Genomic DNA, 230,686 nt, shown 5'->3' on the forward strand with positions numbered 1-230,686 from the left:
GCGGTCTACCAGCATTCCACGCTCGGTCTGCGCGAATTCGAGGCCGCGCGGCTGCGGATCGCCCAGATCAACGGCTGCGTCTTCTGCCTGGACTGGCGGACCGAACGCGACGGGCAGAAGGTCGAAGAAGCGTTCGCGGACGCGGTAACCGACTGGCGCACAACCGATCTCTTCGACGACCGGACCCGCCTGGCGGCCGAATACGCCGAACGCTACGCCGTCGATCACCACAATCTCGACGACGAGTTCTGGCAGCGGATGTTCGCGCACTACACCCAGGCCGAGGTGGTCGAGCTGTCCATGAGCATCGGCTCCTGGCTCGCCTTCGGCCGCCTCAACCACGTGCTGGGTCTCGACGTCGCCTGCGTGCTGCCGGGGCACTGAATCCTCACTTGGCGTGCGGCGTCGGGCCCTCTACCGGTGTCTCGCCGACATTGCGCTTCGGTCCGGTGAACCAGCGCCGGGCCGAAGCGAACCACCAGATCCCGATGGCGCCGACCACGGCGACCAGGGTGAGCGGGGCGTAATTGACCACGGTCCAAGTGAATTCGTCGTGCCACGGATAGCCGCGATCGTCGGTGGGCAGGATGAACAGCACGCTGATCAAGGCGATCCAGATCAGGGCGACAATGCCGATGGGCCGATACCAGGGGCCGAGTTGCCAAGGGCCGGTGCGGAATCGGCTGCCGTGCCGCTGGCGCAGCAGAATTGGTATGCCGTAGGCGATATAGAGGCCGATGGTCGCGACCGAGGTGGCGGCGGCATAGGCGGTGGGCGCGTTCGCCGCGGGCACCAGCATGGACGGGATCAGCAGCACGAACGCGAAGAAGGAAATGAACAGCACCGCGTTCACCGGCACCTTGCGTGCCGACAGTTTCGACCACAGCGCCGAGCCGGGCACCGCGCCGTCCCGCGCGAACGCGAACAACATGCGGGAAGCCGAGGTCACCGAGGCGTAGCCGCAGAACAATTGGGCCGCCGCGGCGATGATCAGCAGAGTCCCGGACCAGAAGGAATTCAGCGAATTCTCCAGGATGTAGATCACCGGGTAGCCGCTGTTCTTTTCCGGATCCAGCGCGTCGTCGAGATTCGGGATGGCGAAGGTGACCGCCATGATGAGCAGGTAGCCCGCGACAGCCGAGACGATGATGGTGTTGACGATGCCCTTGGCCGCCATCCGCGCGGCATCGTGGGTTTCCTCGCTCATATGCGCGGATGCGTCGTACCCGGTGAACGTGTACTGCGCGTGCAGCAGACCGAGCAGGAAACTGAAGGCGACGCCGCCGAAACCGACGGCGCTGTTGTCCACGGTTTCGGTGAAGACGAATCCGATGCTCTGATGGTGTTGCGCGCCGATTCCGAGAACCAGCACGAACACCGCGACACCGCCCACATGCCACCAGGCCGAAATATTGTTGATCACCGCGGACAGGTGCGGACCGATCGCGTTGAGCACCGCGTGCAGCACCAGGATCACGGCGAAGACCATGAAGATCGCGGTGCGGTCGGTCCCGATCTCGATGCCGATGACATTCAGCACGGAGGTGGTGAAAATGGCCGCGCCGTAATCGATGGCCGCCGTCACCGCAATCTGACCGATGAGATTGAACCAACCGGTGAACCAGCCCCAGACCGGGCCGCCGAGTTCGGACGCCCACCAATACAGGCCGCCGGAAGTCGGGTAGGCCGAGGCCAATTCGGCCATCGCCAGGCCCACGAACAACACCATGATCGAGACCAGCGGCCAGCCCCACGCCATGGTGATCGGGCCGCCGTTGGCCAAGCCGATACCGTAACTGGCGAGGCCGCCGGTCAGGATCGAGACAATGGTGAAACTGATCGCGAAATTGGAGAATCCGGACCAGGATCGGGCCAGTTCCTGTTTGTAGCCGAGTTCGGCGAGCCGGCGTTCGTCATCGGTAGTGCTCATAGATGCTCCCACAGCGAAAACGCTGCCCTCACACAGCGTTTGCAGAAGATCAGTGTGCGTGAAACAACCGTTCGTCGCAGGACAAGTGGCGAAACTCGCCGGATGCTGCGCGCGGACCGCGCCTCGGGCACGACGTAGCGTGACAGATATGAGTGAGCGACTGGTGATCGTCGGCGGAGACGCCACGGGCATGTCGGCGGCCTCGCAGGCCCGCCGGCTGCGCACGTCCGGTGAGCTGGAGATTGTGGTGTTCGAGCGAGGCCGGTTCGCCTCCTACTCGGCCTGCGGCATCCCGTACTGGGTCGCCGGAGACGTACCGGGCCGTGAGGACCTCATCGCGCGCACGCCGGAGGAACACCGGCAGCGCGATATCGATCTGCGGCTGCGCACCGAGGTCACCGAACTCGATATCGACGGCAACAGAGTGCGGGTGCGCGACGCCGACGGCACCGAATCCTGGTGTGGTTACGACAAACTGGTGCTCGCCACCGGCGCGCGGCCGATTCGGCCGGACCTGCCCGGGATCGACGCCGAGGCTGTGCACGGCGTGCAGACGCTGGAGGACGGCCAAGCGCTCATCGACACGCTCGAGCGCACCGCGGGTGAACGGGCGGTGGTGGTCGGCGCGGGCTACATCGGCGTGGAGATGGCCGAGGCGCTGATCAAGCGCGGCTATGCCGTGACCATGATCAACCGCGCGTCCGAGCCGATGTCCACCTTGGACCCCGATATGGGCGCTCTGGTTCGGGACGCCCTGTGCGGCCTGGATATCGAGATCGTGGGTAACGCGGAGGTGACCGAGATCCGCACCGAATCGGGCCGCGCGGCCGCGGTCGTCACCGCGGACGCCGAATACCCGGCCGATGTGGTGATCCTGGGCATCGGTGTACGACCGGAAACCACTCTGGCCGAGGCCGCGGGCCTGCCGCTCGGCGAGCACGGCGGACTACTGACCGATCTGTCGATGCGGGTGCGCGGCCACGACAACGTCTGGGCGGGCGGTGACTGCGTGGAGGTGCTGGACCTGGTATCCGGCCGGAACGTGCACATCGCCCTCGGCACGCACGCCAACAAGCACGGCCAGATCATCGGCGCCGGTGCCGGCGGGGGATACGCGACCTTCCCCGGTGTCGTCGGCACGGCTGTGAGCAAGGTGTGCGATCTCGAGGTCGCGCGAACAGGCTTGCGGGAAAAGGACGCTCGCGCGGCCGGGCTGCAGTTCGTCACCGTCACCATCGAGTCGACCAGCCGCGCGGGCTATTACCCGGACGCCGCGCCGATGACGGTGAAGATGCTCGCCGAACGCCGCACCGGTCGTCTGCTGGGTACCCAAATCGTCGGCCGGGAAGGGGCGGGCAAGCGGGTCGACATCGCCGCCGTAGCCCTCACCGCCCGGATGACCGTCGAGCAGATGACGGCGCTCGACCTCGGCTACGCCCCGCCCTTCTCACCGGTCTGGGATCCGGTGCTGGTCGCAGCCCGCAAAGCCATGGTGGCGGTGGAGCGGAACAGATAAACCGCTGTCACTGCTCAGGATTGCTCAGCGATTCCAGTAGTTCGGTCCGGCCGAACATTTCGGCCGTGTCGCGAGCGGACGGGCTGCCCGCGTCGAGGTCGGCCCCGGCGTTGACGAGCAGTCGAACGACCTCCTTGTCGCCCTTGAACACCGCGCCGGACAGCGGTGTCTGACCGCTGTCGTTGAGCTGGTCGACCTCGGCGCCGCGCATGAGCAGCACCGCGACGGCGTCCCGATGGCCGTGGTAGGCGGCGAGCATGAGAAGGCCGTCGCCACGATCGTTGGTGAGGTTGGCGGGGACTCCGGCGTCCAGGTAGGCGGCGAGGGTGTCGGCATCGCCCTGGCGCGCCAGATCGAAGACCTTGCCCGCCAGCTCGATCACCTTGTCGTCATCAGTGCTCATCAGGCCATTTCATCATGCGCGGTGCCCGGGCCCGGTCAGCGCCGCCGCGACGGTTCCACCCCGACGCAGTGCAGACTGAACCGCTGGTAGGGGCTGGAGTTGCGGAAGTACTGGCCGCTGACCTCCGCGGGGCTCGCGAAGCCGAAGTCGCGCAGCAGTGTGACGGCGAGCTGCGCCGCGGTGTCGGCCGTCTCCGGGCTGGGCGGGAACTCGCTGGTCCAGGCGCCGTACTCGTCCGGTGCGCAGCCGCGGCCGCGCAGTATCTCCGCCGGGCATCCGTCGGGGGAGACCAACACGATCAGTTGGTCCAGGCTCTGCAGGATTTGCAGCCATCGCGGGTCGTCCTCGTGCGAATCCGCCGCGGCCAAGGTGATCACCACGCTGTCCGGTGACGGACTCGAATCACCCACTCCCAGTGCCCGCATCCCGAAATGGATGTCGCGCAACGTCATCGCGAGCGACTCGGCGAGTTCGTCCCAACCGTGCACGAGGCGCCCGCCGAAGTAACAGCCGGCCAGACTGGGATGGTTGTTCTCCCCGATCCAGGTGTAGGGCACTTCGCCGAGACCTTCGCCCCATTCCCAGCTGCGATAATCCCAGCCTTCCCACGCCTGGGTGGCGAACACTCGCACCGTCAGCTCACCGTGGCGGCTGACCTCGAGCTGTTCGGTCGTGGTGGCGCCGCGCCAGCGCACGAACGCGTCGCCGTTACCCCCGTACAGCGACGGCTCGCCCCACACCTCGGTCGCCAGGGCGACGTACTCCCGAAAGCGCTCCGGCGCGATCGTCGCGGCACAGAGGTAGATCTGCATCATTTCGGAATCGCCGCCGTGCCGGCGATCCCAGTTCTGGGTGAGGTACGCACCGCGCACCACCCCGGGTACCGCGGCCGTCTCACAGCGGGGCAGTTGGTCGCGCGACACCGCCCACCCGAGCTTCGCGCAGGCGGCGATCACATCCTCGTGCCGCCAGGTCCCGAAGTCGACGGACTTCAGATCTGTCAGCAGCGTGCGAAACTCATCCCGGCCCAGCCCCGTCATGGCCTGCACGCTACCGGCGGGCACCGACAGGAATCAGTGCTCGGTAGCCTGGCGGATGCGCCGGAGATCCGCCACGAACGCCTCGTAGGCGACATCGCGATCCGGGGCGCGCAGCACCGAGGACGGGTGCACGGTCGCGGCCACGGCGTAGTCGTCGGTGGAAATCACTTGCCCGCGTTGCTCACTCACCTTGAACGAGGGCCCCAGCACGGCTTTCGCCGCCACCGCGCCCAGGCACACCACCAGTTCGGGCCGCACGACCGCGAGTTCCGCGTTCAACCACGCCGAACACGCCACCACCTCGGTTCGCCCGGGTTGCTTGTGGATTCGCCGCTTGCCGCGCTCCTCGAACTTGAAGTGTTTCACCGCGTTGGTCAGGTACACCTGCGTCCGGTCGATGCCGGCTTCGGTCAAGGCCTTGTCCAGCAGGCGCCCCGCCGGGCCGACGAACGGATGGCCCTGACGGTCTTCCTGGTCGCCGGGTTGCTCGCCGATCAGCACGACCGAGGCGTTCTGCGGTCCCTCACCGAACACGGTCTGCGTGGCGTGTTTGTACAGATCACAGCCGTGACAGTCACAGGCCGCTTCCCGCAAGGTGGTCAGGTCCGCGCTGTCGGGCACGAATGCCGCTGCGCCAGAACGTGTCTCGACACCCATCCGCCGCCTCCTGCGCAAGTGAACAGCTACATTTGCCGCCTACCCACCTTCCGGTCCGGCGAAACGCCCGTCTTGCGCCCTGCCCGGTGGCGCGTGGCTCAGCCCCGGCATCCTTCCAGGGTGGCGTTGGCCAGTTCCGCCACCACATCCTCCACGTTCCCCCGTAGGCGGAACGCGTTGCGCTGGCGGATCGCGCCGTTGCCGCGTTTGAGGACCGCGGCGACGGTGTCCGATACGAAGGTGCGGTCGCCGAGTTCGTCCAGAGCGGGGGAGACGTAGTCGACCAGTTCCATGAGCAGCTCGCGGGCGGGCAGGATACGGCCGTCCACCGGCGCCACCACATCCCCGTCGAGCCCGGTGCGCGCCGCCTTCCAATAGGCGGCGCGCAAGACGTCGGCGGTGACCGGCGGCGCGGTGTTGCCCTCCGCCAGCGACATGCGCGCGCGCAGCACCGTCGCCCGGACCAACGCGGCCAGCAGCGCTGTCTCCTCGATGGTGGCGGGCACGTCGCTGACCCGGATCTCCACGGTCGGCCACTGGATCGACGGGCGGACGTCCCAATAGACCATCTTCTCGTCGAGCATGATTCCGCTCGACAGCATCATCGCCACCATCGAGTCGTACTCGTCGGCGGAGTGGAAGTACGGGGGCGGCCCGGCGCTGGGCCAGCGTCGCCACAGAATGCTGCGCCAGCTGGCATATCCGGTTTCCACCCCGCGATAGATCGCCGAATTCGCGGTCAACGCCAGGAACAGGGGCAGCCACGGCCGCAGATAATTGCTCACCTGTACCGCGGTTTCCCGATCCGGCACCGCCACGTGCACATGACAGCCGCACAGACCCTGCTCCTGGGCGAGCATGCCGAAACCCTCGGCGATCCGCTGATAGCGGGGCGTGTCGGTGACCGGGAAACGGCCGGGGACGGTCGGCGGGATCGCCACCGCGAGCAACTGCGCGCCGTTCATATCGGCGCACAAGGCCACGCCGCGCCGCAGTCGGCGCAACTGGCCGAGCAACTCGGCGGTCGTGGTGTGCACGTCGGTGCTGGTCTCGACTTGGCAGCGAGTGAGCTCGAGCTGCAGGTCGATGCCCCATTCCTTGGCGGTTCGGGCGACCGCCTCGTTCTTCGCGGTTGGCGCGCCTGTCTCCGGATCGGCGAGCAGGAACTCCTCTTCAACCCCGACAGTCGACGAGACCGCGTCCATCCACCAAGATTACGCCGCGCGACCCATCCGACGAGCGTCTTTGCCGTCCCGTGCCCGGCCCACGATCGAATTTCATTCGTGCACAGAGTATTCTGCGGCACCGCCGAACCGCACGGTCAATCCCTGCTCCGGTCGCCCCGGCATGCGAGACTTGCGGGCGTGAGCGGGCTCAGCGAAGCATTCAGCAGCGGTAAGACAGACAGTCGGCCGGACCGCGGCGAGGTCATCGGCCGCGGCGTGGTGTGGCTGGCCAAGTGGGCACTGTGCATCGTGGCGATAGCGGCGGGCGCGTGGGTGCTCGGATATTTGATCGCCAAGCTGTGGGTGGTGATCTTGCCGGTGCTGCTGGCCATCGTCGTCGCCACCGTGCTGTGGCCGCCGACGGGCTGGCTGATGAAAAAGGGCTGGCCGCCGGCTGCCGCGGCCTCCGCATCGCTGCTCGGGTTCATCGGCGTCCTGGCCGGCATCATCGCGCTGATCGTGCCCTCGGTCGTCGATCAGGCGCCCGACCTCGCCGACAAAGCCACCGAAGGCATCGACCGAGTCCGCAATTGGTTGCAGGGCCCGCCGCTGCGGGTCCGTGACGAACAGCTCGACTCCGCCGTCGAGGCCGTCACCGGCCGGCTGAAGTCCAGCGCCGAACAGATCGCCTCCGGCGTGTTCAGCGGCGTCACCACCGCCACCTCCGTCCTGGTGACCCTGTTCCTCGTGCTGGTGCTGGCCTTCTTCTTCATCAAAGACGGACCGCGCTTCCTGCCGTGGCTGCACCAGGTCACCGGCAGCCGCTGCGGCACGCACCTGGAGCAGGTACTGGCCCGGGTCTGGGTCACCCTCGGCGGTTTCATCCGCACCCAGGCGCTGGTCAGTTTGATCGACGCCGTCTTCATCGGCGCGGGCCTGGTGATCCTCGGCGTCCCGCTGGCGATGGTGCTGGCCGTGCTCACCTTCCTCGGCGGCTTCATCCCCATCGTCGGCGCGTTCGTAGCGGGCGCGCTGGCGGTGCTGGTCGCCCTGGTCGCCAACGGCGTCACCACGGCGCTGATCGTGCTCGGCATCATCATCGCCGTGCAGCAGCTGGAAGGCAATGTGCTGCAACCGGTTCTGCAATCGCGCAGCATGAAACTGCACGCCGTCATCGTCCTGCTCGCGATCACCGCGGGCGGTTCGCTCTACGGTATCGTCGGCGCGTTCCTCGCCGTCCCCGTGGCCGCGGTCGCGGTGGTGACCATCCGCTACATCGGCGAACAGATCGATTTGATCACCGGCGAGACCACCGAGGCCGGTGATCCCGAAGAGGTGGACGCCACGGCACCCGACTCCGACCACAGCACCGACGTCGTCCGCGGCGCGAAAGATCCCGAGCCGGAGAAGTAGCGCGCTAGCCGAGTGCCGGACCGCCCAGATAGCGGGCGCTGAACCGGCGCAGGATCTCCATCGGGACCGTGATCGACTCCTTGTGCCCGAGTTCGGTCAGGTAGTCCGCCTCGTCCGGATCGAAATAGCCCGCGTGCCGGTAGGTTTCGATCCGCAGCGCGAGACCGTTGCCGTCCAGTTCCGGATGGAACTGGGTGGCGTAGACGTGCTCCCGGACACGGACCATCTGGACCGGGCATCCGGCGGAACCCGCGAGCAGCACCGCCTCGGGCGGAACCTCCTGGCAGGCTTCCTTGTGGCCGACGAAAGCCCGGAACGAGCGGGGCAGGCCCTGGGTCAGCGGATCTTCGGCGGCGGCGTCGTTCAATTCGATCGTTTGCGCACCCGGCGGTTCGCTGAAGCGCTCGGTACCGACCTTGCCGCCCAGTACCTCCGCCAGCATCCCCAATCCATAGCAGGCGCCCAGATAGGGCAGATCCCGCTCGACGATCTCGGTGACGAGCACGCGCAGCTTGGGCTCGAATTCGCGTTGGTAGTCGTACTTTTGGTCGTCCGCGTTGCTGATATTGCTCGGGCCGCCGCCGACGATGACCGCGGCGTAGTCGTCGAGATCCAGATCGGGCAGGCCCTGATCCATTCGGATCCGGACCACCTGCTCCCGCTCCAGCTCGGCAGCACGCAGGATGGCGAAGTACTCGTCGTCGGACGCGGAGTGCTCGGGACGCAGCTGCAGCAGCAGGCAGGGTTTCGGCATGGCTTCGATTGTGGAAGATCGCGGTGCTCGGTGGGGTAGGTCGGCGATTTGTCCGGGTTTCGCTCAGCCGATCACCGGCAGCGTCCGGTCGTCGGCGAGCCGTTTCAGCGCCCTTTGCATGACGCCGGTGACATAGTCGTAGCCACGATCCAGATCGAGCTCCGCGCCGAGGGCGGTACGCAGGTCGATGGGGTCGAGGAATTCGACGGTCACCTTGGTGGGCAACGGGATGTGGCCCGCGAGATCCCCGATATTGAGGCCCCACGGCAGCGCGATCGAAATCGGGAACACCTTGAGCCGCAACATCCGATCCAGCCGCAGCAGCCGCGCCAGCCGATCACCCCGGGTGAGGATCAGCTGATTCTCGTGCGCCCCGTAGTTGATCACCGGCACGATCGGGACCTCGGCATCCCAGGCCAGCCGCAGGAACCCGGTGCGCTGCGCGAAATCGATCTGGTCCTGCTCCCACGCGGGCCGATGCACCTCCCAGTCCCCGCCGGGATACACCAGCACCGCCGCCCCGCTCGCCAGCGCCGTGCGCGCGCTGTCCGGATCGGCGGCCACCGTCCCGAACTTCCGCAGATACCCGCCCAGCACCGGAAACGCCATGACCAGATCGTGTGCCAGCTGATAGAACGGCCGTTCCGGCCCGAAATGCCGCGTGAACGCCAATGTCGTCACCACTACCTCGGGCGACACATTCCCCCCGGAGTGATTGCCCACCAACAGCATCGGTCCCGTCGCCGGGACCCGCTCGATTCCCTTGATCTCCGCCCGGAAATACAGCCGCACCAGCCGCCAGCTGAATTCCAGCGTCCGCGCGATGAATTCAGGATCTCGCTCCGCCATATCCGCACTCGGAACCCGCGCTTTCACCTGCTCCGACACCCACCCGGCGGCCCGGTCGAACGGCAATAATCTACGGATTCCAGACGGCACCGGAACCTCCTCCAACGCGATGCACGATCGCAGACGGAATGCCTCGCACACCGCCCGCCAAACCTCGCCCGCCGGGATGTGGCCGGTCCGGCGCACGGCGTCGATCAGCCTCGGCCGGACACCACCTCGCCGGGCGCACTCGAATGTTCGGCGGGCACGAGGCGGCCGAAGTCCAGTTTCACCAGTTGGTCGGCGCAGTCGAAGTAGCGGTCGTCGTGGGTGATGACGATGACGGTCTTGCCGCGCTCCTTGAGTGCGGTGAGGATTTCGCGGTAGAAGACGTCGCGGAATTTGGGGTCCTGATCAGCGGCCCATTCGTCGAAGACGTAGATGGCGCGGTCTTCGAGCAGAGCGGTGAGCAGGGCGAGGCGCTTGCGCTGGCCTTGGGACAGATCGACGGTGGACAAGCGACCGTTCTCCACGGTCACCTTGTGCGAGATCTGGAGTTCCTCGAGGTAGCGGCGGACTTCGCCGTCGAGGTCGGGGCGGTCGAAACCGAGATATTCCTCGAACAAATGGAAATCGGTGAAGACGGCCGAGGAGTTCTGGCGGAACCACTCGATGTTCTCGTGATCGATCTGCTCGCCGTTGAGCGCTACCCGTCCGCTGCGCGGGACGTACAGACCGGTGATCAGTTTGGCGAGGGTGGACTTACCGCTGCCGTTGCCGCCGACGACGAAGGTGATCTGGCCGGGTTCGAAGACCAGGTCGAGCGGCCCGAGGTGGAAGCCTTCGTCGGTATCGGGGCCGGGGGCCATCGGCATGGGCATGCCGTCGGCGCCGCCGTGGTGGATCCGCTTGTGGCCGTTGACATCCGGGCCGCCTGGACCGCCGGGAGGTGGGAAGTGCGGCGGATGCTGTCCGCGACCGCTGGGCGGTCCACCCGGACGGCCCTGTCCCGGACGACCCTGCCCGGGTGGGGGGATACCCGGGCCGGGACCGCCCGGCCCCGGCGCGCCGGGCGGCGGGAACGGCGGCGGCAACTCGGTGCGGTAGCTGTAGCTGACACCGCTCAACTCCAGTCGCGCCGACTCGACCGCGGGCCGCTCGGTGTAGGGCAGTTGCTCCTCGTTGTGCAGCGTCGCCATGGACAGGTTCATGGTGCGGATCTTGGCCAGCGCCACATCGCCGCGCAGCAGGTCCGGCAGCCGGTGCATGAAGTTCTGCATCGGCATCGACAGGAAGGTCGTCACCAGGACGTAGGCGACCATCACATCGTGCGGCAGGTCCAGCGCGGAGGCGAGCACGAACAGGATCAGCGCCATCGTCCCGAGTTGCAGGATCTGCCCGATCCCTTGCGCGACAGCGAATTTGGAACCCGCGTCCATGTTCTGGTCGCGCAGCTCACCGGAGGTGCCGAGCAGCTGCCGGTCCATGAAGTCGCGGCGGCGGCCCCGGTGCAGTTTGAGTTCCTTGATGCCCAGTGTCACCGCCTGGAAGGACCGCAGCAGCGCGTCTTCGTTCTCGCGCGCCGCCTGGTATACCCGCCGGACTCGCTTCAGGAACGTCTCCACGCACGCGATGCCGAGCAGCGTGCCCGCGACGGTGATCGCGAAGATCGGCCCGGACACCACCGACAGGAAGGCGAAGCAGCCGATGATGGTGGCCACGTCGATGCAGATGCTGGGGATCGCGGTCACCGCCTGCGACAGCGACCGGACGTCTTCGGTCAGGGTCGCCATCAGCCGGTGCATGCCGAGTCGTTCCAAATGCTCGAGCGGCGCGGAAACGATGCTGGAGCTCAGGTCGGCGCGCAGCCGGTAGATGGCGTCCTGAGCCAGCCGGATCAGCAGTATTTGCGAGAGCACGCCGCTGACCAGGATGACCAGCCCGGTGAGGGCGAAGGTCTGCACGGTGACTTCTGGGTGCGGTTCCGGCGACACCACCCCGCGGATCAGGGTGAGCAGGTAGGTGTTCGCCGCCCCGCAGACGAGGCCCGCGACCACCACGGCCGCGATCCGCACCCGGGAAATCGAGAGGAGAAATCTGATCAGTTGCATTGCTACTGCGCTTCTTTCGAGGATTTCGCGGCGACTATCGGCGAATGATGTCGAAGATCATGCCCTCGAGGGTGACCCCCGGCGCGAAGGAGAACGCCACGCCCGTCGAAATCGGGGCCGTGGATTCGGACTGCTGAATCATGCTCTGCAACACGAAGATCAGCGAGACGCTCAGCATGTTGCCGTGCTCAGCCAGGATGTCCCAGCTGGGCGCGGCCGTTTCCGGCGGAATCCCGAGCGAGCGCGCGGATTGCTCGATGATCTTCGGCCCGCCCGGATGAATGGCCCACAGCTCGACATCGGTTTTGCTCAACCCATTGCGCTGCAACGCTTCGGTAACCACCGGGTCGACGCCGTGCAGAATATACTGCGGCAGGCTTTCGGCGAGTTCGCAGGTGATGCCGTTGTCGTTGACGCGCAACACGATTCCGTCTTCGGCGTCGTCGAACAGCTGGCTGAAGGTGTCGCGGATGACCACGCTGCCCGGCGCCAGTGGCTGACGCACCTGTCCGGCGCCGATCACCACCGCACCGCAGCCGTCACCGAAGAGGCTGTGGATGATGACGTCATTGACGTTGTCGTCGAACACGGCGTTCACCGAGCTGAGCTCCAAGGCGATCACCAGCGCCTTCTTGTCCGGATGCGCGCGCACGTAATCAGCGGCCGACCGGATGCCGTTCATCGCCGCGGCGCAGCCCATGAAGTTCACCATGACCCGCCCGATCGCGGGCGAGAGGCCCAGCTTCTTGACCACGGCCACGTCCACCCCGGGCGCGATGAATCCGGTGCTGGTCACGAAGACCATCAACCCGATTTCGGCGGCCGGGTCCGCGATACCGGCGATGGCACGGCCGGCCACATCGACCGCCAACGGCACCGCGTGCTCGTAGAACAGGTCCATCCGTTCCCGGATGGTCGCCGGCTTGCGGCTGTAGGCCAGGAATTCCGGATGCAGCGGATCGACCGCGAGGTGGCGGTTGTCGATCATGGTCTTCTGGTAGATGCGCGGAATACGGGTCTGCTGCGCCGGATCGGCGAACAGCGCGGCCACCTTCTCGGCCGCCTCGGCTTGCGAGTACACCTCGCTCGGCGACCCCGTCGCGATCCCTTCGATCACCGCCACCGTGGTCGGCGGAGCGGGCGGAAGCGCTCCGTATCCGTGCGCTGCCCCCACCAAGTGCCGACCCGTGTTTTGCGAAAACACCGTGGGCCGAGCGCCACCCTCATCGATTGTCACAGACACGAATTTCTTCCTTTCGAGAAAAGATATGGCGACCACACCGCCACCCTCCAGACGGCACGGTCTCCGACGAATAGCGAAACCGGTTCAGACCGTTCCGATTCCGGTGAAGCCCTGGGCCGTATAGGTGGCGCACGTCTTCAACGCCGAGGGCGACAGATGTTCACGCACGAAGCCCCACTTGTTCTCCTCGGCTTCGCGTGATGGTGAAAGCAGATAAGTCCGAATCTGTTTCGGGAACCGGTCGGTGAAGAAGCTCTTCGCGGGCAGCCATTCCACCCCGAATTTCTCCGCCTCCTCGCGCACCACGTCCTCGGTCGCGATATTGGCGAATCCGGAGCGCTGGTAGGGCAGGACGTGATGCACCCGGTGCGAGCTCAGGCCCGCGGACAGGAAGCAGTCGACCCAGCGGTTACCGACGACTGTCAGGTCGTAGGCCTGTTCGAGCTGGTTCACGCCCCAGTCCTCGGTGTCGGAATGCAGTTCCTCGGTATCGACCTCGAAGTCGTGGCTGGCCACCACCAGGAAGGTGCTCACCCACATGGTGACGACGAATTGCAATGCCCAGGCCCAGAAGTCGCCGGCCAGCGTGAACGCCACCAGTTCGGCGATCAGCAGGAAGCGCACGCCGAACGAACCCACGAAGTGACCCATCGCGCCCCGCCGAGTGCCGTACATATCGCGCACCCCGACCTGGCGGACCAGGCGGCAGACATCGAGCAACCGGATGAGCATGCCGGTCACGGTGTGCCCGAATTTGTGCATGGTGTGCACCGGAATTCGATACAGCCGCGGCACCTGCATCATCATCGTGAAGACGTTCTTCTTGATATCGACTTCACTCTGGGTGTGCGGATGGTGCAGCAGTGCGTGCCCGTCGGCGGTGACAAACGCCAGCGCGACATAGTTGAGGTCGAAAGCGTTCACAAAAACCTTCGACAGCTGGGTCTTCTGCGCCCGGTGGATCGCGTAGTGCCCGAAGCCGGCCAGCGAACTACGCAGCACGACCATCGCGATCACGAACACCGGCAACGGCATCCAGTTCGGATCGGCCAGGCGCAACCCCTGCACGGCGAAATACAGCACCGCGAGCACCGCGACCACAATGTTGAACAGCGTGTCCATCCGCTGCAGGCGGACCGCCAGTTCCGGCTCCTTCAACCGCGCCTTGATCTGGTGCAGCAGGTCGTTCTTGTCGTCGAACCGGTACTTCGGGGTGTCGCGCCAGCTGTCGAAACCTTCCTTGAACAGGAAGTCCGGCGCGTTCGCCTTGGGGTGGATGTCCTCCGGAATCGCTTGGCGGTCAAGGGCGTACCGCTCGATCATGCGCCCGATCCGCTCCGGATCCTTGTGGTAGGAGCCGATGATCGAGGTGATGTCGCGGTTCTTGGTGCGGCCGATGAAGAACTCGCCGCCGGGATGCTTGGAGATCCACTGACTCAGGTCATAGGCTTTGCCGTTGTACACCCAGACGTTCGACACCGGCGGGGGGCCGGGCGGCGGACCGGGCGGTCGACGGAATTCCTGCTCCTCGGTAGCGGGGCGGTCACTCGTCGTCATCTCTATCCTTTGGAACAGGGTCATAGCTCGCGCCGCGGGCGGAGGGGTGCTGAGCGTTGCGTCAGAATCATCCGGGCGGCTGCTTGCATCTCACTGAACAATCTCTTAAACCGGTTTAGGCGTTGCAGAGTTGGGGTAGCGAACTCGCCCCGAAAACGGGAAAGCCGGTCCGGAGGCAGGGAACAGCCGAAGCCGCCCCCACGCTTCCGGACCGGTCTGCGATGCCGGTCGATAAGAACTAACTGCCGGGCTTGAGCACGTTGACCGGCTTGCCGTGATCGGTCAGGTCCAGCTTGATCTCGCCCTGGTCCTTCTTCACGATGGCGCGGATCAGGTTCGGGCCGGTGCCCGGCGAAGCGGCCGTGGACGGCAACTGGGTGGCCGAGGTGGTCGGCGGCGCAACGTCCTTGATCCACAGGGTGATCGGCAGTTCGCCGACGCCCTCGCCGGCCCGCGGCGCGATCGGATCGATCGCCGAACCGCTGATGGTGCCGGTGACCTTCACGGTGTCGACGCCGTCGATCTTCTCGCGGCCCTCGGCCTTCGCGTTCTTGACCTGCGCGATGACGTTGGCGAGGCCCTTGTCCTTGTCCAGCAGGATGCCCGGATCGTAGATCTTCTCCGCCGGACCGATCTTGGTGTAGGTGGAGCCGTCGGTCAGTGCGTACAGCGTCTTGTCGACGACCAGGAACTTGGCCTCGATGAAGTCGGCTTCCGGCTTGGTGCGAATCTTCGCCTCACCCTGGGCCGCCCCCTGGCCCTGCGGCTGGTTGGTGACGCCCGCGTCGATCTTCTCCATCGGCAGGTTCGGGATGTTGGTCACGTTCAGATCCATGTGCACCGCCTGCAGCGTCTGCGTGGTCTTCGCGCATTCCGACACGAGCTGGGTGCCCTCGGGCAGCTCGGTCGGCGGGGGTGCGGTGGTGGTCGCGGAGGACGATTCGTTCGAGCTGCAACCGGTCACCAGCGCGGCGAACACCGACGCCGCCATAACGACTGGCGCGATGCCCCGCCGACCGACCCGGAGTCGTCGGGTGATTCGCGTACGCGTGGTCAAGTCACTCATATAAGCCCCTGAGGAGGTTTCGTTCTACCAGCAAGTGAGAGGCATTCTGCCGCCCCCCAACGCAGTAGTATGTACTACTTGTCCGGAATTCGGCTTGTCAGGTGCGAGTTGCGCTGCGGCGTCAGCGTTCTCGCAGCAAAGTCACCGGTCACCGGTGTCCGAGCGGGCGGAACGCCGAGTGCGTGACCGCCGACGCATGCGGCGGTGCGTCGTGCCGCGGCGCCATCGGCCGGGCCCCGGCGAAATAGGTCGGATGAATCCCTTATCCTTTGTGCATTGTGAACTACTCCGTGACGGTGGTGCACCTGGTCGCCAGGTTGCACGTAGACCTGGGCCGGCTCGCCGCCCACCTGTGTCGCTGACCTGCGCCCGCAACCCGGTCAGAGCCGTTCCACTTGGAGTTTTCCCATGTCTTCCCCTGTTTCTTCGCGTGCCCTGAACCCGGCGCGCTGGTCCTTCGGCGTGCAGATCCTGCTCGGCCTCGTCGTCGGCGTCGCGGCCGGGTTCCTCGCCCGCGCCACCGGCGCCGCCTGGCTCACCAGCACGCTGACCCAGATCGGCAGCATCTTCGTGCAGCTGCTCAAGCTCGCCGTGCCGCCACTGGTGTTCACCGCGGTGCTGGTCAGCGTCGCCGGACTGCGGCACGTCACCAATGCCGCGCGGCTGGCCGGGCGGACACTGCTGTGGTTCCTCGGGACCTCGCTGATCGCGGTCGCCGTCGGCATCACCCTCGGACTGATCACCAACCCGGGACGCGGCGTCGAGCTGACGCTGACCGGGGTGAAAGTGCCCGAGCACAAGAGCGGCTGGACCGACTTCCTCACCGGCATCATCCCGACCAATGTCGTCGGGGCCTTCACCAATGGCAATGTGCTGCAACTGGTCTTCCTCGGTCTGGTCTTCGGCATCGCCGCCCTGAAGCTCGGCGAAGCCGCCAAACCCGTGCTGGACCTTGCCGAATCGATATTGCAGCTGGTGCAGAAGGCGCTGTGGTGGGTGATCCGGCTCGCGCCGATCGGCACCGCGGGACTGATCGGCAAGGCAGTCGCCAGCTACGGCTGGAACCTGATCCAGCCCCTGGCCACCTTCACCGCCGCCATCTACATCGGCTGCTTCCTGGTCCTCGCGGTGGTCTACCCGGTGCTGCTGCGCGTAGTCGCCGGCGTGAATCCGGTCCGCTTCTACGCCAAGGCCTGGCCCGCGCTCGAGCTGGCGTTCGTCTCGCGCTCCTCGATCGGCACCATGCCGTTGACCCAGCGGATCACCATCGAAAGGCTCGGTGTCCCCAGCGAATACGGGTCCTTCGCGGTGCCGTTCGGAGCGACCACCAAGATGGACGGTTGCGCGGCCGTCTACCCGGCGGTGGCGGCCATCTTCGTCGCTCAGATCAGCGGCATCGACCTCGGCATCCGTGACTATCTGCTGATCGCGTTCGTGTCGGTGGTCGGCTCCGCGGCCACCGCGGGACTCACCGGGGCGATCGTGATGCTGACCCTGACGCTGTCCACCCTCGGCCTGCCGTTGGCCGCGGCCGGGCTGCTGCTCGCCATCGATCCGATCCTGGACATGATCCGCACCGCGACCAACGTCGCGGGGCAGATGGTGGTGCCGGTACTGGTCGCCAAGCGGGAGGGAATCCTCGACCAGGAGATCTTCGACCAGCCCTCGGCCCCGTTGACGGGGGCCGATCCCGCACCGAAGCCGGAGCCGGTCGCCGCCTGAGCTGTCGGCCCGGCGTTATCGATTATTGATCGAATCGGATACGTGTCGAAACCATCCGGATGACAATGATCAATCTTCGAAGATTCGCTACCGCAACGGTTTTCGCGGAATATCATCAGACAGCGCGTGAAATGCACTGAGCTGTATCTGATTCGAATATTCCGCTGTAAATCTTCTGGTAGCCGTTTCGAAGCAAAGGGCATGCGCCATGGTGGTCGAACTGATCCGGCAATACCTCGCACCCGTCGCGCTCGCGGTCGTGGCGGTCATAATCTTCGTAGTAGGGGACCGTTTACGCCCGAAATCGTGGGTCCATCCGGACGATGCGTCCGGCACCATGGTGGTCGAGCTGATCAACACGCTTTTCCTGGCCGTGGCCGCGTTCGTCGTGGTGATCTGCTGGCAGCAGTACGACAACGCGCACAATCACACGGTCGCCGAATCCAAGGCGCTGATCGACGTCTACTGGGCCGCCCACGATATGCCCGAGCCCGAACACGACCGCGTCCAAAGCCTCGTACGCGAGTACACCGAGCAGGTCATCGGCGAGGAATGGGCGGTAATGAATGAGGAACGCGCGCTGAGCGATTCGACCCAGCGCACCTTCGATGCCCTGCGCGACACCGTCACCGCGATGCCGGCCCAGGATCCCGACAGCGCCGATCTACAAGAAAAGGCGCTGGCCGGCCTCGACGCGGTCGCTCAGGCGCGCCACGATCGGGCGCTGGACGCGAATCTCAGCATGCCCGGATTCCTTTACACCGCGCTGTGGTTCACCGCGATTCTGCTGTTGTGCAGCGCTGTGCTGTCCGGCGTCATGGTCACCAAGCGCAGCCTGGCGATGACAGCGTTGCTCGGTCTCGTGGTCGGTGCGGCGATCGTCGCGATCTACGGCCTCGATCGGCCGTTCTCCGGGGCGAACATCGTCTCGAAAGATGCCTTCGAGATAGCACTTTCCCGCTATCAGCGCATCAGCTAGCGGCGATCGGGCCGGACAGCGACCACGATGGGACGTTCGCACATGGCGCACATTCGAAGACTGACTCTCGCGGCGATGCCGCTCACCGTGGTGTTGCTTGCCCGGCCTGGCGTCGCGGGTGCGGACCCGCTGCCGCCGTGGTTGCCGGTCGGGGAAGTTTTCACTGGCAGTACGGAACCGGGGTCGGCCGATCCTTCGGGCTCCGCGAGTGGAAGCGGGCTGGAGGGGAGTGCGATGGAGTTGGAGCCGCCTGCGGCCGGTGTACAACTCGGCGCGGGAAGTGGGGCCAATGGCTATCCCGCACCAATGGGCGCGAATGATGGGTCTCGTGCCCCGGATGTGCGGGTGGGCACGGGGAGCGCGGCCGATGGTTTTCCTGCACCGGTGGTTTCGGATGATGGCTCTCGTGCCCCGGACGTGGGGCTCGGCACGGGAAGCGTCGCGAACGGTTTTCCCGCACCCGTGGTTGCGGATGACGGCTCTCGTGCCCTGGATATGCGGCTCGGCACGGGAAGCGCGGCCAATGGTTTTCCCGCACCGGGGGTTGCGGACGGCGACTATCCCGCCGCGGCGATTCCGGACGCGCCGATGTCGGCGGACGACGGCATGGAGATCATCCACAATGAGCCGACTGTCGTCGCGGAGGAGCCGGGCGGGCTGCCGCAAGCCGACTCCGGCAGCGTCCGGTCCGCATGCGCTGGTGGCTTCGCTGTCGGCAGTGCGCTGATCTTGCTCGGCAGCGCGACCGGGAGCGGCCCAGGCTACGGATTGATCGGTGTCGGGTCCAGTGGTTCCGGAACCGGCAGCGCCGCTGTGGGATCCGCCGCCGTCGGTAGTGCCGTCACCGGCAGTGCACTGATCTGCCTGTTGTGGCCGCTCGACGGCGCGCCACCCGCACCGGGAATCCCGCTCGATCTCGAACCACCCGCCCCAGCCCTCCCCGCCAGTCCCGCGCCGGACGCAACCGCCGGCCCCGCGCCGATCATCGCGAGTCCACCGGCACCCCTGATCGATGTGCCTGAAACGCCTGCCGCGCCAAAGGTGATGGGCACACCGCTGGCCGCGGCCCCACCGACAACCGACCCGGTGGCCTTGAACCTCCTGCAACTGATGACGATTCTGGTGATCGCGATCCTCAGTGCGGTTCGCAGCGTCGCAGCCGTGCGGCGCAAGCACGGTCGATGACAGTGCAGGGCCTTCCGCACGGTCACGCGACTGCGCTGTGCCTTCTGCCGCACAGCTGGCAGTAGCCAACGCCATGCCGGGCTGCGGAGCGTCCCGACGCGGTCTACGCGGAAACTCCGAAGAGTTCGGAGTTGCTGTGCTCACCGATGGGCAGTTGGTCGAAGGCCGTCACGATGCGTCGTTCCTCCCATCGAAAGTGGGATTCGAGAATCGCTGTCAGGCCTGCGATTTCGCCCTTGATGCGGGGGAGGTTTCCGGTGCCGACGTCGGCGAGGAGTTCACGGAGACGCTGGAGGATGTCGGCGACCAAGCGATGGTCGTCGCTCAGTCCTTGGAGGACGGGTGCGAGTTCCGGAAAGCGTTGCGCCAGAGCGGGAAACGCGATGTCGTCTTCACTGGTGTGGTGACGAGTCAGAGCGGTGCAGAAGGCGAGGCAATGGGCGCGAAGATCGACGGGACGGGAACCGGTGTAGTTGTCGAGTTCATCGGTCACGCGGCGCAATTCGTCGCGCAGCCGGTTGTGGACTTCGACCAGTTCGCGGCTCAGCGCCCGCGCGCGCTCGTCAGAAGACATGGAAATCCTAGCTATCGAGAGGGAGTGGGATGCATGACCGCGACCCGACCGGGCGCGGGGGCTCGGATCAGACGAGCCGGGAATACGGACCCATGGCAGCCTCCTCGATACGGCGCCTCATCACCCACCACCGTCCGTTCGGCGGTGACATCCGAGGCACCCCTCAGATTTAGCAGGCCCCGATCGCCGAGGGCAACCGCGAGTCGAGTCTCATTCGACGAGTCGCGCCTCGTGGGCGAGAATGGCGGCTTGCACGCGGTTCTCGGCGCCGATGCGATTCAGGATCGCGCTGACGTGGGCTTTGACCGTCCCTTCCGCGATATTGAGCCGACGGGCGATGTCGTGGTTCGTCAGGCCTTTTCCGAGGAGGGTGAGGACGTCGCGTTCGCGGGCGGTCAGGGTCGCCACTGTGTCGCGAGCAACGTGCCGGCGCTCGAGGGTGTTGCCGCTGAGTTCGGTCATGACTCGGTGGGCGATGCGCGGGGACAGGAAGGCCGCACCGTTGGCCGCGGCGTGGACTCCCATCAATAGTTCGCGGGGGTCGGCGGCTTTGAGGAGAAATCCTTTGACACCGGCGCTGAGCGCTCGCGCGACGTAGTCGCCCTCGTCGAAGGTGGTCAGGATGACGACCGCGATGTCGGGGTAGGTGCGGCGCAGTTCGGCGGCCGCGGCCAGCCCGTCCAGCCGGGGCATTCTGATGTCGAGCAGGACGACGTCGGGGTGGTGCGCCTGCGCCGATTCGATGGCTTCGTGCCCGTCGGCGGCTTCCGCGACCACTTCGATGCCGGGGTCGCTGTCCAGGATTGCCCGGACGCCTGCCCGGATCATGGCCTCGTCGTCGGCGAGCAGTACGCGGATCACTGTGCCGCCGATGGGATTTGGGCCGACAACGGTATGCGGGCGGTGAGGGTGAACTCGCCGCGCACGTGCTGCGTCTGCAGTGTCCCACCGAGGAGTTGGACTCGCTCGGTGAGACCGGCCAAACCGCTGCCGGTGCCAGCGGGGGATGGGTGCGGAGCCGGGTTGGTCGCCATGACCGTGAGCTCAGCACCCTGATGGGCGATTCGGATGTGCACCGGAGTGCCCGGCGCGTGCCGAGCGGCGTTGGTCAGCGTCTCCTGCACGATCCGCCGCAGTGCCGAAACCACCAGGGGCGGTAGGGGAGTGGGGAGTTCATCACTGTGCAGCTGCACTGTCATACCGGCGACGCGGGCGCGGTCGACAAGTGTTTCGACGGATAGGTTCGGTGGTTCCACGGGCGTTGTCGTTCCGGCCCGGAGCATTCCGATGGTCCGCCGGAGTTCGTCGGTGGCGGCGACTGCCGATGCCCGCAGATGGCTCGCGGAGCGGCGGCTCGGCTCGTTCAGCTCGGTGTTCAGCTCGAGGGCGCCGGCCTGCAGCGCGATGAGGGCGAGTTCGTGGCCGAGGGAGTCGTGCATGTCGGTGGCGATGCGGGCGCGTTCGCGTAGTCGGGCGCTTTCCGCGACCAGTTCCTGGGTTTGTTCCAGTTGGGCGATTCGTTCGCGGCTGGTCGCGATCAGTTCGGACTGCTGCCTACGGAATCGTCCGGCCAGCCAGGGCAGCAGCACGAACAAGGCGAGCATCATCACGGCGCCGATTGCCTCCGAGATGTCGACCACCGCGATCAACGCCGCCGCCCCCGTGGCCACCAGGAGTACCTCCCCGCCTCGGCGCGCCTCCAGCCGCCGGCCCTGTAGATAGGCGGCGATCGCGAGCGCCGCGAACAGCATCTGCCGCCACAGCGGAAGCCCTTCCATGGCAAGTCCGTTGAGCACGCCGCCCGCCGCGGTGATTGCGAGAAGTGCGCTGTTCTTCACCTGGTCGACCTTACCGAGCGCAACCGGACCGCCCGAAATATCACCGTCGAGGCGCCCGCAGCGGCGGTAACGAGCAGGGTAATGGTGAGCGGCGCGGCGAAATAGGTGAGCTGAGACCAGGTAACTGTGCGTCCGCCGCTGATCACCGAGACGAGAAGCGGATAGGCGGCGAACAGGAAGATCGGCAGCACCAGCGGTGCCAGCCGAAGAGCGATCCGCCACCACGAACGTTGTGCGCAGCGCTGCGCCCAGCGCCTCGACCGCAGCGCGCCGAGAATTGCCAGGCCCACCGCGCCCAAGGCGATCGATCCTAGGATCAGCTCGAACCGCTGCCGTCCGCCACCGACGTCGGCAGGTGTGCGGCCCTGGCTGAGGGCGATGAGACCGTTGACGATGTCGTAGGTGTCGTCGTGCAGCGCGGAGCTGTTGGCCAGCACCGCGTACCCGTACCCCGTCGCGGGATCGATAGCCTGAAAAGCCGTGTAGGTGAACAAGTTTCCGCTGTGCGCCAGCAGGGTGGAATCCGTGCCCTCGGGTGCCCAGCCCATCGCGTACTCATCGACGGGAGACGACGTGTGCATCGTGTCCAGGGCCGCCTGGCTCAGCAGTCGCGGCCCGCGGCCGTTCTGGGCGATCAGCCACTTGCCCAGGTCAGCAGCGGTGGTGATGACGCCGCCGCTACCGCTGTTGTCGAGGAAGCCGGACAGCTCCGGGCGTGCGATCCAAGCTCCGAACAGGGAGTTGTATCCCGCTGCGGGCGAAATCTTCTGGGTGCTCACCGCGCTGTGCCGCATACCCAGTGGCCCGAAGACTCGCTGGGCGAGGAAATCGCCGAAGCTCAGACCGCTGCTGACCTCGACGAGGCGCGCCGCGAGGTTGTAGTTGACGTTGCAGTATTTGAAGCGGGTACCGGGGTCGGTTGCCAGCGTGGCCGTATCCAGGCGCGATACATACTCCGCGAGGGACTTCGCCTCCTGTACCCGGTTGATATCGACGGTCAAGTCCGTGAGACCCGATGTCTGGTTCAGCAACTGCCGCACCGTGACCTCGGCCGCGCGCTGATCGGCCGTAATGAACCCGGGTAGCTGCTCGGAGACTGTGCGGTCCAATCCGATGCGGCCCTCTTCCACCAGGATCATGACCGCCGCCGCGGTGAACGATTTGCTGAGCGACGCGACGCGCATCGGAGTGTCGGCGCTGACCGGTCTGCCGCCGGAGTCGTGGCCGTAGCCGGCGGCATGCACAACCCGATCGCCCTGCGTCACAACGGCTGACAGTCCGGGCAAACCGGTACTTTCGAGGGCCGCTTCCAGATAATCGTCGATGACGGCCGGGGCCAACTGGCCGGGCGGTGCCGCCTGCGACACCGGCGAAACAGCCACACCGATGCCGACTGCGACGATGATGACGGAGAGCAATCTGAGCATGCCGTCGACGTTAGAGATCCGCCCATGCGAAGAAATCTGCCGAACGACCGGATCTACCCCCGACGAAAGTTATAGGGCGGTCCCCCTCAGGTCGTGATGGGGGTGTTCTGCGCTGCCGCCAGCCACCATTGACCCGCACGCCGGACGAGGACATACATCGCCATCTCGGAGAAGCCCCCGGAGTCGAGGGCCCGCCGGCGAATCTGGGCGACGATGACATCGGGTGCGGGCGACTGCGCGGCGACCACCTCGAACCGGGACGCTGGTGCCACATTGGCTTCCACAAGCCCGTGATGGATGGCGTTCAGCTGCTCGTAGCCGGTCAGCGTCGCGCCTTTGGGGCTGCCCCACAGGATATCCGCGGCGAACCAGCTGTCGTAAACGTCGGCGCTGCGTGAGTCGAGGCCCTTCTGTAGTTGCGCCGCCAAGGCGGTCGCCTCGGTGTCGGCGACGGCTTGGCGAGTCGGATCATGCAGTGCGGGACGTATTTCCATGAGCCCACCGTAGAAGCTCAACCAACATTGAGGTCAAGTCGCATGGCCCGGACATTTTCGTCCGAATACTCTGCCCATCAAGGTGATTCCTGCTCGGCACAGGGCAACAGGTCCGCCAACCCGGCCAGGTCGAGCACGGCCCGCAGCTGGTCATCGGCACCCAGGATCTGTACCGCGCCACCGGACCGCTTGGCGGTCAACCGGATTCGCGCGAGCGCGGCGAGGACCGCGGCGGCGCAACCCGATAACCCACGGACGTCGCACCGCACCGAATCGTGCCCGCTGCGCAGTATCGCTTGGACCTGCGCGCACCAAACCTCGGTCGTCTCGGTGTCCGCTACGCCGGCGAGGGTGATCGCTCGCGGGCCGAATTCGTCGGCTGTCACACCTGATATGACCGCCGCGCGTCCGGAAACTCGTCGCGACGAGTTTCCGGGATCCCTCGGGTTATGGGTGGCATGTCCAACGAAACTTTCTCCCCGCCCCGAGCTTCCCGGTTACCGGCCGCTGTGCGTGCGGGGGCGATTCTCGCCCTGATGTGCGGAGCCCAATTCATCATCACCCTCGATATCGCGATCGTGAACGTCGCCCTGCCCGCCATCCAGGCTGACCTCGGCCTGGCCGCCGGTGATCTGCAATGGGTTGTCATCACCTATGTGCTGCTGCTCGGTGGTCTGCTCCTGCTCGGTGGCCGCGCCGGTGACCTGCTGGGGCGGCGGCGTATGTTGTTGCTGGGCTTGACCTTGTTCGCCACCGCCTCGCTCACGGCCGGTCTCGCGCAGTCGTTCGCTCAACTGGTCGCGTCCCGGGCGGTGCAGGGCGTCGGAGCGGCGCTCGCCGCCCCGGCCGCGCTGGCCGTACTCGTCGCGACCTTCCCGCAGGGCGCCGCGCGCAACAAGGCCCTGGGCCTGTTCGGTGCTGCCGGTGGCAGTGCCGCGTCATTCGGTGTCGTGGTCAGTGGTGCGTTGACGGCCGGACCGGGCTGGCAGTGGATCTTCTTCATCAATGTCCCGATCGTCGCCGGAATGCTGGTCCTGATCGCGAAATACGTGCCCGCCGACCGGGACATCCATCGTGGACCGTTCGATGCCGCCGGTGCGCTGGCCGTGACCGCCGGCTTGACCGCCATCGTCTACGCGATCAACCGGAGCGTCGAATACGGGTGGACCTCGGCGACGACGCTCGGATTCCTGATCGGTGGGTTCGCCGCACTGGCCGCGTTCGCCGTCATCGAGTCACGCGCCACCGCGCCCTTGCTGCCGCTCGCGATGTTCCGGCGACCGACCTTGAACGCCGCGAATCTCGTTGCCGCACTGGTCTACGCGGCCTTCTTCGCCACCATCTTCCAGGCCTCGCTCTTGATGCAGCAGGTGCTGGGCTACTCGGCGTTGCGCACCGGTGTCGCCTATCTCGCGATCGCCGCGACCGCTGTCGTCGCGGCCGCCGCGATCGCCCCGGCCGTCGTATCGCGCCTGGGAGCCGGCTGGACCTTGGTGATCGCGCAGAGCAGTGCGGCGGCCGGCCTGATCTGGCTCGCGCGGATGCCGATCCATGCCCAGTACTGGCCGGACCTGTTCCCTGGCTTCTTGGCCGTCGGGATCGGCGTCGGCCTCTCCCTGGTCGCCGTTCAGATCGCGGCGTTCATCGACATCCCCGAACAGGTCAGCGGCCTGGTCGGCGGGATGATCGAGACCGCCCGGGAGGTCGGTGGTGCGCTGGGTGTCGCGATCGTCGCGGCGGTGGCGATCGCGACCACCCGCTCCGCCGCCACACCGCACGCGGAGGCCCTGACCGAGGGATTCCGGCGTGGCTCTCTCGTCGCGGCGGGATTCAGTCTGGTCGCGGTCGTCACCGCGGTGACGGTGGTGCGTCGCGCCGAACGTGTGACGCGGGAGACGGCGGAGGTCGATCACTCCGCGAGCGTGTGAGACACCGATGCCAGCGGGCGTGACGCCGTGTGGTCGTGCGTGGGGACGACGGTGGCGAAATGCTGTGCGAGGTGCAGCCGGTGCAGCGTCCGGAAGGCCTCCTCGCGATCGTTGTCCACGAAATTGCCTGGGAAACTGGACTTCTGGCGAATCCTGGTGATCTGCTCGGTATGCCAGGCCGCGTCACCGGCCAGCAGCACCCAACCGCGCTCGGTGTGCGCGAGCACCCCGACGCTGCCCGGTGTGTGGCCGGGCAGATCCACCAGCACCACGCTGCCGTCACCGAACAGATCATGGCTGCGGGTGAAGGTGAGCACCGGCGGACCGTCGAGGTCGTACTGGACGATGGGGCGATCGAGAAGCGAATCGCGAACCCCGCCCGCCGGCGCGATCTCCCCGGTTGTGACCCAGCGGTGCTCGATGCTGTGCATATGGACCGGTAGGCCCGGCAGGTCCAGCAGCCCACACACGTGATCCCAGTGCGCGTGGGTCGGCAGGGCGAAGTCCGGGGCGGGCAGATGCGGAACCCGCGCCAGCGCCGTCACAGTGGGGAGGGTCTCGGCGGGCGGAGTCACCACGGGCCGCAGCACGCCCGGCAACTGGGCGATGGCCCGCGTCCCGGCGTCACGGCACACGCTCGGGTCGACGAGGAACGTCGCATCCGGGTGTTCGATGACGAAAGTGGTCAGCGCGTTCAACACGCGCCGCGGCGTGAAGGTGCCCTCCACGATCATGGCCGTCGGCACCGACCGCGTCACCTGCGGCAGCGCGGTCACCCGCACAGTGCGCCGCGGCGTCGGCAGTCCAGCATCGACCAGTGCACGCCGGAAGCGCTCGTCCGGACGCTTCGGGCGCACCATTCCGCGCACGAGACCCATTGCCGCGGAGCAGCATTCGAAGACACTCGGCGCGCGCACCAGATCAGGCATGACCACACTTCCGTTCCTGCATCGTGCCGGGCGACCTTGCCTGCCGCCGCGATCGCAGGAACGGTAATACTTAAGGTCGACCTGAAGTAAAGAGGCAAAAATGAGCACGATGGAAGACATGCGGATCGGTGATGCCGCGGCGATCCTCGGTATCGAAGCCCACGTACTCCGGCACTGGGAGACGGTCGGCCTGCTCGTCCCACGCCGCAGTCCGTCCGGGCATCGCGCCTACGACGAGCAAACGATCGCCCAGGCGAGAATGATCCGAGTCCTGCAGCGCGCCGGACTCTCGCTGGAGCAGATCCGCCAACTCGCGGTCGGTGCCCGCCCCGACCGGCTGGCCCTCATCGAGACCAAACGCGCCCAGGTACGCGAGCACATCGCTCTGCTGCGCGCGACCGATCGTTTCTTGGCCCATCTCAGTGCCTGCCGGCACCGGGTGATTTCGGATTGCCCGGAGTGCGCTGCGTTCACCGCCCGGGATCGCGGGCCGGCGCGCCCGGGGTCGGTTGTGGGCGTCGAGTAGGGGCCGCGCGCCGAGAGCTTGCCCGCTCGGATGTCAGTGCGTGGCGCCGCCGGTGGCCGGGGTGCGGCCGTGCTTCATCACCAGCGCGAGCGCGAGCGCCAGAATGGAGGCGGCCGCGCAGACCCAGAAACCCAGCTGGTAGCCGGGATCACCGAACAGGCCGGGTAGCGGGGTGGCCGGTTGTGCTTGCCCGCCAACGCTCACCAGGAGGTTCATGCTGTTGTTGTGCAGGAACGCGGTGATCACCGCGAGTCCGATCGCGACACCCATCGACTGCATGACGCCGAGCATGCCGAGGCTGATGCCCTGTTGCTCCGGCGGAACCGCCTCGACCAGCAGGATCGGCATGCAGGCGTAGTACATGCCGAATCCGATGCTGAAGACGGAGTTCACGATCAGGAAGTTGGTGGTGGTCAGCGGGAGTACCGCGAACGCGATGCCCGCGCCCGCGAAGATGAACAGGGCGGCGATCAGCGGCAGGCGGGCGCCGATCCGTTTGGCCAGCAGGCCAGCCACCGCGCCGAAGATCATCGTGATCACCGAGCCGAGCAGTGCGATCCGGAAAGCGAACTCGAGCAGGGTGTATCCGCTGCCGTAGGTATAGCCGGGGTCGAGGCTGACCTGTACCGCTTCGGGCGGCAGCAGTTGACCCGTCTTCGCCTGGATCTCGGCCAGCGTGCCCTGCCGCACGCCGGCGACAACCGTTGCCTCGGGCGGCGTTTGGGCCATGTAGGCGATGGCGTAGGAGACGATGCCGATCTGCAGGGACGCGAAGAGGGCGCCGGCGAGTACCAGCGAGACGCGCGGGTGGAACAGTAGCCTCATGTCCATGACCGGGGTCGAAACGCGCTTTTCGACGACGACGAACAGGACGAGCAGTGCGATGCCGGCGATCAACCAGGCGAGGGTGGTCGGCCGCGCCCATCCCCAGTCGTGGCCCTTGTCCACGTAGATCAGGGTGAGTGCGGCGCCACCGGACAGCAGCGCGGCGCCGACGATGTCGATGCGCTCGGGCACCCGCAGCTTGGATTCGGGCACGATCCACCACACCAGCGGCAGCATTACCAGGCTGAACGCGGCGAGTACCCAGAAGATGGCCCGCCAGCTGTAGTTGTCGACCAGGTAACCGCCCAGGATCGGGCCCGCGATGGAGGCGACGCCGAAACCGGTCGCTGTGAGGCCCAGCGCGAGCGGAACCATGTTGCGCGGCATCAGGTCTCGGATAAGACCGTAGGCGATCACCGCGGTCGCGATGGCGGTGGCCTGCAAGCAGCGGCCGAACAGAAAGACGGCCCAGTTCGAGGTGGTCGCGTCGAGCACACAGCCGATGACGAATAGGGCACCGCAGATGAGGAACATCCGCTTCTTGCCCCATACGTCACTCATCTTGCCGATCAACGGAGACGCGGCCGCGCCGATCAACCCGAAAACGATGATGGCCCAGTTGATGTTCGCCCCGACGCCGGGAAAGCTCGGCGCGATTTTCTGTAGCGCCGCCGCTACGACCGTGTACTGGATCGGGGCGATCTCGGAGAACAGGACGATCACCGCCAACACCGTGAAAGTCCTTGCGCGCGAGGCGCTATCGAGGCGACCGGTGTCGCTGTCGAGTTGAATGCTGTCGGTGGACATGGCCACACTCCGTTGTTCGGGTCGAGCTGAGGGGTCAGTAGATGACGGCCGTGTGCGGGAGGTCGGTGACCGAGGTTCCGACCTGTACGGTGAACGCGCCGGGTTCGGTCTCCCACCCCGCGGTCGTCCAATGCTGGAAAGCGCGCTCCGGCAAGGTAATCGGGACAGTCCGGGCATCTCCGGGCGCCAGGGTGACGGCGGTGAAGCCGGCCAGCCAGCGGACCGGTCGATCGACGGCACTGTCCGGGCGCGAGAGATAGACCTGAACGACCTGTTTGCCGACGCGCTCTCCGGTGTTGGTGACCGTGATCGAGACGGTGCGCCCTTCGACGACGAGGTCCTCGGTCGACCAGGTCGTGTAGCCGAGGCCGTGGCCGAACGGGTAGGCCGGTTCGGTGCCCGCCCGCAGCCACGCGCGGTAGCCGATGTGGATGCCTTCGCTGTAGTCGAGGACGCCGTCGACGGGCGAAGTGTCCAGTACCGGTACCTCGGCCACGGTCTTCGGCCAGGTGGTCGGCAGCCGACCGCCGGGTTCGGCGGCGCCGGTGAGCACGTCGGCCAGTGCCGTGCCGAACTCCTGTCCGGGGAACCACGACAGCAGCACTGCCCCCACGTGGTCGCGCCACGGCATCTCCACCGGCGCACCGGAATTCACCACCACGACCGTGCGCGGATTCACCGCCGAGACGGCGGCGACGAGGTCGTCCTGACGGCCGGGTAGGCGCAGGGAGGTGCGGTCGACGCCCTCGCTCTCGATCTGCTCGGTGGTGCCGACCACGACGACGGCCACGTCGGCCGCGCGCGCCAGTTCGATCGCTGCCGTGAACTCCTCGTCGGCGTCGCGCTGCGGCCGCCGGATACCGAGCGTCGCGCCGAGGATGATGCCGAGGCCGGGCATCGCCTCCTCGATGCTGGTCACCAGGAGCAGGTCGACTTCCTCGCCGTCGGTGAGCGTTCGGGTCACGTGGCGCTGGGGTGGATTGAGCAGTGCCGCGGCCGGATCGCCGGAATCCAAGGCGACGTTCTCGTCGAGCACGGTCTGGCCGTCGATGTCGAGCCGGATGTGGCCGACGCCGCCGAAACCGATTTGCCAGTCACCGGCCATGTCGGCACGCAGGCGCGTGCGCAACTCGATGATGTTGGACTGCGCGGCCAGCGGGTCACCGAGCAGGACGAGCCGGCTCGTGGTGCGATGCTGTGTGCCGAGCGCTGTGTCGCCGGTCAGGTACCGGGTGGACAGGCCCGGCGCCCCGGACTCGGGATCGGTCATGAGCGCCAGGGGGACGGGAATAAGGTCCCCGGACAGGTGCACGCCCGCGGTATGGGTCAACGGCAATCGGCCGGTCAGTCCTTCGACCGGCGTGCTGGTGTGGCTGGGAATTACTGTCGCGCTGCCGCCGCCGAGGAGACGAGGCAAGCCGGCCGAAGGTCCGAGCAGGGCCACGGTGGTGTCCGGCGCCAGGGGTAGCACGCCGTCGTTGCGTACCAGGACCATCGCCTGCGCGGCGACCCGGCGGACCAGGTCCTGGGCCTGCTGGTCGCTGAAAACCGGTGCGGACCGCGGGGTTCCGTCGAGCGCGCCGACGCGCTGGGCGAAACGCAGGATGCGGCGAACCTTGTCGTCGATGGCGGACTCGGCGATCTCGCCCGCCCGCACCGCGGCCGCCAAGGGTTCGCCCCAGAGGTAGGGCGGGCCGGGCATGCACAGGTCGGTGCCCGCGGCCGCGCTCTCGGTGGTGCGGATCGCGGTCCAGTCCGAAACCACGACGCCGTCGAATCCCCATGTGCCCTTGAGCGGTTCGTCGAGCAGGGGGTTCTCGGTCATGGTGCGGCCGTTGACGGCGTTGTAGGAATTCATGATCATCCAGGCGCCGGCCGCGACGGTGCGTTCGAACGGGTAGAGGTACAGCTCGCGCAACGCGCGGTCGTCGACGCGGACGTCGACGGTGAAGCGGTCGGTCTCGGAATCATTGGCCACGTAGTGCTTCGGGCACGCGCTGACCCCGTGCGCCTGCACGGCGCGCACATAGGACTCGGCCATCTCGGCGGTGAGCAGTGGGTCTTCGGAGAAACACTCGAAGTGCCTGCCGCCCAATGGAGAACGGTGCAGGTTCATCGTGGGCCCGAGGACCGCGTAGACGTCTTTGCGGCGGGCTTCGGCGGCGATCAGCGCGCCGATCTCGGTGAGCAATTCCGGGTCCCAGGTCGCGGCGACAGCGGTGCCCGAGGGCAAGCTGACCGACGGATCGCGTTCGTCCCAATTTTCGCCGCGCACGCCGGACGGGCCGTCGGACACCGGCATCTCGGCCAGCCCGATCGCGGGGTCACCGGCCATCCGGAACAGACTCGCTCCGGAAATCAGGCGCAGCTTGCCGTCCAAGTCGAGCTCGGCGAGTAGTTCCTCGAGGTGGTTTTCCATGAAGGAGGCAACCTTTCGGTCAGGGGGCGATGGTGCTGGCCTGGTCGGACCAGTGCGGGTTGTGCAGAAGCTCGCCGGTGTCGGCGCGGAAGACGTGGCGAGCGGTCGCATCACCGCGCAGCCGGTCCATGAACCAGGCGGTCAGGTAGCCGAGGTAGCGGTACACACCTTCGGTGCAGCTGTAATTGGTGCAGTCCGGCTGACCTTGAATGTCGTTGTGCTGAGCGCCCACCAGCGCGGCGCGCGCCTTCGGCAGGTCGGCGGGCAGCGCGTCGTAATACGCCTGCATCGACTGCATGCCGATCAGCTCCACCGGGAGGGGCTGGGTCGCGGGGGATACGCCGTCGGCCGAACCGTTGACCAACAGCACCGAACCAGCGGTGACCGCGCCGGGATCGATGCAGGCGCTGCGTCCGTCGACAGCGGGTAGTGGCGAACAGGCTGCCGACATGGGCATTTCCAGCGTTACGGCGGTGCCGACGCCGCCGCGGGCGAGTGCGTTGATCGCGCCGAGGCCGCCCTGCGAGTGGCCCATCGCCCCGGCCGGGCGGGTGTCGAGCTTGCCGGCGAAGATGCTGTCCGGGTTGCTGTTCTGCCGGGTCAGGTACTCGACGGCGTCGAGCATCTGCACGCCGGTGCCGGTGTCGGTCCGGTCGGCGGCGATGACCACGAAGCCCCACGACGCGAGATGCGCCAGCAAGTACGCGTACTCACGCGGGTGAGCCAAGGTGCCGTTGCCCCAGGTGATGATGGGGTGTGCGACGCCGCCGGCGCCGAGGTCGGCCGGATACCAGATGTCGTAGCTGTCGCCGGTGGAGGTGCAGCAGTCGAGACCGGTGCGTTCGGCCACCGCCCAGGTTCCGGGCGCGTAGTAGACGGCTTCGAGCTGTGCGGCGGGCTGATACGGCGGTGCCGCCGCTACGGGCGGCGCCGCGATCGAAGTGCATGCCAGTAGCGCGATCGACGCCAGTGCGGCGCGCGTGGTGGTCCGGGGCAGCTCCGGCCCGGACCGGACAGTTCTGTTACTCACGGTTTCGGACGATAGGTAGACGAACAGCCGCGCCGGACCAGTCGAACCCTTCTTGCAGACAGTTGCAGACCCGGCACGCCCGGAAGCGGCGGCGACGTATTCTCGAGACGATGAACGTCTCGACCCGCACCGGCGCGGGCCTCGCATGAGCGAGGTCGGCTCGGCGCTGCGTGCCGCGCGCACGGCCGCGGGGATCAGCCTGCAGGGCATGGCCGCGCGAACGAACTACTCCAAGCCGTATCTGGGTCAGCTCGAGACCGGAGTCCGGGTAGTGCGAGCCGAGCACGTCGCGGCCTACGAGTCGGCGCTGCAGACACCACTGAGCCACTTACGTGACCGCCTGACCGCGGAAGCGGTCAGCGAACCCGACGACTTGCCCAGCCAATTGGTGTCGTTGCTGTTGCCGCCCGCCGTGCAGGCGCGTGGTGCGGATGCGAGGTTCACCGCGACCGAGCTGGCGGCCGCCGAGCAGCTCGCGATGTGGGCACGCGCCAGGCAGTGGACAGACGGACCTGCCCCGCGCCGCGCGGTCCTAGCCTGGCTGACCGCGAATCTGCCTCGTCTACAACATCTTTCGGCCGAGAGCCGCAACGCTCGCGCCCTACGGGCCGGCGCCGAGCTGGCCGACCTCGCGGCCGCGATGAGCTGGGATGTCGAGGACATCACCGCCGCGCGCCGATACTCGGTCGCCGCCGCCCGGCTGGCGCACGCGGCCGGTGACGCCCCACTGACCGCCGCGATTCTCGCCGCATCGACCTGGCAGCTACTCGACAACGGCGGGCCGGCCGAGGGGTTGGAGGTGGTGCAACTCGCGCAGTATCTGGCGCGCCGGACCGCGACGCCGCTGCTCCGGGTCGGCTTGGCCGAACTGGAAGCCTACGTTCGAGCCATTCTCGGCGACCGCGCCGCGTTCCAGCGCGCGCTCGTCGTCGCGGTGGAATGCCGTTGCCAGGCCGCCGAATCCGCGGTGGGCGATACCGCCGCCGACCGCAGTCTCATCGCGGTCACCACCGGCATGATTCTCGGGCCACGCCGGGACTGGCCGGGGCCGGGACGCCAGTGGCAGCTACTGGGCAATAGTTACCGCGATCTCATCGCCACTCGCCCCGATCTGGCCCGCCGCGCCTTCGGCGACAACCCGGCGCCGCTGCCGGAGGAATTCGTGACACCGGCGGTGGCCGCGGTCTCCTCGGCCCGCCTGCAGTTGATACTCGGCGAGCCCGAATTCGCCGCCGAACGGGTTGGTCTCGCCATGTCGCTGTGCGGCCGGCCGACTGGCCGCGCCGCCGCACGGTTGTCGGATTTCTGGCACGAGTCGGCCGAGTTCGCGGCGGTCCCGGCGGTCGGCGAGGTCCGCTCGGCGATCCGAGAGCTGGTCGCGCACCGCTGATTTCCGCTCGATCGGCGGTCTCGGCCGGTCGTCCCGCGCTGGCAGCGCAGCGGGATGGCGTTGCGCTACAACGAGATACCGGCGGCAGTGCTGCTGAGCATCCGCCCTTGCGGATGGCTAACCGGCCGAGGTCGATGTGACCGCGGATCGAGGAACTACTCAGCGACGTATTAGGTCACGCCTGGTTCGCGGCAGGTTCGAGTAACGTTACAGCTTACTATGTAACGATGACCTCGCAGTCGCCGCCGCGTCGTGGTCGGCCGCGCGATGCCGACAAGGACCTCGCTGTGCTCGTCGCCGCCCGGCAGTTGCTGGCCGAAGTCGGGTATCAGCAGACCACGATCGTGGCGATCGCCAAGCGGGCGGGGGTGAACTCGCCCGCGATCTATCGGCGCTGGCCGACTCGGCAGGCATTGCTGGAGGAGGCTATTCACGGGCCGGGCGGGCATGCGTTGCCCGAGCCCACCGGTGATCTTCGGGCCGACTTGGCGACGTGGGTGCGTATTTTTCTGGCGCGCGCGGACAGTTCCGCCGCGCGCGCCGGGGTGCCGGGGCTGCTGGCCGATTCGCAGACCGAGGAGGCGCGGGGGCGTTTGCTGGCGATCGGAGCCCCGGTGCGCAAGGCGTTCGCCGAGTTGCTCGACGGCGCGGTCGACGACGGCCGGATCGCGCCGGGCGCCGATGCCGAGCTCGTTTTCGAGATCCTCGCGGGGACAACGACATTCCATGCGCTCGCGCGCGGCAGTGTAGACGCTGAGCTGTTCGTATCGCGATTGGCGGACGCCCTATACGCGATGGTGTCCGCGGGCGGTTCGGGGCGCGGCTGAGTCCGATGTAGTGCCAGCGTATTCGAGCGCCGGGCAATAACGTTACATGCTACTATGTAATTATGATCACTGTGCTTCCGCAGTTTCCGGCGGAACGATGAAAATCGACCTCCAGCTGAACGGTCGACCTGACCAAGCCGTGTTGCGCGCAACCGAATTGATCGCATGTGGCGCCGACGGCCTGTTCACCTTCGAGGGTGCACACGACGTCTTTTTGCCCCTGACTCTGGCGTCGACCGCTGCCGAACCTGTCGACCTGATGACGAATGTCGCCATCGCCCTGCCGCGCAGTCCGGTGCATCTGGCGCACGCTGCCTATGATCTGCACCTGCTGAGCCGCGGCCGGTTCCGGCTCGGGCTCGGTTCCCAGACCCGCGCGCACATCGACAAGCGCTACGGCGGCCAGTGGTCGCGACCCGCGGCGCGGATGCGGGAGACGGTGCTGGCGATCAGGGCCATCCTCGGTTCCTGGCAGAACGGCACACCGCTTCGCTTCGAAGGCGAATTCACTCGGCACACGCTGATGCCGCCGACCTTCGACCCCGGACCCAATCCCTTTGGCCTGCCGCAGATCTGCCTCGGCGCGCTCGGCCCGATCATGACCAGAACGGCGGCCGAGGTGGCCGACGGTCTGCTGGTGATGCCGTTCAACAGCACCCGGCATTTCGCCGAGCGCACTCGCCCCGCCATCGAGGAGGGCCTCGCGCGAGCCGGTCGCGACGCCGCGGAGCTGGCGATCTATCCCCAGGTGATCGTCGCGATGGGCCGCACGCCCAGCGAACTGGCAGCGGCCGCTGTGGGCGCTCGCCGCTTGCTCGCCTTCTACGGGTCGACGCCCGCCTATCGCCCGGTCCTCGAGGTCGAGGGCTGGGGGAAGTTGCAACCCGAACTGAATGCGCTGTCCAAATATGGTCGCGTGACAGCGATGACCGAGCTGATCGACGAGCGGATGCTCCGGACGCTGGCCGTCTACGGCACACCGGAGGAATGCGCCGCCGAAATCGTGACGCGCTTCGGTGCCGTCGCCGACCGAATATGTTGCTACTTCCCGGGCTACGACCCAGCCGATACGCACGTCAGGGACCTGGTCGCCGAATTGCAGGCCGCGTGAACGGCGTGCGGATCGAGATCGCCGACGGAGTAGCCGTGGTGACGTTGAACCGCCCGGAACGCCGCAACGCCTTCACCGCGGACATGGGCCGCGCACTCGGGCGCGCCTATCGCGATCTGGATGCCGATGACGCGGTCCGGGTCATCGTGCTGACCGGTGCCGCACCCGCGTTCTGCGCGGGCGCGGATCTGGGCGACGGGGCCGCAACGTTCGAAAAGCCCGGCGGCCCGGCATTTTCCGCGTCCCCGGTCGACCCGCCCGCGTTCGCGCTGCGCAAGCTGGTGATCGCCGCGGTGAACGGGCACGCGATCGGCATCGGGATGACCCTGGCGATGCAGGCCGACATCCGTGTGGTCGCCGCCGACGCGCGCTATGCGATTCCCCAGGTGCGCCTCGGCGTCGTGCCCGACGCGATGGCGCACTGGACGGTGGCGAAGGTGGCGGGGATGTCGGTCGCGGCCGACATCTTGTTGTCCGGGCGGACTTTCGATGGTGCCGAAGCGGTGCGGCTCGGCCTTGCCCGCCACTGCCTGCCCGCCGCCGAGGTACTGCCCGCCGCGCTCGCTATAGCCACGGACATAGCCGTCAATGTGGCGCCGATGTCCGCGGCCTTGAGCAAAAGACTGCTGTGGGACACCGCGATCCACGGCTACGACCCCACCCGGGTCGCCGACCTCGAAACCGAATCGCATCTGCGGGTCATGGGCAGCCCCGACGCCGCGGAAGGCATTCGAGCCCGAATCGATCACCGTGAACCGGTGTGGTCGGCCCGGCTGTCGAGCGATTGGCGGGACCTGCCGCAGGCGTGACCGACCGCCGCGAGCCGCCCAGTCGAAACATCGTTGCTGATTCAGACCCAGGAGTATCGGAATGTCCCTAGCCGTAGACGCGGATCAGCGAGCGCTGGCCGAATCGGTCGCCGCGTTCGCACACAAGATCGCTCCGCTCTCGCGGACCCGCGAACACCTCGCCGACTATGCGGAGGGCTTGATGCCCGCCGACCTCTGGACGGCCCTGTGCGAGCAGGGATTACACGCGCTGCACTTGCCGGCGGACTACGGCGGCGACGAGTGTGGCCTGGCCACACTCGCGGTGGTCGTCGAGCAGTTGAGCACAGCGCTGTTCCCGGGCCCCTACCTGTCGACAGTGACGGCGAGCGCACTCGCCATGGCAGCGACGAACGCCCAGCCACTGCTGGCGGCGTTCGCCGCGGGCTTGTCCGGAGCGGTGGTCACCGGACCCGACCTGCGGGCCACCCGAGCGGGCGCCGCATGGGTGGTGTCGGGCATCTCCGATCCGGCGCCCGGTCTGCCCGGTGCCCGGCGAATCGTGGTGCGTGCCACCGTTGACGGCGATTCCGGCGCGAGCCTGTGGTTCTGGGTCAGCGCGGCCGACGCCGCCGCTTCGCTGCAGGTGGTCAGCGCGGAAGCCGTCGACCTGACGCGGTCACTCGGTCACGCCGAATTCGATGCCTATCGGGTGGAGGAGAACCGAGTACTCGACGGCATCGAACCTGCCGTCGCTACGCTGTGGATGACAACGCTGGCCGCGGCCGAAGCCACCGGGATCTGCCGCTGGTGCCTGGACACCACTGTCGAATACGTCCGTGTGCGAGAGCAATTCGGCCGGCCGATCGGCAGCTTTCAAGCTGTCCAGCACAAGACGGCCCTCATGCTGGTCCGCGCCGAAGTGGCGGGCGCGGCGACCTGGGACGCGGCCCGAGCCGAGACCCAACCGGCCGCTCAGCGATTCCTCGCTGCCGCGAGCGCCGCGCTGACCGCGCTGCCCGCCGCCATCGACCAGGCGGTGGACTGCGTCAGCCTGCTCGGCGGGATCGGCTTCACCTGGGAGCATGACGCCCACCTGTACTGGCGGCGCGCGATCGCCCTGGTCGCTGCCGCGGGCGGCGCGGACGCGGCGGCACGTGAGCTAGGGGAGCGCTCCCTGGTCGACGACCGTGACTTCTCGTTCGTCACCGCCGACACGCTGCCCGAGTTGCGTGCCAGCGTCGGTGCCGTTCTGGACGAGGTCCTGGCGTTGCCCGACGACGAAATACCCGCCGCCGGTTGGGCTCCCGCGCGCGGCGCGTCCCGCCGGGCTCGGCTGGCCGCCGACGGTCTGGTCGCCCCGCACTATCCCCGGCCCTACGGACTCGGCGCCGGACCGGCCGAACAAGCAGTGATCGCCGACGAATTCACCCGCCGCGCACTCGCTCAGCCCGAACTCGGTATCGGCGCCTGGGTGCTGCCCACGCTGATCGAACACGGCGACGCCGGGCAGCGCGCGCGGTTCGTCGTGGACACCCTGCTCGGCAAGGTCATCTGGTGTCAGCTGTTCTCCGAGCCCGGCGCCGGTTCCGACCTCGCCGGATTGTCCACCGCCGCACGTAAAGTCGAGGGCGGTTGGGTGATCACCGGGCAGAAGGTGTGGAATTCCCAAGCACAAGAAGCGGATTGGGCGATATGCCTAGCCCGCACCGACGCCACCGCACCCAAGCACGCGGGCCTGACATATTTTCTGATTCCGATGAACGCCACGGGCGTCGAGGTGCGTCCGCTGCGGCAGATCACCGGAATCTGGGAGTTCAACGAAGTCTTCCTCGACGAGGTCTACGTCCCCGACGATCAGGTCGTCGCGCAGCCCGGCGACGGCTGGCGGATCGCGGTCACTACTTTGTCCAATGAACGACTCGCCATGGGCTCGACCACCTTCGGCCACGGCTCCAGCACCCTGGTGCGCCGCCTGCTGGAATCCGGGGACCACACCGGCACCCGCGATGACGCGCTGCGTGTGCTCGGGCGCAACGTCGCACTCGAACTCTCGGTCGCCGCCCTCAACCTCCGCAATGCCGTCACCAGGATGAACGGTACCGTCGACGGCAACAACTCGAGCAACAGCGTCCGCAAGGTCTGGCACGCCATCGCCCAGCGCGACGCCTCCCGGGCGCTGGTGTCGATCCTCGGTCCCCGCGCCGCCGTCGGCCACCCCCAGCAGCCCTACACCTTCGACGTCCTCGGACTGCCCGCCATCCTCTTCGGTGGCGGCACCATCGAAATCCAGCTCGACATCATTGCCCGGCGCGTGCTGAGTCTGCCTCGATGACAGGGCAATTCGGTGAGATCGGCCCCCTGCGCGTGGAGATCATCGCCAGCGGTCTCGGATTCGTGGAGGGTCCGGCGATACTTCCCGACGGCCGAATCGCGCTGGCCTCGATGAGCCGGGGCAGCGTCATGATCCTGGATCCTGACGGAACCGTCGCCGCCGAGCACTACCTCGGCGGCGGCCCCAACGGCTTGGTCGTCGGCGCCGACGGCGCACTGTACGTCGCACAGAACGGTGGTCGCTTCGCGGCCCGCAGCCGCGCCGCACCAGGCATACAAGTCATTCGCGACGGACACGCCGACTACGCCTATCGGGGCTTGGAATCACCGAACGACCTCGTCTTCGGACCCGATGGCCGGCTGTGGGTGACCGATTCCCGCGCCGATGTCGACTTCCGGCGACCCGAATCCTCCCCACCCGGCCAGGTTTGGGCCATCGACCTCGACTCCGGTCGAGCCGAATTGATGGCGCAGGGCCCGATCTTCGTCAACGGCATCGGCTTCAGCCCCGACTGCCGCACCCTGTACGTCACCGAGACGGTGCACGCGCACGTCACCGCGTACCCGTTACGCGCCGGAACCCTCCAACCCGGCCGGATACTGGCCACGCTGCTCGGGGCACACCCCGACGGATTCGCCGTCGACACCGCAGGTCGTCTGTGGATCACGACCACCACCGGCGACCGCATCGACGTTCTGGCCCCCGACGGCACCTTGCTCGCTCAGTACCCGCTCCCACCGAACAGCATGCCGACCAACATCTGCGTTCTTCCAGGTCCGGAAGTATTCGTCACGGCCGCAGGCACCGGGAGTCTGCTGCGACTGGTGCCGAGGTCGGTGGCCGGTCTGCCGACATGGTTGGAGGTGGGGGAGGACGACATTATTCGTGTCGACTTGTGTCCGGAGGGGGACTAGAAACACAGTTCCAGTCACCACAGCATCGCTGTGGGTGTCCATGTGCTGGAGGTTAGGGAGTGTTTTGAAAGTCGTTGGGGGCCGGGTATTTCGGTTGGTGATTTGAGGGAGGTCTCCGGTAGGTGGTGCAACGACCAAGAAAAACCGGAGACCTTGTGACCAGCGTAGCGGTGACGAGGCGGGCGGATCTGACCGATGCTCAGTGGGCGCGGTTGGAGCTGTTGCTGCCTCGCGGCAAGAAGGCGGGGCGCCCGCCGAAGTGGACGAAACGACAGCTCATCGACGGGATTCGGTGGCGGACCCGGATCGGCATCCCGTGGCGGGACGTGGTCGTCGAGTACGGGCCGTGGCAGACGATATAAGGGGTGTTCCGGCGCTGGCAGCGCGCCGGGAACTGGGTTTTTATCCTCAAAACGTTGCAGGCTTTGGCCGAGGAAATTGACGCACTGGTGGCATCGCTCGGCGGCCTGGTAGCCGTCCTCGAGAATGCTGACATCGGCGACAAGCTCGAGGTCTATCGGCAACTTGGCCTGAAACCAACCTTCGACCACGCAACACGGGCGGTTGTCGCTGAAGTTCAGCCACAACCGCCCGTGGGCGTACTGATGGTGTCCGGAGGGGGACTTGAACCCCCACGCCCGATAAAGGGCACTAGCACCTCAAGCTAGCGCGTCTGCCATTCCGCCACCCGGACCGGTGGTGCTCAGCAAGGTTATCGGATGTGTCGGCTGGGACCAAATCGCCGTGCCGAGCAGGGTCTGAGCTGGGGATTCGGGTGGTTGGCGGGTGCGGGAGCCGGAGCGAATTCCGGCCCCCGTGGCGGTGTCAGCGCAGCTCTTCGAAGGTTCGCTCGAAGGCCAGCGCGCCGTGCCCGTCGGCGACCTGACGGTCGATCAGGTTCTTGATCGGCGCGATGACGTCCAGCGCTACGCCGGCGTCCCGGCTCGCTTGCACGATGCCGTCGACGGCTGCCTTCTGGAACGCGAGGTGCTGGATCTCGGCGCTGTAGTCGCCGGATTCGATGATGCGGCCGTATTCCGGGATGCTTTGCGCCATGGCGGTCAGCCAGGCCGCAGCTCGGTGTGAGAATGCCTCGACCGAGTGACCCGCCGAGGCGACCATGGCCGCGCCGTGCATGAACCCGGTGAACATCGTGTACATGTTCGCCAGCAGTGCGAAATCGTACAGCGAGGCAAGTCCGGCATCCTCGCCGAAATACTCGGCGGCGCCGAGCAATTCGAGCAGGGGCCGATTCTCGTCGAACACCGCCTGCGATCCGCTGTACAGGATCGACGAGCCCGGCTGTCCGATCATCGGCGGGATCGCCATGATGCCGCCGTCGAGGTAGTCGATGCCGTGCTCCGCGGCCCAACGGGCCAGTTCTCGGGCTTGTTCTGGCGCGGTGCTGGTCAAGTTGATCAGCTGGCGTCCGGCGAGCTGTCCGACGATCGGGTCGAGCGTCTCGTGCACCGATGCGTGGTCGAGCAGCACCGCGACGATCACTCGACCCGCCTGGACCGCCTCGGCCACCGAACCCGCACCGCCGGCACCGGCCGCGACGAGCTCGGCGTCCTTGCCGGGACTGCGGTTCCACACCGTGGTCGGGTGGCCCCCTTTGAGGAACGCCGTGGCCAGCGCCTTGCCCATCGCGCCGAGACCGAGAACTGTGACTGTGGTGTGCTCCGCCATTGCGGGTCAACTCCTTCGAAGCTGGGGGGATGAGTGGTGATCAGCGCGCTGGAATCAACCGTGCTCGCAAGCGGTTGCTCCGACAAGTACCTACTATTTCGTCGGGTACTTACCCGTAGGTGTGTGAGCAGGTAGCGAAGGGGAGCGATGAGCACGAAGAGACATGGGCCATACTTCTGCGGCATCGACGCCGCCATGGACGTCATCGGCGGCAAATGGAAAGTCCTCATCCTGTGGGAGCTGCAGGAGAACGGCGTGCGCCGCTTCGGCGAACTGCGCCGCGGCCTGCCCGGCGTGTCGGAGAAGATGCTCATCCAGCATCTGCGCGAACTCGAAGAGGACGGCATCATCACCCGAGAGGTCTTCCCCGAGATCCCACCACGCGTGGAATACCAACTCACCGAACAGGGTTCAGCCCTCAACGCCGCCCTCGAACCCATCGGCCTCTGGGGCAAAGCCCGAATCGACCGCATCGGCGCCGAACGCGTCCACCTCCCCGCCTGACGCGTCAGGCGGCGATTGGCGCCGACCCACCTCCATTGTCTATAGTTCCGAGGCGCAGTTGATCTTGTACTCACCTGCGCCACAACTGAACACATCCACCTGTCCGGGTGGCGGAATGGCAGACGCGCTAGCTTGAGGTGCTAGTGCCCTTTATCGGGCGTGGGGGTTCAAGTCCCCCTCCGGACACAAGTCGACACGAATCCTGCTGCGCTGCAATATTATTCATCATTCGTTGTCCCCTTCCCGAATTGAACCTCACAACTACTCGCTCCGAGCTACGGCTCGGACCGGCCGTCGGCACCATTCGATTGGCCGCAGCGTGGCCGGTTTCATGCGGCCATCAGCTTGTGCAGCCGGGCAGCCTCGGTGCGGTCAGGAACGGATCTGAGGCAGGCTCGTGGTTCGCGATCGTGTACCCACTTCGAATGCGAGATAGGCCAAATCCTCGATCGCAGGGGCGCGGAAAGGTCGCTTCAGCATGTGCGCTGGGGACGCAGCCTAGAACACGATATTGATGTGGGCTTCGTCTAGCCCGACTCCCTGGCTGGTGGCAGGGTTCCAGTCGTAGGTGCCTTTCCAGCGGCCGAGGTCTCCGACGATGGTTTCGATGAGTGGCGCGACGTCGGCGCGGTTAGCTGTGGTGGTGGGCAATTGAACTGTCCACGGCTGCAGTCGGCGCAATGCGAGACCAGAAGTGATCGTGCCGGCGGCTAGGTCGCTGAGCAACGCCTGGATCTGGTCGGTGTCCTCGTGGTCGGCAATCACCAAGGGGACTGATTCGTCGGCGATCATGCGGAAGGCGCGGCTCGAGTCCCGGGTGCCGGTATCGGTGAGAGGACCGTCTGTTACGGCCCGATAGTCCAGTGCCTGGCGGTTGCGCTGGACGACGTGACCGAGGGGTGTTTTCGTCTGATCGAGTGGGCTCGAATCGAGTCGTAGGTCCTTGTAGAGCTCTTTGTAGTAGCGGGCCAGAGCGAGTTGGTCGTCGAGTTCTGTGCTGGTATGACCGAAGTGTTTGAGCGTCAGCGCGCACGCTGGCCGGTATTCGGCGGGTTGGTGGCCTTCTGCCGGGTCGAAGACGATCACCAGCCCGCCCTCGGGGATTTCGCCGTTTCGGTTGGCGCGCCCGGCCGCTTGTTGTATCGAATCCGCTGGTGCCAGTGCTCGCCACACGATCGGGAACGACAGATCGACCCCGGCTTCTACGAGCTGGGTGGCGATGAGCAGAGTCGGCTTCCCGGCACGCAAACGTTGCGTCACTGTTTCGAGGACTGCGCGGCGGTGCTGGGGGCACATCCGGGTCGACAGGTGCCAGATCTCGCGGTCGCTGGAGGCGAGTTGATACAGGTGGCGGGCATCGGCGACGGAGTTGACGACGACCATCGCTTGATCCTGGGCGCGTAGTTCGTCGGCGATCTGCTGCCAGGTCGGTTGCGGGTCCAGTCGCCATTGGTAGTGGACTCTGCGGGACTGCTCGAACAGCGGCTGCGGGTCGGCGATGACCGGTGTGATGGAAACGCTGCCGCGGCTCTGTGAGGCCAGCCATGGGGACAACGCCTGGAACTCTGGCTGCGTTGCCGATGTCAGCAGAACGGTCGTGCCGAAATCTTCGGCGAGAGTGCGCAGCCCGCTCAAGATTGGTACAAGTAGCAGGGTGGGCAGCGCTTGGACTTCGTCGAGAACGATGACCGCGTTGGCCAGCCGATGCAGCTTGCGGATCCGGGAGGGTTTGCGGCCGAACATCGACTCGAACAACTGCACCGTAGTGGTCACGGTGAACGGTGCGTCCCAATTCTCTGCCGCCAACCGCGCCCACCGGTCCGCAGTACGGCCGGAGCTTAACTTCTCGTCATTGTCGGGTTCGTGGAATCGGACGCTGGAATGATGCTCGAGCACCACCGGCTGGTCATCGGTGTCGAGAAGCCGGCGATAGACCGCGGCGTTCTGTTCGGTGACGGTGATGAACGGCACCGCCACGATTACTCGTGCTTTGTTCCACCGCGCCGCATGGTGCAGAGCAAATGCGCCTTGGGCAAAGGTCTTTCCCAGTCCGGTAGGAGCCGCAAGCCGAAAGATCCCCGGCGGCAGTGCTGCCGCGTCGACGGCGGCCTCATACACCTGGGTGCGCATAAGGCTGATCTTGTCGTCGGCCGAGGTGATCCGCGCGGCTCGGCGCTGCTCGAATCTGAGGGTCAGAGCTGCCATGTCCGCGGGTGGGGCTACCCGTGGGCCGGGGTCTGCTTGCCGGTGCGCGGCGGTGTCGAGATGATCGGCATCGACCAAGGCGGAGAACACCATGCGCAACCGCATCTCCAACGACAGCTTCTCTTCGGACGTCTTCGGCGACCGTCGTGGAAACAAGCGCGGCGACAGCAGCGCGCCAGCAGCCTCGGGTATGTCGAGCAGGAACCGTGCGGTGGTCTCGGGATCCTCAGCGCCGGCTTCTTGCAGCGTTAGGCGGAGTTCTTCTGGATCAGTGAGGCCACCGTGGTGTCCGAGTACGGCCATGGCGGCCAAACCTGCGGGACCTTGCCCGTTCTGCCCGAACACCAACCGTGTGCCGAGTTGCTTGTGCGGGACTCCCACTCGGTTATCGGTGCCCTCGACTCGCAGCAACCCGGTTTGCCATGCGCATGAGGCCTTGCCGGCGTCATGGAACAACCCGAGTAGGTAGGCCAGCTCGCCACAGCCGAACTCTGAAGCGAAGCGTGCAGCCCACCGTGCCGTGGAACGACAATGATCGGAAAGTCCGTGACGCGGCCCTAACGCGGTGTGGCCGTGGGCATCTACGATTCGGCGTGCGCTGTGTGCCCAAAGATCCACCGCCTCAACCTATCCTGAGCCTCTGACATCGAACCTCAACCGCGCCTGCCGGTGGGTTGGCGATCCGATAGTTAGGAACCTGTAGTGCGACCTGAATCCCAGGACCGTTCCGAAGTCGCGAGCTGGCTTTATCTTGTCCGCGACTGTCTGATACTGCGGAATCTCGGTACCCTTCATGGGGAATGCGCTGGTAATCCAGCCTGGCGCCGAGCTCCCGAGCTGGGCGAGAATCTCAACTCCTTCGAGCTTGTTGGCCAGCGATCCGGTCAACCTGGCGCCGAGCTCCCGAGCTGGGCGAGAATCTCAACGGCTCGTGGTCAGCTGCGAAGACTGCAGACAGGACCACTGGCGCCGAGCTCCCGAGCTGGGCGAGAATCTCAACCCCGCGAATGGCTCTTGCGAGTGCGCGAGCAGGACTGGCGCCGAGCTCCCGAGCTGGGCGAGAATCTCAACTGCTCGGTCAGCTCGTCGGTGTCGCGGTAGCTGAGGACTGGCGCCGAGCTCCCGAGCTGGGCGAGAATCTCAACTTCTCGCCCGCATCCATCATCTCGCCGCCGAATCCTGGCGCCGAGCTCCCGAGCTGGGCGAGAATCTCAACATTCCACTGTCGCCCGCGAAGCGCGGCCGGTCGCCTGGCGCCGAGCTCCCGAGCTGGGCGAGAATCTCAACTCCGGATACGCCGAATTCCACCAGTCCCCGGTCAACTGGCGCCGAGCTCCCGAGCTGGGCGAGAATCTCAACCCTTGAAGCCGCGAACCAAGATCCCGCTCACCGAACTGGCGCCGAGCTCCCGAGCTGGGCGAGAATCTCAACTCGTTTGACCGGTTCCGCCTTGTCTGGAATCCACCTGGCGCCGAGCTCCCGAGCTCGGCGAGAATCTCAACAGGCGCGCTGGTCCGCAACATCGCTTCGGTGAGCTGGCGCCGAGCTCCCGAGCTCGGCGAGAATCTCAACACTCTCACCGCCATCGAGGACGACGCCCCGCCCGACTGGCGCCGAGCTCCCGAGCTCGGCGAGAATCTCAACTCGGCATGCCGGGCGCCGGCGTCGTAGCCGCCGCTGGCGCCGAGCTCCCGAGCTGGGCGAGAATCTCAACTGGGGCGGAGAGATGCCGACGGCGTATATCAGCACTGGCGCCGAGCTCCCCAGCTCGGCGAGAATCTCAACCTGTTCCTATACATCCTGGCCCAAGCATCGGATAGTCGCGTTTCGGTGCTTGGGCCAAGTGTCCCCGGCGGGTTTGTTGCGATCAAGCGGAATCTGTTGGTAGTCAATGCAATTGGAACCGACCGGTCGACCATTGTCTCGAAGGTTGCAGCCCGGTAGCGTGCGTCCGGCATCCGTGTCATAGCAACAGGAATCCGAGTGTTCGCGATGACCGAGGGTGAAGTAGCGAACTCCGAATCTGGCTGCGGAAATCGTGGGAAAGGGTTTGGCGGTTCGCGTCACGACTGTCGTTGCTTGTCCTTGTCAAGGTGTTGGTGACAGCAGCAGGGAAAGCGATAGACCGCTGGCTGTTGTGACTGGTCTTACTTGTCGGTGGGGCGGTGCATGATGCTGCGCAACAGTCGTTCGTCCCGTGGAATCACATGGGATGACTTGGAAATCAACAGATTACGAGGAAGGGGGCGGGGTGCCTGCGGTGGTGCAAGTTCAAGCGCCGGCAGCGTTGTTCACGCAGCCGGGGTTGAGTGCGGAGCGGATGACCTACCTGGTGATGACGCCGTCGGCGGCGGTGGGGGTGCTTTCGAGCATCTTCTGGAAGCCTGAGATCCGGTATCGGGTCGAGCGGATCGAGGTGTTGAGACCGATTCGAACGTTCACTCTGCGACGGAACGAGACGACGGATCTGGTGTCGTTGGCCGATGCGGTCGGTGGAGTCAGGACGGTGGACACGGTGTCGAACCGTGTCCAACGAAATGCGTTGTGCCTGAAGGACGTTGCCTATCGGATCTACGCGCACATCGATGTTCTTCCACACGCGACCAAACCCGCGGCAGCCTATCTCTCCCAGTTCGAGCGGCGAGTGGAGCGCGGGCAGTGCTTCAACCAGCCTTACCTGGGGACGCGGGAGTTTCCCGCCTCGTTCGGGCCTGCAGACGACGCACCGTTGTCGCCGGTGTCGGCGGATCTGGGGATGATGCTGCACAGCATCGACTACACGACCAATCCGCGTAGATCGCGCTGGTTTCATGCCGAACTGAAGAACGGGGTGCTGCGTGTCGGCGAGCCCGAGCTCGTGGAGGCGTGAATGTTGCTGCGGCGGTTGACAACCTATGCGCGGGAAAACTATCACGGTGCACCGGCGTTTCATCGTGACCGCGAGTTCCGCTGGAAACTCGACATCTCGATCGCCAACGGTGAGATCTCGGCAATCCCGAGGTTCACAGCGCTGAGAGATCCTGATCGTCCGAAACGCGGTGTAGTGCACACCGTTCCAGCATCCACTCGAACCGTAGGTATCTCGCCGAACTTGGCTGCCGATGACGCCCAATATGTCCTGGGCTGGGGTGATGACTCCGTAGCCGAGGCTCGGGTTGCCGAATGTCATCGAGCGTTCGTGCAATTGATCACCGACTGGGCAAATACCGTTCCGGTGGAACAGGACCCAGTCCCTCACCTGTTGGCGCAGTCGTATCGATCGGGGCTGCTGAGTGAGGTCGTTCGGCCGGAGGAACTGCGTGCCAAGGACGGTGTGGTCATCGCGATCGACGGAGACTACGCCTACACCAGCTCCAGCGCAGCCGAGTTCTGGCGGGAGCGGGTCGGCGCGACGAAGGGCAGCGGACGCACGGGAACCTGCATGATCTGTACCCGGAATCGCGAGTTGGCCAACACTATTCCGGGAAAAGTGTCCGCCACCTTGGTGCCGGGTGCCTCCAACGACGCGGCTCTGGTCAGTATCAACGAGCGGGTGTTCGGCTACGACCTGGTTGCGCAGCTGACGCACACCCCGATCTGCCTGTCGTGTGCTGATGAGTTGATGGTGGGCCTGACCGGAGTGCTGTCCTCGCAGCACACCCTCACCTATGCCGGGCAGGACACCAGGCTGGCGTGGTGGGTGACCGACACCGACGAACTCGACCACATGAACCTGATCCTGGACCCCAGCCCTGCCGAGGTCGATGCCTTCTTCTCCTCGGTCACCGCGGCCAAACACCGCCAGAAGCGGCTCGAGGGCCGATTCTGCTGGTTGGCTGTCGGTGGCAACGTCGCCAGGATCATGGTCCGCGATTGGGTCGATATCGCGTTGGCGTGCGACGACGAAGACTCCATCGATCACGACAGCAACGTGCTGGCCTGGTTTCGCGACCACAAGAACACTCCGCGGCGAACCGAAGCCGTGACGTTGCGCGATGGGCGGCAACTACCGGCCGGAAAATGGTTCCACAGCCCCGCCGCGCTCGCGGCCTGCCTCGGACGCTGGGACGCCACCGCGCGGACGTACCGGCCGTTCGGGGCGAAGAACGCCGACAGACCCGACCGGGCCCTGCAGCAGTTGATGAGGGTCGCGGTCCTCGACGAACCACTGCCGGCCGCGCTCAACGCGCACCTGATTCACCGTATCCGCAGCGACGGCTACATCGATGACCGGCGGGCATCGCTGGCACGTCTGGCATTGACCCGCCTACCGAACCGGTGCAAGGACAACATGATTCCCTCAGAACTCGACGAAGAATATCGCGACCGCGCCTATCTGTCCGGACGGCTTTTCGCGCTACTGGAACAAACCCAGCACGCCGCACACAGGCGCGCCGTCCGCGAGTCCGCAGGAACAGTCGGGGGCAGCGGCGAAAGCTCTGCCCAAGAAAACGCGAAACAAGCTGACCGCCCGCGCACCGAAGTAGCGGTGAACAGTACTTTCGGAGACCGTTTCCGGCGCCGCGCGGTCGACACTCCGCGTCCAGTGCTGGTGCAGGGGTGGAAAGAATCAGCCGCCTGGCTGACCAAGATTCGCCGTCGCGACGGGGTCGGTCTGGCGAAGTGGCATGCCGACCGGATCGGTGCGGTCTACGAGCTGATCAACGCACAGGACGGTGGTCTTCCGGTACGCAACAACCTGCGCCAGCAAGACCAATTCATCCTTGGCTACCAGCACCAACACGCCCACCGGACCGCAACGGTCATCGCCGTCGAGGCTTAATCCTTCTTCTTCTTTCTTCGAAAGGTTCGCCCGTATGAACGCAACCACCGCTCACCTCGACCCGCACGTCCGCCACGACATGGTTTTTCTGTTCGACGTCACCGACGGCAACCCCAACGGCGACCCCGACGCAGGCAACCAGCCGCGTGTGGACCTCGATTCCGGACACGGTCTGGTCACCGACGTCGCGGTGAAACGCAAGATCCGTGACACTCTCGCCCTGGCCGCCCAGGGCAACCCCCGCTACGGGATTTTCGTTCAAGCCGGCCACGCTCTGAACACTCGCCTCACCGAATCGCTGACAGCTAATGGGATAGAGGTCAGCTCGAAGAACAGCAAAGACAAGAAGCCCGCCAAAGGCAATCGGATCCCTGCCGAACAAGCAGCTATCGCCCGAGCTTGGCTGTGCGACAGATATGTCGACATCCGGCTCTTCGGTGCGGTGCTGTCCACCGGTGACACCAATGCCCTCGGAAGTATCCGCGGCCCACTGCAATTCGGCATGGCTCGCTCGATCGACCCGATCGTCCCCGTCGAGCACGCCATCACCCGCGTCACCCAAACCCGCCAAGCTGACATCGATCTGGGCGAGTCCACCGAGATGGGCTCGAAATGGACCGTCCCCTACGGCCTCTACAAGGCCGAAATCACCTACTCCGCCGCCCGAGGCGTACAAACAGGCGTCGACACCAAAGATTTCGAACTGCTCTACCAAGTCCTGGAAATGATGTTCGACCACGACAGCTCCGCAACCCGCGGCCGGATGACTGCTCGCGGGCTGCATGTCTTCAGCCACGACAACACTTTCGGCAACGCACCCGCCCACAAACTGCTCGAACGAGTCCACGTCCACACGGCGCGGAGCTCGAGCGATCGCGGCACCGAGGACTGGAGTCCCAGGAAGTTCGCCGACTACCAGATCTCGGTCGACACCGCTGCACTCCCTGCGGGTGTCGCCTACACCGAGGTGTTCAACTGACCAGCGGCCCCACCCCTGTCGTGCTCGAAGACCGTTGGAGTGTGCCGATCTCGGCGATCGAGCACTACGCATACTGTCCGCGCCAGGCAGTGTTGATCTGGCAAGAAGCGTATTTCGAATCGAATGCCGATACTGTGCGCGGTGACATTGCCCACGAGGCCGTGGACCGCGGCGGAGCACTGACCGGTCGTGCAGGGGCTCGGGTGTGGAGGTCGCTTCCGGTCCACAGTGAAACCCTCGCTATCCACGGTGTCTGTGACACCGTGCATCGAACCCGCGATGGCTTGGTTCCGGTGGAACACAAATCCGGCCGTTACCGTCCCGGCGGTCCAGCGGATCTGCAAGTGGCCGCACAAGTGCTATGCCTTCGGGAGATGTTCGCTCAACCGATTCCCCACGGAGAGCTATTTATCGGTCGTGACCGTCGCCGCTACACCGTCACCGTCGACGATGACCTCGCCGCGGCGGTCAGGGCGATAACCGGTCAACTGCGTCGCCGCATAGCCGCTGCTGTTCTACCTCCGCCAGTCCACGACTCACGATGCACCCGCTGCTCACTGCGGCCAGGCTGTGTGCCTGAATCGGTCCGGCACACCACGATCGACCTGTTCACCCCTCGTCCAGTCCGAGACTGCCAATGACAGAGCTATTGAAGACCCTCTACGTCACCACACCGGCACCAGCCTTCACCTCGACGGAGATGCGTTGCGGGTCCACCATCCCGACCGTCCCGGACGCCATCTTCTACCCCTGATCCGCCTCGGAGACATCGTCGCTTTCAACGGAGTCACCGTGACCGACGATCTCATGCATCGCTGCGCTGCAGACGGGCGTGGGATCACGTGGCTCACACGCAACGGCCGCTTCCTCGCCCGCGTCGGCGGGCCACACAGCGGGAACCCACACCTGCGGATTCAGCAATTCCGTGCCCATGGCGACCCGGACCGCCAGCTCGGCCTCGCCCAGTCGATGGTCGCGGGCAAGCTACACAACTACCGCCAGTTACTGCTGCGGTCCGCTCGCGACTTGCCAGCCGAACGGCAATCGGTTGTCCGTGAGGTCGCCGAACAACATGCCGTCGCGCTCAATGCTTTGAGCACCGTCACAACCATGGATCAAGCCAGGGGGATCGAGGGCTCCGCAGCTCGCGCTTACTTTCAAGCTCTACCCGCTGTGGCGCCGAGCGTGGGAGCCGGACGCCACCGACGACCCCCGACCGACGTGTTCAATTGTCTGCTGTCCTTCGGATACGGGATGCTGCGCACTGCCGTCCACGGTGCCATTGAACAGGTCGGGCTCGACCCCTATCTCGGATACCTACATGGGATCCGACCAGCTAAACCCGCCCTTGCTTTGGACTTGATGGAAGAGTTTCGCCCGTTGCTGGTCGACCGGCTGGTATTGACGCAACTCAATCGTTCCCAAATCAAGCCATCGCATACCGAAACCCTGCCGACCGGACAGGTACAGCTCACCGACGACGGCCGCAAATTCTTCCTCGAGCAGTGGTCGAGCTCGCGCGAGCGTTCCTGGCCACACGCCTACCTCGATCGCGAAGTCCCCGCCGGCCTGCTTCCCTTGATCCAAGCACGGATACTGGCGCGCCACCTGCGTGGTGACACCAGAACTTACATCCCCTGGACGGTGTCGTGATGGAGCTGCTCATCACCTACGATGTAGAAACCGTGGCACCTGCTGGGGCGCAACGGCTTCGACGTGTCGCCAAGATCTGCGAAGGCTACGGCCACCGCGTCCAGAAATCGGTTTTCGAAGTCACCTGCACCCCAGTGACACGACCGCGGTTGCTGGCTGAGCTTGCCCGCGTTATCGACCACGACCGCGACAGTATCCGCATCTACCCCCTCGACAGCGGATCCTTCGAAACAGCAAGCCACCTCGGCGCCTCACCGATCCCGCCACACAACACACCCCTCGTGCTGTAGTCGAACGCGGTTAGGAACCCCTAGTGCGACCGCAACTGCAGGAACGTTCCGAAGGGCCGAGCTGCGCAAATAGTGCGCCGTCTCCTGCTAACCGTTTTGGATCAACTGCCGTTCCAGACGAGTATGCAGGTAACACAGCGTGGCGCCGAGCCTCCGGGCTCGGCGAGAATCTCAACGCCGTCCACGGTCAAGATGCGGCGGTACCGCATGGGTGGCGCCGAGCCTCCGGGCTCGGCGAGAATCTCAACCTCAGCTTGGAGACGACGACCTTGAAGCGGTCGCCGGTGGCGCCGAGCCTCCGGGCTCGGCGAGAATCTCAACTTCGATGAGGGAGATGGCGTAGAGCCGCCACACGTGTGGCGCCGAGCCTCCGGGCTCGGCGAGAATCTCAACTGCCACTGGCCGTACTCGACCGGGTGCACCGTCAGGTGGCGCCGAGCCTCCGGGCTCGGCGAGAATCTCAACAGCTCGACGCGGACCGTCGCGCGGAACAGCGGCAGTGGCGCCGAGCCTCCGGGCTCGGCGAGAATCTCAACACCACGATGCGCTCACCGCGTGCGCCGGCGGGGTGTGGCGCCGAGCCTCCGGGCTCGGCGAGAATCTCAACTCGCGCCCTGCCTCCCGGACGCGCTCGCTCAGGTGGCGCCGAGCCTCCGGGCTCGGCGAGAATCTCAAAACGGCCTGTTGCGCGTCGATATGCCGCTCCAGGAGTGGCGCCGAGCCTCCGGGCTCGGCGAGAATCTCAACCCCAGCGTGACGATGGTGACGCAGCCGTCCTGGCGTGGCGCCGAGCCTCCGGGCTCGGCGAGGATCTCAACCTCAGCGGCCCGGACCCAAGCAGCGGCCGCCTGCTTGTGGCGCCGAGCCTCCGGGCTCGGCGAGAATCTCAACGGGATCGTCGGGGATTCGAGATCAACCACTTCGCGGTGGCGCCGAGCCTCCGGGCTCGGCGAGAATCTCAACGCGTTGCGCCGATACGTCACCAGGTGCGGCACATGTGGCGCCGAGCCTCCGGGCTCGGCGAGGATCTCAACAACCTCAACCAGATCGTGTACGGCCGGCTGTTTCGTGTGGCGCCGAGCCTCCGGGCCCGGCGAGGATCTCAACGCTACCTCGCGGCTCGACCGGGCCGACCTGCTCGCGTGGCGCCGAGCCTCCGGGCTCGGCGAGGATCTCAACATTGCGGGTGCGGTCGGTGGCGGTGTGGCCGGCGGTGGCGCCGAGCCTCCGGGCTCGGCGAGGATCTCGACTGGACAAGCCCCGCCCTCCACAGCGGCAGGGGATGGTGGCTCCGAGCTTTCGGCTCAGCAAGAACTTCAGCATTACCGTCACCGAACATCACCGATATCGACGAACGAGCGCCATATCAACGTCGGCGGCGGACTGATACCCGTACGACTGCGGCCGTAACCATTAGCTGCTCTAGCAGTCAATGTGGAATCGTGTCCGCTGGTGGATTGCATGTGCGTAATGGTCGATACCCCCTCCGGACACATCCAATATGCCCACGGGCGGTTGTAGCTGAACTTCGGCCACAACCGCCCGTGTTGCGTGGTCGAAGGTTGGTTTCAGGCCAAGTTGCCGATAGACCTCGAGCTTGTCGCCTATGTCGGCCTTCTCGAGGACGGTTGCCAGGCCGCCGAGCGATGCCACCAGTGCGTCAATTTCCTTGGCGTCCAGGCGACGATAGCTTTTTCGATTTGCTCTCCAGCGCGGCGATCTGCGCGACGACTGATTCACGCTGCTGCCGGACCTCGCGGATCCACCCAGTGACCAGCACAGGATCGGCTCCGGCTTCCAGGGCTGCCCGGTGGCGTCGAAGCTTCTGATCATATTCAGCCAACGACTTGCGGGCGGCGTCGAGCACCAACCCGGTATCGGGAATATCTGCTGCTGCCAGCAACGTCAACGAGTGCTCGATCTGGTCGGGATGAAACACCTCCTGCAACCATGCATCCACTGGTCTGGTCAGCTGATCTTCGCGTAGATATACCGACGGCGGGTGGTCGATCCGATTGGCCAAGGCGTACTCGGACGGATACCGGCACCGGTAGTGGGCTCTGCCGTGATTCCACGTGCCCTGCGTTCTCCGCTGGCATGGCTCGTGAAAAAGCAAGCCCTTGAACGCATAAGGGTGCTTCTGCCGGACAGTAAGGGTGCCCCTCCGAGCTGGGACCCCTCGAAGCGAGTCGAGCTCGGACCTGTTCGAACATGTCCTTGCCGATCAGCGAGTCATGCGCTTTGTCATCGGAGAATCCCCAGTCGGACTTGGCATTCGGGACTGCCCCGAGGTCGACTTCGGCGACGAGCAACGGCGCATCAGCGCACGCCCCCACCATGTGTGGTGCGTCACGCGCCGTTGACCTGAAGTGAGCTAGAGGTTACAGAGTGGCGTCATGAGCAACGAAGTAGTCACCGTGACCGGACAGACCCCCGACGATCTCGACATCGAACTCGTCGCCATCCGCGCCGTTGTCGATGCGGTCGAGCGCGCCCAGGCCAACGAACTGGTCGCCGAATTCACCGCGCTCTTCCGTGCCGATGCGATCTGGACCACCGGCGACGGCCGCCGCCTCTTCGGCCGCCCGGCCATCGCCGAGTTCACCGCCCAGGTATTGCCCGGTGCCGCCGCACGAGGCAGGGCGACATATGAGGTCGAGCACGTGCTTTTCCTGCGGCCGGATGTCGCCGCGGTGAAGGTCCGGCAGAGCGGTTTCACCCTCGACGGCGAGCTGTGGGGTCGGGGGACACCGATGTATGTGATGACCAAAGAGGACGGCGCCTGGATGCTGACTGCCAATCAGAACACTGCTGTTGCGACGGACTGACTTCCTGGGAACCGAGTGGGACCAGCCGGTACCGACAGGATAGCCTCCACCAACAACCCGGATCCGGACGATTTGTAGGGTCTCGAGTCCACGCCCACGGGGCCGTGACCTGTGGCTGCTGAGGTTGTTTCACGGGATGGCCACCGTTCTGAGCCGCAGCGCCTCTGGTCCGCCAGCCACCGCGTCATGGCCGCTTCGCTCAGCGCGCACAGCGGCACTATGGTGCGTTCGTAAAGTTCTCTGATACGGAAGCTGCTGATGTATCCAGGTGTGCGGTTGATCGAGGAGATGGCTGGCCGGTTCCCTGTCGTGGAGGAGTCCCTGGCGTGCCATCTCGAGAACAACTTCGAGGAGTCGCTGCCGCATGTATTCCTGTGGGATCTCATCGGAGAGATCGTCGCAGCCCAACTCGGCGACGCTGACTGGCTGTCGATCTGGGGGCCGGTGCTGGACTTTCTGGAGATCCGGTCAATATGCTGCAACCTCGAGGACAACGAGGTCATCGATTTCTCATTCCTGCAAAGCCTGCCGAATCCTGGCCAACCGGGCTACGCCATCATCGACCATCTCGGGCCCTCGCTCGCGGAGCGATTCGCGCATGTCCGCCCGGACGGCTGAGCCGCATGTCATCGACTCGGCGTGTGCGTGTGTTCGCAGACCGCGGCTCCGGCCGGCGGAGCGGAACTGTAACGGCATTTCCGGACGCGGACCTGAACGGCACGTGGCCGGTTCCCGACCTCAACGGCCAGGCATTCTTCAGCCATCTCAATATCCATCTTACGGAAACGCCGCTCGTCAACGATCAGGAAGTCGCGACCGCCGCACGTCAGCAACTGGACAAAGTCATTGCGGCCCTTCGCAAATGACAAGCCACTTCCCAAGCTGATCGGGATGCGATAGCGGCCGAGCTGAATCGCGCTGTCCCGAAGGCCGATTCTGATTCTCGTGAGAATTGTTCGGAAGAGGCGTTGCCGCGTCTTGAAGATCAGGTGAATTGATCCGGATATGACACAGCAGCCACCGGGACACCAGCCGTATGGCCCGCCTGGCCACCACCCGTTCCAGGGGGCGACGCCGAATTCGGTTCCGCCACAGCCCTACCCAGTTCGTGGCCTACCACATGGAACCCAATATCCTCACCCCGTCCCTGGCGGTGCCAACGGTCGCTACCAGCCACCGCGGCCCCCGATTAGTGCGCCAGCCGTCATCGCGGTGGTCGTCGCGGTGATAACCCTGGTTGTGGGCGCTGTGGTGATCGTGGCGACCAACCAGGACGGCGACGGCCGGCGGGCAGCCTCGCCGGAGACGAGCAACTCCAGTACCTTTTCGACTCCGTCCAAACCGGCGACCCTTCAGCTGCGTCCGGGCCCGATCGAAGCACTCGGTGACCATCCCCTGCTCAATGACACCGCTGCCGGATTGCGAAACTTCAGTTGCGACTGGCTGCCGTGGGGGACAAGCAGAGAAGCTGTCACCCGCTTCCTCGACCGCGCCGCTCTGTGTATGGATCAGTCATGGCGACATGCGTTGACCGACAAAAAGATCGCGTTCTCCAGCCCGAATCTGAGCGTGCCCGCGACCGCGGCGTCGGCCACGGGACCTTGCATCAACGGAGATGAATCGAATTGGGCCGCCTTCTACTGCTCGGCTAACAACACCATCTACATGCCGATGGATACGATCCAGATACAACGCTACGGAAACGACGCCACTATTTACCTGGCCCTCCTCGCGCACGAATACGGACACCACATCCAAGCCATTTCCGGAATCAGCATAAAGGCGCACAAGGACATGAGCAGTGCCGGTTCCGATAGCGCCGCGGGCCTGGAACTGTCCCGCCGCCTCGAGTTGCAAGCCCAATGCTTCGCGGGCATGTTCCTCGGCGCCACCCAACACACCGGCGCTATCGCCGCCGATGCCGGGTGGCGCGCCATCAAAGACAGCTACAGCCGCGGCGCCCACCCTGGCCAGGCCCGCGATCACGGATCACCCCAGAACTACGGCTGGTGGGCCGAACATGGGTACACGACCAACCGCCTCGCCGAATGCAACACCTGGAATGCAGCGCCCGCCTCAGTCTCATAAGCCTGCGCGGGACCGGCACGAGGACGAGAACCGGCGTGACCGCTCGGCGATCACCGGGCACTTCCTCAAGCCCGATACCAACCGCCGCCACACCGACACCACCGTCACCGAGAACGGGTAGCCCCCGGGCTTCTGCGGGCCCGCTACGAGCAGGGCCCAGGCAACGGCCTTCGTGTTGCGCGGACTGGATGTCGACGGGCGCTATGGCGTCCGGGAGCTGGATGGGGCAATTGGTCACGCTGGTCTGGGTGCGCAGGAACGCCGCCAGCAGCGAATACACCGTCGTGTGGTCGGGTGGGGAGTCCGCGTCACGGCAGCACTCCCCGGGCAAGAACTACGATCCTGATGTGATCGACAAGTATGAGGAATTCGGCCCATGGTGGCGCCAGCAGAATGGGTTGCCGCCACGATGAGGACGCTCGATGTCGCGGGCCACGGGGTTGCCGCTGTCGGCGAAGACGCCGCGGACGCCGCGTATCCCGTTGCCCAGACCCTCACGGCCACCCAGTCCGCAACCACCGGATACGAAGCGGTTGGGAATGTCCGTATTTTGGTTGAGGTGCTGCGTCGCCACGGCGGCATCGCACCCAGGGCACTGCTAGGCGCCGAGTTCATCGCGGGGAACGGACCGAGCACGCTGATAGAAGTCGGAGTTGCATCCTTCGGCATGCTCGAGAGCGACGACCAGCCAACGTGCCGGAGCCGCCTGTGGAACCGTCCATTTGTCTCGGGTCTGCCAACAGAGTTGGCGAGCGCTGTTCTGCGCGGCCTGACAGCTCGACCTCATATAGTGCTGCCACCCGGCGTACTTCGGGTAGACCGTGCGGGGTTCGATGTCATGAACTCTTCGGAAAAGATCTTTACCCAAACGGCGGCACTTTTGAGCCTCGCTATCTCGGCGAAGCTACGCGGCGACGACCCCGAGCCTGGGCTCCGGGCCGCTATCGAGAGCTGGTAACTCCGGCTGACTCCCGCAGTACGCCTGGGCCTCGACGGCGCAGTCCTCCGAACCGGTCGCGCGGCGGTGGGCAAGCTCGCTTGCTTTTTCGCCTCGGCGGCCAACCGGATCGAACGCGTGTAACGAGTCCGGAATTTTCGTTGGATGTGAACAGCTATCAGATCGGAACGGAAGCGGAACTGTGAAAAGCCCCGTCATGTATTCAGCAGCGCTCGGAGCGCTGCTCGGTGCGGTATTCAGCGGCGTCTTCTGGTGGCTGATCGTCGGCGGAACCGGAACGACATCACTGACCTGTGCGACGATCGATCCACAAATGACCGAGACGGTCGAAGTCGCGACGGCGTATGAGCCGTGGACGGTCTCCATCGGGCTAGTTGTTGTCGGAGCGCTCGTCGGATCGGTAGTCGGACTGTTTGTGAGAGCAGCTAGCTATCGCGGAGCGGAGGCTTCGTAGCGCGGTAACTCTTGCCAATCGATAACGGCCAGTTAGGAATTGGTGTGCACCCGCCGAACCCCCACCTACGCCAATTGGCATCCCGCTTGGTCCAAGTAGGCCGTGAAGCTGAGGATGGCGAAGACGGTCACCAGGAAAATTACGTCTTTTCGGGTGGTAGCAGGCTCGTCAGCGTCGTCGTGACGTGTCCCATCGGGCTGATCGTCCATAGGGTTGACAGTAATTCCGGGGGAGTCCGGGTGGGGGATTCCATCGGTACGCCGCGCATCGCGCCGGTGAACTTTCGACCCTGGCCGGTTGGGTGCGGTGCCCGCTCCGGACGGGAGCGGGCACGCGCGCGGTAGCTCAGTCCTCGTCCTCGACCCAGTCGAAGGTCTTGGTGACGGCCTTTTTCCAGTTGCGGTATTCGCGGGCGCGGCGGTCTTCGTCCATGGCGGGGGTCCAGCGCTTGTCTTCGGCCCAGTTCTGCCGGATGGCGTCTTCGGATTCCCAGAATCCGACGGCGAGTCCGGCGGCGTAGGCGGCGCCGAGGGCGGTGGTTTCGGCGACGACGGGGCGGATGACCTCGACGCCGAGGATGTCGGCTTGGAACTGCATCAGCAGTTCGTTGACCACCATGCCGCCGTCGACTTTGAGAGCGGTCAGGGCGACGCCGGAGTCGGCGTTCATGGCGTCGATGACTTCGCGGGTTTGGAAGGCGGTGGCTTCCAGGACCGCGCGGGCGAGGTGGCCCTTGTTCACGAATCGGGTGAGGCCGACGATGCCGCCGCGGGCGTCGGATCGCCAGTACGGTGCGAATAGTCCGGAGAAGGCGGGCACGAAGTAGGCGCCGCCGTTGTCTTCGACGCTGCGGGCGTGCTCTTCGATCTCGGCGGCGGTGGCAATCATGCCGAGGTTGTCGCGCAGCCACTGCACCAGCGAGCCGGTGACCGCGATGGAGCCTTCGAGGGCGTAGACCGGTTTGGCGTCACCGATCTTGTAGCAGACGGTGGTGAGAAGTCCGTTCTGCGACAGCACCTTGTCGGTTCCGGTGTTGAGGAGCACGAAATTGCCGGTGCCGTAAGTGTTTTTGGCTTCGCCGGGGGACAGGCAGGCTTGGCCGAAGGTGGCGGCCTGCTGGTCGCCGAGGATGCCGGCGATGGGGACACCGGCGAGGGCGCCGCGCGCCCGCACCTGGCCGTATACCTCGGAGGAGGAGTAGATGCGGGGGAGCATCGACAGCGGCACACCCATTTCGGCCGCGATGTCGGCGTCCCATTGCAGGGTGTCGAGATCCATCAGCAGGGTGCGGGAGGCGTTGGTGGGATCGGTTCCATGCACGCCGCCGTCGACTCCGCCGGTCATGTTCCACAGGATCCAAGTGTCCATGTTGCCGAATGCCAGTTCGCCGGCTTCGGCTCGCGCGCGGGCGCCTTCGACGTTGTCGAGGATCCATTTGATCTTCGGGCCGGAGAAGTAGGTGGCCAGCGGCAATCCGGTCTTGTCCCGGTAGCGTTCCTGGCCGCCGCCGAGCCGGCCGAGTTCTTCGGCGATCCGATCGGTGCGGGTGTCCTGCCAGACGATGGCGTTGTAGACGGGTTCGCCGGTGGCGCGGTCCCAGACGACGGTGGTTTCGCGCTGGTTGGTGATGCCGACGGCGGCGATATCGGCGGCGGTCAGATCGCCTTTGGCGAGGGCTCCCGCGACGACGGCGCGGGTGTTCTCCCAGATTTCGGCCGGGTCGTGTTCCACCCATCCGGCGCGCGGGAAGATTTGGGCGTGTTCGCGCTGGTCGACCGCGACGACCGTGCCCGCGTGATCGAAGATCATGGCGCGGGTCGAGGTGGTGCCCTGGTCGATCGCTGCGACGTATCGTGACATCCGGTGGTGCTCCTTCGAACGGGTGGAAAGCTGTTGCTGCTGAGTATGTTCGGTGCTCAGAAGATGAGCTGCGAAACCAGTCCGGCGGCGATGCCGCCGAGTGCGGGGCCCAGGACCGGCACCCAGGCGTAGGCCCAGTCGCTGGAGTCCTTGGTCTCCTCGGCGGTGGGGGCCGCGGCGGCACCCAGGCTGGGTGAGTGGGCGACAGCGGCGGCGGTGTGCCGCATCGGCAGCACGGCGTGCGCGATGCGCGGGCCGAGGTCGCGGGCGGGGTTGATGGCGTAGCCGGTGGGGCCGCCGAGTGAGGCGCCGATGCCGACGACCAGCAGAGCCGCGGCGAGCGGGCCCAGGCCCGACGGTGTCTTACCGAGCGACACGATCACCAGGACGAGGACGAAGGTGGCGATGAACTCGGTGGCCAGGTTCCAGCGGTAGTCCCGGATTTCCGGGCCGGTGGCGAAGACGGCCAGCTTTTTGCCCGCGTCGGGTTCGGCGTCGAAGTGCTTCTTGTAGGTCAGGTAGGTGGCGCAGGCGCCGAGGAACGCGCCGAGGAATTGACCGGCCAGATAGACCAGGGTGGCTCCGAAGCTGACCGCGACCCCCGGCGCGTATTCGTCGGCTCCGCTGCTCGCGATGCCCAGGGTGACCGCCGGGTTGAGGTGACCACCGGACTTGAAGGCGATGTAGACGCCGGCCATGACGCCGAAACCCCACCCGATATTGATGAGGAGCCAGCCCCCGTCGAAGCCTTTGGATTTCGCCAGCAGCACGTTGGCCACCACGCCGCCGCCGAGGAGCAGCAGCACCGCGGTTCCGGCCAGTTCGCTGACGAATACGGTTGCGAGACTCACGTTGTCTCCATTCATTTTTCGAGGGTCGAAAGTGCGCGGGACGTTACGGTCGGGTTTCGAGGGCGGCAACGACGTGCGTTCGACATTGCCGAACGCCCGCCGTGGCGGGGGCACTGGACGGTCGGTACGCTGCGGCTCACTATGACTCAGATCACATTCGCGAAGCCGCAGGTCACGCGGGTGACGCCGGGTGGGCGGGGAAAGCCGAAACCGAGTTCGACATTGTCGTACTGCTTCGATGAAATACGTTGTCCGCTATGCCAGGCCCAGTGCAATCGATCGAACGAGCCGGCGCGATTCTGCGCCTGCTCGCCCGCGGCTCCGGCCGCCTCGGAGTCGCCGAAATCGCCAGTACGCTCGATCTCGCGAAGGGCACCGCGCACGGGATCCTGCGCACGCTGCAGGCGATCGGTTTCGTCGAGCAGGAGCAAGCCGGTGGTAAATACCGGCTCGGCGCCGCGCTGCTGCACTTGGGCACCAGCTATCTCGATGCCAATGAGCTGCGCTCACGGGCGATCAACTGGGCCGATGCCCTCGCCGCCCGCAGTGGCGCGGCCGTGCGGATCGGTACGCCCGCCGACGGCCAACTGCTGGTGGTGCACCACGTCTTCCGGCCGGACGACACTCCGCAAACCCTCGATATCGGCGCGTTGCTGCCGTTGCATGCCACCGCGCTCGGCCGGGTTCTGCTCGCCTACGACAGCGATCTGGCGTTGCGAGTGCGTACCGCCGGATTGCCCGCCTTCACCCGCCGCACCTGCACCGATCCGGCATTGCTCAGCGCATCGCTGGCCGAGGTCCGCGAGCACGGCTGGGCGGGCGAATACGGGGAGCTGGTCCCTGGCGAAGCGGGCATCGCCGCCCCGATCCGCGCGCACGGCGGCCTCGTGGTCGGGGCCATCGGTATCGCCGGAGCCGCCGAGCGACTCTTTCCGAGCGTGCGGCGACCGGATCCGACACTGCTCGGGTACGTGCGGGACGCGGCTCGCGCGGTTTCCCGAGACCTGGTCGCGGTCAAGTAGTCCGGGGGCAACTGCCGCTCCCGGTGCGTTCCACCTATCGGGAGGCGCACGATGCAGCGCTATGTGATGGCCATCGATCAAGGCACCACCTCCACCCGCTGCATCGTGTTCGACGCCGGTGGCCGGCTGGTCTCGGTGGCTCAGCGCGAACATCAGCACTACTTTCCGAAACCTGGCTGGGCCGAACAAGACGCGATGGAGATCTGGCGCAATGTCGACCGGATCATGCCGCGGGCGCTGCGCGAGGCGGGCATCGACCGCGCCCAGATCGCGGCGCTGGGCATCACCAATCAGCGGGAGACCAGCGTGGTGTGGGATCGGCACACCGGCGTCCCGGTGGGCAAGGCGATCGGCTGGCAGGACATGCGCACCGAGGATCTGGTGCTCGAACTAGGCGCGCATCCCGACGCCCACCGCGTGCTCGAACTGAGCGGACTGCCGCTCACGACCTATTTCTCCGCACCTAAACTGCGCTGGCTGCTGGACTCGGTACCCGGGCTGCGCGCTCGCGCCGAACGCGGCGATGTCCTGTTCGGAACCATGGAGACCTGGCTGATCTGGAATCTGACCGGCGGCGCCGACGGCGGCATCCATATCACCGACGTCACCAACGCCAGCCGCACCCTGTTGATGAACCTGGAAACCCTGGCCTGGGACGCGGACCTGTTGTCCTTCTTCGATATTCCGCGCGCGATGCTCCCGCAGATCCGGTCCAGCAGTGAGGTGTACGGCGCGACGCGGCGGGTGGTGCCGGGCATCCCGATCGCCGCCGCCCTCGGTGATCAGCAGGCCGCGCTGTTCGGGCAGACCTGTTTCTCCCCGGGCGAGACCAAATGCACCTACGGCACGGGCAGTTTCCTGCTGCGCAATACCGGCCCCGCTCCGGTCCGGTCGGCGCACGGCCTGCTCACCACCGTCGCCTATCAGATCGGTTCCGCACCGGCGGTGTACGCGCTGGAAGGGTCCATCGCGGTGACCGGTTCGCTGGTGCAGTGGTTCCGGGACGGCCTCGGATTGATTTCCAGCGCACCGGAGATCGAGACCCTCGCGCGCACCGTCGACGACAACGGCGGCTGCTATATCGTTCCGGCCTTCTCCGGGCTGTTCGCCCCGCACTGGCGCAGCGAAGCCCGCGGCATCATCGTCGGCCTGACGTCCTATGTCACCAAGGGGCATCTGGCCCGCGCGGTCTTGGAGGCCACCGCCTGGCAGACCCGCGAGGTAGTGGACGCGATGAACGCCGACTCCGGGTTACAGGCCACGGAATTGAAAGTCGACGGCGGCATGACCACCGACCATCTGCTCATGCAGACCGTCGCCGACGTGCTCGATATACCGGTGATGCGTCCGATGATCATCGAGACCGTCTCGCTCGGCGCCGCCTACGCCGCCGGACTGTCCGTCGGCTACTGGGCGGATCTGGAAGTGCTGCGCCGCAATTGGCATCGCGCCGCCCAGTGGTCACCACAGCAGGACCCGGAACGGGTGCGGGCCGAGTACGTCAAGTGGAAGCGCGCGGTGGAACTGACCTTCGGCTGGTCCCAGCCCACGCGCTCGAACCTTGTGTCCGGATGAGCGGCCGCGCGTGCACGTCAGTTCCCGCCGGGGTTGAACAGCCGGGCTACGTCGGTGGCCTTCCCCGCTTCGGGGCTGCTGATCTCGAAGTACTCGGCGGGAGATACCTGGTGTAGCGAAGCGATGACGGCGGCCGGTACGGATTCGATTTTTGTGTTCAGAGCTCGCACGTTGCCGTTGTACAACCGTCTCGCCGCGGCGATCCGGTCTTCGATATCGGCCAGTTCTTGTTGCAAGACAAGGTAATTCCGTACGGTGCCCACGGTGGGGTATTGCTCGGCGAGAACCCGCAGGTTGCCCAATGCGGTGCTGAGCGCGTTTTCCGCGGTAGCCACCTCGTCCGGCCGAGGGGATGCCGACATGGCAGTGCCCGCGACCTGCGCACGATTACGTGCCACGACCACCGCCTCCAGGATTCCGCGTTCGAAGGTCGCGGCCTGCTCGACCGTGGCGACGAGATTCGGCACCAGGTCATGGCGGCGTTGCAGTTCGACACCGACCTGCCGCCACGATTCGGTGACCAGATTCCGTAACCGCACGAAGTCGTTGTAGGCCGCGAAATACCAGACGATCACGATCAGCGCGACAGCCAGGGCGATGAGAATGGCGACAGTGGTGCTCATGCCACGGTCCTTTCCGAATCGATCGGGGGCACAGCGTGATCGGACCACACGAACCTCGGGATGCCGTCGGCGATAACGCGCATGGCGTCGAAGACCGCGCCGATCTCCCGGGGACGATTGCCGAGCGTGGTAACCCCGACCAGCCGGTCCTCGGCGATCTCGAATTTGGTCAGCCGGACCGCTGGAACGCGCCGGCCGAGGTCGATCAGCCGGTCGATGGTGCGCGGTGTGAAGACCGCGTGCGCGAAGGCCGGATTCGAGGAGTACACCGCGAATTTGTCGTTGAATTCGGCGGATTCGAACTCCACCTGAGTGCCCGCGGTGGTGTCGAAGTTCGGACCCATCGTCAGTCGGGGGAGCGGGGTGGGAAGTTCCAGGACGAAGACATTCCGGTAATGGGTGCTCAGGTTGATCTTGTTGTTGTTGAGCCAGGTGAGGTGGAAGAAGCGCGCCGGGTAGGCGCCGACCGTGCCCTGCATGGCGTCTCGAACGCGCATGCGCCGTGCCCGGGAGATGTCGAAGGGCGCGAAGTTCCAGGTCGGCACCGCCCATCCGGCGTCAGGGTGATAGGTGAACCCGCGCTGCTCGGCCCAGCGCATGGTCCACCGCTTCCGGCGCGACTTCACGATGACTCCCGCCGGCAGGAAAGCCAGGAAGGGCGTGGCGGGCAACAGGATCCAGGAGAACGGTTCGCCATGATCACGCCACCAGAGGCCCTGCGCCAGCACCAGAACCACGAAGGTGGCGAAGGTCAAGACTGTGTGAAAGCGCGGCCGCGCCCAGATCGGGTCACCGGCGTGCTGATCATCGGACATGTCTCAATGATCCGTGTGGTCCTTGCGATGTCCTTGTGATCGGCTGACGGTGACCGGCCGGGCGGGTCCGCTCCTCAGGCGGAGACCGCGGTACGGACCCCTTCGTTGCGGGGGTGGTAGCACTCGGCGACGTGCCCGGCCTCGTCTCGGTCGACAACGACCGGTGGGGTGTGAGTCGCGCAGAGGTCGGTCGCGTGCCGGCACCGCGTGCGGAAGCGGCACCCCGAGGGCGGGTTGAGCGGCGAGGGGACATCGCCTTCCAGAATGATGCGTTTGCCTCGGGTTTCGGCCCGCAGATGCGGCGCGGCCGAGAGCAGGGCCTCGGTGTACGGGTGGGCGGGGCGATCGAAGACCGCATCGGTGGAACCGGTTTCGACGATCCGGCCGAGGTACATCACCGCGACGCGATCGGTCACGTGACGGACCACCGAGAGGTCGTGCGAGATGAAGAGATATGCGATGCCGAGTTGCTTCTGCAGGTCATTGAGCAGATTGAGGACCTGGGCCTGCACCGACAGGTCCAGGGCGGAGACCGGCTCGTCGCAGATCACCACGCTGGGGTCGAGGGCGAGTGCGCGGGCTATGCCGATGCGCTGGCGCTGGCCGCCGGAGAACTCCTGCGGATAGCGGTGTTCGTCCCCGCTGCGCAGGCCGACCAGGTTCAGCAGTTCCCGGGTGCGGGCGACGCGGGCCTTCCGGGACGGATAGAGGTCGCGGTGGGTCCGCCAGGGCTCGGAAATGATGTCGCCCGCCGACATTCGCGCGTTCAACGAGGCGTACGGGTCCTGGAACACCATCTGCACTCGGCGCCGGAAGGCCAGCAGCTCCTTGCCCCGCAGCGCGAACGGGTCGATGCCGTTCCAGCTGACAGTGCCCGAGTCCGGCCGTTCCAGCATCATCAGCGTGCGCGCCAGAGTGGACTTGCCACAACCGGATTCGCCGACCAGGCCCAGTGTCTCGCCCTGCCCCAGCTCTAGATCTATGCCGTCGAGGGCGCGCAGGCGCGTGTTACCGGCCCGGTCGGCCCCGACCTTGAATGTCTTGGTCAATCCTCGGACTCGCAGCAGCGGTTCAGACATGACTTACCTCCTCGGCGAAGTGACAGGCCGCCGCGCGTCCGTCCGTCGCCGGTGTGAGTACCGGCCGGGTCCGGCATATGTCGCGGGCGAGCGGGCATCTGGCCTGATAGACGCAACCGCTGGGGATCGAATGCAGGTCCGGCGGTGATCCGCCGATGGACTTCAGGGTCGCGCCGCGGTGCGCGCCCACCGGAACTGAATCGAGCAGGCCTCGCGTGTAAGGATGGCGCGGCCGGGCGAAAACCTCTGCTACCGGCCCTGTTTCGACAATCGTCCCCGCATACATGATCGCCACTCGATCCGCTTCCTCGGCGACGAGGGCGAGATCGTGGGTGATCAGCACCACGGCCATATCCCGTTCGGACCGCAGATCCCGCAGCAGGGACATGATCTGCGCTTGGACGGTGACGTCCAAGGCGGTGGTCGGTTCGTCGGCGAGCAGTACCGCGGGACTGAGCGCGACCGCCATGGCGATCAGCAGACGCTGCCGCATACCGCCGGAGAACTGGTGCGGGTAGGCGTTCGCCCGTGCCTCCGGCTCCGGGATGCCGACCCGGGTCATCAGCGAAATCGCTTCCTGCTTGGCCTGTTTGGCCGACATGCCGCGGTGGATCCGGAACGGCTCGGCCAATTGCTTGCCGACCGGGTACACGGGATTCAGCGCGGTCAGCGCGTCCTGGAAGACAATCGCCAACTCCGTCGCCGCCAGTGCGCGTCGCTGTTTCGCGTTGGCCGCGAGCAGGTCGACAGCACCGAGAAATACTGAGCCGGAGGTGATTTCGGCTACCGGTTCGAGCAGGCCGACCAGCGCCTGAGCCGTCATCGACTTCCCGCAGCCGGACTCGCCGAGCAAGGCGAGGGTTTCTCCGCGCTGAGCGCGAAACGATATCGAGTCGAGCGCTCGGACGGTGCCCGACGGCGTACGCAGGTCGACGGTGAGGCCCGATACCTCGAGCGCGGTGCGGTCGCCGGACTCGGTGGGCCGGGCCGCGAGGGCGGGCGTGCTGGTCATTTCAGCACCACCTTTCTGGTGGGAAACAGCCGCGACTTGCGTGCGTGCGGCGTGGTCAGCCGCCAGCGTTGGGCGGGGTCGGTGGCGATACGGGCCCAGGCGGCGAGAATGGTCGAGGACACGGTGGTGATCACGATCGCCAGACCGGGAAAGAACGACAACCACCAGGCGGTGTGCAGATAGGTACGGCCCTGCGCGACCATCAATCCCCAACTGATGTCGGGTGGCTGGATGCCGATGCCGAGGAAGCTCAGTGACGACTCGGCGAGCATGACGTAGCAGAAGTCGAGCGTCGCCACCGTCAGCAGGGTCGGCAGCAGAATGGGGAAGACGTGCCGGCGGATGATCGCCGTGCTGCCCGCCCCGAATGTCCGCGCGGCGTCGACGAAGAGCCGGCTCTGCAATTCCGCGGATTCGGCCCGCGCGGTGCGCAGGTAGATCGGAACGCGGGTGAGGGCGAGGACCGCGACGATGGTCGCGGCACTCGGGCTGAACACGTACAGCACCACGACCGCGAGCAACAGGGAGGGGAAGCTCATGATCACATCGGCCACCCGCATGGCCGCCGTCTCCCGCCAGCCCCGGTGATATCCGGCCCACATGCCGATCACCGAACCCACGAGACAGGACACGGCCACCGCGGGCAGCGCCACCAGCAAAGTGGTCCGGCAGGCGACGATCAATCGGGCGAGGACGCTGCGGCCCAAGGGGTCGGTGCCGAGGATGTTGAGCCAGCCGTTGCCGAGATCGAAAGGCGCGAGCGTCGATTCGTCGAGGTTCTGATCCCTGGCCGCATCGCCGATCAGGAGGGGCCCGAACAGCGCGACCAGGAAGACGAGGATCAGGATCGTGGCCGCCACCGTCGCCAGCCGGTCGCGCAGCAGCAACCGCCACAGCGGCAACTTGGCCGCCGAATGGGACTGGGGGACAGCGGGTTCGACGATCGCCGGAATCGATCCGGTGTCGTGATCGATAGACATGATGAGGCCCTCCTAGACCGTGGTGTTCTCGCGGACGCGGGCGTCCAGGAGCGCATAGCACGCATCGATGGCGATATTGAGGACGAAGATGCTCACCGCGGTCAGCAGAACCGCTGCCTGCAGAACCGCGAAATCGCGTTGCAGGATGGCGTCGATCATCAATTTGCCGATGCCCGGCCAGCCGAAGATCGCCTCCACGACGACCGCGCCATTGACCAGGCCGACGGTGAGATCGCCGGCGACGGTCAGGGCGGGAGCCGCGGCATTGCGCAGCGCGTGGTGGGTGACCACCCGCAGATCGCCCGCGCCCTTGCTGCGTGCCAACCGCACATACGGTGCGGACAGTGCCGACACCATCGCACCCCGGACGACCTGGGTCAGGACGCCGAGCGGCCGGATCAGCAATGTCGCGATCGGCAGGATCCAGGACAACCCGCTACCGGTGCCGGAAGTCGGCAGGACCCCGAGCACTACCGCGAAGATCCAGATACCGGTGATGGCGAACCAGAAATCGGGGATGCTCGCCGCCGTCATCGACAGCAGGCTCGACGCCCGATCGGCCAGGGAGTGCGGCCGATACGCCGCCCAGCAGCCGATGACCACCGCGCCGAGAATCGCGAACAGCATGGTGAAGAACGCGAGCTGCAGCGTGGCGGGAAAAGCGCGCAACGCCATTGCCGACGCGGATTCGCCGGAGCGCAGCGACTCGCCGAAGTCCAACCGCACCACTCCGGTGAGGTAGTCACCCAGCTGGCTGAGCATGGACTGATCCAGGCCGTGCTGAGCCGCGAATTCGGCGCGCTGGGCCGGTGTGGCGGATTCGGGCAGATACAGGTCGGTCGGATCGCCGGTCAGCCGGGCGAGCAGGAATACGCCGAAAAGTACGACGAGCAGCGGTACCAGACTGGTGTAGGTGCGTCTACGCAGGAAGGCGAACATGGTGCACCACCCCCGGATTCGCGGTGTTGGCTGGGGTCATCTTGTCCTCGATTTGCTGGAAGCGGTGCCGGATCACCCGTTGGTGACGGGATCCGAACGGGTCATCTCGGCCAGGCGCATCTCGTCGCCGGTGGCGGGGTTGGGCCGATAGCGCACGCTCGGCGCGATCGCCAGCACTCCGCTCATGTGCGCGATGTAGCCGAATTGACGGACGGCGGCGGGTTCGGCGGCGAACACGGCCGCGATGGCGTCCTGCCGCGCGGCGCCCGTGAGCTGGGTCGCGGACTCGATAGCGGCGTCGATATCGGCTCTGCCGGTAGTGCTCTGGTAGCCATCACTGCGCAGGTATTGGTCCACGGTGAACTGGGCGTCGCCGGCTTGGTTGCCGTGCTGGATGAGCACCATGATCGGGCCGGAGTTCGGTGGGAACGGGCGGACCTGGAATTGCATCTGTCCGGCCGTGTCCATCATCTGGATCTTGACGTTGAGACCGGCCTTGCTCAGCGCGTTCTGGATGACCTCGGTGGTCTCGGCGACTTTGGGAAACATCCCGGTTCGTGCGATCAACCGGATCTGCTTGTCGACCGGAACACCGTCGGCCTTGGCCTGCGCCACGAGACGCGCCGCCTGGTCCGGGTCATAGGGCGTGGGAGCCAGGTTCGGGTCGAAACCGACGATGCCCCGCGCCACCAATTGCGCGGCCGGCTGTCCGAGCCCGCGGAAGAGGGCTTTAACGATGCCTTGGCGGTTGATGGCGAGGTCGATCGCGGCGCGCACCCGATAGTCGTCGAGCGGCGGCTCGGTGGCGTGGATCCGGATCGCCGAGGTCTCGTTGTTCTGATAGGCGACACCGAGATCGCCGGCGCCGTCCTCGGGCCCGAGCGAGGTGGCCAGTTCCGCTTCGTCGTTGGCCACCATGGCCGCGCGCACGCTGCCCTCGCCGCGCCACTGATATATGGCGTGGGTGTACTCCGGCGCCGGACCCCAATACGAGTCGTTGCGGATCAGTGCGAGCCGCTGTCCCTGCTGCCAGTAATCGATCCGGTAGGGACCCGTGCCGATCGGCTCCCGGACGCGCGCGGTCGTGGTCGTCGTGCTCGGCACCATCTCCACGAACGAAATGCGCAGCGGCAGAATCGGATCCGGCGCGGGAGTACCGATCGCGATGGTGCGCGCATCGAGGACGGTGACCTCGAGGGCGTCGTCGCCGAAGACGTATCCGTCCACGTCGCAGCCGATATCGCTGTTGACCGCGCGTTCGATCGAGGCCGCCGCGTCCTCGGCGTCGAAACCGGACCCGTCGCTGAAGGTGACGCCGGGCCGGAGGGTGAAAGTCCAGCGGGTCGGTGCGGTCTGCTGCCAGGATTCGGCGAGTTTGGGTTGCAGGGCCCCGGTTTCCGCGTCGCGCTCGATGAGCGGTTCGGTGATGTTCGATCGGACCACCACACCGGTGTCGGTCAGCGACGCATCACAGGGTTCCAGCGTCGGCGGCTCCTGCGGGATCACGATTCGCAACGTGTCGGGGCGCGCCGCGTCACTGTGATTCGAGTTTGCCACCGAACAACCGGCGACCAGTGCGGTGACCGCGAGTGTGGCAGCGACCGGCCCGGTTCGGCGTCGAAAGTTCGACATCGTCGTCTCCTCCTTCGCCCGGCGGGTGTGGTTCGCGTCACCCGCACTTCGGCGTGTCATGGAGACTAGAGCGCGGCGCGATACCCGTCGAACACCAAATTGGTATTGACCGATACCTCACTGCGCATGGTTGCGTATGCCGCGAAGCAACCGACGCACATGCCGTACGGGTATCGGACGATGCGCAATGAATGTTGGACGGGTATCGCCGACTCCGCCTACGTTGGACGCATCGAGCCGCAGGAGTGGAGAGGCAGGCCGTCCGCCATGTTGTCACTGGAACAGGTGCGTGGATTCGTGGCGGTAGCCGAGGAATGCAGTTTCCGGCGTGCGGCGGAACGACTGCGGATGACGCAGCCGCCGCTGAGCCGGCAGATCCAGAAGCTCGAACGAGATATCGGTGTCGTGCTTTTCGATCGCTCCCAACGGCGAGTGACCCTGACCCCGGCCGGGGCGGCCTTCCTGGTGGAGGCCCGCCGGCTGCTCGCACTGGCCGACGCCGCGCCGAGTATGGCGCGGCTGGTAGCGACCGGGCATACCGGAACAGTGCGGGTCGGGTTCACCGCCGCCTCGGGATTCGCCTTCCTCGGCCGGTTTCTCAACCACCTCGAACAGACGCTGCCCGATATCGAGCTGGTGCTCAGCGAGCAGGTCAGCGCCGACCAACTCGAGGACCTGCGCAGCGGCAAACTGGATCTGGCACTGGTCCGCCCCATGTTCGACCGCACCGAATTCGATTCGCGGCTGGTGCATTCCGAACCGCTCGTGCTAGTCGTGCCGAAGGACCACCGGCTGGCCGACGAAAAACGGGTACCGATCGAGGCGCTGTCCGGCGAGAATCTGCTGGTCTTCGCTCCCGGCCCGGCCCACTACTTCGCCGAACTGCTGCAACGGGTACTGGCTCGGGTGCACTACACCTCGACCCACCAGATCGCCCAGGTGCACACCATGCTCGCGCTCGTGGCCGCCGGCCGGGGGCTGGCCATCGTGCCCGGATCGACCGCGCAGCTACGCCCCGACGGTCTGCGGTTCCGTCCGCTGGACGGAGTCACCGAGCAGGCGGTGCTGTACGCGGTGTGGCGGCGCGAGCAGGTCAACCCGGCGCTGCGCCGCGTCGTCGGTCTGCTCGCGACCGTGCCACCCGACTGATCCCCACGTCTGATTTCACCTCACACCGATCAAGGAGACGACGTCCATGTCACACATGCCCGCCAAGGAACTAGGCCCCGCGCTGGGTAGCGGATTGCTCTCGTTCCCGGTGACCCACTTCGATGCCGATCTCGCCTTCGACGAGCCGGCCTACCGGGACCACATCGGCTGGCTGGCCCAGTACGACGTCGCCGGACTGTTCGCGGCCGGCGGCACCGGCGAGGGGTTCTCCCTGACACCCGATGAGATCGACCGGGTGGTGCGCGCGGCGGTCGGCGAAACGGCGGGCCGGATACCCGTGGTCGCACCCGCGACGGCCGGCACCGCCGCGGCGGTCGCGCAGGCACGAGCCGCCGAAGCGGCCGGCGCCGACGGGATTCTGCTGCTGCCTCCGTATCTGGTCGAAGCGAACGCGGACGGGCTGGTCGAACACGTGGCCGCGGTCTGCGCCGCCACTTCGCTCGGGGTGATCTTCTACAGCCGCGCGAACGCGGTCTGTGACGATGTCACGGTGGCTCGCATGGCCGACCGCTGCCCCAATCTGATCGGGTTCAAAGACGGTGTCGGCAATATCGAGATGATGACCCGGATCTTCGCCCGGCTCGGTGACCGCCTGACCTACATCGGCGGACTGCCGACGGCCGAGGCCTTCGCCCTGCCCTACACCGAACTCGGTGTGACGACCTACTCCTCGGCGATCTTCAATTTCATTCCCGAGTTCGCGCTCGACTTCTACGCCGCCGTGCGGGCGCGGGACCAGGCCGCGGTGTACGGCTATCTGCGTGACTTCGTCATTCCCTACCTCGATATCCGCGACCGCAAGCCCGGATACGCGGTATCCATCATCAAAGCGGGATTGGCGGCGGTGGGTCGCCCGCCGGGTCCGGTACGGCCCCCGCTGACCGACCTCACCGATAGCGAGTTCGCCGATCTCTCCGCCCTCGTGGATACCGTCACGGCTCTGAAAATCGCCTGAAAAACGCTGAAGGACAACAACTATGGACACCACCCCGGACCAGGTCGACCGCATCGTCACCGCGGCGGCGAAGGCGGCGCTGCCACTGTCGGAATCGACGCCCGTCGAACGGGCGCGATGGTTGCGTGCGGCCGCCGACGCCCTCGATGCCGCCGCCGGCGAGCTGATCCCCCTGGCCGTGCGCGAAACGCATCTGCTCGAGCAGCCGCGCTTGCGCTCGGAACTCACCCGCACCACATTCCAGCTCCGGCTGTTCGCCGACGTGCTCACCGATGGTGAATACCTGCGCGCCACGGTCGATCACGCGGATCCGGACTGGCCGATGGGGCCGCGCCCCGATCTGCGGCGCATGGTCGTGCCGATCGGCCCGACCCTGGTGTTCGCGGCGAGCAATTTCCCCTTCACCCTCAGTGTCGCCGGGCACGACACCGCGGCCGCCCTCGCGGCCGGCTGCCCGGTCGTGCTCAAAGCGCACCCCGGTCATCCGGAGTTGTCGGCCCGTACCGCCGACATCCTGGTGGCCGCTTTGACCGAAGCCGGTGCGCCGCAGCACAGTTTCGCACTGATCTTCGGCATGGACGCGGGCGTCACCGCGTTGCGCCATCCGGAGATCGCCGCGGCGGCGTTCACCGGATCGGTGGCCGGTGGCCGCGCGCTCTTCGATATCGCCGCCGCCCGCCCGCGGCCGATCCCGTTCTACGGCGAACTCGGCAGTCTCAACCCGGTAGTGGTCACCCCCGGTGCGGTCCAGGCCCGCGGCCCGGAGATCGCCGCGGGATTCGTCTCCTCGTTCACCCTCGGCGCGGGGCAGTTCTGTACCAAACCCGGTCTGCTGCTGCTCCCCGAAGGACACGGCCTGACCGATGCGCTGCGTAACGAGGTGGCGGCCGTCCCCGCCCAGCGGATGCTGAACGACCGCATCGCCGGCGGCTATCGCTCCACACTGGCTGCCTTGCTCAAACAGCCTGCGGTGCAAGCGATCTCGGTGCCCACCGGCGATGCTGAATCCGTCGAACCCACCCTGTTGCGTGTCCGTGCCGCCGACTTCCACGCTGACGCCGAGGAATTGCGTACCGAATGCTTCGGGCCGGAGTCGCTCGTGGTCGAATACGCCGATACCGCCGAACTTCGTGGCGTCCTCGAAGAACTCGAGCCCGGCCTCACCGCTACCGTGCACGCCGAAGACGACGAGCTCGAGGAGATACGTCCGCTGCTGCCCGCCCTCACCCGGCTGGCCGGCCGCTTGGTCTGGAATGGCTGGCCCACCGGCATAACGCTCAGCTGGGCCCAGCAACACGGCGGACCATATCCCGCCACCACCGCACCGACCGCGACCTCGATGGGCACCGCGGCGATCGAGCGGTTCCTGCGCCCGGTCGCCTGGCAGGAATTCCCGGACGCGCTACTCCCACCGGCACTGCGCGAAGCCAACCCATGGCATGTTCCCCGGCGCGTCGACGGGAAGCGCTGACAACGGTGCGTGCGTAAGGTCGAGGCATGGAACGGGCGCCTCAGGTACTGGTGATCGGTCTCGATCCGTATCGGGTGCCCGGCCCGTGGGATCCGGAGCCGGTGACCGCGGCGATCGAGGCCGGGCTCGCGCGATTCCGTGAGCACGGCGTCGGCGTGCGGGCCTGCCTGTTCGGCCTGGACGGCAGTGACGACATCATCGCGCTGCTCACCGATGCGCTGTGCGAGCGTGCCTGGGCGTGCGTGGTGGTCGGCGGCGGGCTGCGCACCGACAACGATCTGCTCGAGCTGTTCGAGCGGGTAGTTCATCTGGTGCGGCAGCACGCGCCGCAGGCCGCGATCGCCTTCAACGCCGCCCCGGACGATACCTTCGACGCGGCCGCCCGCTGGCTCGAGCTCGGGTAGCCCGTTGGCTCGGGCTCAGCGCCGCGTTGCCAGGTAGATCGTCGCCGAGGAGCGGCCGCGGGTGATCGGGTTGTCGAAGTACACGCGCTCGGCCTCGACGTCGGCGAACGCCGAGCCCAGCACGGCGAGGAATTGCTCGTCGGGTGCGTCGTCGGACCACATCGCGAATATCCCGCCCGGGACGATGTGGGTCGCCATGGCCCGCAAACCCTCGGGCGTGTAGAAGGCGGAATGCGGCTGGTGCAGTACGTGCCGGGGGGAATGATCGATATCGAGCAGGACCGCGTCGTAGGTCCGTCCCGGCCGCCGGGAATCGAAGCCTTCCGCGCTCGTCGCCGCCGCGAAGAAGTCCGCGCATGTCACCTGAATCCGGTTGTCGGACAACAGTCCCGCCGTTTCGGGCAGCAGTTGCTCGGCATGCCAGTCGATGACCGCCTGGGAGTACTCGACCACGGTCAGCTCCCGTATCCGGTTGTCGGTCAAGGCTTCTCGCGCGGTATACCCCAACCCCAGACCGCCGACGACCACGTCGAGGTCCGTCCCCGGAGTGCGCGCCAAGCCCAGTCGCGCCAATTCGCGCTCGCCGGTGGTGAACAGGCTCGACATCAAGAACTCGTCGCCGAGTTTGACCTCGTAGACATCCATGCGCACGGTCGGATCGAACCGGCGGCGCAAGCTGATCTCACCCATCGGGGTCTGCCGCCAGCCCAACTCCTCGAATCGCGCGCTCATCATCGAGACGATAGCCGAGCCCTATGTGTCGCCTCCGTTCAGCTGACCTGCCACCGACCCGCACGCTCGACGAGTCGGCCGTTTGCGGCTAGGACTGCTCCAACTGCCAATCCGGTGGCAGCCCATCGACCTTCACCGTCGTGCCTTCTGCGACGAGGGTGACCGAGGCCGAACCGAGTCGCAGGTCGGTCAGGCGCATCTGTCCGGCGCGCGCGGGCAGTCGCGGGGTGACGGTGAGGCTGTGCTCGGGCACGGATGGCGTCAGACCCAGGAACGAACGCATGATCAGCAAGGGTGACGCGCTGGCCCAGGCTTGCGGCGAACACGAGGTGGGGTACGGCACGGGCAGCCACAGGTCCTTACGGTCGAAGCCGCAGAACAGTTCCGGGGGTCGGCCGCCGAACGCCAGCACGGCTTCCACGAGCCCGGCCGAGAGTTGCTGCGCCAGCTCCACGGCACCCGGAATGTGTTGGTAGCGAAGGAGTCCGGCGACCGCGATAGCGGTGTCGTGTGGCCAGATGGAGCCGGTGTGATAGCCCATCGGGTTGTAGCGGCTCATCTTCGCGGACAGGGTGCGCAGTCCGAAACCGCTGTTCATGTCCGGCGCGGCGAGACGTTGGATGACGGCCGCGGCCCGCTCGTCGGGCACGATGCCGGTCCACAGGCAGTGCGCGACATTGCTGGTGATGGCGTCGACCTGTCGCTTCTTCCGGTCCAGCGCGATCGCGTAGCAGCCGGCGTCGGGCATCCAGAACGCCTCGTCGAAACGTTGCCGCAGTTCTTCCGCCTGGGCGCGCAGGCGGGTGGCGGTGGCACTGTCGCCGAAGGCCTCGGCCAGTTCCGCCCGGCCGAGGCGCGCCGCGTAGACGTAGCCCTGCACTTCACACAGCGCGATCGGCGGGTCGGCCAGCTGCCCGTCCGCGAAACTGATCGCGTCCCAGCTGTCCTTCCAACCCTGATTGGCCAGGCCCCGATCGGTTTTGCGCCGGTATTCGACGAATCCGTCGCCGTCGGCGTCACCGTATTCGTCGATCCAGGTCAGCGCGGCGTCGGCGGCGGGCAGCAGTTCTTTGACCGCGTTCTCGTCGATACCCCAGCGCCAGCATTCGGCGAGCAGCATGACGAACAGCGGGGTCGCGTCGACGGTCCCGTAGTAGACGCTGCCACCGAGTACCTGGTCACCTTTCGGGCCGTACCGCATCTCGTGCATGATGCGTCCCGGCTCCTCCTCGGTGAGCGGATCCTGTTTGTGCCCTTGCAGTTTCGCCAGCCGCCGTAGCGTGCCCAGGGCCAGGTCGGAGTCGAGCAGCAAGGCCATCCACGAGGTGAGCAGACTGTCGCGGCCGAACAGCGCCATGAACCAGGGGGCACCGGCGGCGACGTAATCCGAGCCGTCCTCGGTGTCGGTCATGCGCAGCGCGCCGAGATCGCTTTCGGTGCGTTGCAGGATGGTGTTCAAGCCGGGGCCGTCGGCGGTCAGGCTGGTGGCGTTGGCGCGCCACTGCCGGATCTTGCCCGAAGGGCTGGCCTCGTTGTCGTCATGGACGTTGATCGGCACGGCGTGGTGTCCGACCAGCGGCTGGCATTCGATGGCGGTCTGCCAGCTGCCCTGACTGGGTACCACCACGTGCCAGGTGAGGTAGCCCGGATGGATGGTCGGGGCACCGGTCGCGGTGATCAGCAGCCCGATGCCGGTGTTCTCCCGGTCGCCCAGGCGGAGCGTGCCGTCGGTGACGCTGATCTCGCATCCGGCGGTGTTCAACCGGCCGTCTTTGACCGAGAACAGATCGGCGAAATCGGAGTCGGCGGTCAGGGTGACGGTCAGCGCGGTGTCCTCGTCACCCAGATTGCGGATGACGATCTTCTCGTGCATACCCTCGCCGATGATCCGGCGGCGCGTCACCAGGATCGTGGCGTCGGCGACGCCCTGCCGGGGTGGCACACGGGTGACGAAGGTGGTGCGGAAGGCCTCGGTGGGCAGTACCGCGAGTTGTTCGGGGGTGTGGCCGTCCAAACGCAGTTCCCAGCGGCTGAGCACGCGCGCGTCCCGGTAGAAGAAGCCTTGGGTGAGTCCGCCGTGGATGTCGCCGAGCTGGTCCGAGAGGCAGAACGTACCGGCCTCCACCATGGTCACCGTGCCACCGGCGGTGGTGGGCGGCGGCCCGGCGTTGAACACGGCCACTACCGGATCACCACCGCGAGTTCACCGACGACTGGCTGGGGTCGATGCCGGGGCTGTCCGTGGTTCATTCTGACGCTCCTCACCGTTGGGTCGAGATGTGAGAGTCGAAATGATCGCAAGCTCGACTAACCGTCCCAGTGCGCGAAATGACAATCAACGCTCGGGCCAGATGGTCGCCCATCTGTAACTGGATGGTTATCCGGGAGTGCGCCGTCGAACTGCCCGCCGGTGGCGAACCGGCTCCGCCCCGCGACAGCCGCGCACTCGCGCACCGCCCGCTCGAGTGGCGCACGCCACACCACTGACCGGGCCGAAGTTGTTGTGGCCCTTGTATTCCGGGTACTGCCCCCTTGAACCGGCGCAACGAGGCGTCAGCACCCGAGCAGACGAGGAGATGATCGTGTGAACACCTCCTACTCCGGAACGCGCAAGCGCCCGCGGATCCAAGTGGCCGAGTGTTTCGGCTCGGCCCACTCCGCCTACCTGATCTTGGCGGTGTGGATCTCGCTCATCATCGCTGTGAGCTTGGCTTTAGCCCTGCTCTAGCGCATCAGATGTCGCCGGAATCGCGCTGATCGCGGGTTCGGCGGCATGCAGGCGCTGCCAGAACTGGCCCAGCGCCGCAGGGTCGGACGCGAGGAGATCGCGGAACCGTTCGATGAAGCGCTGTTCGGCTTCGATCAGTTCGAGCCGATAGTGGTATTCGATGAGGAACAGAGGCTCGACATCGTGCGCCGCCGCCAGCACGGCGCGCTGGTGCCGGGCCTGCTCGGTGAGGGAGTGCAGCCGTCGTTCGAGCAGGGCGGGGACTTCCTGGGGCGGCAGGACAACGATGAGCGACAGGGCGGCCTCGAATTTCCGGTACTCCTTACCGGGAACCGCGACCATGTCGCGCAGCTGTTCGCGCAGGCGGATTTGCCCGGTTTCGGTGGGGGCGTAGACGGTGCGTTCGGGGCGCTGGCCGGTGCGTTCGGTGCCCACTGCGGCGATGTATCCCGCACGCGCGAGTTGGTCGACGACCATATAGAGCGAAGCGTGTTTGTACTCGATGTTGCGGTCGGCGTTGCGTTGCTTGAGGAGCTTGCCGATCTCGTAGGGGTGCATAGGGCGTTCGATGAGGTAGGCCAGCACGGTGAGAGCGAGCAGGTTGTGCAGCGGGTCCCGCCGATTTACCACGGGACCCTCCTCGCTCAGCCGGCTACACGTCGAGCACGATGCGCTCGCCGCGAGCGCGAGATACACAGGGGTAGATGATATCGGTACGGTCGCGGTCGGCGGCTCGCAGCACGTCGTCGCGATGGTCAGGGGTCCCGGCCAGCACCCGGGTGGCGCAGCTGCCACAGACGCCGTCCTCGCAGGACAGGTCGACAGTGGGGTCGACCTCCTGAATCGCCGAGAGCAGCGTCCGATCGGCGGGGATGTGGACGACGACGCCCGAGCGCCGCAGTTCGGCCTCGAACGGCGCGTTGGTGGCATTCTCGGAGCGGTTGCTCGCCGCGAAGCGTTCGGTGTGCAACGCGACACCGGGATGCTGTGCCGCAACGATTTCCGCCGCACGCAGCAGTTCCTCGGGTCCGCAACAGTAGACGGCGGTGTCCGCCGGCGCCTGGGCCAGTAGTGCCTCGAGGTCGGGCCGCGCGTGGGTGTCGGCGGGCAGGAGCGTCACCCGCCGCGGGTAGCGCTGCCGCAGCGTGGCGGCGAACGCCATCGTGGGCAGCGACCGGCCGCGATAGACCAGCCGCCAGTCGGCTCCGCGCCGGTCCAGCCGCTCGATCATGGGCAGGAACGGCGTGATGCCGATACCGCCCGCGACGAACAGGTACGCGGGAGCGTCGACGAGGGGAAAATTGTTGCGCGGACCCCGGATACCGATGTTCATGCCGGTGCGCAAGCCGTGGATCTCGGTCGATCCGCCGCGTCCGTCCGGCTCCTCGAGCACCGCGATCCGGTAGGTGCCGGTCTGCGCCGGATCGCCGCAGAGCGAATACTGGCGCACCCGTCCGGAGGGCAGCACCAGGTCGATATGAGCTCCCGGCTCCCATCCGGGCAGCGGCTCGCCGCCGAGGGCGCGCAGCGTGAGTTCGATGGTGCCGAGGGCTGATTCATGCCGATCCGCGACCGTCACACGCAGCTCCCGAGCCGGTCGCCGGGCGGGCGGCAACCGCCTGCCGTGCCGCGTTCTGCCGCCCGGCTTGTACAGCGACAGCAGCATCGCCGCGACCAAGCCGAGCAGCGAGGTGCCGAATCCCCAGAAGGCCACGTCGGCGTCGGCGGTGAGCTCGGCCGTGGTTCCGCCGTCGGCGGCCAGCCGCATGGCTTGCTGGTGCGCGCGCTCCAGTGCGTCATGCAGAAATCCGAACGCCATGAACAGGATGCTCACCGCGATGGTGAGTTTGACGGCGACCCAGTAGTAGCGGACCAGGCCCCAGCCGGTGGTCACGCCGAGGGCGAGACCGGTGAGGATGGTGGCGAAGTTCGCCCAGGGCAAGAGCGTGATGTCGAAGGTGGTCATCAATGCGTAAGCGGCCACGCCGGTTTCGATATCGGTGGTGGTCATGGCGACCAGTGCCATGGCGGTCACGGTCAGGGCGATACCCACCCAGCAGGCGGCGGCGAGTACATGGGCGGCGACCAGGGCCTTACGTGGCCGGGGCCGCAATTGTCCCGCGAGTCGCGAAACAGCCGGTACCACAAGCCAGGTCGCGAACAGGGCGACCAGATCCCCGACCAGGAAGGCTTGCAGCACCGCCGCGATCATCAGCACCCAGCCGAGACCGAGCACGAGGGGGCGCGGGGCGCGCGGTCGCAGGGATATCAGGGCCGCGAGGCCGCCACTGAGTGCGGCGAGCAACAACCAGACCGGAACGCGGGCGTCCGGCAGGGAGGGCGGAAAGACCGAGGGCAGTTGCGCGGCCAGTAAGGCCAGGATCGCGAAGCCCACCAATATGTTTCGGGCTGCCGCCGGTACGGGGGAGGAGCTCCGCGTGGCAAGCGCGGGCGGACGGGCTGGCTGGATAGGCATAGGACGTCTCCGCGAAATAGTCGATATCGACTATCCGAGTATGTTCGCGCCGCCGCCGCCCGGCCATCGGGAATCACCCTGAGATCCCGGCCGGCTCAGTCCAGCAAACGCCACAAGCCGATCACACCCAGCACGACGATCGCGGCGCGCAATGCCCGTGGCGAGAGCCGCCGACCGTAGCGAGCTCCGACCGAGCCACCGATCAGGGACCCGATCGCGATCAAACCCGCGGCGCTCCAGCTGATACGGTCGAACGCGACGATCGTGTAACTGAGAGCGGCGACGACATTGACGATCAGCGTCAGCAGGTTCTTGCTCGCGTTCATGCGCTGGATCGGTTCGGAGACGAGCACACCCATGACGCCGATCAGCAGAATCCCCTGCGCGGCGGTGAAATAGCCACCGTAAACGCCGACGGCGAACGTTCCGATGGTCAGCAGGGTGAGCTTCACGCGACCGAGGTGATCGACCGCGACGCCCGCCGCTTCCGAACGTCGTCTGGCCCACGCCTGGATGCGCGGCTGGAAGATGACGAGCGTCAGCGCGGCGATCATCAGAACCGGAACTACCGTGGCGAACACCGATGGCGGCAGGTGTAGCAACAGCCACGCGCCGAGTAGCGCCCCGAGGAACGAGGCGGGTATCTGCCACTTCAACATCTGCCACTGCCCGCGCAGTTCCCGTCGATACCCCCAGGTCCCCGACACACTTCCGGCCACGAGCCCGATCGCGTTCGACATGGTCGCGATCTGCGGGGGATAGCCGAACGCGACGAGCGTCGGGAAGGTAATGAGGGTCCCGGTTCCGACCACGGCGTTGATAGCGCCCGCGCCGAAACCGGCAACCAGGATGACGAGGATTTCGATGGCTGGCATCGGACCGACGTTACGGATTCCGCCGAGATCCATTGCGAGCGGTATCGATATGGTGGCTGACCCGGACACGAGGTCCGCACTCCCTGCGGAAGTGCATCCGATGCAGGGGAATTCGGCGGGCCGTCAGGCGACGGCGTACGGGTGCGCCGCGGCGCGGTTCTGGAACGAGAGGATCCGCGAATTCTGGACGCGCCCTTCGCGGATCTCGATGGCGCGGCGGATGGTGGCGTTGCCGTCCCAGGCGTCGGGTCCCGCCAGCACGATCGGCAGGTATTCCAGCAGTGCCTCGGAGTTCTCCCAGGTGGCGGAGTTCCACAGGAAGGACGGGCTGTGATCGACGCCGTAGTAGTGCAGGTCGTCGCCGACGGTGAACATCGGGTCCGCGAACGAGGTGGGGCGGGCCCATTCGAAACCCATGCCCTCGTCGCACGAGACATCGACGAACAGTGTGCCGCGCGCGAACAGGGACAGATCCTCGTTGCCGACGAACATCAGCGGTTCCTCGGTGTCCTGCAGGATGCAGTTCACGACGATGTCGTACTGGGCCAGCATTTCCGCCAGCGGCCCGGATTCCGGTGCTTTCAAGGCGAGGGTGCGACCGGGATTCGCGGGATCGCGCTCGAAATGCTGCATGCGCACCGACGCGAACGGCGAGGCGACCGCCGACACGCTGCGCTGGGTCAGCACTGTGACATCGCTGATCCCGAGTGCCGACAGCGCGCGTACCGCCCCGCGGGCGGTCGCGCCGAAACTGATGACCGCTGCCCGCATGCGCCGGCCGTAATCGCCGGTGGCTCCCCGTAATTGCAGCGCGTGCATGACCGAGCAGTAGCCGGCGAGTTCGTTGTTCTTATGGAAGACGTGGACGCTGAAGTTGCCCTCTTTCGTCCAGTGGTTCATCGCCTCCCACGCGATCAGCGTGAGCTCACGGTCGATCGCGAGCTGGGTTATCCGCTTGTCCTGCACGCAGTGCGGCCAGCCCCACACCACTTGGCCGGAGCGCATGTTCGCCAAGTCTTCGGGCAGTGGCTTCGGCAACAGCAGTACGTCACACTCGGCGAACAGTTCGGCGCGGGTGCGATGGCCGCCGACCAGCGGGGCCAGGTGCGCATCGGTGTAGCCGAAACGATCGCCGTAGCCCCGCTCGAGGAAGATCTGGCCGCGCAAGGCCGGTTCGATCCGGTCGAAGTGTGCGGGGTGGATAGCCAATCGGTGCTCGTCTTCTTTGCGGGAGGACGCGACTACACCGATGGTCAGTTGCTTCACTATCCGAGTCTACGCGCGCCGCCGGTCCGATTCGTACCACTCGGTATGTGCTGCCGAAGCCGGGTCCGGCCTCAGTCGCCGAGCGCCCCGCAGGAAATATTGATCTGTGTGGCGGTCAGCGAGCGGCCGCGTTCGGAGGCCACGAAGGCCGCGACGTGACCGACATCGGCCAGCGATGCGGCGCGACCGAGCAGGGTGGCGTCGTGAATGCCTTGCCGCGCGGGTTCCGTTTCCGGGATATCGGGGAAGGATTCCGGAATGCCGCCGGTGAGCAAGGTCACCACGCGGACGCCGTGCGGACCGAGGTCGGCCGCCCACTGCCTGCGCAGCCCCTCCAGTGCGTCGAAGCCGACCTGGACGTTGCCGAGGCCGGGCACCTTGCTCCCCGGCGCCGATCCGCCGAAGAACAGGATCGCACCGGACTTCTGGGCGATCATGTGCCGCGCGGCGGTCTTGGTGGTCAGCAGCTGAGCGGTGACGAGCCGGGCCATCGAATCCGCGAAATCGGTGACGGAGATGTCGATGAGCGGCTGGAAGATCGCCGTCTGGGAGATCACGTTCACCGAAATATCCAGGCTGCCCGTCTTTTCGACGATGGCGTCGGCGTGATCGGCGACCGCGGTCGCGTCGAAGACGTCGACGACGGCGGTTTCGGCGCGACCACCCCGGGCGCGGATCCGCTCGGCCACCGCGTCCAGGGTGGCGGCCGTGCGGCCGACGAGGAAGCAGTTCGCGCCTTCGGCGGCGAAGCCCTCGGCCATCGCGGAGCCGATACTGCCGCCGGCGCCGTAGATCACCGCGTTCTTGTCTGCGAGCATCATGGTTTTTCTCCTATCGGGTGTGTCCTACGGGAGAAAAGCTATGGCGCCGGTCGCGGCCCTCGCATCAGTCGGATGACCGGTTCGCCGGGACGGCGGGTGCCGTCGGCTAAGTCATTGCCCCTCGGACAGACCGAGGTGGGCGAGCTCGGCTCGCCGCGTGACACCGAGTTTCGGATACGCCTTGTACAGATGGTGTCCGACGGTGCGCGGACTCAGGAACAACCGAGCGCCGATCTCCTTGTTGCTGTGCCCGGCCGCGGCCCAGCGCACGACCTGAAGTTCCTGCGGCGTCAGAAGTTTCAGCGGATCGCTGTGCTGCGCGGTCGGCTGCTCGCCGAGGGCGGCCAATTCGACACGCGCCCGGTCGGCCCAGGGCCGGGCGCCCAGATGGTCGAAAGCCGCTGTCGCCGCGAGCAATTGGGCTCGCGCCTCGGCGCGTCGCCTGCGACGGCGCAGCCACTCGCCGAACACCAGCTGGGTCCGGGCGCGATCGTAGGGGCCGCCGTGTTCGTCGTGCAGGCGCGACGCGGCGCGGTAGTGCCGCTCCGCGGCCTCGTCGTCCACCGCGAGCAGCGCGCGGCAACGGTGCGAAAGTGCTGTCGCCAAGGAGCTTTCGACCTGCCGCGCCCAGTTCTCGAACGCCGCGAGATGGGCGGGGGCGCGCTCGGGCCGTTTGGCCCGCACGGCGGCTTCCACCCGGTCGGGAATCGCCCGGATGAGGAAATCGTGTGCCGCGGGTCCGGCGCAGACGCCGTCGAGCAGGTCCAAGGCGGCCTCGAATCGCCCGGCGGCCAACTCACCGAGCGCGAGTGCCCAGGACAGCAGGGCGTGGTGGGTCGGGTGGCGCTCGGCCAGGAGCGGGCCGATCTCGGCGGCCAGCGACCGGGACCGGGAATCGTCCCCGCCGACCGCGGCCAGCCAGACCGAGATGGCTCGCAGTACGAGCAACTCGGTCTCCATGCCGAGCTCCGTGCTGAGCGAAACAGCCTCCGCCACCGAGGTTTCCGCTTCCAGAAACTGTCCGCTCAACAATTGGGCGAGTGCCGCGACCTCCAGCGCGTACGGGATCCACTGCACCGCCCCGGTGGCGCGGGCCCGGTCCACCGACATGGCCATGACGGCGGCGGCGCCCGCGTCGTCGGCCAGCATCACAGCGCTGAAAGCGGCGACGACCTCGTGCAGGTAGCCGGCGGTGCCGGTGTGCGCCGCACGCACCTGAGCCGCCATGGCTTCGGTCGCGGCTTCGGGTTTTCCGGCGAGGAAATCGGCCCAGGCGACCTGCGCCGCGACGTGCGGGTGCAGAGGTGAATCGGCCGGTAGCCGAAGAGATTCCAACATCCGGACGCCGTGCTCGATCAGGTCGTGCCGCGCCGCGTCGCGGGCGCAGCACACGGCCTCGGTCAGCATGAACACGGCGCGCGCCGGATCGCTGTCGACGACCAGTTCCGCGGCGGTCAGCGCGAGCGTGGTGTCCGCCACCGGTGAGGTCCGTTCGTATTCGATCTGCGCCCTGATCTGCGTCGCGTCGGCGACTATTTCGTTGTCCTCGGTGAGTGCGGCGGCTTCGGCGGCGAGCCGGGTCGCCCGATCGGGCCGGCCCGCGTCATAGGCGGCGCTGGCTGCCAGGAGCAACCGCCGGGCCCGCTGCGCCGTGTCGATACTGAGCCGCCCGGCCCGATCGTAGGCGGCCGACACCGCCATCGCACCGCCGCGATGCTGTGCGCGCCGCGCCGTGCGCTCGAGTTCCGCGGCCACCTGTTCGTCGGGGTCGGTGGTGGCGGCGGCGAGATGCCAGGTGCGCCGGTCGGCTTCCTCAGGTTCGGTCAGGGCCTCGGCGAAGGCTCTGTGCACCGCGATCCGCTGATGGTGGGTCGCCAGCTGATAGGCGGCGGCGCGAATCAACGGATGCCGGAACGACATCCGGTCGGCGGACATGCTGAGGAGGTCGGCGTGCTCGGCGGGCTCGAGATCGGCGGCCGTGAGATCGAACGCCGCGCCCACGCGCAAGATCGTGTCGACACCGGCCCCGGTGTCGGCCGCCGCGACCAACAACAGCGTGCGCGTCCCAGCGGGCAGTTCGGCGATCTGTGCTCGGAAGCTGTCCTGCACCCGGCGTGCCACCGGCAGTGGGCCGACCTCGTGCCCGGGATCCGCGTGCCCGGCCCGCTCGGCACTGCGCCGGGCTATGCCCAATTCGATGAGAGCCAGCGGATTTCCGGCGGATTCGGCCAGCACCCGTTCCCGTCCCGGCACGGTGAGCCCCGTGGCGTGCGTATCGAGCAGTTCCGCGGCGGTCCGGCGCGACAGACCGCCCAGCCGCATGGTGTCGAGGCCGGGCGTGGCGAACGGCAGCGCGGTGTCCCGCACGGCGAAGATCACCGCGATGGGGTCGGCGTGAAACCGTCGCGCGGCGAACAACAACGCGTCCGAGGAGCCGCGGTCCAGCCACTGCGCGTCATCGATGAGCAGCAGCGTCGGTGTCTCGGCGGCCAGCTCGGCCAGCAACGTCAAGGTGGCCGCGCCGACGAGGAACCGGTTGGCCTCCGGCGCCTCGATCTGCCCGAACGCCGCCCGCAACGCCGCCGCCTGCGGTGGCGGAAGCCGGTCGAGCCGGTTCAGATAGGGGTAGAGCAGCAGATGCAGCCCGCCGAAGGCCAATTCGGCCTCGGACTCGACACCGATCCCGCGCACCACCTGGATTCCGGCTGTCGTGGCCGCGTACTCCAGCAACGCCGATTTTCCGATACCCGCTTCGCCGCGGATCACCAGCGCACGGCTGATTCCCGCCCTCGCGTCGGCCACGAGCCTATCGATCTGGGCCCGCTCGCCCGCACGCCCCAGCAACACGCCTGTCAGCCTAACGACTGGTGCCCGCGCACTGGGCAATTCGTCGAGGTCTATCGCCTTGTCAGGCAGGCTCGGCGATGAGGTGCAGGTACGCGGTGTCGAGTGGGATGTCGACCGCGAACCAGGCGGCGGGGCGATCGTCGTCCCGGGGACACCAAGCCGTCGCGACGCACAGCCGCGCGACCTCCGCGGCGGCCAGGCCGGGCAGGTGCCAGGCGATTCCGGCCGGATCCGAGTAGCGCACACCGTATTCGGCGGAAGGATCGGGGGTACCGGGGGGCAGCAGGTCCGCCCAGTCGGCGGGCATCAAGCGGCCGTCGGCGGCCTGCAGGGCGAGTAGTTCGCCGTCCGGGCCGCCGATGGAGACCATGAAGTGCTCGTTTTCGACACTGACGGCCGCGAGGCATTCGCCGGAATCCGGGCCGCCGTAGGCATCGGCCGGCAGATCGGTGAGTTCGGCCGAGACGACAAGCCCGGAGACCGCGGCCTGCGCCCGCACCTGCCAGATCGCCGCCCCCATCGGCACCGGCGCACCGCCGTCCCACGAGGGGATCTCGATACTTCCGATCAGCAGATCCACCGTCGCGGTGTGCTGGTCCCACCGATGCAGGTGCGCTCCATTCGGCAAGCGCCACACGGTATCCGGCTCGGCCGGTAGCACAGTGGAGCCGAGTGTGACGGTGAACTCGACCGTGCCGAGGGGAGTGTCGATCGCGGCTCGGCGGCGGGCCGCCCGGGCCAGGCGGTCGGTGGGGAGCATGCGCCCATCATGCAGTAACGCCCTGAACCGGCTGCTGGCGAGGATTGGATTCGGCGTGACCGTAAAGGTGTTCGCGCTGCCGAGGAGCTGGTTTCGTGGCACCTGTTGTTCGGTTCCGGCGAAAGGCCCTGGCATGTCCGTTGACAGCTCCGCAGATTCCGGCCCCGCGGTGCGGGTGGTCAAGCTCGGCGCGAATATCGGCGCGCGGGTGGAAGGCGTCCGGCTCGGCGGCGAGGTGGGCGCGGGGACCGTCGCGACCGTTCGGGCGGCGTTGCACGAGCATAAAGTGCTCTTCTTCCAGGGCCAGGATCACCTGACCGAGGACGGACAGTACGCATTCGCGGAACTACTGGGCAGCCCGACCACGCCACATCCGACGCTGACCGCCGCGGGGGAGCGGAGCCTGGCCATCGATTCACGGCACGGCCGTTCCAATGTGTGGCACACCGATGTCACCTTCGTCGATCGGGTGCCGAGCGCGTCGATCCTGCGGGCCGTCACGCTGCCCAGCTATGGCGGCTCGACCATCTGGGCGTCGACGGTCGCGGCGTACGAGGCGCTGCCGGAACCGCTCAAAGTACTGGCCGGGAAGCTGCGCGCACGGCACACCAACCGGTATGACTACACCGGTGAGGGCCGTGCCGCGGAGTCTTCGGCGTACCGGCGGGAGTTCGAATCGACGTATTTCGAGACCGAGCATCCCGTGGTCGAAATTCATCCCGAAACCGGCGAACGTGCCTTATTGCTGGGCTGCTTCGTAAAAGAACTGGTCGGCCTTTCCAATAGTGAATCGAAGGCGCTGTTCCAGCTGTTCCAGAATCGGATCACCCGGTTGGAGAACACCACCCGCTGGAACTGGTTGCCGGGCGATGTGGCGATCTGGGACAACCGCGCCACCCAGCATTACGCCGTCGACGACTACGACAGCGCCGAGCACCGCACACTGACCCGCATCACCCTGGCCGGGGCCGTCCCGGTCGGCGCCGACGGGCGATCCAGCGTCGTGATCGCGGGCGACGCCGGGTACTACGCGCCCGTCGAAGCGCCGCGGGCGGCATAAGGCCACAACGGCGTAACAGCATGTCGATCACCGCGCGCCGCCGTAATTCCGGCGCGCGTATTCGACTACTGTCCAGTGGCTCACGGGTCCGTGATCACGCAGACAGGAATCGACCGGTCTTCGGCCGACAAGGGGAATTCCGTGCATTTGTGGAGCTATATCCAGGGGCGGGGCGAGGTGCTGGCGTTCCTCACCTACCAGCACGCGTCGCTGGCATTTCAAACCGTGATGGTCGGGACGATCCTGGCCGTCCTCATCGCGGTCGCGGTCTACCGGCTGCCCCTGCTCTCCTCGCTCACGTTGACCTCCAGCCGGGTGGCGCTGACCATCCCCTCGCTGGCACTGCTGGCGCTGCTGCTGGTCCCGTTCGGGCTCGGGGTGGTCCCGTCGTTCCTCATGCTGGCCTTCTTCGCGACCCTGCCGGTGATCGGGAACGCGATCGTGGGCCTGCGGTCGGTGCCGGACTCGGTCATCGAATCCGCGCGCGGGATCGGGCTCTCCCGCCGGCGGATCCTGTTGACCGTCGAATTGCCGATCGCCTGGCCGGTGATCCTCACCGGCATCCGGATCTCCACGCAGATGGTGGTCGGCGTCGCCGCCATCGTCGCCTATGTGCTCGGCCCAGGTCTGGGCTCGCTCATCTTCAACGGCCTGTCCCGGCTCGGTGGCGCGAACGCCCTCGAGATGGCGCTGACCGGAACCATTCTCATCGTCGCGATCGCGTTGGTGTTCGACGCGCTCCTCGTCCTGCTCGGACGTCTCACCATCGCAAAGGGACTTTCATGACCGATGAGCTGACCACCCGGGCCGTTCCGGCGGAGCGCAATGTGACCGGCGCGTCCATCACGCTGGACGGAGTCGTCAAACGCTATCGGGGACAGGACAAACCCGCGGTCGCACGTCTCGACCTGGAGATCGAAGCGGGCCGGATCGTCGCGTTCGTCGGTCCGTCCGGCTGCGGGAAGACCACCACCCTCAAAATGATCAACCGGCTGATCGAGCCGACCGAGGGGCGCATTCTCATCGACGGTCGCGATGTCACCAAGGAGAATCCCGACAAGCTGCGGCAGTCGATCGGGTACGTCATCCAGTCCGGTGGCTTGTTCCCGCACTGGTCGGTGGCCAAGAACATCGGCGCCATTCCGCGCGTGCTCGGCTGGGACAAGAAGCGGATCGCGGAGCGCACCGAATATCTGCTCGATCTGGTGGGGCTCGATGCCGGTACCTTCGCGGACCGGCTGCCCAAGGATATGTCCGGCGGACAGCAGCAGCGCGTCGGTGTGGCGCGGGCGCTGGCCGCCGATCCGCCGGTGCTGCTGATGGACGAGCCGTTCGGCGCGGTCGATCCGATCACCCGGGTCCGGTTGCAGGACAGTCTGATCGCGATCCAGCACGAGCTCGGCAAAACCATCGTGATCGTGACCCACGATTTCGAGGAGGCAACCAAGCTGGGGGACAAGGTGCTGATCCTGTCGGAGGGCGGGCATATCGAGCAGTACGCGCCGCCGGAGGAGATTCTCACCGATCCCGCCACGCCCTTCGTCGAGGAATTCGTCGGCTCGGGGGCGAAGCTGGCATATCTGACCGTGTCTCGCGTGCGAGATGTGCAGTACGACAAGGTGTTCACCGCTCGGGTCGGTGAGCCGTCGGGCGACGTGATCGCTCGCGCGAAAGCGGCGGGGCACAGTTGGATCGTGGTGGTCGACCGGGCGGGACGGCCGCGGTCCTGGCCCTCGCTCGCGGAAGTAGCGTCCAAGCCCGAGGTGTCGGACTTCCTGGACCGGCGGTTGCCGGTCGTGGCGCGATCGTCGACGCTCAACGACGCGTTCGACGAGATGCTCGCGACGAGCCAGGGGGCCACCCTCGTCACCGACGGTCGTGGCGCGGTGGTCGGCTCGTTGAGCATCGTGGCGGTGACCGAGCTGATCCGGAACAAGCTCGCCGAAGGGCATCCCGAGGAGGAGGACCTCTCCTACGAGACCTACGTCGACGGCACCGACCCGGCCCCCACGCCCGTGGTCGCCGCCGATGAGGAACCCGGATCGGCCGGACACGCATGAATCGGTCGCGCCGCATACCGCTCGACGTCTGGTTCGAGCCGATCATCATTCTCGCCATCGGCGTCGGCTATCTGCTGTGGTATCGCTCCAGTACTTTCACGCCGACCGAGCAGGCATCGCTGGCCTGGGCCAACTTGCAGACCACCATCCTCGCGCACATCAAGCTGACCGTCGTGGCGACGCTGATCGTGGTAGTGGTCGCGATCCCGCTGGGCATCGCGCTGACCCGGCCCGCCTTGCAGCGGTTCGAGACGGTCGCGGTCAACTTCGCCAATATCGGCCAGGCCGCGCCTGCCGTCGGCCTGCTCGTGCTGTTCACCTTCTGGCTGGGCACCGGATTCCGGACCGCGGTGGTCGGTCTCGTGGTGTACGCGATTCTGCCGATTCTGCAGAACACCATCGTCGGGTTGCGGCAGGTGGATCAGCGCACGATCGAAGCGTCTCGCGGCATCGGGTTCTCGGCGGCGCGCACGCTGTTCCAGGTCGAGTTGCCGCTCGCGGTCCCGGTGATTCTCAACGGGGTGCGCACCGCGCTGGTGATCCTGGTCGGCACCGCGACACTGAGCACCTTCATCGGGGCGACGAGCCTCGGCACGCTGATCACTACCGGCGTCACGCTGTTCCTGCCCAAACTGCTCATCTCCGGCGCGATTCTGGTCGGTCTGCTGGCGCTGGTCATCGACTGGCTCGGCAGGTTGGTCGAACTGGCCGCGACCCCCCGAGGTGTGTCATGAGGTCGGTTCGGGCCGGATCGATTGCGCTGTTGGTCATTACGCTGCTCGCGGGATGCGGGCTGGTGAGTTCCTCGGGCACGTTCCACGATGCGAGCCTGCCGGGCGGGGACCGGCCGCTGGCGGGCGCGAAGCTCGTGGTGACCTCCAAGAGCTTCACCGAAGGCGTGCTGCTGGGCAAGATCACCGCGACCTATCTGGCCGCCGCCGGCGCCGAGGTGATCGACCTGACCGGGGCGCCCGGATCCGCCTCCTCGCGGCAGGCGCAGCTCAACGGTGACGCCGACATTCTCTGGGAGTACACCGGAACCGGCTGGGTCAACTACCACAACCAAACCGAGACGATCGTCGATCCGCACGAGCTGTGGCAGCGGGTCCACGACATCGAACAGCGCGAGAACGACCTGGAGTGGCTGCCCCCGGCGAACTTCAACGACACCTACGCCTTCGCCGCCGCGGCCGCGACGGCGCGCCGCCTCGGGGTGCGGTCGCTGTCGGATGTCGCCGCACTGCCCGTCGCCGACCGCACCTTCTGCGTCGACGACGAGTTCTTCAGCCGTTCCGACGGTTTCATTCCGATGCTGGCGAAATACGATATGCCCTACAACGATCCGAATGGCCTGCCCGCGGCGAACGTCACCCGGATGGATGCCGGAGTGGTGTACCCGGCGACGGCCAAGAGCGCACCCTGCAACTTCGGGATGGTCTACACCACCGACGGCCGGGTCAAGAACCTCGATCTGACGGTCCTGGAAGACGACAAGAAGTTCTTTCTGCCCTACAGCGGCACCGCCGTCGTCCGCGACTCGATCATCCAGGCGTATCCGCAGCTTCGCGCGCTGCTGGGCACCATCTCCGAACGCCTCACCGACGAGCTGATGCAGGACCTCAACGGCCGTGTCGACATCGACGGCGAAGACCCCTCCGACGTCGCCTACGACTGGCTCCGGACCGAAAACCTGGTCGACTAGCGAAGACTGGGCATCGGCTCGACACGCGGTATCGAGCGCTCCTCGCCGCCTGGAACATCCCCCGCGTCTAAGATCAACCACACACAGCCGACGGACCACCAGCACACCGCCCCGCCTCCGCGTCACCGAACACCATGGCTCACAACACCTACCGCCCACGGCAACCGCGCGCGCACCGTATCGGTGACCGAGCGCGAGGTCGCAGGGCGTTTTCAGTGCACCGCCAGTTCAGTTCGCCCGCTCGTTGCTTCGCTGTCCCCGTACCGATTTCAAGATCTTTCGCCGTGCTGTGAACGTACCGATTATTCGGTATTTAAACGTTGGGTGATGTAACCGTACGGAAGTTTTTTTATACCGGCTCGGCCCCGCGAATTGTGCAGTAGTACAACGGCATTTGCCCGGATTGCGTAATACTGGTCGAGGGTGCCGCGTCGCGGTTCGAGGGTTGGACTTTCCGGGACAGTCGATGGACTGTGCCATCGGCAATAGTGCAGTTAGTGGAGGTCACGTGTCTATTCTGCGAACTCGACGGGCGCACCGTCTGGGACGGCGCGCGCCGACGGGCGGGTCGAAGGGGCGCGGGCGGCGGTCTCCTCCGTCTGGCTAGTTCGGTAAGAGCAAGCGCGGCAATGGTTTTGGCGCGTGGCGTTGCTGTCCGGTCGGTCGGCATCGCCCAGCCGAGGTGACGAGCGAGGGATACGCCATGCAGACCGAAAACAAAATACAGCAGCGCGGCCTGACATCGATTCAGAAAGAACTATGGCTCGCGCACGAACTGTCCGATATACCCAATAACTGCATCGTTTACGCCGATATCCGAGCCGAACTGGAAATCGGCCGCTTCGTCGCGGCCGTACGCCAGGTTTTTGCCGAATCGGAAGCGCTGGCAGTAAATTTCGTGTCGGCGGCCGACGGCCCCGTGCAGGTAGAGCGCGATATCCGCGATTGGAAACCGGCCTACCTCGACCTTACCGACCGGTCGGATTCCGAAGCGGCGGCGTTCGAATATATGTCCGGTCAGCGTGCGCTGGGATTCGATCTGGAGCGAGACCCGTTGCTCAGGGTCGCCCTGCTCAAAGTCGGTGCCGCGCACCATGTGCTGATGATGTGCTTCCACCACATCATCATGGACGGCGTCGGCGTCGTCACCTGGACCCAGCGGGTGCTCGACGTATACGGCGCCGCGATCGGCGAAACGCCCGCCGCGCCCCCCGATTTCGTGAGCGTCGAGGAGATCCTCGACAGTGACCGGGCCTACCGCCGCGACCGGCAGGCAATCGATCGCGAGTACTGGCAGCGGACGATCTCCGCCGGCACCGAGCCGCTGCGGCTTCCCGGCAGCGCCGAGATCGACGCCGTGCCGGGACGAGTCGGCTGCACGCGCAGCATCTCGGGCGCGGAGTTGCAGGAGCTGTTCGGTTCCGCGCAATCGATCGGCGTCCGGTTGCCCTACCTGCTGATGTCCGTCGCGGCCGCCGCGATCCAGCGGTACGCGGCGCGCGACGAATTCTGCGTCCAGATGCCGGTTTCCAATCAAACGGCGATCGCCCGCCGGACACCCTGCCAGCTCTCGGATACGGTGCCGCTGCCGGTGCGCACGAGCGCGAACCTGTCGCTCGGCGAGCTCGCCGAGCGGATCCACGACACCATAGCGAGCGCGAAAGAGCATCTCCGCTATGGGATGTCGAATATCCGGCGCGACACCAAGATCGCCACGACCGATGCCTTCGGCCCGGTCGTCAACGTCATGTCGTTCTTCGGCGCCTTGCGGATGGTGGACGGCGAGGCCGACCTCCAGGTCTTCTCGGCGGGTACCAGCGGGGACCTGTCGATCATCTTCTCCTACGAGCGGCAGGCGTCGCGCGGCGGCTACCTGCGGCTGGAGGGTGACGCCCAGCTCTACACCGAGGACGATCTGCGGGGCTACCTCGAAACGATCGGTCGTTATCTGCGGCAGGCGATCGCCGACCCGCGCGTGCTGATCGGGACGGTGGACATCCTCGGCGCGGAGCGCGCCCGCGTGCTCGAACTGTGGAACGACACGGCGACGCCGGTCGACCCGGCGGCGACCCTGGCCGGCTTGTTCGAAGACCGGGCGGCGCAGTCGCCGGACGCGGTCGCGGTCGTGTCCGGCGGAGCCGAACTCACCTACGGGGAGCTCGACCGGCGGGCCGAACAGATTGCGCGAACGCTGGTTTCGCGCGGGGTACGGCCGGACAGCGTCGTCGCGGTGGCTCTGCCACGGTCGGTGGAGCTGATCATCGCGATAGTGGCGGTGGTGAAGGCCGGTGGCGCGTATCTGCCGGTGGACCCGGCCTATCCGCCGGAGCGGCTGGCGTTCGTCCTCGGTGACGCCGCGCCGGTCGCGGTCCTCACCGACGCCGCCACCTCGAAAGCGCTGCCGCCGAGTGCTGCGCCGCTGATCCTGCTCGAAGCGGCCGAGGCGGAAGGGACCGGTGCCGCGCGCGCCGCCCTGCCGCGGCCGGGCAACCTCGCGTACCTGATCTACACCTCGGGTTCCACCGGCACACCCAAGGGTGTCGCCGTCACGCACGCCAATGCCGCCTCGCTGTTCCTGAGCACCGCGAAGTGGTGCCAGTTCGGCGCCGGGGATGTCTGGGCCTGGTGCCACTCCCAAGCGTTCGACTTCTCCGTCTGGGAGATCTGGGGCGCGCTGCTGTACGGCGGCCGGGTCGTGGTGGTGCCGTGGGATGTCGTGCGCACCCCCGCGCAGCTGTGGGATCTGGTGGTCGAGGCGGGCGTGACTGTCCTCAATCAAACGCCCTCCGCCTTCCACGCGCTGGCCGAAGCGCGCGCGGCCGGTGGCCGCACCCAATCCGCTTTGCGCATGGTGATATTCGGCGGCGAGGCGCTGAATCCGGCGCACCTGGACCGGTGGTATTCGGCCGGTGACGGCGGGCCCGCGTTGGTGAACATGTACGGGATCACCGAGACCACGGTGCACGTGACGAAGCTGGATCTGGTCGCCGCGCACGGTGCGCGCGGCGGCAGCCCGATCGGGACGCCGCTGGCGAACATGCGGGTGTACGTGCTGGACTCGGGCTTGGCGCCGACTCCGATCGGGGTGTCCGGCGAGCTGTATGTGGCCGGAGCGCAGCTGGCCCGGGGCTATCAGGGCCGATCCGGTCTGACGGCGACGCGATTCGTGGCCGATCCGTTCGATGCGGCCGGCGGCGGCCGGTTGTATCGCACCGGTGACGTGGCGCGCTGGACGGCGGCGGGCGAGCTGGAGTTCGTCGGCCGCGCCGACGATCAGGTCAAGGTGCGCGGCTTCCGGATCGAACCCGGCGAGATCGAAACCGCGCTGGCGCGCCATCCCGCGGTGGCGCGCGCGGTGGTGGTCGCCCGGGATACCGACGGCGGCAAGCAGTTGGTCGCGTATGTGGTCACCGATCACGACGACGCGGAGGCGCGGGCGAGCCTCGGCGCGGAGTTGCGCCGGTTCGCCGCCGAGCGGCTGCCGGAGTTCATGGTGCCCGCGGCGGTGATGGTGATCGACTCGATGCCGTTGACCGCGAACGGCAAGCTCGATCGCGCGGCGTTGCCCGCCCCCGCCCTGGTGGCCTCGGCGCGGTACCGCGCGCCGCGCGGTGCGCGGGAACGCGTGCTGGCCGAGTTGTTCGGTGAGGTGCTCGGCCAGGACCGAGTCGGAGTGGACGACAGCTTCTTCGAACTGGGTGGGCACTCGCTGTCCGCTACTCAGCTGATCAGCCGGATCCGGGCGGTTCTGGGGGTCGAGGTCCCGATTCGGACGGTGTTCGACGCACCGACGGTGGCGCAGTTGGCGACTCGGCTCGACACCGGTGTCCGGGTGCGCCCGATGCTGTCGGTCCGGCAGCGTCCGGACGTGGTTCCGTTGTCGTTCGCGCAGCGGCGGTTGTGGTTCATCCACCGCCTCGAAGGTCCTTCCGCCACCTACAACGTCCCGCTGACGGCGCGGTTGACGGGTGCGTTCGACGTGTCCGCGTTCGCGGCCGCGGTCGATGACGTGGTCGCCCGCCATGAGAGTCTGCGCACCGTCTACGTCGAAACCGACGGTGTGCCCGCGCAGCGGGTGGTCGGCCTGGACAGCGTCGAGGTGCCGCTGCTCGTCACCGATGTCGCCCCGGCCGAGGTGGAGGCGGCGGTCGCCGAAGCGTCGCGGTACCGGTTCGATCTGTCGGCGGAGATTCCGGTTCGGGTCAGTGTCATTCGGTGCGGTGACGACTGGATGCTGGTGTTCTTGCTCCACCACATCGCCGCTGACGGGTGGTCGGCGACGACTTTGCTGCGGGATTTGTCGGCGGCGTACGAGGCGCGCCTGGCGAATCGGGCGACGCAGTGGCGGCCGTTGCCGGTGCACTACGTGGATTACGCGTTGTGGCAGCAGGAGTTGCTGGGCTCTCCGACCGATCCGAAGAGCATGCTGTCGCAACAGCTCGACTACTGGCGTGCCGAACTCGCGGGCTTGCCGGAGCAGTTGCGGTTGCCGACCGACCGGCCGCGGCCGCGGGTCGCGAGCTATCGCGGCGACATGGTGCTGTTCACCGTGGACGCGGAGACGCGCGGCGCGGTGGAGCGGTTGGCCGCCGACGAGGGTGCGACGGTGTCGATGGTGTTGCAATCGGCGCTGGCGGTGCTGCTGTTCAAACTCGGTGCGGGCGAAGACATTCCGATCGGCGCGCCGATCGCGGGTCGCACCGACGACGCGCTGACCGATCTGGTCGGGTTCTTCGTCAACACCTGGGTGCTGCGCGCCCCGGTCGCACCGTCGGCGTCGTTCAGCGAGGTGCTCGCTCGGGTCCGGGCGAAAGCCCTTGCCGCCTACGAGAATCAGGACGCGCCGTTCGATTTGCTGGTGGAGTTGCTCAATCCCGCCCGCTCGGCCGCGCATCATCCGTTGTTCCAGGTGCTGCTGACCCTCCAGGACAACCCGTTGCCCACGCTGGCGCTGCCGGGTGTCGCCGTCGATCCGCGCCCGCTGACCAGCACCACCTCGCGATTCGATTTGACCTTCAACATCGGCGAGACGCCGGCCGGAGCCGCCCCGGGGGGCTGGGACGGATTCATCGAATACGCCACCGACCTGTTCGACCGGTCCACGATCGAAGCTACCGCGGCACGGTTGGTGCGGATTCTGCGGCATATCGTTTCGGACCCCGGTACTCAGGTCGGCTCGATCGACGTATTGGGCGATGACGAACGAGAACTGGTGTTGCGCCGCTGGAACGACACCACCGTTTCGGCCGAGTCGCGCGGCACGGTGGTCGAGTTGTTCGCCGCGCGAGCCGCCGCGTCTCCAGAGGCGGCGGCCGTCGTGGGCAGCGACGGTGAGCTGTCCTATCGGGAGCTCGATACTCGGTCCGAGCGGCTCGCGCGGGTATTGCTCGCGCGCGGAGTGCGGCCCGACGCCATCGTCGCCGTCGCCTTGCCGCGGTCCGCGAACCTGATCGTGGCGTTGCTGGCGGTGCTGAAAGCCGGTGGCGGTTATCTGCCGATCGACCCGGCCTATCCCTCGGATCGGCTGGCATTCATCCTCGCCGACGCTGCCCCCGCGGTCGTCCTGACCGATCATGACACCGCACCCGGGCTGCCGCACACCGCTACGACCCACCTCTATCTCGACGCACTCGATGACAGTGGCGCGGATGTCTGCGACCCCGCGGGGACTGTGCGGCCCGAGGGCCTGGCGTATTTGATCTACACCTCGGGGTCGACCGGTGTGCCGAAAGGTGTTGCGGTCACTCACCATAACCTCCGCAATCTGGCGTCGCAGGGTTGGTCGACCGGTCCGGGGGAGCGGGTGTTGATGCATTCGTCGGTGGCTTTCGATGCGTCGACGTATGAGGTTTGGCCTGCTCTGATCAGTGGTGGTGCGGTAGTGGTGGCGGGTGCGGAGCGTTCGGATCCGGGTGAGATCACTACGTTGATCGCTGATTGTGCGGTGACTCGGATGTTCGTGACTCCGGCTCTGCTGTCAGCGGTACTCGACTATGCGGACGACTTGCCGGGCAACGTTTTCCGGAGTCTGAAGCAGGTGATCGCCGGTGGCGCCGAGCTGACCCCCGCGTTGGTGGGCCGGTTGCAGGGCCGCGCCGACGGTGTGATCGTCACCAATGGTTACGGTCCGACCGAGACCACGGTGTTCGCGACCGTGTTCTGCGCTGATGCGATCTCGGACACCGACATGTCGGTGCCGATCGGGTCCGCACTGGCCGGTATGCGTACGTACGTGCTGGATTCGGCATTGGCCCCGGTTCCGGTCGGGGTGCCGGGCGAGTTGTATGTGGCGGGAGCTCAACTGGCTCGTGGATATCACGGCAAGGCTGGTTTGACGGCGGCGCGGTTCGTGGCGGATCCGTTCGATCCCGCTGGTGGCCGGTTGTATCGGACCGGTGATGTGGTGCGCTGGAATGCGCAGGGGCAGTTGGAGTTCGCGGGCCGGTTCGATGATCAGGTGAAGATCCGTGGCTTCCGGGTGGAACCCGGTGAGGTCGAAGCCGTGCTGGCACAGCATCCTTCGGTGCTCCGTGCCGCGGTGGTCGCCCGTGAGGTCGGCCCCGCGGGCAAGCAGCTCATCGGCTATGTGGTCGCGGACGAAACCGGGGCGGAGATCCGTCGATTCGCGGCGGAGCGGTTGCCGGACTTCATGGTGCCGGCCGTGGTGATGGTGCTCGACGAGATGCCGCTGACCGCCAACGGGAAACTGGATCGCGCGGGGTTGCCGGATCCGGAGCTGGTGTCCTCGGTGGGGTACCGGGCGCCGCGCGGCGAGCACGAGCGAGTACTGGCGGAGTTGTTCGCCGAAGTACTCGGCCATGATCGAGTCGGGGCGGACGACAACTTCTTCGAACTCGGCGGTCATTCCCTGCTGGCGACCCGCCTGGCCAGCCGGATCCGTGCGGTCCTGGGGGTCGAGGTCCCGATTCGGACGGTCTTCGACGCACCGACGGTGGCGCAGTTGGCGACCCGGCTCGACACGGGTGTGCAGGTGCGCCCGCCGCTGTCGGCCGGGCAGCGGCCGGATGTGGTTCCGCTGTCCTACGCGCAGCGGCGGCTGTGGTTCATCCATCGTTTGGAAGGACCGTCCGCCACATACAACATGGCGTTGGCGGTGCGACTGCGCGGAGTCGATGTGCCGGCGTTGCGCGCCGCGATCGAGGATGTCGTGGTCCGGCACGAGAGCCTGCGCACGGTATTCGTCGACGCGGAGGGTGTGCCGTCGCAGCGGGTGCTGGACGCGAACAGTGTCGAGGTGCCGTTCGCGGAGACCGCGATGGCGGACTCGGCGCCCGCCGACCTGGACGCGGCGGTGACCGCGGCGGCCCAGTACGGGTTCGACCTGGGCGCGGAGATCCCGATCCGCGCCACCGTGTTTCGACGCGACGTCGACGACGTGGTACTGGTGTTGCTCATCCATCACATCGCCGGTGACGGCTGGTCGCTGAACCCGCTGCTGCGCGACCTGTCGGTGGCGTATGCGGCGCGCCTGGAACGCCGGGCCCCGGACTGGCGTCCGTTGCCGGTGCAGTACGTGGACTACACGCTGTGGCAGCGGAACTTGCTTGGTTCGCCGGACGATCCGCACAGCGTGCTGGCGCGACAGCTGGAGTACTGGCGCGGCGAACTCGAAGGTGTGCCCGAGCAGTTGCGGTTGCCGATGGATCGCCCGCGCCCGCGGGTCGCCAGCTACCGCGGTGACATGGCGTTCTTCGAGATCGATCCCGAACTGCGTGCGGCCGTCGAGCGATTGGCGGCGGCCGAGGGCGCGACGGTGTCGATGGTGCTGCAGTCGGCGCTGGCGGTGCTGTTGTTCAAACTCGGTGCGGGCGAGGACATTCCGATCGGCGCGCCGATCGCCGGTCGCACCGACGACGCGCTGACCGATCTGGTCGGCTTCTTCGTCAACACCTGGGTGCTGCGCGCGAACGTGGACCCGGGCGCCGCCTTCACCGAAATCCTCGGCGGGGTGCGCGTCAAGGCGCTGGCGGGGTACGAGAATCAAGATCTGCCGTTCGAGTTGCTGGTCGAATTGCTGAACCCCGTTCGTTCGGCGGCGCACCACCCGTTGTTCCAGGTGTCGTTGGCCTTCCAGAACAACACGCTGCCGGATCTGCGGCTGGCGGGTGTGGAGATCGAGCCCCGTACCGCGCCGACCGGCACCTCGCGGTTCGATCTGTTCTTCAATGTCGCCGACGCGCCCGCCGGCGCCGGGTGGGACGGGTTCGTCGAGTACGCGACCGAACTGTTCGACCGGTCCACCGTCGAGGCGATGGCGGCGCGCTGGGTGCGGTTGCTGCGGCAACTGGTGACCGAACCGAGTGTCCCGGTCGGGTCGATCGACGTGCTGGTGGGCGCGGAACGCGCACTGGTGCTGGACCATTGGAACGACACCGCGGTGGCGGTACCCGACACCGACCTGATCACGTTGTTCCGGGCGCGGGTCGAACGAACACCCGACGCGCTCGCGGTAATCGGCGCGGACGCCCAGCTGAGCTATCGGGAACTGGATACCCGTGCCGCCGAGCTGGCCCGGACGCTGATGGCCCGAGGGGTGCGGCCCGATACTCTCGTCGCCGTCGCGCTGCCGCGATCGGCGGAACTGATCGTGGCGCTGGTGGCCGTGCTGAAGGCGGGCGGCGGGTATCTGCCCATCGACCCGGCGTATCCCGCCGATCGGCTGGCGTTCGTGCTGGCCGATGCCGCGCCGATGGTTGTCGTCACCGATCGGCAGACCTCGAACGCGTTGCCGCACACGGCGATACCGCAGTTGTACCTGGACGAATTCGACGCCGTCGCGGTGGCGGGAGATCCGGATCGCGCGGTCGCGATCACGCCGCAGAGTCTGGCCTACGTGATCTACACCTCCGGATCGACCGGTGTGCCGAAAGGTGTTGGCATCACCCACCGGAACGTGGTGAGCCTGGTTGCCCAGGCCTGGCGGGCCGAGACCGGCGACCGGGTGCTGGTGCATTCCTCGATCGCCTTCGACGCCTCGATCTATGAGATCTGGCCGGCCCTGTGCGGCGGAGCCGCGCTGGTGGTGGCGGGTGAGCAGCGCTCGGATCCGGCCGAGATCGCCCGGCTGGCGCATACCTGGTCGGTGACGAAGATGTTCACGACTCCGCCGCTGTTGTCGGCGTTGATCGAGCACTCGGCAGCGTTGCCGGACAACCCGTTCCATAGTGTGCGCCAGCTGAACACCGGGGCCGACACGCTCACCTCCGCCCTGGTGCGGGCTATGGAACCGGAGTTCGGCGCGGTCCACATGGAGAACCTGTACGGCCCGACCGAGGCGACGATCTATGTGACGAGGTTCGTCGTACCGGCCGCGGAGCAGCTGGGCGCGGTAGTGCCGATCGGTGCGCCGGTGGCCAATTCCCATGTGTACGTGCTGGATTCATGGCTGAAGCCGGTGCCCATCGGGGTGGCCGGTGAACTGTATGTCGCCGGTGCGCAATTGGCGCGGGGGTATCACGGTAAATCGGCTCTGACCGCGTCTCGGTTTGTGGCGGACCCGTTCGGCGCGGCCAGTGGCCGGCTGTATCGGACCGGTGATGTCGTGCGCTGGAACAGCGACGGGCACTTGGAGTTCGCGGGCCGGGTCGACGATCAGGTGAAGATCCGCGGCTTCCGGGTGGAACCCGCCGAGGTGGAAAACATTCTGGCGCAACATCCTTCGGTGTCTCGCGCCGTGGTCGTACCCCGTGACACCGAGGGCGGCGGTAAGCAATTGGTCGGCTATGTGGTCGCCGACAGGTCCGGGCCCGCCGTGGGCGAGGACGAATTGGTAGGTCAGTGGCGCAAGGTGTACGACGACCTATACTCCGCGGCCGAGCGGGAGAACGAGGGCGCGCTGCCCGACCTCGAATCCGACGCGGAGTTCGGCGCCGGTTTCGAGGGCTGGAACAGCAGCTATACCGGGAACCCGATTCCGCTGGAACAGATGCGGGAATGGCGCGCGGCGACCGTTGACCGGATCCGGGGGCTCAACCCCGGCCGGGTGCTCGAGATCGGCGTCGGCTCGGGCCTGCTGCTGTCCCAGGTCGCACCGGAGTGTGCCGAATACTGGGCGACGGATCTGTCGGCCGCGACGATCACCGCGCTGCGACATCAGTTGGGCCGGCTCGACGTGGAGTGGGCCGACCGGGTCGTGCTGCGTGCCCAAGCGGCCGACGACATCGATGGTTTGCCCGAGAACTATTTCGACACAGTGGTTTTGAACTCGGTCATTCAGTATTTCCCCAGTCACGGCTATCTCCGTAGCGTGCTGGAGCGGGTGGCGGGATTGCTGGCGCCCGGTGGTGCGGTGTTCGTGGGTGACGTGCGGAATTACGCGTTGCTGGAAGAGTTCGCCACCGCGGTGCAGGTCAGCCGCAATGGCGGTGACGATCCGGCGGCGGTGGCGGACCGGGTCCGTCGAGACATCGCCGCCGAACAAGAGTTGTTGCTGGCGCCGGAGTACTTCGCCGCGTTGGGCCGGGACGCGAGCCCGTTCGACGCCGTTGATATCCGGCTCAAGCGCGGGTACTCGGTCAATGAGCTGACGCGGTATCGCTACGACGTCGTCCTGCACAAGGCGCCGACCGACCCGTACTCGATCGCCCGCACACCGAGGGTCATCTTCCGCGACCATGATTCGCTGCGCGAACTCTTGCGGACCCCGCACCCCGAGGGTCTGCGAGTCACCGGAATTCCGCATCTCGGCCTCACCGGCGAGGTGGACCTCACCCAGCGGATTCGGGCCGGTCGTTCCGGCCTCGACATCGCCGGCGTCGGAATCGAAGCGATGCTCGACGACGTGACCGAGCGGGCCGGGGCGGGCCTGTTGCCCGAGGATCTGTACCACCTCGGCCAGGAACACGGGTACGCGACCGCCGTCACGTGGTCCGCGCAGCCCGGGCACATGGAGGCGGCGTTCCTCGAATCCGCTGCCGTGCAAGGCCGTTCGCTGACCGATGTGTACCCCGCCCAGGGTGCGGTGAGCGGGTTGGCGAACAATCCGCAGGCGGGTCTGCTGGCCGCGGATGTGCGGCGCTGGGCGGCGGACAGGTTGCCGGAGTTCATGGTGCCCGCGACGGTGCTGGTGCTCGACGCGGTGCCGTTGACCGCGAGCGGCAAGCTCGACCGCAAGGCGCTGCCCGACCCGGACTTCGCCTCCGCGCGGGAGTACCGCGCCCCGGGCAGCGAACGGGAACGTGTCCTGGCCGAGTTGTTCGCCGAGATCCTCGGCCTCGACCGAGTAGGAATGGACGACGACTTCTTCGCGCTGGGCGGTCACTCGCTGCTGGCGACTCGGCTCAGCAGCCGTATTCGCGCGGTCCTGGGTGCCGAGGTGCCGATTCGCACGGTCTTCGACGCTCCCACGGTGGCCCAGCTGGCGACCCGGCTGGACGCCGAAATGCAAGTGCGCCCGGCCTTGTCGGCTCGGCCGCGGCCGCAGGTGGTTCCGTTGTCGTTCGCACAGCGGCGGCTGTGGTTCATCCACCGGCTCGAAGGTCCCTCGGCCACGTACAACATGCCGCTGGCGGTCCGGCTGACGGGCGCGTTCGACGCGTCGGCGTTCAGCGCGGCGGTCGGTGACGTGATCGCCCGGCACGAGAGCCTGCGGACTGTTTTCGCGGAGGTCGACGGTGACCCGTCCCAGCGGGTGCTCGACGCGGGGAGTATCGAGGTGCCGGTCACGGTCACCGACCTGAACGGCGCGCCGGTCGACGAGTCGCTGACCGCGGCGATGCGGTATCGGTTCGATCTGACAACGGAGATTCCGATCCGCGCGGACGTGTTCCGATGCGGTCCCGACGAGTGCGTGCTGGTGCTGTTGATCCATCACATCGCCGGTGACGGCTGGTCGATGGGCCCGCTGTTGCGGGACCTGGCTACGGCCTATTCGGCACGGTTGGAGCGGCGCGCGCCGCAGTGGCGACCGCTGCCCGTGCAATACGTGGACTACACCCTGTGGCAGCGGGAGCTGCTGGGCTCGCCGAAAGACGCGGACAGCGTGCTGTCCCGGCAACTCGAGTTCTGGCGCGAAGAACTCGAAGGACTGCCCGAGCAACTGCGGTTGCCGACGGACCGGCCCCGGCCGCGAGTGGCGAGCTACCGCGGCGACATGGTGCTGTTCGGCATCGATCCCGAGCTGCGCGCGGCCATCGAGCGATTGGCGGGTCGCGAGGGTGCGACGGTGTCGATGGTGCTGCAGTCGGCGCTGGCGGTGCTGCTGTCGAAACTCGGTGCGGGCGAGGACATTCCGATCGGCGCGCCGATCGCCGGCCGGACCGACGACGCCCTGAACGATCTGGTCGGGTTCTTCGTCAACACCTGGGTGCTGCGCGCGGCCGTCGCGCCGGGAGCGTCGTTCGGCGAACTCCTCGCCCAGGTCCGGGCGAAGGCCTTGGCCGGGTACGAGAATCAGGACCTGCCGTTCGAGTTGCTCGTCGAATTGCTCAACCCCGTTCGTTCGGCGGCGCACCATCCGCTGTTCCAGGTCTCGCTGGCGTTCCAGAACAACACCCTGCCCACCCTGGAACTGCCCGGCGTGCGATTCGAGTCCTACAACGCCTCCATCGCCGCCGCGCGCTTCGACCTGTTCTTCAATGTCGCCGACGCGCCGGCCGGTGACGGCTGGATCGGATTCGTCGAGTACGCCACGGAATTGTTCGATCGGTCCACGGTGGAGACGATGGCTGCGCGGTTCCTGCGGATACTGCGGCATGTGGTGTCGGATCAGTCGACGCCCGTGGGTGCGATCGAAGTGCTCGACGCCGGAGAACGCGACCGCGTGCTGCGGCACTGGAACGACACCGCCGTCGAAGTCCCCGAGACCGACCTCGTCGGGTTGATCCAGGCCCAGGTCGATCGGACACCCGACGCGGTCGCCGTAGCCTGCGGCGACACCGAGTTGACCTACCGGGACCTGGATCGCGAGGCCGATCGGCTCGCGCGCGTGCTGGTCGCGCGCGGGGTGCGCGCGGACAGTATCGTCGCGGTCGCGCTGCCCCGGACCGCGGAGCTGATCGTCGCGCTGCTGGCCGTGTTGAAGGCGGGCGGCGGCTACCTGCCGATCGATCCGGCGTATCCCTCGGACCGGTTGGCGTTCATCCTCACCGACGCGGCACCGGTCGTCGTGGTCACCGATTCGAACACCGCCCGGGTGCTGCCCGGCCCGCCGGAGCGACTCTTCTGCCTCGATACCGAGCAGCACGACACGGCGGACAGCACCGACGGTGCGGTGCCGGTTCGGCCGCTGCCACAGCACCTGGCGTATGTGATCTACACGTCGGGTTCCACCGGGGTGCCCAAAGGCGTTGCGGTGACCCATCGCAACGTCGTGCACCTGCTCACGCAGGCATGGCCGACGAGCGTCGAGGATCGGGTGCTCGTGCATACCTCGATCGCCTTCGACGCCTCCACCTACGAGATCTGGCCGACGCTGGCCGGTGGCGCCACGGTCGTGCTGGCCGCCGAGCAGCGTTCGGATCTGGCCGAGATCAGCCGTCTGGTGCAGGCCCGTGGTGTGACGAAGATGTTCGCCACACCGCCGATGCTGTCCGCGCTGCTCGATCACGACGAGTCCCTCAGCGGCGACCCGTTGCGGAGCGTGCGTGCGGTGATGGCCGGCGGCGCCGAGCTGACGGCCACGGTCGTACACCGGCTGAACGCGAAATACCCCGACGCTCAGGTGATCAACGGTTACGGTCCCACCGAGACGACCGCGTGCGTGACCGAATACAACGCCGGGAGCGGGGACGACGGTGCGGTGCCGATCGGTATGCCGCGAACCAATACCCGGGTGTTCGTGCTGGATTCGTGGTTGACCCCGGTGCCGGTCGGCGTAGCGGGCGAACTGTACGTGGCCGGTGCGCAGTTGGCGCGCGGATATCACGGCAAGCCCGGCTTGACCGCGGCTCGCTTCGTGGCCGATCCGTTCGATCCGGCCGGCGGGCGGTTGTATCGCACCGGTGATGTCGTGCGCTGGAACGCGCACGGGCAGCTGGAGTTCGCGGGCCGCGTCGATGACCAGGTGAAGATCCGGGGCTTCCGGGTGGAGCCCGCCGAGGTGGAAGCCGTGCTGGCGCAGCATCCCGCGGTGTCCCGCGCCGTTGTAGTGGCGCGCGATGCCGACGCCGGTGGCGCGCAGTTGGTCGGCTACGTGGTCGCCGACCGGTCCGGGCCGGTCATGGGAGAAGACGAATTGGTGGGTCAGTGGCGACGGGTCTATGACGACCTGTATTCCGCCGCGGACCGTGGTGCCGGCAACGGCCACCGGGACGAGCCCGCCGCGCCGCCCACCGAGCCGACCGGAGCCGGGTTCGGTGCGGACTTCGGCGGCTGGAACAGCAGCTACACCGGCAATCCCATTCCGCTGGCCCAGATGCGGGAGTGGCGCTCGGCCACCGTCGACAGCATTCGGGAGTTGCGACCGCGGCGAGTGCTCGAGATCGGTGTGGGTTCGGGCTTGGTGCTGTCGCAGGTGGCGCCGGACTGCGCGGAATACTGGGCCACGGATTTCTCGGCCGCCACCATCGGCGTGCTGCGCCGGCAGTTGGACGAATTCGACGCGGAGTTGGCTGAGCGCGTCACGCTGCGTGCGCAGGCGGCCGACGAGTTGGACGGGCTGCCGGAAAACTATTTCGACACTGTGGTGCTGAACTCCGTCATCCAGTACTTCCCCGGCGAGCAGTACCTTCGCCGGGTGCTGCGGGGAATCCTGCGGCTGCTGGCCCCGGGTGGCTCGATCTTCCTGGGTGACGTCCGCAATCTCGGCCTGCTCGAGCAGTTCACTACCGCGGTGCAGATCAGCCGCAACGGCGGTGAGGACCCCGTGCTGGTCGAGGAACGCGTCCGCCGGGACATCGCGGCGGAGAAGGAACTGCTGCTGGCGCCGGAGTATTTCCTCGCGCTGAGTAGTGACCTCGGGCTCGGTGCGGTCGATATCGAGCTCAAACGCGGCTACTCGGTCAACGAGCTGACCCGTTATCGCTACGACGTGGTCCTGCGCAAGCCCGCCGGGACACCGCTGTCGGTCGCCGCGATTCCGAAAGTCGAGTTCCGCGACCAGGATTCGCTGTACGAACTGTTGCGCGCGGACCATCCCGACGGAATTCGCGTCACGGGGATCCCGCATGCCGGACTGACCGGTCAGCTCGCGGTCACCGACCGCATCCGGGCGGGTCTTCCGGTCTCGGCCGGTGACGGGTCCGGGTTGCTCGCGGCCGATTTCGAGGGCACCCTCGACGTCATCTCCGAACGGGCGGACGCGGGTCTGTTGCCCGAGGACCTGCACGTGCTGGGTCGCAAACTCGACTACACGACCGCGGTCACGTGGTCCGCGCAGCCGGGGCGGATGGACGCGGTCTTCCTCGAATCCGCGGTGGCGCGGGAACAGCCGCTGACCGATGTGTATCTGCCGGCGAGCACGGTCGGCGATCCGGCCGACTACGCCAACAGTCCCCAGGACACGCTGCTGCCCGTCGCGGTCCGGGGGTTCGTGGCCGAGCGCCTGCCCGACTTCATGGTGCCGGCGGTGGTGATGGTGATCGACTCCGTGCCGTTGACACCCAACGGCAAACTCGATCGCGCGGCGCTGCCGGCCCCGGAGTGGGTGTCCGCGAGCAAATATCGAGCGCCGCGCACGGACCAGGAACGAACCTTGGCGGAATTGTTCGCCGAGATTCTGGGTGTCGGACGCGTCGGTATCGACGACAGCTTCTTCGCACTGGGTGGCCATTCCCTGTTGGCGACCCGTCTGACCAGTCGAATCCGGGCAGTGCTCGGTGTCGAAGTGCCGATCCGCGTGATGTTCGAGGCGGCCACCGTCGCCGAACTCGCCGCGAGGTGGCCGCAGCTCGCGCCGTCTCGCCGACCGGCTCTGCGCAGGATGAATCGAGAGGTGAGTTACCAGTGATTCCGTTGTCGTTCGCCCAGCGCCGGTTGTGGTTCATCCACCGCTTGGAGGGGCCCTCCGCCACCTACAACATGCCGTTGACGGTCCGGCTGGCGGGCGCGTTCGAGGCGCCCGCCTTCGCGGCGGCGGTCACCGATGTCGTTGCCCGGCACGAGAGTTTGCGGACCATCTTCGTCGAATCCGACGGTGTGCCCGCCCAGCAGGTCCTCGAGCTCGACCAGATCGAGGTCCCCGTGACCGTCACCGACGTCGCGCCCGACGAGTTGGCCAGGGCGGTGACCGCGGCGACGGGCTACGCGTTCGATCTGTCCTCGGAGATCCCCATCCGTACCACCGTGTTCCGGTGCGGTGACGACGAGTGCGTGCTCGTGCTGCTGATCCACCACATCGCGGGCGACGGCTGGTCGATGACGCCGTTGCTGCGGGATCTGTCCGAGGCGTACGCGGCGCGCCGGCAGGGCCGGAAACCGGAGTGGGAACCGCTGCCGGTGCAGTACGTGGACTACACGCTGTGGCAGCAGGAGCTGTTGGGCTCGCCGTCCGATCCGGAGAGCCTGCTGTCCCGGCAATTCGATTACTGGCGTAGCGAACTCGACGGACTGCCGGAGCAATTGCGCCTGCCGACGGACCGGCCGCGGCCGCGGGTGGCGAGCTATGCGGGCGACCTGCTGGTCCGCGGTATCGACGGCCGGACCCGGGCTGGGTTGGAGCGATTGGCCGCCCGCGAAGGCGCGACCGCGTCGATGGTGTTACAGTCGGCGCTGGCCGTTTTGTTGTTCAAACTCGGTGCGGGGGAGGACATTCCGATCGGCTCGCCGATCGCCGGGCGCACCGATGACGCCCTGAACGATCTGGTCGGATTCTTCATCAATACCTGGGTGCTGCGCACGCGGGTGTCCGGCACGGTGTCGTTCACCGAGATCCTCGGCCAGGTCAAGGCCAAAGCGCTGGCCGCCTACGAGAATCAGGAGCTCCCGTTCGAGCTGCTGGTGGAGCTGCTCAACCCCGCTCGTTCGGCGGCGCATCATCCCCTGTTCCAGGTGCTGCTGAGCATGCAGAACAACGTCGCGCCCACGCTGGAATTGGCGGGGGTCGGGTTCGAACCCTATGTCTTGGACGCCAAGACCTCCCGCTTCGATCTGACCTTCAACATCGGTGAATCGATCGCCGCCGAGCACACCAACGGCGACGTTCCCGGCTGGGATATGAACATCGAATACTCGACGGACCTGTTCGACCGGTCCACGGTCGAGGCGATGGCGACGCGGTTCGTTCGGATTCTGCGCTCGATCGCCGCGGATCCGGATGTGCCGGTGGGGTCGATCGATGTGCTCGAGGACGAGGAACGGGTGCGGGTGCTGGACCGGTGGAATGCCACCGGTCTCGAAGTTCCCGAAACGACGCTCGTGGAATTGTTTCAGGCGCGGGTAGATCGGGCGCCGGAGACGGTCGCGGTCGTCTGCGGTGACACCGAGCTGACCTACGGCGAGCTGGACCTTCGGGCAGATCGGCTGGCGGATGCCTTGGTGGCGCTCGGGGTGGGGCCCGACAGCATCGTCGCGGTCGCGCTGCCGCGATCGGCCGAGTTGCTCGTGGCCCTGTTGGCGGTGTCGAAGGCGGGTGGCGGATATCTGCCGATCGACCCGGCGTATCCCTCGGACCGGCTGGCTTTCGTCCTCGACGACGCCGCGCCGGTCGCCGTGGTGACCGATCGAGCAACTGCGAAGGTGTTGCCGGACAACGCGATTCCGCGTCTCCACCTCGAGGAGGTCGATGCGGCGCGGCGTCCGGCGGCCGTGTCCCGCCGACTTCCGGTCTCGCGGAATTTGGCTTATGTGATCTACACGTCGGGTTCGACCGGTGTGCCGAAAGGTGTGGGTATTACCCACCATAACGTGGTGAACCTGGTCGCTCAGGCGTGGTCGGTTGCCTCCGGTGACCGGGTGCTGATGCATTCGTCGATCGCTTTCGACGCGTCGACCTATGAGATCTGGCCTGCTCTGTGCGGCGGAGCCACGCTGGTGGTCGCCGCCGAGCAGCGCTCGGACCCGGCCGAGATCACGCGTCTGGTCGAAAACCATTCGGTGACACAGCTGTTCGCGACTCCGCCGTTGCTGGCGGCGTTGGTCGAGCATTCGAGTTCCCTGCCGGGCAGTCCGCTGCACAGTCTGCGGGAGGTGCATACCGGAGCCGACACGCTCGCCGCGGGACTGGTGCGTGCGGTGCACACCGAGTTCGGTGCTGTCCAACTCGCGAATCTGTACGGTCCGACCGAGGCGACGGTCGATGTGACGGCGTATCGCGTGCCGCACGGCGGCTCGGACACGGTGGTGCCCATCGGTGCACCCGTGGCCAATATGCGGGCCTACGTGCTGGATTCATCGTTGGCGCCGGTGCCGATCGGGGTCGCCGGGGAGTTGTACGTGGCCGGTGCGCAATTGGCGCGGGGTTATCACGGCAAGCCCGGATTGACCGCGGCGCGCTTTGTCGCCGACCCGTTCGATCCGGATGCGGGCCGGTTGTATCGCACCGGTGATGTCGTGCGCTGGAATGCCGACGGGCAGTTGGAGTTCGCGGGCCGGGTCGATGATCAGGTGAAGATCCGTGGTTTCCGGGTGGAGCCGGGCGAGGTCGAAACCGTTCTGGCGCAACATCCTTCGGTATCCCAGGCCGTGGTGGTCGCGCGCGACACCGAGACCGGCGGCAAACAGTTGGTCGGCTATGTGGTCGCCGATCGCCGGTCCGCCGAGGGCGAGGTCCGTGCCGAGGGGAACGGTCAGGCCGATGCGGGGGAACTCGACGGTGCGGAGGTGCGGCGGTTCGCCGCCGAGCGGCTGCCGGACTTCATGGTGCCGATGGTGGTGCTGGTCATCGACGCGGTGCCGCTGACCGCCACCGGCAAGCTCGATCGCGCGGCGTTGCCGGTCCCGGACCTGAGGTCGGTCCTGCGCTACCGGGCGCCACGCACCCCCGAGGAACACCGGTTGGCGGAGCTGTACGCCGACATCCTCGGGCTCGACCAGGTCGGCGTCGACGACAGCTTCTTCGCGCTCGGCGGCCATTCGCTGCTGGCCACTCGCCTGGCCAGCCGGATCCGCGCGGAGCTGGGAGCCGAGGTCGCGATCCGGACCATCTTCGACGCGCCCACGGTGGCGCAGTTGGCGACCCGGCTCGACACCGGAGTGCCGGTGCGCCCCGCGGTCTCGGTCCGCCCCCGACCGGAAACGGTTCCGCTGTCGTTCGCGCAGCGGCGACTGTGGTTCATCCACCGGTTGCAGGGCCCCTCGGCCACCTTCAATATCCCGCTGGCCGTGCGCTCGCGCGGGCTGGATGTGCCGGCGATGCGCGCCGCGATCGGCGATGTGGTCGCGCGCCATGAAAGCTTGCGCACCATCTTCGCCGAGACCGACGGTGTCCCGGTCCAGCGCATTCTCGACCCCGGCGGGATCGAAGTCCCGTTCACCGAGAGCGAGCCCGACCCCACCGAGGTGGCCGCGGCGGTGACCGCCGCCGCGCGATACACCTTCGATATCACGGTGGAGATCCCGATCCGCGCCGACGTCTTCCGATGTGGCGACGACGAGTGCGTGCTGCTTTTGCTGATTCACCACATCGCGGGTGACGGCTGGTCCATGGGACCGTTGCTGCGGGACCTGTCGGTGGCGTACTCGGCGCGCCTGGCAGGCCGGGAGCCGCAGTGGCATCCCTTGCCGGTCCAGTACGTGGACTACACGCTGTGGCAGCGGGAATTGCTGGGCGAGCCCGATGATTCCGCCAGCTTGGTGGCGCGCCAGTTCGAGTACTGGCGTGGCGAACTCGACGGCTTACCCGAACAGCTGCGGCTGCCCACCGATCGGTCGCGCCCACAGGTCGCCAGCTACCGGGGCGACGTGGTGCCGTTCGGCATCGAGCCCGAGATCCGTACTGCCGTAGAACGATTGGCCAGTCGCGCGGGTGCGACGGTGTCGATGGTGCTGCAGGCGGCGATGGCGGTGTTGCTGCGCAAACTCGGCGCGGGCGCGGATATCCCGCTCGGTACGCCGATCGCCGGCCGGACCGACGACAATCTCGCCGATCTGGTCGGATACTTCGCCAACACCTGGGTGCTGCGCGCCGACGTCGCACCGGCCATGTCGTTCACCGAGGTCCTCGGTCAGGTCCGGGCGAAAGCGTTGTCCGCCTACGAACACCAGGACGTTCCCTTCGAATTGCTCGTCGAACTGCTCAACCCGCCCCGCTCGGCCGCGCACCACCCGTTGTTCCAAGTGTCGCTGGCCTTCCAGAACAACGCCCTGCCCGCGCTGGAACTGCCGGGCGTGGACTTCGAGCCCTACACCGTGTCCGTGGCGGCGTCCCGGTTCGACTTGTTCTTCAACATCGCCGACGCCCCCGCCGGTCAGCGATGGAGCGGCCTGGTCGAGTACGCGACCGAGTTGTTCGACCGCTCCACGGTCGAGGCGATGGCGGCGCGGTTGGTGCGCCTGCTGGACCTGGTCGGATCGAATCCCGATGTGCCCGTGGGGTGTATCGATGTGCTCGACCGCGGCGAACGTGACCAGGTACTGCGCCGGTGGAACGACACCGCGAGCGTGCCCACCGACACCACCCTGGTCGAGCTGGTCCGGGCGCAGGCCGCCCGGACTCCCGACGCGCTCGCGGTCGTCTGCGGCACCACCGAGCTGACGTACCAGGATCTCGACTTCCGCGCCGCCCGGCTGGCCCGCGTGCTGGTCATGCACGGCGCGGGACCGGATCAGGTGGTCGCGGTGGCGTTGCCGCGGTCCGCGGGACTGATCGTCGCCACGCTGGCGGTGTTGCGCGCCGGCGGCGCGTACCTCTCCATCGATCCCACCTATCCCTCGGATCGTCTGGCCTTCATTCTCGACGATGCCGCTCCGGTTGCCGTGGTGACCGAATCGATGACCGCGGAATTGTTGCCCGAGACCGCGACGCCGCACATCTGCCTCGACGCGCCGGACTTCATCGAGGCGCTCGAGGCGGGGGATCTGACGATGCTGGATTCGGCCGGTGCGCCGGCACCGGAGAATCTGGCGCATGTGATCTACACGTCCGGCTCCACCGGTGTGCCGAAAGGCGTGGGTATCACCCATCGCAACGTGGTGAATCTGGTGGGGCGGGCGTGGTCGGGCGGGGCCGGGGACCGGGTGCTGGTGCATTCGTCGGTCGCTTTCGACGCCTCTACTTTCGAGATCTGGCCCGCGCTGTGCGGCGGCGCGACGCTGGTGGTCACGAAGGAGCAGCGGTCGGATCCGATCGAGATCGCGGACCTGATCGAGGCCCGGTCGGTGACCAAGATGTTCGCGACCCCGCCGCTGCTGTCGGCCCTACTCGACCATGTCGAATCCCTGCCCGGCACGCCCTTGCGGAGCCTGCGGCGGATCGTCTCCGGCGGCGCGCAGCTGACCTCCGCTGTGGTCCGCCGGCTGAATTCGCGGTACGCCGATGTGCAGGTGCTCAACGGTTACGGGCCGACCGAGACCACCGCGTGCGTGACCGACTACGCGGCCGGGATCGAACTCGGCGCTACCGTGCCGATCGGTCGTCCGTCGGCGAATGTGCGTGTGTTCGTGCTGGATTCGGGGCTGGCGCCGGTGCCGGTCGGGGTGCCCGGTGAGTTGTATGTGGCGGGTGCGCAAGTGGCGCGCGGCTATCAGGGGCAGCCGGGTTTGACCGCGGCGCGGTTCGTGGCGGACCCGTTCGACCCGGCCGGTGGCGCCCGGATGTACCGCACCGGTGACATCGTGCGCTGGACGGCGAGCGGGCAATTGGAGTTCGAGGCGCGCGTCGACGACCAGGTCAAGATCCGCGGGTACCGCGTCGAGCCGGGCGAGGTCGAAACGGCTCTGACGCAACATCCTTCGGTATCTCGAGCGGTGGTCGTCGTCGGCGCGAACGCCGCCGGCGGCAACCAGCTGATCGGCTACGTGGTGGCCGACGGCGCCGCCCTCGACGGTGCGGAAGTGCGCGAGTTCGCCGCCGGGCGGTTGCCGGAGTTCATGGTGCCTGCGGTGGTGATGGTGATCGATTCGGTGCCGCTGACCGCGAACGGAAAACTCGATCGCGCCGCGCTGCCCGAGCCCGACTTCGCGGCTTCGGCGCGTTACCGCGCACCGCGCACCGACTCGGAACGGGTGCTGACCACCGTGTTCGCCGAGGTTCTCGGCCTGGACCGGGTGGGTGTGGACGACAGCTTCTTCGAGCTGGGCGGGGACAGCATCCGGTCGATCCAGGTGGTGTCCCGGGCGCGGTCGCTCGGGGTGGAGATCAGTCCGCGGCAAATGTTCGAGCACCGGACCGCGGCGGGACTGGCGGCGGTCGCTCGCGACCGCAGCGCCGCGGCCGCGGTCTCGGTGGAGCTGCCCGGCGGCGGGGTGGGCTGGATGCCGCTGTTGCCGGTGGCGCGGTTCGTGCGTGAATCAGTCGCGGGGTTCGACCGTTTCACGCAGTCCTTGTCGCTGGATCTGCCGGTGGGGATCGACCGGGCGGGTCTGCTGGCGACGTTGTCGGCGGTGTTCGATCGGCATGATGTGCTGCGATCGCGGTTGGTCGAGGACGAGCGGGGCGCGGGGCTCGAGGTGGCGCCGGTGGGCGCGATCGACGTGGCGCCGCTGCTGCGCCAGGTCGAGATCGTCACCGGCGCAGAGTCTTCCGCAGCGCGCGAACGCCAGGAGGTCGCGGCGGCCGCGGGCCGGCTGGCGCCCTCGGCCGGGGTGATGACGCAGTTCGTCTGGTTCGATGCCGGGCCCACGCGGGCGGGCAAGCTGGCGATCGTCGCCCACCACCTCGTGATCGACGGCGTGTCGTGGCGGATCCTGGTGCCGGACTTGGCATTTGCGTGGCAGGCGGTGGCGGCGGGTTCGACGCCGGTGCTGTCCGGCTCGGGGACTTCGGCGCGCGGGTGGGCGCACGGGCTGGCCGAGCGCGCCTCCGACCGCACGCTGGTAGCGCAATTGCCCTGGTGGCGTTCGGTTCTCGAAGGACCGGATCCACTGGTGGGTGCGCGTCCGCTGGATCTGGCCATCGATGTGATGGGCACTGTGCACCGGGTCGGTGTCCAGATTCCCGCCCGGGAGACCGAAGCTCTGCTGACGGTGTTGCCCGGGTTGTTCCACGGTGGCGTCGAGGACGGCCTGCTGGCAGCCCTGGCCGCGGCGGTGACCCGCTGGCGCGGCGGTCAGGGCGTGTGTGAGGACACCGTGCTGGTCCGCCTGGAAGGCCACGGTCGCGAGGAAGGCACGGTGCCCGGCGCTGATCTGTCGAGCACGGTCGGCTGGTTCACCAGTGTGTTCCCGGTGCGTTTGCGCACGGCGGGAACCGACTGGGACCAGCTCTGTGCCGGTGGTACGGCGGCGGCCGGTTTGTTCAAGTCGGTGAAAGAGCAGCTGCGTGCGGTGCCGGACAAGGGCATCGGTTTCGGGTTGCTGCGGTATCTGAATCCGGAGACCGCGGTCGAGCTGGAGAAGTATTCGACCGGTCAGATCGGGTTCAACTATCTGGGTCGTTTCACCTCCACCGACCTGCTGCCGCAACGACTTCAGGGTCTCGGGTGGACTCCGTCCAGCGACGGTGTGGGAGCCGGCGCGGCTCCCGACCCGGATATGCCGGTGCTGTCGGCCCTGGATGTCACCGCGGTAGTCGTCGACACCGGTGCCGGCCCGGTACTGGAGGCGGCATTCGCCGCACCCGCGGGAGTTCTCGACCGGGCCGAGACAGCGAACCTGGCCGAGCTGTGGCGTAGTGCCGTCATGGGATTGGCGCAGCATGCCATGACATCCGGGGCGGGTGGTTTGACGCCGTCGGATGTGTCTCTGGTGCGGTTGGGTCAGAATGAGATCGAGGTACTGGAGCAGCGGTATCCGCGGTTGGTGGATGTGTGGCCGCTGACTTCGATGCAGTCGGGGTTGCTGTTCCACCAGGCGATGGCGGAATCGGGCTTCGACTCGTATCACATGCAGGTCGTCTTCGGGCTGACCGGGCGAGTGGACCCGGCCCGTATGCGGGCGGCTGGACAGGCCCTGCTGGACCGCTATCCGAATCTGCGGGCCGGTTTCGCCGCGGGACCGCGCGGCGAACTCGTGCAGATTGTGGTCGAGGGTGTCGAACTGCCCTGGCGGGTCCTGGACTTGCGCGCGTCCGACGAGGCCGATCGGGACGCGGCGTTCGAGCAGCTGCTCGCTGCGGACCGGGACGCGCATTTCGATATGGCGGTTCCGCCGTTGCTGCGGTTGACCCTGGTGCTGACCGGTGAGCACCGCTCGGAACTGGTGCTGACCTCGCACCACGCGTTGCTGGACGGCTGGTCGTTGCCGCTGCTCATGCGGGACCTGCTGGTGCTCTACGGTTCCGGCGGTTCGGCGGCGGCCCTGCCGCGGACACCCGACTATCGCGTGTTCCTGAAGTGGTTGCGCGAGCAGGACTCCCGTGCCGGGGTCCAGGCCTGGATCGAGGAACTCGACGGTGTGCACGAGCCCACCCTGCTCGCGAGTGCGACCGGGAGTGCCGAGGGCGGCGGGATCGAGCGCGTCGAGGTACCGCTGGACGCCGATACCGCGGCGCTGGTCAACCAGCGCGCCGGTGGACTCGGAGTCACCGCGAACACCGTCGTGCAGGCCGCGTGGGGCATTCTGCTCGCCGCGATGACGGGTCGGCGTGATGTCGTCGTCGGCGCGACGGTGTCCGGTCGTCCGCCCACCATTCCGGATGTCGATTCGATGGTCGGGTTGTTCATCAATACCGTGCCGGTGCGCGTGCGTTTCGGCCCCCGGGACACGCTCACCGAGGTGCTGACCGGCTTGCAGGCCCGTCAGGTCGCGTTGCTGGATCAGCACCATGTGGGTTTGAGCGAGATCCATCAGGCGATGGGGCTGAACGTCTTGTTCGACACCCTGATCGGGTTCGAGTCCTATCCGGTCGATCAGGCCGGTATCGGCGCGGCGGCCAGCACCAGCGGCATCGCGATCGCCGATCTGCGCTCCGACGCGCCCACGCACTACCCGCTGACCATCTTCGCCGCCGCGAATCCCGAGCTGCAACTGCGGTTCGAGTATCGCGGCGATGCCTTCGACAGGCGCACGGTCGAGGCGATGGCGGCACGGTTGGCGCGGATCGTGCGCCAGGTGGTGGTGGATCCGAACGTACCGGCCAGGTCGATCGATCTGCTCGGTGCCGAGGAACGCGAAACGGTGCTGCGCCGGTGGAACGACACCGCGGCGGAAATCCCGGATGCCACCTTGGACGGGTTGTTCCGGGCGCAGGTCGCTCGCACTCCGGACGCGGTCGCGGTGATGCACGCCGACTCCGAACTCACCTACCGCGAACTCGATGCGCGTGCCGAGCGGCTCACCCAGATCCTGCTGGCGCGCGGGGTAGGCCCGGACGACATCGTGGCGGTCGCCCTGCCGCGGTCCGCGGACCTGCTCGTGGCGTTGTGCGCGGTACTGAAAGCCGGAGGCGCTTACCTGCCGATCGATCCGGCGTACCCCTCCGATCGGTTGGCGTACGTCCTCACCGACGCCGATCCGGTTGTCGTGCTGACCGATTCGGCCACCGCACGGCTACTGCCGGATACCGCGCCACACCTCTACCTCGACGCGCTGGATTCGCTCGAGGTGGCGGCGGCCGGTCCGGGGCGGGTCGTCGCGACGACGCCGCAGAATTTGGCCTATGTGATCTACACGTCGGGTTCGACCGGTGTGCCGAAAGGCGTGGGTATTACCCACCGTAACGTGGTGAACCTGGTCGCTCAGGCGTGGTCGGTGGCCTCCGGTGACCGGGTGCTGATGCATTCGTCGATCGCATTCGACGCCTCCACCTATGAGATCTGGCCTGCCCTGTGCGGCGGAGCCACGCTGGTGGTCGCCGGTGAACAGCGGTCGGATCCGGTCGAGATCGCGCGGTTGGCCGAGTCCCGGTCGGTGACCAAGATGTTCGCCACTCCGCCGTTGTTGGCGGCGTTGGTCGAGCATTCGGAATCCTTGCCGGGCACGCCGTTCCAGAGCTTGCGGCAGGTGAATACGGGAGCCGATTCGCTCAGTCGCGGGCTGGTGGAGGCGATGCGGGCCGGCTGGGGAGATCTCCGCATCGACAACCTGTACGGCCCGACCGAGGCGACGGTCGACGTGACGGCGCTCGTCGTGCCGCCCGCTGTCGAGAGCGCCGTGGTGTCTATCGGCGCACCGGTGGCCAATACCCGCGTGTACGTGCTGGATTCGTGGTTGATGCCGGTGCCGGTCGGCGTAGCGGGCGAGTTGTACGTGGCAAGTACGCAATTGGCGCGGGGCTATCACGGCAAAGCGGGTCTGACCGCGGCCCGGTTCGTCGCCGACCCGTTCGACGCGGCTGGTGGCCGGTTGTATCGCACCGGTGATGTCGTGCGCTGGAATGCCGACGGGCAGTTGGAGTTCGCGGGCCGGGTCGATGATCAGGTGAAGATCCGTGGCTTCCGGGTGGAGCCAGGTGAGGTCGAAACCGTTCTCGCGCAACATCCTTCGGTACACCAGGCAGTGGTGGTGGCCCGCGTCATCGGTACCGGGGCCAAGCAGCTGGTCGGCTATGTGGTCGCCGATCGAACCAATCCGGCCGGAGACGAGCTCGACGGCGCGCAGGTCCGTGCTTTCGCGGCCGAGCGGCTGCCGGATTTCATGGTGCCGACGGTGGTGCTGATCATCGACTCGGTGCCGTTGACACCGACCGGCAAGCTCGATCGCGCCGCGTTGCCGGAGCCGGAGTTGAGCTCGTCGACGCGCTACCGCGCGCCTCGAAACGATCAGGAGCGGGTCCTGGCGGGCGTATTCGCCGAGGTACTGGGGCTGGAGCGGGTGGGTGTGGACGACAGCTTCTTCGAGCTGGGCGGCGACAGCATTCGCTCGATCCAGGTGGTGTCCCGCGCCCGTGAGCTGGGGGTCGAAATCAGTCCCCGGGAGGTGTTCGAGCACCGGACGGCGGCCGCGCTGGCCGCGGTATCGAGCGGCCGTGCCGCGGCGGTCCCCGTCTTGGCGGAGTTGCCGGGCGGCGGCGTGGGCTGGATGCCGTTGCTGCCGGTGGCGCGGTTCGTGCGCGCGATCGGCGGGACGAGCTTCGACGGCTTCAGCCAGTCGTTGCTGCTGGATCTGCCGGTGGGCATAGACCGAGCGGGCTTGACAGCGACGCTGTCGGCGGTGATCGACCGCCATGACATGTTGCGCGCGCGACTGGTCGATGACGAGCGTGGCGCGGGACTCGACGTGGCGCCGGTCGGCGCGGTGGCGGTGGACCGGCTGGTGCGCCGGGTCGAGATCGCCACGGTCGACGACACCGCGGGCGCGGTGGTTTCCGAGCTGGCGGCGGCCGCCGGACAGTTGGCCCCCGCGGCCGGGACGATGGTGCGGTTCGTCTGGTTCGATGCCGGGCCCACCCGGGCGGGCAAGCTGGCGATCGTGGCGCACCACCTGGTCATCGACGGGGTTTCGTGGCGAATCCTGTTGCCGGACTTGGCGTTGGCGTGGCAGGCGGTGTCGGCGGGTTCGACGCCGGTGCTGACGGGGTCGGGCACCTCGGTGCGGCGCTGGGCGCACGGCTTGGTCGAACAGGCCGGGCGGCCCGAGCGGGTGGCGGAATTGCCCCGGTGGCGTTCGGTGCTGGACGGCCCCGACCCGATGCTCGGTCGCCGGCCGTTGGATCCGCGGATCGACGTGATGGCTACCGCCCGGAATATCCAGGTGCAGATTCCCCTGGCCGAGACCGAGACCTTGCTGACCGAGTTGCCCGCGCTGTTCCACGGTGGTGTCGAGGACGGATTGCTGGCGGCCTTGGCTGCGGCGGTGACCCGTTGGCGGCACGACCGCGGTGTGCGCGCGGATTCGGTGCTGGTGCGATTGGAGGGTCACGGTCGCGAGGAAGGCGCTGTGCCCGGTGCCGATCTGTCGAACACGGTCGGCTGGTTCACCAGTGTGTTCCCGGTGCGCTTGGCTGCCGAAACCGAGTGGGATCAGCTGTGTGCCGGCGGTCCCGCCGCGGGGCGTTTGTTCAAGTCGGTGAAGGAGCAACTGCGTGCGGTGCCGGACAAGGGCATCGGTTTCGGGTTGCTGCGGTATCTGAATCCGGAGACCGCGGTCGAGCTGGAGAAGTATTCGACCGGTCAGATCGGGTTCAACTATCTGGGCCGTTTCACCTCCACCGACCTGCTGCCACAACGACTCCAAGGGGCGGGCTGGACACCCGCGGTCGACGCCGGACAGCTGATCACCGCACTCGATCCGGCGACCTCGGCTATGCCGGTGCTGTCGGTGCTGGATGTGAACGCGATGGTGGTCGACACCGATGCCGGACCGGTATTGCAGGCGGTCTTCGCCGCGCCGCGGGAAGTGCTGGCGGAGGACGAGATACGGGAGCTGGCGGAGCTGTGGCGTAGTGCGGTCTCGGGGATGGCCCGGCACGCCGTGACGTCCGGCTCGGGTGGTTTGACGCCGTCGGATGTGTCTCTGGTGCGGTTGGGTCAGGATGAGATCGAGGTTCTGGAGCAGCGGTATCCGCGGTTGGTGGATGTGTGGCCGCTGACCTCGATGCAGTCGGGATTGCTGTTCCATCAAGAGCTGGCCGGGTCCGGCTTCGATGCCTATCACATGCAGGTCGTGTTCGGGCTCGCCGGTGCGGTAGATCCGATCCGCTTGCGGGCGGCCGGACAAGCCCTGCTGGATCGGTATCCGAACCTGCGGGTGGCGTTCGCCGCCGATCGTGCCGGCACTCCGATCCAAGTGGTCGTCGACAATGTCGGATTGCCTTGGCGCGTAGTGGATCTGCGTGACCTCGAACCGGACGACCGTGCCACGGCCTTGGCGGGTGTGCTCGCCGAGGACCTCGACGCGCACTTCGACACCGAGGTCCCGCCGTTGCTGCGGCTGACGCTGGCGCCGATGACCGCTCAGCGTTCGGAGCTGGTGCTCACCGCCCACCACGTGCTGCTGGACGGCTGGTCGATGCCGCTGCTCATCCAGGACCTGCTGCGGCTCTACGCTTCCGGTGCGGACAACACGGCGCTGCCGCAAGCTCCCGACTACACGGAGTTCCTGAAGTGGCTGAGCCGTCAGGATTCCGCGGCGGGCGTGGCGGCTTGGTCACATGAGCTCGCGGGCGTGCAAGAACCTACGCTGCTGGCCGGCGCCGACCCGGGCGGCAATGCGTCGTCGGCCGGTGTCGAGCGGATCGAAGTACCGCTGCCCGCCGAAACCGCCACGGCATTGAGCAGGCAAGCCGCGGCCCTCGGCCTCACCGTGAACACCGTGGTGCAGGGCGGGTGGGGGATGCTGCTGGCGGCCTCGACCGGCCGCCACGATGTGATCGCGGGCGCGACCGTGTCGGGTCGTCCGCCGTCGATCGCGGGCGTGGATGCGATGGTCGGGTTGTTCATCAACACGGTGCCGGTCCGCGTGCGTTTCGGCCCGCGGGACACCGTGGCCGATGTGCTGACCGATGTGCAGGCCCGCCAGGTCGCCCTGCTGGATCACCATCATGTGGGTTTGAGCGATATCCATCAGGCGACCGGGCTGAATATCCTGTTCGACACCCTGATCGCGTTCGAGTCCTACCCGGTCGACCAGGCCGGAATCGGTGCGGCGACCACCTCCAGTGGTCTGGTCATCACCGACCCGCGGCCCAATACGCCCTCGCATTACCCGCTCACCCTCATCGCCAATGCCACCCCGGCCTTGACGCTGCACCTGGAATATCGCACCGATGTCTTCGATCGGGGCACGGCGGAGGCGCTGGGGGCCCGGCTGGGGCGAATCCTCGCTCAGGTCGCGCAAGACCTGTCCGCGCCGGTGCGCGCTATCGACGTGCTCGGCGGTGACGAACGAGAACTGGTGCTGCGCAAGTGGAATGACACCGCCGCGGAATTCCCCGGCACGAGCATCGTGGACCTGATCCGAACCCGGGTCGCCGCGACACCCGACGCGATCGCCGTCGTGTCCGCGGACGCCGAGCTGACCTACCGGGAGCTCGACACCCGCGCCGAACGACTGGCCTGCGAGCTGAGGTCGCAGGGCGTCGGTCCCGAGGTGGTCGTGGCGGTGGCGCTGCCCAAATCGGCGGACTTGATCGTGGCGCTGCTCGCCGTGCTGAAAGCGGGTGGCGGCTATCTGCCGATCGACCCGGCCTATCCGTCGGATCGACTGGCGTTCATCCTCGCCGACGCGGCGCCGGTCGTCATCGTGACCGAGCGTGCCGTCGCCCATACGCTGCCGGAGAGCGGCACTCCGCGGTTCTATCTGGACGCGATCGAATCCGATGGGCGCGATGAACGAGCACGAGGTGATCATCTCCCCGCGGTGCGGCCGGAGAGTCTGGCGTATTTGATCTACACCTCGGGGTCGACCGGTGTGCCCAAAGGTGTTGCGGTCACTCACCATAACCTCCGCAATCTGGCGTCGCAGGGTTGGTCGACCGGTCCGGGGGAGCGGGTGTTGATGCATTCGTCGGTGGCTTTCGATGCGTCGACGTATGAGGTTTGGCCTGCGTTGATCAGTGGTGGTGCGGTGGTGGTGGCGGGTGCGGAGCGTTCGGATCCGGGTGAGATCACCGCGTTGATCGCTGATTGTTCGGTGACTCGGATGTTCGCGACTCCGGCTTTGTTGTCGGCGGTACTCGATTATGCGGACGACTTGCCGGGCAACGTTTTCCGGAGTCTGAAGCAGGTGATCGCCGGTGGCGCCGAGCTGCCGTCGGGTTTGGTGAGTCGATTGCGAGACCGCCTCGGCGGTGCGCGGCTCAACAATGGCTACGGTCCGACCGAGAGCACGGTATTCGCCACGATCTTCGACGTGGACGACGTGTCGGCGGTCCCGGTGCCGATCGGGACCCCGTTGGCCAATATGCGGGCCTACGTGCTGGATTCGGCGTTGACGCCGGTTCCGGTCGGGGTGCCGGGCGAGTTGTATATGGCGGGAACTCAGCTGGCTCGCGGGTATCACGGCAAGGCTGGCTTGACCGCCGCCCGGTTCGTGGCGAATCCGTTCGATCCGGCCGGTGGCCGGTTGTATCGCACCGGCGATGTGGTGCGCTGGAACAGCGACGGGCAGTTGGAGTTCGCGGGCCGTGTCGATGATCAGGTGAAGATCCGTGGCTTCCGGGTGGAGCCCGGTGAGGTCGAAGCCGTGCTGGCTCAGCATCCCTCGGTGCGGCAGGCCGTGGTGATCGCCGCCGAGATCGGCACCGGCGGTCAGCGATTGCTCGGGTACGTGGTCGCCGACCGGAGCAGTGCCGGGCTCGACGTGGCTCAGGTCCGCGCCTTCGCGGCCGAGCGGTTGCCGGACTACATGGTGCCGGCGGCGGTGACGGTGCTCGAGTCCGTGCCGTTGACGGCCAACGGGAAACTGGATCGCGCCGCGTTGCCCGAGCCGGAATTGGTGTCCTCGGTGCGCTATCGGGCGCCGGGGACCAGCCGGGAACAGGCGCTGGCCGAGTTGTTCGCCGAAATCCTGGAAATCGGGCGGGTCGGCGTCGACGACAGCTTCTTCGAGCTGGGCGGCCACTCGTTGCTGGCCACCCGCCTGGTGAGCCGGATCCGGGCGGTGCTGGGCGTGGAGGTCCCGATCCGGACGGTCTTCGACGCCCCGACCGTCGCGCAGCTGGCGAGCCGGCTCGATGCCGGGCGACAGGTGCGGACCTTGCTGGCGCCCCGGCCGCGGCCGGAGATCGTCCCGCTGTCGTTCGCGCAGCGGCGGCTGTGGTTCATCCATCGGCTGGAAGGACCCTCCGCTACCTACAACATCCCGCTCGCCGTGCGGTTGCGCGGCGTGGATGTGTCGGTGCTGCGTCAGGCGATCGACGATGTGGTCGCTCGGCACGAGAGCCTGCGCACCTCCTTCGTGGAAGTGGGCGGCGTGCCCGCGCAGCGGGTGGTCGACGCCGCCGACGCCGAGGTTCCCTTCACGGTGACCGATGTGCGGCCCGCCGACGTCGAGGCCGCGGTCACCGAGGCGGTGCGATACGGCTTCGATCTGTCGACGCAGATCCCGATCCGGGTCACGGTGGTGCGCAGCGACGCCGAGGAGTGTGTGCTGGTGCTGCTGATCCATCACATCGCCGGTGACGGCTGGTCGATGGGCCCGCTGTTGCGGGACCTGGCTACGGCCTATTCGGCACGACTGGAACAACGAGCGCCCGGGTGGCGGCCGTTGCCGGTGCAGTACGTCGATTACGCGTTGTGGCAACAGGAATTGCTGGGTTCGCCGGAGGACCCGGACAGCGTCCTGGCCCAGCAGTTCGACTACTGGCGGGCCGAACTCGACGGACTGCCCGAGCAGCTGCGGCTGCCGTTCGACCGGCCCCGGCCGCGAGTGGCGAGCTATCGCGGCGACCTGGTGCTGTTCGGCATCGACGCCGAGGTGCGCGCCGGGGTGGAGCGGGTGGCCGCCGGCGCCGGTGCGACGGTGTCGATGGTGTTGCAGTCGGCGCTGGCGGTGCTGTTGTCCAAACTCGGTGCGGGCGAAGACATTCCGATCGGCGCGCCGATCGCGGGTCGCACCGATGACGCGCTGACCGATCTGGTCGGCTTCTTCGTCAATACCTGGGTGCTGCGCGCGGCGGTCGCTCCGGATGTCTCGTTCACCGAGATCGTGGACCAGGTCCGGGCGAAATCACTGGCGGCCTACGAGAATCAGGACGCGCCGTTCGAGCTGCTGGTGGAGATGCTCAACCCGGTCCGGTCGGCGGCGCACCATCCGCTGTTCCAGGTGTCGCTGGCGTTCCAGAACAACGCCATGCCCACGATGGAGTTCTCCGGAGTCGAGTTCGAGCCGTTCAACGCCTCCATCGCGGCCTCGCGGTTCGACCTGTTCTTCAATATCGCGAATGCCCCGGCCGGCCAGCCGTGGGGCGGGTTCGTCGAATACGCGACGGACCTGTTCGACCGGTCCACCGTCGAGGCGATCGCGGCGCGACTGGTGCGCGTATTGCGTCAGGTGGTGTCCGACTCGTCCGTCCCGGTGCGGGCGATCGACGTGCTCGACAGCGGCGAGCAGGAATCGGTTCTGCGGCGGTGGAACAACACCGCCGTCGAGATCGACGCGAATCTCACGTTGATCGGCCTGTTCCAGGCGCGGGTGCGCAAGGCGCCGGATGCCGTCGCCGTAATGTGCGGCGATACCGAGATCTCGTATGAGGACCTGGCGGCTCGCGTGGATACGCTGGCGGCCAGGTTGGTGGCGCACGGAGTGGGGCCGGACAGCATTGTGGCGGTCGCGCTGCCCAGGTCGCTCGAGCTGATCGTGGCATTGCTGGGTGTATTGCGGGCCGGTGGCGGGTATCTGCCCATCGATCCGGGTTATTCGTCGGATCGGCTGGCCTACATCCTCGCCGACGCGTCGCCGGTTGTTCTGGTCAGCGATTCCGCAACCGCTCGCCTGCTGCCCGAGCACGGCGCGATACCGCACATCCACCTCGACGACCCCGACCTGACGCGGCCGAGCACGGTCGACGGCGTCGAGTTCGGTGCGTTGCGCCCGCAGCACCTGGCCTATGTGATCTACACGTCCGGATCGACCGGCGTGCCGAAAGGCGTGGCGGTTACGCACCGCAACGCGGTGAATCTCGTGTCCCAGGCGTGGCAGGCCGAGACCGGCGATCGGGTGCTGATGCATTCTTCGGTCGCCTTCGATGCGTCGAGCTATGAGATCTGGCCCGCCCTGTGCGGCGGCGCGGCGCTGGTGGTGGCCAGTGCGCAGCGGTCGGACCCGGCGGAGATCACGCACCTGGTCCAGACCCGGGCGGTGACGAAGATGTTCGCGACCCCGCCGCTGTTGTCGGCGTTGTTCGAATATTCGGATTCGTTGCCGGACAACAGTTTCCAGAGCCTGCGCCAGGTCAATACCGGAGCCGACTCGTTGACCGGCGGAGTCGTCGAGGCGGTGCGGTCCAGGTGGGGCGGAGTCCGGATGGACAACCTGTACGGCCCGACCGAGGCGACGGTTTACGTGACGGCCTTCAACGTGCCGGACCAGATGCCGGGCACGGTCGTGCCGATCGGAACGCCGGTCGCCAATACGCGCGTCTACGTGCTGGATTCAGGGTTGACCCCGGTGCCGGTCGGAGTGACGGGGGAGTTGTACGTGGCGGGTGCGCAATTGGCGCGCGGCTACCACGGCAAGGCGGGGCTGACCGCGGCCCGGTTCGTCGCCGATCCGTTCGATCCCGCCGGTGGCCGGTTGTACCGGACCGGCGATGTCGTGCGCTGGAACGCCGGCGGCCAGTTGGAGTTCGGCGGACGAGTCGACGATCAGGTCAAGATCCGCGGCTTCCGGGTGGAACCGGGCGAGGTCGAAACCGTGCTGGCGCAACACCCGTCGGTGTCGCAGGCCGTTGTGGTGGCTCGGGATACCGGGACCGGCGGCAAGCAGCTGGTCGGGTATGTCGTCGCTGACAGGTCCGGGCCCGCCGTCGGCGAGGATGAACTGGTCGGTCAGTGGCGCAAGGTGTATGACGACCTGTATTCCGCTGCCGATCAAGAGAGCCTGGACAGTCCGGTCGCGGTCGAGACCATGGACGAGTTCGGTGCCGGTTTCGAAGGCTGGAACAGCAGCTATACCGGAGAACCGATTCCGCTGGAACAAATGCGGGAATGGCGGGGCACGACTGTCGATCGGATCCGCGGGCTGGGTCTCGGCCGGGTGCTCGAGATCGGCGTGGGCTCGGGTCTGCTGCTGTCCCAGGTGGCCCCGGACTGTGCCGAGTACTGGGCGACGGATCTGTCGGCCGCGACGATCGCCGCGCTGCGCCGGCAGCTGGGTGAGCTCGGTGCCGGATGGGCTGATCGCGTGGTGTTGAGTGCGCAGGCGGCCGACGACATCACCGGTTTGCCCGAGAATTATTTCGACACAGTGGTGTTGAATTCGGTCATTCAGTATTTCCCCAGTCACGGTTATCTCCGTAGTGTGCTGGAGCGGGTGGCGGGGTTGCTGGCGCCCGGTGGTGCGGTGTTCGTGGGTGACGTGCGGAATTACGCGTTGCTGGAGGAGTTCGCGACCGCGGTACAGGTGAGTCGTAACGGCGGTGACGATCCGGCAGTGGTGGCGGACCGGGTCCGTCGCGACATCGCCGCCGAGCAAGAGCTCTTGCTCGCGCCGGAGTACTTCTCCGGATTGTGTGCTGAGACAACTGCCTTCGACGCCGTCGATATCCGGCTCAAGCGCGGGTACTCGGTCAATGAGCTGACTCGGTATCGCTACGACGTCGTTCTGCACCGGTCTCCGGCAACGCCGATCTCCGTTGCCGACGTGCCCGCGGTGCGGTTCCGTGAGCTCGAGCGGTTGCGCGCGCACTTGCGCACCCGCCACCCCGAGGGTCTGCGTGTCACCGCGATCCCGCACGCCGGGCTGACCGGCGAGGTTGAGGCCGCGCGTCGAATCCGGTCGGACCAGCCGGTGCGGCCCGGCGAGAACGCTGGGCTCGCGGTCGGTTTCGAAGGCACGCTCGAACTGGTGTCCGCGCGGGCCGACGTGGGCGTGCTGCCCGAGGATCTGCATGTCCTGGGTGCCGAGCTCGGGTACACGACCGCGGTCACCTGGTCCGCGGAGCCGGGCCACATGGAGGCGGTATTCCTCGAACCGGACTCGATTTCGGGCCGTCCGTTGACCGATGTGTATCCCGCGCAAGGTGCGGTGAGCGGGTTGGCGAACAATCCGCAGGCGGGTCTGCTGGCGGCGGATGTGCGGCGCTGGGCGGCGGACAGGTTGCCGGAGTTCATGGTGCCCGCGACGGTGCTGGTGCTCGACGCGGTGCCGCTGACCGCGACCGGCAAACTCGACCGTAAAGCCCTGCCGGATCCAGAACTTTTGTCCGCGAAGGAATATCGAGCGCCGCGCACCGAGCGTGAGCAGGCCTTGGCCGAGCTGTTCAGCGAAATATTGGGCGTGGCGCGGGTCGGTATCGACGACGACTTCTTCGCGCTGGGCGGTCACTCGCTGCTGGCGACTCGACTCACCAGTCTGATCCGCGCGACGCTGGGGGCGGAGGTTCCCGTGCGGGTGATCTTCGACGCCCCCACCGTCGCCGAACTCGCGCCGCGACTCGACGACGACAGCACCGGCATGGATTTCGATCAGGTGCTGACGTTGAAGAGCTCCGGCTCGCGCGAGCCGCTGTGGTGCCTGCATCCCGGCGGTGGACTCGGCTGGTTCTACCAGCGCCTCGGCCGGGATCTGCCCGACCGGCCGGTCATCGCGATGCAATCCCGGGGCCTGAACGGAGGCGCGCCGGCCGAGTCGTATCAGGACATGATCGAGGACTACATCGACCGGATCGTCGAACGCCAGCCCGAAGGGCCGTACTACCTGCTGGGTTGGTCCTACGGCGGAATCGTCGCGCACTCGCTCGCGAGCGAACTGGCTGCCCGCGGCAAGTCGATCGGAATGCTCGGCATCATGGACAGCAAACCGCCGGTGAGCTCGGAACCCGAACCGGATATCTCCGAAGACGACGCGCTGGCCAGCATCCGGGACTGGGTGGCCGACCGTTTCGGTGACCAGCTCGAATCGCCGGAGATCCAAAGTCTGGCGGAGCGGGCCACCCGGGTGCTTATCAACAACAGCAAGCTGCTGGCGGGATTCAGCACGCCCTGTTTCGACGGCGACGCGACCATATTCGCCGCCACGGTGGACGCGGAGGGCAACCGTCCCGAGGATCCGAGGAGTGAGCTCGAGCAGGCCTGGCGGCCTTATATCCGTGGGCGCATGGACGTTTTCGAGGTGGAGTGCGCGCACGGAGATTTCGATCAGCCCGAGAACATGGGCTTGGTGGGCCGAATCCTGGGCGACCTCCTGTGAGTTCGGCCGGCCCGCGCCCTGCTTCCGTCGTGTCGGCGGGCAGGTCGCGCGGGCCGGTCGGTACGCTCGCGGCTGACCTTCGGGAAGGGAGCGTTCATGGAGACCGCCACGACCGTCGACCGGTTGGCAGACATCGCTTTTCCGTTGCCCGCGTGCCTGGACGAGAGCCGGGCGTTCCACGAGCAGTGGCCGGTGCGGCTGGGTGACACCGATGACCGCCAGCGGCTACGGCTGGACGGGGTGGCGCGGTATCTCCAGGACATCGGGTACGACCACCTCACCGTGGTCGAGGAGGGTGACCTGCATCCCGGCTGGATCGTGCGCCGCACCGTGATCGATGTGCTGCGGCCGATCGAGTTCGGCGATCAGGTGCACCTGCGGCGCTGGCCCGCCGCGCTGTCGAATCGCTGGTGCAATATGCGGATCAAGATCGACAGCGAGAACGGCGGCCTGATCGAGACGGAGATGTTCCTCATCCACGTCGATATCGAGGCGGGGCGGCCGGCCCGGATGAGCGACCGATTCATGGCGCCGATGCTCGCGGCCACCACCGACCACCGGCTGCGCTGGCGGGCCGCCCTGGCCGAAAGCGCCGCCCCGGACGCCGAACTGTGGCAGTTCCCGTTGCGGGTCACCGATGTCGACCACTACGGCCACGTCAACAATGCCGTGCACTGGGAGGCGGTGGAGGAGGCGCTCGCGCGCTACCCCGAGTTCCGGGCCCGGCCCTATCGGGTGATCCTCGAGCACGCCGGTCCGGTACTGAGCGGCGACGAAGTGCGGATCCGGGCCTGGCGCGCCGACGCCGCGCTGCACGTGCAGCTCGAAGTGGACGGCAGCGCGCGGACTTTGGCGCGCGTCACGGCGCTCTGACCGTAGCTCACCCCGGCTGGAGTTCGATCGCCACCAGCAGTTCGACCAGGTCGTCGATGCTGCGCACACTGCGTCCGGTCAGGTCCTGGATGCGCCGTAGCCGGTACTTGGCGGTGTTGTGGTGGATGCGGAGTTTGTCGGCGGCTTCGCGGATGTTCATATCGGCGGCGGCGAAGGCGCGGATGGTATCGGCGAGCACGCCGCCGCGGATTCTGTCCTCGGACAGCACCGCCGCGATACCGGGGTCGATGAGATGGCGGGCGGTGTCGTCCGCGCGCAACATGAGGTAGCGGAACGGCGTGAGGTGCGGCAGCGCCAGCACGCCGCCTGCCTCGGGCAGCAGCCCGAGGGCGTTGCGACTCTGCTGATACGCCTTCGGCAGCGCGGCGACACCGGAGACCACGGTGCTGACGCCGACCGCGAGGGTGATGCCCGCCGCGCTCAGTTTCGACTGCATCGCCTGTAGTCGCTCGCACAGTTCCGCGGTGCTCGCGCTGCGGCCGAGCGCGGGTACGGCGATGATCTCCGCGCCGCGCACGACCGCGAGGGTCCGCAAGCCGTTCACTCCGACGCCCGCCATCGCCGCGGCGGCGAGTTGTCTTGCCTCGGTTTCGGTTCCGTACTGTTCCCCGCGCTGCTGGCTGCCGAGCACGGTCGCGGTGACGACCACCATGGCGGCGGTGCTTTCCGCGCCGATGCCGTGTGCGCTGGCTCGGGCGAGCTGGGGTCCACGCTCGGGTAGCGCGCCGGCGAGCAGGCTTTCCAGCAGCTCCTGACCCTCGCGCCCGGAGTCGGAGGCGCACGACCGCTGGAACTCGAGGAAGGCATTGGCCGCCTCGGTACTGATCAGATCGTTGTAGCGCGCCAGCGGGACGACGATCGACAGCGCGGCCTGCCGCCCGGCCTCGGATTCGCCCGCGAAGGACAGCAGCGATTTCCACGTCGCCTGCTGCCCGAGCCGGAACGCGGCGATGTAGTCGACCAGCGTGATCCCGGCCCTGGCTCGGCGCGCCGCGGCCTGCCGCGCGTAGGCGATGTCGTTGACGGTGACCTTGCGGTGGTCCAGGAACGCGCCGAGTCCGGACCGGGACAGCCTGGTCAATTGGTCGTGCACGTCGGCGTGGAAGGTTTCGTCGCGCCCCGCGTAGCCGGGGATCTGCGCGAGGATCGCCGACATTCCCGCGTCCGCTATCTGCTCGGCGTGGTCATAGGCGTTGCCGATGATGCGTTTGCGCTCGGCCTGCACTTCGTCCGGAAACAACGCACTGTCCGAATGTGACCTAGCTGACATAAGCGGATACTCCATCCCTGCGGCGGGGGTGTCAACACGACGAGGGGCGGTCGCGGCCATGTCCCAGGAGGCCAATATCGCGGCCGGACTTTGGGCCATCGGAGCCGATGCGCGGGCTGACCAGCGAATTTACGCTGACCACCTGACCAAGCGGGACAGCAGAGGGTGTTGTCCCGCAAGGATTGTTTTTCCCGCGTCTCAAACGTGGGCAGGAGGCCGAATGCTCGAAATATCCCCTCGCCGGAAACCGATGCGCGCCAGAGCGGTCCGCGCCGCCGGAGCGGCGGTGGCCGTCCTGCTGACAGTCACCGCCTGTGGCGGCCGCGACGGCGACGGCGGCACCGTAGGACAGGGCGACTGCCAGGGGCAGCAGACCACCGGAATCACCGACACGAGCCTCAAACTCGGCGGTGTGTTCCCGCTGTCCGGGCCCGCTTCCGCGTACGGCGAACTTCCCAAGGGCGTCCGCGCGTATTTCGACTATGTCAATGCCGAGCAGGACGGGGTCGACGGCCGCAAGGTCGAGTACCTGGTGCGTGATGACGGCTACCAGCCGCCGAAAACGGTGGAGGAGACCCGCCGGCTCGTCGAACAGGATCAGGTGTTCGCGGTCTTCTCGACCCTGGGCACGGCCACCTCGTCCGCGGTGTGGGACTACCTCAATCAGCGCAAGGTGCCACAGGCGTTCGTCGCGGGCGGTGCGACAAAATGGGGCACCGATACCGAACATCCGTGGACGATCGGCTGGCAGCCCAGTTATCGGGCCGAGGGGCAGGCGTTCGCGCGCTACGTCCGTGAACAGCGGCCGAACGCGACCGTCGCGGTGCTCTTCCAGAACGACGACTTCGGCAAGGATCTGTTGAGCAGCTTCACCGAAGCCATCGCCGGCAGCGGCGTCAAGATCGTGGGGGAGCAGAGCTACGAGGTCACCGATCCGTCCGTGGAACCACAGCTGCGAAATCTGGCGAACACCAAAGCCGATGTGCTGCTGAACTTCTCGACGCCGAAGTTCGCCTCCCAGGCCTTGGCCGCCGAAGCCCGCAATACCGACTGGAACCCGCTGCACATCCTCGCGCAGGTCGCGAACACCGTCAGCATGCTCAAGCCGGTCGGCTTCCAGAACGTGCAGGGCGTGGTGTCGGTCGCCTTCATGAAGGACCCCGCCGACGCGCAGTGGACCGACGACAACGGGATGCGCACCTACCGCGAGAAAGTGGTTCAGTACGCGCCGGGCGCCGACCCGACCAACCAGTACACGGCGGTCGGCTGGGCGATGGCACAGACCTTCCACAAGACCATGGCAGCGGCGAAATGCCCGACCCGCGAAGGCTTGCGCGACGCCATGCGCGCGCTCGACAACGTCGGTGTCGACTTGTTGCTGCCCGGCGTCACCGTGAAAACCGCTCCCGGCGACGCCTTTCCGATCGAAGCCATGCGGATTCAGCGGTTCGAAGGCGACCACTGGACCCTCACCGGCGACGTGATCAACACCAGCAAATAGCGGGCCATCCCACATGCCGCGGCGCAGTCCGGTGTCGCGGCCATCTCTGATATCCATCGATGAGGTTCAGCATGAAATTGCACAGATCAGTCGTCACCGCCGCCCTCGCGGCTGTGGCTCTAGGCGTCAGCTCGGGTGTCACCAACGCCGAGCCCACGCCGGTCCCGAACGAGGTGCACTACGAGGTGAGCCGCCAGGGCGACTCCGCCGTGGTGTCGACCAGCAATGGAAAGCTCCTGACGGTCGGTGACCAGCTCGTGGTGACCGACGCGCACGACACTCCCGTCGCCGCCGTCCCGCTGACCTACCGGATGGACGCCACGGCCTACCCGATCGCCGCCCGGATCGAGGGCAACACCGCGTTCCTCACCCCGTCCCGCGACGGTGGCCAGCCGGTCGCGGCGATCGCGCCGAGCGAAGTCGTCACCACCGACCAAGCTTTGAAGAGCGTCGCCGAATCCTTCACCCCGCGGGACCAGGGCGCGCTCGGCGTCCTCGCCCAGCGTCTCACCATCGGCAGCGCGATCAGCGCGATCGTCGGCGCGGTGCTCGGCGGCGGCATCGGCTGCCTCGTCGGCGGCGCGGCGGGCGCGACCATCGCCAGCCCCGTCATCGCCCTGCTGCTGCCGTGGGTCGGTGCGACGATCGCGGGCTGCGTCCTGGGCGCGGCTACCCTCGGTGCGGTCGGCGCGATGGTCGGTCTGCTGACGGTCGGCGGCCCGCTCGCGCTGTTCTCGGCTTACCAGTACTTCTCCACCATCCTTTCGCCCTGCCCGCCGGAGCTCCCGGCGTGCAAGGACCCGATGGTTCCCGCACCGCCGAAGTAACCACCGCACCGAGTCGATGCGCCGGACCGTTCCGAACGGTCCGGCGCATCGTCGCGTCAGTGGGCCAGTAGCTTCAGCACGACCGGGCGGGACAGCGTGCCCGCGACTTGCCGGGCGAGTTGGTTGGCGCCGGCGCCCGCGGCGTGCGCGGCGCGCAGCGCGGTGGCGAGTTCGTCGCGCGCGGCGTCGGCGGCGGCCTGGGCCGCGCGCAGGCGTTGGGCGGCGGCGTCTACCGGATCGGTCAATGAGTTGACCGGCTCTGCCGGTGCGGGAGCCGCCGTTTCGGACGCGGTCCAGAGTCCGGCCTGCTCGTTCCGCATCGCCGCCCGCGCGAATTCCTGCATGAACTCGCGGGTGGCGTCGGTGTCCGCCGCGGCGTCGCCGAGCAGCAGGCGGGTGGTCTGCGGGACGGCGTGGGACCAGTTGGCGAGGCCGCACAGGGCGAGCAACAGCCGGCCCGCCAGACGTTCGTCGACGCCGAATTGCTCTTGGGCGCGGTCGAATTTGGCCAGATAGTGCGCGGCGCGCCAGCCGTCGATATCGTGCGCGTCGGCGCCCCGGTGCAGGCTCTCCCACAGCAGCAGGCGCAGCAATTGGGGGTTGGCCAGGTGGTAGTCGAAGAGCTTGCCGACGTACTCGCCGGGTTCGGTGTCGCTGAGCGGCTGCACGACTTCCAGGAACTCGCGCATGGTGTCGATGAGGATGACGTCGAACAGCTTGTCCTTGCTGCCGAACAGGCCGTAGATGCGTTCTTTGTTGACGCCGGCGGCTTCGGCGATGCGATCGACCCGGGCGCCGGCCAGACCGTACTGCGCGAATTCGTCTCGCGCGGCGCGCAGTAGAGCCTGCCGTGTCGCGTCGCTGCGTTTGATGGTGCTGGCCGTCATGGGCGCCACTTTACCATTCCATTAAACCAACTATTTGGTTGACAGCTGGTCTCGGGCGGACCTACTGTCGTCGCCATGGGAACCCCGACACTTCAGCTTCCGGCCGACGGCTCGGCCACGGAACCTGCCCACAGTGCGTCGCCGCGGGCTCGGACCTGGCGCACGCTGCCCGTCTTCGTGCTCTCGGCGCTGCTGGCGACCGGTCAGATGTACACCCCTATACCGCTGTTCACGGCCATGAAGGCGGAATGGGACGTGGGTCCGGGAGTGATGACATGGGTCATCAGCGCCTTCGCTTTCGGATACGCGGGCGGCTTCGTACTCTTCGGCCCGCTCTCGGATCGCTACGGCCACCGCCGGGTCCTGGTTACCGGCATGCTTGTCGCGGCGGTGGTCACCCTATTGACCGGTCTGGCGTTCAGCGCGCCGGTGGCCGTCGCGCTGCGGATTGCGCAGGGCCTGGTGGTCGGCTCCATCCCGCCCGCGCTGATGGCCTATGTCGGCACCCGCATCACGCCGGGACATCGGGCCGTGGTCACCATGTCGGTGGCCACCGCGTTCCTGGCCGCCACCGTCATCGCGCAGATCGTCTCGCAGGCCGTGGTCGCCTCGTACCCGTGGCGCACCGTATTCCTCGGCTCCGCGGTCGTTTTCGCGGTGCTGGCCTTCGCGCTGCGGGCGGTCATGCTCGAGGACGAGCCCACCGGCCGAGACCTGCCGCTACGGCACAGCTATGCCGCCATTCCCGCCGTGCTCCGCATCAAGCCACTGCTTCCGATGCTCGTCGCGGGTGCGCTGAGCATGGCTGTCATGGTGGGCATCTACACCGGTATCGAACTCACCGGCCTGGTGACAGGATCCGGTGAGCTGCTGACCTTGCGTGCGGGCGCGCTTCCGGTGATGGTGCTGCTGCCGTTGCTGGCCATTCCGCTGGCCCGGCTGTCCAAGCCCGGCCAGATCGTTCTCGGCGTGCTGATCGCGACGATCGCGATGGTCGCCGCCACCTTCGAAGGCTCGCACCTCGCGGTGCTGACCGTGCTGCTGGCGGTGCTGGTCGGTGGTCTGGGTGTGATCGCACCGGCGGTGTTGCAGAGCGCGGGTGAACTCGGCGGTGACGCCCGCGCCGCCGCCTCCTCGGTCGCCATGTTCAGTTTCTACGTCGGTGCGACGGTGGGTCCGATGGTCGCGGCAACCGCCGCGCCACACGGGTTTTCGATCCTGGCCTGGACTCTGGCCTTGCTCCTGGTCGCCGCTCTCGGCCTGACGCTGCTGGGCGCTCGCCTGCAACGATCCGCGTCGGCCGCCGTCGCGCCGGGATGATCGCGGGCCGGATTCGCCATCGGGCCGGTGCGCGGCGCCGTGGCGTGCCACACTGTCCGCGAAAAGTACACAGAGGCGTGGTGCTGGAGGACTGATGGGCACGGAACCACTCGTCGATACGCAGCCGCTCCCGGCGGTGAGTTCGGAGGAGTCGGCCGATTTCGCTGAACTTGCCGTGGGGTGGGGCCCGTGGGCGGTGGGTTCGGCTGTGCGCGAGGACATGTCGATGACCCAGAAGTGGCTCCGCTACCGCTGGCAGGTGTTCGGCGGAGTGCTCGCGGGAGCGGTGCTCATCGTCGTCATCGGGATCGCGTGGATAACCCACGCGCGGTGATCTCGCGCCACGGCACGGCGGGATCGGGGCACAGCGGTTAGCATTCGGGATGTGCGCCGTGGCAAGTGGTTTCGGGTCCTCGTGTGCCTGGTCGCGCTGAGCGGTACGGGCGGGTGCGTAGGCGCGGTCGATCGCGCGGATTTCGAAGACCAGATGCGTACTCGCGGCGGGGGATTGGTGAGTACGCTGCCGCAGGAGGCGATCGCGGCGATCGCGCGGCGGATCGACGCCGCCGACGTCGAAGCGAATCTGCTCCTGCTCACCGCGCCGAATTCCACCCAGTTCCGGCTGGTGCTGAACGACCAGCCCGACCAGGTCACCAGGTTCCTGTCCACGGGCGAGGACCTGGCGGCCCGTGAACCCACCGTCCGTCTCCGCGTCCGGCCACCGGACCGGCCGCGGCAGCTCGACGACTATTCGTTCACTCTCGGTGCGCTCAGTGCTCCACGGCCGGTGCGGGTTTCGGCCTACGACGACCTCGACACCGAGAACTTCCGGGTCAGCGAAGTGCCCGGCCTGTCGCGAATCGAAGACATCGTCGACACCGCCCGCGCGCAGAGCGCCCTGCCGGACGGGCAGGTGACCGTGATCGTGGTGAGCAGGTTCGGCCACGAGATCCGCATCGTCGCCAACGTGCTGTCACCGCGGGCGGAGATCGTCGCGGAATTCGACCGCACCGGAGCCTTCCTGCGGATGCGGCAGGTATAACCGATGACGCGCCTTCTCGTGACAGCTGCCTCGGCCGGCGTGAGCGCCGGTTTCCTCAGCACGATCATTCCCGTCGCGATCTGGCCGGGGGAGGCGAAACTCACCGCCCCCCTGTTCTGTTCGGCTCCGGCCACCGAGCCGATCGTCGTCTCGGACACCTTCCACGATTCGGAAGGGACCTCGACGAACTACACGCTGTACTGCGTGGACGAGCGCGGCGCCCTCACCAACGAGGGCTTCGCCCTGCCGATGCTGGCGCTTTTCACCGCGCACGTGCTCATCCTGACCACCCTGATATTGCTGGCGACCCTCGTCGGCCGCGCCCGAGCTCGGCAGCCGAGCGACCGGCTGCCCAGCGACCGATTGCCCGAGGACGCGCGCGAGTATCCCCCGCTCTAGCGCTACTCCGAGACGATCGCGATCGCGTCGATCTCGACCAGCATCTCCGCGCGCGGCAGACCGGTGAAAACCGTAGTGCGACTGGGGAGTACGTCGCCGGTGGTGTGGGCGGTGACGAATTCGCCGTAGGCCTCGTTCATCGTGGCGAAGTCCTCGCGCTTGGTGAGATAGACCCGCAGCATCACCACATCGTCGAAGGTGGCGCCGCTCGCGTCGATGATCGCCTTGACGTTCTGCAGGGTGCGGGTGGTCTGCGCCGCCACGTCACCGGGGTAGAGGTACTCGTTGGTCACCGGGTCGACCGGGCCCTGGCCTGAGACCTGGACGAACGGGCCCTTGCGCACGCCCTGGGAAAACGTGTGCGCCGGGGCGGGGGCGTCGGTGGTGCGGACGGCGATCTTCTCGCTCATGGTCAGCCTTTCGTGGTGGGAGGGGAATTACGGATCCAGCCGAGTTCGGCGGAGATGGCATCGGCCGCGGCGCGGAGCTGAGGTAGCCGGGCCAGCACCTGGTCGTGATCGAGCAGCATGTCCGGCACCGACATGGACACCGCGGCGACGACCGCGCCGGTGCCGTTGCGCACCGGGACGCCGATGCAGTTGACGAAGGTCTCGTGCTCCTCGTGGTCTTCGGCATAGCCCTGCGCGGCAACGAGTTCCAGCTCGGCCAGGTACTGGTCCGGGGTCTGGATGGTGCGTTCGGTGAACTTGCGGTAGTCGATCCGTTCCGCGACCGCCCGCCATTCCGACCGCGGCAGCGCGCTGACGAGCACCTTCCCGACCGCCGTGCAATGCAGCGGTGCGGGCCGGCCGATCCGGGAGTACATGCGCACACTCTGGGTCGCGTCGAACTTGTCGATGTAGATCGCGTCGCCCGATTCGTAGGTGGCGAGGTGGATCGTCTGTCCGGTGGCGGTATTGAGCGCGCTGAGATGCGGCCGCGCCAGCGTACGGACATCACGTTGTTCCAGCGCTTGATTGGCCAGTTCGAACAGTCGCGAGCCGAGCACGTAGCGGTGGTCGTCGTCATGGGTGACGAAGCGCTGCGATTCCATGGTCTGCAACAGTCGCAGCACCGTCGACTTGTGCACGCCGAGTTCGCCCGCCAACTGATCGAGCGAACGCGCGTCGTCGCCGAGGGAGATGAGGATGGTCAACGCGCGCAACAGACTCTGACTCATAACGTCACATTCTCGGTGACCACCGCGTCGGTGTAGCGCAGCCGGGTCCAGTCGGTGCCGGAACAGGCGGCAAGGGCCGCAAGCCTTTCCGGCGCCGGCAGTTCCGCGACGTCGCCGGTCCCGGTCAACGCGGCGGCGGCGCACAGGTGCCCGAAGCGCAATCGCTGCTCGAGCGGGCGTCCGTGCAGCAGCGCGGCGAGGTAGCCGCCGGCGAAGGCGTCGCCGGCGCCGATCCGCTCGGTGACGTCGAGGCTCAGCGCCGGTACCTCGACCCGGTCCGGGCCGGAGAAGCCGGTGACCGAATGCTCGTTGTTCTTGACCACCAGCTGGCCGGGTTCGGGAAACAGGGCGCGCAGTTCGTCGGCGTCCTCGGTGCCGAACACCGTGCCGGCCTCGTCGGCGCCGAGGAAGACCACATCACTGCCGCGCACGTGGCGGGCCAGGATCTCGGCCGCCTGCTCGGCGCGCCCGGCCCACAGTGCCGGACGAAAATTCAGGTCGAAGCTGACCAGCCGGCCGCGGCGAGGGAGGGCGATCAGGGCTTCGGTGAGTTCGGTCGCCGATTCCGAGAGCGCGGTGGTGATTCCGGTGCAGTGCACGAGCGCGCAGCGATCCAGCAGTCCGGCCGCCGCCGCGAGGTCGGCCGTGGACAAAGCGCTGGCCGCGGATCCGGTGCGGTAGTACAGCATTCGGCTGTCTCGCGCGGCCAGATCGGTGGCCCTTCCGGAGCCGCCGCCGCGTTCCTTGACATACATGGCGGTCGGCCGGGTGGGATCGGTGACGACGGCGGAGACATCGACCCCGCGCGCCCGCAGATGCCCGGTCAGGTATCGCCCGAAGCCGTCGTCGCCGACCCGCGAGATCCAGCCGGCTTCGACCGCGAGCTGAGTGAGCACCGTCGCGACATTCGCCTCGGCTCCACCCGCGCTGCGGTCGAAGGTCTCCGACTCCTCGAGCGGGCCGGGCTGAGCCACCAATACCGCGAGCCCCTCACCGATCGTCACCGCCCGTGGGCGGTGCGGCGTAGTCGGCCACGTCACATCGATCTCCCTTCTGCCCTTGCGGCCACCGGCCATCCCGTGCAGAATAACCCCACCAAACACGATGTGCAACAATCGTTGCAAAATATGCAATGCATGAAATGTATAACTGGCGGAGCCGGATCCGCGGGAAGGAGCGACATGGCGATCGACGAAAAAGCCGTTGCCGCACTGGACGATCGGGTGCTCGGCCCCGAACACAAAGCGCTTCCGCCCGCCGCCTGGGGCCGCACCGTCCGGCAATTCCTGGACTCCGGCCCGCACCTGGACGACTTCGAAACCCCGGTGCTGACGATCGACCGTTCCGCCGTCGCGGCGAACGTCGCGGTCATGGCCGACTGGGCCGCCGCGTCCGGCGTCCGGCTCGCGCCGCACGGCAAGACCACGATGGCGCCGCAGTTGTGGGCCCGGCAGCTCGCCGCCGGTAGCTGGGGTCTGACCTTCGCCACCATCTGGCAGGCGCAGGTGGCCCGCTCCTTCGGTGTCGCTCGCATCGTCTTGGCCAACGCGCTGGTCGATCCCGTCGGATTGCGCTGGGTGGCGGCCGAATCGGCGCGGGACCCGGCGTTCGAGTTCGTCTGCTGGGCCGACAGCGTCGAGACGGTCGCGCTCATGGACGACCACTTGCGCTCGGCTCCCGGCGACGCGCGAATCCGGGTGATCGTGGAACTCGGTGGGCCGCACGGCCGTACCGGTGCGCGCACCGTCGAACAGGCGCATGCCGTCGCGGCGGCGATCGGGCGCGCCGAGCGGCTGACGCTGGCAGGTGTCGGCGGCTATGAGGGCGCGCTCGCGCACGATCGCACCCCTGCCGCGCTCGCCGCCGTGCGCCGATACCTCGACGACGTGGCGCGGCTGCATCGCGAACTCGCCGAGAGCTATCCCGGCGGCGCGATCGTCACCGCGGGCGGCAGCGCCTATCCGGACCTGGTCGTCGAACGCCTGGCCCCGCTGGCGGACGAGCGCGGCGAGCGCGGGGTTCCGACCACCGTCGTCGTGCGCTCCGGCGCCTACATCATCCACGACGACGGCTTCTACGCCGGAATCTCGCCGCTGGCCGCGTCCCGCAGCGAGCGTCCGCTGCGGTCGGCAATGCACGGCTGGGCCCGCACCGTCTCCCGTCCGGAACCCGAGCTCGCCCTGCTGGACGCGGGCAAGCGCGACCTGCCGTTCGACGAAGGGCTGCCGGTCCCGCAAGGCCTTGCCGGAGCGGGGAATTCGGTGTCCGCGTTGAACGATCAGCACACCTTCCTGCGGCTGCCCGGCGGTACGGCCGACGATCTGCCGATCGGCACGGTGGTGCGACTCGGCTTGTCGCATCCGTGCACCGCCTTCGACAAATGGCGACTCATCCCGGTGATCGACGACGTCCACGCGGAACGTCCGCGCGTCGTCGACCTCCTGCACACCTTCTTCTGACGAGCAGGCGACATGACCGACTTGGTTTTTCGAGACATCGACATCATCGACGGCACGGGCGGGCCCCGGTACCGCGGTGACGTCCACATCGACCACGGGCGCATCAGCGCGATCACCGAGCCCGGTACCTGGACGGGGGACGCACAGGTCATCGCCGCGCCCGGGTCCGTTCTCGCGCCGGGTTTCATCGATATGCACGCGCACTCGGATCTGCATCTGCTCACCGATCCGGGGCACTTCCCGAAGGTGAGCCAGGGCATCACCACCGAGGTGATCGGGCAGGACGGGTTGTCCTACGCCCCGATCGACGATCCGAGTCTGGCGGTGCTGCGCCGCCAGATCGCGGGCTGGAACGGCAATCCCGTCGATCTGGACTTCTCCTGGCGCAGCGTCGGCCAGTATCTGGACCGGCTCGATCAGGGCATCACGCCGAACGCCGCCTACCTGGTGCCGCAGGGCACGCTGCGGCTGCTGGTCGTCGGGAGCGAGCAGCGTCCGGCGACGGTGCCGGAGATCCGCCGCATGCGGGAGTTGCTCGCTCAGGGACTCGGCGAGGGTGCGGTCGGTATGTCGAGCGGGCTCACCTATACGCCCGGAATGTACGCGGACACCAGCGAATTGGCCGCGTTGTGCGAGGTCGTCGCCGAGTACGGCGGATACTTCGCCCCGCACACCCGCTCCTACGGCAAAGGCGCGCTCGAGGCCTACGCCGAAATGATCGATCTGGCCCGCCGTACCGGCTGCGCGCTGCATCTGACCCACGCCACCATGAACTTCGGCGTGAACCGCGGCCGCGCACCGGAATTCCTGGCGCTGATCGACGCCGCCCGCGCCGAGGGCTGCGACATCACGCTCGACACCTATCCGTATCTGCCCGGCTCGACCACGCTGTCGGCGCTGCTGCCGAGCTGGGCGATGTCCGGCGGCCCCGACGCGGCGCTGGCCCGCATCGACGATCCGGCCCTGCGGGCGCGAATCGCCTTGGACGTCAACGTGCACGGCTCCGACGGCTGCCATGGCGTCACGGTGGAGTGGGAGACCATCCAGATCAGCGGCGTCGCGAATTCGGCGCTGGACCGCTATGTCGGCAAGACCGTCGCGCAGATCGCCTCGGACAGCGGCACGCCGCCGGTCGAGGTGTTCTTCGACCTGCTCCGCCGCGATCAGCTGGCCACCACGATTCTGCAGCACGTCGGCCACGAGGAGAACGTGCGCGCGATCATGGCGGACCCGGGCCACATGGGCGGCAGCGACGCGCTGCTCGTCGGTGACCGCCCGCATCCCCGCGCGTGGGGCACCTTCCCGCGCTACCTCGGTCACTATGTCCGTGATCTGGGCGTGCTCGGGCTCGAGGACTGCGTGCACCATCTCACCGGCCGGCCCGCCGAACGTCTCCGGCTCACCGACCGCGGCCGTGTCTTCCCCGGTTATGCCGCCGACCTGGTGCTGTTCGATCCGGCGACGATCACCGATACCGCGACCTTCGAGCAGCCGAAGCAGCAGGCGCGCGGTATCCAGCACGTGCTGGTCAACGGGGAGTTCGTGATCAAGGACGGTGCGCCGACCGGCGCGCTCGCCGGCCGGGCGCTGCGGCGGCAGACCTCGGGAAAGGAGACAGTGTGAACGACACCAGCGCGATGGAGGTCATCCGCGCCGATCGTGTGCTCAGCGTGGTCCGCGCGCCGGCGATCCCGGATCCGGCCGCGTTGGCGGATGCCTTGGCGCGCTCCGGGATTCGCACCCTGGAGCTCACTTTCACGACGCCGGGTGTGCTCGGATACCTGCGGGTGGCCGCGGCCGTCGAGGGCGCGATGGTCGGTGTCGGGACCGTCCTGCACGCCGACCAGGCCGAAGCCGCCATCGAGCACGGCGCGCGGTTCCTGGTGACTCCCGGTGTCCGCCCGGAGGTCGCCGCGGTCGCCGCCGCGCGCGGCATACCGGTGGTCATGGGCGCGTTCACACCCACCGAGGTACTCACCGCACTCGATCTCGGGGCCGCCGCGGTGAAGATCTTTCCGGCGCGGGCCCTCGGCCCGGGCTATCTGAAAGACCTGCGCGGTCCCTTCCCTGATGTGGCGCTCATCCCCTCCGGAGGCGTCAACGCGGGCAACGCCGCGGAATTCCTCGCCTGCGGGGCCGTCGCGGTCACCGCGGGCACCGATGTCGTTGCCCCTTCCGACGTCGCCGCGGGCCGATGGTCCGACATCGCCTCGCGCGCGGCGTCATTCGTTCGATCCATGAATTGAGAGGTACCCCGGTCATGACCGCCACCGTCGACTGGCTCCGCGACACCACCCCCGGGCTACTAGTGCTCTGCGGTCTCGCGATCGCAGTCCTGCTGTTCGCCATCATCAAGATCAAACTAGAACCGTTCATCGCACTGCTGCTCACCGGTCTCGGGCTCGCGCTCGCCGCCGGCCTGCCGGTGTCGCAGATCGTCGGCACGGCCATCAAGGCCGGTGATTCCCTGCTGGAGACCGGTTTCGGTGGGATCCTGGGGCACATCGCGGTCATCATCGGACTCGGGACCGTGCTCGGCGCGATCCTCGAGCAGTCCGGTGGGGCCGATGTGCTGACCGGAAAGCTGCTGAAGCTCTTCGGTGAGAAGGGCGCTCCGATGGCCATGGGCCTGCTCGGGCTCATCTTCGGCATCCCGGTCTTCTTCGATATCGGCATCTTCGTGCTGGCGCCGCTGATCTACGTCGCCGCCAAGCGCGGTGGGCGGTCGCTGGTGCTGTACGCGATGCCGATGCTGGCGGGTCTGTCGATGACGCACGCGTTCCTGCCGCCGCATCCGGGACCGGTCGCGCTGGGCGGCCTGCTCGGGGTGAGCCTCGGCTGGCTGATCCTGATGGGATTCGTCTGCGGTATCCCGGGTTTCATCGCCGCCGGTCTGGTGTGGGGCTCCTACATCGGCAAGCGGATCATCGTCGAGGTACCCGATGAGTTCCTGGTGCGCGCGGACGGCTCGCGGACCGACGGCGAGGAGTCCGGCAAGCCCGGCGAGGGGCCCGGCACCGCGACGGATCCGGCGACCACGACGGTCGCGACCAAGCCGCCGTCGGCCGGGCTGATCGGCGCGATCATCGCGATCCCACTGGTGCTCATTCTCGGCGCGACCTTCGGAACCCAGCTGCTGGCCAAGGATTCGCGGCTGCTGCAAGTGCTGACCTTCCTGGGCACGCCCGCCGTCGCGCTGCTGATCGCGGTGCTCATCGCCTTCTACGTGCTCGGTATCCGGCGCGGATCGAGCGTGCAGCAACTCAGCACGCTGACCGCGGAGTCGCTGCGACCGGTCGGCATGCTGCTGCTGGTCGTCGGCGCGGGCGCGTTCTTCGGCAAGGTCATCTCGGCCACCGGCATCGGCACCGCACTCGCCGAGACCATGTCCGATGCGGGGCTGCCGGTGATCGTGCTGGCCTACATCATCAGCTGTGGTCTGCGCGTCGCGCAGGGTTCGGCGACCGTCGCCATCGTCACCACCGGCGGCATCGTCGCGCCGTTGGTCGCCGGGAACGACTATTCGCAGATGTCAATCGCGTTGATCGCGATGGCCATCGCGGCCGGGTCGATCATCCTCAGCCACGTCAACGACGGCGGCTTCTGGATCATCGCGAAGTACTTCAACCTCACCGTGAAGCAGACGTTGCAGACCTGGACGGTGCTCGAAACCATCCTGTCCGTGGTGAGTTTCGCGGTGGCGGCCGTGCTGTTCGCGTTCGTCAGCTAGTCCCGCGGCACCGTACCTACGCCGGCCCGCGCCTGGGCAGCAGACCGCGATCCATGGCGACGACGACGGCGTGGGTACGGTCGCTCACGTCGAGCTTGGCGAAAATGCGCAGCAGGTGCGTTTTCACGGTGGCCTCGGCGATGGTGAGGCGGATGCCGATCTCGGGGTTGGAGAGGCCGTCGGCCACCGCGTGCAGCACATCGATCTCCCGGGCGGTCAGGGTCACCGGGCCGGGGCGGCGGATGCGGGCGACCAGTCGTTCGGCCACGCGGGGCGCCAGGACGGTGCTGCCGCGTGCCGCGGCGTGGATGGCCTCGACGAGCTGCTCGCGGCTGGTGTCCTTGAGCAGATAGCCGATGGCTCCCGCCGCCATGGCCCGCTCGATATCGGCGTCGGTGTCGTAGGTGGTGAGGATCAGCACGCGCGTGCTGCTACGCCCGGCGATTTCGCGGGTGGCCGTGACACCGTCCAGCACCGGCATCCGCAGATCCAGCAGCGCCACATCGGGTTTGAGTCGTTCGACGAGCGCGATCGCCTCGCTGCCGTCCGCGGCTTCGCCGACGATGTCGATGCTGGGTTCGGCGGCCAGCAGGGCTACCAGACCCGCGCGCATGACCAGATGGTCGTCGGCCAGGATCAAGCGGAGGCGTTCGGCCATGTCAGTTCCGATCGTTCGTGGGCAGCGACGCGAAGATCCGGGCGCCTTCGCCGGGTGCGCTGGTCACGGTCAGTTCGCCGCCGAGTTCGGCGAGGCGGTTACGCATGCCGTGCAGGCCGAAGCCGCGGGCCTCGTGCGGTGTGAATCCGATTCCATCATCGGTGATTTCGAGTTCCACGCCGGACGCTCCGCGGCCCAGCACAATGCTCACCGTGCTCGCCTGCGCATGCTTGCGCACATTCGCCAGCGATTCCTGGGTACAGCGCAGCAGCGCGATCCGGGTGGGCTGATCGCACTCGATATCGGCGAGTTCCGCGTGCACGGTGAGTCCGGTGTCCTCGACGTAGCGATCCACGATGCGCCGCAGCGACCGCGCGATCCCCTCGCTCGCGCCCCCACCGGCCGGCGCGGCGCCGACGAGAACTCTGGCCTCGGTCAGGTTCTCGCGGGCCGTACGCTCGATCGAGAGCAACTGTTTGGCGCTCGTCGCCGGATCGGTCCGGAGACCGCCGCGCGCCGCCTCGGCCAGCACGATGATGGACGCGAACCCCTGGGCGAGGGTGTCGTGAATTTCGCGGGCGAGCCGCTCGCGCTCCTCGGCCGCGCCCTGGCGCTGGTGCGCGGCGGCCAGCTCCGATTGCGCGCGTTCCAGTTCCGCGCCGAGCAGGCGGGCGCGCTCGTCGGCCTGCTCGAGCACGCGGTCCAGCCATAGTCCGAACAGGACGCCGCCCGCCAGGCCGATCAGGGTGAACACCGCGTTGCCGGGCGAGAACGGCGCACCGACGAGAGTTCCGAGCAGTGTGGCCGCCGCACCCGCACCGAGGTAGCCGATCGCCTGCCGCGGGGTCGCGGTGTGGATCCAGAACATCGGTAGCGAGACGATGAAGAAGGCCGCACCGCCGTCGAGCAGGATGGCCGTCGTGCCGAGCACCAGGACGAGCAGAACCAGGAACCCGTTCGGCCGGACCAGCGGATTGCGTGGAAACACTTGCAGCAGCAGGTAACTTACGCCGAGCACGGCGACCAGCGCCCACGTGCCGTACTTGGTGAGATCGACCCGATCGTGCACCGCGATCATCGGCGGGCCGAGGCCGAACAGCACCCAGCAGCCGATATACCACCGCCGCAGGACGTGGATCCGGGACCGGTTCTCGGTTCGCGGCGGTGGGTTCATTTCGATCAGCCTACTTTCACCGGTGCGCGGCCCGCGGCGGTGGCGGCGACGGCTCTGGGCCACCAGGTCCGATCACCAAGAAGCAGCAGCAGCGCGGGCAGGATCACGATTCGGATGACGAACGCGTCGAGCAGCACGGCCGCCGCGAGCGCGAAACCCATCTGTTTCATCTCCATGATGTGCAGCGGGACGAAGCTGGCGAACACCGTCACCATGACGAACGCGGCGCTGGTGACCACTCCGGCCGAACCGCCGACACCGTCGAGCACGGCCTGCCGGGTGGACGCACCGTTGTCCACCGCCTCCTGGATGCGGCTCAGCACGAACACCTGATAGTCCATCGACAGGCCGAACAGAATCACGAACAGCAGCAACGGAACCCGGGAACCGATCGTGCCGGTCGAATCGAAATCGAGCAGCGACTCGGCCCAGGTGTGCTGGAAGACCACGGTCAGCAGACCCAGCGCGGCGCCCGCCGAGAGCAGGTTCAGCACCACGCCGACCAGACCGAGCACCACGGATCGGAATGCCACGGCGGTCAGGGCGAAGGTCATCATTAGCAGCGCCGCGATGATCAGCGGCAGTTTTCGTTTCTGGTGGTCCGGATAGTCCGCGTAGCGGGCTACGTCGCCGGTCACCGCGTAGTCGAGATCGCCGAGCGCGCCGATCGTGGCGGGCACATAGTCCGCACGTACGCGTTCCAGTGAACGCAGCGCCGCACTGTCGCTGACGTGATGCGGCACCGGTAGTTGGAGCAGGCTGACCCGCGCGTCGGCGGAGGTGCGCAGCGTGGCGGTACCGGTCAGCGCCGGGTCGGCCGCGGCTCGTCCGGCCAAGGCGCGCAGCGCGCTCGTGACCTCGGCGGCCCGGGCCGGGTCCGCGGCCACCACGACCTGATGCATCGACTTCAGTTCCGGGAAAGCGGCATTCAGATGATCGAAGGTCTGCATGGCGGGGAGGGAGCGCGGGTGGGTCTCCCGTCCCATATCGGTCAGGCGCAGGCCGAGCAGCGGTGCGGTGAGCGCGAGCATGGCCAACACCGAAACAGTCAGTGCGACAGCGGGTTTCGCCGCGATCCGGCGTAGGGCCCAGGCGGTGATCCGTCCACCCTCGCGCGCTTCGCGGTGGGCGGGCGTCTTACCGGCGGCGCGCCGCTCGGCGCGCTCGGTGAGCACGGTCAGCAGTGCGGGCAGCGCGGTCAGCGAACTGGCCACCGAGACCAGGGTGACCAGGATCGCGGCGGTCGCGATCGAGGAGAAGATCACGTCGTCGGCGAGATACAGGGTCGCCGCCGAGACCGCGACGGCGAGCCCCGACACGACGACGGCTCGGCCCGAGGTCGCGGCCGCTATCTCGACCAGCTCCCGGGAAGCCGGCCGGCCACCGGAGCGCGCGCGTTCCTCGCGCGCCCGCTTCAGATAGAAGAGGGTGTAGTCGACGCCGACCGCCAACCCGATGAGCAAGATGATGTTGGTGCCGACGCCGTTGTCCGGGAACAGATGCGATGCGGGCATGGCCAACCCGATGGCGGCGACGATGGACGACACCGCCAGCAGCAACGGCACCAGCGCCATGGCCACCGATCGGAAGACGACGAGCAGGGTGAGCAAGGTGACCGGCACGGCGATCATTTCGGTACGAACCAGGTCGCGCCCGCGCAACGCGTCGACCGCACTGCTGATCGAGGGGCCGCCGGTCTCCTCGATCAGCAGTCCGGGGTACGCCTGCCGTACCTGCTCGGTTTGTGCCCGCAACGCCGCCACGTGCCGATCGGCGTCCAACTCCGCACCGGCCATGGTCACATCGACCCGCATCGCCGTCCCGTCGGCGGAATACACCGGCGCGGCAACGGATTCGACTTCCGGCAGTGCCCGCATCCGGTCGGTGATCTCGCGCGCCGCGGTGGCCGCGGCCGCGTCCAACCGGGTCCCGTGGCCGGTGATCAACACGCGTTCGATCGGCTGCTGCTGCAATCCGCCCGAGGTGGCTATCGCCTCCCCGCGCCCGGCCTCGCCGATCCAGAAGTCCTCGGTCGCCGCGGGTTTCGTGCCGATACCGAGCCCGATCCCGAGACACAGCGCCACGAACACAAACCATCCGACTATGGCGAGCCAGGGCCGGCGCGCACTCCAACCGGCTATGGCTACCAGGTGATTTCGCATGCCCTGAATGCTGCTCGGTCACCGCCCGCCGCCGACAGCATCGACCGGTCGAACTTCGTGTCCACCGGTCGGTGGACAGCCGGCGGCAGCTACGTGCGTTGGCCAGAAGTTCTCACGCCGTCAGCAGGTGTGCCAATCGCTGAGCCTCGGCGGCCAGACCGGGCGGGTTGGTGGCGATGAACATGGCGTCGGCGGCCAGATTTCCCAGCACGTGCCAGGTCGGATCGGGGCGGCCGTGCACCAGCGGTGCGCGGGTGCCGGGGTCGGTCGACAGGCCGCCGGACGCGTGGAGTTCGACGGCTCCGGCGGCCAGCAGGGCGCTGAGCAGGGATTCGGTTTCCGCCGGTGTGGTGTAGGCGGGTGGATTGACGGCATTGACGACCACATCGGCGGTCCAGGCGCCGTGGTCGGCGATCGTGAAGCCGCCACCGGTGCGCGCCTCGATCTTCGTGACTCCGGTTCGCAGGCGCAACTGCCCGGAATCCAGCAGGCGCAGCACGATTTTCGCATTGTGCGGCACCATGGGGGAGCTGATGCTGTTGACGGTGCGGAAATGCCGATGGCGTAACAGGGTTCGATCGGCCTCGGGTAGCAGCGGCCATGCCGTCGGTCCGGTCACGCGAATGGCCATGGTGAGCAGGCGCGGGCCGTGCCCCGGCGAATCGACTTCCGCCAACTGCCGGCGTAGCCGGTCGACGGGTGGTTCGGACTCGGCGGCAAGGATCTCGGCGGCGAAGGCGTCGAAGTCCTCGCCGAGGTCGGCCAGTTCGGCGCGCATGAGTGCGACGAGGTGGGCGAAGGTGAGGCCGCCGTCGCTGGCCGCGGCGCGGATCGTCTCCGGGGTGAGGTGACGCAGCTCCAGTCGGACCGGGCGTTTCTGCACGAAAGGCAATGTCCCGCTTCGGGAAACGAAACTGATCGGGCCGGTGTGCCCGTTCGCCGTCAAGGCGGCCGCGATATCGACGGCGGTCAGTCCGCTGCCGATCACCGCGACATGCGCCGCGGCCGGGATTTCGGTGATCGTCCGAGCCAGGGGATAGGGCTCGTCGACATAGCCCGGTGCGCCGGTCAGACCGTAATGGTCCAGGGGGCGGCCGTTTCCGACGGACAGGACCGCTCGATCCACCGGCACCTGCCCGCCGTCCTCGGTGTACAGCACCGCGCCGCCGTCCTTCGAATGCTCCGCCCGCGCGAACCCGGTGACGCGGGCGTTGACGACGCTCACTTGCCAACCGGCCCTACGTAATACGCCGATGGCGGTGCGCGCGGTGTCCTCCAGATAGTCGCCGTAGCGCGCACGCGGTACCAGGATCTGGTCCAGCGACTCGTCGCGATACTTCGCCACATCGGTGCGGGCCGCCAGCCACCGCTGGTAATGCTCCGGATCCGCGGCCCGGATCGACATGAGCATGGGCGGGGCGTTGACCCGCACCGCCTCGATATCCGGCTGATACGGCCGCCCGCGCCACAGCGCGGACGAGCCGTCGAAAACCGTGATGGTTCCCGGCTTTCCACCTGTCGCCGCGAGTGCGTCGAGCAGTCCGACTCCGGCCGCTCCGGCCCCGACGATTCCGATACGCATGGCATTCCTTTCCGAGCACCCCGATGGTGCGTTGACCAGCGTCATCGCCTTCGGCTCCGGGTCACATCCCCCGATTGAGGGGAATTTCCGCGCCACAGCCCGGGTTCCCCCTCGAATGAGGGATGGCGGACCGGTGTGCAGCCCAGCAGGATTTCCACCATGAGCACTCGCAACGCGGTCCAGGCACTGCTGCACGACATCGCGAGCGCGCCGGACTCGCACACCCTGTTCGCGAACGCTTCCACGCGGCTGCGCCGCCTCTCGCCCTTCGACGCCGCCGTGTGGGTTGCCACCGACCCCATCAACGGTTTGACCACCGCACCGGTGCGAGTGGAGAACCTGCACGAGGGGGGTTGCGGAACATATTGGGAATCCGAGCTTTTCGCCGAGCATGTCAACCGCTTCCGTGACCTCGCGCAGGCTCAGGTTCCGGTCGCCGGTCTGCGCGCCGTGACCGAGGGTGACCCGGCCCGGAGCCCGCTCTACCGGAACTTCATGCGGCCCCGCGGTCTGGAAGACGAGTTGCGCGCGGTCTTCCGCGTCGACGGCCAACCCTGGGGGCAGCTCAGTCTGTTCCGCGAACGTGGTCGCGCCGATTTCGACGAGGCCGATATCGCGCTGGTCACCGCACTGTCCGCGCCGCTCGCCCAGCGGCTGCGTTCCTTCGTCCAACCCTCGACCACACCGACCCCGGAGGACACCACCCAGGCACCCGGGATGTTGCTGTTCGACGCGGACGGAAACCTGGTGTCGCTCAATGACGAAGCCCGGGACCTGCTCGCCCGGATGCCGCCGGGTCCGTCCACCACGACACCGCTCGGCATCGAATTACCGCTGCCGGTGTGGATTCTCAGCACCGCCGGCCGGGCCCGGCTCACCGGCGGCAGCGCCCGCATCCGCATCCGTGCCACGACCGGACGCTGGCTGGTCTGTCACGCGTCGTGCCTGCGCGGCGCCGACGGCACCGGCGGCTCGACCGCCCTGGTCATCGAGTTCGCCAAACCCTCCGAGATCGCGGCTCTGGTGACCGCCGCCTACGAATTGACCCACCGGGAACTCGACGTCATCGAACTCATCGCCCGCGGCTTGCCGACCGGAGACATCGCCGCCCGACTGCACCTGTCCCCGCACACGGTCCGCGACCACGTGAAGGCCATCTTCGACAAGGTCGGCGTCACCAGCCGCGGGGAACTGGTCGCGAAACTGTTCACCGAATTCCAGCAACCCTTCGCCGCGCGAAACACCGTCCGCGTCGAACGGAACTGAGCCCGGCTACCAGGTCACGAGCAATTCTTCCGGGCCGCGCACGAGTAGCCCGCGCTTCCACGGCACCTCGTCGAGCGGGACGGCCAAGCGCAGACCGGGGAATCCGCGCAGCAGCGAACTCATCGCGACCTGAAGTTCCAGGCGAGCCAGTTGAGCGCCGAGACAGTGGTGCGCGCCGTGACCGAAGGCGATGTGCGGGTTGCTGATTCGAGTGAGGTCCAGCTCTTCCGGCTCGGCGAAGACGGATTCGTCCCGGTTCGCGGCCTGCGTGTTGACGAACACCGCCTCGCCCGCCCGGACCGTGACGCCGCTGAGGGTCACGTCCTCGGTGGCGATCCGCGCGAAGGCCCCGCCGGAACCGAGTTGCACGTGCCGCAGCAGTTCCTCGACCGCGCGCGGCACCAGGTCGGGCTCGCGCCGCAGCAGATCCCAGTGTCCAGGCTCGCTGAGCAGCACGTAGGTGAAGTTCGCGATCTGGTTGGCTGTGGTCTCGTGCCCGGCGATGAGCAGGCCCAGACCCAGGTTGACCAGTTCGGTCTCACTGAGCCGGTCATCGTTGTCACGCGCGGCGACCAGTGCGCCCAGCAGGTCGTCGGCTGGTTCGGCGCGGCGCTGTGCGATCAATTCCGCCAGGTAGGTTTCCAGCTCGGCCCTAGCGGCCGCGATCTGCGTCCGGGTGTAGGCGGTGGTGGACAGGATCGCGTCGGAGAAATCCCGGAATCGATGCTGGTGCTCGGTGGGCACGCCCAGCATTTCGCAGATCAGCGTGACCGGCAGCGGCAACGCGAGCTGCCGTACCAGGTCGGCGGGCGGCCCGGACGCCGCGATCGCGGCGAGATGCTCATCGACGATCTGTTGGGCGCGGGGACGCAGTTGCTCGACCCGGCGGCTGGTGAACGCCTTGGCGACCAGCTTGCGCAGCCGGGTGTGTTCCGGCGGGTCCATGCTGAGTAGCGAATCACCGCGCGGGGGCTCGGGTGTCGCGCGGGGCAGATCCTCCCGGTCGACGGCCCGTGCCCGGCTGAATCGCGGATCCGCCAGCACCAGCCGGACATCGTCGTAGCGGGTGACCAGCCAGCCCTCGCCGCCGTAGGGGAGCTGGATTCGTGCCACCGGTTCCGTTCGGCGTAATCGTGCCAGCAACGGATCGATGTCGAGCCGGACCGGCTCGCCGAATGGGTACTGCCGAACCTCGAAATCGGTGGTCATCGCGCTCTCGCTTCCGAATTGAGCGGGCCCTACTGACGAAATCGTTTCCCTAGCTAAATTAAACGCCCTGTCGCCGTCCGTCAACGACGAATGCCGTTACGCGGCTTGGCAATCAGCTTCCTCGTTGCGAGGTGCTGGACAAACCCACATCTTGTGACATACTTGCGGTCGGTGGACGACCGAAAGTTGGTTGATTGACGTGAGTATGACGAGTCCGGGCACGCGCCCGCCCGAACAGGTTCCGCCGCAACCTGATTCGCCGCCGGGTCCACCGGCGCGGTCGAGCGGGCGGATCGACGGCTATGGCCAGTCGGTCCGGGATGGCGCGAGCACCTTCTGGAACGAGCACCCCAAGCGCGCGGTGGATACCTTCGGCCGGCAGCTGTCCATGGGGCGGGAATTGATCGTCGGTCTGATCGTGTCGCTGGTTCGTGGGCAGTTCAACTGGCGGGAGTTCGTGCGCCAGTGCGGGTTCATGGCCAGCGTGTCGGCGATCCCGACGATGATCGTCGCGATTCCGGTCGGTGTGGTGGTCTCGCTACAGGTCAGCCTGGTCATCAAGCAGGTCGGCGCGGATTCTTTCGTCGGCGCCGCGGTCGGCATCGGCGTGGTGAAACAGGGTGCGCCACTGGTCACCTCGCTGATGATCGCCGGTGCGGTCGGCTCGGCCATCTGCGCGGACCTGGGCTCGCGCACCATCCGCGAGGAGATCGACGCGATGCGGACGATGGCGGTGGATCCACTGCAACGGCTGGTCGGCCCGCGCCTGCTCGCGGCGACGGTCGTCAGCACACTGCTCTGCGGGCTGGTGGTCTTCGTCGGGTTCGCCGCCACCTACGGCTTCTTCATCTATGTCGACGGCGGGACACCGGGGTCGTTCCTGTCCGCGTTCGTCGGGTTCGCCAACTCCAATGATCTTTTGATCGCGTTCTTCAAATCGGCGCTGTTCGGCGTCTTCACCGCCATTATCGCCGGCTATCACGGCCTGCACGCTCGCGGCGGCCCGGCGGGCGTGGCCAACGCCGTCAACGCGGCGGTGGTGCAGTCGGCACTCGTGCTCTTCGGGGTGAACGTGCTGATCTCGCAGATCTACAACTCCCTCGTCCCGAGTCAGCTGGGGTAATCATGGCCGCCACACATACGCCGCCGTTGCTGCGGCCCGCCCGCGTCCTCGCCCGGCCCGCCCGGGTGCTGGCCACGATGGGGCATCAGGTCTACTTCCTGATTCGCGCACTCGCCGCCATCCCGATCGCCATCCGGCACTACTCCCGGGAGATCAGTCGCCTGGTGGGCGATATCAGCTGGGGTAACGGAACATTGGTCGCAGGCGGCGGTACGGCGGGCGTGATGGTGGTGATCTGCGCGTTCGGCGGCATGACCCTCGGAATCGAGGCGTTCACCAACCTGGACCTGCTGGGCATCGGCCAGGTGACCGGGGCGATCTCGGCGCTGGGCAGCACCCGGGAGATCGCGCCGATCCTGGCCACCGAGGCGTTCATCATCCAGGCGGGCTGCCGGTTCACCGCGCAACTGGGCGCCATGCGGATCTCGGAGGAGATCGACGCCCTGGAGTCCATCGCGATCCGGCCGATGCCCTATCTGGTGACCACGCGCATGCTGGCCAGTGTCATCGTCGCGGTGCCGCTCTACGTTGCCGCGCTAGCGGTTTCGTACCTGTCCACCGAACTGACGGTGGCGTTGATCGGCGACGTGCCCGGCGGGACGTATCGGCACTACTTCGAAATTTTCGCCGTCTCCTCGGACATGCTCTATTCGATCCTGAAGGTGGTCGTCCTGGTCATGCTGACCATCTTCATCCAGTGCTACTACGGCTATTTCGCCACCGGCGGCCCGGAGGGCGTCGGGGTGGCCGCCGGGCGGGCGATCCGGATGTCGATCATCGTCGTCGTGACGGCGAATCTGTTCATGTCGCTGGCCATCTGGGGCACCGCCGTCGGCACCGCGCGGTTCACGGGGTGAACGCGATGTCCGAGGCGGCGCCGGCGCACCGCGCTCTCGACGAATTACAGCGGGTCATCGTGGGCAGGCGCGAAGCCCTCGGCGTGATCATGGCGACGATCCTGGCGGGCGGTCATGTCCTGATCGAAGATCTGCCCGGCCTCGGCAAGACCATGATCGCGCGGTCCTTCGGCGCGGTGCTCGGACTGGAGGTGAAGCGGATCCAGTTCACGCCCGATCTGCTGCCCGCCGACGTCCTGGGGTCGACGGTATTCAACTCCGGCACAAGCACATTCGAATACCGGCCGGGACCGATCCGGACCAATATCCTGATCGCCGACGAGATCAACCGGACGCCGCCGAAAACGCAGTCCGCCCTGCTGGAGGCGATGGCCGAAGGTCAGGTGAGCGTCGACGGAATTACCCGGCCCTTGCCGTCGCCGTTCCTGGTACTGGCGACACAGAACCCGATCGAGCACGAAGGCACCTACGAGTTGCCCGAGGCACAGCTCGATCGGTTCGCGACCCGGCTGCGGCTCGGCTATTCGACCGCGGGGGAGGAGAAGTCGCTGCTGCGCCGGCGGATGGAGCGCACCGGGCAGGCGCCGCGGGCACGGCAAATCCTCGACGCCGGCGCGGTCCTCGGCCTGCGGGACGCGGTGGACGCCGTCACCGCGCACGACGACATCCTCGAATACATCGTCGCGCTGGCGCGCGCCACCCGGACGCATGTGCACGTGGCGGTCGGGGCGAGTCCCCGGGCCGAACTCGACTTGCTGCAGCTGGCACGCGCGTACGCGCTGCTGGGCGGCCGCGATTTCGTCGTGCCCGAAGACGTCAAGGCGCTGGCCGCGACAACGTTGTCCCATCGCATCACGCCGCGACCGGAATCGTGGGTGCGCGGCATCACCGGCGAAACCATCGTCGCGGAGGTGCTCGGGCGTGTGCCCGCGCCGCGGCTGGCCGGATCGCGGCACACCGAACCCGCGGACAGCGAGCCGCCGCGACTGATCGGTTCGTCGGTCGCTCCCTAGGCCCCGGGGCGCGGGTAAGGACGGAGGTGTGCGGATGACGCTTCGAGTGCTGGTCATGCTGGGGCTGCTGGGTGTCACGGTCGTCGCCGTCGGCGGCTATCTGCCCGCCGCGGAACCGCCGTCGCCGCACCAGGATTCGCCTGCGGAGCGATCCGTTGTGCCGTTGGCCGCGGTCTCCGTGATCGCGCTGTTCCTCATCGGCCTCACCGTGCTCGCGTACCTGCGCCGTCCGCCGGTGCCGGTGCTGGCGGGGAACGCCGACCAGTCGGCGGGAGGCCGCGGGCCGATCCGTTTCTCCGGCCGGGATCTGTTCGTCGCCGCGGTGGTCTGCCTGGCTCTGGCCCTGCCACTCGGTGTGGCGATGGTACTCACGCCGCGCGGGCCACTGGCCGCCGAGACCCGCCCGCCGGAACGCACGCAGCCGCCCGAATCGGTTCGGGGCGAACCCGTTTCCGCGGCGCCGACGCAGCGGGACCGTCGCTCCGAGGAATCGCCGCTCGCGGGGGTGGGTGTGGTCGCGGGGTCGGTGCTGCTGGTATCGCTCGGCGCGCTCGTCGTCGTCGCGGTGCGGTCGGCACGTCGAGCACCGGTGACCGCGGTGGCCGACGAGCCGGTAGCGCTGCGCGAGGTGGTGGCCCGGGCGACGACGTGTGCGCTCACCGAAATGTCGGAGCCGCACCATGATCCGCGCGGTGCCGTACTGGCCTGCTACTACGCGATGGAGCGCGAGTTCGCCGGACTGCCCGCGGTGGCTCCGGTCGCCTCGGATACGCCGTCGGAGGTGCTCGGCCGCGCCGTGCGGGGCGGGGTGGTGAGCCGTACGGTGGCGACCCGGTTGGTGACGTTGTTCGCGGTGGCGCGATTCAGCGGCCACGTCATGGGCGAGCGCGACCGGATCGAAGCGGCCGCGATTCTGCGGGCCGTGCTAGAGGAGCTGGACAGGGGACGGCGATGAGCTTCGATCGCACGGTGGCCGCCGCCTCGGTGCTGGTGTGCGGCGCGCAGATCGCCGCGCTCGCACTGGCGCGGCAGGCCGTTCTTCCCGTCGCGGCCGCGGCGCTGGCGCTGCTGGTCGTCGCGGTCGTCGCGGTCGCGCGGTCCAGTTCGGCCCCGGAGCCGGCCGGCGTGGACCGCGGGCCCGCCGACGCCTTGCCGCGCTGGCGGTCCCGCGTCGCCCTGCTGCTGGACTACGCGGAGGGCACCCAGGCGGAATGGGACCGCCATATCCGCCCGTTCCTGGCCCGGGAATTCCAGCTGGCGCTGGGCCATTACGGCACGAACGAGGCCGAGGCGACCGAGGCGGCCGGTAGCGCGTACTTCGGACCGGAGCTGTGGGAGTGGGTGCGTCCGCACGCGATATCGGACGCGGCGGAGCCAGGACCGGGCCGGGCGGTGTTCGTCGCCGCGGTCGAGCGGCTGGAACGACTATGACGATGCTCGAATCAGACACTGCCGCAATAGATCTCAGCTGGCGCCCGGCACCGGCGGCGGTCGCCCTGGCCGGCTGCGCGGGCGTGGTGCTCGCCGTGGCGGTACTGTACGGCGCACCCCAGCTGGTGGCCTTCGCGGCGCCGCTGCTCGGCGTGCTCACGGTCCAGCGCCCGATCGCCGTGCGGCTCGTGGCCGCCGACTCCGGAAACGGCCTACCGCATATCGTCCGCTGTCTCGAAGCCGAGCAGATCGAGGTGTGCCTGGGCATCGCGGTACGGGGCCGGGTGCGGGTGACGGCGCGGATCCTGACTTCCGCGGGAATGGAAACCGAAACACTCGGCGGCAGCGAAGATTCGGTGCGAGCGCGGCTGCGTGCGCCGAGCTGGGGCCGGTATCCGGTGCGGGTCGAGGTCGCCGCCGTTACCGGCGCCGGGTTGCTGCGCGGCACCGCGGTGTGTCAGCCGATGTGGCTGCATGTCTATCCACCGATCGTTCCGCAGCGCATGCCGCTGCCCGGCGACCCGCCTCGCCGGCGTACCGGCGCGCTCGACACTCGATTCCGTGGCGACGGTATCGAGTTCGAGGACATCCGCGGCTACGTTTCGGGCGACAGTCTGCGCTCGATCAACTGGCCCGCCACTGCCCGGCGCGGCAGCGTTCAGGTGACCGAACGCCGCTTGGCGCAAGCACAGGACGTGGTGCTGCTGTTCGACGGCACGCGCCAGCGGCCGGGCCCCGCGCCCGAGTCGCTGGATCGCGCGTTGCGCGGGGCCGCGGAGCTGGCGCGGTCGGCGCTGCGCGCCGGGGATCGAGTGGGCGTGGTGTGCCTGGGCGACCGAACTCGGTGGCTGCCCGCCCGCAGCGGTGCGCCGCGCATCCACGCCATCGCCGCCTGCCTGCTCGACCCGGACGATTCCGGCGTGACCCGAGAACAGGGCACGGGCCCGCCGGTGTCCGCGGTTCCCACCGGTGCGCTCGTCATCGCGTTCTCCACCTTGACCGACACCGACTGCGTGGCGGCGTTGATCGGTCTGCGTAAGCGCGGTCATCGCGTGCTGGCGGTGGATGTGGTGGGAGAGAACATGTTTCGCGACGAAACCGAGCCGCTGATCGGCCGGTTGTGGTCGCTGGAACGGGCCGCGATGTACCGGGATCTGGGCGCGGTCGGCATCGAGGTGGTGGCGTGGGGTGCGGCGCCGGACATCGCCGATGTGCTGCGCGTGCTGCGGCGGCGCCCCGCGCGGTATCGGAGGTTCCGGTGAAGCACACGGATATCGTGGCGGCCGCGGCGTTTTCGGTGCCGCTGGCGGCGGCCGCCGGTTCAGGGACGGGTCTCGCGGTACTTGCCGCGCTGGCCGCGCTGGGTCTGGCCGGGTTGCGCAACGCGGCGTGCGCGTACCTCGCGGTGGTCGGAACGGCTGCGACACTGGCTGTTTCCGGCGGCGGCAGTGCGGTGGCGGCTGTCGCCGGTGCGGGTGCGACGGGGTATCTGACGGCGAGCCGGTCCGAGGGTGCGTGGTCGCGGGCCGAGTTGCCCGACCTGCTGGCTCCGGCGTCGGCCGCCTGCGCCTTCGGTGCGCTCGCGGTCGCGGTCAGCGCCGCACCGATGCACCTGCCGTGGGCGCCGCTGGCCGCCCCCGTGGCGGCGCTCGTCATGGTGGCGCTACCGCTGCGTGCCATGCGGGCCACCCCGCGGCGCGGTGATTTCAGGACCACGTCAGCGGTGTCGATCACGCTGAATCCCGACCCGCACCGTCGAGCCACGGAGGAAAGCAATGGCGACAGGTCACACGATCGGTGAAGCGGCACACGATGATCCGGACCGGGCGGCGATCGACGCGATCGCGGCCTACGCGGACCATCCGAGCGCGTTCATCGCCTGCAACGACGAGACCAGTCACTACTTCGCGCCCGGCCTGCCCGGTGTCGTGCCGTACCGGGCGCGCGGCGGGACGGTCCTGGTCTTCGGCGGCCCCTTCGGACCACCGGGGGCGCGCGAGCGATTGCTCGAGCATTTCCGGCGCGATGTGGTGCGCCGTCGCCGCATCGTCGCGGTCCAGGTGCGACCCGGTGATGTCGAACTGTTCGCCCGGCAGGGATTCACGGTGAACCAGTTCGGCTGTACCTACGGAATCGACCTGAGCGCCTTCACCAGCAAGGGCAAGCCGCTGGCCAAGGTCCGCCAGAATGTCTCCCGCGCCGCCCGCGAAGGCACCACCGTGCACGAGCTCGCACCCGGTCTGCGCGGCGACGAACTCGATGCCATCGATCGGCAGTGGTTGCGCGCCAAAGGCTGGCACGTCAAGAAGCTCGACTTCATGGTCGGCCAGCGCGAGGGCCGCGGCGCGGAAGCGCGCCGGCTGTTCGTCGCCGAGCGGGCGGGCCGGATCACCGGGTATGTGTCGTACTCGCCCGCCTACGGTTCCCGGCCGGGCTGGCTCTACGATCTCACCCGGCGCACTCCCGAAGCCTCGGTCGGCACCATCGAGCTTGTGAATCTCACTGCGCTGCAACAGTTCAAGGCCGAAGGCGCGGGCTGGCTGCACCTGGGCCTCACGCCGTTCGCCGGCATCGGCCCGGACGATCACGCCTCGGGCAACGGGCTGGTGCGGTGGATGATCCGGACCCTGTCCGAGCGCGGGGCATTCGTGTATCCGGCGGCCAGCCAGCAGGCGTTCAAACGAAAATGGGCGCCACACGTGATCGAGCCCGAGTACCTGGCCTTCGGCGGCGGGCCGCGCCCCAGTTCGGTGTGGCAGCTGCTGCGGGTCACCAATTCGATCTGATCCACCAACAGAACGGAGAAAACCCATGTCGCACAACGAGTCCGGTGATGTCGGACGGCTGGACCGCCGGGCGAAGCTCGGCTTCGCCCGGCGCGCGGCCGCGGCGCAGCTGGCGGGTCTGCCCAGCGTCGTCCGCGCCGGTCTGGGCCGCGGCGGACGGGGCGGCGGCGTGGAATTGGCCGACGCGCCACCCGACAGCCGGTTCACGCGGGAGGCGCGGGACCTGGCCGAGGCCTGCTACAGCCGCGAGCTCGAACAGCACGCGCTGCGGTGCTGGTACTTCGGGGATATCTTCGCGCAGCTGGACGGTCGCGTCTACGACGCCGAACTGCTCTACGTCGCCTGTCTGCTGCACGACGTGGGTTTGACCGAACGGCATCGCCCACGCCCGGACGGTGCGTCGTGCTTCGCCGTGCACGGTGCCGAGGTGGCCCGCGCGAGCCTCCTGGACTGGGGCGCGGATGCCGTGTTCGCGGAGACGGTTTCGCAGGCCATCGCCTTGCACATGGATGTCAGCGTGCCGGTGGAGCGCGGTATCGAGGCGCACCTGCTGCACGCGGGCGCGCATTTGGATGTGGCGGGCGTGCGCAGTGGTGAGGTACCGCGCGCGGCGCTCGTGGAGGTGATCCGGGCGCACCCGCGCGACGGATTCGTGCCGCTGTTCCTGGATGCCATGCGGCGCGAGGCCCGCGAGCGTCCGGACTCGCGGGCGGCGGTGCTGTGGAAACAGGGGATGCGCCTCCCGGTTTCGCTGAATCCACTCGATCGCCTCTCGACAAGCTGACATACTCGGAGTAGGTTTACCGACTGTCGGTCGGTGGATGCCGAGCCGACCGTCCTACGACATCCCAGGGGGTTCCGCATGGTGCGCGTCCAACTGCTCACCAGGTTCGCGCGCTTGGCCGCGCGTGCGCCGCGCGCGGTTCTGCTCGCGGCGCTCGCGGTGCTGGTCGTCGCGGGCGGCTACGGCATTCCCGCGAGCCTCGAGTTGCCCGCCGCCGGATACGACGTGCCGGATTCGGAATCGGCCCGGGCGGACCAGGTGCTGGAAAGTGCTTTCGGTGCGGGCGGATACACCATGGTGTTCACCGTGCGCGCCGACGCCGGTGTCGACAGTCCGGCCGCGCGTGCGCGTGCGGAGACCGTAGCCGCAGCCCTGCGGGAGTCGCCGCACATCCGCAACGTGCTGTCCTACTGGACCGCGCCCGCCCCGTTGAACACCGCGCTGCGCGGTACCGACGGCGCGGCCGGGTTGGTGGTGGCGCGGATCGCCGGTGACGACGAGGAGGCGACCGTCCGGGCGCGGGCGCTGGCCGATCCGCTGGTCGGCGCCCGCGACGGGGTGGAGGTCGCCGCCGGTGGCCAGGCGATGACCTACTCCGAAGGCGGAGATCAGTCCAAACGCGACCTGTTCCTGATGGAGGCCATCGCTTTTCCGCTGACCTTCCTGGCACTGGTGTGGATCTTCGGCAGCGTCACCGCGGCCTCCTTGCCGATGGCGGTCTCGGCGGTGGCGGTCGCCGGGTCCGCGGCCGCGTTGAGCCTCATCGACAAGATGACCGATGTCTCGGTCTTCGCGGTCAACCTGGCCACCGCACTGTGTTTGGCGCTGGCCATCGACTACACGCTGTTCATCGTCAACCGCTACCGCGAGGAACTCGCGAACGGCACACCGCCGGAAGCTGCCCTGGTGCGCACGATGAACACTGCGGGCCGCACCGTCACCTACTCCGCGTTGACCGTGGCACTGACGATTTCGGCCATGGTCATCTTCCCGCAGTACCTGGTGCGCTCACTGGCCTTCGCCGGGCTGGTCAGTGTGGTGTTCTCGCTACTCGGTTCGCTGCTCATCGCACCGGCGTTGCTGGTGGTGCTCGGACCGCGCATCGACGCACTGGACATCCGGCGGCCGATCGCCCGGCTGTTCGGACGGACCGTGCGCGACCAGCACGTCTCCACGGAAAACCATTGGTACCGGACGGCGATGTTCTCCATGCGGCACGCGGTGCCGGTGGTGGGTGTGATCGGCGCCCTGCTGCTGGTGCTCGCCCTGCCCGCCCTCGGCATGAAGCTCGGCTACCCCGACGACCGGGTGCTGCCGGCTACGGCGTCGGCCCGCGCGGCCGGGGACACCTTGCGGTCGGACTTCACCAGAAACTTCGCCGGGACGGTCTACATCGTGCTGCCGGAGGGAGTCACGAACCCGCAGGCGTTGAGCGGTTACGCCGAAAACCTTTCCCGGGTACCCGATGTCGTGGCGGTGTCCGCTCCCGGCGGGTCGTATGCGGGCGGGAGCCTCGTATCACCGGCGACCTACGATTCCGCGATGCGCGCGGACGCGGCATACCTGACGGTGGCCACCACGCTGGATCCCTACTCGGACGCGGGCAAGCGGCAGCTGGACGCTTTACGCGCGGTGGGCTCGCCCGCACCCACGCTGTTCGGCGGTGTGGCACAGCGCAATATCGACAATGTCGCGGGCATCACCGACCGCACGCTCTACGTGCTGGCCGGCATCGCCGTGATGACCTTCGTGCTGATCTTCCTCATGACAGGTTCGCTGGTACTCCCGATCAAGGCGCTGCTGATGAACGTGCTGTCGCTCGGTGCGGCGTTCGGCGCGCTGGTGTGGCTTTTCCAGGACGGCCACCTGGGCGCCCTGGGGACGACCGCCACCGGGCAATTCACCGCCTTCATCCCGCCGTTGCTGGCCTGCGTCGCGTACGCGCTGGCGATGGACTACGAAGTGTTCGTGCTCTCCCGCGTTCGCGAGGAATGGCTGAAGTCCGGCCGGACCGCGGCGGACAACGAACGCGCGGTCGCGCTGGGTCTGGCACGTACCGGGCGCATCGTCACCGCGGCGGCCGCCGTGATGATCGTGGTGTTCATCGCGATGAGCGCCGGGCAGGTCTCGTTCATGCGCGGGCTCGGTGTCGGCCTGGCCGTCGGGGTCGCGCTGGACGCTTTCCTGGTGCGCCCCTTGCTCGTTCCGGCGGCGATGCGCCTGATGGGACGATTCAACTGGTGGGCCCCCGCGCCGCTGGCACGCTGGCACGACCGGTGGGGGCTGACCGAACTTGAGACCGTGTCGGAATCGCGCCGCGCCCCCGCGCCGGCGCCGGTCGCGGCGGTGGCGGAATGACCGGCCCGTTACGCGCAGTGCTCGGTGCCGAGCGACCGGATCAGGCTGGGGTTGGGCAGGATTCCGAGCTCGTCCCGCAGCAGGCGTTCGAGGCGATGGTAGGAAGCTATCGCCTCGGCATCGCGCCCGGTACGCCGCAACGCCATTATCAGCATTTCCCACAGCCGCTCGTTCAACGGGTTCTCGGCAATGAATTTACGGGCGGTGAGGATTATTCGATCATATCGTTCGAGAGTCATCCAGGTAGTGAGGAGGAGTTCCTGCGCATGCGCTTTCGAAGCATACAAATCATCGGAAAAGCTCTGCAGTAGAGCGCTGTCCGTCACGTCTCGAAGCGCTTCGCCACGCCATAATCCGAAAGCATCCTCCACCATGCTCGCTACCACCGACGGTGTTTTCGGTGCCAGTCCGGCCGCGTGCTCGACGGTATCCATGAATCGCAAAGCATCGATACGCTCACGGGGAATGTCGAGCCGATAGCCGGCGACGCCGACAGTTTTCACCACATCGGCGGGTGCGCCATGGGATTTGAACCAGCGCCGCAGCCGGGCGATATGCGCGTGCAGCGCGTTGGTGGAGTTCTTGGTCGTCTCGAACAGGCCGAGCGCGTCCGTCAACTCGTCGCGACCGACCGTATTGCCTTGCCGTGCAACCAATATGGCCGCTATACTGCGCAGCTTCCGGCCGTCCATAGGGTAGGCGGTGCCGTCGATCACCAGCTCCACCGGTCCGAGAACATCGATTCCGATCCGCACAACACCCCCGAAGATCTCAGACCCGAACTAACCCCGACAGACGCCGCCGCCTCCATCGCACACGGTATTTTTCCGCACTCCTCTTGTCAATTGTGACGGCTCACCAACGAACCGTTCTGACAGTGTGCCGAGTGACCCCGCCCTCGAATTTCAGTGCGATTTCAGTGTCGTCTCGTACTGTCCCTCGGGATGGGATCGATCATGCTCCCCAATATTTTCCAGGGGTTGCTGAACAGAGGTTGGTGCGGTATGTCGAGTGGTGGATCAGGAGTGGATATTCCGTCGTTCGGAAGTTATGTCGAGGGCCGGGAATTAGCTGCGGACCAATGGGTTTACGTTCCGGTAACCCGGGCGCTGCTCACCGATTCGTTCACGAGCCTCACCGTGAAACGAAAGCTGGACAGCGGCGAGCTCAGCGAATCCGCAGCGACCCCGGATATCTTCGCCGGACGCGTCGCGGTCGCGGACGCCGGCGTGGTCGCCGAGGCCTTGCGCGCGGCCTCGGACGCGGCGCGGGTGTGGCGCTCGGCGCCGTTGTCGACCCGGGTGGACGACCTGCTGGAGGCGGTGCGCGCCAACATCATCGGCAAGACCGAGACCATCGAGCGGATGATGACCTACGAGGGGCACCCGCTGGAGCTGGCCCGCTGGGAGATCGCCGGTTGGCTGGAAGCGCTGACTCCCTTGTCGCGCAGCTTCTTTCGGGCCGAGCTGCACAAGGAATTCGACTATCAGGGCCGGCGGCAGATCGTGCGGCGCCGGCCCGACGGCGTGGTGTGCGTGAATCCGCCCGCCAACGCGCCGATGTCGAGTGTGATCTTCGCGGCGACACTGAGCATTGTCGGCGGCAACGCGGTGGTGGTCCGGGCGCCCCGATCGGTGCCGCTGGGGGCGATGTGGGCGATCCGTGAAGTGCTCGCCCCGGCGCTGGCCGAGGTGGGCGCGCCACCGGGCACGGTCAACGCCGTGTGCGGCGATCCGGAGCCGATCCTGCAGGCGTGGCTGGACAGTCCGCTGGTACACGACGTGATGTACTTCGGCAGCGTCGCGAACGGACTGGCCTTCGAGAAGCGTTGTGTCGCAGCGGGTAAGAAGCCGGTGCTCGAACTGGCGGGCAACGACACCGTGGTCGTCTGGTCGGACGCGAACCTCGAGCACGCCTCGGAGGCGCTGCTGGAGAGCTTCTTCGGCTCCGGTCAGCTGTGCATGATTCCGAACGTGGTGCTGGCGCACCCCGCGATCGCGGACGAACTGATCGCGCTGGTCGCGAAGAAGGCGCAGGCGCTGCGGCCCGGGCACCCCGACGAGGAAGGCGTGTTGCTCTCGCCGGTCCTGCGCCACGACGGTTTCCACCGCTGCCTGGCCGACGCGCTCGAGCGGGGTGCGCGATTGGTGATCGGGGGTGGCGGCATGCACCTCGATGGCACACCGAGCGACAGCGGCTATTTCTTGCAGCCCACCGTGGTGCGCGTCGACGGGCTCGCCGGGGCCCGGTCGCTGGAGGCGGTGGCGCACGAGACATTCTTCCCGCTGCTCCCGATCGTCGTGCCCGCCGAGGATGACGACGCGACGTTGCTGGAAGCCTTCGTCGAATTCGTGAACTCGAACCTCTACGGGTTGCGGAATTCATTGTGGGCGCGCGACCAGGCGGTCATCGATCGCTACCTGGATCACGTGAGCAACGGCGGACTGCTGAAGGTCAACGATTCGCATATCGCGTTCTCGGCTCCGCTGCCCTCACACGGCGGCACCGGGCGCACCGGCGGCGTCTTCGGCGAAGCGAACTACCCGGTGTTGCGCACGACCCATGTCCAAGGCGTGTCGATCCTGCCCGCCGATACCGCGCCCAGATATCGATAGGAGCCCGATGATGCGCAGTTTGGACGACGCCCGCGCCGTCTGCGAAAAGCACCTGCCCGGACTGTATCCGGCGTTGGCGAGCGCCCCGCTGATGGAATGGGAACGGCCCGGCAACCAGGGCCTGGACCTGTTCCGCAAGTTCGGCGGGCCCGGCCTGCTCATCCCCGCCGAGTACGCCGGTCACGGCGTGACTCCGCTGGAGGCGCTGCGGATCACCCAGGCGATCGGTTCGTGCGCGCCCTCGCTGGCGGTGGCGAGCACCATGCACCACTTCTCGGTCGCGACCATCTTCACCCTGGCCGCGAGCCTGCGCGCCAGTGGCTTGGAATGGGCACTGCTGGAAGGCATTTCGGATCAGAACCTGTTGGTCGCGTCAGGCTTCGCCGAGGGCAATCCGGGACAGGGCATCCTGACGCCGACGCTGCGGGGCGTACCGGCCGCCGGCGGATTGACGGTGCACGGCTCGAAGAAACCGTGCAGCATGGCGCGGTCGATGGACCTGTTCTCGGCGAGTGTCGCGGTCCCGGGGGCCGACGGCGCGGAGTCCGCGGCGGTCATCCTGATTCCGGCGTCGACGCCGGGGATGTCGGTGCATCAGTTCTGGGCGAGCCCGATATTGGGCGGAGCCGAGAGCGACGAGGTGCGCCTGACCGACGTCTTCGTGGACGAGCGGCTGCTCATCCCGATCGGCACCACCGCCGACGGTGCGCTGGACGAACTGCAGACCGTCGGGTTCATCTGGTTCGAAATGCTGATCACGGCGTGCTACCTCGGAATGGCCACCGGGCTGGTGGAGCGAGTCTTCGCGGATTCCCGGCTGGGCGCGGAACGCCTTGCGGCGCTGGGCATCCGGCTGGAGACCGGCGTACTGCTGCTGGAGCGGATCGCGGCGTCGATCGCCGCGGGCCGGACCGGCAACGCCGAGCTGGCCACGGCGCTGGTCGCTCGCTACGCCGCCGTGGAGGCGATCAACGACGTCGTCACCGCGGCGGTGGCCGCTCTGGGCGGTCTGGCCTTCATCACCGATCAGGAGGTGGGCTACCTCGCCTCGGCGTCCCGGTGCGCGGGCTTCCATCCACCGTCCCGCTCGGCGATGAGCGAAGCCTTGGCCGCCAGCTTCACCGGCGCCGCGTTACGGATCGAGTGAGGAACGATGACTACGACTGACACCGACACCACGGCCGAGCGGATCTCCCGCATCTACCGCACGAATCTGAGCACCGGCCGGGCACGGCTGGGCGAGCTGGTCGGCGGGCAGGTCGAGGTGGAATCCAGCGGAGCCTGGATCCGCACGATGGACGGCCGGCGCTATCTCAACGCCGGGGGATACGGCGTATTCCTCATGGGCGCAAGACATCCCACGGTACTCACGGCCATCGACCGGCAGCTGCGCACGCATCCGGTCGGTTCGCGGATGTTCCTGGAACCGATGGCCGCGTGGGCCGCCGAGGCGCTGATCCGGGTGGCCCCCGCCGGGTTGACGCGGGTGCACTTCAGCGGATCGGGCACCGAAGCGACCGAGACCGCGCTCAAACTCGCCCGGCTCAACGGTCGCCGGCAGGTGATCTCGATGCGCGGCGGCTATCACGGCAAGACCCTCGGGGCGCTGTCCGTGACCGGAAAGGCGTTGTTCCAGGACCCTTTCCGGCCCTTGCTGCCCGGCATCACGCATGTGCCGTTCGGCAGCGCCGAAGCGTTGGCCGCGGCGCTGGCACAGCACGCCGGGGAGGCCTGTGTCATCCTCGAGCCGATTCAAGGTGAGGCGGGCGTGGTCATCCCGCCGGCGGGCTACCTCGCTACGGTGGCCGCGCTGTGCGCGGAATACGACGCCCTGCTGATCATCGACGAGATCCAGACCGGCCTCGGCCGCACCGGCAGCTGGTGGGCGATCGAACAGGAGCAGGTGCGGCCCGACATCCTGTTGTCGGGCAAGGCGTTGGGCGGCGGGGTGCTACCGGTCTCGGCGGCGATCGCCTCCGAAGCGGTCTACACCGTGCTGGACCGCGATCCTTTCCTGCACACCTCGACCTTCGCCGGCGCTCCCATCGCGATGGCCGCGGTGTGCGGTGCGCTCGAGGCGATCACCGATGACCGGTTGGTCGAGCGCGCCGCGACGCTCGGGACACTGCTCTTCACCCAGATGGAAGCCTTGGTCGCGCAATACTTTTCGCCGCGGGCGTGCCGGCTCCGGGGGCGTGGACTGCTGCTGGGCCTGGAGTTCGCCGATCCGGCCATGGCGACCGATCTGCTGGTGGAACTGGTGGCCGAGCACGTCATCGCCAACCACTCGCTCAATGCCGAACGGGTGGTCCGGCTGACACCACCCGCGATTCTCGACGACAACGAAGTCGATTTCCTGTTGGACCGCTTCGAGAATGCGGTCCGCACGACCGCATCGCGCTATCCCGAATCCTGAGGTGAACACCGTGCGAAGTGCCACATTGACCGTGCGGTCGACGACCGTCGACCCCGACCAGGCCTATGACATCGTCCGCCGTTTCGAATCGTATCCGGGTCTCGTCGAAGAGGTCCGATCCGTCGTGGTGCGCGAGGCGCCGGACGGCCGTTCCTCGATGAGCGACTGGGAGGTGTATTTCCGCAACGGCCCGCTGCGGTGGACCGAGGTCGACTATTTCCAGCCGGAACGCCGCAACATCGTCTTCGAGCAGGAGTCCGGCGACTTCCACGTCTTCCGCGGATCCTGGCAGGTGCGTCCGGCCGGCGCCGGCAGCGCCGTAACCTTCGAGGCCGCGTTCGATTTCGGGATCCCGAGCATGACCGGAGTGCTGGAACCCATCGCGGAGAAGGTGCTCAAGGAGGGCATCGCCACCATCCTGATCCGACTGCTGGGCGATGGCGAGGTGGTCGGCGATCCCGCGGTGGCCGCCGCCGTCGCCAAGAAACTCGCGGTCGCCGCGACCGCGCCGATCGGAGCGGGTGACTGAGATGGATCACGCGAACCGATTCACCACCCCCACCACCTATCGGTTGATGCGCCTGGAATACGGCGTCGCGACCGTGGCGTGCGGGCTGCTGTTCTTATGGCACATCGACGAGGTGCGGTGGTGGCCCGCCATCGCACTGTTCGCCTACATCGACGTAATCGGTTACATCCCAGGTTTGCTCGTCTACCTGCGGAACAAACCCGGTCCGGTGCCGCGGGTGTACTACATCCTCTACAACACCATGCACAGCTTCCTCACGCAGTCGGCGGTGGTGGGTGCCTGGGTGCTGCTGTTCGGGTTCGAATGGGCGTTGCTGGTCGTACCGATCCATCTCTGCGGTGACCGCGCGCTGTTCGGGAACTTCATCAAGCCCTTCAGCGTGCCGTTCGAACCGAAAGCGGTGCCGGAGTTCGAGGAATTCGAACGCCGGCTGGCCGCCCGGGTCGCGGGGTGAACGGCGATGAGCGAGGTCGATATCGGACCCGATTCCCAACAGTGCCTGCGGCTGTACCGCAAGCTCGCCGCCAGCGTCGCCATCATCTCGGCGCAAGGCCCCGCCGGTCCGGTCGGGATGACGGCCTCGTCGCTGACCTCGTTGTCGCTGCGGCCGCCGCTGCTGCTGGCGTGTCTGGCCGTCGGGTCGCAGACCCTGACCGCGATCGAGCGCAGCGGCGCGTTCGGAGTGGCGCTGCTCAGCGAGCGGCAGCAAGCGCTGGCAGAGGATTTCGCGTCACCGGCGGGCGCCAGGTTCGCCGGGGCGGGGTACCGCAGTGTGCTCGGGGTGCCGGTGCTCCCGGATCCGCTGGCCTGGTCGGTCTGCCTGCTGACCGACACCCGGACCTATGGCGATCACGTCGTGATCGTCGGAGAAATCATCGCGTTGGAGACGGATTCAGGGAGGCCGCTGCTGTGGCACAGTCAAGCGTTCGCGTTGCTTCGAACATGAGGAACGTACCCGTCTGGTGGCCCGAAACGGGCCTGGCGCCGGGCGGTGACCGGCTCGCGAGCACCGGGCGGGTAGATCTGGCGATCGTCGGCGGCGGCCTGGCGGGATTGGCCACCGCGCACTACGTCGCCGCGGCCCGGCCGGAGTGGAAAATCGCTGTGCTGGAAGCGGAGACGATCGGTGCGGGTGCTACCGGTCGCAGCACCGGCATCGTCTCGCCGGGACTGAGCATCCCGCTGCCCCAGTTGCGGCGCAGGATCGGTGACGCCCGCACGCTGGCGGCCTTCGACGCCTCCCAGCGCGGTGTCACCCTGCTGCGTGAGCTGATCAAAACCGAGCGCATCGACTGCGACGCCCGCGACGAGCCGCACACCCTGGTGGCCCTCACCCCGGCGAAGCGCCGGCGGATGAGCACCCACCTCGCGGCACTGCGCGAGCTCGGCCGGCCGGTGCGCTGGCTCACCGCCGACGAGGTGGTCGAATCGGCCGGACCCGGATACACGGCCGGATTCGCCTACGAGAACGCGATGGTCATCGATCCCTATCGACTGCTGACCGGTCTGGCGGCCACACTGCGCGAACGCGGGGTGCGGATCTTGGAGAACAGCCGGGTGCTGTCGCTGGACACCGTCGACGGGGCACCCAAGGTGTACACCGAGACCGGAGCGTTGACCGCCCGCCGCGTACTGCTCACCGTCGACGGTTACGCGGGACCGCTGAACCCGGTGCCGGCGTCGGTGGTGCCGTTGCGCACGCACCTGCTGGCCACCGCGCCGTTGACGAAAGCGCAACTGGCGCAACTGGGTTGGTCGGGTCGCGGCGGCATCATCGACCAGCGCAACTTCTTCAACTATTACCGCATGACCGAGGACAACCGCGTCGTGTTCGGCGGCGGTCCCGCGCTGGTGCCTACCGGTGATCCCGCTCGGGACGAGCAGCGATCGGCACGCGTCCAGCGCCGGGTCGACGCCGAACTGCTGCGACGGTTTCCGGTACTCGCCGAAGTCGAGGTGGTGGCCCGCTGGTCGGGCTTGACCGCCAGCAGCCTGGATCGGCTGCCCGTGGTCGGCCCGGTGCCCGGCCGGGACGGCTTCTACTACGCGGGCGCCTGGTGCGGGCATGGTTTCGCCATGTCGGTGGACTCGGCCTGGCGTTTCGCCGACGCGCTCAGCGGCGGACCCGCGCCCCGGCTGCCCTGGAGCCGCAGCACCGCTCAGCGCCTGCCGACGAAATACGCCCGGACACATGGCGTTCGGGCGTACCTGCGCTACCTCGACTATGCCGACCGGTTGGACCTGCGCCGTACGCGCGCCCGCGAAGGAGGACTCCGATGAAGGACGACAAGACATTCGATGTGGCCATCGTCGGCGGGGGGATCGGCGGCGCCGCGCTGGCCGCGATCCTGGCCCGGCACGGCGTACGGGTGGTGATCATCGAGGCGGGCGGGCATCCGCGCTTCGCCATCGGCGAGTCCACCGTGCCGGAAACCATTATGGGACTGCGGAATCTGGCCCGCCGCTACGATGTCCCGGAGCTGGAGAATCTCTCCTCGCACACGAAGTTGCGGCGGGTGGTGAGCGCCGGTTCGGGCGTGAAACGAAACTTCAGCTTCGCCTATCACCGCGACGGCGAGGCGTTCCGCCCCACCGAATGCACCCAGTACCCGACCTGGGGTCCGCCGATCGGCCCCGACTCGCACTTCTTCCGCCAGGATGTCGACGCCTACGTCTATCAGGTGGCGCTGTCCTACGGAGCGGTCGGGCACACCTATCGCCCGGTCACCGGCGTCGATTTCGATGCCGACGGCGCGACGCTGCGTACGGCCGACGGCGCGGAGTTCCGGGCCGGGTTCGTCGTCGACGCGGGTGGAATGCGCAGTCTGCTCGGGGAATCGCTGGATCTGCGGATGGAACCGCCGTACCGGACGCGCTCGCGCACGATCTTCACCCACTTCACCGGTGTCGAACCCTTCGACCGGTTCGCCGGTCCGCGCAGTGCGCACGGCATGCCGAGCCCGTTCGCGCAGGGCACCCTGCACCATCTGTTCGAGGGCGGCTGGGCCTGGGTGATCCCCTTCGACAACCATCCCGATACCACCAGCAGTCTGTGCTCGGTGGGCATCAGCCTCGACCTGGATCGGTATCCGAGCCCGGCCGAGGACTCGCCCGAGGCCGAATTCTGGGCGCACGTACGGCGTTTCCCCGATTTCGAGCGGCAACTCGCCGGGGCGCGCGCGGTGCGGCCGTACATGTCGACCAAGCGCAACCAGTTCGCCTCCCGCCAGGTCGTCGGTGACCGATGGTGCTTGCTGCCGCACGCCTCGGACTTCATCGACCCGCTGTTCTCCAGCGGTCTGGCGGTCACCGTGATGGCGCTCAACGCGTTGGGGCACCGGCTCATCGACGCGGTGCGTGAAGGCGATTTCGCCAGGGAGCGTTTCGAATACGTCGAAACCTGGGTCAAGCGGGCCTTCGCCTACTACGACGATCTGGTGAGCTACTCCTATGTCGCGTTCGACGATTTCGAGCTGTGGAACGCCTGGTTCCGGGTGTGGACGATCGGGACCCTCTACGGGGTGAACGGCCAGATGCAGACCGGATTCGCCTACGACCGGACCCGGAACCGGCTGGTATTCGACACGCTGGAACAGGCGCCGTACCGCGGCGTGCAGGGCATCGACAACCCCGACTGCGCCGCGCTGTTCACCAAGGCCTGCCGGGCCATGCAGGCCTACCGGGACAAGGAGATCGACGTCGGCGAGGCCTGCGGGCGCATCTACACCGCGCTGGCCGACAGCGAGCTCGCGCCGGGATTCTGGCGCATCCTGGAACCGGCCGACCGATGCCCCTCCGGACCGTTCACGCTGCTGTCGATGACTCGAATCCTGTTGTGGGGCAAGTATTCCAGCCCGGCGCATGTCCGCGGCCGATACTTCACCAACGGCTTCGGCGTGGTGGTGGGGGAGGCCGGTCGTTTCTACGGCCACGAACTGCGCAACAGCCTGCGCACGGCCACCCACGGGGTGCGGGACATGTTCGTCGCCGGTAACCGCGACTGGCGCTGAGGGTGTCGTCCCTGGCGGCCGCGCCGGTATCTCCGATCCCGGCGCACAGCGTGCTGATCCTGCTCGTTCAGTTGTGTGTGCTGCTGGTCGCGGCCCGAGGGCTGGGCAGCCTCGCACTGCGCTGCGGTCTGCCTCGAATCGTCGGCGAGCTCTCGGCCGGCATCCTGGTCGGCCCCTCGGTGCTGGGCCACCTCGCACCGGAGATCGCGACGTGGCTGTTCCCGGTACGGGCCGAACAGCAGCACCTGCTCGACGCCGTCGGCCAGATCGGCGTGCTGCTGTTGGTGGGGCTGGCGGGTACGCATTTGGACGTCGGGTACATCCGGACGCGAGCCGGCACCGCGGCCAAGGTGAGTGGCGCCGGACTGGTCCTGCCGCTCGCGCTCGGCGTGGGCGTCGGCCTGCTCGCGCCCGTTCCGCTCCGGCCGGCGGGCGCGGACCCGATCGTGTTCGCCCTGTTCCTCGGGGTCGCCCTGTGCGTTTCGGCGATACCGGTGATCGCCAAGACGCTGCGCGAGCTGAATCTGTTGCACCGCAACATCGGTCAGCTCATCCTGACGGCGGGCACGATCGACGACGCGGTCGGCTGGTTGCTGCTGTCGGTGGTGGCGGCGCTCGCGGTGCACGGGCTGACCGCGGCGACCGTGTTCACCTCGATCGGCTGGCTGGTGGCGGTGCTGGCGGTGGCGCTGCTCATCGGTCGGCCGCTCGTGCGGTTCGCGATCCGTCGCGCCCGCGCGGGTGACGAGTCGACGCGGGTGACGGCCGTGGTCGTGGTCGTGCTGCTGGCCGGGGCGGCGGCCACGCAGTCGGTCGGCTTCGAGGCGATCCTCGGGGCGTTCGTGTGTGGTGTGCTGATCCGTTCGGCCGGGGCGCCCGCGGCACTGCTGCAGCCGCTCGACACCACCGTGCTCGCCGTGCTGGCCCCGATCTATTTCGCCACCGCCGGTCTCCGGATGGATCTGTCCGCGTTGGCCGAGCCGCGCCTGCTCGGCATCTCGCTACTGATCCTGGCCACCGCGGTCGCGGGCAAGTTCGCCGGCGCGTTCCTCGGCGGATATCTCAGCGGTCTGACGCGGCGCGAGTGCGTCGCGCTGGGCGCGGGCATGAACGCCCGCGGTGTCATCGAGGTGATCATCGCGATGGTGGGGTTGCGGATGGGCGTGCTCGGGGCCGAGGCCTACACCGCGCTCGTGCTGGTCGCGGTGATCACCTCGGTGATGGCGCCGCCGATTCTGCGCTGGTCTCTCGCGGCCGCGCCGGTCACGGCGGAGGAGGAGAACCGCCGAACCGGTACGACGATCGACCCGGAGTCTGTCGGTGAGCGCGCGTCCAACGACTAGACTGGTGATTGTGGACGAGGTGCAGCCCAGCCGGCGCGAGATGTATGCCGCGCTGACGAAGAACGCGATTGTCGACGCCGCGAAGAAGTTGTTCGTCGAACGCGGCTACGACGATACCTCGGTGGACGATATCGCGCGCGCCTCCAATGTCAGCAAAGGCGCTGTGTACCACCACTTCCGCGATAAGCAGCAGGTGTTCGCCGAGGTGTATCGCGCCGCCACCGCGGTGGTCACCGGGGTGGTCGCCGAGGCGGTGCTGGCCGCGCCCGCCGACTCGTGGGAACGGGTCGAGGTCGCGGTGCGCACCGCCATCCGCACCTACGCCGGAGATCCGGAGGCGCGCGCGTTGCTGCGTCAGGTGATCCGGGTGCTGGGGGAGGACAAGACCAAGGAACTGGAGCTGGAGTTGGCGTTGCCGCTCATCCGGGGCCTGCTCGACGAGATGGCGCGCATCGGCGAATTGCGATCCTTCGATACCGATATCGCGGCACAACTGGCGTTCCGGGTGCTGTGTGAGGCGTCGCTGATCGTCGCCGCGGCCGACGACCCCGCCGCGGTTTCCCTGGAAGCCGAGACGGTCATGCTGCAGATGCTCGAGGGATTGCGCACCCGGACCCAGGCCGCCTGAGCGGCTAGGTCGCAGGGTCCACTCGCTCGATTCTGGTCCAGCCGGTCCAGCCGCGCTGACGGAGTAGCTCTAGGAAACGGTGCGCGGCTGGCCAGGTGCCGACAGCCAACGCGTCCGGCAGGTGCACCAGAGACGGTTCGATGTCGCCGCCCAGATAGTCGTCGCCGCGCTCGTCGGCCAGCCGGCTCAGGTAGTCGGCGATCCGGTCGGCCAAGTCGCCGAGTGTTCGACCGTCCTCCGGGTGGTCGATGACCCGGCCGAGGGTGCGGTAGAAGTCGATGAGTGGCGGATGGGTGATCTGGTCGCGCTTGCGGGCGATCCATTCCGGGATTCGTTCGGGAGCGTGGGCGGCCAGGGGAATCCAGCCGTCCCGTTCCACCTCGACGATTCGTTCGTCGATGCCGAGTGACCGCAGGTGGTCGAGGAAGCCGACGACTTCGGCCGGCAGGGCGAGGTTGTCGCCGGCGGCGAGTCGCGCGATGCGTTCGCGGTGCCGCCGGCGTTCGGCGATCTCGCCGCGCAGTCGCTCGTCGATCTCCTCGATGGCCGCGGCGAACTCGGCCGGTTCGGCTCGCAGCAACTCCCGGACGCGAGCGAGGGGGACGCCCGCCGCGGCGAGGGTGCGGATCCGGATCAGCTCGACCGCGGCGGCGGCGTCGTAGCTCCGGTAGCCGGAGCGGTCGCGTTCCGGTTCCGGGAGAAGGCCTTTGGCGTGATAGTGCCGGACCGCGCGCACCGTCACCCCGGCGTAGGACGCCAGCTCGCCGATCGTCATCATCAGGCCAGTCTTCCTAGTTGTGCGCGCGGTCGCTGGGGCGGGCGGGTGTCCGGCAGCTCCGGACGAGCCGCGCGACGTCGGCGGCGTGCGTGACGACCAGCCCGTGGCCGGCGTCGAGCCAGTGCGTGACGATGTGCGGTTGGTCCCGGACCAGCCGGTCGACGCCGTCCCGCCAGAGTTGATTGTGCCGCGGTATCCGGCCTTCGCCGCCGGCGCCGGCCATGGCGGTCGACATGATCATGGTGATCGGGCAGTCGACCTTCCGATACCGGTCGAGATGCTCCGCCCGGATTCCGTCCAGCTCCATGTTGAGCTCGAGTATTTCCGCAGGGGTGAGCGACATTCGGCGCGGCGTCCCCGTCGCGGCTTCGTGCCACGGCGCCGAGCTTTCCCACATCGCGCGAAACTCCGGCAGATCGACCTGCGTGATGAACGGTTCGGGCAGCGGGTTGGCCCCGTCGATGAGCACCAGCCCCGCGGCGGTTCCGGGATGGTGCGCCGCGTAGTGCACGATCAGATCCGCGCCGTAGGAGTGACCCGCGAGTATCGGCTTCGTGGACAGCTCGAACCGTTCGAGTTCAGCCACCACGGCCCCGAAATCAGCGGCGAACGTCTCGAAGGAATACCGCTCGGCCGCCGTGGAGAGCCCATGGCCGCGCAGGTCGAAGGACACCACTTCGAAATCGTGTCGCAACAGGTCGATCAGCTCGCGCAATTCCTCCTGCGACGAGGTCAAGCCGGGGCAGAAAAGCAGCGTCGGCCCGTGCCCGCCGCGGGTCACCGGGATCGTGACCCCGTCATGGTGCACAGTGAACCGTCGAATCGTGTGGTTGTTCGTAGTCATGCCTCCATGCTGGGGCCCTTCCCCTGGGTCAAGGTCAAGCCCGCGCTTCCCGCGGATGGGTGAGACATGAATTCGATTGGGTCACCACTGAATAACGCATTCGGCGGATGGGCACCAGTCCGGCAAATCCTCAGCGTTCGAGCAAAGCCGCTGCCACACTGACGAAGCCGCGCCGTTCCGGCCGGGCGGCGCCGAAGACCGATCCTCGACAGGAGCGTGATCGCATGTCGCAGCAGCGGAATGAACGCGGATCTCGAAGCGAGGAAGCGGTGCTGCTGGCCGCGGGGCTAGCGGACGTGGCGCTGAGCCGGATCGGCCCGGTGCTGGAGCGCGCGGTGGGATTGCTACGGCGGTCGGACCTTCCGGGCCTGGCCCGGGAAGCGGAGACCGACTTGAAGGCGCGCGGCCGGCTGGCGCTGGACCGCAGCACCGTGCTGCCGCCCGCCCACCTGGAGATCCTCGCGCAGCATGTCGTGGCCCGGGAGACTGGTCCCGATGCCGGCTGACCGGTACGACGCCCGCGTCTTCAAGGCACGCGTGGACGAAGTACTCGGCGAATTCGTCGGGCGGGAACGTGACCAGTTGCTCGACATCGATCCACGATTGGGTCCGGTGGCCGAGCAGCTGGTGTCGGCAAGCGGTCAGGGCAAGCGGTTTCGAGCGGCGTTCTGCTATTGGGGCTGGCGCGCGGCCGGGCAACCGGACAGCGACGCCTTCCTCCGGGCCGCCGCGGCATTGGAATTGGTGCACGCGGCGGCGAGCGTGCACGACGACATCATCGACGACAGTCCGCTGCGGCACGGCCGGCCGACCGCGCACGTCGCGCTGCACGCACCGCCGCGCCGGACAGTCGACACGGAGCAGACCGGCAAGGCGCTGGCCATGCTGGTCGGTGATCTGCTGATGGCGCTGGCCGGTCAGATGTTCGTGACCAGCGGCCTGCCCGCCGCCTACCTGTCGCGGGCGCGCCCGCTGTGGGCGGTGCTGGCCCGCGAACTCATCGCCGGCGAATGCCTCGAGATCCTGTGCACGGGCGCGGTCCCGGACGTCGCCGAGTCGCTGAAGGTCGTGCGCTACAAGACGGCGAAATACACCGTCGAACAACCGCTGCTGATCGGGGGCGCGCTCGGCGGTGCGAATGACCGGATGCGAAAAGCATTCTCCGCGTACGGTTTACCACTGGGGGAGGCCTTCCAGCTGCGCGACGATCTGCTCGGCCTGTTCGGTGACCGAGCCAGCACCGGCAAGGCGAATCTCGACGACCTGCGCGGCCGCCGCCCCACCGCCCTGCTCGCCGAAACCTGGCGGGCCGCCGACCGCGCGCAGCGGGAACGACTGACGTGGCTGCTCAACCGGAGCGAACCCGACGATACGACCCTGGGTGAACTGCGCGAGCTGATGACCCGGGTGGGCGCGCCCGCGCGGATCGAGCAGATGATCACCGCCCGGGTCGAGGAGGCCACGGGGGCACTGACCGATCTGCCCGCGCCCGCCGCGCACGCGCTGACCGAGCTCGCGCGCGCCGCGACCACGCGCCGCTACTGATCCACCGCGTCACCGACACAAGGAGTTTCGATGACCTACACCAAGTCCTCGATGGACGCGCTGCGCCGCCACGGCGACGAACTCGCCGATGCCACCGTGGCCACCCTGTTCGAGCGCGGCGAGGTGGGCAAGTTCAACACCCTCATGCGTTACGTCTCCACCGCGGGCGCACCGTTACCCGACGGCCTGCCCGAGGTCGCCCGGGAATATCTACACGTCACCGCGAGCCCGCCCGCCTGGGTGGATTGGGAGGAGATGGAAAAGGCCCGGCTGTTCTTCATCGACAACAACGTGCACATCTCCACCGCGTTGTCCTTCGCGTCCATGCCCGCCTGCTATGTCCTGCCGCCGGTCGCGAAACTGCTCTCGGCCACCCATTCGCTGGAGTATCCGTCCAAGCGGATGGCCGAGACCGGGCAGTTCACCGTCTATCTCATGCAGCCCGACGCCTTCGAAGCCGGTAGCCGGTTCATTCCGGCAGTGCAGAAGGTGCGGTTGCTGCACGCGGCGATCCGGCACCATCTGGCTCGCGAGAACCGCTGGGACATCGAGACTTCGGGCACGCCGATCTGCCAGGAGGACATGATCGGCGGCCAGATGCTGTTCTCCATCCTGGTGCTCGACAGCCTGCACCGGCTGAACATTCACATGAGCGTGGACGGCGCCGAAGCGTATTTCTATGCCTGGCGGGTGGTGGGCGCCATGCTCGGCGTCGACCAGGCGCACGCGCCCGCGGATATGGCCGCCGCGCGGCAGTTCCTCGACCTCTACATGATTCGGCACATGGGTCCCAGCCCGGAGGGCGTGCGGCTCACCCGCCAACTCATCGACCTCTACGAGGAGGTCGTCCCGGGCACCTTCTTCGACCCGGTGGTCGCCGCGCTGATCCGCTACCTGATCGGCGACACCTGTGCCGACTGGCTCGACGTGCCGCGCACCGCCTGGGACACCGCCGTCAAAACCGTTCCTGCGCTGCTCGGCGTCCTGGAAACCATCGAGGACAGTTCACCCATGGGCGAATGGGCACTGGATCGTCTCGGCCACCTCACCACCTGGTTCGAACTCAGCTCGCTCACCCGCGGCCGCGTCATGCACTACGCCATCCCGGAAGAACTCAAACCCGCCTTCGGCATCTCCTCGGCGGCGTCGCGCACCCGCCGCTGGACCCCACCGGAGCCCACCATCGCCACCCCCTGACCGATCGAATCGTGAACGCCGCGGTAACGATTCGGCGGCCCGGCCGAATGATAAGGAGCACTTGCTATTTGGTTGGGTTCGGTGGTGCCGCCGTGCGGCGGCAAGAAGAGGTGGATGATGCGAAACGGTCCTCGATTACGGGCGATGCCGGGCCTGCTGTTGGCCCTGATAGCCGCGGTGCTGGCCGTAACCGCGTGCACGTCGGAGAAATCCGGTTCCGCGGCGCCGGCTTCGAGCTCGGTGACCAAGACCTCGGCCTCGGCGACACCGACCACGACGACGAATCCGCCTGTGGCGCCGGATGTTCCGACGGCGGAGCCCAGCAGTCCGGGTGATCGAGCACCCAGCGCGGCGCCGCAGCCGGTGGCGACAGCGCCCGGTACGGACAACTGCGGACCGGGTACCTGCGGTAATCCGGTCCCCACCACGCCGCCCGGCGGCGGAACCGACGAATGCGGGATCATCGTCTGCGGCGAGTGGCAGAAATGCACGGACCGGCTGGACTACACCGGTGACCCGCGCTCGGTCGACGAGATCAACGGCCTGGAGACGGACGGCAGGTGCCCGTTGCCGATCGCGGCCACGAGCACCAGTTCGCCGACCGAACCGCCCGCGACCACGGTGACCACCACGTCCGAAGCGCCGCCGACCGAGACCACGACGGCTGCTCCGACCACTACGCAGTAGGTTTCGGGGACAACTGGCCGGTCCGGATCATCCGGGCCGGCCAGTGTCGTTCAGCGGGGTTCGAGCACTACGACAGCGGTCTCGGACGAGCGGCGGGCAGCGAAACCGTCCAGGTCGCTGTCGATTTCGCGCCACCTCGCCCACAACCGGTCCCGTTCCGCGCCGGTGGCGGCGTGCCCGCGCACCGCCCGTGAACCGCCCTTCAGGTCGAGCGTGGCGTCCGGTCGCGCCTGGAGGTTGAGCCACCACGCCGGTTCCCCTTCACCCCAGCCGTTCATCGCGAGGGTCACCAAGTTCGCCCCGTCCTCGAAATAGCCGAGCATCACACTGCGCGGCTGACCGGTGCGGCGTCCTACCGTGGTGAGCCGCATCGTCCCCCAGTGGGTCCGGTCTTTGGGCTGTCCCAGCCCGACCCTGCCGCCGGTGACGCGGTAGAGCGCCCGATGGGTGTACCAGGCGAGAACGATGAACCAGCGGGGCGGGACATAAGGCTTGCGCGACATGACATCACTGTCCGCCGCCGCGGTCGCGCGCACATCCGGGTGACCCCCGATTCCAGCCCTGAATTCGGCGTGACCGCCCTCACACTCCGGACCTGTCACGTTCGGCGACCGCCGATTGTCTCCAGTACAGCTGCCGCCGAACCGAGCGGCACCGAGAGTAGGGACAAGGCAATGGAACCGCGCATCAACCTCTTCGACAGCGAGATCGCCGCCAAGGTCGTCAAGCGCCTCGCCAACGCGCATCAGGTCTATGTGGGAGGTCCGGTACCGAACTCCACCCTGCATCTGCTCGAGATCCGGGCCAGCCAGATCAACGGTTGCGGCTTCTGCGTCGACATGCACACCAAAGACGCTGCCGCCGAAGGCGAAACCTCGTTGCGGCTGAACCTGGTGGCGGCCTGGCGCGAGGCCACCGTGTTCACCGACGCCGAGCGCGCCGCGCTGGCGCTCGCCGAGGAGGGTACCCGGCTGGCCGATGCCCATCAGGGCGTCAGCGACCACACCTGGGAACAGGTTCGCAAACACTACGACGACGAACAGATCGCCACGCTGTTCTCCGCGATCGCGCTGATCAACGCGTTCAACCGGCTCAATGTCATGGCACAAACCCCCGCCGGTGGTTATCAGCCCGGCATGTTCCACTGAAAAGGCGGGGAAAACGCCGGAATCATCCTCGGTGAACAGCGTCCGTCGCTCTACCATTCCGCCCAGGACGAAAACAAACACCGAAAAGGAGTGGCATGCGTTACGCACGGATGTTCGCGATCAGTGGTGTGGTTTCGGTTCTGATGACGGCAATCGGTCTCGCGCTCGCCGAAGCGGAGGCCGCACCCCTTTCCGATCGGAGCTGCGCGTACGTCTTCGCGTGCGCGCAGCCCGAATCGGCGCGTTGACCGACTGGTTTCCCGCGCCGGGCCGGAGGGGGAGCGCGGGCGCCGCGTCCACCTCGGATGGTAGGAAAGGGGCGTGTCCGCAAACGGTGAACGTCCCGAATCCCCCGGCAGGTCTCGCGCGGTAGCGGAGGTGGTCGAGTTGGTCAGCGCGCTGATCAGATTCGACACCTCCAACACCGGCGAGTTGGCGACGACCAAGGGCGAGCGCGAGTGTGCGCAGTGGGTGGCCGATCAGCTGCAACAGGTGGGCTACACCACCGAGTACGTCGAGTCCGGGCAGCCGGGCCGCGGCAATGTCTTCGCGCGGTTGGCGGGCGCCGATCCCGGTCGCGGCGCGCTGCTCATGCACGGTCACCTCGACGTGGTGCCCGCCGAGGCCTCCGATTGGAGCGTGCACCCGTTCTCCGGCGCGGTCCGCGACGGCTACGTCTGGGGCCGCGGCGCGATCGACATGAAGGACATGGTCGGCATGATGCTGGCCATCGCCCGCCAATTCAAGGTCGAAGGCACTGTCCCGCCGCGCGATATCGTCTTCGCGTTCCTGGCCGACGAGGAGGCCGGCGGCAAGTGGGGGGCGCAGTGGCTGGTGGACAACCGGCCCGACCTGTTCGAGGGTGTCACCGAGGCCGTCGGAGAGGTCGGCGGGTTCTCGCTGACCGTCCCGCGCCCGGACGGCACCGAGCGCCGCCTGTATCTGGTCGAAACCGCCGAAAAGGGTTTGGGCTGGATGCGGTTGCGCGCCAAGGCCCGCGCCGGGCACGGCTCCTTTTTGCACGAGGACAATGCGGTCACCATTCTCGCCGACGCGGTGGCCCGCCTCGGTAAGCACACTTTTCCGCTGGTGATCTCGGATTCGGTAGCGGAATTCCTGGCGGCGGTGGCCGAGGAAACGGGTCTGCGATTCGATCCGCACAGTCCCGATATCGAAGGTCAACTCGCCAAACTCGGCACCATTTCCCGCATTATCGGCGCCACCCTGCGCGATACCGCGAATCCGACCATGCTCAATGCCGGATACAAGGCCAATGTCATCCCGCAGACGGCCGAAGCCGTGGTCGACTGCCGGGTGGTGCCGGGCCGCCAGGCCGCGTTCGAACGCGAAGTCGACGAACTCATCGGCCCGGACGTGCAGCGCGAGTGGATCACCAAGCTCGATTCCTACGAGACCACCTTCGACGGCCACCTGGTCGACGCCATGAACGACGCGATCCTGGCGCACGATCCACAGGGCCGCACCGTGCCCTACATGCTCTCCGGCGGCACCGACGCGAAAGCCTTCGCCCGCTTGGGTATTCGCTGCTTCGGATTCGCGCCGTTGCAGCTGCCGCCCGATCTGGACTTCAGTGCCCTGTTCCACGGCGTGGACGAGCGGGTTCCGGTGGCCGCGCTCGAATTCGGCACCCGGGTACTGGAACACTTCCTGTTGCACAGCTGATGTCATCGAAGTAGAAGGGGAACCATGAGCTACAACCCGTACGACGCGCTCCCGCAGGTACCGAGCTTCACCGTCACCTCCGCCGATATCGAGGACGGCGGCACCCTGGGCAACGATCAGGTCAGTGATGTCCTGGGCGCCGGGGGCAAAGACCTCTCCCCGCAATTGTCCTGGTCCGGATTCCCCGCGGAGACAAAGAGTTTCGCGGTCACCGTCTACGATCCGGACGCTCCGACCGCGTCGGGTTTCTGGCACTGGGCCGTCGCGAATATCCCGGCCGGCACCACCGAACTGGCCGCCGGCGCGGGCAGCAAGGGCGGCAGCCTGCCCGAGGGCGCGCTGAACCTGCGCAATGACGCCGGTTTCCCCGGCTTCGTCGGCGCGGCGCCGCCGCAAGGCCACGGCCCGCACCGGTACTTCGTCGTGGTGCACGCGGTCGACGTCGAGAAGCTCGATATCGACGAGAACTCCAGCCCGGCGGTGCTCGGGTTCAACCTGTTCTTCCACACCCTGGGCCGTGCGACCCTGATCGGGCAGTACGAGATCAAGTGAGACCGAACGACGGTGGCCCCGGGCGAAATGCCCGGGGCCACCGTCGTTTCCGGCGAACTACTTCATGTCGATGACGTTGGCCGGGGCGTCCTTCTCATACAGCGAGGCGATCTCCGCGCCGTACTTGGCCGCGATCGGATTGCGCTTGAGTTTCATGGTCGGGGTGAGCTCCTCGCCGCCCGGCTCCCACGGCTGCGGAACCACGGTGAAGCGCTTGATCTGCTCCACCCGCGACAGCTTCCGGTTGCCCGCCTCGACGGCCGCGCGCACCTCGTCCAGGATCTCCTTGCGGGTGGACAGCGCGGCGAGATCGTCGCCGGGGACGTCCAGCGCCTTGGCTCGCAGGGCGGCGGTGTCGGGATCGAGGGTGATCAGCGCGCCGATGTAGGGCTTGGCCTCACCGATCGCGACGACCTGACCGATCAGCGAGGACGCCGACTTCACCGAGTTCTCGATATTGGTGGGGGACAGGTTCTTCCCCGCCTCGTTGATGATCAGTTCCTTCTTGCGGTCCACGATGCGCACGTAGCCGTCGGCGTCGATGGTGGCGACGTCACCGGTGTGCAGCCAGCCGTCGTCGTCGATGGCTTCCTTGGTCTTCTCGGCCTGCTTGCGGTAGCCGGGAGTGACGATCGGGCCGCGGCACAGCAGTTCGCCGTCCTCGCCCAAGCGCAGCTCGAGCCCGTCGACCGCGCGGCCGACCGAGCCGGGGCGCGGCTTGTTCAGTTCGGTGTAGGTGCCGACGCCGGTGGTCTCGGACATGCCCCAGACCTCGGTGACGGTGAACCCGAGACCGAGGTAGTACTCGAGGGTTTCCGGCGGGATCGCGGCCGCACCGGAGGCGGCGACCTTGAGGTTGTCCATGCCCAGGGCGGCGCGCAGCTTCGACAGCACGAGCGTGTCCGCGACCTTGTACTGCAGGCCGAGCACCGGGCCGCGGCTCTTGCCGGCCAGGTCGGCGCGGGCAGCCGCGATGCCGGTCTCGATCGCCCAGTTGGCCAGCTTCTTCTTCACTGGGCTCGGCTCGGTGGACAGCTTGCCGTCGATACCGGCCTTGATCTTCTGCCACACCCGCGGCACACCGAAGAACACGGTCGGGCGGGCGTCGGGCAGCGCGGCGGCGATCTCCCGCGGGTCCGGCACGCAGGTGACGAGCATGCCGGTGAGCAGGCTGATGGCGTGTCCGGAGATGCGGTCGGCGACGTGCGCGGCCGGCAGGTAGGAGATGGCGCGATCGTCATAGCCGACCCGCAGCGGACCATTGACCAGCGCGATGATCTGAGCCAGCACATTGCGGTGGGTGATCTCCACGCCCTTGGACGGGCCGGTGGTGCCGGAGGTGTAGATCAGCGTGGCCAGGTCGCCGGGGTTCACGGCTTTCCAGGACTCGTCGAAGTCGAAGTCCAGCAGCGGATCCGCCTCCACGGCCGTCAGGTCGAGCGCGCCCTCGGCGGGGCCGTCGACGAGCACGATGTGCTCGAGTTCCACGCCCGCGGCCCGGATGGTCGCCAGGAAGGCGCGCTCGGTGATCACGACCTTGTTCTCGGCATTGCTGAACAGATGCGTGATCTGCTCGGGCGAGCTGGTGTTGTAGATGGAGAAGGGGGTGGCGCCCAGGTGCAGCGCGGCGGTGTCGACCAGGTTGAACTCCGGCCGGTTGGTGAGCATGATCCCGACGGTGTCGCCGTGGCCGATACCCAGCTTCGCCAGGCCCGCCGCGATGACCCGGACCCGGTCGCCGTACTGCTGCCAGCTGATCTCGGTGGTGCCGCCGACCGTCCGCAACGCGATGGCGTCCGGCCGAAGCTTGATCGTCTCCTGGAATGCCTCGGGAACGGTATAGACCGTCTTGCCGGACTCGTGCGCGAAACCGATTTCTGTAGTGCTCATATTCCTGTTCCCGATAGCTCAGTGTGGAGAACCGTCCTCGAAGCGCCGTACCACGGCTGACACAGTGTGCAGAAGGTTGCGTCATCAACTCACGGTGCGGCGCGTCATCGAGTGGCGCGGCTCACTTATCGTAGCCAAAGAAACAGTAAAGTGGCGTCCGTTACCCGGATGCCGGGTATTCCGGGACCGGGATTCAGGCAGTAGGGCCGGTCGTCGCCGGATTCTTTTTCCGCAGCCAGGAGCGCCAACGCGGCAGCTCAGGGGCGGCGGCGGCGGTCTGCTCGTCCCAGGGGGCATCGAGAGACAGCGGTTCGAGGGTCGCGGTGTCCTGCAGCGCCGCTTCGAGCGGGATCCAATGCCGGCGGTGCCGCCGTTTGGCTTCCAGATATTTGCGGGCACGCTCGCTGCGAGCCTGCGTGCCCAGCGGCACCGGCCGCACCGCGAGCCCGGCCGACTCCAGTGCTTGCACCTTGTCCGGATTGTTGGTGAGCAGGCGCACCGAGTCGACGCCGAACGCACCGGACAACAGGTCGGCGAGCGCGCGGGCCGCCAGCTTGTAGCACCGCGCGTCCTCCGGATAGCCGAGGCTGTGATAGCTGGTGAAGGTGTCCTCCCCGGACAGTTCGGTCCGCCGCAGTCCTCGCGCCTTCGCGATCAGCCCGACGCCGCGACCCTCCTGCTCGAGGTAGACCAAGACGCCGGACCCTTCGTCCTGGATCATGTCCATGGCCATGTCCAGCTCGGGGCCGCAGTCGCAATCGTCGGACCGCAAAGCGTCGCCGTAGAGGCAGCGGGAATGCACCCGCACCAGACAGCCGGCACCGGGCTCCCCGAAAACCAGAAGATAGCCACCGTCGCATTCGGCAGGCAACTCCTGGACTCGGACCTGCAAATCGCGACCCTTGCGGGTCAGCGTGTGTGCGGTTTCCGCGAGGATCCCGGCGTCAGTGTTCAATGCTCCTCCGATGTAGTGATGGGATGAAAAAGTCTGGGGCAGAGCGGAAAACATCCGGCGCGGGATGCCTGGCCGGAGCGAGACGGTGTGGAGTGACGATAGCGACCGACTATCGAACGTGTCGAGGCGACCACCTGCGACGGCACTCGGCCGACCCGTTTGCTGTGACGGCCATGGTCAGTTCCCCTCGGTGCCGTTCGCGGGGAAGCGCGCGATGCGGTCGATCTCCTCGGCGAGCGGCATGGCGTCGGCGACGTCGCTGAACGACTGTGTGGCCGCCATCGCGGCCGTGGCCCAGGCGAAATCGTCTCGATCCGCCGAGCGCTCGTTCGTCAGCAGCCGGGAGGCCAGGGCGGCGGCGAAAGCCGCACGGGCGCCGGGGGATTCGTCGAGCTGGGCGGCGATGGGGCGGGGGATGCGGTATTCGGTCTGCGCCGAGCGCGCGGCGCACTCGAAGCCTTCGACGGTGCAGACCGTGTCCACGCCCATAGCAAGGAGTTGCTGGGCCACCAGTTCCGCGTCCCCGGCCCGCCCGCCGCGGGTCGGCGACGTGGCGGCGCGCTCGCCCGGCGCGAGCAGACTGCTCAGTTCCCGGCGGGTTCCGATCAGGTAGTCGATCTGGCCGAAGTATTCGTACAGATACTGGGGGCGGTCCAGCGACGGTGTGGGTTGCACCAGCAGCCAGGGCGGATCCTGGGCCAACCGGACTGTCCGGAAGGCCTGCTCGATGACGGTGATGGGTTGTTCGAATGTCATCAGCAAGGCGTCGGATTCGATCAGCGCCTCGCGGGCCGCGGGATTGTTCAGGTCGTTCTCGCTGAGCCGGACGGCCGCATCGATGTTGCCGATGGTGCCGATCCCGCCGGTGCCGGTAATGATCATGGCCGCCACCGGAGTTCGCAACCCCGGCAACAATTTGACCAGTTCGGTATCGATCTTCTCCTCGCGTAACCGATGCAGGATGCGATGGCCGTAGACATCGTCTCCCACCGCGGTGAGCAGCCGCACCTGGTACCCGAGGCGGGCCGCGGCGACTGCCCGGTTGAGTCCTTTGCCGCCGATCCGTTCCTCGAACCGGCCGCGGGCCGGTGGGCCGCCCACGGTGGGCATGAGATCGGTGCGGTAGATGTGATCGATGACGGCGTCGCCGATCACGGTGACGACGCCCTTGGCCGTGCGTGAGGCGCGCTGCCGGACGCCGATCTCGGTGGCCGTGGCGAGTCCGTAAGATGTTCCGCCGTAACTGGTTTCGCTGGCGAGCAGGCGTGCGAGCAGGGTGACGGCGTGGTGTTCACGCTTTTCCCGCAGCGATCGCACCGAGGGCGCCGCCGGGATCAGCTCGACGCCGAGATGGGTCAGCAGCGCTGCCCAGTTCTCGGTGAGGAACTCGCGCCGCTTGCCGAGGTCGGCGCCGTAGAACCGGCCCAGATCCACACCGTCGGGCGGATTCTCCGCCAGTAACTCGAGTGCCAGGGCGGCGTCGGCGATCAGGCGTTCGGTCGGCGGGAGTTGCCGGGCGAGGTCGCGCACCACCGACAGCACCGCCTGCTCCGGCTCCACACGATCGCGGTAGGCGCGTTTGCGGACCGCTTCCACCTCCAGCAGCGGGCCGATGTCGACGACGGAGGCGCGCAGGCGTGCCGCGCCGCCGACCAGGCCGCGATGCTTTCCCAGCCGGGTGAGAATGTTCTGCACCGCGGCGGCTCCTGAGTCCTGCGGTGCCATAGCGCGATCCACTCCTGAGGTGGTCGGGGGGTTTGCTGGCGTATGGCGCTCACGATAGGCGGCATCTGCGTGTTTAGCCAGCCCGCGCGCGGTGAATTCCATATACGTCATGACAATTGACGCCGACATGGTGGCAATTGTCAAAGTAGTTGCAGCGATGGTCCTCTCGGCTCAGCCCACACCGGAGTCTTGGCGACATCGCCCCACCAGAAGCTCGGGAGGGTCTGGTGATGAGAGTGGTTCTCGTGAAACGGCGCATCCGCCGACGCAGGCAGCACCGGCCCGATACCGAGCTGGAGCCGAACGTCCGAGGCTAGGCGACGCCGCTTGGTTCGCCGCATTCCCACAGACACCTTGTCCTTGTCGACGCCGGGCCGCAATCAGCTTTCGGACTCACCCGACCGACCGGTCTTACCGGTCGGCGGATCCTTACGTACCCGACAGCGCACCGGTCGACGACACGCCTCTCGGGAGACAGCCGTGACGATCTACGCCAGCAGCCGGCATATGACCAGCAGCGTCACGCCGGATTGGGCTTGGCGGCCCAGTCGCTTCGCCGCGGAGCCGGCGTGGCGGCTGAGTTGGGAGCCGGACTCGTCGGTGCTGTACACCCGGGAACAAGCCCGGGCGGCAATGGAATTGCGCGAACTGCTGCACGCCGGCCTGGTCCCGGAACCCGCCGCTGAGCGGGGCCACCCGACCGCGACACCGGTGCGGCGGGTGTTCACCCGGCTGCATCTGCGGAGATAACCGTGCGGCGACATGTAACCGAATATGCCCTGACCAGCGATATCACCACCGAAGTGCGGGAATGGATCTCCCGAAGATCCGCAGCACCCAGGCATTCCGGCACGACCGGATGGCACACCTTCGAGCCATCCGCTGCGCTGGACAACTCAGAATTCCGTCAGAGCGGCCCGTCATCGAGCCGCGGCACCCGGAGAGAGCCCCAATGATCCGTACCACCGAATGGACCATGACCAGCGACATCACCCCTGAGACGGCGTACCGGTCCACCGGCGAAGGCGCCCGAATGTGGCGGCTGAGCTGGTTGCCCGACCGACTGCTGACCCGCGAACAGGCACGGGCCGGTATGGAACTGGACGAAATCCTCAGCGACATGGACTCGGTCCACAGTCGCATCGCCCAGGCTCGTGCGGCCGACTGCGCCGCCGAACTCGGCCTGCTCTGGGAACAGGCGGTGATCATGCTTTCCAAGCGGATGATCGCCCGATTGCGGTTCCAGCCCGAAGAACCGCCGGTGACCGAAAGATACCGGCACCGGCCACATCTGGTCGGGTAACCGCGGCGGCCGCATCCATGACCGCGAGGCGGTCGAGCCGGTTGCGGGGCTCGAGACGGTCGCCGGGCTCGGGGCGGGGTCGAGCCCGGCGACCGGGGGTGTACCCCGGCGGGCGGGGTGTAGCTCGATCATCCGGCGAGGCGCATGATCCGGTCGATCTCGTGGGCCGACGGCATCGCCCCTTGCGCGTCGCCGAAGGATTGGGCCGCGACCATGGCCGCCGTCGCCCACCGGTAATCGGCTTCGGTCGCGGGCCGCCGCGAGGTGAGCACCCGGCGCATCAGTGCGGCGGCGAATGCGGAGTGCGCGCCGGGAGAGTCGCGCAGGGCCGCCGGGAAGGGCGGTATCCGGGTGTGCACCGGCTCGGAGTCCACGGTGCAGCCGAAGTCGGAGATTTCGCAGACCGCCCGCACGCCCAGCGAGCGCAACCGCCGCGCCGGATCGCCGCTCGCGGACTCCGCCGCTTCGGGCAGCATCCGCGCCAATTGCCGCGGGGTGCCGACCAGATAGTCGACGCTGCGCAGAAACCGGTACAGGTGCTGCGGATTATCGATCCGCGGCGACGGCTGCATGACGACCACAGGTGGTGTCTCCAGCTCGCGCAGGATGGTCAACACCCGCTCGAGTTCCACCATCGGCTGATCGAAGGTGAGCAATACCGCGTCCGAACCGGCGATGATGCCTTCGAATTCCGTGTCACCGAGTCGCCGCATACCGGACCGGACCTGTTCCTCGCGACAGCCGATGGTGCTGGCGGCACCGGTGCCGGTAACCATGACAGCGGTGACCGGCGTGCGAGCCTGCGGAACAACCCGCACCAACTCGGCGCCGACATGCTCCGAGCGCAGGTAGTCCCGAATCCAGCGACCGGCCTCGTCATCACCGACCGCAGCGACCAACCGAACCTCCAGCCCGAGCCGCGCCGCGGCAACAGCATGGTTGAGCCCCTTGCCGCCAGGATGTGCCTGGAAGCTACCGGTCGTGGAAGACCCGGCCGGGGGAACCTGGCCGACGCGGTAGATGTGCTCGAGCACCGCCTCACCGACCACCGTGACGACACCCTGCGTATGCCGCGAACCAGATTGTGGGTCGGCGACGGTGGTGACGACATCCCTTGCATGCCGCGAGTCAGGCTGTGGGTCGCCGACCGACATGACACCTCGGGCATGCTGTGAACCGGGCTGTGCGTCGCTGACTGTCGTGACGGCACTCCGTGTGCGTCGCGAATCAGCCTGTGCTGCAACGTTTCCCGGCGCTCGACTGGTCGGGTTATCGGATGGGGTGGTGACCAGGAGGTGTGCCAGGGCCGTCAGCGCGCGTGGCTCGCTTCGGGCTCGCAATGCGCTGGTTGCTGGGGGCGGTGGGGTGTGTAGGGCGCGGGTGAAGTCGTGTAGGTGGGTCCAGTGGGTGAGGAGTGCCGCTCGCCGGGCGTTCAGGCCCGGTGCGTACAGGTGGTTCAGGTCGATGGTGTCGGGCGGGTTCTTGCGGAGCAGGCCCAGGCGTAGCGCCGCGTCGGCGATCAGACGGTCGGTCGGGGGGAGGCCGCGTGCGGCGGCGCGCACCATCGCGGTCGCGACTTCCTGGGGTGCGGCTCCGGTGCGGTGGGAGTGATCGTGTATCACCGGTAGCGAAAGTAGCGGGGCCACATCGACTTCGGTGGTGCGCAGGCGATCGACGGTCAGGCCGGTGCGTCTGCTCAGCCGGGTGAGTACCTCGCAGAGGGCCGCGATCGCCGCGTCCTGCTCGGCCATCGACTACTCCCGTATGCGGTGCTTTGTGTTGCGGCACACCAGGATAGGCGTGCTCGCGCTGTGGCGCGGGCTCAGGCGCGGGCGACGTTCTCCGCGCCGACCGCCTCGGCCAGCGAGGTGTAACCGTGCCGGCGCAGGCGCTCGGCGATGCCGCGGTGGATGGTGCGGGCCCAGAACGGGCCGCCGTAGATGAAGCCGGTGAACCCCTGCAGCAGGCTGGCACCGGCCAGGATCCGCTCGAAAGCCTGGTCGGCCGTTTCGATGCCGCCGACCGAGATCAGCACGACCTGATCGCCGACGCGGCGATACAGCCGGCGCAGCACCTCGAGCGAGCGGTCGGCGACCGGGGGACCGGACAACCCGCCCGCGCCCATGGCGGCGACCTCGGCGGCGTCGGTGCGCAGGCCGTCGCGGCCGATGGTGGTATTGGTGGCGACGATGCCGGCCAAGCCGAGCTCGACGGCCAGGTCGGCGACCGCGTCGATATCGTCGTCGGACAGGTCGGGGGCGATCTTCACCAGCACCGGGACCCGCACGGTGTCGAGCACCGCCTGCAGCACCGGACGCAGCGATTCCACGGCCTGCAGATCACGCAGGCCGGGCGTGTTGGGCGAGCTGACATTGACGACCACGAAATCCGCGAGCGGGCCCAGCAGGGCGGCGCTGGTCGCGTAGTCGGCGGCGGCGTCGGCCGGTTCCACGATCTTGGTCTTACCGATATTGGCGCCGATCGGCACCGTCGACGGACGCGCGCGCAGCTGCTCGGCGGCCTGGGCGGCACCGAGGTTGTTGAAACCCATGCGATTGATCAGGGCGCGATCGGCGGGCAGCCGGAACAGGCGCGGCGCCGGATTGCCCGGCTGCGCCTGGGCGGTGACGGTGCCGATTTCGGCGTAGCCGAATCCCATCGGACCCCACGCGTCGGCACCGTCGGCGTTCTTGTCGAATCCCGCGGCCATGCCCAGCGGGGCGGGGAAGTCGACCCCGAACACCCGGTTGCGCAGGATCGGATCGTCGGCGACCAGCATCTTGCGCATGACGACCCGCGTCGGTGCGAACCGCGCGGACAGTCGCATCGCGGCGAAAGCCCAGTGGTGGATGCGTTCGGTGTCGAGCAGGAACATCAAGCGCAGCAAGATCGCGTACATCGGCCTCACATCCCCGGCTCGGGCTGGGGTAGCAGCGCGGATTTGCGGCGGCGCAGCAGCACCCGGCGGCTGCCGTCGGTGTAGGCGCGCACTCGCGACAGTTCCCAGCCGCCGAACTCGGCCTGGATGGCCAGGCGCATCGAGGCGGTCACCCGATTCATGTCCTTAGGTAGTCGCAACGGCACGTATTCGTAGTCGTCGCTTGTGTTTTCCGTCCAGCTCGCCGGTAAAGCGCGGGAGTGTTCCGGCCTCAAATCACTGCCCTCTCTTCCGCTGGTCCGCCCGGATCCGCTGTAGCCCGTCACCGGTCGCGGAACCGACGAACAGGTCCCCGGTGCGTTCGTCGACGGCTACCGAGTTGGGCTGGCGCACCGTCGGATAACGGCCCACCTCCACCGGTATACCCGTCGCGAGATCGAATCCGACCACCTCGTTACTCTGCGTGCACGTCACCCACACGGTCTCCGACCGCTGATCGTATGCAAGTGCGTAAGGCGACGATCCTACCGGGAAACGCTGGCGCAGAAGCAGCGGTCCGGTGCTGTAGACCAGCAATTCGTTATCGGCGCTGTCGATGACCAGCACGCGGCCGAAGTGGTCGGCGATCATGTTGGTCGCGCCGTCACCCGCGCGCTGGGCCAGGCCGAGGGTGTCCGCATCGGGGTCGATCTCGGTGATCGAGGACTGATGCCGGTCCAGGACAGTCAGGTGATCCAGCGTCCGGGCGAGCACGTCGGCCGAGACCAGACCGGACACGGTGCGCACCACCGTGCCGTCGGCGGCGAGCGTGCGCACACGTCCGTCGGCGGTGCCCGCGAGCACGGTGCCGTCACTGCCTCCCAGCACTGAGCGCACGTCGCCCTCGACCGGGATCTCGGTGGCCGCGGCGGTGGCGACATCGATCCGCACGACCCGCTGGGGTGCGGCGACCAGGATCTCGCCGGGCTTGCCCGGAGCCAGGGTCACACCCGGGGCGGGCAGTGTGACGGTGCGCACGGCGGCGGTACCGGGGTCGATGAGCAGCACGCCATTGCCGTCGAGCGCGGCGAGCTGGCCGGTACCGGGATCGGCGACCAGCGCGGAGACCGAGCGGCCCAGCGGGACGACCTGTCCGGCGGGCGCGCTGACGGGTGCGGGAGCGACGGCGGCGGTGGCCGGTTCGCGAGTCGGAGCGTCGGGTTTGTCGCCGGTCGAGGAACACCCCGTCAACAACAGCAGCGTCGCCGCACTCGCAAGCGCCAACGGGACGCGCACACCGAACTCCTTCACACCGGGGTCAACCCCACTATCTGACCATGATGACGCACCGGGCACGCAGACGGGGTGGGACGCGGCGGGCGCTCCGTGATCGCCATCACCACGGTGGCGGGCGTCCCGGGCCACGCCATTGCTCGTCGTTTCACCGTGAATCGGCCGGGAATGTCGTACCGAGACCACTCCGGCGGGGGTGGTGCGGTGAGTCCGGCGGAAGGAGCGGCATGCGGTTGCGGCGTAGTAACCCGAACAGACCGGGTATCCGGCGCGTGAAGCGGGGCCGGGGTTTCAGCTATGTCAGCGGAACGGGCGATCGCGTTTCGGACGACGAGACGCTCGAACGTATTCGCGCCCTGGTCATTCCGCCCGCCTGGCGTGATGTGTGGATCTGTCCGCATGCGAACGGGCATATTCAGGCGGTCGGCGTCGACGCGGCCGGACGCCGCCAATATCTGTATCACGAGCGATGGCGCGAAGAGCGCGACGAGGAGAAGTTCGATCGGGTACTAGAGCTCGCGGCCGAGCTGCCCGGCGTGCGGCAGCGGATCCGGGAGGATCTGCGGCGCACCGGCCTGGACCGTCGCCGGGTGACCGCGGTCGCGCTGGGGCTGGTGGATCGGGGCGTATTCCGCGTCGGCGGTGAGGAATACGCGCAGGAGAACGGAACCCGCGGCGTGGCCACCTTGCTTCGCGAGCAGGTGCGCCTGTCCGGTGACGAGATGCTGTTCGACTATCCGGCCAAGGGCGGAATCCAGCGACGCGTCCGGGTCGCCGATCCGGATCTGGCCAAAACCATTCGGTCGTTGCGCCGCTGCCGCGCCGATTCGCAGCGGCTGCTGGTCTACCGGCAAGGCACGCGGTACTGCGAGCTGCACGCCGAGGACGTGAACGAGCGTTTCCGGGAACTGGCCGGTTGCGAGTGCAGCGCCAAGGATTTGCGGACCTGGCACGCCACGGTGCTGGCCGCCGCCGGGTTCGCGGCGGCCGGTCGCCCGGACTCGCAGCGGGGCCGGAAAGCGGTCGAGCGTGCGGTCATCGCCGATGTCGCTGCGGCACTGGGCAATACACCCGCTGTCGCGCGGGCCTCCTATATCGATCCGCGGGTTCTGGAGGCGTACGAGCAAGGGGCGACGATCGAGGCGGCGTTGCGCAAGGCGGGCGCCGCCGCCTCCGACCAGGAGAGCCAGCAGATCGTCGAGCGCGCGGTGGTCCGATTGCTGCGCGGTGTACGGAGAAGCTGATTTCGCCGCCGTCAGCGGCGCAACTCTTGGGCTTTGGCCTTGACGCCCTGCCACATCAGGTGCCAGGCGTCGGGGTCACCGCTGAAGATGGCTTTGCCGAGGTCTTTGACCTGTTCGTAACTGGCGTGCGGCGGGATGGGTGGTACCTCGGGGTCGCAGCGCACATCGAGCAGGACCGGCTGGTCGGCGCTGAGCGCCCGGTCCCAGGCGTCGCCCAGATCGGCGGGGTCCTGCACCGCGATCGCCCGCACGCCCATGTCGCGCGCCAGCGCGGCATAGGAGACATCCGGAAGTGACTGGGACTCTTCGAATTTCGGTGCACCGCCCATGGCGCGCAGCTCCCAGGTGACCTGATTGAGGTCGTTGTTGTGGAATACGCAGACGACCAATCTGGGGTCGCTCCACAAATGCTGGTAGCGGGTGATGGTCATCAGTTCGGCCAGCCCGTTCATCTGCATGGCGCCGTCGCCGACCAGGGCGATGGCGGGACGGTCGGGATGGGCGAACTTCGCACCGATGGCGTAGGGGACACCCGCGCCCATGGTGGCCAGAGTGCCCGACAGCGACGCGCGGATCTGGCCACGCATGCGCAGGCAGCGGGCATACCAGTTGGTGGAGGAGCCGGAGTCGGCGGTGACGATGGCGTTGTCCGGAATGCGCTGGGACAGTTCCCATATCACGCGCATCGGGTTGATCGGTTCAGCGCCGACCATGGCCTGGTGTTCGACCGTCTGCCACCAGCGTTGCACGTTCTTCTCGATCGTTTCCCGCCACGAGCGGTTCGACTGCCGCTTCAGCAGCGGAACGAGTTCACGGAGTGTGGCGCGCGCGTCACCGACCAGATTGACCTCGGTGGGATAGCGCATACCGATGAGCGCGCCGTCGAGGTCGATCTGCACCGCTCGCGCCTGGTCCAGCTCCGGCATGAACTGGGTGTAGGGAAAGTTGGAGCCGATGATCAGCAGGGTGTCGCAGTCCCGCATGAGCTCATAGCTCGGGCGGGTGCCGAGCAAGCCGATCGAGCCGGTGACATAGGGCAGATCGTCGGGCAGCACATCTTTGCCCAGCAACGCTTTGGCCACTCCCGCGCCGGTCAGCTCGGCGAGCTCGCGCACTTCTGCCGCCGCGCCACGCGCGCCTTGGCCGATCAGTATCGCCACTCGTTCGCCGGCGTTCAGGATCTCGGCAGCCCGCTGAATCTCCGCGGCAGGCGGAACGGGAGTGGTCGTCAGGGGAGCGGGCGGGCTGGACGGCACCTGCTTGAACGCGTGCTGCGGCGGCTCGTAGGTTTCCTCCTGCAAGTCGGCCGGGATGATCACGGCGGTCGGAGCCCGCCGCGCCATGGCCGTCCGGAACGCCCGATCCAGCGCGTTGGGTAGCTGGCTCGCGACGTTGACCTGCACCAGATAATCCGAGGCCACGTCTTTGAACAGATTCTGCAGGTCGACCTCCTGCTGATAGCTGCCGCCCATCGCGCCGCGAGCGGTCTGTCCCACTATCGCGACGACCGGCACATGATCGAGTTTGGCGTCGTAGAGACCGTTGAGCAGATGGATCGCGCCCGGTCCCGAGGTGGCGATACACACGCCGACCTGGCCGCTGAACTTGGCGTAGCCCACGGCCTCGAACGCTGCCATCTCCTCATGCCGGGCCTGCACGAAACGGGGGTTGTTGTCGGCGCGGCCGAACGCGGCCACCAAGCCGTTGATGCCGTCGCCCGGATAGCCGAAAACCTGCTCGACACCCCATTCCCGCAGCCGCTGCAGCACATAGTCCGACACCTGCGTCGACATGTCACTCCTCCTGTGGTCGTGAGACAACCGATGTCGCCGCCCTGCCCGATCGGGCGCGGTAATCCGCCTCCGGTGCTCGCACGGAGGAGGGCGACGGCTAGATGATCGAGATGACGATTCCCACCGCGGCCGCCGTGAACAGCGCGATGATGACCACGATCACGACGATCGCCCCGATACCGGTCACCGGGAAACGATGGCGGGTGGCGGGCTCGGGTGCGGACAGACCCGATGTCTGTGGCGTCTCCGGCGGGGTCGAACCCGGTGCGACGCCGCCGCCCGGCTCCAGGTCCGGGGTCTTGGCGGGGTCGGGATCCATGGCAGTCATTGGCCGCTCCTAACCGAATCGTGGGCGTGCGGGTGTGCCTGCCTGCGCTCTACCCTCGGCGCTCTGCGGCAAACCCGGGGCGCGGACCGGGCCGCGGGCGCTCAGAGCAGGTGGAGTTCGCGCGCTCGGGTGGTGGTGAAGTCGACGCCGAAGTTGTTGAAGGTGAACGGCAACGGTGCGCCCGGGTCCAGGGTGGGCTCGGATCGCAGCTCGAAGGTCGAGGCCCGCAGCAGTTCGGCCAGCAGGGTGCTGGTGACGAAGAGTACGAGGTCGCGACCCGGACAGACCGCGGGGCCCGCGCTGAACGGCACCAGCTGCGGATATTGCGCGGCGCGACCGTCCAGCCAGATGTCGGGCGCGAACTCGTGGGCGAAGGGGAGCAGCTGGTCATCGCGATGGAAGGCGACGGCCGCGACCAGCAGCGCCGCGCCCCGGTCGATGGTGAACTGCTCGGTGCCGCTGCCCCACACGGTGTCCTCGGTGGTGTCCCGCAGGATCAGTGGCGTGGTCGGCCACAGGCGTACCGATTCCAGCACGCATGCGCGCGCATAGGGCAGCGTCGCGGTCGGCTCGCGCGCTTCGGCGACCGCCCGGGCGCGCTGCTCCGGGTGGGTGGCCAGCAGTGCCAAGGTCCGGCTCAGCGCCATGCCCGCCGCGTCGAAGGCGAACAGCCAGTGCGGAACCTGACCCACGGGATCCGCGGCTCCGGAGGCCGGGATGGAGGTGAGCGCACCGAGCAGGGTTTCCGGCTCGGCGGACTCGGCGTACCGGTACAGCGCGCCCGCGAATTCATCACGCCGTTTCCGGCGCTGCGGCGCCAGGAATGACCAGTTGGCTGCCGAACGTAGTCGCCACAGTTGATCGGTGATCTCGTCGTCGTCGCGCGCGGCCGCGCCGAGCACCAGTCGGCGAACCAGCCGCCACCATGCGATGGTGAACTGTTCGGCATCGAGATGGCCACGCCGCCAAGCGGTTTCGAGCAGGCTCTCGGCTTCGTCGGAAATGGCCGCGGTGAACGGCTCGGCCAGATGATGCAGCGGTGCGCCCGTGTCGAGGGCGGCCTCGTTCACGGCGCGGCGTTCCGTGCGCATTTTGCCCTCGGATATCAGGACGCCGTGCGGCTGGAACTGACGTAACGCCGCGCGCTTCTCCAGGTTCGCCGGATGGAACGGGGTGGGGGCCTGCTCCAGTACCCGTTCGACATCCGCCGGGTCGACGATGACCACCACCCGCCGGCCCGGCAGCACCAATTCCACTGGACCGGAGCCGAACTCGCGCCGGAGTCGACGCATCCGCCGGACGGCGGCCCGGTCGGCCTGCGTCCGTTCCAGCAACCCGACCACCCGGCGTCGCCGGGCGATGACCCCGGCGGCGAAACCGGCGGCCCCCAGATCCGCCAACGTCGAAATCGCACGAACACCGGTCAGCCGGTGACCCGCCATGCCATCCTCCTGAGTACTCGAACGCCCGTCTTCTGGTTGTTGATCTCTATCCGGCGATTCCACCTGCAGAGGGGGCTAAACGCCCGCCCGCGTCACAGCCGCCATCTCCGGCGCCATCGCACCGGGTGGGCGCGAGGGCACGCTGAGTTCGGCCAGCACGCCGTAGTGGTCACTGGCCTGGACCCCGTGTTCGTCCGGTGTGCGAAAGACGCGGTCGCAGGCTTCGACCCGCAGTGTGGGGCCGTAGTGGGTACCTCGAATCAGCACATAATCGATCCGCCGCCCTGGTATCAGCGGCATGTCACCGGCGCGTACCAGCGGGTTCTCCGGAGTGAAGGTATGTCCGGGCTCGCCGGGATGCGCCGACTCCCAGGCGTCGTAGTAGCTGACGCTGGTCCGGTCCAAAGATTGACGGCCAGTCCAGAACCGCATACTCGCGGTGTCCGGAGCGGCGTCGAAGTCGCCGAGCACGATGACGTGGTGGCCTCGTTCGGCTACGAGGTCTTCGACGAGTCGGGCGGCGAGCACGGCTTGCCGTTCACGTTCGTACTCGAATCCACAGTGAAAGACAGGCTTGTGGTGGACGAGCAGTGCGGGACCGAAGGGTGGCGGTAGTGAGATTTCGGCGGCAAGCGTGCCCGACCAAGGGAATCGGGCGGCGCGCTCGTTGAATTCGAGGTCGGCGTGCCGCACTTGCCCGAAGGGCCGGCGACTGGCCAGGATCGCACCGACACCGTCGGGCCCGGTGCGGATATGCGGGGCGATATGCCAGCCCGGGCCGAGGAGTTCGCTGACTTCGGCCGCGTCAGGCACGGTGCGGACTTCCTGCAGCGCGACGATATCGGGTCGTAACCGCGCGAATTCCGCGGCGATCACCCGTCGTCGCGCCTGCCAGTCGGCATATGCCGACGCCAGCACATTGAACGTCACCACTTTCAAGGTCTGCATACTGCTCAGGCTGGGTCAGTCGGGTGGTTCCTGCACTCCCTCAGGGGTCGAGCCAGGGATGTTCGTCTCCGGGTCGACGCTTCCGTCGTAGCTGCCGGGGCCCAGATCTTCGGCGGGTTGCCGGACAGTGTTGTCCGCTGGTTGGGGTGCCGCGGCGACACCCGCCAGGCCCGCGGCGACGGTCTCGTCGGTGGTGTCGCGCTGGGGCTGGGCGGTTCTCGTCGCGGCGTCGAGGTCCGCGCGTAGTCGTGCCGCGGCCGCCTCGTCTCCGGCGTCTTCCGCGGTCGTGATGTCCTGGCGAAGCTGGGCGATAACGTCCTGGGAAACCATTGATCCTCCCTCGCTGGTGGATACCGCGGTATTGCCTTGGATCGGTGGATACCAATCGTCCGCGTAGTCGAGGCGCTACCCAGCACCCCGGTTGCTAATCCGTACTCCGGACGAATGTCACGTGATCTCAGCTATCCGGAAAGGCCGTGTTTACCGACCGCGAATCGCGGTAGTCGCCAAGCACGTGGCGCAACTACAGAGGAGGAGTCGGTCAATGGGATTTCCTGAACAGCAGCAAGCGGTACCGGGGACGCAGAACCAGATGACTCCGGTGCCGGACTGCGGCGAGGACAGCTACCAGGGGTCGGGCAAGTTGACCGGCAAATCGGCCGTGATCACCGGCGCGGACAGCGGCATCGGCCGCGCGGTGGCGATCGCGTTCGCGCGCGAAGGCGCGGACGTCTTGATCTCCTATCTGAGCGAGGACGACGACGCGAAGGAGGTGGCCGCGCTCGTCGAGCAGGCCGGGCGTAAAGCGGTCCTCGTGCGCGGCGATCTCGCCGAGCCGGGGCACTGCCGGACCGTCATCGACCGCGCCGCGCAGGAATTCGGCAAGATCGATGTCCTGGTCAGCAACGCGGCCTACCAGATGACCCACGAAACCCTGGAAGAGATCAGCGACGACGAATTCGACTACACCTTCCACCTGAACGTCAGCGCGTACTTCCGTTTGGTCAAGGCCGCCCTGCCGCATATGCCCGAGGGCGCGTCGATTATCGGCAGCTCCTCGGTCAATTCCGATATGCCCTCACCCACGCTGGCCCCGTACGCCGCCACCAAGGCGGCCATCGCGAACTTCTCCGCCAGCCTGGCCCAGCTGCTGGGCGACCGCGGCATCCGCGTGAACAGCGTGGCGCCGGGACCGATCTGGACCCCGCTGATCCCGTCGACGATGCCGCCCGAGAAGGTCGCCAAATTCGGCGACGATGTTCCGCTCGGCCGAGCCGGCCAACCCGCCGAGCTGGCCCCCGCCTACGTCCTGCTCGCCTCGGACGACGGCAGCTACATCTCGGGTGCGCGCATAGCCGTCACCGGCGGTCGGCCGATCTTGTAAAACGAACACGACGGTCGGGCCGAGGCGACGCCTCGGCCCGACCGTTCTGCGGTACTGGATAGGCGTGCCGAATCACGGCCGGTCAGCTACTGCCTGCTGGGGGTCGGCGTCCGAATTCCCCGCGGGGAGTTCGTTGAGCACCTCGAGCAGTCTGGACAGCGCGGGCAGCGCGTGGTCGAGTGCCGCGACGTCGGCGCTGTCGAGCCGTCCGATCGCGTCGCGCAGCAATTCCGTACTGGTGCGGTCGTAGCGGGCGAGTAGTTCGCGGGCGCGCGGGGCGGCCGAGAGGGTCGCGACTCGGTTGTCGGCGTGGGAGCGTTCCCGGCGGACGAGATCGCTCGCGCTCATGACGCGGACCAGGTTGCTGATCGTCGACGGCGCCACGCGGAGTTGGGCGGCGACTCGGCCGGGGGCCATGTCGCCGTGCTCGACGAGCAGGCGCAGGAGTTCGATCTGCGCCTCGGGCAGGTCGGGAAGTCCTGCGGCGGAGCGGGTCCGGCGCAGCACGGCCCGGCGAAGCGGGCCCAGCATGACCCCGAGGCGCGGACCGACGTCGTTCGGATCGGCGTCGGATGTCATGTCTCGCATTGTGCCTCTTGCGCCCACGGCGATTCGCATTTAGTTTTGTCGCAAAATTGTTGTTCGTGGCCGCCGGCGCGAGCAGATCACAGGAGTCGCGTTGACCCATTTCCGAGCCCGCTGTGCCGAGCTGTCGCGGTGCGCGGCCGCTGTGATCGCCGCAATAGTGTTGTCGCTGAGCGCTTCTCACTATCTGCCGGTCGCCCAGGCGGAGCCCGCCGGCGCTCTCGTCACCGTCACGGGCGGCACGGTCCGCGGTTTCGAGTCCGACGGCATCACCAAGTTCCACGGCATTCCCTACGCGGCATCCACGGCGGGCGCGGGGCGTTTCGCGCCGCCGCGCCCGGTCGAGCCCTGGGCCGGCATCCGCGACGCGAATCGGCATGGGCCGCAATGCCCGCAGGCGAGCCCGATGGCTGGTCTGCCCGCGTTGCAGGAGTCGAGCGAGGATTGCCTGAGCATCGACCTCTACGTGCCGCCCGCCGCGGCGGGGGAGCGGCTACCGGTGATGGTGTGGATCTACGGCGGCGGCTTTCTGCTGGGGTCGAACGCCCAGTACGATTCCCCGTCGCGGTTGGTGCGCGAGGGGCGCGTAATCGTCGCGATCCCGAACTATCGCGTCGGCCCGTTCGGCTTCCTGGCATTGCCGGAACTGGCCGCGTCGCACGGCGCCACCGGCACCTACGGCATCCTCGATCAACAGGCCGCGCTGCGCTGGATCCAGGACAACGCCGCCGCGTTCGGTGGCGACCCCGGCAATGTCACGCTGATGGGTGAATCCGCCGGCGGGATGAGCGTGTGCACCCAGATCGCCTCGCCCGGCGCGCGCGGACTCTATGCCAAAGCCATTGTGCAGAGCGGGGCTTGCGCGCGTAGCCCGCTTGTCCCGCCGTCGCTCGAGCAGGCCTACCAGCGCGCGCGGGACTACAGCGCCGACATGGGCTGTGCCGACGCGGCGACGCGCCTCCAGTGTCTGCGCGACCTGCCGGTCGAACGGCTGTTGAACTCGCCGACGACCCGATTGGCGTCCATGACCGCCGGCTGGACGCCGGTACTCGACGGCGTGGTCGTCACCCGGAATCCGGAAGACGCCTTCGCCGCGGGCGCGGCCCGCGACCTCCCGATGATCGTCGGCAGCAACGCCGAGGAAGGCGCGACCTTCCTGCTGCTCACCGACTTCGCCCAGGGCCGGATACCCGACTCCGACGACTACGTCTCCTGGGTGCGCCATTTCTTCGACGCCGACGCCGAACGCGTACTGGCCCGGTATCCGGAGACCGGTTTCGGCTCCGCGGCACTGGCCAAGCAGGCAGTGATCACCGACGGATTCTTCGCGTGCCCAGCGCTGTTCACCACCGCGGCGGCACAGGCGGGCGGGGCGACGGTGTGGCAGTACCGATTCACCGACTCCTTGTTGCCGCCCAACCCCGTGATCACCGGAGCCTTCCACGCCGCCGACGTGCTGTACCTGTTCTCCTCGGTGCAGGGCATGCCGGTGCCGCTGCCGCCGCAAGCCGCGGGCCTGGCGCACCGAATGCAGGACACCTGGGCACATTTCGCGTACACCGGGCGACCGGACAGCGCGGCGTTCGAGAACTGGCGGCCCTGGCGGCCCGAGGATCCGGGCGCGATCACCCTCGACCGGACGGGCAGCCCGATCGGCCACGATTTCGCCGCCATCCACCGCTGCGACCTGTGGTCGGGGATCGCCCGCATCGGGTGAGCCGGTATTTCGGTCACGGCGATCCAAAGGGTTCTGCTGGGGGGACGACGGCGGTGATACTGCCAGTCGTCCCGTATCCGTCCCAGGAGAACCATGACACTCGCGATCGGCTGGAAAGCCGCCGACCGGCGGACCGCCGCCGCGGCCGCACCCGCGCCGCGGCGTGCGCGCCAGGTGCTGGCCGGCCCCTGGCTGCTGCGGTCGCTGACGCCGCTGGCGCTGCTGCTGGCGTGGCAGGCCGGCTCGGCGACCGGTGCGCTGTCCGAGCGCATCTTGCCCGCGCCCTCGGTAATTCTCGACGCCGGTCTCGAGGTGTGGCGCAGCGGCGAATTGGGCGACGCCCTGGCGGTTTCCGGTCAGCGGGTGCTGCTCGGCTTCGCCCTCGGCGCCTCGGTCGCGGTGGTGCTGGCCGTGCTGGCCGCCTCCAGCCGGATCGGGGAATACCTCGTCGATCCGCCGATGCAGATGCTGCGCACGGTGCCGCTGTTCGGCCTGATCCCGCTGTTCATCATCTGGTTCGGCATCGACGAACAACCGAAACTGTTCCTCATCGCCCTCGGTGTGGCCTTCCCGCTCTATCTCAACACCTACGCCGGCATCCGGCAGCTGGACCCGAAACTCGGTGAACTGGCGCGGGTTCTGGGGCTGACCGCGTGGGAGAAGCTGCGCGACATCGTGTTTCCAGGCGCGCTTCCGCAGGTGCTGGTCGGGCTGCGGCAGAGTCTGGGTATCGCCTGGTTGTCGCTGATCGTGGCCGAGCAGATCAATGCCAGTGCGGGCCTCGGGTTCATCGTCAACAACGCGCGTGAGTTCCTGCGCACCGACATCGTCATCTTCGGTCTGCTCGTCTACGGCATGCTCGGCCTGATCACCGACGCGCTGGTGCGCGGCGTCGAACGGCGCGCGTTGCGCTGGAGCAAGCGATGAGCGCCCCGGTGGCCGGGCGGCTGGCCCGAATCCGGGGGGTGGGCAAGAGTTTCGGCGATCGGCCGGTGCTGCGGGGGGTGGAGCTCGACCTGCGGCAGGGGGAGATCGTCGCGCTGGTCGGGCGCAGCGGTTCGGGTAAATCCACGCTGCTGCGCGTGCTGGCCGGTCTGGCCGGGGAACACGCGGGCGAGGTCGAAATCGACGGGAGCGTCGCGGTCGCCTTCCAGGAGGCGCGGCTGGTGCCGTGGCTGTCGGTGGCGCGCAATGTCGCGCTCGGGTTGCCGGATCGCCGACGCCGCGCCAAGGGGCTGGATCGGGCGCGTGCGGTGCTCGACGAGGTCGGGCTGGCCGATCGTGGTGACGCCTGGCCGATCACGTTGTCCGGTGGTGAGGCCCAGCGTGCCGCCCTGGCCCGTGCTCTGGTCGCCGAGCCCGCGCTGCTGCTGCTCGACGAGCCGTTCGGCGCGCTGGACGCGCTGACCAAGATCGCCATGCACGATCTGTTGTTGCGGCTGTTCGCCGAGCACGGTTTCGGTGTGCTGCTGGTGACCCACGATGTCGCCGAGGCGGTGACGCTGGCCGACCGGGTGCTCGTGCTCGACGAGGGTCGTATCGCCCACGAGGTCGACATTCCCCTGGAACGTCCGCGGCGGCACGCGGCGCCCGAAGGCGCCGTGTACGCGGCCCGCCTGCTCGAACTGCTCGGCGTCGAGCAGTAGCACCGACTCTGGAGAGAACCCTGTGAAGAAGTTGTTCCGCTCGGCTGCCCTCATCCTGGCCGCCACCCTGTCGCTCTCGGTCGCCGCCTGCGGTGCCGACGAGACGCCGCAGGCGGGTGACCAGCCGGTCGACCTGAGTACCGTCACCCTGAAAGTCGGTGACCAGAAAGCGATTTCCATCGAGGTGCTGCTCAAAGCCTCCGGTCAGCTGGAGAACCTGCCCTACAAAGTCGAGTTCTCCAGCTTCACCGCGGGGCTGCCGCTGGTGGAGGCGGCGAGCGCGGGCGGTATCGACCTCGCGCAAACCGGCAACACCCCACCGATTTTCGGCGCGGCCGCCAAAGCCGACATCAAGGTCATCGGCGCGCTCGCGGCCACCGGCAAGGGCGATGCCATCCTGGTCGGCAAGGATTCACCGATCAGCGCCGTCGCCGACCTCAAAGGCAAGCGGGTCGCGGTGTTCAAGGGCAGTTCGTCCAACGCGCTGCTGCTGCTCGCCCTGGCGAAGGCCGGGCTCAGCCTGAAGGACATCGAACCGGTGTACCTCTCGCCCGGTGACGGCTACACCGCCCTCAAGCGCGGTGACGTGCAGGCCTGGGCCATCTGGGACCCGTACACCGCCATCGCGGAACAGGAGTCCGGGGCCAAGCAGATCGTCGCCGCCGACACCGTCGCCAACGGCAACAACTTCTGGGTCAGCGGTGACCAGGCCCTCGCCGATCCGGGCAAGGTCAAGGCCATCGAGGACTTCCTGCGCCGCTACGCCGCCGCCACCACCTGGTCGCAGCAAAATGTCGCCGAGTGGAGCGCGAAGTACGCCGAACTCACCCAGATCACCCCGGCCGCCGCGCAGGTCACCTGGACCCGCTCGATCAAGCAGCCGATCGCGCTGACCGATGCGATCGTCGCTTCCGAGCAGGAGATCGCGGACGCGTTCACCGACGCGAAAGCAGTTCCGGGCAAAGTCGATTTCGCGAAATTCGTCGATCGGAGATTCCAGCAGTGAGCACGCTTTCCTTCCATTGGTTCCTGCCGACCTACGGTGACTCGCGGGGGCTGGTCGCCGGGGGCCACGGCTCGTTCATGTCGGGTAACCGGCCGGCCAGCCTGCGCTACCTCAATCAGCTCGCGGCCGCCGCCGAGGACAACGGCTTCGAAGGGGTGCTCACCCCGACCGGCGCGTGGTGCGAGGACGCGTGGTTGACCACCGCCATGCTGGTGGAAACCACCGAGACGTTGAAATTCCTGGTCGCGCTGCGGCCCGGCCTGGTCAGCCCGACGCTGACCGCGCAAATGGCCGCCACCTACCAGCGGCACTCCCGGGGGCGGCTGCTGCTCAACGTCGTCACCGGCGGTGAACCGCGGGAACAGCAGGCCTACGGCGACTTCCTCGACAAGAACCAGCGCTACGCCCGCACCGGCGAATTCCTCGACGTGGTCCGCTCCCTGTGGACCAGCACCGAACCGATCGACTTCGAAGGCGAACACCTCCGGGTCCGGCAAGCGCTGCTGAGCAGCCGGCCCGACCCGATCCCGCCGGTGTTCTTCGGCGGCTCCTCACCCGCCGCGGGGCCGGTCGCCGCCCGCTACGCCGACACCTACCTCACCTGGGGCGAGCCGCTGGACGCGGTCGGCGAGAAGCTCGAGTGGATCCGTGGCCTGGCCGCCGGCCAAGGCCGCGTCCTCGACTACGGCCTGCGCATTCACGTCATCAGCCGCGACACCTCCGCCGAGGCCTGGGCCGAGGCGGACAAGCTGCTGTCCGGGATCGCGCCCGGCGAGATCGAACGTGTTCAAGCGTCCCTGGCGCAGAGCGAGTCCGAGGGTCAGCGCCGGATGGCCGCCCTGCACAACGGCCGCACCGACGGGCTGGAGATCGCACCCAATTTGTGGGCGGGAGTCGGCCTGGTCCGCGGCGGCGCGGGTACAGCGCTGGTCGGCTCGCACGAGGAAGTGGCCGACCGGCTCACCGAATACGCCGAACTCGGCATCGACCAATTCATTCTCTCCGGTTACCCGCATCTGGAGGAGGCGTACTGGTTCGGCGAGGGCGTGCTCCCGATTCTGGAGCGCCGGGGCCTGTGGTCGCACCCCAATCGCGGGGCGGTGATTCCGGCCGGGACCCCGTTCGCCGCCACGAGTTGAGCGCTCCTCAGTAGCGCGCTGGGTGGGGGCTCGCCGGGCTCAGAGCAGGCGGCCGATCGGACTGTCGTCAACCGCACGCAGCAACTGCGCGACGTCGTCGCAGACGAACGCCGCCCTCTCGGCTTCGAGTTCGGCGCGTCCGATACCGCCGCTGAGGACGCCGATCGTCGGCACGTCGAGAGCCGCGCAGGCTCGCACGTCCCAGACCGCGTCGCCGACGAAGACCGCGCGCGCCGACGGTACGCCGGCCCGTTCGAGGGCGATCCGCACGATGCTCGGATCAGGTTTGGCGGTCTCGACGTCCTCGCCGCTGGTCACCGCGTAGAGCGCCGACTCGCTGTCCAGCAGTTCGCGCAGCACGGACAGCTCTTCCGGCGGCGCGGACGTGGCGAGCACCACGCGTAGCCCGCGCGCGTGCAGATCCGCCAGCACCTCGCGCGCGCCGGGCAACAGCGTCAGTTCCTCGGCGCTGTCCAGATAGAACCGAGTGTGCAGTTCATCGGCGCGATCGGCGGCGGCCTCGTCCAGGTCACCGGCCAGGGTTCGGATCAGCGTGCTGCCGTCCATGCCGATGGCGCGGTGAATACGCCAGGTCGGGACCACGGTGCCGACCGCACGGAAGGCCGAGTGCCAGGCCCTGGCATGCAGATAGTTGGAGTCGATCAGGGTGCCGTCGATGTCGAACAGGACCGCTGCGGGATCGGACACGACAACCTCCTCGCCACTGATCCGGCACCGTGCCGGCCTTCGTTGATCTACCCCGCATCGGCCGGTCGAACCACCTCGGCCAGGTGCGCGCCGGGCGGAAGGACCCGGATCCTCGGGACCTTCGGCCCGCTGTCGCGCCGCCGCTCGGTGGGCACGGTGGAGGGAAAAGCGTCGATCCGAAGGGATGAGTTCCTGCATGAACTGTGGCTATCCGAGCCTCGATACGGTACGGGCAGCGATCGGACTGGCTCAGCGGGCGCCCTCGGTCCACAATTCGCAACCTTGGCGCTGGCATCTGATCAACGAGGAACTTCATCTGTACGCCGATACTTCCCGGCATCTGACCGCGACCGACCCGCAGCAGCGGGCGTTGACCGTCAGCTGCGGTGCGGTCCTGCATCACGCGCGGGTGGCGCTGGGGGCGCTCGGCTGGCACGGCACGGTCGAGTATCTGCCGAATTCCCTTGTGCCGGAACATCTCGCCGTCCTCCGCTTGGCTCCCCGCCGCCCCACCGCGACCGATATCCACCTGGCGGCCGCCATGACGCATCGTCGCAGCGACCGCCGCCGATTCGGCTGGGGTGCGGCCCCCGAGCTCTATCTCCGGGCCGCGGTCCGTTACGGCACCGGCTACGGTGCGAGCGTGAAAACCGTTGCGAGCGAGGAACGTCCGGTGTTGCGCCAGCTGATTCGCCGGGCCGCGCGGCATCATCAGAACGATGTCGCCTATCAAACCGAGCTCGCCGAGTGGAGCGGCCACCGCGGTGTCCGGGAAGGCGTACCCGCCCGCAATGCCACCGCTGCGCGCACCGAGGACGAACTGCCGGGTCGTGCGTTCCGCAACCCGACTCTCACCGACACGAAACGCGCCCGGGACGCGGCGACCTGGCTGATGATCTCCACCGAGCACGATGATCGGCTGTCCCAGTTGCGCGCCGGTGAATCCCTCAGCGCCCTGTTGCTCGCGGCCACCGACCTGGGTTTGGCCACCTGCGTCCAAACCGAACCACTGGGCTTACCCGAATTGCGTGCGGAGGTGCGCTCGTCGCTCTGCGAGGGACGACATCCGCAGGTGATGGTCCGCGCCGGGCTGGTTACGCAAGCCGGTCCGCTGCCGGAGACTCCGCGCCGACGGCCCGAGGAAGTCCTCCCGTTCTGATCGGCCGTCAATCCAGGAGGTCGTCCGCCGTGATCGGCAGGTCCCGGACTCGGATGCCAGTCGCGTGCGCGACGGCGTTCGCTATAGCGGCCGCCGCGCCGACGATGCCGATCTCCCCGGCGCCGCGGGCGCCCATCGGGTTGGCGTGCTCGTCGGCTTCGTCCAGCCAGATCGCATCGAGGTCACGGACATCGGCGTGCGCGCTGATGTGGTAACTGGCCAAGTCCTGCGTGACGACGTGGCCGAAGCGCGGATCGCGCACGCTCTCCTCGTGCAAGGCCATCGACAACCCCATCGTCATGCCTCCGATCAGCTGCGATCGGAGCGTACGGGCGTTGATGGCCCGGCCGATCGAGAACACCCCGAGCATCCGCGGCACCCGGATCTCGCCGGTGTCCCGGTCGACCGCGACCTCGGCGAACTGCGCGCCGAACGAATGCAGGGCGAACTTCTCGGCGTCCGCGTTCTCCGGCGCCTCGGTGGTGACTTCCGCTCCGTCCGAAGGGTTTTCGCCGTGCTGCTGCCGGAAAGCCGCCGCGGCCGCGGCGATCGCCGAACCCCATGAGCTGATACCGCTGGATCCACCGGCCACGGTCGCCACGGGCAGGTCGGTGTCGCCGATCTGGAGTTCGATCGCGTCGATGTCACAGGCGAGGGCGTCGGCGGCGATCTGGGTGAGCGCGGTCCAGGTTCCGGTGCCGATATCTGCCGCGCCGATCTGAACCGTGTATCTGCCATCGGCCCGGTAGGCGATGCGCGCGGCGTTTCCGGGATTCGCCGAGGCGGGATAGGTGGCGGCCGCGACACCCGTGCCGAGCAGCCACCGGCCGTCGCTGCGGCGGCGGGACGCCGGATCACGGCCGGCCCAGCCGAATCGGTCGGCGCCCAGGCACAGACAGTCGGCGAGGCGACGCCCGGACCACGGGTTGCCGGTCTCCGGGTCGGTGCTCGGTTCGTTGCGCAGGCGCAGTTCGATCGGGTCGAGTCCGCAGGCTTCGGCCAGTTCGTCCATCGCGACCTCGGTCGCGAACATGCCGGGGCACAGGCCGGGTGCCCGCATCCAGAACGGCACCGGAACGTCCAGTGCCGCAAGGCGATGCGTGGTGCGCCGGTTCGGCGTGGCATACATCATCCGGGAGGCCAGCGCGGTCTGCTCCGCGAATTCCTTGACCGCCGAGGTCTGTTCGATGACCTCGTGCGAGAGCGCGGTCAACGCACCGGCCGGGTCGGCGGCCAGCCTGACCCGCTGAATCGTCGGCGTGCGGTAGCCGACCAGCGCGAACATGTGCTGGCGGGTGAGCGCGAGTTTCACCGGTCGGCCGCCGCTGCGCTGGGCGGCCAGGATGGCGAGCACATTGTGCGCTTTCGGCGCGCCCTTGGCGCCGAAGCCGCCGCCCACATGCGGTGCGATGACGCGCATCTGGTCGGGTTCCAAACCGAAGATCGGTGCGAGCGTGCTGCGGACGACATGCACGCCCTGGGTCGAGTCGTAGAGCGTCACCCGTGGTCGTCCGCTCGACTCGTCCCAGCAGGCGATGGAGGCGTGCGGTTCCATCGGGTTGTTGTGCTCGAGCGGAGTGGTGTAGGTCTGATCGACTGTCACCGCGGCGTTGACGAAGGCGGCGTCGATATCGCCCTCCTCGGTATCGGCGGGCTTGGACTCGAGAATGTTCTCGGGGGCGTACAGCCCCCGGTCGTCGGCGCGGAGTTCGGTGTGGAACGGTCGCTCGTCGTATTCGACTCGGACCGAATCCGCCGCGTGCCGGGCTATTTCGAGACTTTCCGCGATGACCCCGCCGATGAGCTGGCCGCGGAAGTGCACCCGATCGTCTTGCAGGATGCTCAGTTCGCCGTCGGAGGTGTCGGCCAGCTTCGGCGCGTCGAAGACTGTCAGAACGGCGAGCACGCCGTCCAACTGCTCCGCCTCGGCGGTATCCATTCCGGTGACGCGCCCGTGGGCGATGGTGGCCTGCACCGGATGCAGATAGACCGGGTGCTGGACCGGATGCTCGAAGGCGTAGTGCGCGGTGCCGGTGACTTTGGCCGGACCGTCCAGCCGAGCCAGCGGGGAGCCGATCGTCCGGGGTCGGATGGTTGTCATCGCGGAGCCTCTTCGGTGAGGGAGCGCAGCACGGAAACGAGAGTGCGCTGGGTCAGGGCGACTTTGAATCCGTTGCCGTCCAGTGGCTGGGCTTGAGCGAGTTCGGTCTGCGCCGCATGGACGAAGGTCTCGGGGGTGGGCGGTGCTCCGCGCAGCACTTCTTCGGCCCGGGTGGCCCGCCACGGTTTGTGCGCGACGCCGCCGAGGGCGATGCGCGCCCCGGTGATTTCCGCATTGCCGGAGTCGAGAACCAGTTCGGCGGCGACGGAGACGAGGGCGAAAGCGAAGGAGGCGCGGTCACGGACCTTCCGATAGGTCGAGCGTCCGGCGGGTACGGGGGCGGGTAGTTCCACGCCGGTGATGAGCTGGCCGTGGGTCAGCGCGGTGTCCAGGTCGGGCCGGTCGCCGGGCAGCCGGTAGAAGTCGGCGAACGGGATGCGGGTCGTGCCGTCGACGTCCCGCACCAGCACGCGAGCGTCGAGCATGGCCAAGGCGACGGCCATGTCCGACGGATGGGTCGCCACGCACTGTACGGACGCGCCGAAGATCGCGTGGTAGCGCAGATACCCGCCGATCGCCGAGCACCCCGTGCCGGGCTCACGCTTGTTGCAGGGCGTGCCGACGTCCTGGAAGTACGGGCATCGGGTGCGCTGCAACAGATTTCCGCCGGTGGTGGCCAGGTTGCGTAATTGCCCGGACGCGCCCGCGAGCAGGGCGCGGGACAGCGCGGGATATCGGGTCCGGACCAGCGGATGCGCGGCGAGGTCACTGTTGCGCACCCCGGCGTCGATCCGCAGACCACCGTCCGGAGTCTCGGCGATGTCGGTGAGCGGAAGGTGGCTGACATCCACCAGCAGCCGCGGCGCCGCGATTCCGAGTTTCATGTGATCGACCAGGTTCGTCCCGCCACCCAGGTAGGCCGCGTCCGGCCGGGCGGTCACCGTGGCGACGGCGTCCTGCGCGCTGGTGGCACGGCGGTACTCGAACGGGATCATGAGCGGGCCGCCTGCCGGATCGCGGCGAGGATATTCGGGTAGGCGGCGCAGCGGCACAGGTTGCCGCTCATCCGCTCCCGGATCTCGTCGTCGGTCAACTCCGGTTCGCCGGTCAGATCCTCGGTGACGTGACTGGGGTGGCCGGCTTCGATCTCCTTGAGCATCCCGACCGCCGAACACACCTGCCCGGGTGTGCAATAGCCGCATTGGAACCCGTCCTGGTCGAGGAAGGCCTGTTGCATCGAGTGCAGTTCCGCGTCCTCGTCAAGACCGGCCGCCGTCTTGATCCGGGCACCGTCCTGGGCGGCGGCGAAGGTGAGGCAGGTGGTGGCGCGGCGGCCGTCGAGCAACACGGTGCACGATCCGCACTGTCCGTGATCGCAGCCCTTCTTCGGCGAGGTCACGCCGAGGTGTTCGCGCAGTGCGTCGAGCAGGGTGGTCCGGTTGTCGACCCGCAGGGATCGCCGCTCACCATCGACGTCGAGAGTGATCCGCGTTTCCGTGGCTTCCATCTGCGGCGGGTACCCGGCGAACAGCGGTCGAACCGGGGGCGGGTAAATGCTGCGGAGTGTTCACTTCAGCCACGCGTCGTATTCGCCCCGCACCCATGGTGAATCGGCGCTTGGAGTTCGCTGAGCCGGGTTCCGGTTCCACCCCAGCGTCCGGCGATGATCTCCGCGGCGATCGACACGGCGGTTTCCTCAGGCGTGCGCGCGCCCAAATCCAGCCCGACCGGTGCGGCCAGACGGGCCAGTTCGTGGTCGGTCAGCCCCGCGGCGCGCAGGCGGTCCAGCCGATCCGCGTGTGTGCGGAGACTGCCCATCACACCGATATATCCGGCGGCGGTGCGTAGCGCGACCTCCAGCACGGGCACATCGAATTTCGGGTCGTGGGTGAGTACGCAGATCGCGGTCGAGGCGTCGATCGGTGTCTCGGCCAGGTAGTCGTGCGGCCATCGCACGACCACCTCGTCGGCTTCCGGAAACGCCTCGGTCGTGGCGAACGCCGGCCGGGCATCGCACAGGGTGACCCGATAGCCGAGGAACTTCCCGATCCTGATCAGCGCCGCGGCGAAGTCGTTCGCGCCGAAGACCAGCAGCTTCGGCGGTGTGGCGAAGGATTGCACGAACACCGCCAGCTCGTCGTGCCGCCGCTGACCCTCGCAACCCAGGTGCAGCACCCGGGTAGTCCCGTGCGCCAGCAGGCCGCGCACGTCGTCCAGCGCCGCCTGATCCAGCCGGGCCGCACCCAGGGACCCGAACGATCGATCCGGCGTCACCAGCAGGTGACGGCCGGACGCGGCATCCGCCATCACCGAGACCAGCGCCACCGGGTCGCCGTCCCGTACCGCAGCCATCAGCGGCGCGAGCACTCCGATCAACGACGCATCCACCGGTTCGATGAACACCTCGACCGTGCCTCCGCACGGCAGTCCCGGGGCCAGCGCGTCGGTACTGGTCCCATACGTGGAGAGGACCGGAATTCCCGACTCGATCACCTGCTGCGCCAGCGCGACCACGTCACCCTCGACGCAACCACCCGAGACGCTGCCCACCACGCGCCCTGACCCCGACACGGCCATCGCCGCGCCCACCGCACGCGGCGCGGACCCCGACCGATCGACCACCCGCACCAGCGCGGCCGGCTCGGCGTCTCGATGCCAGCGGGTGAGCGTCTGCCAGACCGTCTCGTCCAGAGCTGCCATCCGTCCTCACCCTTCCGCATCCCCGCTCGAAGGCACGTCAGCACTCAACCGACTGTCGAGGTCGATACCCGAGCGCATCTACCCGAAACCCGGGTCCCCGCTGCCCGCGCCTTCGCACTCAGACCATCGAAGCCATCGTTCGCATCGGCGGCGACACTTGTAACCGACTGTCCGGCCGCGCCGTCGCTGCTCGCGGTAGGCGGATCTGTGCGTGGCCGAGGCGTGTCGTCAAGCCGACGGGTTCGACCGTGTCTCGAGCACATCCACCAGGGTCGAAGCGAGCATGGATATAGCCCGGTCGTCGTCGTGGGTCAGGCGCCGTAGGGTGGCGAGCGCGAGGGTGCCCGGTAGTTCGGCGAGGGCTTGGGTCAGGCGCATTCGGGCTGCGGAATCGGCTGTGGGGGAAGCGAGTTCGTTGTTCAGGGCGCGGATGATCCGCTCCGCGCATTCGGTGTCGCGGGCCAGGGTGCCCAGAAGTTCCGCCGCCTCTACATCGTTCGGGCCGTCGACCACCGTGCCGATCAGCGCCGGCACTGCCCGGGTGCTGCCTCGGGCGCCCAAGGCGAGTGCCGCATGCCTGCGGACCGTGGTGTCCGCGTCCTCGAGCGCGGCGGTGAGGTGCGTGGTCGCCTCGTCGCCGGGTAGTTCGGCGAGGGCGAGTACCGCGCGCCGGCGGACCTCGGCGGCGGCGGAGTCCATTCCGGCCGCCACACTCGCCACCGCGTCGCCACCGGCTCGCGTGAGGGCCCATCGGAGAGCTCCGGCGACGTTCGGATCGGTTTCGGTGAAGACGGCCTCGGCCAGTAACTCGGCGGGCATCGAAACGTCCTCGGCCGGGCCCAGGACGGCCTGTTGCCGCCGGGCGGCGTTCTCCGAACCCAGCTGGTGCAGCAGCTCGACGGTGCGCAGGACGTCGTGCCAGCCGCCGGGTTCGGCGGCATCGACGGTGCGCAGCCGTTCGAGCAGCTCGCGCTGCTGCCGCAGGCGCTCCTCGGTCTTGCGGATGAGGCTGCCGACCAGCGCGGCGGGGGTGAAGCCGGGATCGTCGAGGGCGCGGCCGATTTCGCGCAACGACAGTCCCAGGGATCGCAGCCCCTCCACGTGGAAGATCCGCCGGATGTCTTCGGGGCGGTACTCCCGATAGCCGCCGACGGTGCGGCCCGTGGGGCGCACCAACCCGAGGGCGTCGTAGTGCCGGAGCATCCGGGCACTCACCCCCGAGCGGCGCGCCACCTCGCCGATCAGCACGTAGTCTTCTCCTCCCATTCGGGGCCGAGCGCGGCCACCCGTCGCGCCGCGTCGACGGCGAGGTCGAAGCCCGCCTCCGGGTCGTCCAGCAGCCGCTGTGTCGCTTTCGCATGGGCGCGCACGGTGGGCTCCCGGCTGGTCGTCGCCGCGCGCAGGACCGGCTCGACCACCTCGCCGAGCGCGACGAAGGCACGGCTCAGACTCAATTGTGTCTCCCGGTCGCCGCGGCCGAGTTGGGTGGCCAATTCCGTGGCCAGCACGCGCTTCTCGTCATCGGGAACCAGGATCACCGCCGCGCGCCACGCACTTCGAGCCACCTCGTCGTCGGCATCGCGCAGCAACGAGAGCGGTATCGCGGGCCACACCGTCCGGTCACCGATCTTGGACAGCGTGTGCAACGCCTGACTGCGAGCTTGCGCCCGTTCGCATCGCAGTTCCGCCCGGAGGGCGGGGACCGTGATCTCGGACGGGAGCCGGGTCAGCGCCCAGGTGAGCATGTCCCGCACGAAGAAGTCGGGCTCGACGGCGCACCGCTCGATGAGCGTGTCGACGAACTCGGGCTCCGGATGCGTACCGGCCGCCAGCGCCGCTTTCAACCGGGTGGACGACTCCTCGGCGGCCAGCGCGGCGAGCAGTCGGGTGTGTTGTGGGTTCCGGTGTGTCGTATTGATGGGTACCACCTCCGATGCCCAGTGAAGACCTTGCCACAGTGACAAGGTCAAGAGCTCGGTGACCCGGAGGTGGATTATCTTGGGTGATAACCAGCGTCCAATCCAGGGAGTCCGCCGTGAAAGCCGATCATCCATCGGGCTTTGTCATCGATGACATAACCGTTGGTTCGTTCGCGCACGGTTTCGGCCTGACCGCCGACGGAAGGCCCTACGCGTTCCGGACGGTCGGCCCGATCCTGACCCTGGAGATCTACCGCGCCGATCTGGACACCGCGGTGCCCGGGCCGGACGACGTGGTCGCGCGGGCCCGCGTCCGGGTCACCGACGTCGACTTGGACGACGAGCGAAGTGTGGTGGCGCTCGTGCGGGATATGATCCCGGACGCCGCGCCGGTCGAAGCCGCCGCGGACCGGGACGTCACGACCGTGCGTGCCCTGCTGGGGCGGATCGGTTCCGTCATCGATGGTATGTAGGGAATTGATGCTCTCCTCACGACTGACTGTCCTCGCGGCTGCCCTGCTGGTGGCCGGAACCGTTGCGGCCTGCGGCGGCGCCGAACCCGACGACGCTTCGGTGGCGGCGGCCCGGTCTTCGGCCAACGCCTCGCTGTCCGCCTCGGCGGCGACCTCCTCCTCGGTCGCCGCGAATCGCCCGCTGCCGACCGCGGCCGAGCTCGACGCGCAGATCAAACGCGCGCTCGACCCCGCGCTGCCCGACAGCGAGCGCACCGCACTGATCGAGGACGGCGACGCCTTCAAAGACGCCATCCCCGACATGTACAAAGCGCTGCAAGACAATCCGCGTGCTGTCTACGGGGTGACCGACCCGGTGTTCGACAACCGGGACGGTACCCTCACCGCCACCATGCGCCTGGACAAGGACGGCACCGGCACGGCGGTACGCACCACGATCGTGCATTTCGTGTGGCACGACGGCAAGTGGAAGATCTCGCGCACCGATCTGTGCGGCATCCTGCGTTCGGCCGACTACCGCACCCCGGCCTGCGGCTGAGATTCGATGCTGCATTCGGGGTCGCTGCGCTGGGGCAGGTTCGTCTTTCGGCATCGCTATCTCGTGCTCGCCGTCGCCTTGTTCGCCGTGCTGATTTCCGGGTTCTACGGTCGCGGCTTGGCCGATCGGATGACGCAGGAGGGCTGGTTCGACGAAACCAGTGAGTCCGTGGCGGCTTCCAAGATCGCCGACAGCACGTTCGGGCGGGACACCGACAGCGACCTGATCCTGCTCTACAGCGCGCCCGCCGGGACAACCGTCGACGATCCCGCCGTGCGCGGCCCGGTCACGGCCGCGCTGCGGGGGCTGCTGGAGCGGAACCCAGAGCACATCCAGAAGATCGACAGCTATTGGGACAGCCCGTTCGCAGCCAACGCCACCGACGCCTCGAAGACGCACGCTTTCGCCAGCGTCGGCTTACGCGGGGAAGGTACCGCGACCGTGGAGAACTACCAGGCGATCGTCGATCAGCTCGCGGCCGGGACGCCCGGTGGCGGGCCGGGCGGAACCACGGTGCAGCTGGCCGGGTTGCAGCCGATCCTGTCCGGGCTCAATACCGGTATGCAGGGTGACATCCAACGTGCCGAGATCATCGCGCTGCCGCTGGTGGCGATCCTGCTGTACTTCGTGTTCGGCGGTGTGGTGGGCGCGCTGCTGCCGGTGCTGATCGGCGGTATGACGATCCTGGGCACCGCGGGCATCATGCGCGGACTGACCGGTGTCATCGACGTCAACGTGTTCGCCAGCATCGTGATGACCTTGGTCAGCCTCGGGTTGGCCATCGACTACGGGCTGTTCACCGTCACCCGTTTCCGGGAGGAACTGGCCGCGGGGCAGACCGTGGAGGAGGCGACCGCGCGCACGGTCGCCACCGCCGGCCGCACCGTGCTGTTCTCGGCCGCGATCATCGCGGTCAGCCTGGCGGCGCTGTTCATCTTCCCGAACGGGGTGCTGCGCTCGGTGCCCTACGGCGGCATCAGTTCGGTGCTGCTGGCCGCGCTGCTGTCGGTGACCGCGCTGCCCGCGGCACTGGGTATCGCCGGGCGGCGCATCGACCTGTGGGGCTGGAAGCGGTTCTCCCGCACCAAAACCGAGGCTCAGATCGACGCCGGGTTCTTCTCCAGGCTGGCGAACTGGGCGATGCGGCGGCCGTGGGCGGTGACGGTGCCCATCGTGCTGGCGTTGCTGGCGCTGGCGATCCCGTTCCGCAATATCGAGTTCGGCGGGATCAGCGAGAAATACCTGTCCGAGGCCAATCCGGCGCGGGTGGCGCAGGAACGGTTCGACGAACTGTTCCCGAGTTTCCGTACCGAACCGCTGAAACTCGTTGTGGTGGGCGCGGATCCGCGACAGCTCAGCGATATCCGCTACGCGGCCAACCAGATTCCGGGCCTCACCGGCCGGTTCGAACCGAGTGCGGCGACCAAGGACGGCGTGAACGTGCTCAACGCCGGGCTCGCCGACAAACGGGACGCGGACGCGGTGATCGACAAGTTGCGCGCGTTGCCGGAACCGGACGGCGTGCGGGTGATGGTGGCCGGGGTGCCCGCGCTCGAGCGCGACAGCATCAACGGCCTGTTGCGGGGTCTGCCGTTGCTGGTGGCGATTCTGGCGCTGGCCGCGCTCGCGCTGATGTATGCCGCGTTCCGCTCGATCGTGCTGGCGCTCAAGGCCGTTGCGATGAGTGCGCTGAGTCTGGTCGCCACACTCGGCGTGCTGACCTGGATCTTCGTCGAGGGCCACGGCGCGGAATTGTTCAATTTCACGCCGGGGCCGCTGATGTTCGCGGTGCTGGCGCTCATCGTGACCGTGGTCTTCGGACTGTCCACCGACTACGAGGTGTTCCTGCTGTCGCGGGTGTCGGAGGCCCGCCAGTCCGGCGCCGACGCCCAGGAGGCGATCCGCTACGGCATCGCCCACACCGGCGGCGTGATCACTTCTGCCGCAGCGATTCTCATCGTGGTCACCGGTGCGTTCGGGTTCTCGGACCTGGTGCTGATGAAGTACATCGCCTATGGCATGATCGCCGCGCTGATCCTCGACGCCACGGTGATCCGCATGCTGCTGACCCCGGCGGTACTCAAGCTGATCTGGCGCTGAGGGAGCCGACCGTGCGAATTGTCAAGAGCGCCAATCTCTTACTGATGCTGCTACTCGAGCTCGGCGTCATCGCCGGGGCCGCCGCCTGGGGGTTCACCCTGGACGGATCGATGGTGCTGCGGGTCGTCGCCGGGGTGGTCGCGCCGCTGCTGTTCATCGCCATGTGGGCGCTGTTCGGCGCGGCGGGCAACGCGCGGTTCCGGCTGCGCGGGGCGTGGCGAATCATGTTGGAACTCATCTGGTTCGGCGGTGGCGCGGTCGCCTGGGGCGCGGCCGTCTCGACCGCGCTGGGGGTGCTGTTCTTCGCGCTGTGGGCGATCAACGCGCTGATCCGCTACCTCGGCCACGGAAGCCTCGTGGTCGAGATGCCGAAGCAACGCGCCGAGCGACAGTAGCTTCCCACCGGCCACGGCGCCCGCCGGCGTGCTCGATTCGCCGTTGGACCGCACGTCGCGCCGGACTCGGTATTCGCGCTTCGCGCGCCGTCAGCGGCGAACCGGCAAGACCAGTTGCGCGCCGGTCACCGGATGGTCGAGTACTTCCACCGGATGCTGGTAGACGCGGGTGAGCAGGTCGGTGGTGAGCACCTGGCGCGGCGGGCCGTCCGCGGCGATCCCGCCGGATTCGAGGACGGCGACGCGATCGGCGTAGGCCGCGGCCGACGCCAGATCGTGCAGGACGACGACCACGGCGGCGCCGGCGGCGGCACGGTCGGCGGCCAGCCGCAGCACGGCTTCCTGATGGCCCAGGTCGAGGGCGGCGGTGGGTTCGTCGAGCAGCAGGGTCGGGGTGTCCTGGGCCAGGACGCGGGCCAGCGCGACGCGGGCGCGTTCGCCGCCGGACAAAGTCGGAAAGGCTCGCCCCACAAGGTGTTCCACATCGGCGGCGGCCAGCGCGGCGGCGATCAGTGTGTCGTCATCCTCGCGTCGTTCGGTGCGCACCCAGGGCGCTCGGCCCATCGCGACGACCTCGTGAACGGTGAACGGGAACCCGACGGTGTGGGTCTGCGGCAGCACCGCCCGGCGGCGCGCCATATCCAGCGGTGTCCAGTGGCTCAGGGAGCGGCCGTCGAGTTCGACTGTGCCCTCGCTCGGATCGAGCTCGCCGGCCAGCGCGGCCAGCAAGGTGGACTTACCCGCCCCGTTCGGCCCCACCAGCGCGACCACCTCACCGGCGGCGACCTCGAAATCCACCGCCTCGAGCACCCGCCGGGCCGCACCGCGATCCACACTCAGCCCGGCCGCGCGCAAAGTCACTGTGCCGCGGTCCGGTCGCACGGGCAATTCATGTGTTCGCGCGAACACCGCGTCCAATCCGCGCACCGGTGGCCGCCGCCCGCTCATCCCCAGCCTCCCGCGCGGGCGCGGGTCCGGCGCAGCAGCCAGAAGAAGAACGGACCGCCGATCAGTGAGGTGAGCATGCCCAGCGGCAGGTCGGCGTTGTCGACCAGCGAACGGGCACCGACGTCGGAGGCGAGCAGCACCACCGCGCCCAGAATGGCGCTGAGCGGGATCAGCACCCGATGCGCCGGGCCGACCAGCATCCGCACCAGATGCGGCACGATCAGGCCCACGAACAGGATGATCCCGGAGAACGCGACACCCGCGGTGGCGAGCACGGCGACGATGACAATGACGTTGCGGCGCAAGCGCTCCACGTCGACGCCGAGGTGCCGTGCGGCGGACTCACCGAGCGCGAGCAGATCCAATCGGGCGGCGACGAGGATCGCCGCCACCACGCCGAAGCCGGTGAGCGGCGCGACCACGCGCACCGCGTCCCAGGTCGCGCCGTTGAGACTGCCCAACTGCCAGAACACGATCTGATCGCGGGCGGCGGGGGTGGCGATGAACAACAGGAACGCGATCAACCCGCCCGCGAAGGCGTTGATCGCGACACCGGTGAGCACCAGCGTCACCACCTCGGTGCGCCCGTTGGAACGGGACAGCAGATACACCATCAGCGTGGTGATCAAACCGCCGACGAACGCCGCCGCGGCAATCGACCAGGCCGCGACGAACGCGCCGCCGATCACGATCACCGCGCCCGCGCCGACCGCCGCACCGGCCGAGACCCCGATCACTCCCGGCTCGGCCAGCGGGTTGGCGAAGACGCCCTGCAGCAGCGCACCGGCCGTGGCCAGCGCCGCACCGACGAGCATCGCCAGAATGACGCGCGGGAAACGCACCTCCCACAGCGTCACCTCACCGGCGGGGTGCGCGGGCATCGACCCCCAATCCAGACCGAGGCGATGCGCGACACTGCCCGCGACTTCGGCGGGCGTGGTCGGCACCTGCCCGACCGCCGCCGAGAGCAGCGCGAGCACGATCAGCGCGGCGATCGCGAGGACGAACACCAGCATCGTCCGGGAACGACCGCGGGACTTCGGCGGTTTCGTGCCGACCCGGTCCGGGTCAGCCGAGCTGCGGAGGTCGGCAGGTCCGACCGGGAGGTGTTCGCCGGAATCCGATCCGGCGCGTGTCGCCCCGGCCGCCGAATCATCCGGTGTGCCTAGCCGTCCGATCATGCGTGCGCGGGATCGTAGACAGCCTTGCTGAGCGCGGCGACCACCCGGCCGGTGTTGGGGCCGAAACTGAGCAGCACGCCGTCCGACATCTCGACGACCCGCTTGTTTCGGCCCGCCGGGGTCTGGGCGATGCCGGGGATCTTCAGCATCCCGTCGAGGCCGCCGATGGATTTCAGGCCGTCGGTCATCACCAGCAGTACGTCGGGGGCGGCGCTGATCATGGCCTCGCTGGTGATCGTGGTGAACGGCTCCTTCAGCCCGGCCACGGTCCCGGCGTCGCGCGCGCCGAGCGCCGCGATCAACGCGTCCGCGCCGGAGCCCGGTCCGGCCAGCATGGTGATGGCCGAACTGCGCAGGTACAGGAACGCGATGTTCAGCGGCTTGTCGGATTTCGGCACGGCGGCCTCGGCGGCGGCGATCTCGTCCCGCGTGCGCTGGGCCAGCGCCCGACCCCGGTCGGGGACACCGAGCGCCTGGGCGACCGCCTCGATCTGCGGTACGACGGCGGCCATGCTGCGCTGCGGGTCGAAGTAGACGACGGTGACTCCGGCCGCGCGCAGCTGCTCCCGCACGGCGGGCGCGGCGCTGGTGGAATCGGTGAGGAACACCGTGGGGCGCAGCGCCAGAATGGATTCCACGTTCAGGGTGCCGTTGCCGCCGGTGACGATCGGCAGGCTCTCGACCGCGGGGAACACGCCGGATGTGCTGCGCCCCACCAGGTTCGCGCCCAGGCCGAGCGCGTAGACGGTTTGCAGCAGGGTGCCGTAGCGGTCCGCGGCGATGATCCGGTCCGCGGAGTTCACCGTGACCTCGGTGCCGTCGAAGGAGCGCACCGTCACCGGCAGGGCCGGGGTGGGCGGCGGTCCGATCGGCTCCGGGGTGTTGTCGGTGAGTTGGGCGGTGGACAGCCCCTGCTGCCCGGTCGTCGCGCCGCTGTCGGTGCCGCAGGCGGCCGTCCCGGCGACCAGGAGCAGCGCGAGCACGGCGAGCAGGGCGCGAATGCCAACGGATCGACTCATGTAGGCAAGCCTAAGCCCACGGCGGCCAACGCTCACTCGGTGCGTGCGCTGACGTCGTCGATGGCGGCGCCGATAGCGCGCGGCAACTCCAGGGTTTCGGCCGCCATCACCCCGGTCAGCTGTCCGATATCGCGGGCGCCGACGATCAGGGACGCGATGCCGGGACGGTCCCGGATCCAGGCCAGTGCCACCGCGAGCGGCGAGGTGCCCAGACCGTCCGCGGCGGTCACCAGCGCGTCGACGACGCGGGTGGCGCGGTCGTCGAGCCGGTTGCTGATCTCGGCGGCCGTCGCCTCGTCCGCGCCGCGCGAATCGGCGGGGACGCCGTCGCGGTACTTGCCGGTGAGGATGCCGCCCGCGAGCGGCGCCGAGGCGATCACGCCCAGGCCGTGGTGCTGCGCGGCGGGCACCACATCGGCTTCCGCGCCGCGCGCCAGCAGCGAGTACGGGGTCTGCGCCACGCACACCGGCGCGATCGCGGCGAGACTGGCCAGCTGCCAGGCGTTGAAGCCACGCACCCCGCCGTAGCGAACCTTGCCCGAGCGCACCGCGTAGTCGAGGGTCGCGGCGACCTCGTCCAACGGCGTGGACGGGTCCCAGGCCCCGATGTTCCAGATGTCGAGGTAGTCGGTGCCCAACTCCAGCAGGGTCCGGTCGAGCTGGCGCAGCAGTGTGCGACGTGAGGCATCGATGGTGGGCCGCAACGCTTCCGGCACGGGCTGCAACGGCTCGGGGGTCGGCAGCTCGGGGTCGGCGTGCGGGGGATCGACCGCGGGGATGACACCCGCGCAGCCGCTGATCACCAGATCGTCGCGGGAAACCAGGTCGCCCAGCAATTGCGCGAGGATGCGCTGGGCCGCACCGCCGTTGTAGGCGGGGGAGGTGTCGACCAGGGTGCCGCCCGCCTCGGCGAACGCGACCAGTTGCACGGCCGCGGCCTCGGCATCGGTGTGCGCACCCCAGGTGTGGGTGGCCAAGCCGATTCGGGACACCCGTAGGCCGCTGCGGCCGACCGTCCGCTGTTCCATCACCACGTCCACGCATTCGTCACGGCGCCAAGCCTAAACGGCGGAACCGGTGCGAGTCCGTCGACAGGCGCGCGCCGGGTTCACCGTTTCGAGCGAGCCGCGCGCGGCCGCCGGCGAGCGCGGACCGAACCGGCCGGGCGGTCGCGGCGCGCCCGGAGCCTGTACTGTCGCTGCGAGATTGCGGCGGTACGCGCCCCTGGTGACCCGCCGCACACCAATTGCCTACTGAGAACGGGCAATTCAGGCGGTAGTGACAGGAGGACGTGCGCGTGGGTGAGTCGATGACCTGGGTACAGGCATTAGTACTCGGTCTGGTTCAGGGACTCACAGAATTCCTGCCGATCTCCTCCTCGGCACATCTGCGGATCGTGTCGGCGGTGTTCTGGAACAAGGACGCCGGTGCGTCGTTCACCGCGGTCACCCAGCTGGGTACCGAGGCGGCGGTGCTGGTGTATTTCGCCAAGGACATCTGGCGGATCGTGCACGTGTGGTTCCGGGTGAACTTGCAGAAGCTCACCCAGCGCGGGCGTGAGCGGGTGCCGATCACCGATCAGGTGACGACCAAACTGCCCGTGATGACCGCTGATCGGATGGCCGAGCAGCAGGCGCGGGCACAAGAGGATCTGGACTACCGGATCGGCTGGTACGTGATCATCGCCACCATCCCGATCGGCGTCCTCGGATTTCTGTTCAAAGACGAGATCCGCACCGGCGCACGAAATCTGTGGCTGGTCTCGTTCATGCTGATCGCGTTCGCGCTGGTGATCGCCGCCGGTGAGCACTACGGCCGCAAGGTCCGCCCGATCGAACAACTCACCACCCGCGACGGACTCGTCATGGGTCTGGCGCAGTGCCTGGCGCTGGTGCCGGGAGTCTCCCGGTCCGGCGCCACCTCCACCGCGGGGCTGTTCCTGGGGCTGGAACGGGAAGCGGCGGTGCGGTTCTCGTTCCTGCTCGCGATTCCCGCGGTCACCGCCTCGGGCCTGTTCAGCCTGCCGGACGCGTTCGCGCCCGCCGGCGAGGGTCTCAATGCCAGTGGCCCGCAGCTGCTGGTCGCCACGATCGTGGCGTTCGTCGTCGGTTACGCCTCGGTGGCGTGGCTGCTGAAGTTCGTCGGCAAACACTCGCTGAACTGGTTCGTCGGCTACCGGATCGTGCTCGGTCTGGTCGTGATGGCGCTGCTGGCGACCGGGGTGGTCCAGGCGACATGAGTAAGGTGACGCCATGACGGTGATCCTGTTGCGGCACGGCCAATCCACCTCCAACACCGCCCGCACCCTGGCCGGCCGCAGCGCCGGAGTCGACTTGACCGAGCGTGGCGCCGATCAGGCCCACGGCCTCGTCGACCGGCTCGCCGCGCTGCCGATCGCGCATATCGTGTCCTCGCCGCTGTTGCGCTGTCAGCGAACAATTTCGCCGCTGGCGGCGAAACTCGGCCTGGAACCGGAATTCGACGAGCGGTTGCTGGAGGTCGACTACGGCGACTGGACGGGCAGAGCGCTGGCCGATCTCGTCACCGAACCACTGTGGAAAGTGGTGCAGCGGCACGCCTCGGGCGCGGTGTTCCCGGGCGGGGAGGGCCTGGCCCAAGTGCAGGCCCGCGCGGTCGCCGCGATGCGCGAACACGACCGGTCGCTGGCCGAGAAAAACGGCTCTGACGTGCTGTGGGTGGCCTGCACCCACGGCGATGTCATCAAGTCGATTCTGGCCGACGCGTTCGGTATCCATCTCGACGGCTTTCAGCGGATCGTGGTGGAACCGGCCTCGCTGAGCGTCATCCGGTACACCCCGACCGCCCCGTACGTCTGGCGGCTCAACGACACCGGAGCCGACCTGTCGGGGTTGGTACCGGCCGGTGCCCTGGACAAGGGCCCGGTTCCCGGCGGCGAGCCAGGGAATACCCCGGGTGCGGATAATGGGAATGCGGAGCGCCGAGATTCCTTGTAAACGAGTAGGCGGCGCACGTGCCGCGGATGGTCGATCAGGGTTATGTAGCAGGAGGTGCAGGTGGCACGAGCAATCCATGTATTTCGCACCCCCGATCGGTTTGTCGCCGGGACCGTCGGTGAGCCCGGCGATCGGGCGTTCTACCTGCAGGCCGTCCAGGAACCCCGGGTAGTCAGCGTGCTGCTGGAAAAGCAGCAGGTCAAGGTGCTCGCCGATCGGATGGGGCTGTTGCTGGACGAGGTCGCGCGCCGTTTCGGCGCACCCGTCCCGCCGCAGGCAGACGACGTCGCCGACGTGGCGCCGCTGGTCACCCCGATCGACGCCGAATTCCGGGTCGGCACCATGGGATTGGGCTGGGACTCCGACGCCAACGCGGTCGTGGTGGAGTTGCTCGCGATCACCGAGACCGAGGTCGACGAATCGGTGGTGCTCGACGACACCGAGGAGGGGCCCGACGCGGTGCGGGTTTTCCTGACGCCGGTTCAGGCCCGGGAATTCGCGCTGCGCTCCACCCGGGTGATCGCGGCGGGCCGTCCGCCGTGCCCGCTGTGCGGGGAGCCGCTGTCCCCGCGCGGGCACATGTGCGTGCGGACCAACGGCTACAAGCGCAGCGAGACCTTCGGCCCGGCCGAGCTAGAGGAGTGAGTTGACCGGCACACAGGGGGCCAGCACGGCTGACGACGGGTTCGCTACCGGGGAATTGAGCGTCATCGGGCGGATCAGCACCGCCTCCAATGTGACGCTGGTCTGCGATGTGCTCGGCGGCGAGCGGGCGGTCCGCGTGGTCTACAAGCCGGTGCGCGGCGAACGCCCGCTGTGGGATTTCCCGGAGGGCACCCTGGCCGGGCGCGAAGTCGCCTCCTATCTGATCTCCGACGCGCTCGGCTGGGGCGTCATCCCGGAAACCATCCTGCGCGAGGGCCCGTACGGTCCGGGCATGGTGCAGCGCTGGGTGGACTCGGTCGACAACCACACCGACCGCGGTGACCGCCTGGACCTGGTCGACCTGTGCCCGGCGGGCGCGGTCCCGGACGGATTCTGCGAAGTGCTGCGCGCCGAGGACGATCTCGGCAACGAAGTCTCCCTGATCCACGCCGACGACCCCCGCCTGCAGCGGATGGCGGTGCTGGACGTACTGCTCAACAATGCCGACCGCAAGGGCGGGCACGCCCTGGAGGGCACCGACGGCCACATCTACGGTGTCGACCACGGCATCTGTCTGCATGCCGAACACAAACTGCGCACCGTGCTGTGGGGCTGGGCCGGCCGCCCCATCGAGGACGAATTACTCACCGACATCGAAGGATTCGTCAAGGCACTGCCCGGCGAGGTCGCCGACCGGCTCGCGCCGCACATCACCGGCGAGGAGATCGAGGCCCTCGGACACCGCGCGAAGGAACTACTGGCGCAGCCGGTGATGCCGGTCCCGCGCACCTCCCGGCCCATACCCTGGCCCGCGTTCTGATCGGCCTCAGGTAAGCAGCGGGCGGACCTGTTCGCCGACGAAGCGGACGAAGCCGACCAGGTCGGGGTCGTCGACGGCGGGTTCGAGGATGACGGTGTCCGCGCCGGCGTCGGCCCAGCGCCGGACCGCGTCGGCGATCGCGTGCGCGTCACCCGCCACGCCCGCCTCGGCCGGGTGCACCGATTGCGCCGAACTGTTGGCGCGCTGAGTGGCGGCGAGCCGCTTCGTGGCGTCGGGACCGGTGACCGTGAGCAGGTTCGCGATGATTCGGGGTGGGCCGATCCGGCCCGCCTTCTCCCGGCCCTCGGCCACGAGTTTCCGGGCGGCGCGCAGCTGTTCGGGGCTGGTGCGGGCGGTGAGAATGGTGGCGTCGGCGATCTCGCCGGACAGCCGCAGCGTCTTGGGACCGGTCGCGGCGGCCACCAGTTGCGGGACGGTCGCGGGCGGCCACTCCAGCGCGACCCGGTCGAGATGCACGTATCGCCCGGCGGCGGTGACCTTTTCGCCGCCGAGCAGGGCGCGCAGTGCGGTCAGCTGCTCACGGAACAGCGTCAACGGCGACTCGACGCGGGCACCGACCTGGCCCATCCATTCCTGGACGCCGTGCCCGAATCCGGGTGTCACGCGTCCGGGATACAAACGAGCCAGCGCGGCGACCTCCATGGCGGTCAACGCCACATTGCGCAACGGCACCGGCATCACTCCGATCCCGACGCGCAGCCGCTCGGTCCGGGCCAAGATGGTGGCCGCGCTGACGGCGCTGCCGCTGAAGAAGCAGTCCTCCCACACCCACAGCTCGTCCAGGCCGCTGTCCTCGGCGGCGGCGGCCATCTCGGCGAGTCGCTCGGGCGGGACCTGAGGCAAACACACAGCACCTAGAACAGTCACCGGCCCAACGTATCCCGGCACCGGAGGTTCGCGCATGATCTTTACCGACCCTGTACACGCACAGGATCTCCACACTTGCCGCAACCGGCGTGCACATGCGATGGATAGGGTTCGCTCATGGAATCGAAGGGGACGGCAGCCGGCGGGGTGGCCCGAGGTAACGGGCACACAGCGCGCCGGATTCTGGTCGTCGACGACGAGGTGACCATCGCCGAGTCGGTCGCGGCCCGGCTGCGCGCGGAAGGCTTCACCGTCGAGATGGCGCACGACGGCCCGGCGGCGGTGGCCGCGGTCGAGGCGCGGGAACCGGATCTGGTCGTGCTCGACGTGATGCTGCCCGGCTTCGACGGCCTCGAGGTCTGCCGCCGCATTCAAGCGGGTCGCTCGCTGCCGGTGCTCATGCTCACCGCCCGCACCGACGAAACCGATCAGCTCATCGGCCTCGGGGTGGGCGCCGACGACTATCTGACCAAGCCGTTCTCCTTGCGCGTGCTCGCCGCACGTGTGCACGCGCTGCTCCGCCGCATGGAACGCACCGCCGACCGTGACGGCTCGGCCATTGTGGTCGGTGACCTGCGGATCGACCTCGATCAGCGCCGGGTCTGGCGCGGTGACCTCGAAGCCCAGCTCACCCCACTGGAATTCGAGCTGCTCGCCCGCCTGGCCCGCCGCCCGCGCGTCGTGCTCGCCCGGGAACGACTGCTCGAGGAGGTGTGGGATTGGGCCGACGCCGCGGGCACCCGCGCGGTCGACAGTCATATCAAGGCGCTGCGCCGCAAACTCGGCGCCGACCTGATCCGCACGGTGCACGGTGTGGGCTACGCGCTGGAAGCGCGGTGACCCTTCGCGCGCGCCTCGGGCGGATCTCGGATCGGGTGGCCGAGGTGCTGCCGCGTCCGCTGGATCCGGTGCGCTCGATCAAGCTGAAACTGGCCATCCTGATGCTGGTTTCGGGTGGGGTGGCGTTCGGGTTCTTCCGTTTCCGCATCGGCTGGTTGCCGCCGCGCACCACCGTCGCGGCGTTCGTCATCGCCTTGATCACCTCCCAATTCCTCGCGCACGGCATCACTCGGCCGCTACGAGAGATGACCGCGGCGGCCAAACGCATGGCGCACGGCGACTACAGCCGGCGGGTGCGCGCGAGTTCCCGCGACGAGGTCGGGCAGCTCGCGGCCGCGTTCAATCAGATGGCCGCCGATCTGGCCGCCGCCGACCAGCAGCGCCGCGACCTCATCGCCAATGTCTCGCACGAACTGCGCACGCCCATCACCGCTTTGAACGCGGTGCTGGAGAATCTGGTCGACGGTGTCTCCGAACCGGATCCGGCGACCTTGCGCACGGCGCTGGCCCAGACCGAACGCCTCGGCCTGCTGGTCTCGGAATTGCTGGACCTCTCCAGCATCGAGGCGGGCGCGTTCCCACTGGACCGCGAAGAGCTCGCCCTCGCACCGCTTTTGGACGACGTGGTCGCCGAGGCCGAGGTGATGACCGCCGCGCTCGGCCGCGGCGTCACGTTTCGTACCGTGCTATCCAGCACGGTCTGCATACATGCAGACCGTGCACGTTTGCATCAGGTGCTACTCAATCTCCTCGACAACGCCGCCCGGCACGGCCCCGCGGGTGGTGAGGTCCGGGTACACGCCCGCGTCGAATCCGGTTCGGTCGTGATCGACGTGGACGACGACGGACCGGGCATCCCGAGCGCCGAACGTGCCCGCGTCTTCGACCGTTTCACCCGCGGCGGCCGCACCGACGGTGGCGGCACCGGTCTCGGTCTGGCGATCGCCCGCTGGATCATCGAACTGCACGACGGCACGATCGCGGTGGCCGACCCGGGCTCCCGGATCCGGATCACGCTGCCCGCGCCCTGAATCAGCGGAATCCGGATCACGCTGCCTAAACCGGAGTTACGGAATCAGCGCCAGCTGCCGGGACTGCGCCACCAGCGCGCCGGTGCTGTCCCAGATGTCGAAGTCCTCTTCGTGGAAGCCGTCGATCAGATAGTTGGTGCGCACCCGGCAGCGCAGCCAGCCGGGCGCGGGCCGCCGGCGAATGTGCACGGTCAGTTCGACGGTCGAGGATCCCGGCACGCCCAGGTCCATCACGACCGGAGCCGCGGCATCCACAAGTAGCGCCAGAGCGACCGGATCGGCGTCGCGCCCATCGGTGAACCGGCACCAGAAGTCGGCCGCACTGGTACCGCCCGGCGCGCCTCTCCAGAATCCCGGCACCTCCGGCATCCGGAACTCGACCCGTTCGGCGATGGTCGCGTCGCCGACCGCCCCCAATCCCGCCAGCGGATCGACGCACGCCGCGGGCGGCGGCAGCACCGGCGCGTCCGCGCGCTCCGCGGTCTTCCCGTCGGCCTGCGCCAGATCGGTGAATGTCGCCAGTACCCGGATGATCTCGCGATCGTCGCGCGTCAGCACCGCCTCGCCGGTCGCGGTGCGCCGCCCGATCCGCGCCACCTCGGTCCGGATCCGCGCGGGGCCGAGCACTCCCGGGCGCAGGTAATGCGCCGACGCCGACAGCAGATCCGGCTGCGGGATCTCCTGCCGCAGCGCCTGCAAACAGGTGGCCAGCATGTATCCGCCATTGGCAGTGCCGCCGAAGGTGGTCCACCGCTCGGACAGCTCCAGCGCGAATTCGTGCTCGCCGACGCGAGTACTGGCCGTATCGGTGTCGAAGGCAGAGGGCGTAGTCGTGGTCATCCGCACAAGATCCTTTCGCTCGCTCGAGATCTTTCCCGGCCCGCAGTCCGTTGTCGATTACTCCGGAGGTAATCATCGAGAGATCGGGGAGGCCCGCCTCCCTCGCGCTCGGGTCGCGGACGATCAGGTCCACTCATGCCGGTGCGCGGCGAGAAGATCGTCGACGATGCGCGCGCAATCTCGCGGAGTCGATTCGCGCGAGCCGAGGAGCCTGGCGAAGACCAGTGGACCGACCAGTTGCGACAGCACGAAGAAGGTATCGAATTCGCCCAGTTGCCGGCGGGCCTCCGGCGTATCGAGCACTCGGTCGAACGGCAGCCGGTACTGGTCGATGATGCGCTGGCGCAGCGCGCTGATGGCCGGGTTGTCGGCGGGGCGATCCGCGCTGGTCGCCAGCCACGCCAACGTCAAAACCTGAAGCGGCACATCGTATATCAACTCGGCCTGCCGCTCGAGCAACGCGATCAGGCGTTCCCGCAGCGGGCCTTCGGGTGGTGTGTCGGGCACCGGCGGCAGTAACCGCTCGAGGGTCGCGACGCGCAAATGCATCGCGTTGTCGAAATGCCGGTACAGCGTGGTTTTGGCGACCTTCGACAACGCGACGACGCGCTCGACGGTCACCGCCTCCCAGCCGCCGTCCCGCAGCAGGGCAGCGGCGGCATCGAGCAGCCGGGCTCGCGAGCGGGTCCGGCGCGGGTCGACCTCGACATCGGCGGATTCGCTCATTTCACGCCGCGCCGTTCACCACGGCGGGGTCTCGAGGAGAACGCTGATCAGCCCCGATTCCTGGCTCTGCGTGGCGACTATGTCGCGTGCCAGGTATTTGACGGGTCCTGGTTCCAGCAGTGCGTCGGCGACTCGGGCCATGGCGACCGCGCCCTGATGGTGGCGTTGCATCAGGTGGAGAAACAGAGACTCCGCCTGCCCGGCGCGGGCGGCGGCCAGCGCATCGAGTTCGGCGCGAGTCACGTTGCCCGGCATATGTTCCGGCGCGCCGGGAGTGGCGTTGTGATGGGAAGTGGCGGTGGACATCCACCGCATCGGCCGCGGGTTGGTGGCGGTGCTGGAGGCCAGTTGCAACCAGCCGAGCATGGTGCCGATTTCGGTGCGCTGGGTGCGGTCGATCTGCACGGCGAGTTGGGCGACGGCCGGGTGCACGCCCGGGTCGAGACTCGCGACCATGAGTAGCGCCTGCTGGTGATGGGCGACCATATCCTGGACGAACCCGATTTCGGTGCTGGTGAGGATATCGGCCGAGGTGCGCGCATCGGCGACGATGAGCGGGCGAGCGGCGGCGCCGATCACCAGGAGCAGGAGGCCGAGTGCGGCGAGCGCGCTCGCGGGAATCAGATTGCGCCGCATCACTATCCGATGGTCGTTTCCTGATCCGGCGGTGGCGTGTAGACGCTGGGATCGAGTCGGAGCGTTTGAAAGGTGTTGTCCGAGCAGGCGACCCAGAGCTGGTCGCCATGCCAGCTGGGCGGGGAGAAACACAGATCCGCCGACATGTCACCGATCAGACGGTCACCGCGCGGGCCGAGAGCCGTCTGCGGGTCGAACACACCGGCGCGCAGCGCTTGGATGAGGGCGCCGGAGCCGAGTACCGGTACGCCCGCGACCGAGAACAGCGACTGGGGTGAATTCGCGCCCGGCGGCCGCCCGGTCCGCGCCGGCGGGTTGTAGTAAGCGATTTCGCGTACCGAGT

The 230,686-nt window shown here is 67.7% G+C and carries 187 protein-coding genes, 2 tRNA genes and 1 CRISPR repeat array (2 of these 190 cut by a window edge); of the genes, 103 read left to right on the forward strand and 86 right to left on the reverse strand.

Translation table 11 applies throughout. From position 1 onward, the window contains the following. Positions 1 to 384, forward strand: the 3' portion of a protein-coding gene (locus BJ987_RS22895; protein WP_209893730.1) for a carboxymuconolactone decarboxylase family protein. Its footprint begins 96 nt before the window's first position; only the last 384 of its 480 coding nucleotides appear in the window; the start codon falls outside the window, past its left edge; its stop codon occupies positions 382 to 384. A 4-nt stretch (positions 385 to 388) separates the two neighbouring features. Here the strand turns inward: BJ987_RS22895 and BJ987_RS22900 are convergent, their stop codons facing one another. Beyond that, positions 389 to 1,930, reverse strand: a complete 1,542-nt coding sequence (locus BJ987_RS22900; protein WP_209893733.1) for an amino acid permease — start codon at positions 1,928 to 1,930, stop codon at positions 389 to 391. 148 nt (positions 1,931 to 2,078) lie between these two features. Between BJ987_RS22900 and BJ987_RS22905 the strand changes: the two genes are divergently transcribed. Continuing rightward, positions 2,079 to 3,446 carry an FAD-dependent oxidoreductase gene (locus tag BJ987_RS22905; RefSeq protein WP_209893737.1) on the forward strand — a complete coding sequence of 456 codons (1,368 nt, stop codon included), beginning with the start codon at positions 2,079 to 2,081 and terminating at the stop codon, positions 3,444 to 3,446. A gap of 7 nt (positions 3,447 to 3,453) precedes the next feature. Here BJ987_RS22905 and BJ987_RS22910 read toward each other — a convergent pair whose 3' ends face one another. The 4 genes from BJ987_RS22910 to BJ987_RS22925 form a co-directional block, all read right to left on the reverse strand. After that, a complete protein-coding gene (locus tag BJ987_RS22910; protein WP_209893740.1) occupies positions 3,454 to 3,849 on the reverse strand; it encodes an ankyrin repeat domain-containing protein in 396 nt (131 codons plus the stop codon). 35 nt (positions 3,850 to 3,884) lie between these two features. Continuing rightward, positions 3,885 to 4,889 carry a hypothetical protein gene (locus BJ987_RS22915; RefSeq protein ID WP_209893744.1) on the reverse strand — a complete coding sequence of 335 codons (1,005 nt, stop codon included), beginning with the start codon at positions 4,887 to 4,889 and terminating at the stop codon, positions 3,885 to 3,887. A 33-nt stretch (positions 4,890 to 4,922) separates the two neighbouring features. After that, entirely contained in the window at positions 4,923 to 5,546 is a 624-nt protein-coding gene (locus BJ987_RS22920; RefSeq protein ID WP_209893745.1) for a UdgX family uracil-DNA binding protein, read from the reverse strand. A 98-nt stretch (positions 5,547 to 5,644) separates the two neighbouring features. After that, positions 5,645 to 6,751, reverse strand: a complete 1,107-nt coding sequence (locus BJ987_RS22925; RefSeq protein ID WP_209893748.1) for a glutamate--cysteine ligase 2 — start codon at positions 6,749 to 6,751, stop codon at positions 5,645 to 5,647. 159 nt (positions 6,752 to 6,910) lie between these two features. On the opposite strand from BJ987_RS22925, the gene BJ987_RS22930 reads away from it, so the two are divergent. After that, entirely contained in the window at positions 6,911 to 8,125 is a 1,215-nt protein-coding gene (locus BJ987_RS22930; protein WP_209893751.1) for an AI-2E family transporter, read from the forward strand. A 4-nt stretch (positions 8,126 to 8,129) separates the two neighbouring features. Here BJ987_RS22930 and BJ987_RS22935 read toward each other — a convergent pair whose 3' ends face one another. The 6 genes from BJ987_RS22935 to BJ987_RS22960 form a co-directional block, all read right to left on the reverse strand. Continuing rightward, entirely contained in the window at positions 8,130 to 8,879 is a 750-nt protein-coding gene (locus tag BJ987_RS22935; RefSeq protein ID WP_209893754.1) for a glutamine amidotransferase, read from the reverse strand. 63 nt (positions 8,880 to 8,942) lie between these two features. Continuing rightward, positions 8,943 to 9,818, reverse strand: coding sequence for a lysophospholipid acyltransferase family protein (locus BJ987_RS22940; protein ID WP_307869724.1), 876 nt, complete (start codon positions 9,816 to 9,818; stop codon positions 8,943 to 8,945). 104 nt (positions 9,819 to 9,922) lie between these two features. Further along, positions 9,923 to 11,818 (reverse strand): ATP-binding cassette domain-containing protein, encoded by a 1,896-nt coding sequence (locus BJ987_RS22945; RefSeq protein ID WP_209893757.1) that lies wholly within the window; start codon positions 11,816 to 11,818, stop codon positions 9,923 to 9,925. Positions 11,819 to 11,852: 34 nt separating this feature from the next. Then, entirely contained in the window at positions 11,853 to 13,022 is a 1,170-nt protein-coding gene (locus BJ987_RS22950) for a type III polyketide synthase (RefSeq protein ID WP_307869909.1), read from the reverse strand. 123 nt (positions 13,023 to 13,145) lie between these two features. Then, entirely contained in the window at positions 13,146 to 14,618 is a 1,473-nt protein-coding gene (locus BJ987_RS22955) for a fatty acid desaturase (RefSeq protein ID WP_209893763.1), read from the reverse strand. 238 nt (positions 14,619 to 14,856) lie between these two features. Next, the gene (locus BJ987_RS22960) at positions 14,857 to 15,684 is read right to left on the reverse strand and encodes an LppX_LprAFG lipoprotein (RefSeq protein ID WP_209893766.1); all 828 of its coding nucleotides are present in this window, start codon (positions 15,682 to 15,684) and stop codon (positions 14,857 to 14,859) included. 408 nt (positions 15,685 to 16,092) lie between these two features. On the opposite strand from BJ987_RS22960, the gene BJ987_RS22965 reads away from it, so the two are divergent. The 3 genes from BJ987_RS22965 to BJ987_RS22975 all read left to right on the forward strand — a co-directional run bounded on the left by BJ987_RS22965 (position 16,093) and on the right by BJ987_RS22975 (position 19,570). After that, entirely contained in the window at positions 16,093 to 17,406 is a 1,314-nt protein-coding gene (locus BJ987_RS22965) for a dicarboxylate/amino acid:cation symporter (RefSeq protein ID WP_209893770.1), read from the forward strand. 208 nt (positions 17,407 to 17,614) lie between these two features. Continuing rightward, the gene (locus BJ987_RS22970) at positions 17,615 to 18,385 is read left to right on the forward strand and encodes a bestrophin-like domain (RefSeq protein ID WP_209893773.1); all 771 of its coding nucleotides are present in this window, start codon (positions 17,615 to 17,617) and stop codon (positions 18,383 to 18,385) included. A gap of 462 nt (positions 18,386 to 18,847) precedes the next feature. Beyond that, the gene (locus tag BJ987_RS22975; protein WP_209893776.1) at positions 18,848 to 19,570 is read left to right on the forward strand and encodes a hypothetical protein; all 723 of its coding nucleotides are present in this window, start codon (positions 18,848 to 18,850) and stop codon (positions 19,568 to 19,570) included. Between the two features lie 103 nt (positions 19,571 to 19,673). On the opposite strand, the gene BJ987_RS22980 is transcribed toward BJ987_RS22975, so the two are convergent. The 6 genes from BJ987_RS22980 to BJ987_RS23005 all read right to left on the reverse strand — a co-directional run bounded on the left by BJ987_RS22980 (position 19,674) and on the right by BJ987_RS23005 (position 24,289). Further along, on the reverse strand, positions 19,674 to 20,144 hold the full coding sequence (locus tag BJ987_RS22980) for a hemerythrin domain-containing protein (RefSeq protein WP_209893779.1): 471 nt from the start codon (positions 20,142 to 20,144) through the stop codon (positions 19,674 to 19,676). A 210-nt stretch (positions 20,145 to 20,354) separates the two neighbouring features. After that, complete coding sequence (locus tag BJ987_RS22985) at positions 20,355 to 21,005, reverse strand: response regulator (RefSeq protein ID WP_209893782.1); 651 nt, start codon at positions 21,003 to 21,005, stop codon at positions 20,355 to 20,357. After that, complete coding sequence (locus tag BJ987_RS37405) at positions 21,002 to 21,982, reverse strand: sensor histidine kinase (protein WP_209893785.1); 981 nt, start codon at positions 21,980 to 21,982, stop codon at positions 21,002 to 21,004. The genes BJ987_RS22985 and BJ987_RS37405 overlap by 4 nt, the downstream gene beginning before the upstream one ends. Next, entirely contained in the window at positions 21,979 to 23,409 is a 1,431-nt protein-coding gene (locus BJ987_RS22995) for a serine hydrolase domain-containing protein (RefSeq protein ID WP_209893788.1), read from the reverse strand. Before BJ987_RS22995 ends, BJ987_RS37405 begins: the two co-directional genes overlap by 4 nt. A gap of 86 nt (positions 23,410 to 23,495) precedes the next feature. After that, positions 23,496 to 23,903, reverse strand: coding sequence for a DUF4440 domain-containing protein (locus tag BJ987_RS23000; RefSeq protein ID WP_209893790.1), 408 nt, complete (start codon positions 23,901 to 23,903; stop codon positions 23,496 to 23,498). 77 nt (positions 23,904 to 23,980) lie between these two features. Continuing rightward, entirely contained in the window at positions 23,981 to 24,289 is a 309-nt protein-coding gene (locus BJ987_RS23005) for an STAS domain-containing protein (RefSeq protein WP_209893793.1), read from the reverse strand. 72 nt (positions 24,290 to 24,361) lie between these two features. On the opposite strand from BJ987_RS23005, the gene BJ987_RS23010 reads away from it, so the two are divergent. Further along, positions 24,362 to 25,831, forward strand: a complete 1,470-nt coding sequence (locus tag BJ987_RS23010) for an MFS transporter (protein ID WP_209893796.1) — start codon at positions 24,362 to 24,364, stop codon at positions 25,829 to 25,831. Here BJ987_RS23010 and BJ987_RS23015 read toward each other — a convergent pair. Continuing rightward, on the reverse strand, positions 25,813 to 26,760 hold the full coding sequence (locus tag BJ987_RS23015; protein ID WP_209893799.1) for an MBL fold metallo-hydrolase: 948 nt from the start codon (positions 26,758 to 26,760) through the stop codon (positions 25,813 to 25,815). The genes BJ987_RS23010 and BJ987_RS23015 overlap by 19 nt on opposite strands. Before the next feature lie 100 nt (positions 26,761 to 26,860). On the opposite strand from BJ987_RS23015, the gene BJ987_RS23020 reads away from it, so the two are divergent. After that, positions 26,861 to 27,286: a MerR family transcriptional regulator gene (locus tag BJ987_RS23020; protein ID WP_209893802.1), complete on the forward strand. Its 426-nt coding sequence runs from the start codon at positions 26,861 to 26,863 to the stop codon at positions 27,284 to 27,286. A 33-nt stretch (positions 27,287 to 27,319) separates the two neighbouring features. Here the strand turns inward: BJ987_RS23020 and BJ987_RS23025 are convergent, their stop codons facing one another. From BJ987_RS23025 to BJ987_RS23035, 3 genes are read right to left on the reverse strand one after another with little or no spacing between them, the layout of a single operon-like run. Then, the gene (locus tag BJ987_RS23025; protein WP_209893804.1) at positions 27,320 to 28,918 is read right to left on the reverse strand and encodes an MFS transporter; all 1,599 of its coding nucleotides are present in this window, start codon (positions 28,916 to 28,918) and stop codon (positions 27,320 to 27,322) included. A 34-nt stretch (positions 28,919 to 28,952) separates the two neighbouring features. Next, entirely contained in the window at positions 28,953 to 31,337 is a 2,385-nt protein-coding gene (locus tag BJ987_RS23030; protein WP_209893807.1) for a beta-glucosidase, read from the reverse strand. Positions 31,338 to 31,356: 19 nt separating this feature from the next. Then, positions 31,357 to 32,367 (reverse strand): poly(ethylene terephthalate) hydrolase family protein, encoded by a 1,011-nt coding sequence (locus BJ987_RS23035; protein WP_209893810.1) that lies wholly within the window; start codon positions 32,365 to 32,367, stop codon positions 31,357 to 31,359. A gap of 145 nt (positions 32,368 to 32,512) precedes the next feature. On the opposite strand from BJ987_RS23035, the gene BJ987_RS23040 reads away from it, so the two are divergent. The 7 genes from BJ987_RS23040 (at position 32,513) to BJ987_RS37410 (ending at position 40,073) form a co-directional block, all read left to right on the forward strand. Further along, entirely contained in the window at positions 32,513 to 33,757 is a 1,245-nt protein-coding gene (locus BJ987_RS23040; protein WP_209893813.1) for a helix-turn-helix domain-containing protein, read from the forward strand. Between the two features lie 227 nt (positions 33,758 to 33,984). Beyond that, positions 33,985 to 34,584, forward strand: a complete 600-nt coding sequence (locus BJ987_RS23045; protein WP_209893816.1) for a TetR/AcrR family transcriptional regulator — start codon at positions 33,985 to 33,987, stop codon at positions 34,582 to 34,584. Between the two features lie 97 nt (positions 34,585 to 34,681). Then, positions 34,682 to 35,695, forward strand: coding sequence for a TIGR03617 family F420-dependent LLM class oxidoreductase (locus BJ987_RS23050; protein ID WP_209893820.1), 1,014 nt, complete (start codon positions 34,682 to 34,684; stop codon positions 35,693 to 35,695). Next, positions 35,692 to 36,504, forward strand: a complete 813-nt coding sequence (locus BJ987_RS23055; RefSeq protein WP_307869725.1) for an enoyl-CoA hydratase/isomerase family protein — start codon at positions 35,692 to 35,694, stop codon at positions 36,502 to 36,504. The genes BJ987_RS23050 and BJ987_RS23055 overlap by 4 nt, the downstream gene beginning before the upstream one ends. A 61-nt stretch (positions 36,505 to 36,565) precedes the next feature. Further along, complete coding sequence (locus BJ987_RS23060) at positions 36,566 to 38,797, forward strand: acyl-CoA dehydrogenase family protein (RefSeq protein WP_209893826.1); 2,232 nt, start codon at positions 36,566 to 36,568, stop codon at positions 38,795 to 38,797. After that, the gene (locus tag BJ987_RS23065) at positions 38,794 to 39,711 is read left to right on the forward strand and encodes an SMP-30/gluconolactonase/LRE family protein (protein ID WP_209893828.1); all 918 of its coding nucleotides are present in this window, start codon (positions 38,794 to 38,796) and stop codon (positions 39,709 to 39,711) included. The genes BJ987_RS23060 and BJ987_RS23065 overlap by 4 nt, the downstream gene beginning before the upstream one ends. A gap of 155 nt (positions 39,712 to 39,866) precedes the next feature. Next, positions 39,867 to 40,073, forward strand: coding sequence for a transposase (locus BJ987_RS37410; protein WP_307869726.1), 207 nt, complete (start codon positions 39,867 to 39,869; stop codon positions 40,071 to 40,073). Between the two features lie 244 nt (positions 40,074 to 40,317). Here BJ987_RS37410 and BJ987_RS23075 read toward each other — a convergent pair. Next, positions 40,318 to 40,405 (reverse strand) — tRNA-Leu (locus BJ987_RS23075). A 131-nt stretch (positions 40,406 to 40,536) separates the two neighbouring features. Beyond that, positions 40,537 to 41,400 carry an NAD(P)-dependent oxidoreductase gene (locus BJ987_RS23080; protein ID WP_209893831.1) on the reverse strand — a complete coding sequence of 288 codons (864 nt, stop codon included), beginning with the start codon at positions 41,398 to 41,400 and terminating at the stop codon, positions 40,537 to 40,539. Between the two features lie 147 nt (positions 41,401 to 41,547). On the opposite strand from BJ987_RS23080, the gene BJ987_RS23085 reads away from it, so the two are divergent. Then, positions 41,548 to 41,904 carry a winged helix-turn-helix transcriptional regulator gene (locus BJ987_RS23085; protein WP_209893834.1) on the forward strand — a complete coding sequence of 119 codons (357 nt, stop codon included), beginning with the start codon at positions 41,548 to 41,550 and terminating at the stop codon, positions 41,902 to 41,904. 101 nt (positions 41,905 to 42,005) lie between these two features. Continuing rightward, positions 42,006 to 42,090, forward strand: a tRNA-Leu gene (locus BJ987_RS23090). Positions 42,091 to 42,402: 312 nt separating this feature from the next. Here the strand turns inward: BJ987_RS23090 and cas3 are convergent. Next, positions 42,403 to 44,727, reverse strand: a complete 2,325-nt coding sequence (gene cas3 / locus BJ987_RS23095; protein ID WP_209893838.1) for a CRISPR-associated helicase Cas3' — start codon at positions 44,725 to 44,727, stop codon at positions 42,403 to 42,405. 200 nt (positions 44,728 to 44,927) lie between these two features. After that, positions 44,928 to 45,894: a CRISPR direct-repeat array (repeat unit 37 nt; unit sequence CTGGCGCCGAGCTCCCGAGCTGGGCGAGAATCTCAAC). A 466-nt stretch (positions 45,895 to 46,360) separates the two neighbouring features. On the opposite strand from cas3, the gene cas5c reads away from it, so the two are divergent. The 6 genes from cas5c (at position 46,361) to cas2 (ending at position 51,793) form a co-directional block, all read left to right on the forward strand. Next, on the forward strand, positions 46,361 to 46,978 hold the full coding sequence (gene cas5c / locus BJ987_RS23100; protein ID WP_209893841.1) for a type I-C CRISPR-associated protein Cas5c: 618 nt from the start codon (positions 46,361 to 46,363) through the stop codon (positions 46,976 to 46,978). Beyond that, on the forward strand, positions 46,979 to 48,871 hold the full coding sequence (locus BJ987_RS23105) for a type I-C CRISPR-associated protein Cas8c/Csd1 (RefSeq protein WP_209893844.1): 1,893 nt from the start codon (positions 46,979 to 46,981) through the stop codon (positions 48,869 to 48,871). A 34-nt stretch (positions 48,872 to 48,905) separates the two neighbouring features. Continuing rightward, entirely contained in the window at positions 48,906 to 49,850 is a 945-nt protein-coding gene (gene cas7c / locus BJ987_RS23110) for a type I-C CRISPR-associated protein Cas7/Csd2 (RefSeq protein ID WP_209893847.1), read from the forward strand. 41 nt (positions 49,851 to 49,891) lie between these two features. Further along, positions 49,892 to 50,491, forward strand: a complete 600-nt coding sequence (gene cas4 / locus BJ987_RS38255) for a CRISPR-associated protein Cas4 (RefSeq protein ID WP_209893851.1) — start codon at positions 49,892 to 49,894, stop codon at positions 50,489 to 50,491. 64 nt (positions 50,492 to 50,555) lie between these two features. Beyond that, positions 50,556 to 51,503: a CRISPR-associated endonuclease Cas1 gene (cas1, locus tag BJ987_RS23120; RefSeq protein WP_209893854.1), complete on the forward strand. Its 948-nt coding sequence runs from the start codon at positions 50,556 to 50,558 to the stop codon at positions 51,501 to 51,503. Beyond that, complete coding sequence (gene cas2 / locus BJ987_RS23125) at positions 51,503 to 51,793, forward strand: CRISPR-associated endonuclease Cas2 (protein WP_209893857.1); 291 nt, start codon at positions 51,503 to 51,505, stop codon at positions 51,791 to 51,793. The genes cas1 and cas2 overlap by 1 nt, the downstream gene beginning before the upstream one ends. A 1,660-nt stretch (positions 51,794 to 53,453) precedes the next feature. Here the strand turns inward: cas2 and BJ987_RS23130 are convergent. After that, positions 53,454 to 53,816, reverse strand: a complete 363-nt coding sequence (locus BJ987_RS23130; protein ID WP_209893860.1) for a hypothetical protein — start codon at positions 53,814 to 53,816, stop codon at positions 53,454 to 53,456. 373 nt (positions 53,817 to 54,189) lie between these two features. On the opposite strand from BJ987_RS23130, the gene BJ987_RS23135 reads away from it, so the two are divergent. The 6 genes from BJ987_RS23135 to BJ987_RS23160 all read left to right on the forward strand — a co-directional run bounded on the left by BJ987_RS23135 (position 54,190) and on the right by BJ987_RS23160 (position 58,121). Then, positions 54,190 to 54,621 (forward strand): SgcJ/EcaC family oxidoreductase, encoded by a 432-nt coding sequence (locus BJ987_RS23135; protein ID WP_209893863.1) that lies wholly within the window; start codon positions 54,190 to 54,192, stop codon positions 54,619 to 54,621. Positions 54,622 to 54,897: 276 nt separating this feature from the next. Next, positions 54,898 to 55,239, forward strand: coding sequence for a hypothetical protein (locus BJ987_RS23140; RefSeq protein WP_209893865.1), 342 nt, complete (start codon positions 54,898 to 54,900; stop codon positions 55,237 to 55,239). Between the two features lie 23 nt (positions 55,240 to 55,262). Beyond that, positions 55,263 to 55,487, forward strand: coding sequence for a hypothetical protein (locus BJ987_RS23145; protein ID WP_209893868.1), 225 nt, complete (start codon positions 55,263 to 55,265; stop codon positions 55,485 to 55,487). 346 nt (positions 55,488 to 55,833) lie between these two features. Next, a complete protein-coding gene (locus BJ987_RS37800) occupies positions 55,834 to 56,709 on the forward strand; it encodes a neutral zinc metallopeptidase (RefSeq protein WP_209893871.1) in 876 nt (291 codons plus the stop codon). A gap of 376 nt (positions 56,710 to 57,085) precedes the next feature. Beyond that, positions 57,086 to 57,667: a hypothetical protein gene (locus BJ987_RS23155; RefSeq protein ID WP_209893874.1), complete on the forward strand. Its 582-nt coding sequence runs from the start codon at positions 57,086 to 57,088 to the stop codon at positions 57,665 to 57,667. A 181-nt stretch (positions 57,668 to 57,848) separates the two neighbouring features. Next, positions 57,849 to 58,121, forward strand: coding sequence for a hypothetical protein (locus BJ987_RS23160; RefSeq protein WP_209893877.1), 273 nt, complete (start codon positions 57,849 to 57,851; stop codon positions 58,119 to 58,121). A gap of 345 nt (positions 58,122 to 58,466) precedes the next feature. Here the strand turns inward: BJ987_RS23160 and glpK (BJ987_RS23165) are convergent, their stop codons facing one another. Beyond that, a complete protein-coding gene (gene glpK, locus BJ987_RS23165) occupies positions 58,467 to 59,981 on the reverse strand; it encodes a glycerol kinase GlpK (RefSeq protein WP_209893880.1) in 1,515 nt (504 codons plus the stop codon). Positions 59,982 to 60,037: 56 nt separating this feature from the next. Then, a complete protein-coding gene (locus BJ987_RS23170) occupies positions 60,038 to 60,847 on the reverse strand; it encodes an MIP/aquaporin family protein (protein ID WP_245366093.1) in 810 nt (269 codons plus the stop codon). Between the two features lie 242 nt (positions 60,848 to 61,089). On the opposite strand from BJ987_RS23170, the gene BJ987_RS23175 reads away from it, so the two are divergent. Both BJ987_RS23175 and glpK (BJ987_RS23180) read left to right on the forward strand, forming a co-directional pair. Continuing rightward, a complete protein-coding gene (locus tag BJ987_RS23175; RefSeq protein ID WP_209893886.1) occupies positions 61,090 to 61,854 on the forward strand; it encodes an IclR family transcriptional regulator in 765 nt (254 codons plus the stop codon). Positions 61,855 to 61,905: 51 nt separating this feature from the next. Next, on the forward strand, positions 61,906 to 63,429 hold the full coding sequence (gene glpK, locus BJ987_RS23180; RefSeq protein ID WP_209893889.1) for a glycerol kinase GlpK: 1,524 nt from the start codon (positions 61,906 to 61,908) through the stop codon (positions 63,427 to 63,429). Between the two features lie 17 nt (positions 63,430 to 63,446). Here the strand turns inward: glpK (BJ987_RS23180) and BJ987_RS23185 are convergent, their stop codons facing one another. From BJ987_RS23185 to BJ987_RS23215, 7 genes are all read right to left on the reverse strand, one after another. Beyond that, positions 63,447 to 64,052 carry a LemA family protein gene (locus BJ987_RS23185; RefSeq protein WP_209893892.1) on the reverse strand — a complete coding sequence of 202 codons (606 nt, stop codon included), beginning with the start codon at positions 64,050 to 64,052 and terminating at the stop codon, positions 63,447 to 63,449. Next, a complete protein-coding gene (locus BJ987_RS23190; RefSeq protein WP_209893895.1) occupies positions 64,049 to 64,867 on the reverse strand; it encodes a DUF3137 domain-containing protein in 819 nt (272 codons plus the stop codon). The genes BJ987_RS23185 and BJ987_RS23190 overlap by 4 nt, the downstream gene beginning before the upstream one ends. A 74-nt stretch (positions 64,868 to 64,941) precedes the next feature. Continuing rightward, positions 64,942 to 65,946 (reverse strand): ABC transporter ATP-binding protein, encoded by a 1,005-nt coding sequence (locus BJ987_RS23195; protein WP_209893898.1) that lies wholly within the window; start codon positions 65,944 to 65,946, stop codon positions 64,942 to 64,944. Continuing rightward, positions 65,939 to 66,958, reverse strand: a complete 1,020-nt coding sequence (locus BJ987_RS23200) for an ABC transporter ATP-binding protein (RefSeq protein WP_209893901.1) — start codon at positions 66,956 to 66,958, stop codon at positions 65,939 to 65,941. Before BJ987_RS23200 ends, BJ987_RS23195 begins: the two co-directional genes overlap by 8 nt. Further along, on the reverse strand, positions 66,955 to 67,938 hold the full coding sequence (locus tag BJ987_RS23205; RefSeq protein WP_209893905.1) for an ABC transporter permease: 984 nt from the start codon (positions 67,936 to 67,938) through the stop codon (positions 66,955 to 66,957). The genes BJ987_RS23200 and BJ987_RS23205 overlap by 4 nt, the downstream gene beginning before the upstream one ends. A 12-nt stretch (positions 67,939 to 67,950) precedes the next feature. After that, positions 67,951 to 68,877, reverse strand: a complete 927-nt coding sequence (locus BJ987_RS23210; protein WP_209893907.1) for an ABC transporter permease — start codon at positions 68,875 to 68,877, stop codon at positions 67,951 to 67,953. A gap of 72 nt (positions 68,878 to 68,949) precedes the next feature. Then, positions 68,950 to 70,509: an ABC transporter substrate-binding protein gene (locus BJ987_RS23215; RefSeq protein ID WP_209893910.1), complete on the reverse strand. Its 1,560-nt coding sequence runs from the start codon at positions 70,507 to 70,509 to the stop codon at positions 68,950 to 68,952. A 267-nt stretch (positions 70,510 to 70,776) separates the two neighbouring features. On the opposite strand from BJ987_RS23215, the gene BJ987_RS23220 reads away from it, so the two are divergent. Genes BJ987_RS23220 through BJ987_RS23235 form a run of 4 tightly spaced genes read left to right on the forward strand, consistent with a single transcriptional unit; the run spans position 70,777 to position 74,509 of the window. Further along, a complete protein-coding gene (locus tag BJ987_RS23220) occupies positions 70,777 to 71,658 on the forward strand; it encodes a LysR family transcriptional regulator (RefSeq protein WP_209893912.1) in 882 nt (293 codons plus the stop codon). Between the two features lie 46 nt (positions 71,659 to 71,704). After that, positions 71,705 to 72,634: a 5-dehydro-4-deoxyglucarate dehydratase gene (gene kdgD, locus BJ987_RS23225; protein ID WP_209893915.1), complete on the forward strand. Its 930-nt coding sequence runs from the start codon at positions 71,705 to 71,707 to the stop codon at positions 72,632 to 72,634. A gap of 22 nt (positions 72,635 to 72,656) precedes the next feature. Then, positions 72,657 to 74,105 carry an aldehyde dehydrogenase (NADP(+)) gene (locus BJ987_RS23230; protein WP_209893918.1) on the forward strand — a complete coding sequence of 483 codons (1,449 nt, stop codon included), beginning with the start codon at positions 72,657 to 72,659 and terminating at the stop codon, positions 74,103 to 74,105. Between the two features lie 26 nt (positions 74,106 to 74,131). Further along, the gene (locus BJ987_RS23235; protein ID WP_209893921.1) at positions 74,132 to 74,509 is read left to right on the forward strand and encodes a hypothetical protein; all 378 of its coding nucleotides are present in this window, start codon (positions 74,132 to 74,134) and stop codon (positions 74,507 to 74,509) included. Between the two features lie 15 nt (positions 74,510 to 74,524). Here BJ987_RS23235 and BJ987_RS23240 read toward each other — a convergent pair whose 3' ends face one another. Both BJ987_RS23240 and BJ987_RS23245 read right to left on the reverse strand, forming a co-directional pair. Further along, positions 74,525 to 75,241 (reverse strand): spermidine synthase, encoded by a 717-nt coding sequence (locus BJ987_RS23240; RefSeq protein WP_209893924.1) that lies wholly within the window; start codon positions 75,239 to 75,241, stop codon positions 74,525 to 74,527. Positions 75,242 to 75,329: 88 nt separating this feature from the next. Continuing rightward, positions 75,330 to 77,369, reverse strand: coding sequence for an amylo-alpha-1,6-glucosidase (locus tag BJ987_RS23245; protein ID WP_209898916.1), 2,040 nt, complete (start codon positions 77,367 to 77,369; stop codon positions 75,330 to 75,332). Between the two features lie 456 nt (positions 77,370 to 77,825). Here BJ987_RS23245 and BJ987_RS23250 point away from each other — a divergent pair, with 456 nt between their 5' ends. Continuing rightward, positions 77,826 to 77,969 (forward strand): hypothetical protein, encoded by a 144-nt coding sequence (locus tag BJ987_RS23250; RefSeq protein ID WP_209893927.1) that lies wholly within the window; start codon positions 77,826 to 77,828, stop codon positions 77,967 to 77,969. On the opposite strand, the gene BJ987_RS23255 is transcribed toward BJ987_RS23250, so the two are convergent. The 7 genes from BJ987_RS23255 to BJ987_RS23285 form a co-directional block, all read right to left on the reverse strand. Then, entirely contained in the window at positions 77,955 to 78,599 is a 645-nt protein-coding gene (locus tag BJ987_RS23255) for a PadR family transcriptional regulator (protein ID WP_209893930.1), read from the reverse strand. The two genes, BJ987_RS23250 and BJ987_RS23255, sit on opposite strands and share 15 nt — an antisense overlap. A gap of 22 nt (positions 78,600 to 78,621) precedes the next feature. Then, entirely contained in the window at positions 78,622 to 80,364 is a 1,743-nt protein-coding gene (locus BJ987_RS38055) for a PDR/VanB family oxidoreductase (protein ID WP_307869727.1), read from the reverse strand. A 176-nt stretch (positions 80,365 to 80,540) separates the two neighbouring features. After that, on the reverse strand, positions 80,541 to 81,320 hold the full coding sequence (locus tag BJ987_RS23265) for a sulfite exporter TauE/SafE family protein (protein WP_209893933.1): 780 nt from the start codon (positions 81,318 to 81,320) through the stop codon (positions 80,541 to 80,543). 123 nt (positions 81,321 to 81,443) lie between these two features. Further along, complete coding sequence (locus tag BJ987_RS23270; RefSeq protein WP_209893936.1) at positions 81,444 to 82,586, reverse strand: N(5)-(carboxyethyl)ornithine synthase; 1,143 nt, start codon at positions 82,584 to 82,586, stop codon at positions 81,444 to 81,446. A gap of 71 nt (positions 82,587 to 82,657) precedes the next feature. Beyond that, the gene (locus tag BJ987_RS23275; protein WP_209893938.1) at positions 82,658 to 83,407 is read right to left on the reverse strand and encodes an SDR family NAD(P)-dependent oxidoreductase; all 750 of its coding nucleotides are present in this window, start codon (positions 83,405 to 83,407) and stop codon (positions 82,658 to 82,660) included. Positions 83,408 to 83,518: 111 nt separating this feature from the next. Continuing rightward, positions 83,519 to 86,254, reverse strand: a complete 2,736-nt coding sequence (locus BJ987_RS23280) for a helix-turn-helix transcriptional regulator (protein WP_209893940.1) — start codon at positions 86,252 to 86,254, stop codon at positions 83,519 to 83,521. A 61-nt stretch (positions 86,255 to 86,315) separates the two neighbouring features. Beyond that, positions 86,316 to 87,014: a hypothetical protein gene (locus BJ987_RS23285; protein ID WP_209893942.1), complete on the reverse strand. Its 699-nt coding sequence runs from the start codon at positions 87,012 to 87,014 to the stop codon at positions 86,316 to 86,318. Positions 87,015 to 87,147: 133 nt separating this feature from the next. Here BJ987_RS23285 and BJ987_RS23290 point away from each other — a divergent pair, with 133 nt between their 5' ends. From BJ987_RS23290 to BJ987_RS23325, 8 genes are all read left to right on the forward strand, one after another. After that, the gene (locus BJ987_RS23290; protein ID WP_209893944.1) at positions 87,148 to 88,074 is read left to right on the forward strand and encodes a TauD/TfdA dioxygenase family protein; all 927 of its coding nucleotides are present in this window, start codon (positions 87,148 to 87,150) and stop codon (positions 88,072 to 88,074) included. 141 nt (positions 88,075 to 88,215) lie between these two features. Further along, positions 88,216 to 88,860 carry an ABC transporter permease gene (locus tag BJ987_RS23295; protein WP_209893946.1) on the forward strand — a complete coding sequence of 215 codons (645 nt, stop codon included), beginning with the start codon at positions 88,216 to 88,218 and terminating at the stop codon, positions 88,858 to 88,860. Further along, entirely contained in the window at positions 88,857 to 90,134 is a 1,278-nt protein-coding gene (locus BJ987_RS23300; protein WP_209893948.1) for an ABC transporter ATP-binding protein, read from the forward strand. The genes BJ987_RS23295 and BJ987_RS23300 overlap by 4 nt, the downstream gene beginning before the upstream one ends. Continuing rightward, positions 90,131 to 90,868, forward strand: a complete 738-nt coding sequence (locus BJ987_RS23305; protein WP_209893950.1) for an ABC transporter permease — start codon at positions 90,131 to 90,133, stop codon at positions 90,866 to 90,868. The genes BJ987_RS23300 and BJ987_RS23305 overlap by 4 nt, the downstream gene beginning before the upstream one ends. Beyond that, a complete protein-coding gene (locus tag BJ987_RS23310; RefSeq protein ID WP_209893952.1) occupies positions 90,865 to 91,836 on the forward strand; it encodes a glycine betaine ABC transporter substrate-binding protein in 972 nt (323 codons plus the stop codon). Before BJ987_RS23305 ends, BJ987_RS23310 begins: the two co-directional genes overlap by 4 nt. 703 nt (positions 91,837 to 92,539) lie before the next feature. Beyond that, positions 92,540 to 107,743, forward strand: coding sequence for a non-ribosomal peptide synthetase (locus BJ987_RS23315; protein ID WP_209893954.1), 15,204 nt, complete (start codon positions 92,540 to 92,542; stop codon positions 107,741 to 107,743). Beyond that, a complete protein-coding gene (locus BJ987_RS23320; protein ID WP_209893956.1) occupies positions 107,740 to 128,559 on the forward strand; it encodes a non-ribosomal peptide synthase/polyketide synthase in 20,820 nt (6,939 codons plus the stop codon). The genes BJ987_RS23315 and BJ987_RS23320 overlap by 4 nt, the downstream gene beginning before the upstream one ends. Positions 128,560 to 128,655: 96 nt before the next feature. Further along, a complete protein-coding gene (locus tag BJ987_RS23325) occupies positions 128,656 to 129,432 on the forward strand; it encodes an acyl-[acyl-carrier-protein] thioesterase (protein ID WP_209893958.1) in 777 nt (258 codons plus the stop codon). A gap of 7 nt (positions 129,433 to 129,439) precedes the next feature. On the opposite strand, the gene BJ987_RS23330 is transcribed toward BJ987_RS23325, so the two are convergent. Then, on the reverse strand, positions 129,440 to 130,723 hold the full coding sequence (locus BJ987_RS23330; protein WP_209893960.1) for a PucR family transcriptional regulator: 1,284 nt from the start codon (positions 130,721 to 130,723) through the stop codon (positions 129,440 to 129,442). 220 nt (positions 130,724 to 130,943) lie between these two features. Here BJ987_RS23330 and BJ987_RS23335 point away from each other — a divergent pair, with 220 nt between their 5' ends. Continuing rightward, a complete protein-coding gene (locus BJ987_RS23335; protein ID WP_245366094.1) occupies positions 130,944 to 132,224 on the forward strand; it encodes an ABC transporter substrate-binding protein in 1,281 nt (426 codons plus the stop codon). A gap of 71 nt (positions 132,225 to 132,295) precedes the next feature. Then, positions 132,296 to 133,051 (forward strand): DUF8020 domain-containing protein, encoded by a 756-nt coding sequence (locus BJ987_RS23340; protein ID WP_209893962.1) that lies wholly within the window; start codon positions 132,296 to 132,298, stop codon positions 133,049 to 133,051. 56 nt (positions 133,052 to 133,107) lie between these two features. Here BJ987_RS23340 and BJ987_RS23345 read toward each other — a convergent pair whose 3' ends face one another. Beyond that, a complete protein-coding gene (locus BJ987_RS23345) occupies positions 133,108 to 133,938 on the reverse strand; it encodes a TetR/AcrR family transcriptional regulator (RefSeq protein ID WP_245366095.1) in 831 nt (276 codons plus the stop codon). A gap of 75 nt (positions 133,939 to 134,013) precedes the next feature. Between BJ987_RS23345 and BJ987_RS23350 the strand changes: the two genes are divergently transcribed. From BJ987_RS23350 to BJ987_RS23365, 4 genes are all read left to right on the forward strand, one after another. Further along, a complete protein-coding gene (locus BJ987_RS23350) occupies positions 134,014 to 135,258 on the forward strand; it encodes an MFS transporter (RefSeq protein WP_209893964.1) in 1,245 nt (414 codons plus the stop codon). 94 nt (positions 135,259 to 135,352) lie between these two features. Further along, positions 135,353 to 135,592, forward strand: a complete 240-nt coding sequence (locus tag BJ987_RS23355) for a hypothetical protein (RefSeq protein ID WP_209893966.1) — start codon at positions 135,353 to 135,355, stop codon at positions 135,590 to 135,592. Positions 135,593 to 135,643: 51 nt separating this feature from the next. Then, entirely contained in the window at positions 135,644 to 136,300 is a 657-nt protein-coding gene (locus BJ987_RS23360; protein ID WP_209893969.1) for a hypothetical protein, read from the forward strand. Positions 136,301 to 136,303: 3 nt separating this feature from the next. Continuing rightward, positions 136,304 to 136,699, forward strand: coding sequence for a hypothetical protein (locus BJ987_RS23365; protein WP_209893972.1), 396 nt, complete (start codon positions 136,304 to 136,306; stop codon positions 136,697 to 136,699). A gap of 2 nt (positions 136,700 to 136,701) precedes the next feature. Here the strand turns inward: BJ987_RS23365 and BJ987_RS23370 are convergent, their stop codons facing one another. Genes BJ987_RS23370 through BJ987_RS23380 form a run of 3 tightly spaced genes read right to left on the reverse strand, consistent with a single transcriptional unit; the run spans position 136,702 to position 138,919 of the window. After that, positions 136,702 to 137,109, reverse strand: coding sequence for a RidA family protein (locus tag BJ987_RS23370; RefSeq protein ID WP_209893974.1), 408 nt, complete (start codon positions 137,107 to 137,109; stop codon positions 136,702 to 136,704). A gap of 2 nt (positions 137,110 to 137,111) precedes the next feature. Further along, a complete protein-coding gene (locus tag BJ987_RS23375; protein ID WP_209893977.1) occupies positions 137,112 to 137,879 on the reverse strand; it encodes an IclR family transcriptional regulator in 768 nt (255 codons plus the stop codon). Next, positions 137,876 to 138,919 carry a sugar kinase gene (locus BJ987_RS23380; protein ID WP_307869728.1) on the reverse strand — a complete coding sequence of 348 codons (1,044 nt, stop codon included), beginning with the start codon at positions 138,917 to 138,919 and terminating at the stop codon, positions 137,876 to 137,878. The genes BJ987_RS23375 and BJ987_RS23380 overlap by 4 nt, the downstream gene beginning before the upstream one ends. Before the next feature lie 141 nt (positions 138,920 to 139,060). Here BJ987_RS23380 and BJ987_RS23385 point away from each other — a divergent pair, with 141 nt between their 5' ends. From BJ987_RS23385 to BJ987_RS23400, 4 genes are read left to right on the forward strand one after another with little or no spacing between them, the layout of a single operon-like run. After that, positions 139,061 to 140,338 carry a type III PLP-dependent enzyme domain-containing protein gene (locus BJ987_RS23385; RefSeq protein ID WP_209893983.1) on the forward strand — a complete coding sequence of 426 codons (1,278 nt, stop codon included), beginning with the start codon at positions 139,061 to 139,063 and terminating at the stop codon, positions 140,336 to 140,338. A gap of 12 nt (positions 140,339 to 140,350) precedes the next feature. Further along, on the forward strand, positions 140,351 to 141,961 hold the full coding sequence (locus BJ987_RS23390; protein ID WP_209893986.1) for an N-acyl-D-amino-acid deacylase family protein: 1,611 nt from the start codon (positions 140,351 to 140,353) through the stop codon (positions 141,959 to 141,961). Between the two features lie 14 nt (positions 141,962 to 141,975). After that, positions 141,976 to 142,584 carry a bifunctional 4-hydroxy-2-oxoglutarate aldolase/2-dehydro-3-deoxy-phosphogluconate aldolase gene (locus BJ987_RS23395; RefSeq protein ID WP_209898928.1) on the forward strand — a complete coding sequence of 203 codons (609 nt, stop codon included), beginning with the start codon at positions 141,976 to 141,978 and terminating at the stop codon, positions 142,582 to 142,584. A 14-nt stretch (positions 142,585 to 142,598) separates the two neighbouring features. Next, positions 142,599 to 144,068, forward strand: a complete 1,470-nt coding sequence (locus BJ987_RS23400; protein ID WP_209893989.1) for a GntP family permease — start codon at positions 142,599 to 142,601, stop codon at positions 144,066 to 144,068. 16 nt (positions 144,069 to 144,084) lie between these two features. Here the strand turns inward: BJ987_RS23400 and BJ987_RS23405 are convergent, their stop codons facing one another. The 4 genes from BJ987_RS23405 to BJ987_RS23420 all read right to left on the reverse strand — a co-directional run bounded on the left by BJ987_RS23405 (position 144,085) and on the right by BJ987_RS23420 (position 149,644). After that, on the reverse strand, positions 144,085 to 144,726 hold the full coding sequence (locus tag BJ987_RS23405) for a response regulator (protein WP_209893992.1): 642 nt from the start codon (positions 144,724 to 144,726) through the stop codon (positions 144,085 to 144,087). A 1-nt stretch (position 144,727) separates the two neighbouring features. Continuing rightward, positions 144,728 to 145,900, reverse strand: coding sequence for a sensor histidine kinase (locus BJ987_RS23410; RefSeq protein ID WP_209893995.1), 1,173 nt, complete (start codon positions 145,898 to 145,900; stop codon positions 144,728 to 144,730). A gap of 5 nt (positions 145,901 to 145,905) precedes the next feature. Continuing rightward, complete coding sequence (locus tag BJ987_RS23415; RefSeq protein ID WP_209893998.1) at positions 145,906 to 148,062, reverse strand: MMPL family transporter; 2,157 nt, start codon at positions 148,060 to 148,062, stop codon at positions 145,906 to 145,908. 112 nt (positions 148,063 to 148,174) lie between these two features. Continuing rightward, positions 148,175 to 149,644 (reverse strand): FAD/NAD(P)-binding protein, encoded by a 1,470-nt coding sequence (locus tag BJ987_RS23420; RefSeq protein WP_209894001.1) that lies wholly within the window; start codon positions 149,642 to 149,644, stop codon positions 148,175 to 148,177. 159 nt (positions 149,645 to 149,803) lie between these two features. On the opposite strand from BJ987_RS23420, the gene BJ987_RS23425 reads away from it, so the two are divergent. Further along, positions 149,804 to 150,910, forward strand: coding sequence for a helix-turn-helix domain-containing protein (locus BJ987_RS23425; RefSeq protein ID WP_209894004.1), 1,107 nt, complete (start codon positions 149,804 to 149,806; stop codon positions 150,908 to 150,910). Positions 150,911 to 150,916: 6 nt separating this feature from the next. Here BJ987_RS23425 and BJ987_RS23430 read toward each other — a convergent pair whose 3' ends face one another. After that, positions 150,917 to 152,119 (reverse strand): cytochrome P450, encoded by a 1,203-nt coding sequence (locus tag BJ987_RS23430; protein ID WP_209894006.1) that lies wholly within the window; start codon positions 152,117 to 152,119, stop codon positions 150,917 to 150,919. 205 nt (positions 152,120 to 152,324) lie between these two features. Between BJ987_RS23430 and BJ987_RS23435 the strand changes: the two genes are divergently transcribed. The 10 genes from BJ987_RS23435 to BJ987_RS23480 all read left to right on the forward strand — a co-directional run bounded on the left by BJ987_RS23435 (position 152,325) and on the right by BJ987_RS23480 (position 162,471). Further along, complete coding sequence (locus BJ987_RS23435) at positions 152,325 to 153,242, forward strand: MlaE family ABC transporter permease (RefSeq protein WP_209898931.1); 918 nt, start codon at positions 152,325 to 152,327, stop codon at positions 153,240 to 153,242. Between the two features lie 2 nt (positions 153,243 to 153,244). Beyond that, positions 153,245 to 154,099, forward strand: a complete 855-nt coding sequence (locus BJ987_RS23440) for an ABC transporter permease (protein WP_209894008.1) — start codon at positions 153,245 to 153,247, stop codon at positions 154,097 to 154,099. A 5-nt stretch (positions 154,100 to 154,104) separates the two neighbouring features. Then, entirely contained in the window at positions 154,105 to 155,112 is a 1,008-nt protein-coding gene (locus BJ987_RS23445) for an AAA family ATPase (RefSeq protein WP_209894010.1), read from the forward strand. A 34-nt stretch (positions 155,113 to 155,146) separates the two neighbouring features. Continuing rightward, complete coding sequence (locus BJ987_RS23450; protein WP_209894011.1) at positions 155,147 to 156,067, forward strand: DUF4129 domain-containing protein; 921 nt, start codon at positions 155,147 to 155,149, stop codon at positions 156,065 to 156,067. After that, entirely contained in the window at positions 156,064 to 156,543 is a 480-nt protein-coding gene (locus tag BJ987_RS23455; protein ID WP_209894013.1) for a hypothetical protein, read from the forward strand. The genes BJ987_RS23450 and BJ987_RS23455 overlap by 4 nt, the downstream gene beginning before the upstream one ends. Before the next feature lie 2 nt (positions 156,544 to 156,545). Then, positions 156,546 to 157,805, forward strand: a complete 1,260-nt coding sequence (locus BJ987_RS23460) for a DUF58 domain-containing protein (protein ID WP_209894015.1) — start codon at positions 156,546 to 156,548, stop codon at positions 157,803 to 157,805. Further along, on the forward strand, positions 157,802 to 158,344 hold the full coding sequence (locus BJ987_RS23465) for a hypothetical protein (protein ID WP_209894018.1): 543 nt from the start codon (positions 157,802 to 157,804) through the stop codon (positions 158,342 to 158,344). Before BJ987_RS23460 ends, BJ987_RS23465 begins: the two co-directional genes overlap by 4 nt. After that, complete coding sequence (locus tag BJ987_RS23470; protein WP_209894021.1) at positions 158,319 to 159,329, forward strand: DUF2156 domain-containing protein; 1,011 nt, start codon at positions 158,319 to 158,321, stop codon at positions 159,327 to 159,329. The genes BJ987_RS23465 and BJ987_RS23470 overlap by 26 nt, the downstream gene beginning before the upstream one ends. A gap of 25 nt (positions 159,330 to 159,354) precedes the next feature. Further along, entirely contained in the window at positions 159,355 to 160,113 is a 759-nt protein-coding gene (locus BJ987_RS23475) for an HD domain-containing protein (protein ID WP_209894024.1), read from the forward strand. A 78-nt stretch (positions 160,114 to 160,191) separates the two neighbouring features. Continuing rightward, a complete protein-coding gene (locus tag BJ987_RS23480; RefSeq protein WP_209894027.1) occupies positions 160,192 to 162,471 on the forward strand; it encodes an MMPL family transporter in 2,280 nt (759 codons plus the stop codon). Between the two features lie 8 nt (positions 162,472 to 162,479). On the opposite strand, the gene BJ987_RS23485 is transcribed toward BJ987_RS23480, so the two are convergent. Further along, positions 162,480 to 163,196 (reverse strand): AfsR/SARP family transcriptional regulator, encoded by a 717-nt coding sequence (locus BJ987_RS23485; protein WP_209894029.1) that lies wholly within the window; start codon positions 163,194 to 163,196, stop codon positions 162,480 to 162,482. A gap of 279 nt (positions 163,197 to 163,475) precedes the next feature. On the opposite strand from BJ987_RS23485, the gene BJ987_RS23490 reads away from it, so the two are divergent. Genes BJ987_RS23490 through BJ987_RS23535 form a run of 10 tightly spaced genes read left to right on the forward strand, consistent with a single transcriptional unit; the run spans position 163,476 to position 174,012 of the window. After that, positions 163,476 to 165,086: an aldehyde dehydrogenase family protein gene (locus tag BJ987_RS23490; protein ID WP_209894031.1), complete on the forward strand. Its 1,611-nt coding sequence runs from the start codon at positions 163,476 to 163,478 to the stop codon at positions 165,084 to 165,086. Between the two features lie 10 nt (positions 165,087 to 165,096). Next, positions 165,097 to 166,233 carry an acyl-CoA dehydrogenase family protein gene (locus BJ987_RS23495; RefSeq protein ID WP_209894034.1) on the forward strand — a complete coding sequence of 379 codons (1,137 nt, stop codon included), beginning with the start codon at positions 165,097 to 165,099 and terminating at the stop codon, positions 166,231 to 166,233. 6 nt (positions 166,234 to 166,239) lie between these two features. Further along, on the forward strand, positions 166,240 to 167,502 hold the full coding sequence (locus tag BJ987_RS23500; RefSeq protein ID WP_209894037.1) for an aspartate aminotransferase family protein: 1,263 nt from the start codon (positions 166,240 to 166,242) through the stop codon (positions 167,500 to 167,502). Positions 167,503 to 167,512: 10 nt separating this feature from the next. Continuing rightward, on the forward strand, positions 167,513 to 168,031 hold the full coding sequence (locus BJ987_RS23505) for an SRPBCC family protein (RefSeq protein WP_209894041.1): 519 nt from the start codon (positions 167,513 to 167,515) through the stop codon (positions 168,029 to 168,031). 1 nt (position 168,032) lies between these two features. Then, positions 168,033 to 168,485 (forward strand): hypothetical protein, encoded by a 453-nt coding sequence (locus tag BJ987_RS23510; RefSeq protein WP_209894044.1) that lies wholly within the window; start codon positions 168,033 to 168,035, stop codon positions 168,483 to 168,485. Between the two features lie 6 nt (positions 168,486 to 168,491). Next, entirely contained in the window at positions 168,492 to 168,977 is a 486-nt protein-coding gene (locus BJ987_RS23515) for a flavin reductase family protein (RefSeq protein WP_209894047.1), read from the forward strand. Next, on the forward strand, positions 168,974 to 170,311 hold the full coding sequence (locus BJ987_RS23520; protein ID WP_209894050.1) for an NAD(P)/FAD-dependent oxidoreductase: 1,338 nt from the start codon (positions 168,974 to 168,976) through the stop codon (positions 170,309 to 170,311). The genes BJ987_RS23515 and BJ987_RS23520 overlap by 4 nt, the downstream gene beginning before the upstream one ends. Continuing rightward, positions 170,308 to 172,041, forward strand: coding sequence for an NAD(P)/FAD-dependent oxidoreductase (locus tag BJ987_RS23525; protein ID WP_209894053.1), 1,734 nt, complete (start codon positions 170,308 to 170,310; stop codon positions 172,039 to 172,041). Before BJ987_RS23520 ends, BJ987_RS23525 begins: the two co-directional genes overlap by 4 nt. Before the next feature lie 2 nt (positions 172,042 to 172,043). Next, on the forward strand, positions 172,044 to 173,384 hold the full coding sequence (locus BJ987_RS23530; protein ID WP_307869731.1) for a cation:proton antiporter: 1,341 nt from the start codon (positions 172,044 to 172,046) through the stop codon (positions 173,382 to 173,384). Positions 173,385 to 173,394: 10 nt separating this feature from the next. After that, positions 173,395 to 174,012 (forward strand): TetR/AcrR family transcriptional regulator, encoded by a 618-nt coding sequence (locus BJ987_RS23535; RefSeq protein ID WP_209894056.1) that lies wholly within the window; start codon positions 173,395 to 173,397, stop codon positions 174,010 to 174,012. Between the two features lie 4 nt (positions 174,013 to 174,016). On the opposite strand, the gene BJ987_RS23540 is transcribed toward BJ987_RS23535, so the two are convergent. After that, positions 174,017 to 174,790, reverse strand: coding sequence for a MerR family transcriptional regulator (locus BJ987_RS23540; protein ID WP_209894059.1), 774 nt, complete (start codon positions 174,788 to 174,790; stop codon positions 174,017 to 174,019). Positions 174,791 to 174,803: 13 nt separating this feature from the next. Continuing rightward, positions 174,804 to 175,634, reverse strand: a complete 831-nt coding sequence (locus BJ987_RS23545) for an alpha/beta fold hydrolase (protein ID WP_209894062.1) — start codon at positions 175,632 to 175,634, stop codon at positions 174,804 to 174,806. Positions 175,635 to 175,858: 224 nt separating this feature from the next. Here BJ987_RS23545 and BJ987_RS23550 point away from each other — a divergent pair, with 224 nt between their 5' ends. From BJ987_RS23550 to BJ987_RS23565, 4 genes are all read left to right on the forward strand, one after another. Further along, positions 175,859 to 176,140 carry a polyprenyl synthetase gene (locus BJ987_RS23550; RefSeq protein WP_209894065.1) on the forward strand — a complete coding sequence of 94 codons (282 nt, stop codon included), beginning with the start codon at positions 175,859 to 175,861 and terminating at the stop codon, positions 176,138 to 176,140. Then, entirely contained in the window at positions 176,130 to 177,179 is a 1,050-nt protein-coding gene (locus BJ987_RS23555) for a polyprenyl synthetase family protein (protein WP_209894067.1), read from the forward strand. The genes BJ987_RS23550 and BJ987_RS23555 overlap by 11 nt, the downstream gene beginning before the upstream one ends. A gap of 30 nt (positions 177,180 to 177,209) precedes the next feature. Then, entirely contained in the window at positions 177,210 to 178,376 is a 1,167-nt protein-coding gene (locus BJ987_RS23560; RefSeq protein ID WP_209894069.1) for an oxygenase MpaB family protein, read from the forward strand. Between the two features lie 114 nt (positions 178,377 to 178,490). After that, positions 178,491 to 179,063, forward strand: coding sequence for a hypothetical protein (locus BJ987_RS23565; protein ID WP_209894071.1), 573 nt, complete (start codon positions 178,491 to 178,493; stop codon positions 179,061 to 179,063). A 50-nt stretch (positions 179,064 to 179,113) separates the two neighbouring features. Here the strand turns inward: BJ987_RS23565 and BJ987_RS23570 are convergent, their stop codons facing one another. Continuing rightward, positions 179,114 to 179,566 carry a nitroreductase/quinone reductase family protein gene (locus BJ987_RS23570; protein ID WP_209894072.1) on the reverse strand — a complete coding sequence of 151 codons (453 nt, stop codon included), beginning with the start codon at positions 179,564 to 179,566 and terminating at the stop codon, positions 179,114 to 179,116. Positions 179,567 to 179,737: 171 nt separating this feature from the next. On the opposite strand from BJ987_RS23570, the gene BJ987_RS23575 reads away from it, so the two are divergent. The 4 genes from BJ987_RS23575 to BJ987_RS23590 all read left to right on the forward strand — a co-directional run bounded on the left by BJ987_RS23575 (position 179,738) and on the right by BJ987_RS23590 (position 182,446). Next, positions 179,738 to 180,211, forward strand: coding sequence for a carboxymuconolactone decarboxylase family protein (locus tag BJ987_RS23575; RefSeq protein ID WP_209894074.1), 474 nt, complete (start codon positions 179,738 to 179,740; stop codon positions 180,209 to 180,211). Positions 180,212 to 180,306: 95 nt separating this feature from the next. Further along, positions 180,307 to 180,459 carry a hypothetical protein gene (locus BJ987_RS23580; RefSeq protein ID WP_209894076.1) on the forward strand — a complete coding sequence of 51 codons (153 nt, stop codon included), beginning with the start codon at positions 180,307 to 180,309 and terminating at the stop codon, positions 180,457 to 180,459. 73 nt (positions 180,460 to 180,532) lie between these two features. Next, the gene (locus BJ987_RS23585; protein WP_209894079.1) at positions 180,533 to 181,894 is read left to right on the forward strand and encodes a M20/M25/M40 family metallo-hydrolase; all 1,362 of its coding nucleotides are present in this window, start codon (positions 180,533 to 180,535) and stop codon (positions 181,892 to 181,894) included. A gap of 24 nt (positions 181,895 to 181,918) precedes the next feature. Continuing rightward, the gene (locus BJ987_RS23590) at positions 181,919 to 182,446 is read left to right on the forward strand and encodes a YbhB/YbcL family Raf kinase inhibitor-like protein (protein ID WP_209894082.1); all 528 of its coding nucleotides are present in this window, start codon (positions 181,919 to 181,921) and stop codon (positions 182,444 to 182,446) included. A gap of 57 nt (positions 182,447 to 182,503) precedes the next feature. Here the strand turns inward: BJ987_RS23590 and BJ987_RS23595 are convergent, their stop codons facing one another. From BJ987_RS23595 to BJ987_RS23605, 3 genes are all read right to left on the reverse strand, one after another. Continuing rightward, entirely contained in the window at positions 182,504 to 184,336 is a 1,833-nt protein-coding gene (locus BJ987_RS23595; RefSeq protein WP_209894086.1) for an AMP-dependent synthetase/ligase, read from the reverse strand. Positions 184,337 to 184,529: 193 nt separating this feature from the next. After that, positions 184,530 to 185,291, reverse strand: a complete 762-nt coding sequence (gene ribA / locus BJ987_RS23600; RefSeq protein ID WP_245366097.1) for a GTP cyclohydrolase II RibA — start codon at positions 185,289 to 185,291, stop codon at positions 184,530 to 184,532. Between the two features lie 177 nt (positions 185,292 to 185,468). Beyond that, positions 185,469 to 187,016, reverse strand: a complete 1,548-nt coding sequence (locus BJ987_RS23605; protein ID WP_209894092.1) for a PfkB family carbohydrate kinase — start codon at positions 187,014 to 187,016, stop codon at positions 185,469 to 185,471. Between the two features lie 480 nt (positions 187,017 to 187,496). Here BJ987_RS23605 and BJ987_RS23610 point away from each other — a divergent pair, with 480 nt between their 5' ends. Both BJ987_RS23610 and BJ987_RS23615 read left to right on the forward strand, forming a co-directional pair. Then, positions 187,497 to 187,766, forward strand: a complete 270-nt coding sequence (locus tag BJ987_RS23610; RefSeq protein WP_209894094.1) for a hypothetical protein — start codon at positions 187,497 to 187,499, stop codon at positions 187,764 to 187,766. 202 nt (positions 187,767 to 187,968) lie between these two features. Then, positions 187,969 to 188,319 carry a hypothetical protein gene (locus tag BJ987_RS23615; protein ID WP_209894096.1) on the forward strand — a complete coding sequence of 117 codons (351 nt, stop codon included), beginning with the start codon at positions 187,969 to 187,971 and terminating at the stop codon, positions 188,317 to 188,319. Positions 188,320 to 188,447: 128 nt separating this feature from the next. Here the strand turns inward: BJ987_RS23615 and BJ987_RS23620 are convergent, their stop codons facing one another. From BJ987_RS23620 to BJ987_RS23635, 4 genes are all read right to left on the reverse strand, one after another. Beyond that, complete coding sequence (locus BJ987_RS23620) at positions 188,448 to 190,070, reverse strand: PfkB family carbohydrate kinase (protein WP_209894099.1); 1,623 nt, start codon at positions 190,068 to 190,070, stop codon at positions 188,448 to 188,450. Positions 190,071 to 190,141: 71 nt separating this feature from the next. Then, on the reverse strand, positions 190,142 to 191,218 hold the full coding sequence (locus BJ987_RS23625) for a quinone-dependent dihydroorotate dehydrogenase (protein ID WP_209894101.1): 1,077 nt from the start codon (positions 191,216 to 191,218) through the stop codon (positions 190,142 to 190,144). A 5-nt stretch (positions 191,219 to 191,223) separates the two neighbouring features. Beyond that, positions 191,224 to 191,472 (reverse strand): DUF5703 family protein, encoded by a 249-nt coding sequence (locus BJ987_RS23630; RefSeq protein WP_209894104.1) that lies wholly within the window; start codon positions 191,470 to 191,472, stop codon positions 191,224 to 191,226. Position 191,473: 1 nt separating this feature from the next. Beyond that, on the reverse strand, positions 191,474 to 192,472 hold the full coding sequence (locus BJ987_RS23635; RefSeq protein ID WP_209894106.1) for a YncE family protein: 999 nt from the start codon (positions 192,470 to 192,472) through the stop codon (positions 191,474 to 191,476). A 224-nt stretch (positions 192,473 to 192,696) separates the two neighbouring features. On the opposite strand from BJ987_RS23635, the gene BJ987_RS23640 reads away from it, so the two are divergent. Further along, positions 192,697 to 193,713, forward strand: coding sequence for a DNA topoisomerase IB (locus tag BJ987_RS23640; protein WP_209894110.1), 1,017 nt, complete (start codon positions 192,697 to 192,699; stop codon positions 193,711 to 193,713). Positions 193,714 to 193,724: 11 nt separating this feature from the next. On the opposite strand, the gene BJ987_RS23645 is transcribed toward BJ987_RS23640, so the two are convergent. From BJ987_RS23645 to BJ987_RS23665, 5 genes are all read right to left on the reverse strand, one after another. Beyond that, a complete protein-coding gene (locus tag BJ987_RS23645; protein ID WP_209894113.1) occupies positions 193,725 to 195,506 on the reverse strand; it encodes a thiamine pyrophosphate-requiring protein in 1,782 nt (593 codons plus the stop codon). 97 nt (positions 195,507 to 195,603) lie between these two features. Continuing rightward, positions 195,604 to 195,834: a DUF6480 family protein gene (locus BJ987_RS23650; RefSeq protein ID WP_209894114.1), complete on the reverse strand. Its 231-nt coding sequence runs from the start codon at positions 195,832 to 195,834 to the stop codon at positions 195,604 to 195,606. A 101-nt stretch (positions 195,835 to 195,935) separates the two neighbouring features. Then, entirely contained in the window at positions 195,936 to 197,276 is a 1,341-nt protein-coding gene (locus BJ987_RS23655; protein WP_209894117.1) for a cytochrome P450, read from the reverse strand. Positions 197,277 to 197,351: 75 nt separating this feature from the next. Next, positions 197,352 to 198,224, reverse strand: coding sequence for an endonuclease/exonuclease/phosphatase family protein (locus tag BJ987_RS23660; RefSeq protein ID WP_209894120.1), 873 nt, complete (start codon positions 198,222 to 198,224; stop codon positions 197,352 to 197,354). A gap of 15 nt (positions 198,225 to 198,239) precedes the next feature. Next, positions 198,240 to 198,554, reverse strand: a complete 315-nt coding sequence (locus BJ987_RS23665) for a hypothetical protein (protein WP_209894123.1) — start codon at positions 198,552 to 198,554, stop codon at positions 198,240 to 198,242. 214 nt (positions 198,555 to 198,768) lie between these two features. Here BJ987_RS23665 and BJ987_RS23670 point away from each other — a divergent pair, with 214 nt between their 5' ends. Further along, positions 198,769 to 199,608 (forward strand): SDR family oxidoreductase, encoded by an 840-nt coding sequence (locus BJ987_RS23670; RefSeq protein ID WP_209894126.1) that lies wholly within the window; start codon positions 198,769 to 198,771, stop codon positions 199,606 to 199,608. A 72-nt stretch (positions 199,609 to 199,680) separates the two neighbouring features. Here BJ987_RS23670 and BJ987_RS23675 read toward each other — a convergent pair whose 3' ends face one another. After that, a complete protein-coding gene (locus BJ987_RS23675) occupies positions 199,681 to 200,187 on the reverse strand; it encodes a MarR family winged helix-turn-helix transcriptional regulator (protein WP_209894128.1) in 507 nt (168 codons plus the stop codon). Positions 200,188 to 200,287: 100 nt separating this feature from the next. On the opposite strand from BJ987_RS23675, the gene BJ987_RS23680 reads away from it, so the two are divergent. The 5 genes from BJ987_RS23680 (at position 200,288) to BJ987_RS23700 (ending at position 205,701) form a co-directional block, all read left to right on the forward strand. After that, the gene (locus BJ987_RS23680) at positions 200,288 to 201,910 is read left to right on the forward strand and encodes a carboxylesterase/lipase family protein (protein ID WP_209894131.1); all 1,623 of its coding nucleotides are present in this window, start codon (positions 200,288 to 200,290) and stop codon (positions 201,908 to 201,910) included. A gap of 93 nt (positions 201,911 to 202,003) precedes the next feature. After that, positions 202,004 to 202,837, forward strand: coding sequence for an ABC transporter permease (locus BJ987_RS23685; protein ID WP_209894135.1), 834 nt, complete (start codon positions 202,004 to 202,006; stop codon positions 202,835 to 202,837). After that, the gene (locus BJ987_RS23690) at positions 202,834 to 203,556 is read left to right on the forward strand and encodes an ABC transporter ATP-binding protein (protein ID WP_209894138.1); all 723 of its coding nucleotides are present in this window, start codon (positions 202,834 to 202,836) and stop codon (positions 203,554 to 203,556) included. Before BJ987_RS23685 ends, BJ987_RS23690 begins: the two co-directional genes overlap by 4 nt. Positions 203,557 to 203,578: 22 nt before the next feature. Then, positions 203,579 to 204,562 (forward strand): aliphatic sulfonate ABC transporter substrate-binding protein, encoded by a 984-nt coding sequence (locus BJ987_RS23695; protein WP_307869732.1) that lies wholly within the window; start codon positions 203,579 to 203,581, stop codon positions 204,560 to 204,562. Beyond that, a complete protein-coding gene (locus tag BJ987_RS23700) occupies positions 204,559 to 205,701 on the forward strand; it encodes an LLM class flavin-dependent oxidoreductase (RefSeq protein WP_209894140.1) in 1,143 nt (380 codons plus the stop codon). Before BJ987_RS23695 ends, BJ987_RS23700 begins: the two co-directional genes overlap by 4 nt. Positions 205,702 to 205,740: 39 nt before the next feature. On the opposite strand, the gene BJ987_RS23705 is transcribed toward BJ987_RS23700, so the two are convergent. Then, positions 205,741 to 206,409 carry an HAD family hydrolase gene (locus BJ987_RS23705; RefSeq protein WP_307869733.1) on the reverse strand — a complete coding sequence of 223 codons (669 nt, stop codon included), beginning with the start codon at positions 206,407 to 206,409 and terminating at the stop codon, positions 205,741 to 205,743. Between the two features lie 196 nt (positions 206,410 to 206,605). Between BJ987_RS23705 and BJ987_RS23710 the strand changes: the two genes are divergently transcribed. Next, on the forward strand, positions 206,606 to 207,568 hold the full coding sequence (locus BJ987_RS23710; RefSeq protein ID WP_209894147.1) for an Acg family FMN-binding oxidoreductase: 963 nt from the start codon (positions 206,606 to 206,608) through the stop codon (positions 207,566 to 207,568). A 7-nt stretch (positions 207,569 to 207,575) separates the two neighbouring features. Here BJ987_RS23710 and BJ987_RS23715 read toward each other — a convergent pair whose 3' ends face one another. The 6 genes from BJ987_RS23715 to BJ987_RS23740 form a co-directional block, all read right to left on the reverse strand. Beyond that, positions 207,576 to 209,669, reverse strand: a complete 2,094-nt coding sequence (locus BJ987_RS23715) for a xanthine dehydrogenase family protein molybdopterin-binding subunit (protein ID WP_209894150.1) — start codon at positions 209,667 to 209,669, stop codon at positions 207,576 to 207,578. After that, positions 209,666 to 210,664, reverse strand: coding sequence for an FAD binding domain-containing protein (locus BJ987_RS23720; RefSeq protein ID WP_209894153.1), 999 nt, complete (start codon positions 210,662 to 210,664; stop codon positions 209,666 to 209,668). Before BJ987_RS23720 ends, BJ987_RS23715 begins: the two co-directional genes overlap by 4 nt. Continuing rightward, on the reverse strand, positions 210,661 to 211,176 hold the full coding sequence (locus BJ987_RS23725) for a 2Fe-2S iron-sulfur cluster-binding protein (protein ID WP_209894156.1): 516 nt from the start codon (positions 211,174 to 211,176) through the stop codon (positions 210,661 to 210,663). The genes BJ987_RS23720 and BJ987_RS23725 overlap by 4 nt, the downstream gene beginning before the upstream one ends. 65 nt (positions 211,177 to 211,241) lie before the next feature. Next, the gene (locus BJ987_RS23730) at positions 211,242 to 212,369 is read right to left on the reverse strand and encodes an XdhC family protein (protein ID WP_209894158.1); all 1,128 of its coding nucleotides are present in this window, start codon (positions 212,367 to 212,369) and stop codon (positions 211,242 to 211,244) included. 228 nt (positions 212,370 to 212,597) lie between these two features. Further along, a complete protein-coding gene (locus tag BJ987_RS23735) occupies positions 212,598 to 213,617 on the reverse strand; it encodes a MerR family transcriptional regulator (RefSeq protein ID WP_209894161.1) in 1,020 nt (339 codons plus the stop codon). Beyond that, complete coding sequence (locus tag BJ987_RS23740) at positions 213,611 to 214,297, reverse strand: HEAT repeat domain-containing protein (protein ID WP_209894163.1); 687 nt, start codon at positions 214,295 to 214,297, stop codon at positions 213,611 to 213,613. Before BJ987_RS23740 ends, BJ987_RS23735 begins: the two co-directional genes overlap by 7 nt. A 107-nt stretch (positions 214,298 to 214,404) precedes the next feature. Between BJ987_RS23740 and BJ987_RS23745 the strand changes: the two genes are divergently transcribed. The 4 genes from BJ987_RS23745 to BJ987_RS23760 are packed head-to-tail and all read left to right on the forward strand — an operon-like array spanning position 214,405 to position 217,794. Further along, positions 214,405 to 214,761 (forward strand): hypothetical protein, encoded by a 357-nt coding sequence (locus tag BJ987_RS23745; RefSeq protein WP_209894165.1) that lies wholly within the window; start codon positions 214,405 to 214,407, stop codon positions 214,759 to 214,761. A 7-nt stretch (positions 214,762 to 214,768) separates the two neighbouring features. Beyond that, the gene (locus tag BJ987_RS23750; protein WP_245366101.1) at positions 214,769 to 215,299 is read left to right on the forward strand and encodes a WKL family lipoprotein; all 531 of its coding nucleotides are present in this window, start codon (positions 214,769 to 214,771) and stop codon (positions 215,297 to 215,299) included. Positions 215,300 to 215,305: 6 nt separating this feature from the next. Beyond that, positions 215,306 to 217,399: an MMPL family transporter gene (locus BJ987_RS23755; RefSeq protein WP_209894169.1), complete on the forward strand. Its 2,094-nt coding sequence runs from the start codon at positions 215,306 to 215,308 to the stop codon at positions 217,397 to 217,399. 11 nt (positions 217,400 to 217,410) lie between these two features. Beyond that, positions 217,411 to 217,794, forward strand: a complete 384-nt coding sequence (locus BJ987_RS23760; RefSeq protein WP_209894172.1) for a YrdB family protein — start codon at positions 217,411 to 217,413, stop codon at positions 217,792 to 217,794. Between the two features lie 90 nt (positions 217,795 to 217,884). Here the strand turns inward: BJ987_RS23760 and BJ987_RS23765 are convergent, their stop codons facing one another. The 4 genes from BJ987_RS23765 to BJ987_RS23780 all read right to left on the reverse strand — a co-directional run bounded on the left by BJ987_RS23765 (position 217,885) and on the right by BJ987_RS23780 (position 221,970). After that, positions 217,885 to 218,742, reverse strand: a complete 858-nt coding sequence (locus BJ987_RS23765; RefSeq protein ID WP_209894175.1) for a heme ABC transporter ATP-binding protein — start codon at positions 218,740 to 218,742, stop codon at positions 217,885 to 217,887. Next, positions 218,739 to 219,758 carry a FecCD family ABC transporter permease gene (locus BJ987_RS23770; RefSeq protein ID WP_209898940.1) on the reverse strand — a complete coding sequence of 340 codons (1,020 nt, stop codon included), beginning with the start codon at positions 219,756 to 219,758 and terminating at the stop codon, positions 218,739 to 218,741. The genes BJ987_RS23765 and BJ987_RS23770 overlap by 4 nt, the downstream gene beginning before the upstream one ends. 161 nt (positions 219,759 to 219,919) lie before the next feature. Further along, entirely contained in the window at positions 219,920 to 220,942 is a 1,023-nt protein-coding gene (locus tag BJ987_RS23775; RefSeq protein WP_209894177.1) for a heme/hemin ABC transporter substrate-binding protein, read from the reverse strand. A 32-nt stretch (positions 220,943 to 220,974) separates the two neighbouring features. Continuing rightward, positions 220,975 to 221,970, reverse strand: a complete 996-nt coding sequence (locus tag BJ987_RS23780; RefSeq protein WP_209894179.1) for an aldo/keto reductase — start codon at positions 221,968 to 221,970, stop codon at positions 220,975 to 220,977. A gap of 269 nt (positions 221,971 to 222,239) precedes the next feature. Here BJ987_RS23780 and BJ987_RS23785 point away from each other — a divergent pair, with 269 nt between their 5' ends. Genes BJ987_RS23785 through BJ987_RS23800 form a run of 4 tightly spaced genes read left to right on the forward strand, consistent with a single transcriptional unit; the run spans position 222,240 to position 225,382 of the window. Beyond that, complete coding sequence (locus BJ987_RS23785) at positions 222,240 to 223,181, forward strand: undecaprenyl-diphosphate phosphatase (protein ID WP_307869734.1); 942 nt, start codon at positions 222,240 to 222,242, stop codon at positions 223,179 to 223,181. 13 nt (positions 223,182 to 223,194) lie between these two features. After that, positions 223,195 to 223,917 (forward strand): histidine phosphatase family protein, encoded by a 723-nt coding sequence (locus BJ987_RS23790; RefSeq protein ID WP_209894181.1) that lies wholly within the window; start codon positions 223,195 to 223,197, stop codon positions 223,915 to 223,917. 60 nt (positions 223,918 to 223,977) lie between these two features. Next, a complete protein-coding gene (locus tag BJ987_RS23795; RefSeq protein WP_209894183.1) occupies positions 223,978 to 224,562 on the forward strand; it encodes a DUF3090 domain-containing protein in 585 nt (194 codons plus the stop codon). Between the two features lies 1 nt (position 224,563). Next, positions 224,564 to 225,382, forward strand: coding sequence for an SCO1664 family protein (locus tag BJ987_RS23800; RefSeq protein WP_209894185.1), 819 nt, complete (start codon positions 224,564 to 224,566; stop codon positions 225,380 to 225,382). Positions 225,383 to 225,388: 6 nt separating this feature from the next. Here BJ987_RS23800 and BJ987_RS23805 read toward each other — a convergent pair whose 3' ends face one another. Next, positions 225,389 to 226,252, reverse strand: coding sequence for an LLM class flavin-dependent oxidoreductase (locus BJ987_RS23805; RefSeq protein WP_307869910.1), 864 nt, complete (start codon positions 226,250 to 226,252; stop codon positions 225,389 to 225,391). 135 nt (positions 226,253 to 226,387) lie between these two features. On the opposite strand from BJ987_RS23805, the gene BJ987_RS23810 reads away from it, so the two are divergent. Together BJ987_RS23810 and BJ987_RS23815 are read left to right on the forward strand one after the other, a co-directional pair. Next, positions 226,388 to 227,110 carry a response regulator gene (locus BJ987_RS23810; RefSeq protein WP_209894190.1) on the forward strand — a complete coding sequence of 241 codons (723 nt, stop codon included), beginning with the start codon at positions 226,388 to 226,390 and terminating at the stop codon, positions 227,108 to 227,110. Further along, positions 227,107 to 228,141, forward strand: coding sequence for a HAMP domain-containing sensor histidine kinase (locus tag BJ987_RS23815; RefSeq protein ID WP_307869735.1), 1,035 nt, complete (start codon positions 227,107 to 227,109; stop codon positions 228,139 to 228,141). The genes BJ987_RS23810 and BJ987_RS23815 overlap by 4 nt, the downstream gene beginning before the upstream one ends. Before the next feature lie 36 nt (positions 228,142 to 228,177). On the opposite strand, the gene BJ987_RS23820 is transcribed toward BJ987_RS23815, so the two are convergent. The 4 genes from BJ987_RS23820 to BJ987_RS23835 all read right to left on the reverse strand — a co-directional run. Next, positions 228,178 to 228,981 carry a thioesterase family protein gene (locus BJ987_RS23820; RefSeq protein WP_209894192.1) on the reverse strand — a complete coding sequence of 268 codons (804 nt, stop codon included), beginning with the start codon at positions 228,979 to 228,981 and terminating at the stop codon, positions 228,178 to 228,180. A gap of 123 nt (positions 228,982 to 229,104) precedes the next feature. Further along, positions 229,105 to 229,707 (reverse strand): TetR/AcrR family transcriptional regulator, encoded by a 603-nt coding sequence (locus BJ987_RS23825; RefSeq protein ID WP_209894195.1) that lies wholly within the window; start codon positions 229,705 to 229,707, stop codon positions 229,105 to 229,107. Between the two features lie 15 nt (positions 229,708 to 229,722). Further along, positions 229,723 to 230,343, reverse strand: coding sequence for a DUF305 domain-containing protein (locus BJ987_RS23830; protein ID WP_209894198.1), 621 nt, complete (start codon positions 230,341 to 230,343; stop codon positions 229,723 to 229,725). A gap of 2 nt (positions 230,344 to 230,345) precedes the next feature. Then, positions 230,346 to 230,686, reverse strand: partial view of an LVIVD repeat-containing protein gene (locus BJ987_RS23835; protein ID WP_209894201.1) — the final stretch only. The gene runs 1,219 nt beyond the window's last position; 341 of the gene's 1,560 nt are visible here — the last part of the coding sequence; its start codon lies off the right edge, out of view; the stop codon is at positions 230,346 to 230,348.

This window comes from Nocardia goodfellowii (assembly GCF_017875645.1).
GTDB classification, from domain to species: Bacteria; Actinomycetota; Actinomycetes; order Mycobacteriales; family Mycobacteriaceae; genus Nocardia; species Nocardia goodfellowii.

Bases quoted from the DNA above. Each gene is read 5' to 3' on its own strand.
- BJ987_RS22900 (WP_209893733.1), bottom strand. From the start codon at position 1,930: ATGAGCACTACCGATGACGAACGCCGGCTCGCCGAACTCGGCTACAAA.
- BJ987_RS22905 (WP_209893737.1), top strand. From the start codon at position 2,079: ATGAGTGAGCGACTGGTGATCGTCGGCGGAGACGCCACGGGCATGTCG.
- BJ987_RS22910 (WP_209893740.1), bottom strand. From the start codon at position 3,849: ATGAGCACTGATGACGACAAGGTGATCGAGCTGGCGGGCAAGGTCTTC.
- BJ987_RS22915 (WP_209893744.1), bottom strand. From the start codon at position 4,889: ATGACGGGGCTGGGCCGGGATGAGTTTCGCACGCTGCTGACAGATCTG.
- BJ987_RS22920 (WP_209893745.1), bottom strand. From the start codon at position 5,546: ATGGGTGTCGAGACACGTTCTGGCGCAGCGGCATTCGTGCCCGACAGC.
- BJ987_RS22925 (WP_209893748.1), bottom strand. From the start codon at position 6,751: ATGGACGCGGTCTCGTCGACTGTCGGGGTTGAAGAGGAGTTCCTGCTC.
- BJ987_RS22935 (WP_209893754.1), bottom strand. From the start codon at position 8,879: ATGCCGAAACCCTGCCTGCTGCTGCAGCTGCGTCCCGAGCACTCCGCG.
- BJ987_RS22945 (WP_209893757.1), bottom strand. From the start codon at position 11,818: ATGCAACTGATCAGATTTCTCCTCTCGATTTCCCGGGTGCGGATCGCG.
- BJ987_RS22955 (WP_209893763.1), bottom strand. From the start codon at position 14,618: ATGACGACGAGTGACCGCCCCGCTACCGAGGAGCAGGAATTCCGTCGA.
- BJ987_RS22960 (WP_209893766.1), bottom strand. From the start codon at position 15,684: ATGAGTGACTTGACCACGCGTACGCGAATCACCCGACGACTCCGGGTC.
- BJ987_RS22965 (WP_209893770.1), top strand. From the start codon at position 16,093: ATGTCTTCCCCTGTTTCTTCGCGTGCCCTGAACCCGGCGCGCTGGTCC.
- BJ987_RS22970 (WP_209893773.1), top strand. From the start codon at position 17,615: ATGGTGGTCGAACTGATCCGGCAATACCTCGCACCCGTCGCGCTCGCG.
- BJ987_RS22980 (WP_209893779.1), bottom strand. From the start codon at position 20,144: ATGTCTTCTGACGAGCGCGCGCGGGCGCTGAGCCGCGAACTGGTCGAA.
- BJ987_RS22995 (WP_209893788.1), bottom strand. From the start codon at position 23,409: ATGCTCAGATTGCTCTCCGTCATCATCGTCGCAGTCGGCATCGGTGTG.
- BJ987_RS23000 (WP_209893790.1), bottom strand. From the start codon at position 23,903: ATGGAAATACGTCCCGCACTGCATGATCCGACTCGCCAAGCCGTCGCC.
- BJ987_RS23010 (WP_209893796.1), top strand. From the start codon at position 24,362: ATGTCCAACGAAACTTTCTCCCCGCCCCGAGCTTCCCGGTTACCGGCC.
- BJ987_RS23015 (WP_209893799.1), bottom strand. From the start codon at position 26,760: ATGCCTGATCTGGTGCGCGCGCCGAGTGTCTTCGAATGCTGCTCCGCG.
- BJ987_RS23020 (WP_209893802.1), top strand. From the start codon at position 26,861: ATGAGCACGATGGAAGACATGCGGATCGGTGATGCCGCGGCGATCCTC.
- BJ987_RS23025 (WP_209893804.1), bottom strand. From the start codon at position 28,918: ATGTCCACCGACAGCATTCAACTCGACAGCGACACCGGTCGCCTCGAT.
- BJ987_RS23030 (WP_209893807.1), bottom strand. From the start codon at position 31,337: ATGGAAAACCACCTCGAGGAACTACTCGCCGAGCTCGACTTGGACGGC.
- BJ987_RS23040 (WP_209893813.1), top strand. From the start codon at position 32,513: ATGAGCGAGGTCGGCTCGGCGCTGCGTGCCGCGCGCACGGCCGCGGGG.
- BJ987_RS23045 (WP_209893816.1), top strand. From the start codon at position 33,985: ATGACCTCGCAGTCGCCGCCGCGTCGTGGTCGGCCGCGCGATGCCGAC.
- BJ987_RS23050 (WP_209893820.1), top strand. From the start codon at position 34,682: ATGAAAATCGACCTCCAGCTGAACGGTCGACCTGACCAAGCCGTGTTG.
- BJ987_RS23060 (WP_209893826.1), top strand. From the start codon at position 36,566: ATGTCCCTAGCCGTAGACGCGGATCAGCGAGCGCTGGCCGAATCGGTC.
- BJ987_RS23065 (WP_209893828.1), top strand. From the start codon at position 38,794: ATGACAGGGCAATTCGGTGAGATCGGCCCCCTGCGCGTGGAGATCATC.
- BJ987_RS23080 (WP_209893831.1), bottom strand. From the start codon at position 41,400: ATGGCGGAGCACACCACAGTCACAGTTCTCGGTCTCGGCGCGATGGGC.
- BJ987_RS23085 (WP_209893834.1), top strand. From the start codon at position 41,548: ATGAGCACGAAGAGACATGGGCCATACTTCTGCGGCATCGACGCCGCC.
- BJ987_RS23105 (WP_209893844.1), top strand. From the start codon at position 46,979: ATGTTGCTGCGGCGGTTGACAACCTATGCGCGGGAAAACTATCACGGT.
- cas7c (WP_209893847.1), top strand. From the start codon at position 48,906: ATGAACGCAACCACCGCTCACCTCGACCCGCACGTCCGCCACGACATG.
- cas2 (WP_209893857.1), top strand. From the start codon at position 51,503: ATGGAGCTGCTCATCACCTACGATGTAGAAACCGTGGCACCTGCTGGG.
- BJ987_RS23135 (WP_209893863.1), top strand. From the start codon at position 54,190: ATGAGCAACGAAGTAGTCACCGTGACCGGACAGACCCCCGACGATCTC.
- BJ987_RS23155 (WP_209893874.1), top strand. From the start codon at position 57,086: ATGGTGGCGCCAGCAGAATGGGTTGCCGCCACGATGAGGACGCTCGAT.
- glpK (WP_209893880.1), bottom strand. From the start codon at position 59,981: ATGTCACGATACGTCGCAGCGATCGACCAGGGCACCACCTCGACCCGC.
- BJ987_RS23170 (WP_245366093.1), bottom strand. From the start codon at position 60,847: ATGAATGGAGACAACGTGAGTCTCGCAACCGTATTCGTCAGCGAACTG.
- BJ987_RS23175 (WP_209893886.1), top strand. From the start codon at position 61,090: ATGCCAGGCCCAGTGCAATCGATCGAACGAGCCGGCGCGATTCTGCGC.
- glpK (WP_209893889.1), top strand. From the start codon at position 61,906: ATGCAGCGCTATGTGATGGCCATCGATCAAGGCACCACCTCCACCCGC.
- BJ987_RS23185 (WP_209893892.1), bottom strand. From the start codon at position 64,052: ATGAGCACCACTGTCGCCATTCTCATCGCCCTGGCTGTCGCGCTGATC.
- BJ987_RS23190 (WP_209893895.1), bottom strand. From the start codon at position 64,867: ATGTCCGATGATCAGCACGCCGGTGACCCGATCTGGGCGCGGCCGCGC.
- BJ987_RS23195 (WP_209893898.1), bottom strand. From the start codon at position 65,946: ATGTCTGAACCGCTGCTGCGAGTCCGAGGATTGACCAAGACATTCAAG.
- BJ987_RS23200 (WP_209893901.1), bottom strand. From the start codon at position 66,958: ATGACCAGCACGCCCGCCCTCGCGGCCCGGCCCACCGAGTCCGGCGAC.
- BJ987_RS23205 (WP_209893905.1), bottom strand. From the start codon at position 67,938: ATGTCTATCGATCACGACACCGGATCGATTCCGGCGATCGTCGAACCC.
- BJ987_RS23210 (WP_209893907.1), bottom strand. From the start codon at position 68,877: ATGTTCGCCTTCCTGCGTAGACGCACCTACACCAGTCTGGTACCGCTG.
- BJ987_RS23215 (WP_209893910.1), bottom strand. From the start codon at position 70,509: ATGTCGAACTTTCGACGCCGAACCGGGCCGGTCGCTGCCACACTCGCG.
- BJ987_RS23220 (WP_209893912.1), top strand. From the start codon at position 70,777: ATGTTGTCACTGGAACAGGTGCGTGGATTCGTGGCGGTAGCCGAGGAA.
- kdgD (WP_209893915.1), top strand. From the start codon at position 71,705: ATGTCACACATGCCCGCCAAGGAACTAGGCCCCGCGCTGGGTAGCGGA.
- BJ987_RS23230 (WP_209893918.1), top strand. From the start codon at position 72,657: ATGGACACCACCCCGGACCAGGTCGACCGCATCGTCACCGCGGCGGCG.
- BJ987_RS23235 (WP_209893921.1), top strand. From the start codon at position 74,132: ATGGAACGGGCGCCTCAGGTACTGGTGATCGGTCTCGATCCGTATCGG.
- BJ987_RS23240 (WP_209893924.1), bottom strand. From the start codon at position 75,241: ATGAGCGCGCGATTCGAGGAGTTGGGCTGGCGGCAGACCCCGATGGGT.
- BJ987_RS23245 (WP_209898916.1), bottom strand. From the start codon at position 77,369: ATGGTGGAGGCCGGTACGTTCTGCCTCTCGGACCAGCTCGGCGACATC.
- BJ987_RS23265 (WP_209893933.1), bottom strand. From the start codon at position 81,320: ATGCCAGCCATCGAAATCCTCGTCATCCTGGTTGCCGGTTTCGGCGCG.
- BJ987_RS23275 (WP_209893938.1), bottom strand. From the start codon at position 83,407: ATGATGCTCGCAGACAAGAACGCGGTGATCTACGGCGCCGGCGGCAGT.
- BJ987_RS23285 (WP_209893942.1), bottom strand. From the start codon at position 87,014: ATGCTCCCCACCGACCGCCTGGCCCGGGCGGCCCGCCGCCGAGCCGCG.
- BJ987_RS23290 (WP_209893944.1), top strand. From the start codon at position 87,148: ATGTCCGTTGACAGCTCCGCAGATTCCGGCCCCGCGGTGCGGGTGGTC.
- BJ987_RS23300 (WP_209893948.1), top strand. From the start codon at position 88,857: ATGACCGATGAGCTGACCACCCGGGCCGTTCCGGCGGAGCGCAATGTG.
- BJ987_RS23305 (WP_209893950.1), top strand. From the start codon at position 90,131: ATGAATCGGTCGCGCCGCATACCGCTCGACGTCTGGTTCGAGCCGATC.
- BJ987_RS23310 (WP_209893952.1), top strand. From the start codon at position 90,865: ATGAGGTCGGTTCGGGCCGGATCGATTGCGCTGTTGGTCATTACGCTG.
- BJ987_RS23315 (WP_209893954.1), top strand. From the start codon at position 92,540: ATGCAGACCGAAAACAAAATACAGCAGCGCGGCCTGACATCGATTCAG.
- BJ987_RS23325 (WP_209893958.1), top strand. From the start codon at position 128,656: ATGGAGACCGCCACGACCGTCGACCGGTTGGCAGACATCGCTTTTCCG.
- BJ987_RS23330 (WP_209893960.1), bottom strand. From the start codon at position 130,723: ATGTCAGCTAGGTCACATTCGGACAGTGCGTTGTTTCCGGACGAAGTG.
- BJ987_RS23335 (WP_245366094.1), top strand. From the start codon at position 130,944: ATGCTCGAAATATCCCCTCGCCGGAAACCGATGCGCGCCAGAGCGGTC.
- BJ987_RS23340 (WP_209893962.1), top strand. From the start codon at position 132,296: ATGAAATTGCACAGATCAGTCGTCACCGCCGCCCTCGCGGCTGTGGCT.
- BJ987_RS23345 (WP_245366095.1), bottom strand. From the start codon at position 133,938: ATGACGGCCAGCACCATCAAACGCAGCGACGCGACACGGCAGGCTCTA.
- BJ987_RS23350 (WP_209893964.1), top strand. From the start codon at position 134,014: ATGGGAACCCCGACACTTCAGCTTCCGGCCGACGGCTCGGCCACGGAA.
- BJ987_RS23355 (WP_209893966.1), top strand. From the start codon at position 135,353: ATGGGCACGGAACCACTCGTCGATACGCAGCCGCTCCCGGCGGTGAGT.
- BJ987_RS23365 (WP_209893972.1), top strand. From the start codon at position 136,304: ATGACGCGCCTTCTCGTGACAGCTGCCTCGGCCGGCGTGAGCGCCGGT.
- BJ987_RS23370 (WP_209893974.1), bottom strand. From the start codon at position 137,109: ATGAGCGAGAAGATCGCCGTCCGCACCACCGACGCCCCCGCCCCGGCG.
- BJ987_RS23375 (WP_209893977.1), bottom strand. From the start codon at position 137,879: ATGAGTCAGAGTCTGTTGCGCGCGTTGACCATCCTCATCTCCCTCGGC.
- BJ987_RS23385 (WP_209893983.1), top strand. From the start codon at position 139,061: ATGGCGATCGACGAAAAAGCCGTTGCCGCACTGGACGATCGGGTGCTC.
- BJ987_RS23390 (WP_209893986.1), top strand. From the start codon at position 140,351: ATGACCGACTTGGTTTTTCGAGACATCGACATCATCGACGGCACGGGC.
- BJ987_RS23395 (WP_209898928.1), top strand. From the start codon at position 141,976: ATGGAGGTCATCCGCGCCGATCGTGTGCTCAGCGTGGTCCGCGCGCCG.
- BJ987_RS23400 (WP_209893989.1), top strand. From the start codon at position 142,599: ATGACCGCCACCGTCGACTGGCTCCGCGACACCACCCCCGGGCTACTA.
- BJ987_RS23405 (WP_209893992.1), bottom strand. From the start codon at position 144,726: ATGGCCGAACGCCTCCGCTTGATCCTGGCCGACGACCATCTGGTCATG.
- BJ987_RS23410 (WP_209893995.1), bottom strand. From the start codon at position 145,900: ATGAACCCACCGCCGCGAACCGAGAACCGGTCCCGGATCCACGTCCTG.
- BJ987_RS23415 (WP_209893998.1), bottom strand. From the start codon at position 148,062: ATGCGAAATCACCTGGTAGCCATAGCCGGTTGGAGTGCGCGCCGGCCC.
- BJ987_RS23420 (WP_209894001.1), bottom strand. From the start codon at position 149,644: ATGCGTATCGGAATCGTCGGGGCCGGAGCGGCCGGAGTCGGACTGCTC.
- BJ987_RS23425 (WP_209894004.1), top strand. From the start codon at position 149,804: ATGAGCACTCGCAACGCGGTCCAGGCACTGCTGCACGACATCGCGAGC.
- BJ987_RS23430 (WP_209894006.1), bottom strand. From the start codon at position 152,119: ATGACCACCGATTTCGAGGTTCGGCAGTACCCATTCGGCGAGCCGGTC.
- BJ987_RS23435 (WP_209898931.1), top strand. From the start codon at position 152,325: ATGACGAGTCCGGGCACGCGCCCGCCCGAACAGGTTCCGCCGCAACCT.
- BJ987_RS23440 (WP_209894008.1), top strand. From the start codon at position 153,245: ATGGCCGCCACACATACGCCGCCGTTGCTGCGGCCCGCCCGCGTCCTC.
- BJ987_RS23445 (WP_209894010.1), top strand. From the start codon at position 154,105: ATGTCCGAGGCGGCGCCGGCGCACCGCGCTCTCGACGAATTACAGCGG.
- BJ987_RS23450 (WP_209894011.1), top strand. From the start codon at position 155,147: ATGACGCTTCGAGTGCTGGTCATGCTGGGGCTGCTGGGTGTCACGGTC.
- BJ987_RS23455 (WP_209894013.1), top strand. From the start codon at position 156,064: ATGAGCTTCGATCGCACGGTGGCCGCCGCCTCGGTGCTGGTGTGCGGC.
- BJ987_RS23460 (WP_209894015.1), top strand. From the start codon at position 156,546: ATGCTCGAATCAGACACTGCCGCAATAGATCTCAGCTGGCGCCCGGCA.
- BJ987_RS23470 (WP_209894021.1), top strand. From the start codon at position 158,319: ATGGCGACAGGTCACACGATCGGTGAAGCGGCACACGATGATCCGGAC.
- BJ987_RS23475 (WP_209894024.1), top strand. From the start codon at position 159,355: ATGTCGCACAACGAGTCCGGTGATGTCGGACGGCTGGACCGCCGGGCG.
- BJ987_RS23480 (WP_209894027.1), top strand. From the start codon at position 160,192: ATGGTGCGCGTCCAACTGCTCACCAGGTTCGCGCGCTTGGCCGCGCGT.
- BJ987_RS23490 (WP_209894031.1), top strand. From the start codon at position 163,476: ATGTCGAGTGGTGGATCAGGAGTGGATATTCCGTCGTTCGGAAGTTAT.
- BJ987_RS23495 (WP_209894034.1), top strand. From the start codon at position 165,097: ATGCGCAGTTTGGACGACGCCCGCGCCGTCTGCGAAAAGCACCTGCCC.
- BJ987_RS23500 (WP_209894037.1), top strand. From the start codon at position 166,240: ATGACTACGACTGACACCGACACCACGGCCGAGCGGATCTCCCGCATC.
- BJ987_RS23510 (WP_209894044.1), top strand. From the start codon at position 168,033: ATGGATCACGCGAACCGATTCACCACCCCCACCACCTATCGGTTGATG.
- BJ987_RS23515 (WP_209894047.1), top strand. From the start codon at position 168,492: ATGAGCGAGGTCGATATCGGACCCGATTCCCAACAGTGCCTGCGGCTG.
- BJ987_RS23520 (WP_209894050.1), top strand. From the start codon at position 168,974: ATGAGGAACGTACCCGTCTGGTGGCCCGAAACGGGCCTGGCGCCGGGC.
- BJ987_RS23525 (WP_209894053.1), top strand. From the start codon at position 170,308: ATGAAGGACGACAAGACATTCGATGTGGCCATCGTCGGCGGGGGGATC.
- BJ987_RS23540 (WP_209894059.1), bottom strand. From the start codon at position 174,790: ATGATGACGATCGGCGAGCTGGCGTCCTACGCCGGGGTGACGGTGCGC.
- BJ987_RS23545 (WP_209894062.1), bottom strand. From the start codon at position 175,634: ATGACTACGAACAACCACACGATTCGACGGTTCACTGTGCACCATGAC.
- BJ987_RS23550 (WP_209894065.1), top strand. From the start codon at position 175,859: ATGTCGCAGCAGCGGAATGAACGCGGATCTCGAAGCGAGGAAGCGGTG.
- BJ987_RS23555 (WP_209894067.1), top strand. From the start codon at position 176,130: ATGCCGGCTGACCGGTACGACGCCCGCGTCTTCAAGGCACGCGTGGAC.
- BJ987_RS23560 (WP_209894069.1), top strand. From the start codon at position 177,210: ATGACCTACACCAAGTCCTCGATGGACGCGCTGCGCCGCCACGGCGAC.
- BJ987_RS23565 (WP_209894071.1), top strand. From the start codon at position 178,491: ATGATGCGAAACGGTCCTCGATTACGGGCGATGCCGGGCCTGCTGTTG.
- BJ987_RS23570 (WP_209894072.1), bottom strand. From the start codon at position 179,566: ATGTCGCGCAAGCCTTATGTCCCGCCCCGCTGGTTCATCGTTCTCGCC.
- BJ987_RS23575 (WP_209894074.1), top strand. From the start codon at position 179,738: ATGGAACCGCGCATCAACCTCTTCGACAGCGAGATCGCCGCCAAGGTC.
- BJ987_RS23580 (WP_209894076.1), top strand. From the start codon at position 180,307: ATGCGTTACGCACGGATGTTCGCGATCAGTGGTGTGGTTTCGGTTCTG.
- BJ987_RS23590 (WP_209894082.1), top strand. From the start codon at position 181,919: ATGAGCTACAACCCGTACGACGCGCTCCCGCAGGTACCGAGCTTCACC.
- BJ987_RS23595 (WP_209894086.1), bottom strand. From the start codon at position 184,336: ATGAGCACTACAGAAATCGGTTTCGCGCACGAGTCCGGCAAGACGGTC.
- BJ987_RS23605 (WP_209894092.1), bottom strand. From the start codon at position 187,016: ATGGCACCGCAGGACTCAGGAGCCGCCGCGGTGCAGAACATTCTCACC.
- BJ987_RS23615 (WP_209894096.1), top strand. From the start codon at position 187,969: ATGATCCGTACCACCGAATGGACCATGACCAGCGACATCACCCCTGAG.
- BJ987_RS23620 (WP_209894099.1), bottom strand. From the start codon at position 190,070: ATGGCCGAGCAGGACGCGGCGATCGCGGCCCTCTGCGAGGTACTCACC.
- BJ987_RS23625 (WP_209894101.1), bottom strand. From the start codon at position 191,218: ATGTACGCGATCTTGCTGCGCTTGATGTTCCTGCTCGACACCGAACGC.
- BJ987_RS23640 (WP_209894110.1), top strand. From the start codon at position 192,697: ATGCGGTTGCGGCGTAGTAACCCGAACAGACCGGGTATCCGGCGCGTG.
- BJ987_RS23645 (WP_209894113.1), bottom strand. From the start codon at position 195,506: ATGTCGACGCAGGTGTCGGACTATGTGCTGCAGCGGCTGCGGGAATGG.
- BJ987_RS23650 (WP_209894114.1), bottom strand. From the start codon at position 195,834: ATGACTGCCATGGATCCCGACCCCGCCAAGACCCCGGACCTGGAGCCG.
- BJ987_RS23655 (WP_209894117.1), bottom strand. From the start codon at position 197,276: ATGGCGGGTCACCGGCTGACCGGTGTTCGTGCGATTTCGACGTTGGCG.
- BJ987_RS23660 (WP_209894120.1), bottom strand. From the start codon at position 198,224: ATGCAGACCTTGAAAGTGGTGACGTTCAATGTGCTGGCGTCGGCATAT.
- BJ987_RS23665 (WP_209894123.1), bottom strand. From the start codon at position 198,554: ATGGTTTCCCAGGACGTTATCGCCCAGCTTCGCCAGGACATCACGACC.
- BJ987_RS23670 (WP_209894126.1), top strand. From the start codon at position 198,769: ATGGGATTTCCTGAACAGCAGCAAGCGGTACCGGGGACGCAGAACCAG.
- BJ987_RS23675 (WP_209894128.1), bottom strand. From the start codon at position 200,187: ATGACATCCGACGCCGATCCGAACGACGTCGGTCCGCGCCTCGGGGTC.
- BJ987_RS23685 (WP_209894135.1), top strand. From the start codon at position 202,004: ATGACACTCGCGATCGGCTGGAAAGCCGCCGACCGGCGGACCGCCGCC.
- BJ987_RS23690 (WP_209894138.1), top strand. From the start codon at position 202,834: ATGAGCGCCCCGGTGGCCGGGCGGCTGGCCCGAATCCGGGGGGTGGGC.
- BJ987_RS23710 (WP_209894147.1), top strand. From the start codon at position 206,606: ATGAACTGTGGCTATCCGAGCCTCGATACGGTACGGGCAGCGATCGGA.
- BJ987_RS23715 (WP_209894150.1), bottom strand. From the start codon at position 209,669: ATGACAACCATCCGACCCCGGACGATCGGCTCCCCGCTGGCTCGGCTG.
- BJ987_RS23720 (WP_209894153.1), bottom strand. From the start codon at position 210,664: ATGATCCCGTTCGAGTACCGCCGTGCCACCAGCGCGCAGGACGCCGTC.
- BJ987_RS23725 (WP_209894156.1), bottom strand. From the start codon at position 211,176: ATGGAAGCCACGGAAACGCGGATCACTCTCGACGTCGATGGTGAGCGG.
- BJ987_RS23730 (WP_209894158.1), bottom strand. From the start codon at position 212,369: ATGGCAGCTCTGGACGAGACGGTCTGGCAGACGCTCACCCGCTGGCAT.
- BJ987_RS23750 (WP_245366101.1), top strand. From the start codon at position 214,769: ATGCTCTCCTCACGACTGACTGTCCTCGCGGCTGCCCTGCTGGTGGCC.
- BJ987_RS23755 (WP_209894169.1), top strand. From the start codon at position 215,306: ATGCTGCATTCGGGGTCGCTGCGCTGGGGCAGGTTCGTCTTTCGGCAT.
- BJ987_RS23765 (WP_209894175.1), bottom strand. From the start codon at position 218,742: ATGAGCGGGCGGCGGCCACCGGTGCGCGGATTGGACGCGGTGTTCGCG.
- BJ987_RS23770 (WP_209898940.1), bottom strand. From the start codon at position 219,758: ATGCTGGTGTTCGTCCTCGCGATCGCCGCGCTGATCGTGCTCGCGCTG.
- BJ987_RS23775 (WP_209894177.1), bottom strand. From the start codon at position 220,942: ATGAGTCGATCCGTTGGCATTCGCGCCCTGCTCGCCGTGCTCGCGCTG.
- BJ987_RS23780 (WP_209894179.1), bottom strand. From the start codon at position 221,970: ATGGAACAGCGGACGGTCGGCCGCAGCGGCCTACGGGTGTCCCGAATC.
- BJ987_RS23790 (WP_209894181.1), top strand. From the start codon at position 223,195: ATGACGGTGATCCTGTTGCGGCACGGCCAATCCACCTCCAACACCGCC.
- BJ987_RS23810 (WP_209894190.1), top strand. From the start codon at position 226,388: ATGGAATCGAAGGGGACGGCAGCCGGCGGGGTGGCCCGAGGTAACGGG.
- BJ987_RS23820 (WP_209894192.1), bottom strand. From the start codon at position 228,981: ATGACCACGACTACGCCCTCTGCCTTCGACACCGATACGGCCAGTACT.
- BJ987_RS23825 (WP_209894195.1), bottom strand. From the start codon at position 229,707: ATGAGCGAATCCGCCGATGTCGAGGTCGACCCGCGCCGGACCCGCTCG.
- BJ987_RS23830 (WP_209894198.1), bottom strand. From the start codon at position 230,343: ATGCGGCGCAATCTGATTCCCGCGAGCGCGCTCGCCGCACTCGGCCTC.